Origin of the sequence: Arthrobacter sp. zg-Y1110, assembly GCF_025244865.1 — a bacterium.
Lineage (GTDB): Bacteria > Actinomycetota > Actinomycetes > Actinomycetales > Micrococcaceae > Arthrobacter_B.
In genome coordinates this window covers 2393865-2624550 of the sequence record NZ_CP104272.1, presented here as the reverse complement: position 1 = coordinate 2624550, position 230686 = coordinate 2393865, and the positions used below count along the sequence as shown (strand labels likewise).

Sequence of the window (230686 nt, the reverse complement as noted above, 5' to 3'; positions counted from 1 at the left end):
GTGGACGGGCTGGAACCGTCCGCCCAGGAAGCTTTCCTTGAGGGCTTCCTGCTCGGAGGCTACCGGCCGCCGCGTGCGGGTATCACCGAACCTCCGGCACCGATTGCGGCACACCTGGAACTGACCGGGCTCGATGCTGCGGCAGCCGAACGTGCCGCGGTCACCGCACGGGCAGTGTGGACGGCCCGCGACCTGACCAACACGCCTGCCGAGACGGCCACGCCGGACTGGATGGCGGCACAGGCACGGGTGATTGCCGGCCGCAGCGGGCTGTTGGTGCGGGTCCGCGACGAGAACGAGCTGCGCGCCGATGGATTCGGCGGGCTGCTGGCCGTGGGCGGCGGATCCGAGCATCCGCCGCGGCTGGTCGAGGCCAGTTACCAGCCCGACGGCGGGGACCTGCCTCACGTTGTCCTCGTGGGCAAGGGCATTACCTTCGATTCCGGCGGCATCTCGCTTAAGCCGCGGGATGCCATGATGACCATGAAGACGGACATGGCCGGTGCGGCGGCAGTCCTGGCCGTGGCCGAGGCTGCAGCCGCGTTGAAGCTTCCCGTAAAGGTCACCGCGGTGCTGGCTTTGGCCGAGAACGCCATCGGTGCAGCCTCCTACCGGCCGGCCGACGTCGTGACCACCTACAACGGGACCACCGTCGAAGTGGGCAACACCGATGCCGAGGGCCGGATGGTCCTGGCCGACGCGATGGCCTACGCCGCGGCCGAGCTGGCCCCGGACGTGCTGGTGGACGTCGCCACCCTCACCGGCGCGGCGGCCCTGGGGCTTGGCATGCACCACGCCGCGCTGTTCGGCAACGCACCGGGGCTGCTGGCCCGGCTGGAGGCGGCCGGGACGGCCTCCGGCGACGCCGTGTGGCAGCTGCCGCTGGTAGCGGAATACGGTTTTGTGCTGGACTCAGACATCGCCGACATTTCGCACATAGCGCCGGTGCAGGCGAAATTCGGTGCCGGGGCGATTGTTGCCGCCCTGTTCCTCGAGAAATTCACCGGCGGCGTCCCGTGGGCACATATCGATATCGCCGGACCGGCACGTGCCAATAAGGACAGCCGGGAACACACCAAGGGAGCGACAGGCTTCGGCGTGCGTCTGCTGCTGTCCTATCTTGCCGGCTTGGGCCGGACCGCCTGACAGGAGCGGTTTCGCCGCTGCTTCGGCAGTGCGCTACATCGGCAGTGCGCTACTTCGGCAGGGTGAGGATCTCGGCCCCGTCGCCGGTGATGGCGATCGTGTGCTCGCTGTGCGCCGTCCGGCAGCCTGTTGCACTGCGCAGGGTCCAGCCGTCGGCGTCGGTCACCAATTGCGCGGTGTCCGCCATGACCCACGGTTCCAGGGCCAGCAGCAGTCCGGGGCGCAGCTTGTAGCCTCGGCCCGGCCGCCCGGAGTTCGCGATGTGCGGGTCCTGGTGCATCGTGGAACCGACGCCGTGCCCGCCGAATTCGGTGTTGACCGGATATCCCGCATCAGTGAGGACCGTTCCAATGGCAAAGGAAATATCCCCGATACGGGCGCCGGGACGGGCCGCCGCTATTCCTGCGGCAAGTGCCCGTTCGGTCACGGCGATCATCGCGGCGCTCTCCGGGGAGGGGGCGTTGCCGATGATGAAACTGATGGCCGAGTCCGCAACGATTCCCCTGAGTGAGACCGCCAGGTCGAGTGTCAGCAGGTCGCCGTCGGCCAGGACGTAGTCGTGCGGAAGTCCGTGCAGCACGGCATCGTTGACGGACGTGCAGATGTAGTGGCCAAACGGCCCGCGTCCGAAGGACGGCGCGTAGTCGACGTAACAGGACTTGGCGCCGGCCTCGATGATCATGGTCCTGGCCCACCGGTCGATGTCCAACAGGTTGGTTCCCACCGTGCTGCGGGCCTTGATCGACTGCAGGATGTCTGCAACCAGGGCGCCCGTCTGCTTTGCCCGGGACAACTCATCAGGGTTAAGGATCTCGATCATGTGGCACCTTTCCTGGGAGCCCTGCGTGCGGGCCGCTTTGGTGAGGTTGGCTAAGCGGTTTTCACGGCCAGCAGGAGGCCGTCACCGGTGGGCAGCAGGGCGGAGGCGAGGTCTTCGTTCTCGCGGATGGCCTTGCCTACCTTGCGCATGGTGTTGGTGGTGGCTTCGCGGACAGCCGGATCCGCGACCTTGCCGTGGTCCAGTGCGTCATTGACCACCAGCAGGCCGCCGCGCTTGAGCAGCCGCACCGCCTGGTTCACGTAGAGCGGGAAGGAGGGCTTGTCTGCGTCGATGAACACCATGTCGTAGGCGGCGTCCGTGAGGCGGGGGAGCACCTCGGCGGCCCGGCCGGAGATGGTGCGGGTCCGGTTGCCCGGGATGCCGGCCTCCGCATAGGCCTCGCGGGCCGCACGGAGGTGGTCGACGTCGGAATCTATGGTGGTCAGCACCGCGTTGCGGCCCAGGCCACGCAGCAGGCAGACACCTGAAACGCCGGCTCCGGTGCCGACTTCCACTACCGTGGTGGCCTTGCTGGCAGCGGCAAGTACGGTCAACGCCGCACCCACGCCACTGGAAACGGCGCTCACGCCCAGCTCGTAGGACCGTTCGCGCGCACGGATCAGGACCTCATCCTCGGTAGGCAGGGCCTCCGTGTAGGACCAACTGGTCTGCTTGTCGGCGCGCATGGGTTTTTCACTTTCGGTCCGGAGGAATTCCTGCTCAGACAAGCTTAAGGCCAACGGAGGCAGAACCGGGTACGCACTGCCGCGCCCGCCTTGTCCCGGTACTAAAGGCGTGCTAACAGACAACTCCCAGATTGATGCGTAAACATTGTTAACCAGTGATAAACGGCCCTCCAGCCGACCCTGGGCCACCCGGATTCCTTGGACCCGACGGGAACTGCCCGGGCACGCCGGGACGGCACCCCTGGACTGAACTGGCGGCACGCAGGTTGGAAGGAAGGAGGAAGACTATGGCAACGACGCCGGACACAGCAGCCGCGGACATGGCTGCGGAGTGGGTACGTCCCACTTGGGAGGAAGTGGTCCAGGCGCACTCGGCGAAGGTATACCGGCTGGCCTATCGGCTGACCGGAAACAAGCATGATGCCGAGGACCTGACCCAGGAAGTCTTCGTCCGGGTTTTCCGCTCGCTGGCCAACTTCCAGCCCGGCACCCTCGATGGCTGGCTGCACCGCATTACCACCAACCTCTTCCTTGACCAGGCCCGGCGGCGCAGCCGGATCCGTTTTGACGGCATGACGGAGGAAACCTCCAGCAGGCTGCCCAGCAACGGCCCTGGCCCGGAGCGAAGCTTCGAATTCAATAACCTTGACGTGGACATTGCCCGCGCCCTGGAGGAGCTGCCGCCCGACTTCCGCGCCGCGGTTGTCCTGTGTGATCTGGAGGGGCTTTCCTACGACGAAGTTGCCCGCGTATTGGACGTCAAACTGGGCACCGTCCGGTCCCGGATCCACCGCGGCCGGGCGATGCTGAAGGAAAAGCTTGCACACCGGAACCCGCAGGTACCGCCGGTTACCCGGCCACTGCTCAACCTGCCCCGAGTCGCGGGAGCCAGCTGAATAGTGCGACACCCCAAACGGCATTTACGGAACTACATCGACGGCGAAACAACCCCGCAGCGCGAGCAGGCCATTGACGCACACCTGTCCCGCTGTGCCTCGTGCCGTGCCGCCGTCGCTGAGGAGCGCCGGCTGCGCAGCCGCCTGCGTTCGTTCCGGGTACCCGAGGCCGGTCCGGAACTTTCCGCCCGGATCGCAGGACGGGTGACGGCATTGCAGTCCGGCTGTCCGGAATCCGAAGCGGGTCAGTCCGGGGCGCCGGCCAAGGCGCTTGACCGGCGCAGCCACGCCGTGGCCGCAGCCGGGGCGGTAGCAGCTGCCGGGGCGGTGCTGCTTGGCGGCGCCTATTTTGCGGGCAGCATCCTCGAGGTTCCGGGGCAGACCGGTGCGCGGGCCGCCATGGCCGCCGGCTGGGAGGAAGCGGCCCAAAGCGGCAACCTCGAAGCCGAGCAGCTGCAGCTGCTCCGTGCACATGGCTGGACCTGCCCGGAACTGGCGGATCTGGGATTGAAACTCGAGTCCGCCCGCTCCCTCCGGGTCCAGGGGCGTCCCGCCGTTGAAATGACCTTCGCAGCTGACGGAGAGCAACTCAGGCTCGTGGAACAGCATCCGCTGCCGGGGGAGGATCGCCAACCCGTAATCAACGCCATGACCGGCCGAACCGTGTCCGAAGACGGGTTCTCGGTTGCGGGTTCGCAGACCGGCCCGGCAGTCTTCGGTTCGGCGGAGCATCCCGGCCAGAAGGTCGTGGCCGCCGGCAGCGTCACCTACACCTTCGAGTCCAGCCAGCCGGAGAAATCGCTGCCCCGGGCGGTGGAGGAGCTGTCCCTGCTCGAATCCGCCCGCCTCGCCCGCACCGGCGACGATTCCGAGCCGATGGAGCGCATTGTGCGGGGCCTTGCCATGTTCACGCGTACGGGCTGGAGCCTCTAGGGGAGCGGCGAGTAGCTCCCCGCTCCCGGGAAAAGGTAGTCTTCAAGAGTGGTAGGAATCAACGGTTACGAGTTCATCCTTCTGGCAATAATCGCCGTGGTGATACTGGGTCCTGAACGCCTGCCCGAATACGCCTCGCAGTTGGCCCGGCTGGTGCGGGAAGTGCGGCGGATGGCATCCGGTGCCCGTGAACAACTGCGCGAAGAAGTGGGTCCCGAGATTGACGAAGTGGACTGGCGGAAGCTGGATCCACGGCAGTACGACCCGCGGCGCATCATCAAGGAGGCGTTGCTGGATGATTTCGACGACGCCGCCAAAGCGGTGAGCGGACGGCCGTCCGCAGCGCCCGCCCCTCCGGTTTCCGCCGCCCAGCCTGCGGCCGCTTCCGCCTCAGCTTCCCCGGCAGCTGCTGCCGCGCCCGCAGCAGCGAGCCGGCCGCCTGCGGTGAAACCGCTGGAACGCCTTGCCGCGGACCAGCCCGCGCCGTTCGACATCGAAGCAACGTAAGCGCTGCCGCCGAACCGTTCCCCGCTGCCTAGACCGGGCTGACCCCGAGGCTGCGGCCGGCCAGACCGCGCGGCCGGTGTGCCAGCTCCCGGGCAATCCGCCGCAGTTCGGCCGCGGCCGTCTCTCCGCCCTCCAGGGGATTTCCCTCAGCGTCGACAGCGCCGTCAGCAGTTGCCGCACCTGTATCCGCCACCGTGGCGGCAGCGTCGGCCAGCACCACCGGCAGGCCGCCGTCGCCGCCCTCGCGGAGGGCAACGTCGAGCGGGATGCTGCCCAGCAGCGGAACCGGATAGCCCAGGGTGTCGCCCAGCCGCCCGGAAACCGCCGCACCTCCGCCGGAGCCGAAGACCTCCAGGCGTTCGCCGCCGGGCAGTGCAAGCCAGGACATATTCTCGATCACGCCGGTGACCTTCTGCCCGGTCTGCCGCGCAACGCTGCCGGCGCGTTCGGCGACGTCAGCCGCGGCGCTCTGCGGTGTGGTGACCAGCAGGATCTCCGACCCCGGCAGGAGCTGCCCCACGGAAATGGCGATGTCCCCGGTTCCGGGAGGCAGGTCCAGGAAGAGGACATCCAGGTCCCCGAAGTACACGTCGGTCAGGAACTGCTCCAGGGCACGGTGCAGCATGGGTCCGCGCCAGGCCACCGGCTGGTTGCCGTCCACGAACATGCCGATCGAGATGGTCTTGATGCCGTAGGCCACCGGGGGCAGGATCATCTCGTCCACCCGGGTGGGCGGCCGGGTGATTCCGAGGAGGCCGGGTACGGAGAACCCATGGACATCGGCGTCGACAATGCCTACCCGCAAGCCGAGCGAGGCCATGGCCGCCGCGAGGTTGACGGTGACGCTGGACTTGCCCACGCCGCCCTTGCCGCTGGCCACGGCATACACGCGGGTCAGTGAATCGGGGCGGTTGAAGGGGATGGTCCGCACCGGGTCGCCGCCGCGCAGCCGGTCCTTGAGTGCGTTGCGCTGCTCCGGAGTCATAACGTCCAGGAACACGTCCACACTGTTCACTCCGGGGACCGCGGCAAGCGCGCGTTCGACGTCGGCAGTGATGGTGTCCCGCAGCGGGCAGCCGGAAATCGTCAGCAGCACGTCGACTGCCACTGCGCCCTCGGCTCCGAGCCGCACGTCCTTGAGCATCCCGAGTTCAGTGATGGGCCGACGCAGTTCCGGGTCCTGGACGGTGTCCAGGGCGCGGAGTACCTGCGCTTCCAATGCGGAAGCTGGTTCGGATACTGGCACGGCCTTAGCGTTCCCTCCCGCCGGGATTCAATTTCGGCATGCTGTCGGTGCCGTCCGCACTGCGGCGGCGGCGCCGCGTCCCGCCGTCCTCACGGTCGTCGTTGGCCTCGAGGAGTTCCTCCAGCAGTCCGCGGATTTCGGAGCGGACATAGTCACGGGTGGCAACCTCACGCAGGGCAATCCGCAGTTCGGCGATTTCCCGGGTGAGGTATTCGGTATCCATCAGGTTGCGCTCGGCGCGTTCGCGGTCCTGGCGGACGGAGACGCGGTCCCGGTCATCCTGCCGGTTCTGTGCCAGCAGCAGCAGGGGAGCGGCGTAGGAGGCCTGCAGCGAGAGCATAAGCGTCAGGACGGTGAAGCCCAGGGCGGCACTGTCAAAGCGGGCCGATTCCGGTCCCCAGGTGTTCCAGGCCAGCCAGACGAGGCAAAAGACCGTCATATAGACCAGGAACTGCGGGGTGCCCATGAACCGGGCGAAATTCTCCGTGGCATGGCCGAAGGCGTCGGGGTTCGGGGAGAGCCGCGGCAGCCATCGGGTCCGTGCGGAGCGGGGAGTGTCGAGGCCGGTGGTTGTTGACTTGATCTTTTCAGCCATTTGTCCTTCCCTGCTGCGTTATGGGGCCGGTTTCGTCGGAGATGCGCCAGTCGTCCGGCAGCAGGTGGTCCAACACATCGTCCACCGTGACCGCACCCACCAGGCGTCCGGCGTCATTGATTACCGGCAGTGAGTTCAAGTTATAGGTGGCCAGCATCCGAGATACTTCGCTGATGGTGGCGTAGTCGCGGACCGGTTCCAGGTCCGTATCCAGGATGTTGCCCAGAGCCTCGGGCGGTGCCGAGCGCAGCAGCTGCTGGATGTGCACAACGCCGAGGTACTTCCCGGTGGGTGTTTCCAGCGGCGGCCGGCAGACGTAGATGGAAGAGGCAAGGGCGGGGGTGAGCTCTTCGCGGCGCACATGTGCCAGCGCCTCCGCCACGGTGGCCTCGGGCGGAAGGATGACCGGCACGGGAGTCATCAGCGACCCGGCGGTGTCTTCCTCGTAGTTCAGCAGGCGCCGGACATCGCGGGCGTCCTCGGGCTCCATCAGGGCGAGGAGTTCTTCTTTCTGCTCTTCGGGCAGTTCGTTAAGGAGGTCCGCGGCGTCGTCGGGGTCCATTTCCTCCAGCACGTCTGCGGCGCGCTCCACGTCCAGGGACTGCAGGATCTGGACCTGGTCGTCGTCGGGAAGTTCCTGCAGGACGTCTGCGAGCCGTTCGTCCTGCAGTTCGCTGGCCACTTCAATCCGGCGTTTGCCGCTCATCTCATGCAGGGCGTCGGCAAAGTCGGCTGCCTTGAGGTCGTCGTTCTGGGCGACGAAGGACGTGGCGGCCTGCGGGCCGGTGGCGTCCCAGTGGGCAATGTCCTTCCAGTCCAGGATTATCTGTTCTCCGCGCCGGCGCAGGGACCGCAGCCGGGAGGCCGAACCGCCGCGGCGGACGAAGAGGTTGGAGACGTACCAGTCGCCGGCGCGGTTCTGCTCAATGGCGATGTCTTCGATGGTGGCTTCGCCGCTGCCGTCGCGCATCTGTACCCGGCGGTCGAAGAGCTCGGCGACCACCAGCATCTCTGCTCCGCGCTGTTCGAAGCGGCGCAGGTTGACCAGGCCGGTGCAGATTATCTGCCCGGGGTCCATGGACGTGATGCGGGTGAGGGGGACGAACACCCGCTTCTTGCCGGGAACCTCCACCACGATGCCCACGGCCTGGGGCGGGAGGCCCGGCCCGCGGTCCAGCACGACCGCATCGCGCAGCCGGCCGAGACGGTCACCCAGCGGGTCGAAGACGTCAAGGCCGAGCAGGCGCGCAATAAAGACTCGGGTTGGATTTGTACTCACCTTATAAGGCTACTTTGTGCCCGCCGGTAACGCGGTATCACGGGGCACGAGGGAGGTGAGTCCGTTCACTGCGAGCGATACGTTCACCGTCCGGGGCAGGTATGCGCGAGAATGGAGCAATGTCGAACCTATTTGGTGCCACCCCTCCGCGTGATGCGGGCCGCAGCCTGCCCAAGGGTGAAACGGTAGGCCGGTACACGGCCTACCTCGACGCCCAGAAAGCCGTGGACTACCTTGCCGACAGCAAGTTCCCGGTCCAGCTGGTCTCGATTGTCGGCAACGAGCTCAAGTCCGTTGAACGCGTGACCGGACGCCTGACCTACCCGCGGGTGGCGCTCTCCAGTGCAGCCACCGGTGCCTGGTTCGGCCTCTTCGTCGGGCTTGCCCTGATGCTCTTCGGAGGCAGCGCAGCAGCCATTTCGCTGGTTCCGTCCATGGCCCTGGGCGCCGTCTTCTGGGTCCTCTTCGGGGTTCTCGCCTATGCACTGCAGCGCGGGCGCAGGGACTTCACCTCCACCAGCCAGGTGATTGCCACCAGCTACGACGTTATTGTTGCCCCCGAGGCGGCCAACGACGCCCGGCAATTGCTGCACCGGCTGCCGATGGTCGGCCAGGCAGGGCACCCGCAGGCACCCGCTGCCCAGCGCCATGAGCCGATGCGTCCGCCCGCAGGCGGACCGCAGGCACCGGAACGGCCTTCCGGCTGGGCCAACCCGTACGGCCAGCCCGCTCCGGACTCCGATCCCGCAGGGCAGGCCCCGGCCGATGCCGGCAGGCAGGCACCCGCAGGGGCAGACCCCGCCGCCAAACCCGCAACGCCGCGCGGCCAGTTCCCCGACCTTCCGGACGGCCGCCCGCAGTACGGTGTCCGGCGCCCGGCGCAGCCTGCCGTGGAACCTGCCGCACCGCAACAGGCCTCCCCGCAGCCGGCCGCACCCGCCGCACCGGAACAGGCCTCCCCGCAGCCGGCCGCACCGCAGCCCGCCGCACCCGAACAGGCCTCCCCGCAGCCGGCCGCACCCGCCGCACCGGAACAGGCCTCCCCGCAGCCCGCCGCACCCGAACAGGATCCGGGTTCTCGGCAGGGTTCAGACCAGCAGGAGCAGCCCCGCCAGTAGGTCTCCCGGCCCATCGCATGAGGCCCGCACCCCCAGGGGTGCGGGCCTTTTTCGTGCATTCGCTCCGGATTCGGTAGAGCCCCTCGGTTTGTCGGGTTCCCTGCGTTGCGCGGCGCAGGGATCCGGACAAACCGAAGGGATCTCCGGACAAACCGAAGGGAACCGGACAAACCGAAGCGATCCGGACAAACCGAAGCGGTCCGGTCCGGGGAAGCTGCCGGCCGCATTCCTCCCGGTACGCAACAAGGTCCGCATCCCTTTCGAGGATGCGGACCTTTTGACCTAAACCGGAAACCGGAGGTTACTCAGCAGCGTAGATACCGGCCATCCAGTCCTCGACGTCGTCCGGGTTACGCGGCAGGGCGTCGCTGAGGTTCACGGGTCCGTCGGCGGTGATGAGGACGTCGTCCTCAAGCCGTACGCCGATGCCGCGGTATTCCTCGGGCACCGAGAGGTCGGTGTCCTTGAAGTAGAGGCCCGGTTCGATGGTGAAGACCATGCCCTCGGTGATGGTGCCGTCCAGGTACAGCTCGGCGCGGGCCTGGGCGCAGTCGTGCACGTCCATTCCGAGGTGGTGGCTGACGCCGTGCGGCATCCACCGGCGGTGCTGCTGGCCCTCGGGGGACAGCGCTTCCTCGAGCGGCACGGGCAGCAGGCCCCAGCTGTCCAGGCGTTCGGCCAGGACCTTTACGGCCGCAGCATGGACGTCGCGGAACTTGGCGCCCGGCTTGGCAGCTTCGAAGCCGGCGTCGGCGGCGTCGAGTACTGCCTGGTACACCCGGCGCTGGACCTCGGTGTAGGTTCCGTTGACGGGCAGGGTGCGGGTGATGTCGGCGGTGTAAAGGCTTTCGGCCTCCACTCCGCCGTCCAGCAGCAGCAGATCGCCGGCGTGGACGGCGCCGTTGTTGCGGATCCAGTGCAGGACCGTGGCGTTGTTGCCGGACGCGGCAATGGTGTCGTAGCCAAGGTCATTGCCCTCTTCGCGTGCCCGGGCAAAGAAGGCGCCTTCGACGACGCGTTCGCCGCGGGGGTGGGAAATGGCGCGGGGGAGTTCCTTGACCACTTCGGTGAAGCCGTTGACCGTGGCGGCCACGGCGGCCTTCATCTGCTCGATCTCCCATTCGTCCTTGACCAGGCGGAGTTCGGACAGGGCTTCGGTCAGTTCGCCGTCGAGGGCGTCGAGTGCGCTGAGGTCGGCGTTTTCCGGGTCCAGGGCGGTGTTGTAGCGGACGGTATCCACCAGCGCATCAACCATTTCATCGACACTGCGCAGCAGCCGTACCGAGATGCCGCCGAACTGCGGGTCTCCGACGTTGTTGGTGATGGCAGTCTCTGCCTCGTTGAGGTGCCGGGTGGGCAGGCCGATCAGCGCGCTGATCTCCGCCAGGCCGAGCCGGTCGCCGATCCAGAAGGAGCCGTAGCGTGCGTTGGAGTAGAACTCGTCACTGTCCGTGCCCGCGAGCGGGCGGAAGTACAGTACGGCAGTGTGGTTGCCGCCGTCGTCACCCGCACCGGGTTCGGTGGGCTCCATCACCAGCACGGCATCCGGTTCGCGGTCCACGCCGAGGCCGGTCAGGTGCGCAAAGCCGGAGTGCGGACGGAAACGGTAATCCGTGTCGTTCGAGCGGACCTTCAGCGGGCCGGCGGGGATAACCAGCCGTTCCCCGGGGAATCGCTCGGAGAGGGCGCGGCGGCGGCGCGCGGCGAACGGTGCCACGGCGTCGGGTTCGGGAAGTTCGCCGGATTCCGCGGCCCAGCCGGAGGACATGAACTTCTTGAAGGCTTCCGAGGAGGGCCGCTGGGACCGGTTGTTGACCCGGTCTTCGAGCGGCTGGCCTTCGGAGGGCTCGGGCAGGGATGTCGTCGAATTCGCTTCAGTAGTCACCACTCCATCGTCTCACTGCGGCCGGGAGGGGCAAAACACCCAGGGCTACCCGACCTTTCCCCTGCGGACGGACCGGCAGGGAACCTGCCTCCGGAGGCGTAGATTGAAAGCGTGAGAATTGACCTGCACACCCATTCCTGCGTGTCCGACGGCACCGAGCAGCCGGCAGATGTTATCGCCTCCGCGGCGAAGGCCGGGCTGGACGCCATTGCACTGACCGATCACGATACGACGGCGGGCTGGGCCGAGGCCGCCGCTGCCGCGCAGGAGCGCGGCATCACCTTTGTGCCGGGGATGGAGGTGTCCTGCCGCAGCAGCGAGGGGATCAGCGTCCATGTGCTGTCCTATCTGCACGATCCGGCCAATCCGGGACTGCTTGAGGAGATCGCCCGGTCCCGTGCAGCCCGGGTTACCCGGGCAGAACTGATGGTGCAGCGGCTGGCGGAGGATTTCCCCATTGACTGGGAGTCGGTGCAGGAGCAGGTGTCCCCGGGAGCAACCATCGGACGGCCCCACATTGCCGATGCACTGGTAGCCGCGGGCGTGGTCCCGAACCGGTCGGCGGCCTTCAGCGGCATCCTGACCGCGCGGTCGCCGTACTTCGTGGCCCATTACGCGCCGGATCCGGCGCGGGCAGTGGAACTGGTCCGGCAGGCCGGCGGAGTCCCCGTCTTCGCGCACCCGGTGGCGTCCTCCCGCGGCCGGGTGGTGGGGGAGGAGACCTTCGCCGAAATGATCGACGCCGGGCTGCTGGGCGTGGAAGTCAACCACCGGGACAATCCCGAGCAGGGCAGGGAATGGCTGCGCAGGCTCGCGAAGGATAATGACCTGCTGGTCACCGGTTCCAGCGACTACCACGGCACCGGCAAACCGAATCTTCTAGGCGAGTTCACCACAGAGCCGGCAGTACTGGAACGGATAGCCGAGCTCGGAACCGGCGCCGCCGTGGTCGGCCCGTTGCCGCGGTAGTCAGCCGCAGGCGTCCCGCCGTGCCGGCAAAGCGGACGGCGGCGCGGCGCGGACCTTAGGCGCCGGCAGCGGGAAGTGGTGAACCCGTTTCGGCGGAGACCGCGGTGGCCGCCGAACCCAGCCGCCGGGCCATGACGTCGATCGCCTGCGGATTGGCGTCTACGCACACGAACTTCCGGCCCAGCTTGGCCGCAACGGCACCGAGCGTTCCGGACCCGGCGAAGAAGTCCAGGACCCAGTCGCCCTCCCGGCTGCTGGCCGCGACGGCACGCCGAAGCAGGCCCTCGGGTTTCTGGGTGGGATAGCCGGTCTTCTCGCGGCCGGTGGGGGAAACGATGGTGTGCCACCAGACGTCGGTGGGCAGCTTGCCCAGTGCCACCTTTTCGGGTGTCACCAGGCCAGGGGCCATGTACGGTTCCCGATCCACCTCGGCGTTGTCGAAGTGGTACGAATCCGGGTTCTTCACATAGACCAGGATGTTGTCATGCTTGGCCGGCCACCGGTTCTTTGCCCGGCCGCCGTAGTCGTAGGCCCAGATGATTTCGTTCAGGAAGCAGTCCCGGCCGAACAAGGCGTCCAGCATGACCTTCGCGTAGTGCACCTCGCGGTAATCGAGGTGCACGTACAGGGTGCCGTCGTCGGCCAGCAGGCGCCAGGCCTGCGCGAGCCGGGGTTCCAGGAACGCCCAGTAATCCTCGAAGGCGTCGTCGTAGCTGGAGAGCAGGCCCTTGACCGTGCTGTAGCTGCGGCCCTTGAAGCCGATCCGGTCGCCGCTGCCGTCGGCGCTGCGGACCATGGTGGTCTGCTGCCGGCGCTGGGACCGCCCGGTGTTGAAGGGCGGGTCCACGTAAATCATGGTGAAGGAGCCGTCCGGCAGGGTCGGGAGGAACTCCGCGTTATCCGCGTGTACCACCAGCGACCCGCCGTCGGGCGTCCACAAAGGGGTGCTCATGCAGGCCTACGTCGGCGCTATTCGGCGGCCGGGCTGGTCTTGGGAACAACCTCGCCGTTGCGGCGGCGGGTCCGGCTGCGGCGCGGGCGGGCTGCTCCGTCCGCTGCGGGTGCCGCGGTCCGGGCTTCAGCGGTCCGGGTTTCAGCCGGGCGGGATTCCGCGGTCCGTGCTTCGCCGGTCCGGGCCTCGCCGGAGCGGGCGCTGCTGCGCCGCGATCCGTCCCGTGCTCCGCCGCGGGAGTTGCCGCTGCGGGATCCGGCATCCCGGTCGGAACCGGAACGGCTGCCTTCGCGGCTCGAGGAGTTGCTGCGGCCGCCGGATTTGCCGGTCTCGCCGAGGTCCTCGATCTTTTCGGCATCGATGCCCGCATGGGTGCGCTTGTTACGCGGCAGGCGTCCCTTGGTGCCTTCGGGGATATCCAGATCGGTGTACAGGTGCGGGGAGGAGGAATAGGTTTCCACCGGCTCCGCCTGGTCCATGCCCAAGGCCTTGTTGATCAGGCCCCAGCGGGGGACATCGTCCCAGTCCACGAACGTCACCGCAGTGCCCTTGTTGCCGGCGCGGCCGGTACGGCCAACGCGGTGCAGGTAGGTCTTTTCGTCTTCGGGGCACTGGTAGTTGATCACGTGGGTGACGTCGTCGACGTCGATGCCGCGCGCGGCGACGTCGGTCGCTACCAGCACGTCCACCTTTTCATTGCGGAAAGCACGCATGGCCTGCTCGCGGGCGCCCTGGCCCAGGTCGCCGTGCATGGCGGCGACGGCGAAGCCGCGGTCCACGAGTTCTTCGGACAGCTTGGCGGCCGTGCGCTTGGTCTTGGTGAAGATGATGGTGCGGCCGCGCCCGCGTGCCTGCAGGATGCGGGAAACCACTTCGCTCTTATCGAGGTTGTGGGCCCGGTAGACCACCTGGCGGATGTCCTTCTTGGTCAGGCCTTCGTCGTCGGGATCCGCAGCCCGGATGTGGGTGGGCTTGGTCATGTAGCGGCGGGCCATGGACACGACGGCGCCGGGCATGGTGGCCGAGAACAGCAGGGTCTGGCGCACGGCGGGCGTGGCAGCCATCAGCGTTTCGACGTCGGGCAGGAAGCCGAGGTCCAGCATCTCGTCGGCTTCGTCAAGGACCACCAGCCGCACGTTCTTCAGCGAGAGGTGCTTCTTGTTGTAGAGGTCGATCAGGCGGCCCGGAGTGCCGACCACGATTTCGACGCCGGCGGCCAGGGCCTCCGTCTGCGGTTCGTAGGCACGGCCGCCGTAGATGGTGACGATGCGGGCACCGCGCCGGCGGGCGGCGGTGGTGAGGTCGCCCGCCACCTGGACGGCCAGTTCACGGGTGGGCACCACGATCAGGGCCTGCGGTGCGCCGGGGACGGCGAGTTCGGCGTAGCCCTTGTCTTCCGGGCCCACCACCCGCTGCAGTGCCGGGATGCCGAAGCCGAGCGTCTTGCCGGTGCCGGTCTTGGCCTGGCCGATGATGTCGTGGCCGCTGAGGGCAACGGGAAGGGTCATCGACTGGATGGGGAAGGGGTGTGTGATGCCGGCGTCGGCGAGGGACTCGACGATGTCCGACCGGACACCGAAATCGGCGAACGTCAGTTCGGGGATTTCCGCGGCCTCGGCCTTGACGGCCAGAGTATCCGCAACTGTCAGTTCTTCGGTGCTGTCATCGGCAGTGAGGTGACGATCGTCATCAACCTGGGAAAGTTCAGTGTTCAATTAAATACCGTTCAGTTTAGGCAGCGCGGGGGCGCCAGGCTCGACGAGTGGCTGTTACAGCCCATTACGGAGCGGATGGCACGCACGCGGTGCGTCCAGCGGAAGCCGATCGCGGGCTAACAACTGCGGGCCGCCTGTGCTCCATTGGCCACGGCGGCGGCCGAAAATTCAAGATCGCGTAGGGTTTGCGGGTCTGGTCAATACAGCAGCAAAATGACACTTCTCATGCCACTTCAGGTGACAATTCATACGACAGACGACCGGGCATCCAGTTTCTACGTTCCCAGTCTACCTGCCAGCCGCTGATCGCCGCGCATCCGGTGGCCCGGCGCGGTCCCGGCGCGGTCCCGGGCCGCGCCTGCAGGTACGCTGGCGGGTATGACTAACGGGCACCATTCGGATCATCCGGCCGCTCCCGGGGCGGCCCCGCAGCACATCGGCGAGACCTATCAGCGGTTCCTCACGGATCTTTTCGGGGCTATCGCCTACGGCGAGCTGTCGGCGTTTGAACGGATGTCTTCCGATGCCCGGTTTTCCCCCACCCTGCATGACCGTGCCACGCTCGGACGCCTGGCGGTGCATGAATACGCGCATTTCGAGTTGATCTGTGCCCGGCTCAGTGCCATGGGCGCGGACCCCGAAGAAGCCATGCGGCCCTTCCAGCCCTCCGTGGACGCGTTCCACGACCGCACCCGGCCGGCGGACTGGTACGAGTCGCTGATGAAGTTCTACGTCACGGACGCCATTTCCGACGACTTCTACTCCGCGGTGGCGTCCCGCCTGGACGCCGAAACGAACAGCCTGTTCCAGGGCCTCAAGGCCACGGAGCAGCCCGGGGAAATCCTGCTCGGCAGGTTGCGGGAGGCCCTCGCGGATGACCCGCGGCTGGCCTCGAGGCTGGCACTCTGGGGCCGGCGGCTGGTCGGCGAAGCCCTGACCCAGGCCCAGCGGGTCCTGATTGAACGGGCCTTCCTGGGCGGACTGTTCGACGACGGCGGCCAGGACGCCGTCGACGCCGAAATCAAGAAGCTCACGGCGCAGCTGACCCGAAACCACTCAAAACGCATGAGTCTCCTCGGCCTGACGGCTTAGCCGTACACCGGGGCTTTCTCCGGGCAGTGCGGGCAGAGAAAAGGGGCGGTGCCGAAGCACCGCCCCTTTTCCATGTCCAGCACCCGCTGCCGGGCGACGGTTTCCAACGGGACCTACAGGCGCAGGATGCGCTCCGTCTCCGCTGTGTCCGCCTTGGCGCGGCTGCGTCCGATCGGAACGGCCGCCACGAGCGGCGCCAGGATGGACACTGCCACCGGGATGGCCCAGCCGATCCAGTCCGCTTCGAAGGCAGTAACTCCGGCCGCGCGCAGCACCAGCCACGTGATGAGCGCAGCACTCACGGAGATGCCCGGGAGCAGCAGCGCGCCGTAGAGGGCACGGTGGCGGTCCGCAGCCCAGACTGCGAACCCCGCGGCAACTGCGGTCAGCGTGACCAGGATCAGGCTAAGCATGGAAGCGGCGGGTTAGAGGGCGCCGAAACCGACGCGGCGGACTTCCTCGGCACCGATCTCGACGTAGCCGATGGATGCACCGGGAACCACGATCAGGCGGCCCTTGATGTCCTTGAGCCGGAGCAGGGCGCCGTTGGCGAGGGACTGCTCCACTGCGTCGGCAACCTCATCAGCGCTCTGGCTGGATTCGAAGACAATTTCGCGGGCTACATTCTGAATGCCGATTTTTACTTCCACCGTGGTGCCTCCTGATTAACGATTTACGAACTGATCGAAATCTACTCTAGATCTCCTTGGGGAACCGGCTGATTCCGCGCCAAGCTAAACGGTAAACCAGCTCGCTTGCCGCATCGATGTCCAGGCCGCCGTCGGTTTCCAGCCAGTACCGGGCGCTGACCTGCGCCATTCCGGCCAGGGCGCGGCCGAGCAGGGTGGCCTCGAGGTGGGAAAGTTTGGTGTCTTCGGCAATAACGCCGGCAATGCTGTTGGCGAAGCGGGCATTGAATTCCTCAATGCGGGCGCTGACCTCGGCGTCATTGGTGAGGTCGGATTCGAAAACCATCCGGTGCCCCTGGCTGTCCTGCGCCACGAAGCGGAAATAGGCCCGCATGGTTTCCCGGACCCGAAGCTTATTGTCCGTGGTGGAGTTCAGGGCGCTGCGCAGGAACTCCGTCAGCGTATTCAGGTGGTTGTCCAGCAGGGCCATGTACAGCTCGCGCTTGCCGGGGAAGTGCTGGTAGAGCACGGGTTTGCTGACGTGCGCCGCTTCGGCGATCTCGTCCATGGCGGCACCGTGGAAGCCGTTACTGACAAACACTTCCTGCGCTGCGCTTAGCAGCTGCCGGCGGCGTTCCTCCCGGGGGAGTCGAACCGGTTTGCCGGCTGCCTGGTTACTCACTGGTGGACCTCTCAACAGTTCCGGAGCCCTTAGCTGCACGGACAATGACCCTTAGTTTACCCGCGGGTATTCGAAGCGACAGGTCCCACCGCCATACCTGTGGCTTAGATTGGACTTCATGACCTTAGCAAGTGCATCCGCCCCTGTCGGGGAACTACCTGCTTTGGTGGCCCCCGGCGAGGACCTCACCCGCGACGAAACCGAACGCTACTCCCGCCACCTCATCATCCCCGGATTCGGGTCCACGGCACAGCGCCGGCTGAAGAACGCGAGGGTGCTGGTGGTGGGGGCCGGCGGGCTGGGCTCTCCGGCGCTGCTCTATCTGGCTGCGGCGGGCGTGGGCATGCTCGGCATTGTCGACGACGACGTCGTGGATGTCTCCAACCTGCAGCGCCAGGTCATCCACGGCGTATCCGACGTCGGTACCCCCAAGGCGGAGTCCGCGGCCCGCTCCGTGGCGGAGCTGAATCCGCTGGTCGAGGTGGTCCTGCACCGGGAACGGCTAAACAACTCCAATGTCCTGGAAATCTTTTCCGGTTATGACCTGATTGTGGACGGCACGGATAATTTTGCCACCCGCTACCTGATCAACGACGCCGCGGAAATCCTGGGCAAGCCGTACGTCTGGGGGTCGATCCTCCGCTACGACGGGCAGGTCAGCGTGTTCTGGGGCAAACACGGTCCCACCTACCGCGACCTGTTCCCGCAGGCGCCGCCGGCCGGTTCCGTTCCTTCCTGCGCGGAAGGGGGTGTGCTCGGAGTGCTCTGTGCGCAGATCGGCTCGGTCATGGTCAATGAGGCCATCAAGTTGATCACCGGAACGGGCCGGACCCTGCTGGGCCGGGTCCTGGTCTTCAACGCCCTGGAGATGAGCTGGCGCGAGCTGAAGGTCCGGCGGGACCCGGAAGCCCTGCCCGTGACGGCGCTCAGTGATTACCAGGCGTTCTGCGGCATCGCGCCGGCGGAGCCTGCACCCGCCGGGGCGGAAGTGGACGTGGCCGTGCTGCGGGACCTGCTGGCCGAACGCTCGGCCGGGTTCGGGGACTTCGAACTGCTGGACGTCCGGGAGCCGGGCGAACATGACATTGTCCGCATCGACGGGGCCCGGCTGGCGCCGCGGGGTGCCGTGCTGGCGGGGGAGTTCCGGCCGGAGCCGGGACGGCCGGTATACGTGCACTGCAAATCCGGGGTGCGGTCCGCCGAGGTCGCGGCCTACCTGCGCCGCGTCGGCTATCCGGAGGTCTACAACGTCACCGGCGGGATCCTGGAATGGGTACGCCGGGTGGAACCGGAGAAGCCGGTCTACTGATGTTCCCTACGCGGACTTCGTCTCGGCGTCGTCGTCCGAACCGGCGGCGTCCGCAGGGGAACCGGCACCCTTGGCGGGCGCAGCGTCGTCGCTGCGCTCCACCGTGATCCCGTACAGGGCTTCAAGGCCCCGGATGTAGTCCTCCTGCTGGCCGCTTGCGGCCAGTTCCCGGGCGCGCACGGTGGGAACGTGGAGCAGCTGCTTGACCATGCGGCGCATGGCGAACTCCACTTCCTGCGCGGCGCCGGTGCACCCGTGCTGGGCGCGGACCTTCTCCAACTCCGATTCCAGCACGTCCAAGGTGTGCCGGCGCAGGGCGACGATGGCTGAGTCCATTTCGCGGCTGAGCTGCTGCTTGGAAAAGTTCTTCGCGGCATCGGCGACGATGGTGCTTGCCTGCTTCAGCGATTCGGCCTGCTCGGCCGGTGCGGCCAGCCGGACGGATTCCAGGGTGATCAGCTCGACGCCGTCGATCTCGCGGACGGCCGGATCGAAGTCGTGCGTCAGGGCAAGGTCAATGATGATCAGCGGCTTGCCGGCTGCTGCACGGACGCGGCGGACATCTTCGGCGCTGACCTGGCTGTCGCTGCCGCTGCAGCCGATGACGACGTCGGCCCGGGTCAGGGCCTCGGGCAGGGACGAACGGGTCAGGGGCTTCCCGCCGCGGGAGGCCGCGAAGGACTCGGCGCGGTTGGAGGAGGAATAGACACTGATGTCGGTGCAGCCCCGCTCCTTGAGCAGGGCCATGGTGGCGCCGGCGTAGGCACCGGTGCCGAACACGACCACCGACTTCCGGGACCAGTCGCGGTCCTCGGACAGGTCCGTGGCCAGGCCCAGGGCAACCGAAACAATGGAAAGCCCCCGTTTACCGAGGGCTGTAAGGGCGCCGACGTCCTTGGCGGTGCGGGAAGCGGTCTGGAATAAGCGGGTGAGGCCGCCGCTGGCGGTTCCGCTCTCCTGGGCTTCAATCAGCGCACGGCGCACCTGGCCGGCGATTTCGCGTTCGCCTACGACGGCGGAATCCAGCCCCGCGCCGACGGCGAACAGATGCTGGGGAACGGACTCGCCGGTGTTCGTGGCAAAGGAGCGGGATACAAGGTCTTCGCTCATGCCGGAGTGCCGGCTGATTTCTGCAACGACAGCGGAACGGGCGGCTTCAATATCCGCTTCCGAGCCGGTTTCGCAATACACCTCCAGCCGGTTGCAGGTAGCGAGGACAACGGAGCCGGAGACGGCGGTTCCGGAATCGACCAGCGAAGACGAGACCTCGGATGCGCCGGCGCTCAGCCGGGCGACAGTCTCCAGGTCTACGTCGGTGTGCGTAGCAATGAGGGAAAGTAGAACCACAGTAGGTCAATACTAGCCACGCCCGGGAGGATACCTTCAATCGGCCTGCCGGAATTGGCCCTTTAAGGGTGTGAGAAGCGCCACCGCGGCCGCCGGTGGGTGCCCGGTTATGGCTTGTCCCCGATTTTGGGGAGAATCAAGGTATGACTCTTAGCGCCACGCACCCGCTGCTGGACGGCCGCACGGCCGATTCCCCCCTGATCACCGCGTACCGCGGCGGAACCCCCGCCCGCCGCCCGGTGTGGTTTATGCGTCAGGCCGGCAGGTCCCTGCCCGAGTATCTGAAAGCCAGGCAGGGCATCGGGATGCTGGAATCCTGCCTCCGGCCCGAGCTGGCGGCGGAGATTACCCTGCAGCCGGTGCGCCGCCACGACGTGGATGCGGGCATCTTCTTTTCCGACATCGTTATTCCGCTGAAACTGGCCGGCGTGGACGTTGACATCGTTCCCGGCGTCGGACCCGTGCTGGGCAGTCCGGTGCGTACCGCCGCCGACGTCGCCGCCCTCCCGCGGCTGACCGAAGAGGCACTGGAGCCGATCCGGGAAGCCGTCCGGCTGACGGTTGCCGAGCTTGGTTCCAAGCCGTTGATCGGATTCGCCGGCGCGCCGTTCACCCTGGCCGCCTACATGGTCGAGGGCAAGCCGTCCCGCGACCACCTCGGCCCGCGCACCATGATGCACGCTGACCCCGACGCCTGGCAGGCGCTGACCGCCTGGGCCGCCGACGCGTCCGGAATGTTCCTGCGCGCGCAGCTGGAAGCGGGTGCCAGCGCCGGCCAGCTCTTCGACTCCTGGGCCGGTTCCCTTGGCCTGGCCGACTACGTCAAGCACGTAGCGCCTGCCTCCTCCCGTGCCTTGGACCATGTGCGCGGCCTCGGCGCCCCGCTGGTGCATTTCGGCACCGGCACGTCCGAGCTGCTGGTGGCCATGCGCGACGTCGGCGTGGACGTTGTCGGCGTGGATTACCGGCTGCCGCTGGACGAAGCCAACCGCCGCCTCGGCGGCACGACGCCGCTGCAGGGCAATATTGACCCTGCACTGCTGAGCGCACCGTGGGACGTCCTCGAGGCACACGTCCGCGAGGTCCTTGCTGCCGGCGCGGCCGCTCCGGGCCACGTGGTCAACCTGGGCCACGGCGTGCCGCCGGAAACCGACGCAGGCGTCCTGACGCGGGTGGTTGAACTGATCCATTCGGTGGAGCCGTAGGCATGCCCCACCGTTTCCTCACCAAGCCGGAGAAAGCCGCAAAAGCGGAAAGCGCGGCTTCTGACGCCGTCGGCCAGCCCCCGGGCGGTCCCGCCGCCGTCGTTATAGGCGGCGGAATGTCCGGCCTCATCGCGGCCCGGGACCTGCAGCGCGCAGGCGTCCAGGTGACCGTGGTGGAGGCCTCGGACCGGTTCGGCGGCTGCGTGGGCCGGCACGAGGTGGCCGGCGTGCAGCTGGACAGCGGCGCGGAGTCCTTCGCCACCAGGTCACCGGCCGTTCCGGACCTGGTTGAGGAGCTCGGACTGGCGGACGCGGTGGTCCTGCCCAACCCTGCCGGGTCATGGCTGCAGCTGGCGGCCCAGGACCTGCCGTCGGGAGCGCAGCAGATGCCGAGCAGCGGCCTGCTCGGCATTCCCGCAGACCCTCGCCACCCGGACATTGTCCGTGCCCTGGGCCGCGCGGGAGCAGCCCGGGCAGCCATGGACAAGGTCCTGCCGGTGGGTAACCTGAGCCGCCGCCCGTCCATGAGCCTGGGGGAAGTGGTGCGGGCCCGAATGGGCGAAGCAGTGCTTCGCCGGCTCGTCACTCCGGTGGTCGGCGGCGTCTATTCCTCCGACCCCGACGTGCTCGACGTCGACTCCGTGGCTCCGGGCCTGCGTTCCGCCATCTCCCGGCACGGTTCCCTGGGGGCGGCAGTCGGTGCGATGCGCTCGGCGGCGGCGCCTGCCGGTTCGGCCGTGGCCGGGCTCGACGGCGGAATGGGCCGGCTGACCGAGGCGCTGGTCGCCGATCTGGAAACCTCCGGTGCAAGCCTGCGCTCCGGCGTCCGTGCCGAATCCCTGGCAGGGGGTGCCGAAGGGTGGCGGATCCGCTGCAGCGGCGGGCAGGAACTGGCGGCCGACGCCGTGGTGGTGGCGGCCGAAGGTTCGTCAGCTGTGGACCTCCTTTCCACCGCACTGCCCGAGGTGGCGGCCTACCGGCCGCAGCCGGGGCCGGGGGTTGCCCTGGTAACCCTGGTGGTGGACCTGCCGGAGCTGGACGCCATGCCGCGCGGCACCGGCGTCCTGGTGTCCCGGGAAGTGGACGGCATCGATGCGAAGGCAATGACCCACGCCACCGCCAAATGGCAGTGGCTCGCCGATTCCACCGGGCCCGGAACGCATGTGCTGCGCCTTTCCTACGGGCGGGCACTCTCGCCCGAGGAATCCGCCGCGGAACCCCCGCACGTGGACCGCGCGGACGACGACCTCTTCCGGCAGGCCGTGGCCGACGCGTCCGGTCTGCTGCAGGTGGGAATCAAGGCCGACGACGTTGTGGGGTGGGACGTGGTCCGGTGGGTGGGCGCACTGCCCTCCGCCGCCGTAGGGCATAAGGACCGGGTGGACGCCGTCCGCGCAGCCGTGGCCGAATCGCCCCGACTGGAAGCGGTGGGGGCCTGGCTGGCCGGAACCGGACTGGCCGCGGTCACCGCCGACACCCGCACCCGAATGGCAGCGCTGGCCAACGCACTGCTGTGACCTTCCGCACTTTCTACACTTTGTAGAAGTGCGGTGTTTCGACTTACCTATACGCAAAGGGCAGACTGTTAAACATGAGTGAGACGATGGACCGCAGCGCCGCCGGAACGGCCGGCAACGACGAACAGTTCTTTACCCTCTGGACCGTTTTCAAACGGTCCTCCATGCCGAAAGCGCCTGTCTCGAACGGTGCAGTTGATGCGTTCGAGACCCTGACCAAGGACCTGGCAGCCAGCAACGTCACGCTCCGCGGCCTGTACGACGTCTCCGCCATGCGCGTGGATGCCGACGTTATGGTGTGGCTGCACGGCAGCGCGCCGGAAGCGCTGCAGGCGGCCCTGCGGCAGATCCGCCGGTCCGAGCTGTTTGCCGGCACCGAGATCGCCTGGTCCGCCATGGGCGTGCACCGCGACGCGGAGTTCTCCAAGAACCACTGGCCGTCCTTCGCCCGGGGCATCGACCCCGAGACCTGGATCTGCGTTTACCCGTTTGTCCGCTCCTACGAGTGGTACCAGCTGCCCGCCGAGGAACGCGGCAAGATGCTGCGCGACCACGGCATGCTCGGCCGCGAATTCCCCCAGGTCCTGGCCAACACCGTGGCCTCCTTCGCCCTGGGCGACTGGGAATGGATCCTGGGCCTTGAAGCTCCCAACCTGGTGGACCTCGTCGACATGATGCGCCACCTGCGCGCCACCGAGGCCCGCAACCACGTCCGTGAAGAAGTCCCGTTCTATACCGGCCGGCGTATCCCGGCCGCCGAAGTTGCCGAGGTACTCAAATGACATCCGCTGTTTCCAACGAGCCTGCCTTCGACCCCTTTGAGGGCGTCGACGAAAACGGCCGCATGGCCCCGAAGCATTACGACGCCATCCTGCTGGCCTCCTTCGGCGGCCCGGAAGGCCAGGAAGATGTCATTCCCTTCCTGCGCAACGTCACCGCCGGCCGCGGCATCCCTGACGAGCGGCTGGAGGAAGTGGCCACCCACTACCGCGCCAACGGCGGCATCAGCCCCATCAACGAGCAGAACCGTGCGCTGAAGGCTGCCCTGGAAGCAGAGCTGGCACGCCGCGGCGTCGAACTCCCTGTCCTCTGGGGCAACCGGAACTGGGCTCCCTACATCAAGGACGTCCTGCAGGAGGCCTACGACGCCGGCCACCGCCGCATCCTCATGGTCACCACCAGTGTCTACTCCTCGTACTCGAGCTGCCGCCAGTACCGCGAAGACCTGGGCATGAACCTGTTGAAGACCGGCCTGGACAAGAAGCTACACGTGGACAAGGTCCGCCAGTACTTTGACCACCCGGGCTTCGTGGAACCCTTCATCGAAGGCGTCCGCGGGTCCGTGGCGAAGGTCCGCGAGCAGCTGGCGGCCAAGGGCGTGGAAAACGAGAAGATCGAGATCCTCTTCTCCACCCACTCCATCCCCACCGCCGACGCCGAAGCCTCCGGCCCGCGCGACCGGGAGTTCGAAGAAGGCAGCGCCTATGTTGCCCAGCACCTGGCCAACGCCCGCGCCATCATGGACCGGATCCCCGAAGCCGCAGGCCTGGACTGGCAGCTGGTCTACCAGTCCCGCTCCGGCGCCCCGCACATCCCCTGGCTGGAACCGGACATCAACGACGCGATTGCCGAACTGCCCGCCAAGGGCGTCAACGGCGTGGTGATTGTTCCGCTGGGCTTCGTCAGCGACCACATGGAAGTCCTCTGGGACCTCGATACCGAGGCCATGGCTACCTGCCGGGAACTGGGCCTGGCGGCTGACCGCACTCCGACCCCGGGTATCCATGAGACCTTCGTGTCCGGCCTGGTGGACCTGCTGCAGGAACGCACCCTGGAAAACAACATTGCCATCCGCCCCGCCCTGACCGAACTCGGACCGTGGTACGACGTCTGCCGCCCCGGCTGCTGCGCGAACCTGCGCGGCGAAAAGCCGACCATTGCAGGCGCCGATTCCACTGTGGGCGTCCAGTAGTGGCGCACTCGCCCGTCCTGATCGGCACCCGCGGCAGCGCCCTGGCCGTCACCCAAACCACCACCGTGGCCGAGGCCCTGTCCGGGCTCGGCGGCTTCGACGTCGAGCTGGTCCGCGTGCGCACCGAGGGTGATATCAATCGTGCCGCCCTGTCGCAGATCGGCGGCACCGGCGTGTTCGTTGCCGCGCTGCGCGAGTCGCTGCTGCGCGGAGACTGCGATGTTGCCGTGCACTCGCTCAAGGACCTGCCCACCTCCCCGGCGGACGGCCTTGCCCTGGGCGCCATTCCGGAACGGGTGGATGTCCGCGACGTGCTGTGTGCCCGTGACGGACTGACCCTGGCACAGCTTCCCGCCGGTGCGAAGATCGGCACCGGTTCCCCGCGCCGGGCAGCCCAGCTGCGCGCCGCCCGCCCGGACATCGAGATCGTGGACATCCGCGGCAACGTGGATACCCGCCTCGGCCGGGTTGCCGGCCTGGTGGAAGGCGCCCCCGGTGACCTCGACGCCGTGGTGCTGGCTGCCGCCGGCCTGGCCCGGCTGGGCCGCCTGAACATGGTGACCGAGTTCATTGATCCCGCCGTGATGCTTCCCGCCCCCGGGCAGGGAGCGCTGGCAGTGGAATGCCGTGCGGCAGACGCCGTTGAAGGGCAGCTCGCGACGGCACTTGCCGCATATGACCACCGCGAAAGCCGCCTCACGGTGGCAGCGGAACGGGCCATGCTCGGCAGGCTTGAAGCAGGGTGCACGGCTCCGGTCGGTGCGCTGGCCCGGGTCGGAGCCGAAGGCATCACGCTCGAAGCCGTGGTCTGCAGCGACGACGGTACCCGGCTGATGCGCCGCACCGGCGTTGCCGGGCAACTCACCGAAGACGCCGCCCGCGCCTTGGGCGTGCAGGTTGCCGAGGAGCTGCTTGCGGCCGGCGCTGCGCAGCTCACGGACCTGCCTGCCAGCTGATGCCCCGCTTCCGGAGCTGCTGAGATGGCGGCCAGACACAACGGTCCGGACCTCGCCGGACTGAACGTTGTCCTACCACGCACCCCGGACCGGGCTTCGGCCATGGTCCGGGAACTGCAGGACTGCGGGGCGTCGGTGACGCTGATGCCCCTGATCGATTTCCAGTTCCCCGCGGACACCGCACTGCTGGACCGCGCACTGAATTCATTGAAGGCCGGACGGTTCGCCTGGGTGGTCTTCACCAGTGTCACCACCGTGCGGGCCGTGACCCGCCGGTGTGCAGCGCTGGGCATCTGCCCCGAGGCCCTGGTGCCCGCGGACACCCGGATCGCGGCAGTAGGTGCCGGAACGCGGCAGGCCCTGGAAGAAGTCGGCTTCGATATCGATTTCCTGCCGGACACCGACCAGTCGGCCCGCGGCCTGGCCGCATCCTGGCCGGATCCCTCCGGGTCGGATCCGGAGGGCGGCGACCTGCGGGTGCTGCTGCCGCAGGCCGATGTTGCCGACCCGTCCCTGCACGAGGCACTGACCGCCCTGGGCTGGGAGGTCCGCGCCGTGACCGCGTACTGCACGGTGGACTACCCGGCCACCGGCGTACGCTTCACCCCGGCGGTGACCGGGGGAGGACTGCTGGACCCCGAATCCTTCGCCGCGTGGGCACCGGCCGGACGCCGCGCCGTCGTCCTCACCTCCCCGAGCATCGCCCGACGGTTCGTCCGGCGCTGTGTGCCGGTACCGGCCGGAACGCTGCTGGTGGCCATCGGCGACAGCACGGCTGCGCGAATGCGTGAACTGGGTGCGGCGCCGGATGCCGTGGCGAAGCAGCCAACGCCGGCGGGAATAGCCCACGCACTCTCCGTTGCTATGTCTACGGGTCCTACTCCCTAGTTCCCCATCATTACCGGAAGGCAGAACCATCCCCATGAGCTTCCCCCAGCACCGTCCCCGCCGCCTCCGCACCACCCCCGCCATGCGGCGGCTGACCGCTGAATTTCGGCTGGACCCGGCCGAGCTGATCCTTCCGGTCTTCGTCCGGGAGGGCATCACCGAGCCGAACCCGCTCACCTCCATGCCCGGCGTCGTCCAGCACACCATGGACAGCCTGAAGAAGGCTGCTTCGGAAGCGGCAGGGCTGGGCATCGGCGGCATCATGCTGTTCGGCATCCCCGCCGAGCGTGACGCCGTCGGCAGCGCGGGCACCGATCCCAACGGCATCCTCAACCGCGGCATCGCCGCCGTCCGCGGGGAAGTCGACGACGACCTCGTCATCATGAGCGATGTCTGCCTGGACGAATTCACCGATCACGGACACTGCGGCGTGCTGGACGAAAACGGTGTGGTGGACAATGACGCCACCCTGGAAATCTACGGCCGGATGGCGGTGGAGCAGGCCCGCGCCGGCGCGCACGTGCTGGGCCCGTCGGGCATGATGGACGGACAGATCGCCGTCATCCGCCACGCCCTGGATACCGCCGGTTTCACCGACGTCTCCCTGTTCGCCTACGCCGCGAAGTACGCCTCCGCGTTCTACGGTCCCTTCCGCGAAGCCGTGGACTCCCAGCTGAAGGGTGACCGCCGGACCTACCAGATGGATGCCTCGAACCGCCGTGAGGCCCTCCTCGAAGTGGAGCTTGACCTCGAAGAAGGCGCCGACATGGTGATGGTCAAGCCGGCCATGAGCTACCTCGACGTGCTGGCCGACGTGGCCGCCATGTCCCCGGTACCGGTGGGCGCTTACCAGATCTCCGGCGAGTACGCGATGATTGAAGCTGCCGCCGCCAACGGCTGGATTGACCGCCGCCGGGCCATCGAAGAGTCCGTGCTGGGCATCAAGCGGGCCGGCGCCAACATGATTCTCACCTACTGGGCCACCGAGCTGGCGGCCTGGCTGAAGGAAAGCAAGTAATGTCCTCACCTGTCTCCTCGTCCGAAGAACTCTTTGACCGCGCCCGGGCCCTGATGCCCGGAGGCGTGAACTCCCCGGTCCGGGCCTTCGGCTCCGTGGGCGGCACACCGCGCTTCATGGTTTCCGCCAAGGGCCCGTACATCACCGACTCCGAGGGCCGCGAATACGTGGACCTGGTCTGCTCCTGGGGACCGGCGCTGGTGGGCCACTCCCACCCGGACGTCCTGGCCGCCGTCCACGCAGCCGTCGACAACGGACTGTCCTTCGGTGCGTCCACCCCGGCCGAAGCCGAGCTGGCGCAGCTGGTCATGGACCGCGTGCCGGGTGTGAAGCGCCTGCGCATGGTGTCCACCGGCACCGAAGCCACCATGACCGCCATCCGGCTGGCCCGCGGGTTCACCGGCCGGAACCTGGTCATCAAGTTCGCCGGCTGCTACCACGGCCACCTCGACGGGCTGCTCGCCTCCGCCGGCTCCGGCCTGGCCACCCTGGCATTGCCCGGATCGGCCGGCGTCACCGAAGCGACCGCCGCGGAAACCCTGGTGCTGCCGTACAACGACGTGGCCGCCGTCGAAAAGGCGTTCGCCGAGCACGGAGCCAACATTGCCGCAGTCATCACCGAAGCCGCCCCGGCGAACATGGGCGTGGTTACTCCGGACGAGGGCTTCAACGCCGCCCTCTCCCGGATCACCGCCGCGCACGGCGCGCTGCTGATCCTCGACGAGGTACTCACCGGGTTCCGCACCGGACCGGCCGGCTACTGGGGCCTGACCGGCGGCGCAGCCGACGCAACGGAACCGTGGACGCCGGACCTGTTCACCTTCGGCAAGGTGATCGGCGGCGGCATGCCCGTGGCAGCCCTGGGCGGCCGGGCCGACGTGATGGATTACCTCGCCCCGCTGGGCCCGGTCTACCAGGCCGGCACCCTGTCGGGTAACCCGATTGCGATGGCGGCCGGCGTCGCAACGCTGAAGGCCGCCACCGCCGAGGTCTACGCCAACGTCGACGCCCGTTCCGCGGAGCTCTCCGCCGCCGTGTCCGCCGAACTGGACAAGGCCGGCGTGGACCACAGCATCCAGCGCGCCGGCAGCCTCTTCAGCGTCGCCTTCGGCACGTCCGCCACCGGCGTGCACAACTACGAGCAGGCCCAGGCGCAGGAAGCCTTCCGGTATAAGCCGTTCTTCCACTCGATGCTCGACGCCGGCGTGTACCTGCCGCCGTCGGTGTTCGAGGCCTGGTTCCTGTCCGGCGCCCATGACGACGCCGCGATGAACCGGATCTACGCCGCGCTGCCGGCTGCCGCCCAAGCCGCTGCTGCGGCCCAGCCGTAAGGCCGGCCCGGCTGTAGCTGGCCTAGCCCAGGACAACGAAAAACCCCGCACCTCCCTTTGAAACGGGAAGTGCGGGGTTTTTGTCGTCCTGCCTTAGAAAGCGGCAGTCACATCGCCGTTCGGCCAGGTCTCTTCAATGAAGGCCTTGGTTTCGGGGGAGTGGAGCAGTTCCTCGAGCTTGTCGATCCGTGCGTCCTTGTTGCCGGTCTTCCAGACCAGGAAGTTGGCGTACGGGTTGTCCTCGGCGGATTCCACCAGCAGGGCGTCGTCGGTGTTCAGCCCGGCTTCGAGGATGTAGTTGCCGTTGATGATGGCGAGGTCCACGGTGGGATCCCCGAGGTCGTTGACCAGCAGCTCAGGATTGTTTTCCTGGAAGTCCAGGTTCTTGAAGTTCTGCTCCTCGGTGAGGGTCAGCACCGAGGAGTCGTCGGCGATGTCCTTCACGAGGTCGGCCTCCTCAAGCATCTTCAGGGCGCGGGCCTGGTTCGAGGGGTCATTGGTGACCATCACCCGGGCGCCGTCCTTGATGGAGGAGACGTCGTCGTGCTTATCGGAGAAAGCGGCGTACGGCTCCACGTGGATGCCTGCGCCGTGCTCGAAGTCGTAGCCCTGCTTTTCCATCTGGGATTCCAGGTAGGGCAGGTGCTGGTAGAAGTTGACGTCGCTGTCGCCGTCGTTCAGGGAGATGTTCGGCGTGACGTAGTCGTCAAACTCCTGGATCTCGATTTCCAGGCCGGTGTCCTCGGCGAGGTTGTCACGGACAAACTCGAGGATCCGGGCGTGCGGGGTGGGGCTGGCGCCCACGGTCAGGGTTACCGGGTTTGCGGGGTCAAGGCTCTCCACGGCGCTGGAGGCGGAATCGGATCCACCGCAAGCCGTCAGCGCCAGAGCCGTGGCCACTGAAGTGGCAACGAGGGTAAGTGCTTTACGCATCGAGTGCGTTCCTTTCACGTGACCCGGGAAGCGGAACTCCGCTGTCCGGGGAAGGTGCAGCTAGCGGCTACTGGCTGCAGATCCGGCAGGGCCGGGGCAGGGCCCCGGACTGCCGAAGACGGAGACTAGACAGAGGTCTTGTCGAATTCGCGGTCCGTGCCGGTGCGGGGATCGGCGGCGGCGTCGGTGACCGCAGTGGCCGGACGGCTGCGCCGGCCGGTGCCCGCGGCGGACCGGTGGTCCACCCGGCGGGAAACGAAATCGCCGGCAAGCTGGATGATCTGCACGAGGGCCACGATGATGATGATCGTGACCACCATGACCTGCGTGTCAAAGCGCTGGACGCCGTAGTTATAGGCCAGTCGGCCGAGACCGCCGCCGCCGACAATGCCGGCCATGGCGGAGTAACCCACGAGGGTTACCAGCGTGGTGGTCAGGGCAGCGACGAGGCCGGGCAGGGCCTCGCGCAGCAGCACCTTGGTGACCACCTGCATCTTCGTCGATCCCATCACCAGGGCTGCATCGATCTTGCCGCCGCTGACGTCGCGGAGCGCGTTTTCCACCAGCCGTGCAAAGAACGGGATGGTCGCGATGCTCAGCGAAACGGAGGCGGCCACGGGGCCGATCGAGGTCCCGGTGATGAGGCGTGCCAGCGGAATCAGGGTGACCATGAGGATGGCGAAGGGCACCGACCGGGTGATGTTGACGATGATGTCGCTGACAATCCGGTTGACGACCTTCATCGGGAGCAGGCCCCCGGGCGCACTGACGTGCAGGAACACGCCAAGCGGCAGGCCGATCAGCAGGGTGAAGAAGCCGGAGATGCCGACCATCTGGAGGGTTTCCAGCACGGCTTCGGGCAGTGCCTTGGTGATTCCGGGGTTGTCGAAGAGTCCGGTCAGGAAGTTCATGCTGCCACCTCCACGGTGACGCCCTGCAGGGCGAGGTATTCATGGACGGCGGCCATGTCGGTGTGCGTGTCCAACTGGATGCGCAGCCGTCCGAAGCGGGTGCCGGCCAGCAGCTCGACGCTGCCGGCAAGGACGTTTACATCGGTGTCGAACCGGCGGGTGAGCGCGGAAAGCACCGGGTCCGACGTGGTCTGGCCCGTGAAGAGCAGTTCCAGGACCGGGCCGCCGGGCGACGGCGGCGTTACGGGCAGCGGGATCAGCTGTTTGGCCAGCCGGCCGCGCAGGTCGGAGGCAACCTCGCGCAGCGGGCCGTGTTCCACCACCCGTCCTGCCTCGAGCAGGGATACCGAATCGCAGATCCGCTTCACCACGTTCATCTCGTGCGTGATGATCAGGACCGTCAGGTCCAGGCGGCGGGTGAGATCGGAAATCAGGTCCAGGATGTCGTCCGTGGTGCTGGGGTCCAGGGCCGAGGTCGGCTCATCGCAAAGGAGCACATCCGGATCGGAGGCCAGTGCCCGGGCGATGCCCACGCGCTGCTTCTGTCCGCCGGAAAGCTGGGCGGGGTATGCTCCGGCGCTGCCTTCGAGGCCAACGAGGGCCAGCAGTTCCTTTACCCGGGCGTCGATGACGCTCTTCTTCGTGCCCACCAGCTCCAGCGGGTGGGCGATGTTTGCGGCGGCGGTGCGGGAGTCCATGAGGTTCGCGTGCTGGAACACCATGCCGATCCGGCGGCGGGCCGCGCGGATCTCGGAGTCCTTCACAGCGGTCAGCTCACGGCCGTCGATGGTGACCGAGCCCGACGTCGGCCGGTCCAGCAGGGTCAGGCAGCGGACCAGAGTGGACTTTCCGGCACCGGAGTGGCCGATGATCCCGTGGATCGAACCCTTGGGCACGCTCAGGCTCACGCCGTCCAGTGCAGTGACCATGCGGTCGCCCTGCCGGTAGACCTTGCGAAGGTCGGTAACTGTGATCATTCGTCCTCGTCATATGCGTTCAATGGCCGGACCGGAGCATGGGGAAAGGGGCACGGTTCTGTGCCGTGCCCAAATGCCGGCTGTGCGGAGGGTGCCTGCCAATCTCGTGGCGCGAGACGGTACGCGCGCGTAAGAACGCGGGTACGCCTGGGGCGCCATCAGCGCCAAACACAGTTACCAGTATCGCATGTTGGCTGCCGCGCTCCGGCCAAAGTGACGGCCCGTGAAGGAGCCGGGACGGCAGCCGCGGAAGGGTCAGGCCGGGTCGAGGACGGACCCGGGCGCGTGGTCCGGCGCGGCACGGAACGGCCAGCTGCCGTCGATCACGGCTTCCGGTTCCCGGCGCCGGAGGTATTCCTGGAAGCTGGCAGCCTGGGCTGCGGCCCAGCCGACCTGGGACTCGTGGAGGGTGCGCGCATCGCACTGCAGTTCCGGATACTTCGCGGCCATGACTGCTGCCACGGAAAGGGTGGCCGCGACGTCGGCCGCTGAGGTATGCGCATTCTCGAACCCCACGCCGTAGTGCTCGGCCATGGCGGTGAGGGTGCGCTTGCCGCGGCGGAACCGGTCCACCTGCTTGTCCAGGATGTACGGGTCGATGACGGGAACCGGATGGGGAGCCGTGAGGCCGAAGCGTTCGCATTCGCGGGCCAGGACCGTGAAGTCATAGCAGGCGTTGAAAGCCAGGACGGGAATGCCTGCTGCGAACATGCCGGCCAGCACCTCGGCCACCTCGGCCGTGACGGCGGCAGGGTTCCCGCCCTCCGCCCGGGCGCGTTCATTGGTGATGCCGTGGATGGCTGCCGCCTCGGCGGGGATCGGGATCTCGGGGCAGGCCAGCCACTCGTGGTGCTGCAGGGTTTCGCCCCGGCCGTTGACCAGGATGATGGATGCGGTGACGATCCGCGCGGTCTGCGGGTCCCGGCCCGTGGTCTCCAGGTCGAAGGCCGCCCGGGGAAGTTCATGCCAGCTGTTCATGCCTCAAACCTATCGGGGAGCGGTGACATTCCCGGGATTGGCGGCGGCGCCGCCGGCGTCGGTACCCTACTGGATATGCGCAGGGACTACGCCGACGCGGTGCTGGCTGTGGCCGATCTCATACCGCCCGGACGGGTGCTCTCCTATGGGGACATTGCCGAACTGCTCGACGCCGGCGGCCCGCGGCAGGTGGGCGCAGTAATGTCCGCACGCGGCTCCGAGGTGTGCTGGTGGCGGGTCCTGCGGTCCTCGGGACAACCCCCGCGCTGCCATGAAGGGCGCGCCTGGGAACACTACCGGCTCGAGGGCACCCCGGTGCGCGGGACGGCGGACGACGACGGCGCGGGCTACCGGGTGCGGATCGAAGCCGCCCGCTGGCAGCCCGACGAGGCGGAATGGGACCGTTTGGACCGCCTGCGGACCGGTCTGCAGAACACCCTGCGGGTCGCCCCGGAGACGCCGGACTCCACCGGCCGGCAACCACCGGGGGCACCGATATCAGGAATGTCGGAGGGACATGATGAAGTGGAACCATGAGCGTTGAACTCCAACTCGTCGGTCCGGCTGCAAGCGCATTGTCAGCGCCCCGGCTCAGCGCAGACCAGCAGGCCGTGGTGGACCTGCCCACGGGCAGCGGCCCCGTGCTCGTCCTCGGAGCGCCGGGAACCGGCAAGTCCACCGTCCTGGTGGAAGCCGCCGTCGCACGGATTGAACGCGACGGGCTTGATCCTTCCCATCTGCTGATGCTCGCCCCGTCACGGCTTGCCGCTGCCGGCCTGCGGGATGCGCTCTCGGCACGGCTGCAGGGAACCCTGAGCACCGCGCCCGCCCGCACCTGGGCCTCCTACGCCTTCGACCTGATCCGGCGCGCCAAGACCGAAGGCCGCCTGCCCTACATCACGCGGGCTCCGAAGCTGCTCTCCGGCGCCGAACAGGACGTCATCATCAAGGAACTGCTGGCCGGGCACGGACAGCAGGGGGTGCCGGAACTGCCCTGGCCGGACAGCCTGGACCTTGCCCTGGGGACCCGCGGCTTCCGGCAGGAAATCCGCCAGCTCTTCGACCGCGTCATTGAGTACGGCATCTCCGCCGAGGAGCTGCGCGAGCTGGGACAGCGGCACGGCCGTCCGGACTGGGTGGCCGCCGCGGAACTCTACGCCGAGTACCGGGACGTCCTGGACCTGCGCATGCCGGAGTCCTTCGATCCGGCAGGCATTATCACTTCAGCCCTCAACATCCTGCACTCGGATCCGGAATTCCTGGCCGCCGAGCGGGAACGCCAGCAGCTGGTGCTGGTGGATGACCTGCAGGAAGCCAACCCGGCCATCCACAGCCTCTACGCGCTGCTCGCCGGCACTGGGGACTCCATCGCCGCCGCCTGCCCCGACACCGTGGTCCAGGGCTTCCGCGGCGCCCGCCCGGATCTGGTGGGCCAGCTGGGCAGGCATTTTAACGGCCGCCTCCAGACCAGCGTCCTGACCACCTCACACCGGCTGACCGGTTCGCTGGCGGGAGCCTGGACCCGGACGGCCTCACGGATTTCCGTGGTCGGCTCCCTGCCGTCCTACCGGACCGCCGTGGCCGATGCCCGGTTCATCGGGAAAGCGCCGGCGAATGTTCCAGGCGGCGGCGGAACCCCCGACGACGCACCGGGCCCCGACGCGCCGGAACCCGATGCCGCTCCGGCGGCGGGTACTGCCGAGGCCCATGTGGTGGACACCCCCATGCATGAGCAGCGTTACGTGGCGCAGCGGATCCTGGAAGCGCAGCTGCTGCAGGGCCGTTCGCTCGAGGACATCGCCGTCATTGTCCGGACCGGCGCCCAGCTGGCTGCCCTCCAGCGCTACCTCACCGGCCAGGGGATCGAAGTCAAGGTCCCCGTCGCCGAACGGGCGGTCCGCGATGAAGCCGCCGTCCGCCCGCTGCTGGACGCGTTCGCCGTCGTGCTGGATCCGGAGCTGCTGACTCCCGAGCTGGCAGTGTCCCTGCTGACTTCACGGATCGGCGGCGCCAGCACGCTGGAACTGCGCCGGCTGCGGCAGGCCCTGCGCCGGGAAGAGCGCGGCGCCGGCGGCGGACGGACCAGCGACGTACTGCTGGTGGAGTCGCTGCTGGACCCGGAATCGGAATCCGGCCGGGCCCTTGCGGGCCTGAGCTGGGATGCCCGCCCGGCCGCCCAGCGCATTTCCGCCATGCTGGCCGCTGGCCGGACAGCGGTCCAGGAGCCGGGAGCCACGGCGGAGACCGTCCTGTGGGCTTTGTGGTCCGTTTCCGGCTGGTCCAAGCGCTGGGCGGAAACGGCGCTGTCCGGAGGTCCGGGCGCCTCCCGCGCGGACCGGGACCTGGACGCGATCATGGCCTTGTTCCAGACCGCGGAACGCTATGTCGACCAGCTGCCCGGCTCCACCCCGGCCCAGTTCCTGGATTACCTCACCAGTTCCGAGCTGCCCATGGATACGTTGGCCGCCCGTGCCCAGCGCCGCGAGGCGGTGGAGCTGCTTACCCCGGCCAGTGCTGCCGGCCGGGAATGGCCGATGGTGATAGTCGCCGGCATCCAGCAGGATGTGTGGCCCAATCTGCGCCTGCGCGGTGAACTGCTGGGCAGCGGCGAGCTGGTGGCAGCCGTCGAGCACGGCGACAATTTCCGGGCACACCGCAGCCCGTTGACACTCATGCAGTCCATCCGCTTTGACGAACTGCGCAGCTTCTCCACCGCTATTTCGCGTGCCCGCGAAGTACTGATCTGCACGGCCGTCTCGTCCGAAGACGAGCAGCCCTCGTCCTTCCTGGACCTCGTGGCACCGCTGGAACCGGGGGCGGAAAAACGGCAGCGCACCGAAGTCCTGCGCCCGCACACCCTGCGCTCGCTGGTGGCGGAACTGCGCCGTTACGCCCAGCAGCCCGCGGAAGATCCGGAAGCAGCCGCCGAAGCCGTCCATCACCTGGGGACCATGCTGAACCATCCCGTTCCGGTCCCCGGAGCCCATCCGGAGCAATGGTGGGGCCTCGCGCCGCTGTCCAGCACCGCTCCGATCCTGCCCCCGGATGCGCGGATCCCGGTCTCGCCCTCCAAGGTCGACGCCGTGCTGAAGTCGCCCCTGAGCTGGTTCGTCTCCGCTGCGGGCGGCGAGCAGGCCACCGACTTCGCCCGTTCCCTGGGCACGCTGGTGCATTCCATTGCGCAGGACATGCCCGACGCCGCCGGCAGTGAGTACGTGCAGGAGCTGCAGAAACGCTGGCCGTCCCTGGGCATGAAGGACAACTGGGAGGGCCAGATGGACTACCAGCGGGCCGAAACCATGGTCCGCAAGCTCGCCGAATACGTCCTCACCATGCGCCGCAGCGGCCGATCCCTCGTCGCGGTCGAAAAAGACTTCGAGGTGGAACTGCCGGTGGAGATCGACGGCGCCGTCCGCACCGCCCTGCTGCGCGGGCAGATCGACCGGCTGGAAGCCGACGAGCACGGCCGGCTGTTCATCGTGGACCTGAAGACCGGCAAATCGGCCCCGAAAAAGGACGACCTGCAGGGCCACCCGCAGCTGGCCGCCTACCAGGAGGCGGTGCGGGAAGGTGCGCTGCCGGACGCCCCTGCGGTGCCCGGCGGAGCCGCCCTGGTGCAGCTGGGCACCACGAACAAGGGTGTTTCCGTCCAGGAACAGCCGCCGCTGGATCCCGATGACACCACAGCGCGCGATATGGTCCGCAGTGCGGCGGCCCTGATGTCCGCCGCGTTCTTCGAGACCGTTCACGACCCGGGCCGCAGCGGTTTTGGCGGGAACGGCTGCCGGCTGCCCGAAATTTGTCCCATCTGTGCTGAAGGAAAGCAGGTCACCGAGTGAGTGCGCCCGTAACGGTACCGGGGGAGCTGCCGGAAGCGGCGCCCGTTCCGAAGTACTCCGCCCGGGAGCTGGCGGAACTGCTGCACACCGATCCGAATTCGCCGGTGCAGTACCCCACTGAGGACCAGGCCGGAATCATCGAAGGTCCCCTCGAACCCCTGCTGGTCATTGCCGGTGCCGGGTCGGGCAAAACCAAGACCATGGCGGACCGGGTTGTCTGGCTCGTGGCCAACGAACTGGTCCGGCCCGAACAGATCCTCGGGGTCACCTTCACCCGCAAGGCGGCCGGCGAGCTGGCCACCCGCATCCGCGCGCGCCTGAACCTGCTCTACCACCAGCTCGACGCCGGACCCGGCGGAGCAGCGGACCCGGACACTGCCGGCGGCGGCGAGGAACGGATGGAACCAAGCGTTTCCACCTACCATTCCTACGCGAACGGCATCGTGAACGACTACGGCCTGCGGATCGGCGTCGAACGCGATTCCGTCATGCTCGGCGGCGCGCAGTCCTGGCAGCTGGCCAATGAAGTGGTGGAAGCCTATTCCGGGGAATACGAACACTTCACCGCAGCCAAGTCCACCCTGGTCGGCGCGGTGCTGCAGATGGCCGGCGAATGCTCCGAACACCTGCGCACCCCCGCCCAAGTACGCGCCGAGCTCGAAGCCCACGTGGCCGCGGTGACGGCCCTGCCGTATCAGTTCGGCAAGCCGAAGGAACCCACCCAGGCAGCCAGGAAGCTGATCAACCGCCTCCGCACGCGCATCTCCGTGACCGAACTGGTGGAAGCGTACCGGCAGGCCAAGGCGGAACGCCGGCAGCTCGACTTCGGCGACCTCGTGGAACTGGCCGCCCGGATTGCCGCCACCATCCCCGAAGCCGTGGAAATGGAGCGCGCCAAGTTCAAGGTGGTGCTGCTGGACGAGTTCCAAGACACCTCCCACGCGCAGATGGTGCTTTTCTCCAACCTGTTCGGCGACGGGCGTTCCGTCACCGCCGTGGGTGACCCGCATCAGTCCATTTACGGGTTCCGCGGGGCCTCGGCCGGCCAGCTCGGCACCTTCCGGGAGAAGTTCCCGCTGTTCACCGACACCGGCCGGGAACTGGCGCCGCTGGCGAACCTGTCCGTCGCCTGGCGGAACTCCACCTCCGTGCTGGCGGCAGCCAACACCGTCTCCACCCCGCTCAACGGGGTTGCCCCGTGGCTTAAGCACCAGCGCCTGCCGCACGTACCCGAGCTGCAGGCCAAGCCCAACGCCCCCGTGGGCGAGGTGTATCTGGGCCGCTACCTCTGTGATGTCTCGGTGGAGCCGGGCAAGGGCACGCCGGAACGGATCCTGGGGGAAGCCGAGGCCGTAGCTGAGCAGGTGGCGTTCCACCGCAGCCGCAAAGCGGAGCTCGGCGGGCACGATGACCGCGGGAAGGAACTGACGCCCACGGTGGCGGTGCTGTGCCGGGGGCGGAAGCAGTTCGAACCGATCCGCAAGGAACTTGAGCAGCGGGGGATTCCGGTGCAGATTGTCGGCCTGGGCGGACTGCTGTCCACCCCGGAAGTGGTTGACCTGCTCGCTGTCCTGCGGGTCCTGGGTGACCCGGGGCGTTCCGATTCGATGCTGCGGATCCTGGCCGGAGCCCGGTGGCGGATCGGGCCGGCGGACCTCATGGCACTGGCTGACTGGTCCCGGCACCTGGTCCGCGTCCGTGAACGGGCCGTGCGGGTTGCCGACGCTGCGGATATCCACGGCCCGGACGAAGGGCCGGACCTCGTAGTGGAGGCGGATTTGGTGGAGGCCGGCAGTCTAGTGGAAGCCGTGGACTCACTGCCGCGTCCCGGCTGGGTGTCCAACGCCGGAAGGTCCCTCTCCGAAGAGGGGCTGAAGCGCCTGACCCGGCTGCGGAACGAGCTCCGGGACCTGCGCGGTTTTGTCGGCGAGGACCTGACCACGCTGATCGGGGAAGTGGAACGCCGGATCCTGCTCGACATCGAGGTCGCCGCCAAGCCCGGGGTGAGCCTGCACGAGTCCCGGCGGAACCTCGACGCCTTCATCGACGCCGCAGCCACCTTCAGCTCGTCCGCCGAACGGGTGGATCTGGCCGCGTTCCTGGCGTGGCTGGAAGCGGCCAACTCCGAGGAAAACGGCCTGCCCGTGACGCCGCTTGAGCCGAGCCGGGAAGCGGTCCAGCTCCTCACGGTCCACGCATCCAAGGGCCTGGAATGGGACATCGTGGTGGTTCCGGGCCTGAACGAAGCCTCGTTCCCCAATGACAAGGATTCGCGCTGGAGCAGCGGTGACGCTGCCATCCCGTGGACCCTGCGCGGCGACAGCCTGGACCTGCCGCAGTGGGACTGGGAACAGGTAGACCAGAAGTCCTGGCTGGAAAGCGAAAAGCTCTTCAGCGAAGATGCCAAGGGCCATGCGGAACGTGAGGAACGCCGGCTGGCCTACGTGGCGTTCACCCGCGCCAAGTCCGTGCTGATCTGCACCTCCTCCGCCTGGGGCGGGGGACGGTCCAAACCACTGGCACCCTCGCGGTACCTGCAGGACCTCTACGACCTGGAGCAGTCCGGAGCATCGGGTTACCGGCTCCTGCACTGGGTCCTGCCCGAGGACGAAGGGACGGAAAACCCGGCCAACGCCGAGGCGGAACGGGCAGTCTGGCCGGTCGACCCGCTGGGACCGCGCCGGCAGGCAATGGAGGCCGCAGCGGAAGCCGTGCTGGAATCGGCCGGCAGCCGGGCGGCAAAGGCCCGGAACTTGGACGGGACCGTGGGAGAGGGGCCGGGCCAGGGAGAAGAACGCCTGCCCGGGCAGGATCCCGAGCCTGCTGATACCGCTGCTGCGTCCCTGATCGGGCGCTGGAGCCGCGAAACGGAACTGGTGCTGGCGAGGCACCGTCCGCCGAACGAGGTGGTGCAGGTGGAACTCCCCGCCCACATTTCGGCATCCATGCTGGTGGATCTGAAGGACAACCCGGCGGAGGTTACCCGGCAGCTCCGCCGCCCGGTTCCCCGGCAACCGGGCATGGCCGCCCGCAAGGGCACCGCCTTCCACGCCTGGGTCGAGGAGTTCTTCGGTGCCAGCGGCATGCTGGACATCGACGAATACCCCGGGGCCGCCGACGCCTATGTGGATGAGGCCTATCAGCTGGAAGACATGATTGCCACGTTCGAGGCCTCGGACTGGGCGCAGCGGACGCCGGCCTTCATCGAAGTGCCGGTGGAGACCAAGGTGGACACCGTCGTCGTCCGCGGCCGGATTGACGCCGTGTTCCAGGACGCGGACGGCACGTGGGACCTCATCGACTGGAAAACCGGCGCTCCGCCGTCGTCGCAGAAGCTCGATGTGCGGTCCGTGCAGCTCGCCGTGTACCGGCTGGCCTGGGCACGGCTCAAGGGGGTTCCGCTGGAGCAGGTACGGGCTGCCTTCTACTATGTGGCCGCCGACAAGCTGGTCCGGCCGTACAACCTGGCCGGCGAAGACGAACTCGAGGAGATCATCCGGGAGGCAGCAAAAACCCCGTCCGCCGGATACTGATTCGGCGGACGGGGTTCGGGGAGCTGGACCGGAAGGGCGGATCAGGGAACGGCACGCCGAAGCGTGGCATAGGACGTGAGGGCAAGCAGTGCACCGGCAGCCAGCAGCCAGCCGGCCAGCGACAGGGGCGTCAGCTGCACTATCCAGCCGCCGACCGAAGGCCAGGCCTCCCGCCAGGTGATCAGGGCGATAACTCCCAGCAGGACGGCGCCGGCACCCACCAGCGCTGCCGTGAGTCCAATCGTCCGCCACCGCTTGTAGATGGTCGAACTCCAGAAGCCCAGCAGGAACAGCAGGATGGCGACCGCGAAATAGAAGAGGATCTGGCTGTACCAGGTGCCCTCGGCAATCCACGGGATGGCGAAGATGGCGCCCCTCATGCCCCAGCCGTCGGTTGCCTGCTCCACCAGGCCCAGTACCCAATACAGGACCGCGAGAGCCAGGGCGACCAGGGAGAACAATCCGATGGTGCCGATGTAGAAGGCACGCCGGCTGACGCTGAGGGCCTGCGAGAAGGGGAAGAGCAGGGTCATGGCCTGGATGCCCAGGGCAAAAAAATACCACATCACGGCCTGCCCGGAGCCCGAAATGACGTTCGAGGCGTCGTCCGGGATCATCGCGAAGATGGCCAGCGAAATCAGTGTGGAGGCAGCCAGGATAATCAGCGGAATCCACAGGTAGATCCATTTATTGGTCAGCTGCATTCGCGCCACGGCTACTGCACGGTTCATTGGAACGCCTCCAGGCTGTCTGTTGCCGCAGTGCCGGACGGCTTCTCTACGCCATCGGCCTGCAGGGTCTTGCGGACAATGAGTTGCTGCAGGGATACCGGGGTCAGCTGCAACCCAAGCTCTGCGGCCTCCCGGCGCCCGGCGTCGTCCAGCCGGTGCTCTACGGTCACCGAGGCAAGGGACCCCAGGGATTCGCGGTGCAGCACCGGGTACCCGGTGATGAAGGACTCGACGACGTCCGCAGTTCCGGTGATGGTTACGGCGCTGCCCCTGATGTTCTCTGCATCGTCATCCAGGACAATCCTGCCGTTGTCGATCACGATCACGTGCTCCAGGAGAAGGGCCACTTCGTCGATCAGATGCGAGGAAAGCACGATGGTGCGGGGATGCTCTGCGAAGTCTTCAACCAGCCGGTCGTAGAAAATCTGCCGGGCCACGGCGTCGAGCCCCAGGTAGGGCTCGTCAAAGAAGGTGATTTCCGCCCGTGAGGCCAGTCCGAGAACCACTCCGACGGCGGAAAGCTGGCCGCGGGAAAGCTTCTTCAACCGGCGCTTGACCGGCAGGTGGAATTCTTCCGCGAGCGAGGCGGCGAACCCGGCATCCCAGTTGGGATAAAGAAGCGCGGCGGATGCAAAAGCGTTGGCCGCGGTGAAATCGTCCGGGTATTTCTGTGATTCGCGGACGAAGCACAGCCGTTGCAGCACCCGGTCATTTTCGAAGGGGTGTTCCCCGAAGACCCGTACCTCGCCGGAAGACTCAAAGCCCTGGGCCGTGAGGATGGACATCAGGGTGGTCTTGCCCGCTCCGTTGCGTCCGAGCAGCCCGTAAATGCGGCCGCCGGAGATATCCAGGTCAACGTTGTCGAGCGCTAGCTGGTCCCGGTAACGGCGCGTAAGGTTCCGGGTTTCTATCACGTTCGTGGTGCCGGCAGTCATGGCGCCATGCTCCCTTCGGTGTCGACGGCACTGCGCTGAATCAATCCGGCGAGCTGGGTGCCGTCAATACCCAGCTTCCGCGCTTCGATTGTCAGCGGACGGACGTACTGCTCGTAGAACTGTTCCCGCCGCTTTTTGAGGACGGCTTCCCTGGCTCCGGGCGCCACGAACATGCCGATGCCCCTGCGCTTATAGAGGATGCCCTCATCCACAAGGAGATTGATGCCCTTGGCCGCCGTCGCCGGGTTGATCCGGTAAAAGGCTGCGAACTCATTGGTGGAAGGCACCTGGCTTTCCTCCTTGAGGGTTTCGTCAAGGATGTCGCCTTCGACGCGTTCGGCGATCTGTTGGAAGATCGGCCTGCTGTCATCTATCAAAGCGGCTCCTGTGTTTTCGTGCCGGGGACCCAAGTCCCCGGTTCACTACTTGCTTAGTTCGTTACTGATGTAACTAACCTAGGGCAGGAGCCGGGACATTGCAACAGCTTCTAAAAGAAAAACGGTGCCCCGCCGAAAATCGGGCGGGGCACCGGAGTGCGGTCGTGCGGAGCTATTTGTCCGGAACCGGGGTCAGCGGGAGGGCCGTCGTTTCGGTGCCCGGCTGGCTCTTGTCGGACTGCCCGTCGCGGGAAGCGCTGTCACCGGAAGCGTTGTCCGCCGCGGCGTCGGTTTCCGGATTGTTCCCGGAGCCAGTGGCCACGCCGGAAGCTGCGGCTTCATCCGCTTCGGCTTCCCCGGGTGTTCCCTCGGCGGGGGACAGGGTTCCCCGCACGCTCTCATCAGGTTCGCGGCGGTCCGTGGCCGCTGCGGTTTCGGTGTCGTTTTCCGTGTCGAACCCTGTTTCGGTACCGACCACGCGGCTGACGCTGCCGGTGTCCGGGCCGGCGTCGTTAGCGCCTGACGCCGTGGGTGCCGCGTCCGGGGCAATGGGGACAACGGTAACCTTGGCGGCAGCCGGCCGGACTGCCGCCGCGGCCGCGGCTTCGGCTTCCGCGGCCCGGGCGTCCGCAGCGCGGGCCTGGCTGTCCCGCCGGTCAGACGCTTCCTGCGCCAGTACGTCTTCTTCGAGGGTGCCGAGCATCTCCACGGCTTCGTCGACCATGGTGGAGTTCTCTGCGGCGACGCCGCGCACCAGCCACTGCGCGAGGGCGAATTCCGCAGACAATGCTGCCCGGCGGATCAGGTGCGGATCCTCGGGATCGTTGCTGGCTTCCAAATAGGCCGCGTGCACGGTCTCCGTGAACCGGGGATCGTTGGCCGCGATCAACCAGGCGAAATCATCTGCCGGGTCGCCCACCCGGAGATCGGTCCAGCCGGTCACCGCGCTGACCCGTTCGCCGGTGAGCAGGATGTTGTCTTCATGCAGGTCGCCGTGGACCACGGTGGGCTTGAAACGCCACAGCGAGACGTCTTCCAGTGCGTGCTCCCAGCGCCGCAGCAGTACGGCGGGGATCTTGCCGGTGGTGGCCGCCTGGTCCAGCTCATTCAGGCGCCGCTGCCTGAACTCGTTCGCGCTGTAGCTCGGCAGGTCCGCGGAGGTAACCAGCTCCCGGGGAATGGCATGGATCGCGGCCATGGCCCGGCCGATCTCCGTGGCGACGGAACGCCCGGCCGTCACCAGGGCATCAATGCTCCGGAGGGCGCCCGGAAGGTGGGAATAGACAAAAGTGCAGAGCTCGCCCTGGCGGACGGTGCCGGCAACATAGGGCAGGGCAAACGGCAATTCGGCCCTCACCGCCGGGACAAACGTGCGCAGGACCAGCAGTTCGGTCTCCAGGCGCATACTGGCCTCGAGGTGTTTGGGGGACCGGACGCGCCACCGGCGCCCGGCGTCGTCAATCAGCAGCGCCGCGTCAAAATCGGCAGCGTCGTCCGGGGAACCGGCAACGCCGGTAGGGGTCAGCCCTGGGACGGCAGCGCTGGCCATTGCAGCCAATTCCATGGGGGTCCGTTTCACATCTTCAACCGTATGGGCAGATGTGGTCCGAATAACCATTGCCGGGCGGCGAGTCGTCCAAACCGTGAGGAAAACCTCAGACCGGGCACGGCGCCGGGGGCCAACTACAGTTTGGGGGGAGGGAGTCAGTACGGTAGGTGGTATGAGTATCCCGGCACCGGCAGCAGAAGCAACTCCATTGGGTTTATTACCGCTGGCGCGCACGGCCGTGGACCGGGGCTCCGAGCGCCGCGTGGCACCGGATCTCTTCGAAACCATCCGTGCCGACGTCGGAACCCGGGTCATGTACCTGGCTTCGGGCCGCACCCTCGTCCGCGACGGCGCCCTGGTGCTCTTTGAACCGCCTGCGGCGGGCTTTGGCGACGTTCCCGTCTATCTGGGCCGGACGCTTGAAGATGCGCAGGTGCCGCTGGGAACCGACGTCGTGCTGGTGACCCTGCCCGAACCTGATGAAGCGCTCGCCGTGGACGGCGCCGCCTGGGTGAGCCTGCGTGAAGCCGCAACCCATCTGGGTGCCTTGGACGCAGGGCTGTTCGTCGAGGCAGCTTCCATCGCCAACTGGCACTCCGTGCACACCCACTGCCCCCGCTGCGGTGCACGGACTGTTCCGGAGCAGGGCGGCTGGGTCCGCCGCTGTCCCGAGGACGGCAGCTCACACTTCCCGCGCACCGACCCCGCCATCATCGTTGCCGTTATTGACGAGCACGACCGTATCCTGCTTGGCTCGGCAGCTGCCTGGGCGGGGAACCGGTATTCCACCCTGGCCGGATTCGTTGAGCCCGGGGAATCGCTGGAGGCCGCCGTCATCCGCGAGGTGGCTGAAGAGTCCAACGTGGTTGTCCACAGCCCGCAGTACCTCGGTTCGCAGCCGTGGCCGTTCCCGTGTTCACTCATGCTGGGCTTCACCGCCCGCGCACAGAACGCGGATGCGAAGGCCGACGGCGTCGAAATGTCCGATGTCCGCTGGTTCAGCCGGACGGAACTCACCGATGCCGTGGCCAGCGGCGAAATCACCATTGCAGGCCCCATATCCATCGCCCGTAACCTGATCGAGCGCTGGTACGGCGGCACCATAACCGAACCGGAGGCCAACGCCCGCGCATGAGCAGTGAATCACCAGAAGCACGAATCCTTGCAGGGCTCGACGACGAGCAGCGGGCAGTAGCCACCACCCTCACCGGCCCCCTCTGCGTCCTGGCAGGTGCCGGTACCGGTAAGACCCGTGCCATCACGCACCGGATGGCCTACGGCGTGGCCACCGGCGTCTACAAGCCGCAGCAGGTGCTCGCGGTTACCTTCACGGCGCGGGCCGCAGCGGAAATGCGCACCAGGCTCCGGGACCTCGGGGCCGGCGGCGTCCAGGCACGGACCTTCCACGCTGCCGCGCTGAAGCAGCTGCAGTACTTCTGGCCGCATACCGTCGGCGGAGCGATGCCCGGCCTGCTGGACCACAAGGCCCAGATCATCGCGGAAGCTGCGCGGCGCCTGAGGCTGTCCACCGACCGGGCCGCCATCCGCGACGTTGCCGCGGAAATCGAATGGGCGAAGGTTTCCATGCTTACGCCGGACAGCTACGTGCGGGCCGCCGGTGACCGGGAACCCCCGGCAGGGTTTGACCTGACGGCCATTTCGCGGATCTTCCAGTCCTACGAGGACGTAAAAGTGGACCGCAACATCATCGACTTCGAAGACGTCCTGCTGATCATGGTGGGAATCCTCCAGGAAGACGAGCGGGTGGCAGCCATGGTGCGGGACCAGTACCGGCACTTCGTGGTGGACGAGTACCAGGACGTTTCACCGCTGCAGCAGCGGCTCTTGGACCTGTGGCTGGGCGCCCGCAACGAACTCTGCGTGGTGGGCGATTCCAGCCAGACCATCTACTCCTTCACCGGCGCCACCCCGCGGCACCTGCTGGACTTCACCAAGCGGTTCCCCGGCGCCGACGTCATCAAGCTGGTCCGCGATTACCGCTCCACGCCGCAGGTGGTCGGCCTGGCGAACCGGATCCTCGCAGCCCGCACGGCCGAGGGGGAGCGGAACCGGACGGCACCGGCCTGGCCCACGCCGCTGGAGCTGGTGGCGCAGCGGCCGGCCGGCCCGGAGCCGACCTTTACCGAATGCGCCGACGACGAAGCAGAAGCCGCGCACGTGGCCTCCTCCATCAAGGCACTGATCGAACAGGGGGTCCAGGCCAGCGAGATCGCCGTCCTCTTCCGTACCAACGGACAGTCGCAGGCCTATGAGCAGGCGCTGGCGTCAGCGGGTATCGGTTACCAGCTGCGCGGCGGCGAGCGGTTCTTCGCCCGCCGCGAGGTCCGCGACGCGGTGCTGCAGCTCCGTGCGGCGTCCCGGTCCGTGGGCAACGAGCCCGTGCCCCAGATGGTGCGGGACATCCTGGCTTCCCTGGGCTACACGTCCGAGGCGCCGACAGGGGGCGGCGCCACGCGGGAACGCTGGGAATCCCTGGCGGCGCTCGTGGCGCTCGCCGAAGAGCTGCAGGTCACCCGGACCCGTGACCCGGACAGCATCTTCACCATGCAGGACTTCGTGGCGGAACTGGAGGAACGTGCCGCGGCACAGCACGCACCCCGCGTCCAGGGGGTAACCCTGGCGTCCCTGCACTCGGCCAAGGGTCTGGAGTGGGATGCGGTGTTCCTGGTAGGACTGAGCGAAGGCCTGATGCCCATTTCCTTTGCCGACACCCCCGAAGCCGTCGACGAGGAACGTCGGCTGCTCTACGTGGGCATTACCCGTGCCCGGGAACACCTGGCGCTGTCCTGGTCCACGGCCCGGACACCGGGCGGGCGTGCCAACCGGAAACCGTCACGGTTCCTGGACGGACTGCGTCCCCGGACGGAGCGGGACGCCGGACGGACGGCCGGACCGGCCAAGCAGGCCCGGCGCAAGGTCACCGGGCCGGCGAAGTGCCGCAGCTGCGGTGCCCTGCTGAATACCGGCGCCGAACGCAAAGTCGGGCGCTGCGGGGACTGCCCGGTGACCTATGAGGAAGCGACCTTCGACGCGCTGCGGGAATGGCGCCGTGAAGCGGCCGCCGAAGCAGGTATTCCGGCGTTTGTGGTGTTCACGGATGCCACCCTGGTCGCCATCGCGGAAGACCGGCCGCCGTCACTGAACCGGCTGGCCACCCTGCCCGGCGTCGGGCCGTCGAAACTGGAACGCTACGGCGAGGCGGTACTGAAGGTGCTCGAGGAAAGCGCCGGAGCCTAGCCGCCTGGCCGGCCGCCGGCCGCCGGACGCCGGCCGCCGGACGCGGGCACTGGCGCCGGGCCCCGGCCGCTGGACCTTGGGCCGCCGGCTACGCCACCCGGTTGCTGCTGCGTTGCAGGCGGCAGCCGCAGGCGGGGTGGTAGTCCAGTTTCCGCAGCTGCGGGTAACCGTCGGAAGTCCGCAGCCGCAGGACTGCGGAGAACACCGCCGGTTGATTGATTCCATCCAGGAAGACCAGTGCCGCCATGGCCGCCGCTCCGGCGGCCAGGACCGACCCGGCAAGTTCCTCGCCCGAGGGACCCGACGAGTCCGGCGTGCCCGCATGCCCCTGCCCGGGGGCTTTATCCTCGTCCACCGTCAGGGCTTCCATTGCGGCGTACCACCCGGGATCGGTATCTGCCCGGTGCCGGTCCAGGCATTCCAGGCAGGGCGTGACGCCTGGAACCACCAACGGGCCGATATCCCATCCGCCTTCCTGGGCGGTCAGTACCAGTCGGGGAACACCCTCGTCACCGTCCGGCAGCTCCGACTGCCGTCCCGGCCGTCCGGGACCGGCCCCGACCGCGCGGACGGTCACCGCCAGATCCACTGCGGGCGGAACCTGGCGGCTTCCGCCCGGCGCCATGGTCAGCACCTGAAGGGTGGGGTCGATCCGGAACAGGTGCCGTTTGACGGCGGCTGCCCGGTTCATTCCGATATCGGTCATGGCATAGGCCGTGCCGACATCTGCCGGGCTCACCACCCCGGGGTCGGTGAGCAGCAGGGTGCCAATGCCTGCGGAGGCAAGGGTGCGTGCCACCAGGGCTCCTGCGCGGCCCAATCCATCCACTGAGACGGCCGCAGCGGCGCGCCGCCGGATCGATTCCTCACCGTTGACGCGATAGGCGGAGGAAAGGCGCTGTGCGTCCGGGAGGAGCCGTTCCGAGCGCAGGGAGGGAATGGGGTCCGCGGTTCCCTCCTGCGGTACAAGCAACGGGCCCAGGACCTGCAGGAGCGACGCTGCGCGGTCCGGCGGGAGGGACAGTCCTGCTGCTGTGGCCGCTTCGGCACCGTCCGGAACGCCTTGACGCAGCGCCGCCAGGAAAGCGAGGTCGGCGTCCTGGAGGTTGCGCAGCAGCAGGGATCCTGAGCCGATTCCCAGTTGCCGGGCTCCCGGTGAAACTTCCAGCACATGAATTCCAGGATTGATCCGCATGGCCTGCTCCCGTTGGTCTGGTTCTTCCTGCCCTGTTGCCCGCCCTTGTCCTCCGGGCTGTCGACACTGCCCGCTCGGCCGGGTTGCTGCCCATGCTGGCACGGTGTTCGCAGCCGTTCCGGGTTATCCACAGGCTGCAGGGCCGCCGGCGGCGGCGGCTAGGCTTGGAATATGCCTTCCCCGCACCGGACCGCCGACGTTTCCATCCCGGCCACCACCAGCACCGGAATACCGATCCAGGTCCGCCGGTCCGCCCGGCGGAAGCGGACGGTCAACGCCGTCTTCCGTGACGGGGTGGCGCTGATTTCGATCCCCGCGCATTTCTCCACTGCACAGGAGGCGGAATGGGTGCGCCGGATGGTCGCGCGGCTGGAAGAGCGCTCGGCCGGTGTGCCGGATCCGGAGACCAGCGAGAGCGAGCTGATGCTGCGTGCCGCGGAACTATCCCGGACCTACCTCTCCGGCCGTGCCCGCCCGCAGTCCGTCCGCTGGGTGAGCAACCAGAACTCGCGCTGGGGATCGGCCACGCCCGGCAGGGGAACCATCCGGCTTTCCGACAAGCTGCAGGGCATGCCCGAATGGGTTATCGACTACGTGCTGCTTCACGAACTCGCACACTTGCTGGTGCCCTCGCACGGACCGGCGTTCTGGCGCCTGCTGGAAAGCTATCCGCAGACGGAGACCGCCAAGGCCTTCCTCTCCGGAGCAGCGTTCGCCAGCGCCCGCGGCCTGAAGGGCGAGATGGGGGAGGACTGACCAGTCCTTAAACACAGCTGCTCCAGAGGCTGTTGCCCCTGGAGCAGCTGCGGGTGCTGCCGGTCAGCTAGCTGGCGCCGGGCTTCCCGTCGTCGCCGTCGGCCTTGTCCGAACCGCCGTCGGTCTTATCCGAGCCGCTGTCCGAGCCGCCGTCGGTGTTTCCGGCTGCCGGCGCATCCGTTGCAGTTTCCCCGGAACCCTCTTCTTCAGGGCCGGATTCGTCGGCAGGCGTGTCGAATCCGCCGTCGAGGAGGCGCTTCAGGGCGGCATCAACGTCGGAGTCGGCCGCCTCGAGAAGTTCACGCCGCCGGCTGAAGCCCTTGGGATCATCGAGGTCCTCGGAGGTCGGCAGGAGATCCGGGTGCTGCCAGATGGCATCGCGGCCCTCAATGCCGCGTTCCTCCGTGAGATGCGCCCAGAGTGCAGCGGCATCGCGCAGGCGCCGCGGCCGCAGCTCCAGGCCCACCAGGGAAGCGAATGTGTGCTCAGCGGGACCACCGCTGGCACGACGCCGGCGGATCATTTCCCGAAGGGCCCCCGCCGAGGGCAGGTTCGCGGTGGCAGCGGCCGTGACCTCGTCCACCCAGCCTTCCACCAGGGCCAGGGCGGTCTCCAGCCGTTCAAGGGCGGCATCCTGGGCCGGCGTGCGCTGGGGCTGGAAGACTCCGCCGGACAGGGCAGCCTGGATGGACTCGGGATTGGCCGGGTCGATCTCCCGGGCGGCTTCCTCGATCTTTGACATGTCGATGTGGATGCCGCGGGCATAGCTTTCGATGGTGCCGAAGAGGTGGGACGCCAACCACGGTGCCTGTGCGAAGAGGCGGGCATGCGCTGCTTCCCGGACGGCAAGGTACAGGCGGATTTCCGCTTCCGGGATATCCAGGCCTTCGCCGAAGGCTGCAACGTTGGCGGGCAGCAGTGCCATGGTTCCGGCCGCGAGGGGCAGGCCGACGTCGGTGGAGCTCACCACTTCCTTGGACAGCGCCCCTACGGCCTGGCCGAGCTGGATGCCGAACATTGCGCCGCCCATGTTGGCGAGCATGGAGGACGCCCCGCCCATCATGGACTTCATTTCTTCGGGCATCTGCGTGGTGATGGCATTGGACAGGGCTTCAGAAATGCTCACCGCCACCGGTTCGGTCAGGCGGCGCCAGGAATCCATCGTGGCTTCAACCCACTCCACCCGCGACCAGGCGCGGCCAAGGCTGGCGGTGGACGCGAAATCGGTGGCCGGGTCCAGCCAGAGTTCGGCCAGGTGCAGTGCCTCGTCAACCTCGCGGGCCGCCGTCGGGCCAGTGGAAGGGTCGCTGCCGGTTGCTGCCACCCGCCGGGCGTTGTCCTTGGCCAGCTGCCAGTTCACCGGACCGTCCGAAGAAGCGCTGAACATGGCCTGGACCTGCTGGAAAATCATGGCCATGGCGTTGGGGTCCGAGGGCAGCCCGGCCGCCTTTGCCAGCTCGGTGGGATCCATGCCGCCCGCCCCGCCGGCGCCGAACAGGCGCGCGAGCATTTCGGACAGCGGATCCTGCGGGTTGTCCCCGCGGTCGGATGGATTGGAACTCATGGGATACCACCGGTCCTGTGAAAGAAGATAAAGCGGAAAGATACTGCGGAAGATAATGTGTGCGATGCCCGGCACCTGCCGACCATATTCCCCTTACGCTACCCGCAGCGTCCAACCCCTGTCCTGCACAGGCCGTTTTCGTTCGCTGTAGGCAAAGCCTGCCCTGCACGCCACGGGCGGGGGCCGGGCGTAGGCTTGCAGGGTTGGCAGCCCGAGGGCGCCGGCTCTGTAAACGAGCACCATATAACGAGCACAACTAAACGAGCACAGCACACGAGCGCAGGAAAAGGTTGGTCAGTTGCGCCACTCTCATGACGACAGCAGGACCGCGGCGCAGGGCCGGCCGGGTAATCCCGTGCCCGGGGAGTCTCCCGTCCCGGCCCCGCAGCCGGACGGCAGCTACTCCGTTTATCCGTACCAGGGCCTGGGCGCGGGCCGCCCCGCACCGGCGAAACGCTCCGCCCGTTCCCGGGCGATGATTGCTTCCGGTGCGCTTGCCGCCATCCTCGGCGCCGCCGGCCTGCTGCTGCCCGCCCAGTACGTGGTGGAGTCTCCGGGACCTACGTTCAATACGCTGGGAAGCGCCGGCGATGCAGAAATCATCGAGATCGAGGGGCGCCCGAGCTATCCCACGGAGGGCGAGCTGGACCTGACCACGGTCTACGTTTCCGGCGGCCCGAGCACCAACATCAGCATCTTCCAGGCCGTGGGGGGCTGGGCGAACAATGACGACGTCGTCTATCCCACCGAATTCCTCTACGCGCCGGGAACCACCAGCGACGAGGTGGATGAGGAAAACGCCGCCGCCATGACGTCGTCCCAGGAATCCGCCGTCGCCGCAGCCCTGACCCAGCTGGATATCGGCTATACGCAGGAACTTACCGTGGCAGCCGTGGTTGAGGGGGCGCCGGCCGAAGGCGTGCTGGAGGCCGGAGACACCGTGGTTGCAGTGAATGACACCCGGATCGACGGCATCGAGAGCCTGCGCGCGGTCCTGAACGACGGCGGCGGCTCGCCTGCGGCAATCACGGTACGGCGGGACGGGGACGAAGTAACCGAATCCGTGACGCCGCGGGAATCCGATTCCGGTACCTATCAGCTCGGCATCGAACTGGCGACCTCCTTCGAGTTCCCTTTCGAGGTCAACATCGGTGCAGGAATGGAACGTGTAGGCGGTCCGTCCGCGGGGATGATGTTCGCCCTGGGGATCGTGGACCGGCTCACCCCGGAACCGTTGACCGGCGGCAGGCACTTCGCCGGAACCGGGACCATCGACGCGGCCGGGAATGTTGGCCCCATCGGCGGGATCCGGCAAAAACTGATCGGGGCGTCCGACGCCGGTGCCGAGTATTTCCTGGCCCCCGCCGACAACTGCGGCGAGGTCGTCGGCCATATTCCGGCAGGCCTGGACGTGGTGCGGGTTTCCACCCTGGACGAGGCCATCCAGGCGGTAGAAAAGCTCGCCGCCGGCGGGAGTGCGGCGGACCTGCCACAGTGCACCCCCTAGTAGTAGACGGCCCGGCCTAGTTACGATCGGGACAAGGTTGTTTGCGGCACCGGATCTAAGTGGCAGCCGCAGAGCAATCCAAGGCAGAATGATTTACGGACGGCTTCCGGGGTAACCGGTGGGGAAACAGGGCTGGAAACACGACCCGAAAGCATTCCCGCCGGCGCATCCCGGTCAGGCCGCGAGCCGACGCACCGAACGATGAGGTAACTGTGACTTCCGGACCAAACGGCCCATTTTCCCGACCCGGTACGGCCACGGCCGTCGGCAGGCGACGGCGGCGCAGCCCGCTGATCGCAACGCTGATCGTAGTTGCCGTCCTGGTCATTGGCTTTGTGTACTTTTCCCAGGTTTACGCGAACGTCCTGTGGTACAACCAGCTGGGGTATCTGGAAGTCTTCGTCAAGGAGAACCTGACCCGTATCTCCATGTTCCTTGCAGCCTTCCTCGTGATGGCAGCCGGAGTGTTCACCAGTATCCGGGTGGCCTACACGTCGCGGCCGATCTATGCGCCGGACAGTGCACTCCAGGACAACCTCAACCGGTACCAGGCCCAGCTTGAGCCCATCCGCAAGCTGCTGATGATCGGTATTCCGATCGTGGTCGGCGGCTTCGCCGGCACGGCCGCCATGTCCATGTGGCAGCAGGCCCTGCTCTTCTTCAACCGGCGCGATTTCGGACAGACAGATCCGCAGTTCAACATGGACTACAGCTTCTACCTGAACACGCTGCCCTTCATCGGGTTCCTGGTGGGCTTCCTGATCAGCGTCGTCGTCATTGCCGGTATTGCCGGCCTGATGACCCACTACCTTTACGGCGGCATCCGGCTGGAGGAGAAGGGCGTGTTCGTCAGCCGCCCGGCCCGCCTGCACCTGGCCATCATCGCCGCAGCGTTCCTCATCCTGCAGGGCATCAACTTCTGGCTCGACCGCTACGACACCCTGCTGAGCACCTCGGGAACCTGGACCGGCGCCCTCTACACCGACGTCGAGGCCGTCATCCCGACCAAGGCGATCCTGGCTGTTGCCTCGGTCATCGTTGCCGTCCTGTTTATCCTTTCCGCCGTCATCGGCCGCTGGCGCCTGCCGATTATCGGCACCGCAATGCTGATCATCACGGCCATCGTGGCCGGCGGCGTCTACCCCTGGATTGTCCAGCGCTACCAGGTGCAGCCTTCGGAACTGAGCCTCGAGCGCGAATACATCCAGCGCAACATCGACCTCACGCGGGAGGCCTACGGCCTGACCGACACCGAGGTCATCCCGTACGACGCCACGGTGAACGCCAACGCCGGAGCCCTTGAACAGGACGCCGGCACCACGGCCAACATCCGCCTCCTGGACCCGAATGTCGTCTCCGACGCGTTCGGCCAGCTGCAGCAGTTCCGCCAGTACTACCAGTTCCCGCAAACCCTGAACGTGGACCGCTACGAGATCGACGGCGAAGTCCAGGACACGGTCATCGCTGTCCGCGAGCTGAACGTCGGCGGCGTGCCCGCAGGCTGGGTCAACGAACACATCCTCTACACCCACGGCTACGGCGTGGTGGCGGCGCGCGGTTCAACGGTCGGGGCGGACGGCAAGCCCAGCTTCATGGAGTCCGGCATTCCCTCCACCGGTGTGCTCACCGACGGCGGCGAGTACGAGCCGCGGATCTACTTCGGCGAAAACTCTCCGCAGTACTCGGTGGTCGGCGCACCGGAGGGCACCCCGCCGGTGGAAATCGACCGCCCGCAGACGGGCAACTCGGAAGAGGAATCGCAGACCACCTTCAGCGGCGAGGGCGGCCCGAGCGTCGGGAACTTCTTCAACCAGCTGGTCTACGCGATCAAGTTCCAGTCCACCGAACTGCTGCTCGCGGACGCGATCAACGAGGAATCCCAGATCCTCTATGACCGCGACCCCCGCGAGCGGGTGGAAAAGGTTGCGCCGTACCTGACCGTGGATTCCAACGCGTACCCCGCTGTCATTGACGGCCGGGTGAAGTGGATCGTGGACGGCTACACCACGAGCAAGTACTTCCCCTACTCCACGCAGCAGGAGCTGCAGGATGCAACCACGGACTCGCTGACTCCGGGCGCTGCCGCGCTGCCGCAGGAACAGGTGAACTACATCCGCAACGCAGTGAAGGCCACGGTTGATGCCTACGACGGTTCCGTCGAGTTGTATGCCTGGGACGATGAGGATCCGCTGCTGAAGTCCTGGCAGAGCGTCTTCCCCTCCACCCTGAAAAAGTACAGCGACATGTCCGCTGACCTGATGGCGCACGTGCGTTACCCGGAAGACCAGTTCAAGGTCCAGCGTGAACTGCTCGGCAAGTACCACGTCACCGATCCGGATTCCTTCTACAAGAACGACGACGCCTGGAGCGTTCCGGCCGATCCCACGGGCGGCAACGGCAGCGTCAAGCAGCCTCCGTACTACCTGTCGCTGCAGATGCCGGGCCAGGATGAAGCGACCTTCTCGCTGACGACGCCGTTCATTCCGTTCGTGAGCGAAGGCGGCGACCCCCGCAACGTGCTCTACGGTTTCCTCTCCGCTGAGGCAGACGCCGGCACCGGGGAAGCGGGTGTCAGGAGCGAGGACTACGGCAAGCTTCGGCTGCTGGCCCTGCCCACGGATACGGCTGTTCCCGGGCCGGGCCAGGCGCAGAACACCTTCAACTCCGACCCCACCGTCTCGAACGCGTTGAACCTCCTGCGCCAGGGTGCTTCGGAAGTCATCAACGGCAACCTGCTGACCTTGCCGGTCGGTGACGGCATCCTGTACGTGCAGCCCGTGTACGTCCAGTCCTCGGGTGAGGCCTCATATCCGACGCTGCAGCGGGTGCTGGTGAACTTCGGCGAGAAGGTGGGCTTCGCACCCACCCTGGAAGAAGCCCTGGACCAGATCTTCGGCGGAGACTCCGGTGCGTCCACGGGAGATGCCGGCAACGTCGGGGCTACGCCTCCGACAGCGGAAGGCGGCGGCGACGTGACCGCCCAGTCCGAACTGGCTACGGCGCTTTCCGATGCGGGGCAGGCCATCCAGGACGGCCAGGCTGCCCTTGGCCGCGGTGACTTTGCCGCCTACGGCGAGTCCCAGGCCCGCCTCCAGGACGCCATTGCCCGGGCTACTGCAGCCCAGGAACGGATGGAAGGTGCTGCCGGCGGCGACGCCACCGAGGCGCCTGCCGACGGCGCCACTGCTCCGGCGGAAGACAGCGACGGCGGCAACTAGCGGACCGGCGGCGGCGCACCCAGGGTGCTCCGCCGCCGGCTTGCCGGCCGGGCCTCGGGTCCCGCAGCTTTGGACCGGAGGGTTCCGGTTTGCGCCGGGGTCCTGCGGCGGGTAGAGTTAGATATCACGCCGCGGGGTGGAGCAGTTCGGTAGCTCGCTGGGCTCATAACCCAGAGGTCGCAAGTTCAAATCTTGCCCCCGCAACAAAGGAAAGTCCCTCGAGGATCCGCAAGGAACCTCGGGGGACTTTTGTTTTGCCCGCCAATGGACCCACTACACTTCCCACATGGGCGATACTCCGGCGGAACGGGACCCGGACCGCGGTGAGACCCCGCTGCAGAAGCAGGACCGGAACTGGACGGACCTGCTGCAGGAGCTGCGGGTGCTCCAGACCGGCATCCAGATCCTGACCGGATTCCTGCTGACGCTGCCGTTCCAGCAGCGCTTCACCGAACTGAACCCGGTCCAGGTGGGCATCTACCTGTGCCTGGTGGTGCTTTCGGTGCTTGTCACCGCGCTGCTGCTGTCAACGGTGGTGATGCACCGCGCCTTCTTCCAGCGGCGGATCAAGGGGAACCTCGTGGACAGCGCGGACCTGCTGCTGCGCCTTACCTTGGTACTGGTGGGCCTGATCCTGGTCGGGACCATTGGCCTGGTGTTCGACCTCGTACTCTCCGGTGCAGCCGGCGCCATAGCCGCAGTATCGGTGGCGGTTGTCGTGGCCCTGCTGTGGCTGCTCCTGCCTCTTCTCCTGAGGCGGCAGGCCCTGCGCCGACGCACGGCCCGGCAGCGCCGGCCCCGGCGGGAACGCACCAGACGGACGAAGGGCGGGCGCCGGTAGCGGCACCCGCCCTTCGGCAGTACTGGAAGCAGCTGCGGCTAGTCCTCGATGGCGGACTGCGTTGTGCCGGAAGACTTCAGGGCCGCCAGACGGGCTTCGACCTCGGTCTGCTCGCCGAGATCCTCAAGTGACTCGAACTGCGAATCAAGGCTGGAGGAAGCCAGCTCGTTGGCGCCGCGGACGCGGGCTTCTTCGCGGCGGATCTTCTCCTCGAAACGGCCCACCTCAGAGGTCGAGTCCATGACGTCGATGCTCTTCATGGCCTCATGCATCTGCGTCTGCGCGGAGGCGTTGCGGGCGCGGGCAATCAGTTCGTCGCGCTTGCTGGTGAGCTGGTCCAGCTTGCCCTTCATCTGGTTCAGGCCGGTCTTGAGGCGTTCAACGATCTCTTCCTGGGAAGCAATGGTCGGCTGTGCGCCCTTGGCTTCGTTTTCAGAGGCGATCTGGCGCTGAAGGGCCACCTTGGCAAGGTTGTCGAACTTCTCGGCGTCGGCGGTGTTCCCGGCCGCGCGGAACTCATCGGCCTTGCGGGAAGCCGCCAGCGCCTTGTTGCCCCAGTTCTGGGCGTTCTGGATGTCCTCGTTGTAGTCGTCCTGGAGCATCCGAAGGTTCCCGATGGTCTGCGCGACGGCGCTCTCGGCCTCAGCGATGTTGTTGCTGTAATCCCGCACCATCTGGTCGAGCATCTTCTGCGGATCCTCGGCCTGGTCGAGGATGGCATTGATGTTGGCCTTGGCCAATTGAGTGATACGTCCGAAAATCGACTGCTTAACCACGGTGTCTGCCTTTCAATCTGCTGTGTTCGGAAAAAGCCCGCCTCCGCCATGGAGCGTTACGGGTACATCTTGGTGCACTTTTGCGTCTTTGGCCCGTGTTGGCTAGAAGTTTCCGCCGGATGAGCCGAACCCGCCGCCTCCGCCGAACCCGCCGCCTCCGCCGAACCCGCCGCCGCCTCCGCCGAAGCCGCCGAACCCGCCGCCGCCCCATCCGCCGCCGTGCGAGCCGCCGCGCAGGATGGAATCAATGAGGATACCTCCGAGGATGGCGCCGCCCAGGCCGTTGCCGCCGCCTCCGCCCATTCCGCCGCCGAAGCCGCCTCCGCCGAAACCTCCGCCGAAACCGTCGACGTCCTGCTGCGCCATTTCCGCTGCCTGGGCAGCCAGGGCATTGGCCTGCTGGGCGTAGGCGAGGGCGCTCACCGGATCTGAGGACTGCATTGCCACGGCCTGCTGCAGATTGCGCTCAGCCTCGGCCAGCCGGGTCCGGGCTTCGCTGCCGACGCCTCCGCGGCGTGCCCGGATGTAGTCCGAGGTGCCGGAAATCTGCGCCTGTGCGGCCATCATGGCGTGCTGCAGGGAATCCCGTGCCCGGCGTTCCTGCTCCTGGCGGTCCCGGATGCCTTCCAATGCGGCATCGAGTTGGCTGTTGGCCGTTTCCAGCCGGCGCAGCAGGTCCACCGGGTCAATGGGCCCGGCCTGCGTGGCCTGGTTCACGGCATCGAGGGCGGCACGGACCCCGGCTGCCGGACCGGCAAGACCGGGAGTGCTTCCGCCGGCGGCAATAGCGCCGGCCTGTGCCAGGTCCTGGTTGGCATCGGCCACCGCGCGCTGGAGCTCCTGGCGTGCGGCGTCGAGTTCCTGGCTCCGCTTGTCGATCGCATCCAGCAGGACGTCGGCCTGGTGGACGGACTCTTCGGCCGCCCGGACGGAAACCACTGCCGAAGAAGTATCCCCTTCGGCCAGCTTTTCATTCGCCGTCGCGGCGGCATTGGACACGAACGCCAGGCGTTCATGGGCCTGGTCGATGTTGTCGCTGATCTGGCTGACGGCGGATGCGGCGTAGCGGGACCGCAGCGAATCGAGTGTCGCCGCCGAGGTGCTCAGGCGCGAGGCGGCCTGGTCAGCGGCTGCCTGTGCCGCGGCCAGGGCGGCGGGGGCGTTCTTCTCCAGTTCCCGGAGGGAATCGAACTCTTCCTTGTGTGCCTGCAGCGACTCGTTCACTGCCTCGCACCGGCGGATGATTTCCTTCAGCCAGGTCCGTTGCTGCTGCTCGGTGTCGGGTATGTGGTCATCAAGCTGCTGCTGCAGCTTGAAGGACTCGCCCATGTGCGCGCGTGCTGCCGTCAGGTCCTCGGAGAAGGTTGTGACGGCATCCTCGCCGTAGGCGGCCATGGCAAATCCAAGTTCCTGCTCGCTGGACTTGATCGCGTCGTCGGCCGCCACGAGCAGGCTGCCGGCGCGCTTGCGCAGGTCCGGCACGCTCATGGTGTCCAGCGGATCCACCGGGGCGGCGGGGCCCTGCTGCTGTACGGGCGCAGCGGCGGCGGACTTGCGGCGGCGGCTGCGGATCAGCAGGGCGGTCCCCAGTCCACCGGCGACGACTACGCCGCCAACCAGCAGGGGAGCCACGTCGGCTCCGCCGGATTCCTCCGCGGCGGCAACCTCTCCGTCTCCGCCGCGGGCAATGTCTTCCAGGGACTCCGCAGCGTTCACTGCGCTGTTGGCCCACTGGGCGGAGGAAATGTCCTGCGAGCCCAGCAGGGGGTCGGTTGCAGCAGCGAGAATGGCGTTGCGCCGCTCCTGGTTCAGGACGCTCTGGTCCCCGGTGGAGACCTGTATCTTGCGGTCCTCGGTGGCGATGCTCAGGAGTGCTTCCTTAGCGCCCATGCCCTTGCCCTCCACCACCTGCTCCGACCAGGCGGCCGGGTCTGCGGGACTGGTGAAGGAATCCACGTAAACCACGTAGAGGGTGTACCCGCTGTTCCGCTGCACTTCCGAAATTGCTTCCTCCACCTCGGAAGCATCACTGCCCAGCACATTCGCGGGGTCCACGACGAATTCGCCCGGCGGTATCCGTACGGGGGATTCCGCCGGCACCTGGACCACCGAACCGGCGGCCGCCTGGACGGGATCCGCGGGCCCGGCAAAAGCAGCGGCGGGGACCAGGACCGTAACTGCGCTCAGGCCTAGTACGGCCGCCAACCTGTTCCGTGACCGCATACAACGTCCTTTGGTTTTAATCTCGCTCGGTTCCAGCTGCCGTAAGGGGCAGCTTATGCGGCCCCGGACCTTGGTACCGATTCTAGGGGCCGCCCTATGCCGCGTCCACCGCGACCGGAGCGGGAGAGTCGGCAGCGTGCCCGGGGAACGCCCGCCTGACCTGCACCTTTACCCTCTTTCTCGAGTAGCCTGCCAGTACGACGGCGTTCGGTTTGTTCACAGCGGATGTCCAGCAATCGTCCCCGTACATCCCAGCTAGCACTGCCATAGTGGATAAAAAGAACGATGTGGCTACACCATGGGTAAACGAACTTTGAAAGGACAACCCACATGACTGAGCAACACGGCGGTCCCGAGGGCCCCGAACGCCCGTTGCCGCCCCGGCCGCCGGCGCCGCCGTCGTATTCGGGGACCGCTGCGGGGGAATCTCACAGCGAAACACAGGGGGATACGCCGGGCAACCCGCAGACCGAACCCCTGGCGAATGCTGTCCCTGCGCAGGGACAGCCGGGCCACGGAAACGGCCCGGCCGCCTACGGGTCTTCCGCTTACGGGTCCACGGACTCGGGCAGCGCCTTCCACGCACCGGCGGGAACTACGCCGGCCCCTGAATCCCGGGCAAAGAAGTTCGGGACGGGAACACTGGTTGCGGGCATGCTGCTTGCAGGTCTGTTCGGCGGCGGCGTGGCCGTCGGGGCCAACACGCTCATGGATGACGGCAATACTGCCGGCCAGGCCAGCCAGCCGCAGACAGTCGTGGTGAATGACGAAGACAGCGTCAACTCGGTCACGGCGGCGGCAGTGAAGGCCTCACCGAGTGTGGTCACCATTGAAGTTGCCGCCTCCGGCAGCACGGGCACCGGTTCCGGGATCATCCTGGACGAGGACGGCCACATCCTGACCAACACCCACGTAGTCACCCTCGGAGGCACCGCCGCCGATCCCGTCGTCGAAGTCCAGACGGCGGACGGACGGGTCCTGACCGCGACCATCGTCGGGACGGACCCCCTGTCCGACCTCGCGGTCATCAAGGTGGACGCCCCGGACCTGACACCCGCTGCCCTGGGCGATTCCGGGAACCTGAATGTCGGGGACACCGTGATTGCCATCGGCGCCCCGCTCGGCCTGTCCGGGACAGTGACTGACGGCATCGTCTCCACCCTCAACCGCACCATCAGCGTCCAGTCCTCGGCCGCGCCGGAAGAGTCGGAAAGCTCAGACGAACCCGAAGACAACGGTTTCGGTTTCCGGTTCGCTCCGCCGGACGGATCCTCGCAGGACCAGAGCACCGCGGAGAGCTCGATCTTCCTCAACGTGGTGCAGACCGACGCCGCCATCAACCACGGCAACTCCGGCGGCGCGCTGGTCAACACCGACGGTGAAGTCATCGGCGTAAACGTCGCGATTGCCTCCGCCGCCTCCGGTGCCGCAGGCGAGGACAGCGGCAACATCGGTGTCGGGTTCGCCGTTCCCATCACCTACGCCGAGCGGGTAGCGGAAGAAATCATCGACAACGGGTCCGCGACCCACGGTTACCTTGGCGTCTCGGTGACGCCGGCAACCGCATCCGATTCGTCGTCGACGTTCACCGTGGGTGCCGAGGTCGCCGAAGTGGTATCCGGGTCGCCGGGCGAAAAAGCCGGCCTGCGCAAGGGCGATGTGGTCACGTCCGTCAACGGCATCCCGGTTACGGATGCCCAGTCGCTGACTGCAGCCATCCGGATGCAGCCCGCCGGCGGCAAGGCGACGATCGACTTCACCCGGGACGGTAAAACGGACAGCGTTGACGCCACCCTCGGGGATTCGGCAAAGCAGTAACACCGCCATAGCCGGACTCCATAGTTCGAGCAGGCAACGAAGGGCCGCGCCGGGAGTATCCGGGCGCGGCCCTTCCGTTTGCACCCGCCCTGCATTTGCGCGGACGCGAAAGCCCGGCCAGTGTGTGATTAGCTTTAAACGCGCCGCTCCTTGGCGGCGCGCGTCGGCGGGAGGATCTCCAGGCCGCCGGGAAACGATTTTCCTATCGGAAAGGCCGGAATGCAGGAGTCAGCCACCCATCCGCTGAACATTGTTGTCTTGGTAAAGCATGTCCCCGACGCGCAGTTTGACCGGCACCTCACCGGCCCCGGGCATACCTTGAACCGCGCCGAGAGCATCCTCTCCGAACTGGACGAGTACGCCCTTGAGGCGGCACTGCAGCTGGCCGAGGCCCGCGGCGGGGAGAGCGCCGGGAACCGGGTGACTGCCCTGGCCATGGGCCCGGCGGCAGCAGTGAACGCGGTGAAGAAGTCCCTGCAGATCGGCGCCTATGCAGGCGTGCACCTGGCCGACGACGCCCTGGCCGGTTCCGATGCAGCCGGCACCTCGCTGGCTCTTGCCGCTGCGGTACGCACCATCGCTGAATCCCAGGGGCCGGTGGACCTGGTCATCACGGGCATGGCCTCCACGGACGGTGAGACCTCGCTGGTTCCCGCGCAGCTCGCCGAAAGGCTGCAGCTGGCACAGGTGACCTTTGCTTCCGAACTCGACGTAGTGGACGTCGACGGCGCCCCGGTTGTGAAGGCGCGCCGCGACGGTGACTCCTTCACCGAAACCGTTGAGGCGCCGCTGCCGGCCCTGGTATCGGTGACGGACCAGGCCAACAGTCCCCGCTATCCGAACTTCAAGGGCATCATGGCAGCGAAGAAGAAACCCGTTACGGTGCTGACACTCGCCGAGATCGGAGTGGACCCGGCGCAGGTGGGGCACGACGGCGCCTGGACGGCAGTAGCCGCCTCCGCTCCGCGGCCGCCGCGCTCGCAGGGAACCATCATCACCGACGACGGCACCGCCGGCGTGCAGCTGGTGGACTACCTTGCCGCGCAGAAACTGATCTAAGACTTCTCCTGCTTGAACCGGCGCTTCGCAGGCGCCGCCGCCTACGTCCTAAGGAGCGCACCATGGCGTCCGTCCTGGTTTTTCTCGATGTCCCAGCCCTTCCCCTGCCGCGGGCTGCCCGCGAACTGCTGACCCTTGCCGCCACGGTGGGGGAACCCGCGGTGGCTGCCGCCCACCGCGTGGATCCGGCCATGCTCGAAGCACTTGCCTCCCACGGCGCCGTGAAGGTTTACGAGCCGGCCGGGGAACTGGACACCGTCCTGGTGGCCGCGAAGGCCGCCTTCCTGGCGGATGCCGCCAAGAGCGAGCAGCCCGCCGCGATCCTGCTGGGCAACTCCTTCGAGGACCGCGAGATTGCCGCCCGCGCCGGAATCAAGCTCGGCTCCGGCGTCATCACTGACGCCGTTGCGGTGGCGCCGGACCTTGCCGTCACCAAGTCGGTGCTGGCCGGGTCCTACACCTCGACCTGCCGGGTACGCACCGGCACACCCATCATCACCGTGAAAGCCAACAGTATCGAGCCCGCACCGGCCGATCCGTCAGCCGCGGCTCCGCAGCGGGTCGAGGTTCCGCTCTCGGAAACCGGTCCTGCCGCACGGGTCACCGGCCGCTCCGGCAAGCGCGTGAGCGGACGTCCCGAACTGGCCGAGGCGCGGGTGATCGTTGCGGGCGGACGCGGCATGGACGGGAACTTCGGTCCCGTGGAGGAACTCGCGGACCTCCTCGGCGGAGCGGTGGGCGCTTCCCGTGCGGCCACGGACGCGGGCTGGATTGAACATTCCGCCCAGGTGGGACAGACCGGCAAGACCGTCTCCCCGCAGTTGTACATTTCCGCCGGCATTTCCGGCGCCATCCAGCAGAAGGCCGGTATGCAGACCGCCAAGGTGATCGTCGCGGTCAACAAGGACGCCGATGCACCGGTGTTCGAGATCGCGGACTTCGGCATTGTCGGCGATGTGTTCTCCGTGCTGCCCCAGGCCGCCGAAGAGATCCGGAAGCGCAGGGCCTGACATGTTCCCGACGTCGGCCCCTGCCCGGGTCCTGGCCTTCGCAGCTCATCCGGACGACATCGATTTCGGTGCCGCCGGCACCCTGGCCCGCTGGGCACGCGAGGGCACGGAAATCACCTACTGCATCATGACCTCCGGTGATGCCGGGGGCTTCGATCCTACGGACCGCTCCGGCGTTACTGCCCTGCGGAGCGGGGAACAGCGGGAAGCCGCCCGGCAGGTGGGAGTGCAGGACATAGTGTTTCTGGGGGAGCGGGACGGCTACTTGGAAGCCAACCACTCGGTGATCGCCCGCGTGGTGGAGCAGATCCGGCGCGTGCGTCCCGACGTCGTGCTGTCCATGCACCCCGAGCGGAACTGGGACCGCCTCCAGGCGAGCCACCCCGACCATCTGGCCTGCGGCGAAATAGTGACTCGGGCCGTGTACCCGGCCGCTGAGAATCCCTTCGCCTATCCGGAGCTCGCGGAACAGGGGCTGGAAGCGTACAAGGTGCCGTGGCTGTGGTTTTACGGTGCGCCGCGGGAGCGGGAGAACACTGCCGTGGACGTCAGTTCCACGGTAGACGTCAAGCTTGCCGCCATCCGGGTCCATGCGAGCCAGCATCCGGACATCGAGGGCATGGACGCCTCGGTCCGGCGGTTCCTGCAGGACAACGCCCGCCGGCACGGCCTGGCTGAGGGAGTCAGCGCGGAAACATTCCATGCCGTAGGCGTGAACACCCCGGAGACCATCGCCGGATTCTAGCCGCCGCAGCTACTGCCGCTTGTCCCTGCCCTGCCCGCCGTCCCTCCAGTGGACGGCGGGCCTGCCGTTGCCTGGTTTACGGGCGGACGGCCGTGGCGATCAGGGTGTCGGTATTCAGTGCAAAGTCGTCGCCGAGTTCGGCCAGGAACGCGGTCCGGACCCGGTCCACGGCTGCCGGGTCTTCGGGCAGCAGCATCCGGTAGCCGCCGCCGAGCACCAGCGACCAGGCGAGGGACGGGCTGAGCTGGACCTGTCCGGGCGTGGGGACCACGGTGATTTCGGCCAGGCCGAGGGATTCGAGCCAAGAGGTGAGCTGCTCCGGCGTCTGAAGCCGCTGGGCGTTTTCGGCTCCCGACTGGGGGAGGGCCTCAAGGTCGGGCCGTTCCTGCAGGCAGGCTTTCCACAGCAGTTCCCTGAACGGCTCCCAGGATCCTTCGGCCCATGTGCTGAGGGCGAAGCGCCCGCCGCTGCGAAGCAGCGACACGAGGTGGGCGGCGCCGGCATCCATTTCCGGAAGGAAGAACAGGGAGTAGGCGCAGACCACCGCGTCATAGGGTGCCTCGGCCTGCCACGAGGTGAGGTCGGCCTGTGCAAGGTGGACATTGTTGAGCGAGAGGGTGTCTGCCTTGGCCTGGGTCAGGGCAAGCATCTCTGCGCTGAGGTCCACCCCGTCGACGACGCCGTCGGGACCGGCGAACTGCGCGGCCGGGATGGTGGTGGCACCGGTGCCGCAGCCTGCGTCCAGGACCCGGTCGCCGAGCGTGATGTCCGCCGCGGCCACGAGCGCATTTCCCATGGGATTCCAGAGCGACGGCGCGAGCCGCTCGAAGTCGGCGGCGCCGTCGTCGAACGCGTTGCCGATGTGGAGTTCAGGCATGGGAAGAATCCTTCGCTAGAGCTGGGCACCGGCGAAGCCGTGCTGGCGCCAGGCTTCGTAAACGGCTATGGAGGCTGAATTTGCAAGGTTCAGGGAGCGCAGGGTGGGCAGCATGGGCAGCCGTACCCGGGCGGTGACATGCGGGTCCTTCTTCACCTCGTCCGAAAGTCCGACCGACTCGCGGCCGAACATCAGGACGTCTCCGGCACGATACTCGATATCCGTGTAGGAAGTGTCACCGTCCGAGGTGAAGGCGTATACGCGTTCGGGTTTCAGGGCTTCCCAGGCGTCCTGCAGGCTTGCATGGACATGCAGGACGGCGAGGTCGTGGTAATCCAGGCCTGCGCGCCGAAGTTTGGAATCCTCCAGGCTGAAGCCGAGGGGCTCAACCAGGTGGAGCTCGGCCCCCGTGATGGCGGCAAGGCGAATGGCATTTCCGGTGTTGCCGGGGATTTCAGGGGAATGGAAGAGGATACGGAACACGAATACATCCTATGCCCGGCGCCGGGGCCCCAACGCATCGGTCAACGGGTGGACGCGTCGATCAACGGCGCCAGTACCGGCAGCTGGACGGTGTTAGGCGAGGGGCCTTCGGCAAAGAACCTACGCAGTTCCCGCAGCAGGCCGCCGGGGTTGGCGACATGCAGGGTCGCAGGTGCTGAGCGGCTCAGCCTCGGCGGGTAATCGACGATGGGCTCGAAAGGATTGCCGTTGGGGCTGTGGAGGACAAGCCAGCCCGTGGCATTGCACTCCGGAAAGCGGGACTGGAGGGTGCGCACCGCATCGGCCAGCCGCAGGGTGGACACCTCCCGGCCGCGGTGCAGCAGATGCTGTCCGTCCCACCGGTAGTTGCCGGGCGAGGCCATCAGCGAACCCAGGACTGCCATGCGGTAGCCGCCCAGCAGCACGTGGCTGACATCTAGGTTGCCGCCGCGCGGTCCTGTGTCCGGAATATGGAGGCCGTTGACCAGGCGCGCGGCCGGGTAGTCCTGGAGCAAATCGCGTTCCAGCAGGTGGATGGTCCGGTTTTCGGCGTCGAAGCGTCCCGCGGCGTTGGAGCCGATCCGCGCGAAGAAACCGGGACGGCGCGGCGCGCCGTGGACCTGCTGTCCGGCCAGGGCCAGGGGGATGAGGGGAGGATCCTTCGGGGAGAAATCCGGGACAAACACCGGTGGCCGGTCCAGGTCTGCCATGGTCCTTTCCGGCGCGGACCGGGTTCCCGCGGCCCGGCTGGCCGGGCTGCCGGAGCTGGTGCCGGCAGCGGCGCCGGTGCTGCCCGCGTCCGTGCCCTGGCCGAACCGGCGATCGTAAGCGGCCTTTAGCCGCGGATCGGAAAGCACCCGGTAAGCTTCCGTGACCCGATGGAAGCTCTCGCTCGTGCCGCCCTGGTCCGGATGGGCGTTCCGGGCTGCCTTCCGGTAGGCGGTCTTGATTTCGACCGCCGATGCCGCGCGGGTCAGGCCTAAGACCTCATAGAGGGTCGGGTCTGACGGGCTCAAAGCGGTTCCTCTCGGGCGGCTGGTCCGGCTGCGTCAGGCAAGTCTACCGGTCGTCCCTGCACCGCGGCTGGGAGGGGAAGGGCTATTCGGGCCGACGAATTTTCCGCGCCAACGAGTGTCCCGGATGGCCGTCCGTAAGGAGCTTTCCAAACGTGCGGTCACCCGCGCTTCCGGTAGCCGGCGTCGCTCCCGTTGATCACCCGCAGCGTGCCCGCCCGGCTGTTGTCCAGCACCAGGTCCGCCCGGGCAGCGGGGTCTTCCGCCGCGAAATAGAGCCGTTGCCCGCCGACATACCGCTCCTCGCCCGGATTCGCGGCGCCGGCCTGCCGGGCCCCCGCCCCGGTGCCGTCCCTGGCCGCCATGCGTGAAGCCGTCACTTCGAACGGCACAGCGAGGAACACGGAGAAGTCCCAAAAGTTCCTGAGCTCCTCCCGGTGCAGGAAAAGCCCATCGATAAGTACTACCGCGTCCTTTGCGGCCATAACCGGCTCAGGATCCAGCACCGCATCCGTTGCAAGGTCATGACCTTGGTTCCGAAACCAGGCGGCACCCGAAGCCAGGGGCTCCAGGGCGTACTCCGTGAACTGTTCCAGGTTGTAGGAATCCCGCCAAAAACCTTCCGGAGACCTGCGTCCGCGCCGGTACCGGACGCTGCGCACATTGTGGAAGGCGTCAATGGTGACCCGCAGGATCCGGCGTTGAGGGCCGTCGCCGGCGCCGCCGAGAACACCCGCAAGCTCGTCGGCGAACGTCGTCTTACCGGCGCCGTCAACGCCGTCGATCGCGACCAGGAGCCGCGAATCGGGTCGCAGTGGAAGCAAAACGGCGGCCAGTTCCGACAGAAAAGCGGCCCGCTCCATGGGCTCGCCCGGGCAAAAGCGGGGGGCGAAGGGTCGGGAATCCGTGTGCAGAGGCTCCATCGCGGCCATTCTGCCACGACGGACCGGCGCCGGTCAGGAAACTGTTGCGGAGTGAGGCCGGGCACGCCGCGGGAACGTCAGGAAAGTCCCAGCCGCCCGAATCGGCAGGAGCCGTCATGACCGCTAGAATTAGCTGGTGCCCGTGTATCTAGATCACGCGGCGACCACGCCGATTTCGGCTTCGGCCCTCGCCGCACTCACCTCAGAACTCAGCCGCAGCGGCAACCCTTCGTCCCTGCACGGTTCGGGCCGACGCGCCCGGATGGTTGTGGAGGACTCCAGGGAAGTCCTGGCCGCCGCCGCAGGCTGCCATCCCTCGGAGATCATTTTCACCTCCGGCGGTACCGAAGCGGACAACCTGGCCATCAAGGGTCTTTTCTGGGCCCGGCGCGATGCCGACCCGGCACGCAACCGCATCCTGGTCTCCGGCATTGAACACCATGCCGTGCTGGACGCCGTCGAATGGCTGGAGAAACATGAAGGCGCGGTGCCGGTGTGGATCCCGGTGGATCACGACGGCGTCATTTCCCTCGAAGCCATCCGCCGGGAACTCGTTGCCAACGCAGACAGCACGGCCCTGCTCACCGCCATGTGGGCCAACAACGAGGTCGGTACCGTCCAGGACATCCGGGCCATCGCCTCCCTGGCCCACGAATACGGTGTCCCTGTCCATTCGGACGCGGTCCAGGCTTTCGGCGCGCTGCCGATCGGCTTCCGATCCGCAGGTTTGGACACGATGGCGCTCAGCGCCCACAAGATCGGTGGCCCGGTGGGAGTGGGTGCACTGGTCGTGGGCCGCGCCGTCAAGCTCACGCCGGTCCAGCACGGCGGCGGACAGGAACGGGACATCCGCTCCGGCACCCTGGACACCGCGGGAATCGCAGCGTTCGCCGCGGCAGCGCAGGACGCAGCCGAGCACCTGACGGACGAGTCCGAACGCCTGCGCACGCTCCGGGACTACCTCATCACCGGCGTCGAACGGGCCATTCCCGAGGCAGTCCTGCGGGGAGCCCGGGACGACGACGGCGGCGCGCGCCGGCTGCCGGGCAACGCCCACTTCACGTTCCCCGGCTGCGAGGGCGATTCACTGCTTTTCCTGCTGGACCTGGCCGGAGTGGAGTCCTCAACGGGGTCTGCCTGCACAGCCGGCGTCCCGAGGCCCTCGCACGTCCTCCTGGCGATGGGACTCACCGAAACCGAGGCACGCGGCGCCCAACGGTTCAGCCTCGGGCATACAACCACCGCCGAAGACGTTGACACTTTGTTGCAGGCACTTCCCGAAGCGTATGAGCGGGCCAAGAAGGCCGGCATGGCCGGACACGTAAGCAGCATCCAAACAGCAGGAACAGGTTTTACTTCATGAAGGTTTTGGCAGCAATGAGTGGCGGAGTCGATTCCGCCGTGGCCGCGGCACGGGCAGTCGAGGCTGGACACGACGTCGTCGGCGTCCACCTTGCGCTGTCCCGGATGCCGGGCACCCTGCGCACCGGCAGCCGCGGCTGCTGCACCATCGAAGACTCCCGCGACGCCTGGCGCGCCTGCGACATCCTCGGTATTCCGTACTACGTCTGGGACTTCTCCGAGCGGTTCAAGGAAGACGTGGTGGACGACTTCGTGGCCGAATACGCCGCCGGCCGCACCCCCAATCCCTGCATGCGCTGCAACGAACGGATCAAGTTCGCCGCCCTGCTGGAAAAGGCGCTGGCGCTGGGCTTCGACGCCGTGTGCACCGGCCACTACGCCAAGGTGATCACGAACGCCGAGGGCAACCCGGAGCTGCACCGAGCCGCGGACTGGGCCAAGGACCAGTCCTACGTTCTGGGCGTGCTCACGGAGGAGCAGCTGCGCCACTGCATGTTCCCGCTGGCCGAAACCCCGTCCAAGGCCGAAGTGCGGGCCGAAGCCGAACGCCGCGGCCTTTCCGTGGCGAACAAGCCCGACAGCCACGACATCTGCTTCATTCCCGACGGTGATACCCGCGGCTGGCTCGAAGAGCGCATCGACATGACCGAGGGCGACATCGTGGATGAGACGGGGGAGAAGCTCGGGACCCACCCCGGCGCGAACGCGTTCACCGTGGGCCAGCGGCGCGGACTGAAGCTCGGCACGCCGGCCGCGGACGGCAAGCCCCGCTTCGTCCTGGAAATCCGGCCGAAGGAAAACAAGGTCGTGGTCGGACCCGAGCAGCTGCTGAACATCGACCAGATGCGCGGCATCAAGATTTCCTGGGCCGGACTGCCGATCCCCGAGATCGCCGCCCGGACCACCTTCGACTGCAAGGTCCAGGTCCGCGCCCACGGCGACCCCGTGGCAGCCACCGGCTGGATGGAAGACGTAGCCGACGAGGCCACCGGAGCAACACGTGAAGAGCTTGTGGTCCGGCTGGCCGAACCCATGCGCGGGGTTGCCCCCGGCCAGTCCATGGTGCTTTACCAGGGAACCCGCGTGCTGGGACAGGCCACCATCGACTCGGCACGTTCCCTTGAATGGGACCCCGCAGCGGTTTCGTAAAGCCCTGGTTTCACGACCGTTTCCCGGTACCGGCGCGGCGCCTCGGCGAAGCCGGGCGTAATCTGCTCCGGGCCGGGAGCCGCTCCACCTAAACTGGACCAATGAGCCAGACAGGACCAATGAGCGAATCACCGGACCATGAGTTCGATCCGCGGGCAAGTTCCCTCTCCGGGAAGGTTGCCGAGGACGTCATGGAAGAGCTGCTTGCCATGCGCAGCAGCATCGACAACATCGACGCCACTCTCGTGTACCTTCTTGCCGAACGCTTCAAAGCGACCCAGCGGGTGGGCCATCTGAAGGCGGAGCACCACTTGCCGCCGGCGGACCCGGGACGGGAAGTGGCGCAGATTGCACGCCTGCGCCGCCTGGCCGCGGACGCGCACCTGGACCCCGCCTTCGCGGAGAAATTCCTGAACTTCATCATCAGCGAAGTGATCCGCCACCATCAGGCGATCTCGCAGACCCGCAACGGCGGAACAGATGACCCGGAGGCCTGAGGACCGGCGCGGGGAAGCGGTTCCTCCGGAACAGCCCGCCCGACCCGAAGCACGAAACGGCATGGTCACGGCCACGGCGCTCGGCAGCTGGCCGGGGACTGATCCGGTCGAATCGAGCCGGGTAGTCCGAGGCGAGCTGGGGGACCCGCACCTGCCCTTCCTGGTCGAACTGCCGCAGCGCGGACCGGGGGCGGACGCGCTCGGACGGAGCGCTGCCCTGCTCGTGGACCTTTTCGTGGATGTCCAGCCGCACGGCTGGCGCCTGGTGGAGCGCCCGGGCAAGGACCACCGCCGCGCGGCGTCCCTCCTGACCCAGGACCTGAACGCACTTGCCGACGTCGTCGGAACCGAAGAACGCACGGGCGAAGCGTTGAAGATCTCCGTCCGCGGACCGCTCTCGCTCGCCGCGAACCTTTATCTGCACAACGGCGAACGGGCGTTGTCCGACGCCGGTGCCCGCCGGGACATTCTCCAGTCCTTCACCGCCGGCGTGGGCGACTATGTGGCGCGCGCGTCGTCGTCGGCACCGGGCGCACGGATCACTGTGCAGGTCGACGAGCCCGACGTCGCCGCCGTCCTGGCCGGCGGGATCCCCACCGCCAGCGGCTACCGCACACTGCGTTCCGTGCCGTCTTCGGAGGTATCCAGCGCCTGGCAGCAGGTCCGCGAGGCAATCGAAGCCGTCGGCGCGGACACTGTCTTCACCCTGCCCCGTGCGGAGGGATTCGGACCGCTGCGGACCGGCACGCAGTCACCGTTCGAGCTTGCCGTCGGTGCCGGAGCGCAGGGCGCGGCCCTCGCCGCCGACGGGCTGGACGCCCGTGACTGGGAAGGCATCGCCGAAGCCGTTGAAGGCGGACGCCGGATCTGGCTCGGCATCCTTCCGGTTCCCGCCGACGGAGCCGCACTGCCCCAGGTCACGGACCTCGTGGAACGGGTGCTGAGGCCCTGGCGGAAACTGGGGCTCTCGCAACAAGACCTGCCGGCGCTTCGCCTGACACCTGCCGCCGGACTGGCCGATATTTCACCGGCAGCGGCCCGGAAAGTCCTGGCCCGCCTCACACAGACGGCGTCTGCACTGGACCAGGTGGCAGCCGAGGGGTAAACCTGCCCGGGGCCTAAGTCCGCGCCGGCCTAGGTCCGGCGCTCCCAGTGTGCCGGTTCGACGTCGGCAGGCAGGCCGCCGTCGAAATCGCGGCAGGCGTAGCTGAACGCGCCGTCGTACTCGAAAACCGTGCCGACCTGCCGCTGGATGACCCGGGTGCGGATCCGGAACTGATCCTGCTGTGTATCCCACCACTGTTCCACCTGGGCGTCGGCACCGGCGAAGTCCGGCAGGGGCAGCCGCAGCGGACCGAGGAACAGCCGGCTTCCCGGGGAATTCATGTGCAGATGGCCGTCGTCCGAAACCCGCAGCAGCAGGTTCGTGGCCAGGTTGCGGCGTCGGCCCAGATAGTCCGTCAGGACTCCGGGCCCGGTCAGCACCGTGGTGTCCTCGAAGGTCCGCTGGCGGCCCGGGTAATCAAAGCGGCGGACCGCAGTCAGGGCCGGCCGGCCCCACGGGTCGAGGTGCGGATAGTTGCGGATGGAGAAGGGGACGGAGGTCCCGTACTCCGGGAAAAAGGCGTTGGACACCGGAACCAGCGGCAGCAGCGGACGCAGCCAGGGCCGCGGACAACCGGCACGGAGAAAAACGCCGGTTCCTTCACCGAACCGGCCGCTGCCCGGGCCAAGGCTGAAATACGCCTGCAGCTGGGGCTGCAGGCGGAGGAACCCTGCTCCGAGGACCTGCTGGTACACCGAGTCCACGGCTACAGCCTTCCGGCGGCCTTGAGGCGGAGATACATATCCGCAAGTTTCGGAGCCAGCTCGTGCGGCGGCTCATCCACAACTTCCGCTCCCATCGACCGCAGCTGCGCGCTGACCGCAGCCCGGTCCAGGAGGGCCCGCTCGGCTGCCGCGGCACGGAAGACTGCCGGCGTCGTACCTCCGCCGGAACGCAGCTCGTCCAGGCCGGGATCCCGCACGGAGGCAACCACGACCACGTGCTTTTCCAGCAGCCGGGGCAGGACCTGCACCAGCCCCTCCTCAACAGCTCCGGAATCCAGTGCGGTGATCAGGACGACCAGGGAGCGGCGTGCGGACACGGCGTGCACGGCCCCGGGAAGCAGGGTGAAGTCCGCTTCGATGAGTTCCGGTTCCAGCGGTGCCGCGGCAGTGACGAGCCGGCTCAGCAGGTTTTCCTTGCCGCCGGAGTCCACGCGCGCCCGGATCCGCCGGTCGAAGGCCAGGAAGTCCACCCGGTCGCCGCCGCTGCGGGCAAGCACGGCCAGGAGCAGGGTAGCTTCAATGCCGGTGTCCAGGCGGGGTTCGTCCTCGATCCGGGCGGCGGACGTCCGGGAGGTGTCCAGGGCAATGACCACCCGGCGGTCGCGTTCGGGCCGCCAGGTCCGCACCACGGTGTCCTGTCGCCGGGCGGTGGCCCGCCAGTCAATGGAGCGGACGTCGTCGCCCCGCACATATTCGCGCAGCGAGTCGAATTCGGTCCCGGCTCCGCGCAGCTGCACCGAGGCGTTCCCGTCCAGCTCCCTTAGCCTGCGCAGTTTCGAGGGCAGGTGCCGCTTGGCATGGAAGGGAGGAAGCACCCGGATTTCTCCGGGCACAGGCAGCGTCCGCTGGCGGGCCGCGAGCCCGAAAGGCCCGAAACTGCGGACCGCCACATGTCCGCTTTTCAGGATCCCGCGGCGGGCAGGTTCCAGCACCACGTCCATGGTCCGGGCTTCACCGGCCGGAACGGCCAGGCGCTGCTGCGGGTTGCGGGCACCGGCGGAAGGCTGCCATCCGTCCCGGACCACGGCCCGCAGCCGGGCTTTGGCGTCATTGCGGACCACCAGGGTTCCCGCCGTCGTTTCGCTCAGCCGCACGCTGTCCGGCAGGCGCCGCTCCACGCGGAGCCGCCGCACGGGGGCAGCCAGCAGCAGGTCCAGTCCGGCAGCGGCGGCCAGGAAGGCCAGCCAGAGCAGGATCGAGACGGCGCCGGGATAAAGCACCACGGCTACGGAGCCCAGGAGCGCCAGCAGGACAAAGCGGCCCGAAACAGCCATCGGCGTTACCGGGGAACCGGCACTGTGGCGAGGATGCTTCCCAGCACATCGTCCACGTTGACCCCGTCCATCTGGGCCTCGGGCCGAAGCGCCACGCGGTGCCGCAGGGCGGGAAGGGTGAGTGCCTTGACGTCGTCGGGAGTCACGAAGGCCCGCCCCGAGAGCCAGGCCCAGGCCCGCGCAGTATTCAGGAGGGCAGTGGCCCCGCGGGGGGACACCCCGAGCTGGAACGACGGCGCCGACCGCGTCGCCCGGACGAGGTCCACTATGTAGGCGAGGACCTCGGGCGCAACGGTTACCCTGGCCACTGCCTCGCGTGCCAGTTCCAGGTCCCGGGCCGACGCGACGGGTCGGACACCGGCGGCAGCGAGGTTCCGCGGATCGAAGCCGCCGCTGTGCCGGCGGATCACTTCGATCTCGTCCTCCCGGAGGGGCAGGTCAAGTGTCATCTTGAGCAGGAACCGGTCGAGCTGGGCTTCGGGGAGCGGGTACGTTCCCTCGTACTCCACCGGGTTCTGGGTTGCCGCAACAATGAACGGTTCGGGCAGGGGACGGGTGACGCCGTCCACGGTTACCTGGCGTTCTTCCATTGCTTCCAGCAGGGACGCCTGCGTCTTGGGCGGCGTGCGGTTGATTTCATCCGCGAGCAAGATGTTGGTGAACACCGGTCCCTCCCGGAAGGAGAACTCGGAGGAACGGTTGTCGTAGATCAGTGAGCCGGTGACGTCGCCGGGCATGAGGTCGGGGGTGAACTGGACGCGCTTCGTATCCAGGTCCAGTGCCGCGGAAAGGCTTCGCACCAGCAGCGTCTTGGCTACGCCGGGCACACCCTCCAGGAGCACATGCCCCTTGGCCAGCAGGGCAATGATCAAGCCCGTCACGGCCGCGTCCTGCCCCACCACCGCCTTGGCAACCTCACGCCGGACCTGCGCCAGGGCTTCCCGCACAGGGTCCGCTCCCGGGGACGGGGGAGGCGCCGGCGCGGTGCCGTTGGCGGCTCCGGAGGCTGCGGGTGCGTAGGGCTCGTACTGCTGGCTCATGATGAAGTGGCCTCTTCCTCTAGGTCTTTCAGGTCCTGGGCCCAGCGCACGAGTTCTGCGCCGGTTCCGGGCAGTCGCTGGTTGAGCAGGTGGTCAGTCTCGGTATAGCTGCGGCCGGATGCGTTCGCCGTCGCACGCGTGACCGCGTCAACGCCGGCTCCCGGGCCCACCCGCAGGTGTGCCGCCAGCCGGGTCAAGGCCGCCGCACGCAGGGTGGCGGCAGCATGGGCTACAGCCTGGCTGTCCTGGTACAGGCGGGCCCGGCCCTCAGCGGTCTCAGCCGCATGGACGATAACGGGCATGGGTTCCTCCATCAGGGGGCCGAGCCTGCGGCCCCGCCAGAAAGCAGCCGCCCCGGCGACCAGCAGGAGCCAGAACAGGAGCGGATTCACCCATGCGGGCAGTAAGGAGAAGGGATCGGCAGGCCCTTCCGAAGGGGGAACGTCGAAGGGGCCGGCCTGGTACCAGACCAGTGTTTCGTCCGAGCCGAGCGTTCGAAACGCCAGGGCGGCGTTGCCCTCGCGGGCAACGCTTTCGTTGGCGATCAGGTCCGCGCTGCCCAGCACCACGGCGGATCCGCCCGGGGTCGCCGCATAGGAACCTGCAGCGTCGCTGCCCTCGCTGCCCGGAGCCGGGAAACAGGTGACCGGCCCCCGGTAGGTTTTCCCGCCGGCTTCAATGGCACCGGCCGCCTCGGCATCCTCGTTGCTGCAGCCGGCGTCGAGCCGGTGACTGTCGGGCTCCTCGGGAAGGAGCCCGGCGGAACGGATCTGGGGGGCGAAATCCGCCAGCTGCTCAAAGGACGGTTCCACGAGCACTACCCGTCCGGCAGCGTCGGCGAGGTCCTGGCGTTGTTCACCGGTGAGGAAGCCTGCGGGATCAAGGAACAGCAAAGTCGCCCCGGGATTGTCCTCCAGGGCGGCCTGCGCTTCCGCCATCGTCTGGTGGTGCTGTACGTCCACTCCCTGGTCCGCCAGGATTTCGGCGGCGGCCATGGCTCCGTCCGGTGCAGGGTTGGCGGGGGAGAGCGCAGTGGTGTCGTGGTCAGCACGTCCCCAGACCGAAGCAATCGCAACTGCGCCGAGCAGCAGCAGAAGCAGAAGCGGGACCCGGTGCCGGCGCAGCCAGGCCGCGAAGCGGCTGCGGGCCCCGGGCGGCCCTGACTCCTCATTGCCGCTTCCCGAAGCATCGATGCTGCCGGCGGGCGCCGCTTCACTGGCAACCCGGCTCACTTCGGCACCGCCAGGGACGAAGGCTCCGCCGATGCCGGAGTTGCCGGTCGGGCTGCTTCCAAAGCCGTATCAAGGGCGGCTGCGCGTTCGTAATCCGGTTCCGCGGCAACCCCCTTACCGTAGAGCACCTCATCGAACCGCTGCTGGATCCACGTGATCTCCGGGCGGTGGTCCGGGAAGGCGGCGGCCAGCCGGGTGCCGGCTTCGGCTGCCGTTCGGGCCGGCCGGGCATCGAAGATGAACCGTTCCTCCGCCGAGCGGACCATCGCACGGAAAGACTCGGCAAGGGCGTCATTCCAGCGGTGCTCCGCGGCGGCCTGCTCTCCGCGGATACGGTGGTCGGTTGCCCGTTCCACGACGTCGTGGGCGAAGACCTCGGTCCGCTTCTTCACGGACGCATTCAACCGGGGGCGAATCACGAGAATTGCGACGGCCACCAGCACGACGGCGGCCAGGACCAGTATCAGGACTCCGGGACCCGCGCCGAGCCCATCCGCATCCTCGAACAACTCGTTCAGCCACTTGCCGACCCGAGCCCAGAACCGGTCTAGCAGGCCGGGTTGGGCATCCTCGTACACGCGCTTGGACAACTCGTCGCGCGCCCAGTCCCGTGCCTGGTCTGCATCGGGCTCGATCGGGGCTTCCCCGGCGGCGGCGGACCATGGGCGTGCTGTGGACGGCATGTCTACTTCATGCCCGCAGGGGGACCGAACGGCGTGTTCCGGGCCATGGGCACGGCATTCCGGCCGGGCAGGAAGTCGGAATCCTGTGCCTGCGGATTCTCCTGATCCTTCATCAAGGCAAGGTCGAAGCCTTCCCGGCGGATTCGGAGGTCGATATACAGCAGGGCCGTGACGGCACTTTGGAAGGCACAGGCCACCGCGGTCAGGAGCAGGGTGAAGGCGAAGATCAGGACAACGCTGACGCCGATGAGGACGGTGCTCTCCGTCAGGGTGAGCATGCTCGCGGCGAAGGAGAGCGGCACCGTAAGGACCTGGGACAGGATGTTGACGATCAGGCTCGTCAGGGCCATGATCCCGAAGGTGCGCCACCAGTTGCGCCCGGTCAGGCGCCAGGACCGCCGGATCGCAGGAAAGACACCGATACCTTCCGATACCAGTGCTGCCGGTGCGAGGGAGAGTTTAACCGAGACCCACACAGCCGCGGCAACCACCGCGAACAGGGCCGGGATCACCACGAGCAGCCCGGCTGGACCGAGAGTGTCGATGATCAGGTAAGCCAGCATGGCGAGGACCGTGACGCCCACGGCGGCACCGGCCAGCATCAGTAATCCGAGGCCGGCAAGCGGACCGAGGGTGCCGCGGGCCAGCCGCCAGACCTGGCCGAAGCCGGTCCGCAGGTTCAGGGTGGACCGCACCACCGGAAGGACCAGGAGGCCCTGGACAATCAGGACCCCGGCCAGTGACAGGCCGCCGAGGGTCGAAACCGCCCCCACAGCCGTCCCCAGGACCGGACCCGTGACTTCTCCGCCCGCCGATCCGCTCTGCAGCCACCCGTCTACGGAGACGAAGAAGCCCGCGCCCAATACGATAACCAGCACCGTTATGACGGCCTGGACCACAAACGCGTTGCCGAAGGCGGCCAACGCGTTGCGGCGGCACGCCTGGAACGCTCCGTCCAGGATTTCACCCAGTCCCAGGGGACGCAGGGGAATGATGCCCGGTTTCGGCGGCGGCGTGTAGCCGGGCGGGGGGAGGGGGCCTCCCCGGTAGGGATTGGGCTGGTCCCAGGCGGATGCCGGCGGCGCGTAGCCCGGTGCAGGGGGTTGCTGTGTCCACGGATTACCCTGCTGCTGCGCCCAGGGGTTCACCGGCGGCTGCGGTATTCCGGGCGGCGGCGGTGCCTGCTGCGCCCACGGATTTACCGGCGGTTGCGCTAATCCGGGCACAGGCCCCGGGGCGCCGTCGTTCAGGGCGCTGTTCTCCGGTCCGCTGTCCGGGCCACTGTTGTTCCGGTTGTTGTGTTCTTGCTCGCTCATCCTCAGCCGTTCCCCCGCAGGCACTAGCGTTTGTTTACCTCGACTATAGTGACGCTCCGCCCAAACAGCACCCGGCGAGCCGTGGCGGGATATGTGTCCCTTAGGATGATAGGGATTAACCTAGTCGGCTTTAACGCCGGGGGAGCGGCAGCCGATGCTGCTCCGGGCGCGCAGCGGCGCGGCAGTCAAGCAGCGGAAACAGGGAGTTATGAAGGCACGCATACTGGTCGTAGACGACGACGAAGCACTTGCCGAAATGATCGGTATCGTGCTGCGCAACGACGGGTTTGAACCGGTGTTCTGTGCCGACGGTTCCTCCGCACTTGAAGTGTTCCGCAACAGCAAGCCGGATCTGGTGCTGCTGGACCTGATGCTTCCCGGCATCGACGGCATCGAAGTGTGCCGGCAGATCCGCAGCGAGTCCGACACCCCCATCGTGATGCTCACCGCCAAGTCCGACACGTCCGACGTCGTGCGCGGCCTCGAATCCGGCGCCGACGATTATGTGCCCAAGCCCTTCAAGCCCGCAGAACTGGTGGCGCGGGTGCGTGCCCGGCTGCGCCCGGGCGACCAGAAATCGCCGGAGACCCTGCGGATCGGCGAAGTCTCCATTGATGTTGCGGGCCACTCCGTGACCCGCGGCAGCGACAGCGTTTCCCTCACGCCGCTGGAATTCGACCTGCTCGTGGCACTCGCACGCAAGCCCTGGCAGGTTTTCACCCGCGAGATGCTGCTCGAACAGGTCTGGGGATACCGCCACGCCGCCGACACGCGGCTGGTGAACGTGCATGTGCAGAGGCTCCGCTCAAAGATCGAACGCGACCCCGAAGCACCCGAGATTGTATTGACGGTGCGCGGTGTCGGATACAAAGCGGGTCAGAGCTAAGGTGCCGGGGTTCCTGGCCGGGATGGCCGGGAAATCCCCTAAATTGGACAGGGCCCTGCAGGGCCTGGCGCATCTGCGCGATTCCTTCCGGCGCGCCACTTTCCATCGGATCGCCCGCCAGTGGCGGAGGTCCCTTCAGTTCAAGACGGTCGTTTCCACGCTCCTCCTGGTGGCGCTCGCCGGCGCGGGGATCGGTGCTTTCCTCTCCCACCAGATTGCCGATTCCCTCTATGAAGAGCGGCTGACCCAGTTCCGGACCGAAGCGACGGGCGGTCTGTCCAAAGTGAAGGACAACTTCCGGGACACCGCCGCGAGCGATCGGGAGGGCACCGACCGGCTGGTCATGGACACCCTTCCGTTGCTGGAAGGCCAGGGTGCAGACGCTCAGCGGACCTATCTGCTCACCCCGTTGCCGACCTCCGACCCCCTGTATGTCACGTCCTCGGTGAACAGCGGAACCATCACCGCCAGCGGTATTCCGGTGGCCCTCAGCGACGCCGTTATTGCCAGCGATGCCACAGCGTCCGAGACGGATTACGTTTTCTGGTCTCCGCTTGAGCTCGCCAACGGAGAGCCAGGCATTGCGTTCGGCACCAAGGTCACACTGCCCCCGGACAGCTCCGAATATGCCCTCTACCTGATCTATGACCTGCATTCGATGCAGGAAACGCTCGACGACATCCACCGGATTCTCTGGATTGCCGGCTTCCTGCTGCTTGCCATCAGCGGCACGATCGCGTGGATCGTAGCCAAGGCCGGCCTGGGTGCGGTCAGCGATGCGGCAGCGGTGTCGGAGAAGCTGGCAGCAGGGGAGCTGCAGGAGCGCATGGAGGTCAAGGGCGAGGATGAAGTCGCACGCCTGGCGGCGTCGTTCAACCGCATGGCCGGCACGCTCCAGGACCAGATCACCCAGCTGGCTACACTTTCGCGTATGCAGCAGGTGTTCGTTTCCGACGTCTCACACGAGCTGCGGACTCCGCTCACCACTGTGCGCATGGCCGCGGAGGTGCTCTACGAAGCACGCGATAGCTTTGATCCGATGTACCGGCGCTCCACGGAACTGCTCTATCACCAAGTGGAACGGTTCCAGGCGCTGCTGGCGGACCTGCTGGAGATTTCCCGGTTCGACGCCGGGGCCGCCGCGCTCGATTTGGAACCCACCGATGTCTTCCATATTGTCCGTGACGTGATTGACGCCACCGAGCCGCTAGCGAACAACTGCGGCTCCGAGGTGGTTGTGGTCTCCAAGGAGGCGAGCTGCGTTGTGGATGCCGACCCGCGCCGGATCGAACGCATCCTGCGCAACCTGCTGGTCAACGCGTTGGAGCATGGTGAGGGGGAACCCATCGAAATTGCGATAGCAGCTTCCGAGGACGCCGTGGGCATAGCGGTCCGCGACCATGGCATCGGGATGACCGAAGAAGACGCCGAGCATGTCTTCGACCGCTTTTGGAGGGCGGATCCGGCACGTGCACGCACCACGGGCGGCAGCGGGCTGGGCTTGTCCATCGCCACCGAAGACACTCGGCTTCACAACGGCTGGCTCGAGGCCTGGGGCGAACCGGGAAACGGATCCTGCTTCCGCCTGACACTTCCCCGCCGTCACGGTGCGGGCTTTGAATCATCCCCGGTGCCGCTGTCTCCCCGCGAGGTCGTGGCCGAACCCCGGGCGCTCACTGCTGCGGCTCCGGCCCGGGAAGAGGATATTGATGCGTACTAAGCGGAAGGTGCCGCCCAAGGCACAGCGGGGACGGGCCGGAAGGATGCTTGTCCTGTGGATCAGTATCGTCCTTGTCCTGGTCGGCTGCTCCTCGATACCCACCGTTGGACCGGTAGGCACGGCGTCGGCGGAGAACAACGGGGAAACGGGCGAGGACGCGGTTTTCTCACCCGAAGGTCCGGCTGACGATGCCTCGCCGCAGGACATCGTCCGCGGCTTTATGGAGGCAGGCAGGGGCGCCGCAGACGATTACAGCGTGGCCCGGCAATTCCTGGCCCCGGAGCTGGCGACTACCTGGTCGCCCTCGGAACGGGTGACCATTTACCGGTCCTCACGCATCGTGGCCATGCCGGAACCGGACCTGTTCCAGATTCAGCTGGAAGTGCAGGGTCGCGTGGATGCCCGGGGCATCCGGACGGACGCCCCGGAGGGCAGCACCGAAGCATTCCCCGTCCAGCTCGAAAAGGTGAAGGGACAGTGGAGGCTCAGCGCCGTCCCCGACGGGATCATCGTGTCCCTGGCGAGTTTCCCTGCGATTTTCATCGCCCACAACCTCTACTTCTATTCGAGTGATTACCAGTACTGGGTCCCGGATACGCGGTGGTTCATTCAGCGTGCCGGCATTGCCGCCAACATTGTCAAGGAACTTCTCGTCGGGCCCGCTCCGTACCTCCAGGGTGCAGTCCTCAGCGCCTTCCCTGCCGGAACCGCCTTGGCACGCGATGCGGTCCCGGTGGCCTCGGGAAAGGCTGTCGTGGATTTCGCGGACGAATCGCTGCGGGACTCCAGCGACCGGAACCGCCAACAGATGGTGTTGCAGCTTGAGCAGAACCTGCGCAGCCTCAACAACGTCACCGCTGTGAGGATGACAGTGGACCAGCGGGACGTAGACCTCGGCAAGGGCAGCGGTGAGCTGCAGTCCGCCGTGGCCGATCCATCCGCCGGAGCCACCCAGATCGTGGTCTATCAGGACGAACTGGCCTACTACGCCGACGGCCCCGAGCCGATCGGGGATATTCCCTCAGTGGCGGAATACGGCCCTCGGCATCCGGCCATGTCGGTGGACGGATCGGTCATCGCCTTCCTGAACAGCCAGGAGAACGCGCTGCTGGTCACGGGAACCGGACAGGAAGTTGCAGTGGTGGCCGAGGCTGAAAGGTTTACGGCGCCCAGCGTGGATCCACGCCGGTGGGTCTGGACTTCCCAACCCACGGGCACCGGATCCCAGGTTCTTGCGGTACCGCCCGGGGGAGACCGGAGTTCCGCGGCCGTCCTTTCTGCGCCGTGGCTGGAGGGGCAAACCGTGACCGAGCTGCGGATTTCCCGCGACGGTACCCGGGCATTGGTGGCGGCGAACCGGGACGGTCGCAGTGAAGTCATGATTACCGGCGTCGTCCGGTCATCCGAAGGAGTCCCCGTCTCCCTCACGGTTCCGACGATCCTTCAGGTGCCTCCGGAAGCGGGGGCCGTGAACCGGGTCAAATGGGCCTCGGAGGACACGGTGGTTGCCGTGCAGTCCGGTGCGGAGGAAGCCGCGCCGGTAATCCTCAGCACCGCACGGGTTCCTGATCTGCTGTCCGCGAAGGAAGGAATTACGGGACTGAGCGCAGGAAACGGCGCTGAGGACATTTTCATCCAGACCTCCGAGGGCATCTTCAACAAGGTCGGCAGTAGCTGGACGCTCCGGACGGAAGGAATCCGGGACCCGGCTTTCCCGGGCTGATGCAGCGCTCTTTGTTTTCCTCCACAGCGGCCTGATGGCCTCATACGCCCGGGTGGATGTCCCCTGGCGGGCGGCTTTGCTGCTCACCGGTTCCGGCTGGTCCCATTGTGGACGGATGAAGATGCGGAACCGGCAGCTGGATCGTCTGCTTTACTCCCCGGCGGGACAGGGGATCGCCGCGGCGGTGTCCGGCTTGGCCGCCGGGCTGGCACCTGTGTCATGCGTGGCCTGCGGAACGCCGGATCATTCTTTGTGCATGGGCTGTGCGGTGAGCATCCGGCGGGGCACGCTGCATCCCTATTCCGCGCAGGAAGGTGCCGATGCGCTTCCGGCCGCAGAACCGGGAGCGCCGGTCGCTGGCATGGAACCGGTCGGTGACACGGAAGAGGCCGATGGCGCTGACCTGGCCGATGGCGCGGACCCGAACAGGCAGATTCCCGCCGGCGTCGGTCCTGGCCTCTTTGTCCCGCTGCCGGTCCTGGCAGCAGGAGTGTATTCGGGCGGGCTCGCGCGGACCCTCCTGGCTTTCAAGAACCGGGGGCACACCGACCTGGCCGGGTTCCTGGCCCCGGTCCTGGCGGGCGTCCTGCAGGCGGCGGTAACGGATGCACGCAGAAGGGCGGGGGATGTTCCACTGGTGCTGGTTCCGGTTCCCGGCACGGGCGGCTCGCTTCGCAGGCGCGGCTACTTTCCGCTGGCACTGCTGCTGGCGCGGCTCCGGCGCCGGCGGCTGTTGCCGGCCGGCTGTGCCGTGGCTTCCCTTGTGTCCATACCGGCCGGGTACGGCACTGCCGGCTGGCTGCGGAGCCACGGGGGAGGACCTGCCGGCGTGTCCGGCCCGCAAAAGGGGCTCGGCCGCAGCGCGCGGCGGCGCAACGTCCGGAACACCATGACCGCCGGTCCGCCCGGAGGACTGGCCGGAGTCAACTGCCTGGTGGTTGATGACGTGTTGACCACGGGAGCCACTATTGCGGAGACGGTGCGGGCGCTGCGCGGGGCGGGCGCCCGGGTAGTGGGTGCGGCGGTCCTGGCTGCCACACCGGCCCCGGCACGTAACACAACTCCCACAGACCCTGCTGTTCCGGGGGCACGTTCCATGGGCGCCGGAAACGGAAACGCGGGACGTGAATAAAGCTCGACGGTGATCTAACGTGTTGAGTATGGATAGCTTCAAGTAGCGGGGTTATCCTGCGGCAACGGTCGCGAAGGCAACTGACAGCGGCCGTTGTTGTGTCACCGAAATCTATTGGAGGGCACCATGGAATTCATGATCAGCGGACGTAACGTTGCAGTATCAGACCGGTTCCGCGAGTACGCCGAAGAGAAAATCGGCAAAGTGGAGGCGCTCGGCGACAAGGTCCAGCGGGTGGAGGCCAGGGTCACGAAGCAGGGCAACGTCCGGGACGCAGACAGCGCCCTCACCGTGGAAATCACGGTCACCGGCCGCGGCCCCGTTGTTCGGGCCGAGGCAACATCCGGGGACAAGTTCGCGGCGTTCGACCTCGCGTACGGAAAGCTGCTGGAACGGCTGCGTCGGGCAAGCGACAGGCGCAAGGTGCACCACGGGCGCCACGCACCGGTACCCGTCCGGGTTGCCACCGCTGATCTTGGCCCCGTGAGCACCTCGGAGCCGCTCTACGCGCAGGTCGCGGCCGCTGCAGAGGAACGGGCCAACGAAGAGAATGCCCAGAACGCGGCAGAGGAAGACGCCACCGGCGACTGCCCCGTATTGATCCGGCGCAAGGTTTTCCCGGGTGCCCCCATGAGCCTTGATGACGCCGTGGACAATATGGAGATGGTCGGCCACGACTTCTACCTGTTTGTGGATTCCGCAACCGGCGCTCCTTCCGTGGTGTACCGCCGCCGCGGCTGGACCTACGGGGTCATCACCCTGGACTCCAAGTGCGCGGAAGGCGCGGAAGAGCCACGGGAAGAGACCCGCGGCTACCGTGTAGCGGAAACTCCCGTGGACGACCGCGCCACTGCCTGACCGTCCACCGCCTGACCGTCCAGCCGGACGGCTCCCCTAGGATGAGGGGATGAAAACCCAGCTCTCGCTCCGACAGGCCCGCCGTACGGCGCTGGCGGCGCAGGGACTGGCTCGGGAACGGCCCGCCGGCCTTGTCACCGCAAGGCAGGTGGGCCGTACCTTTGAGCGGCTCGCCTTGCTGCAGATCGACTCGGTGAATGTGCTTGCCCGCAGCCATTACCTTCCGTTGTTTTCCAGGCTCGGCCCCTACGACCAGGCAATCCTGGACCGGCTGGGGACCCGGCGGCCGCGGCGCATGGTCGAATACTGGGCCCACGAGGCAAGCTTTGTCCGGCCCGGGCTTTTTGCTGATCTTCGCGCTGTCCAACGGCGAACCTGGATGACCGCCCATTCCCTGCCTTCCGCGGTCGCCGAGGATCTTCGTCAACGTATCCTCGGGCTTCTGCAGAACGCGGGCAGGCCTTTGACCTCCCGCCAGGTAATGGACCTCCTCGGCCACAGCGCCGTGCGGGATACCTCCGGCTGGGGATGGAACTGGAATGCCGCCAAGCGCGTGCTGGAGGATCTGTTCGCTTCCGGACAGATCGGATCCGCCGGGCGGACCCCGCAGTTCGAACGGTTGTATGCCCCGACTGCGCTGGTCCATCCCGCAGGCGCCGCGGCGCTGGAACAATCCGATCCAGAGCAGGCAGTGCTGCGCCTGACCGAGGTTGCAGCCCGGGCACACGGCGTCGCGACGGTTCGGGGGCTTGCCGATTATTTCCGTCTGCAGCAGCGTGAGACGGCCATCGCTGCGGAGGTCCTTGCAAGGAAGGGCATCCTCGAGCGGGTGGAGGTGGCGGGCTGGCAGCAGCCGGCCTACCTGCACGCTGAGGCGGTGGTTCCGAGGTCCGTATCCGGCCAGGCGCTGCTGAGTCCGTTCGATTCCCTCATCTTCGAGCGTCGTCGGCTCGAGGAACTGTTCGGCTTCCACTACCGGATCGAGATCTATACTCCGCCCCAGGCCCGCCGGTTCGGCTACTATGTGCTGCCGTTCCTGCTGGGAGAGGAGATGGTGGCCAGAGTGGACCTCAAAGCGGACCGTGCCGCGGGTATGCTGCTTGTTCAGGCAGCCTTTTCTGAACCGGGTGCACCGCCGCAGACGGCGCGTCAACTCGCTGCAGAGCTGCAGCTCATGGCACAGTGGCTGGGGCTCGGGCAGATAATGGTGAAACCCGTGGGAGACCTGGCTCCCGCCCTGAAGCTGGCAGTATGCAGGGAATAAAGGTCTTTAGGGAATCACGGACCTTCACGGTACGTCTCTCACGTAGACTGAGGACGCCAGATTTCGGCAACTAGATTGGGAGCAAATCAGTGGCATCACTACTCGAACGAGTTCTTCGTACCGGCGACAAGAAGACGCTGAAGACACTGCGTAACTACGCCGACGCGATCAACGTGCTCGAGGATGAGTTCAAGGGCATGACCGATGCCGAGCTCAGGGGTGAAACGGATCGCCTCAAGGAGCGCTACAACGGCGGTGAGTCCCTCGACGACCTCCTTCCCGAAGCGTTTGCCGCTGTCCGTGAGGCTGCCGGGCGTACGCTCGGCATGCGGCACTTCGACGTCCAGCTGATGGGCGGCGCCGCCCTGCACCTGGGCAACATTGCCGAAATGAAAACCGGTGAAGGCAAGACCCTGGTGGCAACGGCCCCGGCCTACCTGAATGCGCTGACCGGACGCGGCGTCCATATCGTCACGGTGAATGACTACCTGGCGGAGTACCAGTCGGACCTGATGGGGCGCGTTTTCCGTTTCCTCGGCATGACCAGCGGCTGCATCCTCTCCAATCAGGACCCCGCGACCCGGCGCGAACAGTACGCCGCCGACATCACGTACGGAACCAACAACGAGTTCGGGTTCGATTACCTGCGCGACAACATGGCCTGGAGCGCTGCCGAGCTGGTCCAGCGCGGCCACCACTATGCCATCGTCGACGAAGTCGACTCCATCCTGATTGACGAAGCCCGTACTCCGCTGATCATCTCCGGTGCGGCCAGCGGCGACGTGAACCGGTGGTACACCGAGTTCTCCAAGGTCGTCCAGAGGCTGAAGCAGGACACCGACTATGAAGTGGACGAGAAGAAGCGCACCGTCGGCATCCTCGAGCCGGGCATCGAGAAGGTCGAAGACTACCTCGGTATCTCCAACCTGTATGAAGCGGCCAACACGCCCCTGATCGGCTTCCTGAACAACGCCATCAAGGCCAAGGAACTCTTCAAGCGGGATAAGGACTACGTGGTCCTCAACGGTGAGGTCATGATCGTCGACGAGCACACCGGCCGCATCCTGGCCGGACGCCGGTACAACGAGGGCATGCACCAGGCAATCGAGGCGAAGGAAGGGGTGGTCATCAAGGCCGAGAACCAGACGCTCGCTACGGTCACCCTGCAGAACTACTTCCGCCTCTACGAAAAGCTCGCCGGCATGACCGGCACGGCCGAAACCGAAGCCGCCGAGTTCATGAGCACGTACAAGCTTGGCGTGGTGCCCATTCCCACCAACAAGCCCATGGCCCGCATTGACCAGGCGGACCTGATCTACAAGAACGAAGTGGCAAAATTCGACGCCGTCGTGAAGGACATTGCCGAGCGCCACGCCTCAGGCCAGCCCGTGCTGGTCGGCACCACCAGCGTGGAGAAGAGCGAGTACCTTTCCAAGCAGCTGGCCAAGGCAGGCATCCGGCACGAAGTGCTGAACGCTAAGAACCATGCACGTGAAGCCGCCATCGTCGCGCAGGCGGGCCGCAAGGGAGCGGTCACCGTAGCCACGAACATGGCCGGCCGCGGCACCGACATCATGCTGGGCGGCAACGCCGAGTTCAACGCGATTGCCGAACTGGAACGCCGCGGACTGGACCCGAACGACAGCCCCGAGGACTACGAGGCCGCCTGGCCGGATGCGCTGGAGAAGGCACGGACCGCCGTCGCCGCCGAGCAGCAGGAAGTAGTCGAACTCGGCGGGCTTTACGTCCTCGGCACCGAGCGCCACGAGTCCCGCCGTATCGATAACCAGCTCCGTGGACGGTCCGGGCGCCAGGGCGACCCGGGCGAATCCCGGTTCTACCTCTCGCTCACCGACGATTTGATGCGGCTGTTCAACTCCGGTGCTGCCGAACGGATCATGAACAGCTCGTCCATGCCCGACGATGTGGCGCTGGAGTCCAAGTTGGTCTCCAAGGCGATCCAGAACGCGCAGGGACAGGTTGAGGGCCGCAACGCCGAACAGCGCAAGAACGTCCTGAAGTACGACGACGTCCTGAACCGCCAGCGCGAGGCGATCTACGGTGACCGCCGTCGGATCCTTGAAGGTGACGACCTGCAGGAGAAGATCAGTTTCTTCCTGGAGGACGTAGTCACGGCGATGGTCAACGAGGCAACCGCGGAGGGCCACGGAGATGACTGGGACCTCGAGCAGCTGTGGACCAACCTCAAGACGCTTTACCCGATCAGCCTGACCATCGACGAAGTGGTTGAAGAAGCCGGCGGCCGGTCCCGGCTGTCCCGCGACTTCCTGCACAGCGAGATCCTCTCCGACGCGAAACTTGCCTACCAGGCACGCGAGGAAGCCCTGGGCTCGGCCACCATGCGCGAGCTGGAGCGCCGCGTGGTGCTCTCCGTCATCGGCCGTAAGTGGCAGGAGCACCTCTACGAGATGGACTACCTCAAGGAGGGCATCGGGCTGCGGGCCATGGCGCAGCGCGATCCGCTGGTGGAATACCAGCGTGAAGGGTTCGTTATGTTCCAGACCATGATGGAGGCCATCCGCGAGGAAAGCGTGGGCTACCTCTTCAACGCCGATGTGCAGGTCAGCGAACCTGCCGCCCCGGCAGCGAACGGGTTGCCGGGAGTCAAGGACGCCCGCGGCGTCGTCGGCACCCCGGTCATCAAGGCGGCGGGACTCGAAGCTCCGCAGCAGCCTGCCAGCCTGCAGTTCACCGCTCCGAACAGCCAGGGCGGGGTGGAGACCAGGGTGGAACGGACGTCCCGCGACAAGCAGGACACCAAGACCGCTCCGGCGGCCGGCAGCAAGTCCGCCGCGAAGAAGGCCAAACGCCGCAAGTAAACCCGCTTTACCGGGCCGGTTAGCCGATCTCCAAGGCAGTAACCTTCCAGAGCCCGCGCCGCAGCTGAACCCTCAGCGCGACGGCGCGGGCTCTTTCGTGTTCCAGTGCCACTACCGTGGCCTCGTAGATTCCTTCCGACACCGGGCAGAGGCGGCAGGATCGGATGCGTACGCTGCGGTGCAGCAGCTGCGGATCGGGCGCTGTCCTGGACCGTCCCTGGGGATTGTGCTGCAGCCCGCGGACGAGGTTGGCGCGCAGCTGCAGCCGTTCGTAGTTTTCGGGATCGAGCCAACGGGCCATCTGCTGCAGCGGGCGGGCACCGCCCAGGACCTCCAGCGCGGCGAGTGCCACGGATTGGCTGATGGCTTTCACCCGGGCATCGTCTGCGGGGTTCGATGCCCAGTTGGCGGCTCCGGCGGCAGGACGGTGCAGCGGATCCGCTTCGCCGGGGACAGCGTAACGTTCGCGCGGTCTTGCGGGGACGGGAGCTGGAAGCAGCTCCTGTGAAGGGGCCAGATAGACAGCGATGGGCCCCGCATCGCCTTCAGCACCCGGCTGGCCCGGTTGCGCCGGTCCGGCCGGGGCATCGGGAGCGGGAAGGAATATCACGCTGGTCATGGTGCGTCCTTTCCTTGCGCGGGAGCGGTGCGGTTGGTGGATTCCGGTTGGTGGATTCCGGTGGCGGGCCGGTGCGCTGGAGCACCGCCGGCCGGTGGACAGCGGGGGAGAGGTTCAAGGAGGCGGGACGGCCAGAACCTGGCCGGGACGGATCAGGCCGGGATCCGGACCAATGACCTCGCGGTTCAGTTCGTACCAGCGGGGCCAGAGGGCGGCTGTCTCCGCGTCCGTGGCCTGGGGCCCCAGTTGCGAAGCGGCCAGTGACCATAGGGTGTCTCCCGCCGCAACCACGACTTCGCGCTCGTCCGGCCGAGGAACACCCGTGAGCAGGCCGCCGGCCGCAGGCTGCGGGGGCGAAGGACGCCAAAGCGGAGAAATGGCTTCGGCAGGATCAGCGGATCCCGGCTCCGGAGGAGTGGCTTGCGCGGCATTCTGTCCAACCGGGATGCCCGTGCGGGCGAACGCCGGTGCCCCGGGCACCGCTGCCGCGGTTGCGCCTGCCCCCGGCACCGCGCCCAACGTGCCGCCGGCCGCCAACGAGATTCCCAGCGCAGCTGTTGCCAGCCGGCGCAGCGGCCCTGGGGCCAGGGAGAGGGTCCACGTGCCGGCTGTCCGGAACCCGAAGCGGTGCAGGAGGCACCCGGCCAGGGCGCAGGTAAATCCCAGCACCCACCAGAACGTGAGCAGCAGGCCTGCCGCGGCGGCGCAGAACCCGGCAAGCTGGGTCAGCGAGGCCCGGGAAAGCGGAGCTTCGGAGAGCGGACCGGGGGAGAACAAGACCGAACCTGCTACGGCAGCGTCCGGCAGCATTCGGGTTCCGCACCACAAGAGCAGCAGGCCAAGCGCTGCTGCGGCTGCGGTTGCAAGTGCGTCCGCAGCCAGCCCGGGGCGGGAGGTGGATCCGGTCATTGCATTCTCCGATCTGGAGAGGAGAGCCGAGGTACTCGGGGGATCGTTCTAGCCGTTTAGGCTTATTTGGTTCGTTTCGATTCGATTAGCTGACGTTTGATAGCTCTAGAGGTTTTTTGGTGCCGTCTGGCCTGTGTGATGCCCGTGTCTACACTTCGGTTCGACCGGTGTCCAGAGTGGTTGAACAGGCTTCGTGGACGCTAGCCTTGGGCGATGCGATGGGACGCCCTGTTCAGGGACATGGAGGCACAGCTTGCCGCAGCTGCCGGGCTGGCAGCCGAGAGCGAGATTTCAGACCGTGTGCGGATGGAACTGCGCGGAATCAGTTTGCAGGACAGGCTGCGCAGCCAAAGCGGGAAGCAACTGGTCTTCGATCTCGGAACAGCAGGGATGCTGCGCGGGATCCTGAGGCATGTTGGGGAAGGATGGGTGTCGCTTGAGCAGGAACGCGGTGCAGCGTTGGCGGTGTTGTCCCAGGTGGTTGCCGTCAGGGGCATGGACCGGTTCGCGAGTCCCACGGCGGGGAACGTGCGGCTAGGGGTGACCTCCGCACTGCGCAGCATCGCCCGGGACCGCAGCGCCGTCGTCGTCCGTTCCGCCGGGGCGCCGGCTGACCGTGCCCTGTACGGGACGATCGACAGGGTGGGCAGCGACTTCCTGGAACTGGCGGTTATGCCGTCTGACCAGCCTCGGCGCAGCGCAAACGTCACGGGTGTCTATGTCCTGCCGACTGCCACGGTGGCAGCGGTGCTGTCACAACAGCACAACGGATGGGAGTGACCGGGTCCCGGAGACGGCGACGCAGCCTGCTCCTGTTCAGCTCCCCGCGTTCTCCTCCACCTGGATACCCTGCCGGACTGCCGCAGCGGACTTCCGGTAGGCCCGGGAAATATAGTCTTCGAGCTGCTGCGACTCGACCCGCCACTGGCCCCTGCCGCCGATCTGAATGGCGGGAAGTTCTCCGCTGCGGACCAGGGCATACGTCTGCGAGGAGGATATGTTCAGCACCTCGGCGACATCTGCCAGCGTCAGGAATCTCTTATCGCCCACGGCACTCACCTTTCGCACCGCACCACTGCGGCTTGCACCCGTTGTATACCAGCAGCACCAGTGTGGCACCAGCAGGATGCTGCTGATGGGTTATCCACAGATTCGACTTTCCTGAAAACCACCGTTTCCTTCCCGCTGCGCTTCCTCCACAATGACCCGAATGAGGCCCCCGGCGCGGGGCAAGGGGGATTGCAGTGGAAACGGGGGAGCATGAGTCTGACTGACCACCGCACACCGGGGGCGGAGCCGGCGGCGGCACGGCTGCGCAAGCCGTCATGGCGGGACCCGCGGCTCCTGCTCGGGATCCTGTTGGTGCTCGGGTCCATCGCCGGCGTCGTGACGCTGGTGGACAGCGCCGACCGGACCACGGACGTCTATGCCGTGAAGCACGATATTCCTCCGGGGGCGCCTATCGGTGCCGAAGACCTGGTTGCGGTGCCGGTCCGGCTGGGTAACGCCGAAGAGCTTTACCTCCCCATTGCCGCGGGCCTGCCGGAGGACGCCGTAGCGGGTGCAGCGCTTCGGCAGGGGGAACTGGTGGCCCGGTCCGCACTGGTGGAACGGGACTCGCTGGACCGCAAGCCCGTCGGCCTGCGGGTCGAGGACCCGCTGCCTGCCAGCACCGAGGCAGGATCACGCGTGGACATCTGGGCGGCCATGCCCAATGCCCGCAACGGGTTCGACGAGCCGAAGCAGCTGATCGAAGCGGCCGAAATATCGGAGCTAACCGTCACGGAGTCCGCCCTGGGCGCCAATCGCAGTACGGAGCTCCTGGTCCTCGTTGACGATTCGGACCTCCCGCTGCTCCTGAGCGCGTTGTCCAACCAGGCCAAGATCACCGTGGTCCACAACCCCTCCTCAGGCTCGTGAATATCCCTGTCGCTACGGTGGGGGCCGCCACCGCCGGTGTCCTTGACGGGTTGGAACGCCTGCAGGGACCTGTCACGGTGGTCCGGCGGTGCACGGAACTGACGGAGCTCGTGGCTGTGTCGCAAAGCGGGATCGTGCGTGCCGCCGTCGTCGTCGACGAGGCCGGGGACCTTACCGCGGCACTGGCGGAACGGCTGGCCGCGGCCGGGGTGGCCCTCGTGGCGCTCACCGACGATCCGGTGCTTCGGCCCCGGCTGGACGCCCTGCGGATAGTCAATGCCCCCGGCGGAGTTGACCCGGGCGCGCTCGCCGAATTGATTGCCGCTGCCGTACGGGCGTTGGACCAGGATGTGGAAGGCAGGGCTGCGGCAGGCAGCAACGCGCTCGCCGACCCTGCCTCGGCATTTGGTGCCGGCAGCACGGGACCGGGACCGGCAGACGCCGCGGAACCGGACGGTGGCAGGGGCACCGTCACCGCTGTCTGGGGTCCGGCAGGGGCACCGGGCAGGACCACGCTGGCCGTCAATCTGGCGGCCGAAGCGGCTGCTGCCGGCGCGGAGGTGCTCCTTATTGACGCAGACACCTACGGCTCCAGCGTGGCGGTGAGCCTCGGCCTCCTAGACGAATCCGCCGGGGTGGCACAGGCCTGCCGCCTTGCCGACCAGGGGCTGCTCGACGACGCCGCGCTGCGCAGGATTTCGGCCAGTGTTTCCCTGCGGGGGCAGCGGCTGGCAGTGCTTACCGGTATCACCCGCTCTGACCGTTGGGTGGAACTGCGCCCCGCGGCGCTCGCGGGCGTCCTCGATGCGGCACGCCGGGTTGCCGACCTGACCATCGTGGACTGCGGATTCTCCCTGGAGACAGACGAGGAACTGAGCTTCGACACCATGGCCCCGCGCCGCAACGCCTCCACCCTGCTGCTACTCGACGCCGCGGACACCGTTTACGCGGTGGGTGCCGCCGACTCCGTGGGAGTTCCCCGCCTGGTCCGGGCCCTGTCGGATCTCACCGCGGCGGTTCCGACCGTGGAGCCGCGGGTCGTGTTGAACAAGGTCCGGGCCTCATCCGTTGGACGGCAGCCCGAAAGCCAGCTGCGCGGAGCGTGGGAAAGGTTTGGGCCGGGAGGGGAAATCGCCGCTTTCCTTCCGGCCGACTACGACGCCGCCGATGCTTCCCTGCTCTCCGGGACCGCGCTGCTGGAAACCGCGCCGGCGTCGGTCCTCCGGTTGGCCATAGCGGAGCTGGCAGGCGTGCAGGTTCCCCGACGCCGCCGCGGCGCACGCCGGACGGGGCAAAGTGACCTTTGGCGCATTCGAGGCTAGGCTCGATAAGAAGAGGCTGCAACGGGGCAGCCGGATGTAAGTACTATCGGAGGCGTATTACATGTCGTCAGGATCCCGCATCGCGGATCTTTTCAGTTCGGACACTTCCCTGGATGAATTCATCGGGAACTACTACGAGCATCTGGCGCGTGAAGATGCGCAGGCCTACGCGCCGTCGGTCCTAAGGGAGCGGGCGCAGAAGCACATGGAACTGGCGCTGACCCGCGCCGAAGGCACCGCCGCCGTCGACATGGTGGATCAAGGCGACACCAGCGTCATCCTTATTGTCACGGATGACATGCCCTTCCTTGTCGACTCCGTTACGGCAGAGGTGGTGCGCCGCAACGCCGCTATCCGGCTGGTAGTGCACCCCATTTTCCTGGCCACCCGGGATCCCCGGACCGGGGAGCTGCAGCAGGTGCAGCGGGTTCCCGCTGCAGCCGGCGTCTCCAGCGGCGACACCGCCGCCCTGCCGAACCTGGCCGACCTCTTGGGCGGCGACGGCGGCACCACCAAGGTGGAATCCTGGATAGCCATCGATGTTGCCCGCATTACCGACGAGGAGAAGCGCTCCGAACTCGTCGAAGGCCTGCAGAAGGTGCTGGGCGACGTGCGGATCGCGGTCTCGGACTGGCCGGCCATGCGCTCGAAGGTGCACGAGATTGCACGTTCCCTCGAAGCGGTGCCCGGGGCCCGGGACATCCCCGACCTGCAGCAGGCACGCGAACTGCTGACGTGGCTGGACAACGGTAACTTCACCTTCCTGGGCTACCGGGAATACGACCTCATCACCGAAGACGGCGAAGATGCCCTCCGTCCCACTGAAGGCAGCGGTCTGGGGCTGCTGCGCCTGCACTCCACCCGGCGGGTCCAGCGACTGACCGGTGCAGGCCGCGCAAAGGCACGTGAAAAGCGCGCCCTGGTGATTACGAAAGCCAACTCACGTTCCACCGTGCACCGGCCCGCCTACCTCGATTACCTCGGGGTCAAGCGATTCGACGAGCAGGGCAACGTCAACGGTGAACGCCGTTTTATCGGGCTCTTCGCCACCGGTGCCTATACCGGCTCCGTGCGCAGCATCCCGATCGTCCGGGACAAGGTCCGCGATGTGATGCGTACCTGCGGTTTCCCGGCCGATTCGCATTCGGGCAAGGACCTGCTCTCCATCCTGGAAACCTACCCGCGCGACGAACTCTTCCAGATCGACCCCTCGACGCTGCTGGATACGTCCCTGGCCATCCTTCGCCTTCAGGAGCGGCGGCGCACGCGGTTGTTCCTCCGGCCGGACATCTACGGCCGGTTCATGTCCGCCATCGTCTTCCTGCCCCGCGACCGCTACACCACGCCGGTCCGGCTGCGTATCCAGGATGAACTGCGCTCCACCTTCAACGCAGAGTCCATCGATTTCGAAGCACGGATGACGGAATCCGCCCTCGCCCGCCTCTTCTTCCGGATCCGGCTTCCCCGCGGCCAGGAAATCACCGACGTTGACGCCGCTGAACTTCAGGCACGGCTCGTGCAGGCGACACGGTCGTGGAGCGAGGGCATCGAAGAGGTAGTCCGCACCCAGTTCTCCCGCCAGGAGGCAGAAAAGCTCTCCGCTCTCTGGGCTGACGCCTTCCCGGCCGCCTACCGCGTGGCCTACGAAGTCGAAGACGCACTGGAGGACATTGCCCGCTTCGAAGCACGGCTCGCCCGCCCCGAAACCGCGCCGGAACTGTTCGTCTACATTCCGTCCGGCACCGACGACGCCGGCACCGAAGGTGAAGGCCCCGAGGACGCCCGGCTGAAGCTTTACCTGACCGAGCCGAAATCGCTGACCCAGATCCTGCCGTTCCTGCACAACCTCGGGTTGGAAGTGCTCGACGAACGGCCCTTCGAGATCCGGCGGGGCGACGGTACGACCTTCTACCTTTACGACCTGGGCCTCGTATACCCGGCCGGCATCGATCCGATGGAGACCGGTTCCCTGCTGGCCGAAGCCTTCCGTGCCGGTTTGTCCGGGACTGCCGAGTCCGACGCTTTTGACCGGTTGATCCTGCGGCAGGGACTGCGCTGGCGCCAGGTGGTCATCCTTCGGGCGTACGCAAAGTACATGCGCCAGGTCGGCACGGCGAACTCCTACGGTTTCGTGGCAGGCACACTGCTGGCGAACCCCGACGTCGCCCGTGCGCTGATCGCGCTCTTCGAAGGACGCTTTGATCCGGACCTGACGGAGGACGAGCGGCGGGCCGCCGTCGAGCAGGCCGGCGCCGCCCTGGAGGCTGGCCTCGAGCAGGTGCCGACGCTCGACGCCGACCGCGTGCTGCGTACCTTTGCCACCCTGATCAACGCCACGCTGCGCACCAATTTCTACCAGGACAAGGCGTACGTCAGTTTCAAGCTGAACACCGGAGCCATCGACGGCGCTCCGTTCCCCCGCCCGAAGTACGAAATCTGGGTCTACTCGCCACGGGTGGAAGGCGTGCACCTGCGCTTCGGCGAGGTAGCCCGCGGCGGGCTGCGCTGGTCCGACCGGCGCGAAGACTTCCGCACCGAAGTCCTGGGGCTGGTCAAGGCCCAGACGGTAAAGAACGCAGTGATCGTTCCGACCGGCGCCAAGGGCGGTTTTTACGCCAAGAAGCTTCCCGATCCCGCAGTGGACCGCGGTGCCTGGATGGAAGAGGGGAAGAACAGCTACCGCACCTTCATCCGGGGCATGCTGGACCTGACTGACAACCTCGTGGTCAAGGAGTCCGGCGAGGAAGTAGTGCCGCCGGAGCGCGTGGTCCGCCACGACGGTGACGACAGCTACCTGGTGGTGGCTGCGGACAAGGGCACGGCGTCGTTCTCCGACATTGCCAACTCCATCTCCGCCGACTACGGCTTCTGGCTTGGTGACGCCTTCGCCTCGGGCGGATCCGTGGGTTACGACCACAAGGCCATGGGCATCACCGCCCGCGGCGCGTGGGAGTCGGTCAAGCGGCACTTCAGCGAACTCGGTATCGACACCCAGAGCCAGGACTTCACCGTGGTGGGTGTCGGCGACATGAGCGGCGACGTGTTCGGCAACGGCATGCTTTTGTCCGAACACATCAAGCTGGTGGCCGCCTTCGACCACCGGCACATCTTCCTGGATCCGAACCCCGACGCCGCCCGGTCCCATGCCGAACGGCAGCGCCTCTTCGAGCTTCCCCGCTCGTCGTGGGCGGACTATGACGAGTCCTTGATCAGCGCCGGCGGCGGCATTTTCCCGCGCCAGTCCAAGAGCATTCCGCTGTCGTCGGAGGTTCGCAAGGTTCTGGGCCTGCCCGACACGGCAACCAAGATGAACCCGCCCGAGTTGTTGAAAGCCATCCTTACGGCACCGGTGGACCTGCTCTACAACGGCGGTATCGGCACCTACGTGAAGTCCTCGGCCGAGACCTCCGCCGATGTCGGAGACAAGGCAAATGACGCCATCCGCGTGGACGGCCGGGCCCTCCGGGTCAAGGTTGTCGGCGAAGGCGGAAACCTGGGAATGACGCAGCGCGGACGCATCGAGGCAGCCCGCGCCGGGGTCATCCTCAATACCGACGCGATCGACAACTCCGCAGGCGTGGACTGCTCGGACCACGAAGTGAACATCAAGATCTTCGTGGACCGGATGGTCGCGGCCGGCCGGTTGGATCCGCAGGAGCGTGCGGAGTTCCTTCACTCGATGACGGACGAAGTCGGGCAGCTCGTCCTGCAGGACAACATCGACCAGAACATGCTGCTGCTCAACGACCGGCAGCGGGTCGTGGAATCCAGCCCGAGTTTCGAGCGCCTGATGGACTGGCTCGAGGAACATGCGGACCTTGACCGCGAGCTGGAGGCGCTGCCCGGCAACCAGGAACTGCACGCACGCATTGCGGCGGGCGAGGGCGGCCTGACGTCGCCGGAACTGGCCGTGCTTGCGGCGTACGCAAAGATCGAGCTCACGAAGGCGCTGACACGCTCGAACCTGGCCGACGACCCCTACTTTGCCGGCACCCTGCGCCGGTATTTCCCGAAGCAGATTGTCGAGCGTTTCGGGGACCAGCTGGACACCCATCCGCTGCGCCGCGAAATCATCTCCACTGTGGTGGCCAACGACATGATCAACATCGGCGGCATCACTTTCGCCTTCCGGGTGATCGAGGAAACCTCAGCGACCGAAGCGGAGACGGCCCGCGCCTTCACCGCGCTGCGGGAGATCTACGGCATTGACAAGGTCCTGGCGGAACTAGGCGGCCTTCCCGCCGGCTTCCCGACGGAAACCTGGTCCATGGTGCATTTGGACCTGCGGCGCCTGCTGGACCGCGCGGTGCGCTGGTTCGTCAACCACGTTGGCCGGGGAACAACCATCGCCGAGGACATCGAGGCGTTCCGGCCCGTCGTCCAGCCGTTGATCTCGGACCTGACGCGTTTCCTGCGCGGCTCCGATGCCGAGCGGGTGGAAGGCATGCTGCAGAAGGCCCGCGAGCTGGACATCCCGAAGGACCTGGGGACGTACTGGGCTGAGCAGTTCGAGTCGTTCGGCCTGCTCGATGTTGCCCTGTCCAGCAAGGCAACCGGAGTTCCGGCTGACGAAGTCGCCGGCGTGTACTACGCCGTCTACGACCAGTACGGGATTGACGACCTGCTGAACCGGATCACGAAGCTGCCCCGGGAAGACAGGTGGCAGTCGCTGGCCCGCGCAGCCCTGCGTGATGACCTGTACTCGACGGTGGCCGATATGACGGTGGCTGTGCTGGAGGCTACCCCTGACCGGTCCGGCGCGGATCCGTCGGAGCGCCTGCAGGCATGGGAGCAGGAGAATGCCGACCACCTGCAGCGCGCCTCCAAGATGTTCAGCGAAGTAAACCGCCTGGAAGAGGACGACATGGCCTCGCTTTCAGTCGCGCTTCGCCTGCTTCGTTCCATCGTCCGCCGCTAGTCCGGGGTACCAGTGGCAATCTTTACCGATCCGATCAAGGACCATGCGGATTTCGGCCCCGGCGACGCCGAATGGCTGCACCTGCTGGTGGGGGACTGGCAGCTTGTTGCCGATCTCGCGTTCGCCGACCTGGCGTTGTGGTTCCCCGTGCCCGACGGCGGCTACGTGGCGCTGGCGCATGCCCGCCCGTCGACGTCGCACACGGTGTTCCACAGCGACTTTGTCGGCGAACGCATCCGCGCGGACCTGCACCCGCTGGTCGACGCTGCCTGGCGAAGCCAGCACATAGAGCGGTCCAGCGAAACCAGCTGGACCGCGGAAACAGCCATGCGGGTGGAAGCGATTCCGTTCGTCCGCAACGGCCGGACCCTGGCTGTGGTGACCTCACACATGGACCTGTCCAGCTCCCGGATGCCCTCGCGCCTGGAACTGACGTACCGGCAATGTGCCTACGACCTGCTGCGGATGGGAACGCTGGGCCTCTGGCCCGACTTCGCCACGCCTACCGGGTCGCGCCGGGGTGCTCCCCGCGTGGGAGACGGGCTGATCCGGCTTGATGCCGAAGGGATAGTGCAGTACGCCAGTCCTAACGGCGTCTCTGCTTTCCGCCGACTGGGCGACATGGAGACCCTCGAGGGGCGTTCCCTTGCGGAGATCACCACGGCGCTGCTCAAGGACCGCCGCATGGTTGATGAAACACTGCCGCTGGTGGTCACCGGGCGGATGCCGTGGCGGACGGAGATCGAGTCCCGCGGCGTAAGCCTCTCCCTGCGTGCCATCCCGCTGCGGGACGAAAAGGAACGTTTCGGTGCCCTGGTTCTGTGCCGCGATGTCTCCGAACTGCGCCGCCGCGAGATGGAACTGGTGTCAAAAGACGCCACCATCCGCGAAATCCACCACCGGGTGAAGAACAACCTCCAGACCGTTGCGGCGTTGCTGCGGATGCAGTCACGGCGGATGGAGAGCGATGAAGGCAAGCTGGGCCTTGCCCAGGCCATGCGCCGCGTGTCCACCATCGCGCTGGTGCACGAGACCCTGTCCCAGGGCCTGACGCAGAACGTGGACTTCGACGAGCTGATCGACCGCCAGTTCCGGCTGTCCGCCGAAGTTGCCTCGCCGACGCAGGAAGTCCGGACCCGCCGCGAAGGATCCTTCGGCGAACTTCCGAGCGACCTTGCCACTCCACTGGCCCTGGTCATCAACGAACTGGTGACCAACGCGGTTGAACACGGGCTGGCGGGCCGTCGCGGCACAGTCGGACTGGCTGCGCAGCGGCACGGCGAAGCCGGCCGTGAGGAACGGCTCACCGTGACGGTGAGCGACGACGGCGTGGGCCTGCCGCCCGGACCGCGGCGGGAGGGCCTGGGCCTGCAGATTGTCCGGACCCTGGTCCAGAGCGAACTGGACGGCACCATCGAGTGGTCCGCAGGCGAAAGCGGCGGTACGGAAGTCCGGATCGACATGGGCCTGGATACCGAATACCGGCGTACCTGATCTAAGCAGGGATGCACCCGGTACAACAAAGGGCCGCTGCCAATGGCAGCGGCCCTTTGTTGTACCGGCATCATTTCCGCCGGGGAAGTCCTGCTTACGAGGCGCGGCGGGCGCGCGCTGCGCGGCGCTTCAACGCGCGGCGTTCGTCTTCGCTCATGCCGCCCCATACGCCGGCGTCCTGGCCGGTTTCGATTGCCCACTGGAGGCAGGTGTCGATCACCGGGCAGCGGCGACAGACGCTCTTGGCTTCTTCGATCTGAAGAAGAGCCGGGCCGGTATTGCCCACGGGAAAGAAAAGCTCCGGATCTTTATCCAGGCAAGCTGCGCGGCTCCGCCAATCCATGTTGATCACTATCTCCTCTGAAAAGTTGACTCCTACGTGTTTGTGAAAACATTCACGAGCAACTACAAACTAAAGGGGCCGGTTTCGGCCCCTGTTTTCCCTTCTTCTAGCGTGGCACGTCCGGCCAAAGCAAACAAGGGGTAACAAGCGGAAAATATGGCCGCAGGGCTGAGGGATGCATCACATTACCTGTGTGCAGCGAACCGGGAATTGCTATTAGTTCCAGTTCCGGAAGTCACACAACCAGCCATTGTTGCGGCTTACCTCGGGTGTCGGTCGGGTGGTCAACGTGACGTAAGGACAGGGCCGAACCGGTCCCTTTGCCGGGGGCCGTGAAGAGTTGTCTGCTGGGCCGCCGAGCTCCTTCGGGGCTCCAAGGGGAACTATGTCCGGTATTCTGCCAGTGTGTCAACACCCCAGAAACCTCCCTCGGTGCAGCGTGCCCCCGCTGTGCTTGCCATCGCCGCCGTGCTCGTACTCGAAGCCCTTTGCCTGCTTGGTTTCGCGGCGTGGTACGGCTACCAACTGGCGACCTCCACGCCGCTGTCCATGGGCGGCGCCGTCTTCACGCTGGTCTTCGCCGTGGCCCTCGCAGTGTGGCTGCTGGCAGTGGGGCACTTCTTTTTCCGCGGTTACCGCTGGACCCGCTCCGCAGCCCTGGTCTGGCAGCTCTTCGTGGTGATCCTGGCGGTTCCGACCCTGCAGGCAGGCCTGGTCCTGGCCGGCCTCGGGTTGCTGCTGCCCGCTGCGGCGGTCCTGCTGCTCCTGTTCACAAAGCCTGTCCTGGCTCACACCAGCCGGCTCACGGACAGCAGCAAAACCTTCTAGCCGGCATCCCGGTCCCGCCGGTCCCCGGAAAACCAACCGTCCGGAGCACGCGTCGTTAGTCGGCAGGATCATAGGCTGCCTGCGCTTCGAGGACCTCGGTCCCGTCGACGAGGTAGCACCGGCCCGGCGGACGGCGGGCGGCCGGATCAACCCGCACGCCGAACACGTCCCCGTCCGCCTGCGTCACGGGCCGCAGCAGTGCCCCGTGCGGTGCCGATCGGATGTGCAAGGCCAGCGGGACGCGCGCAGTCAACTGGTGCCCGGACACTGCCGCGAGGACAATCCTGGCGCCTCGTGCCTGGACCCCGGCGAGTCTCTGATGGGACGGCGCCGGCAGGGAATCCGAGTCGTCCACCAGGATCAGGAAGCGGCGCAGATCCTCCTGCTGCCGTTCCATGGCGGAAAACACCGGTTCCAGTTCTTCCTGGGTCGACACCAGGCAACACTCCAGGGAGGAGTCGGCGGCGCGCTGCAGTTGACGCAGGAACGAAGTTCGGCCCGAAGCCCGCGGCCCGGCCACCAGGAAAACCGATCCGGGCGGCATCCGGACTGAAGCGGTGTCGAGTTCGTCTCCGTACACACCAACGGGCAGATGGTCCGTCGTCGGAGCCGGCCCCAGTGCTGAGGGCTGGACGGACACAGGCAGGTTTTCAATCCGGTGCGGCCGCCGGCGGCCCGGCGGCAGCGGCATCAGCTGCTCCGGATCTTCCCGTGGGTCGTGCGCGAGCAGCTGGGCAGACAGACCTTCTGCGGTTCCGCATCGTCCTTGAACCAAGGCGCGTCCCCTCACCCGGTCCATGGGCGGAAGCCGTGGCCAGATCAGCAGTGTTTCGGCGCTGGCATCCGCGGGGAAGAACATGCGGTTGGGGATGTGGGGAAAGAAGCGGGCATTGAGGACCTCCCGGTCCCCGGCCAGCACGACGCAGATACCGGCCCGTTCCCCGTCTCGGACAAGGTCCGCCAGATCCTCTTCCCCGGACAGCCCGCGGCCGGCCCGGAACGCCGTACACCAGCGGGCCCAGCCGGTAATGATTAGCGTGGTCCCTCCAGCGGCTCTGCCGTCGGCGGCCATGCCAATGCCGGAGTGCTGCGGGTCGACGCTTCCGGCCTGCCTGCGGCCGCCCGGTGCCCGGGACGTCGCAGGCGCCGGAGCCTGGAGGATCAGGGAACCCAGATAGGCCAGGACACGGGCGGCGCGGGCCGTGTCATCGGCGCCCACATAGGCGCCGGTCTGCTCTGCGGCCGCGAGCCAGGCAAGGCTGCCGTCCGAGTCCAGAATGTACAGATGCCGGCCGGGCAATTCGGCGAGGTGCATCCCGGCGATGAGCTCAAGGGCGTCCGGAGCCCCGGACCTCGGGGCACCCAGGAGCGCCAGATGCGAGTCTGCATCTGGATGCCAGCACAGTGTGCGCTGCCGTTGTTTTCCCGGTTCGTCCAGCAGGCCGAGCACTAGGCCACCCGGCAGCCGCTCCAGGATGTCGTCGGCGCAGCGGGTGAGCTGTTCCGCGGTCAAGGAAGAGGGGAGGGGCGGCCGTACTGGGCTGAACGGAACAGGAAATCCCCCGATGGCAGCTGCCGCCCGAACTGCGGAAACCACCCGGTTCAGCGCCTTCGGGTCTCCCACAGCGTCGGCACCCGGGGAACGGTAATGCTCCGCCAGTTCCTTGAGGGGGCTCTCGCCCGTCCCGCCGCGCAGGGACGTGGACAGGCTTTGAAACAGGTGCGGGGGCAGGCCTCCTTTGCTGACGTAGGCCCGTCCCGGAATGTCCGGAGGGATGGCGGCCGCCGTGTCCGTGTTGATGACGTCGCGGGACTCGACGCCGGACTGAACGCGCAGTGCGATGCTCGTGGCAATGTTCGCCCGGATGTCGGTGGTGATGGCTCCCTGGGGGCGCTGCGTTGCCAGCAGGAGATGCAGCCCGAGCGAACGTCCGATGGCGGCAATCCGCAGCAGTTCGGGAAGGGCAGCAGGCACCTCGTCCGCGAGCATCCGGAATTCGTCAACCACCACCAGCAACCGGGGGAGCCCCTCCGCCGGGCTGCGTCCCGCGTTGTAGGCGGAAAGGTTGTCCGCCCCCGCGCCGGCGAGAAGAACTTCCCGGCGGCGGACCTCGGCACGCAGCGAGACAAGCGCCCGCGCTACGGTCTCTGCGGAGAAATCGGTCAGGAGTCCCACGGAGTGCGGCAACGGGGCGAGGGGGCCAAGGCCGGACCCTCCCTTGAAATCGATCAGCAGGACGGTGAACAGCGTTGGGGGATGCGAAGCAGCCAGGGAACCCACGAAGGTGCGCAGGAACTCGGATTTTCCGGACCCGGTGGTTCCCGCCACCAGGAAATGCGGGCCGTCCTTATCCAGGTCCAGGGTTACCGGCCCGGATGGTGAGACACCGACGACGGCCGCGCCGCCGTCAACCCGGGCATTTGCCTGCCAACCGCCCAGGAGCTGATCCGGTGACAGCGGATGGAATTCGTCGAAAGCGGCTGAGGATGGGAGCCTGCCCGGTGCCTCGGCGGGCAGCGGGATCGGGAGCCGGCGGGCCGCCAGCCGCCGACTGAGCCGCTCGAAGGTGCCAGGCTGGATCAAGTCGGGAACAAAGTCGAAAGTGGATCCCCCCGACGCAAAGGTTCCACGGCCTCCCAGCAGCGTCACGGTCACCGGCGCGGGCGGCCCCCCGATCCTGATGATGCCCGCGTGTGCAAAGTGGGGTTCGGGCAGGGCCTGGAGCAGCTGCCCGGCGTGCTCCGCCCAGGAACGGTGGACGAACAGGACGAACGGGTCGTCTCCGGCGGGAACGGGGAGATCGCTTATAAGGGTGCGTAAGCGGGCGGAAGCGGAACCGACGGCCGCAGGCGAAGCCGCCGGCAGCGCCGCAAGGGCGACGCGGGGCAGGAACCTGGCGGATGTTTCCAGTTCTGCGGCGGTCCCGACACAGACAATGAGCGGGCCGGCCGCGGCGGACGCCTGCAGGAGCAGTGTTCTCCCCAGGGCAGCAGTATCACGCGCGGACCCCTGCAGGCAGATCTCCCGGTCCTTCCCCAGGAACAGGACCACCGGTACCTCAGTCAGCTGCGGCGGTGCGAAATGCGGCTGCGGCGGAACCGCCTCCAGGTTCGCCGGCTGCGTGCCCGCTCCGATCCGCACCGGACACACCGGGGTGCTGGGCACCCGGCCGTTCCGCTGCAGCACTGATTCCACGGCCAATGCGGTCGCTCCGGGATCCGGTGCAGCCAGTCTCCGCCGTGTACCGTCCTCTTCCGCAGCCCGGGCAATTTCAGCGGCCTGTTCGCGGCGCCGGCGGCGGGCACCAGCAGCGGTGATCAGGGCGGTGACTGCGGAGACGGCGCTGAAGGCGAGGAACATCCACATGCCGGTCGCCAATGCGAGCACGATGCCCAGGACCAACGGAAGCAGCGCCCCCACCAGGAGAAGCCCGGTTTTGGCTCCGTGCTCCGGAAACCGGACGGTCAGTGGCTGGAAGGGGTCTTCCGGAGGACCCGGCGCCTCCTGCCACGCGGAGGGAAGGAACAGCCGGCAACTGCTGTAGCCAAACCTCAGGGTAGAGCCGGTATCCACAGCGGCCCTGCGGACGCGGCGGCCGTCGACCCAGGTGCCGTTGGCGGAACCCAGATCCCTAAGCAGCACTGTTTCGGCTCCCACAACCAGCTCCGCGTGCTGCCGGGACAAGGCCGGGTCGGCAATGCCGATCTGCGGCGGGGCCCCGCCGTCCGCCGGTCCCGCCCTGCCGATGGTGTGGATACCCCGTTGCAGGGCAATGATGCTCCCGGCATCCGGTCCGGCGCAGACAGCCAGGCGCAGGGGAGGGGCGCCTGGGTGAGCCGCATCGGCGCCGGGGACGCCGTCGGGTGATCCCGTGGAATGGAGGATCACGGCTCCGGTGATGAACGGGGCTTCGCCTGGCGTCAGCTCCTCCAGCGCGGAACCGTGGATCGTATACCGTCCCTGGCCGTAGCGCTGCTCAAGGAGGGCCGCTACAGCGCTTCCGGAAAGTGCTGCAGTCATCTTGATCACCAACTCACGCCGGGTCATGCCCGCCGGCGGAACCGTGCCCGGCGCCGAGGCAATGGTCACATGAAGCAGCAAATTCCCTCCAAACCGTGCGGCGGTTTCGCCGAGCCTGCTGTTGAGGAAATTCAGCGTACGGGCCGCCCGACGGCATCAGTCGCCGCGGTCCGGACCTGGGGATAACGGCTCGGAGGGCACCGCCTGTGCAGGGAAGGTGAGGTGGCAGCAGTAAACTCCATGTGGGGGATTCTCACTTCAGAAAGGCCAGTGTGACCCGCCAGATTTCGTTTTTCCCGCAGTCAGCGGACCGGCTTTCGCCGACGGCAGCCAAACCCGGATACCGACCAGAGGTACAGGGCCTCCGGGCGCTGGCAGTCCTCATGGTGGCCAGCTACCACATCTGGTTCGGCCGGGTGTCCGGGGGTGTGGACGTCTTCCTCCTGGTCTCTGCTTTCCTGCTCTCGCTCTCCTTCATCCGGAAAGGCGAGACCGGCCAGGGACTGCACCTGCGGCAGTACTGGACGCGTGTTTTCAAACGCCTGCTGCCCGCCGCGGCGGTCGTGATCCTGGGTACGCTCGTCGCTACGGTGCTGTTCGTGCCCCGAAGCCGGTGGACGGAGATCTTCTCCCAGGCCTGGACGTCGCTGCTGTACGTACAGAACTGGGCCCTGGCCGCGAACTCCGTGGACTACTACGCGGCAGACCACAGCGTCGCGAGCCCGTTCCAGCATTTCTGGTCGCTGTCGGTACAGGGCCAGGTCTTCATCCTCTGGCCGTTGCTGTTTGCGCTCTGTGCCCTGATTGCCAGGGCATGGCGGAAGCGGTTCCGCAGTGTTGTCCTAGGGGTTTTCGGGGTGGTCTTTGCAGCGTCTCTGGCCTTCTCTGTCATTGAGACCTACACAAACCAGGCCCACGCCTACTTCGATACCCGTACGCGGTTGTGGGAATTTGCCTTCGGCACCTTGCTCGCCCTTGCCCTTCCCTACCTGCATCCGGGCAGGGGCCTGAGGGTAGCCGCCGGATGGATCGGCCTGGCCGCGATCCTTAGCGGCGGGTTCATCCTCGACGTGCAGGGGCAGTTCCCCGGGTTTGTGGCGCTTTGGCCCCTGGTGGCGGCGGCGCTGGTAATCCTGGCCGGACAGACCGGCAGCCGTTTCGGTGTGGACCGGTTCCTGTCCTGGGGCCCCCTGGTGCGGATGGGGGATATGTCCTATGCGCTTTATCTGTGGCACTGGCCCGTGCTGGTCATTTACCTTGCCTGGCGGGACCGGCAGGAAGTGGGGCTTGTCGGGGGTTCGTTCATCATTGCGCTTTCACTGGCACTGGCGTATCTGACAACCCGCTTTGTAGACAATCCCCTCCGTGCGGTGCAGGGACCGGCTGCCGGGAAGCGCGCCGTCACCGTGATAGTGGCATGCTTAGCCGTGGTGGCGGTGCCGTTGGCGGGCGTGCAATATGCGCTCAAGGTGCAGGATGACAAGCTGCAGGCGGAAGCCGAAATCAACTACCCCGGGGCGCGGGTCCTCCTTCCGGGATACGACGGCGCGCCGACGGGAGTGCCGGTCCGTCCGGCATCGGCCGCCGATCCGCAGAGCTGGGGAGACCTCCCGCTGAAATGCTCGCAGATCCCGGACGGCCCGTCGGACCCGATTCTCGAAGACGGCTGCTTCAGCACCTCGAACACCGGTTCGGCGGAGCGGACGATCCTTGTCATCGGCAGCTCGCATGCGCAGCAGTGGATCGAAGCGATCGAACCGATGGCCGAAACGCACAACTATCGGATCGTAGCTTTGCTGCGGGGCGGCTGTCCCTACGGTGACGTTTCGGATAATGATCCGCAGGGCTGCAGCCGGTTCAACGAGGCGGCAACTGAGTACGCCCTGGAGATGAAGCCCGATGCCGTGGTTACCGTTGCCACTGCGGCGAGGGCCGACCAAGGCGCCGACCCCATGATGGACGGTTTCCCGGATGCGGCCGAACAGCTCAGTGACGCTGGAATCGAAGTCGTCGGTATCCGCGACAATCCCCGCTTCGCCTTCGACATGCAGGTCTGTGCCGAGGTGAATGGTCCCGAAGCCTGCGCCGTTCCGCTCCAGCTGTCCCCGGTGTTTCCGCCCGCCGAATACGCCGGAGGCACTTCATTCATCGACTTCTCGGATCTGATCTGTCCCGGGGGGCTCTGCACGCCGGTGATCGGGAACACCTACGTCTACCTCGACGACAACCACCTGACCGCCGGCTTTACGGCGTCCATGGCCACGGAATTCGAGCAAAGATTCCACCAGGCGGTCAGCTGGTAGCGGCACCCTGCAAGTGGCCGCCAGGGCCGCCGACGCCGGTCCGCAGGGTGCGCTGAAAGTGCCTGCGCGGCAATAGTCGGATACCCTTGACCCGGGTATACGCCGGTTCGGCCATACCGTACCAAACAGGAGAAACAAGTGAACGTTGACCTCGTCGTCGTTGGGTCGGGCTTTTTCGGCCTGACCGTAGCCGAGCGTGCTGCAAAGGAACTGGGCCTGAAGGTCGCCGTCCTGGACCGCCGCCATCACATTGGCGGCAACGCCTATAGCGAGAACGAAGCCCAGACGGGAATCGAGGTGCACCGGTACGGTGCCCACCTGTTCCACACCTCCAACGAGCGCGTCTGGGAATACGTCAACCGGTTCACCGAATTCACCAACTACGTGCACAAGGTCTACACCAGCCACAAGGGCGAGGTGTACTCCATGCCCATCAACCTGGGCACGATCAACCAGTTCTTCCGCGCTTCCATGGGTCCGGCCGAGGCAAAGGCCCTGATCCTGGAACAGGCCGGAGAGCTCGCCGGCACCGACCCGGCAAACCTTAACGACAAGGGGATCCAGCTCATTGGACGCCCGCTGTACGAGGCTTTCATCAAGTACTACACGGGCAAGCAGTGGCAGACGGATCCCAAGGACCTGCCGGCTGAAATCATCAGCCGCCTTCCCGTCCGGTACAACTACGACAACCGGTACTTCAACGACAAGTATGAGGGCCTGCCTGTCGACGGTTACACGGCGTGGATCGAGCGGATGGCCGATCACCCGAACATCCAGGTGCACCTGAAGACCGACTTCTTCGATGAGGGCCACGAGTTCTCCCGCAACAGCACCCTGGGCCAGGTTCCGGTCATCTACACCGGCGCCGTGGACCGCTACTTCGACTACGCCGAAGGGGACCTGTCCTGGCGCACGATCGACCTCGAAGAAGAGGTGCTGCCGATGGAGGACTTCCAGGGCACGTCAGTCATGAACTACCCGGACGAGGATGTTCCCTACACCCGGATCCATGAGTTCCGGCACTTCCACCCCGAGCGTGAATACACCAAGGACGCAACCGTCATCATGCGTGAGTACTCACGCTTCGCGGAGAAGGGCGACGAGCCGTACTACCCCGTGAACACGGCCGAGGACCGGGCGAAGCTCCTGGCTTACCGCGACCTGGCCAAGGGGGAAAAGTCCGTTCTCTTCGGCGGACGCCTGGGTACCTACAAGTACCTGGACATGCACATGGCGATCGGCTCTGCCTTGTCGATGTATGACAATAAGATCAAGCCCCACTTCACCGGTGGCGCAAAGCTGGAAAGCGGAGGAGTGGACGCGTGAGCAGCGAGACAATAGACGAGACGGGCTACCTTCCCGGTATTACGACGGCGCGTCCCGGGCGTGACGACTCCGGGCTGCGGATCCTCCAGCGGGTCGTATTGCCCAATGACAAGGACCTCGACACCTTGCCGCTCTACATCGACAGCGACACGGGCAAGGGCGGCCTGGACGAAAACTCCACCCGGAAGCGCAGCGTAGTCGCTCCTTCCGGCCGTCAACTGCACCCCGAGGACATTCTCGGCCGTTCATCGGTCCGCGTCCGTCCCGGTGAGCGCCTTTCCTTCGGCTCCTACTTCAACGCGTTCCCGGCCAGCTACTGGCGCCGCTGGACGACCGTGGAAAGCGTCATCCTGCGCGTATCCACTGCCGGTGAAGGCACTGTAGTTGTCTACAAGTCCAACGCCCGCGGCGCGGCCCAGCGGGTGGAATCCCGCCAGGTAACCGGTTCCGGTACGTGCGATTTCGAGCTCACGCTTGCACCGTTCGGCGACGGCGGCTGGTACTGGTTCGACCTCATTGCCGATTCCGAGGGGATGGAGCTGGAGTCTGCGGACTGGAGCGCCGTTTCCGACAAGCCCGCCGGCAGCATCACCCTTGGTGTTACCACGTTCAACCGCCCGGACTACTGCCTGAACACCATCAAGGCGATCCAGGGCGACGACGGCGTCCTGGCGATCCTGGACGAACTGATCATTGTGGACCAGGGCAACCAGAAGGTTGCAGACGAGGCCGGGTTCAGCGACGTTGCGGCTGCGATGGGCAGTCAGCTGCGCATCATCAACCAGGGCAACCTGGGCGGGTCCGGCGGGTTCGCCCGGAACATGAGCGAGACCGTGAAAGCCGGGCGCTCCGACTATGTGATGCTGCTCGACGACGACATTGTCCTCGAGACCGAAGGCATCCTGCGGGCGGCCGCATTCGCGGACATGTGCCGGAAGCCCACCATCGTGGGCGGGCACATGTTCGACATGTACAACAAGTCGGTCCTCAACGCCTACGCCGAGGTCGTTAACCAGTACCGCTTCCGGTGGGGACCGGTGGACGGCCTGGCCAACCACGACTTCGCTCTCGAAGGCCTGCGGTCCTCCTCGATCCTGCACCGCCGCTGGGATGCCGACTACAACGGCTGGTGGATGTGCCTCATTCCGACCCAGATCATCAGGGAAATCGGGTTGTCCCTGCCGGTCTTCATCAAGTGGGACGACGCCGAGTACTCCCTGCGTGCACGGTCAATGGGCTACGCCACAGTTTCGCTTCCCGGTGCTGCGGTCTGGCACGTTTCCTGGGCCGACAAGGACGACTCCGTCGACTGGCAGGCGTATTTCCACGAGCGCAACCGACTGATTGCAACGCTGCTGCATTCTCCGTATGCCAAGGGCGGCCGGATCCTGCGCGAAAGCATGAACACCGACGTCAAGCACCTGTTCTCGATGCAGTACTACCCGCAGAAGGCCCGACTCATGGCCCTGCGGGACGTTCTCCAGGGGCCTGAAAAGCTGCACGAATCCCTGCCGGCCATGATGCCCCAGCTTCGTGCCATGCGGTCCGAGTACACGGACAGCGTTGTCAAGCAGGAGCCCTCGGCCTTCCCCGAGCCGCACATGCGCAAGCCGCCGAAGAAGCCCATCAGCACCAAGTCGCCTTCCCTTGCCGGCCTGATTCCGTGGGCTGCCAAAACGGTCCTGAAGCAGGCGGTCATTCCGCCCGCCGCCGAATCGCGGGAAAAGCCGCAGCTCGTCGTCGCCAATCAGGACAGCAAGTGGTGGGTTCTTTCCAAGCTGGACAGCGCGATCGTGTCCAATGCCGACGGTACGGGTGCCTCCTGGTACCAGCGTGACCCGAAGAAGGTCCGCAGCATGCTTTCCGAAGCGGCGATGCTGAAGGCGAAGCTCTTCGCCGACTGGGAAGAGCTCAGTGCACGGTACCGCGACGCCCTGCCGGACATTACGTCCATGGAAGCGTGGCAGAAGACCTTCGATGAGAACCCCGGTGACTAGTATCCGCGCCACGAAGTCAGGGGCAGCCCCTATGAATGACGAGCTCACGGTACCGGGGCGGAGCGGAAGCCTCGGGGATATCCTGAAGCACCGTTTCCTGCTTAAGCTCCTGGTATCCAAGGAACTCAAGGTCAGGTACCGGGGGTCGGTGCTGGGCCTTCTCTGGTCCTACGTCAAGCCGGGCGTCCAGTTCGTTGTCTTCTACATCGCCCTGGGTGTCTTCCTGAATTTGGAACAGAGCCCCGGTAACCCCCGCGGCCTGCCGAACTACGCCATCTACCTCTTCTCGGGCATCGTGCTGATCAACTTCTTCACCGAAGCCTTGGGGAACGCGTCGCGGTCCATTGTGGGGAACGGCGGATTGATCAAGAAGATCTATCTGCCGCGGCAGCTGTTCCCCGTGGCGTCGGTGTGGGTCTCGGGCGTCCACTTCGTGCCGCAGATCCTGATCCTCCTCGTTGCGTGCCTATTCAACGGCTGGAGGCCATCCCTGCTGCAGTTGGCGGCCGGCGCTGCCGGCTTCATCATCGTGGGAATGCTCGCCACCGGACTGGGGCTGCTCTTCGGAGCGGTGAACGTCTACTTCCGCGACGCGGAGAACCTGGTGGACATGCTGCTCATGATCGCAACCTGGGCATCTCCGGTGCTGTACTCCTGGAACATGGTCCAGACGAAGCTGGGGGATACGTTCTTCAACCTCTACCAGCTGAACCCGATCACCGTGGCCGTGGAAACCTTCCACTTCGCGTTCTGGCTTCCCACCACCGACGGTGCGGAGGCGATTCCGCCGAACCTGTTGTCCATGTGGATACCTATCGCACTGGTTGTATCGGCAGCTGTACTGCTGATCGGCCAGCTCGTCTTCCGTCGCCTTGAAGGCCGTTTCGCGCAGGAGCTGTGACCGTGGCAAACGCCATCGAAGTACATAACGTAAGCAAGCAGTTTGTTTTGCGGCACACCCGCTCCATGAAGGAAGCCTTCGTCTGGCTGGTCAAGGGCCGGAAGGGCGACCTATCCGAAAAGTTCCATGCGCTCAAGGGTGTATCCCTCGACATCGAGCAGGGTGAGACAGTGGCACTGCTGGGCCTGAACGGCTCCGGCAAATCCACCCTGCTGAAGCACATATCGGGCGTTATGCGCCCGGACACCGGAACCGTGGGAACCCGCGGCCGCGTGGCCGGCCTGATCGAGGTGGGTGCAGGTTTCCACCACGATCTGAGCGGCAGGGACAACGTCTACCTGAACGGCGCGATCCTCGGGATGACCGAGGACGAGATCAACGCGAAGTTCGATTCCATCGTGGAGTTCTCGGAGATCGGCCACTTCATAGATACCGAGGTGAAGTTCTATTCCTCGGGCATGTATCTCAGGCTCGCGTTTTCCGTCGCGGTCCATACGGATCCCGAGGTCTTCCTCGTGGACGAGATCCTCGCCGTGGGTGACGAGCCGTTCCAGCGGAAGTGCATCGACAAGATCAAGCAGCTGGCGGGGGAGGGCAAGACCCTCGTAGTGGTCAGCCATGACCTCGACCTGGTGTCACGGATCTGTGAGCGCGGCGTGCTGCTTGAACATGGCGAAGTGGTGATGGACGGGCCAGTGCGCGACGTCGTCGACCGCCTGCGCGGCAATAACGCCAACTGATTCCGTCGAATCCGCTGCGCCGCTCCCGGCCGGGTGCGGCCCATGTATTACGCTGATCGTATTCTTTTAGCAATCTGAGGTAGGTAAGAGTGTCCTGGTGGTCCGAAGTTCCATTGTTGCTTGCGACCACCGGAATCTTCCTGCTTCCAGGGCTGCTGGTTGCCCTGCTGGGCGGGGTTCGAGGCTATCCGCTGCTGGCATTGGCCCCGGCGCTGACCGTCTCCCTGGTGTCCGTGGGGTCGATCGTTGCGCCCATGGTCGGCCTGGGCTGGATCGCCGGCAGCGTGCTGGTAACCGTGCTGGCGTGTGCGGCAGCGTTCGCGGCGTCGTGGTGGACCCGGCGCAGCGTAACCCGGACGGACCAGCCGCGGGACTGGAAGTACACGGCGGCCCTCGCGGCTGCCGTCGCAGTAGCCGTGGTCCTTATCGGGCGACGGCTGCTTTGGGTGTTTGGTGAGCCGGATTCGTTCTCCCAGACCTTCGACAATGTCTTCCACCTCAACGCCATCCGGTACATCCTCGAGACCGGCGCAGCTTCTACGTTCGAGGTCGGCCGCATGGCCGGCAACGACTACTACCCTGCTGCGTGGCATGACATGGTGGCCCTCGTCGCCGAGCTGGGATCGGCAGGGATTCCGGTTGCCGTCAATGCCGTAAACCTGTTCGCGGGTGCCGTTATCTGGCCGCTCGGATGCATCTATCTCGTGCAGCAGCTCTTCGGCCGCAAGAGCGCACTCGTGCTGCTGGCCGGCGTCCTCTCGGCGGCCTTTGGTTCCTTCCCGCTGCTGATGCTGGACCACGGCGTCCTCAACCCGAATGTGCTGGCCATTGCGCTGCTCCCCGTCGCGCTGGGCGCCGCGGTGAATGCGCTGGGACTGGCCGCTGAACCGTCCTACCCGCCGCTGGTGCGCTGGCTGCTGCTCGTCGCCGTGATTCCGGGCATGACCCTGGCGCATCCCAGCACCACGATGGCCCTGCTGGCCGTGCTCATTCCTGCCGCCTTTGCGCTGGCCTTCAGGAAGTCGCTGAAACCCTCAGACGGCCGCAGCCCGGTGCACAAGGTCTGGCCGTGGCTGGGGGTCGCTGCCTATATCGGCGTCGTGGCCTACCTGTGGACCGTCGCCAGGCCTGTTGAAGCTGCGTCCACCTGGGTTCCCATCCAGTCCACCGGACAGGCCATCGGCGAAGCCGTCACCGGCACTGCCCTGGGGCGGCCGGTGACGTGGGCAGTGTTTATCCTGACTGCCTTCGGCTTGGCGTTCCTCCTGTCCCAGCGCGGGACACGATGGATCGCCTCCATGTATCTGGTCCTCACGGGCTTCTACGTTGTGGTCTCGTCCTTCCCGCAGGACGACCTCCGCATGTACCTGACCGGTGTCTGGTACAACGACTCGCCGCGCCTCGCCGCCCTCATTCCGGTAATGGCCGTCCCGGTTGCCGCGTACGGCGGATGGAAGCTGCTGGATTGGGCGTCCCGCCTCCCGGCTGTTGCCGCCGGTCTGGCACGGATCCGCAATAAAGCGGCAGGTCCGGCCTACGTAGCAGTCGTCCTTGTCGGGGCCGTGGCGCTTGTCGGGGTCTCCGCCTATCTGACGCAGAAGGCGAACATCCGGCAGGCGGCCGAGTCGGCCAAGCGAAGCTACGAGGTCACTCCCGACGCCAGCCTGATTTCCAACGATGAACTGGAACTCCTGGAGCGGCTGGACGATGAAGTGCCCGAGGACGCGCTGATCGCAGGGAACCCCTGGACCGGCAGCTCACTGGCTTACGCCCTTGCCGACCGCCAAACCCTCCAGCTGCACATCCTCGCCACCTACGGCGACGACGTCGATACGATCTACAACCGGCTGCGGGACGCTCCGGCGGACCCCGAGGTATGCCAGGCCGTGGAATCCACGGGCGTGGATTACGTGCTGGACTTCGGAACGAAGGAAGTCCACGGCATCGATCACGGATTCGTAGGACTCCGCGACCTGGAAGAGACCGGGGCGGGCCGCGTGGTGGACCAGGTGGGCGAAGCCAAACTCTACGAGATTACGGCGTGCAGGTAGGACCTGCTGCGTCAGTCCGTTCAGACATAACAGACAGAAGGAATACAGCATGAGTATCGTAATCACAGGCGGCAACGGCTTCCTGGGATGGCACACGCGGGTGCTTGCCCACAGCCTCGGCCGATCCTGCACGAGCCTCGGGGTGGGGGATCGGTTCAACCTGGACGAAGCAGCGGCCGCGCTGTCCGGAGCGGAAATCCTGGTCCATATTGCCGGCGTGAACCGCGGCAGCGACGAAGAGGTAGCCGAAGGGAACCGCCGCTTCGCGCGCCAGATGGAACAGGCGCTGGAAGCGGCTGATACCGCGAACCTCAAAACCGTCGTCTACGCCAACTCGGTCCAGCAGGACAACGACAGTGTCTACGGCCTGGCCAAGCGCGAAGCAGGTGCCGTCCTGGCCGAGGCCGCCGGCCGTGCCGGGGCAGAGTTCAAGGACGTAGTCCTTCCGAACCTCTTCGGCGAGCACGGTGTGCCCTTCTACAATTCTGTGGTGGCAACCTTCTGCCACCTTGTCGCTGCCGGTGAAACGCCGACCGTCCAGGATGACAAGGTCCTCACCCTGCTCCATGCGCAGGACGCGGCCGAGGTCCTGCTCGGTGTCCGCCGGCACGAAGAGCAGGAGCTCGTGGAGGTGCAGTGCTCCGTGAGCGGCCTGCTGGAGCGTATCCAGGCCATGGCTGCGGCTTACGCAACCGGGACCATCCCCCGGCTGGATTCCGATTTCGAGCGCAACCTCTTCAATACCTACCGTTCGTTCCTGACCGGCGACGGCCTGCCGCGCGTGCTGGAACTCAAGACGGACCCGCGCGGGTCCTTTGTCGAACTGATCCGCTCGGAAGGCGGCGAAGGACAGAGTTCCTTCTCCACCACCAAACCGGGGATTACCCGGGGGCAGCACTACCACCGGCACAAGATTGAGCGGTTTGTCGTCATGTCGGGCACCGGCGAGATCGCCATGCGCCGAATGTTCTCGGATGAGGTCGTTCGATATTCTGTAAACGGAGAACAGCCTGTTGCCATAGACATGCCGACAATGTGGTCGCACAACATTACGAACGTCGGACCCAACGAGCTCTACACAGCATTCTGGGTCAACGAAATCTTTGATCCCGCATCACCCGATACCTTCCCGGAGGAAGTATGAATACCCCGTCACGCAAGCTCAAGGTCCTCACCGTAGTTGGAACACGGCCTGAGATCATCCGTCTCGCCGCAACCATCCGGCGTCTTGACCGGTCTACGGAACACGTGCTTGTGCACACCGGGCAGAACTACGACTACGAACTCAACGAGGTCTTCTTCGAGGACCTGGGCCTTCGCCGCCCGGACCACTTCCTTGCTGCGGACACGAGTTCGCTCGGAGCGGTCCTCGGCAGCATCCTCGCCAAGCTCGAGACTGTGCTGCTGCAGGAAAAGCCGGACGCCATGGTGGTGCTGGGTGATACCAACAGCTGCATCTCGGCGCTCATCGCGCGCCGCCTGAAGGTTCCCGTGTACCACATGGAAGCAGGCAACCGCTGCTTCGATGAGAACGTCCCGGAGGAAGTCAACCGCCGGCTGGTGGACCACGTTGCGGACTACAACCTTGTCTACACCGAACATGCCCGCCGTAACCTGCTGGCCGAGGGTATCCACCCGTCCCGCATCCTGCTCACCGGTTCGCCGATGCGCGAGGTGCTGGAAGCCAACGCCAAGCAGATCGCCGAGAGCAATATCCTCGAAGACCAGGGGCTGACTGCCGGGGAGTACTTCCTGGTCAGCCTGCACCGCGAAGAAAACGTGGACAACCCCAAGCGCCTCAAGGAGGTGCTGGGTGCACTGCAGCATCTTGCGGAGCACTACGGTCTGCCGGTGCTGGTTTCCACCCACCCGCGCACCCGCAAGCGGCTTGAGGACCAGCCGGAGGAGCTGAAGCAGGGCCTGCGGTTCCACGCACCCTTCGGCTTTAACGACTACGTCCAGCTGCAGATGTCCGCAAAGCTGGTTCTCTCCGACAGCGGAACGATCAGCGAAGAGTCCTCCATCCTCGGCTTCCCGGCCGTGACCCTGCGTGACTGGATCGAGCGCCCCGAGTCGCTGGACTCCGGCGTCATCATCACCACGGGCGTCGAGACGGACTCGATCGTTGACGCGATCGAAATCGTTCTGGACCAGGCCGGTACCGACGGGCTGGCCGATGCACCTGCGGAGTACCAGATCGCGGATACCTCGCGCCGTACGGTCAACTTCATCCGGTCCACGGCGCACAGCCATCACCGCCGGGCCGGGCTGAACATGGACAAGGCCTAAGCTCCCAACTAAAAAGCTCCCCCCGCTGCCAGGCAGCGGGGGGAGCTTTTTTGCGTTGGACGCGGCGGGCCTAGTGACCGGGCGCTTGCTGCACCCCGGCCTGCGGGGAGGTATCGCTGCGCAGCAGCTGTCCGGCGTCGGAAGGGGTGCCTGAGGCCTTCTCCTCCAGGGCCAGGACCGAGGACCGCAGGATAGCGACTTCCTCCGCCAGAACCCGGATTTCCTCTTCGCTGACGGACTGTTCCCAGGACAGGTGCAGGCAGACGCCGATCAGGAGCAGGAAAGACATGCCGAACAGGAAGTTTGACCCCACCTGTACCCCGATTGCGGAACTGACGATGTTCAGCAGGTTGGGCCAGCCGGCCAGGACCAGCGACGCTATGCCGACCACCAGCCAGAGGGCAGCGTATTTCTCCTTGAAGTGCTTGCGCCGGACCAGCTCGAGCACGAGGGCGACGACAACGAATGCGAATATAAACGCGGCAATATTGATCATTTTGAGGCAACCTCCGCCTGGTGCGGCTTGCTCCCGCTGCGGCTCAACGCAAAGAGGAGGGCGAATACGGAACGCAGCAGGTAGATCGCTGCCTTGGCCGGGTTGTGGCTGGGCTGTCCGCCCTGCCGGGCACGCATGGCGACCGGGACCTGAGTCACCGTGCAGCCGGACTTGATAGCCACCACCAGGGAGTCGATGGTATCCCCGAGGTACTCGGCCGGATAATGCGCAATGTACTGGTTTATCGCCTTGACATTTCCCGCCCTGAAACCGGAAGTGACATCTGTCAGCTTGGTCTTGGCGAGGCGGGAAATAACGGCTGCAAGAAATACCATTGCCCATTTTCGGGGGCCGGAAACCGAATAGTTTCCCTTCTCCGCGAAACGTGCACCAATGGAAATATCCGCATGCTGCAGTCCGGCCAGGACGGTTTCAATTTCGGCGGGATCATGCTGCCCGTCGGCGTCGACCTGGATTACCGTTTCGTAGCCAAGGCGCTGGGCGTATTTGAAACCGGCGCGCATCGCGCCGCCGACGCCCATATTGAAGGGGAGTTTCAGGACGGTGGCCCCGGCGGCTTCGGCTACGACGCCGGTACCGTCGGTGGAACCGTCATCCACAACCAAGACGTCGTAGCCGCGGTCCGTGTCCTGGATCTCCTGAACGGTCCGGCCTACCGTTTCGGACTCATTCCAGGCAGGCATGATGACCAGCACACGAGGGGAAATTTCAGATGACATGCCTAGAGTTTACTCGGCGAATGCGGCCAGCCATTAATCGACGGGCGCCCGGCGGGGCATTCAAGTGATGTGGCGCGCGTCCCGTCAGGCAGATCCAAGGCATAACCGCTGATATCATCTAGGGGGTTCCGGGGTCCGGCATTGGATCAACCCGCGACATTTTCTATCCCTGAGGAGACCAGTTGTTCAGGAACAAGACTCTGCTAATCACCGGAGGTACCGGCTCGTTCGGCAATGCTGTGCTGAAGCACTTCCTCCACACAGATATCGCTGAAATCCGGATCTTCTCCCGTGATGAGAAGAAGCAGGACGACATGCGCCGGGAATTCAACAGCCCCAAGCTCAAGTTCTACATCGGGGACGTGCGGGACATCAACAGCGTGCGCGAAGCCGTACGCGGCGTGGACTACATCTTCCACGCAGCTGCACTGAAGCAGGTACCCTCGTGCGAGTTCTTCCCCATGGAAGCAGTGCGCACCAACGTCATCGGGACCGACAATGTCCTGACGGCAGCCATTGACGCCGGCGTGAAGAAGGTCGTCTGCCTGTCCACGGACAAGGCTGCCTACCCGATCAACGCCATGGGCACCTCCAAGGCGATGATGGAAAAGGTGGTCATCGCCAAGTCGCGGAACGTGGATCCCAAGGACACCCTGATTTCCTGCACCCGCTACGGAAACGTCATGGCTTCGCGCGGTTCGGTCATTCCGCTCTTTGTCGAGCAGATCAAGGCCGGCAAGGACCTGACGGTTACCGATCCGGATATGACCCGTTTCCTCATGAACCTCGACGAGGCAGTGGACCTGGTCCTCTTCGCTTTCGAACACGCGAACCAGGGCGACCTGTTCGTGCAGAAGGCTCCGGCGTCAACGGTGGGGGACCTCGCCGCAGCCATGAAGCAGATCATGCGCGCCGACGTCGAAATCCGCACCATCGGCACCCGGCACGGCGAGAAGGCGCACGAGACCCTGCTGACCCGCGAAGAGCGGGCCAAGTCGGAGGACCTCGGCGGTTACTTCCGCGTTCCGGCCGACACGCGTGACCTGAACTACGGAAAGTTCTTCGACGACGGCCAGGACATGGCACAGGTTCCCGAGGAATACACGTCGGAAAACACTGAGCGCCTCACGATTGACGAGGTCGTCACCAAGGTGATGACCACTCAGTACATGCGTGACCTGCTTGCCGAGGAACCTGCGGTCAGCTAAGTCCGGCTGCCCGCCGGCAGCGGAGTCCAGCAGTAAACATCAGGTGAGGAGCCTTGAACGTGCCCAACGAGAGAATCCTGGTTGTCTGCCAGCACTTTTGGCCTGAAGGATTCAGGCTCAACGATATTGCGGCGTATTTCGTGGAGAACGGCCTTGAGGTCGAGGTGCTGTGCGGGCTGCCCAACTACCCCAAGGGCGAACTGTTCCCGGGGTACACGTTCAAGGGTCCTTACCGGGAGAACCACAACGGGATCGATGTCCACCGGACGCTTGAGATTCCCCGGCGCGGCAACACCAGCGCCAGGATCTTCCTGAACTACGTTTCGTTCCCCTTCTTCAGCCTGTTCCACATCCCCAGGATGCTGTTCGGGAAGTATGACCGGATCTTCCTGTACCAGCTTTCCCCGGTCATGATGTCGCTGGCAGGCATCATCGTGGGCAAGATCCGCAGGATCGAAACCACGATGTACGTCCTGGACCTTTGGCCGGAAAACCTCTACTCGGTCATCAACGTGAAGAACAAATTCCTTCGCCGGATGCTCGAGAAGGTTTCCCACTGGCACTATCGCAACGTGGATAAAATCGTTGTTCTTTCGGACCTGATGAAGGAACGGCTGTCGGGAGTGTCCGGGCTTCCCGCCGAGAAGATCACTGTCATTCCGCAGGCCTGCGAGAAACTCTACGAAGAGCAGATTGTCGACGAGGATCTTGCCCGCCGGTTCGAGGACGGCTTCAAGGTGGTTTTCGCCGGCAACATCAGCCCTGCCCAGTCCTTCGACACCATGATCGAGGCTGCCCGCCTGATCCGCGACGAAGGCATCAACGACGTCCAGTGGGTGATTGTCGGTGACGGAATGAGCAGGGCCGAGGTGGAAGCCAAGGTGCAGGAGAAGGGCCTCTCCGACAGCTTCCACTTCGAAGGCCAGCGGCCGGTCGGGGACATTCCCCGCTACACGGGCATCGCTGACGCGCTGGTGGGATGCCTGGTGACCAGCGACCTTCTCGAAGCGACCATCCCCGCGAAGGTGCTTTCCTATATTGCCTCCGGCAAGCCGCTGGTCCTGGCGATGGACGGCGAGGTCCGCCGCCTCGTGATGGACGAAGCCGGCTGCGGTCTCGTGGGACCCACGGAAGACGCCCGTGCGCTGGCGGACAACGTGGTCAAGCTCTACCGGATGAGCGATGCTGAACGTGTTGCCCTGGGGGAGTCAGGCCGGGCCTACCACTTCGAGAACCTGGAACGGAACATCGTGCTGGGTAAGCTGAAGGACTTCATCCTCGAGGCCTAAAGCCGCCCCTTCACTGCCTGCTTTGGCGGCGCTGCCTATTGGGCGGCGCCGCCTTTTCGGTGTCGGCGCTGCCCGTTACGTGCGCTGCCGCTACTTTGCGGCGTTACTGCCGGAGGGCCGCCGGAGCAGGGCAATGACGTGGACGGCTATCCCGGCCAGCGGCCCGACCGTCAGGCTCAGGACACACCGCAGGTCCAGCGGGACCGGAAGCAGCAGCAGCAGGACGGACACGACGGTACCGAGAATCCAACCGATCGAGTAGACCCGGTGATGGCCCAGGGCGATGGCCGCCGTACCGGTCAGGGTGATCAGGGCGATCAGGCTCGCGGCGAACGTCAGCCCGGCCAGGACCCAGCCCGAAATACGGTAGTCAGGCCCGAAAATGCCCATCAGGGACGGTCCGACCAGGGCGGCCAGTCCGGCACCTACCAGTCCGACAAGCAGGATGGCCCCGACCGGCTTTACGAAGCCGGAGAGGCTCCCGCGTGCCTGCATGATCAGGTTCATCGCCACGCCCTGGAAGGCCTGCAGCGGAATCATGATCGGCGCGCGGGTCATGGAGACGGCAAGCAGCAGCGGCGCCGAAAGTGCGTACTCCTCCGGCGTTGCGGTTATCTTGACCAGAATGGGAAAACCAACCACCAGGGTGGCCGAGGACGCCGCTGACAGCAAGGCGTAACCGGTTTGGCGCAGCGTGCCGCCCAGGCCAACGTCCGAACGTGCCCCCGCCGCTGAACGCGCTGCGGGGGAGAAAATGATCAGCGAAAGCCATGCCGCCAGGGAAGCGATGCAGGCCAGCTCGACGCCGATCAGCGGAGCAGCCAGGAGTGCCGCCGCGGCGATGGCGGCAAACCGGATCAGCGATTCCAGGGTCACCAGGTTCGCGAAGGTTCCCCAGCGGTCGGTTCCCTGCAGGCTGCCGGCGAGGGCTGCGTGCCCGGAATACAGGACGGCGAAGACGGCAAGCGCCGTCATCACCAGTCCGGTGTTGCCGGGGAACAGATGCTGGCCGAGCGGCCAGAGGGCCAGTATCACGGCGGCCGCACCCACTCCGATGAGCGCCCCCGAAAGGATCGGACGGGAGAACCATCCGCCGTGCGCAGGAGCACCCAGAACCACCGCATGCGTGGACCGTGTGGACTCTGCCTGAATGCCGCCCAGCGTTCCCTGGACGAAAAACAGGGCCGCCCAGAACGCCAGGAAGTCTGCGTTCTCCTCAATGGAAAGCGTCCTGCTGGTCACGAGGAGGATGAGGACGCCGGCGAGGGCGGAGATGATGGACGAAATCCCTACCCTGGAGGCGCTTTTTCCGGTGAAGCCACCGCCGCCCGGTCCTGGGACTGCCGTGGTGGGGTTGGTTTCACGTCGCGTCAAAATCACTGCCTCTTGTCCTGTTGGTGCCCCGGCCAGTCTACTTTACCCGCGGTACCCTAGGCCCGGCGCGGGGTTACCCGGACACCGCCTGAAGAGGTCCACGTAACGGTTGTCCGCTCGAAGTTCTGGGTGCAGGAGGTGCTGCCGGAGCAGGTCTGGTTTCCTGTCGACATGCCCCAGGCGCCGTGGATTCCGCCGGAGGCGGTCCACGCGGTGCCGATCTGGCCGGGCAGGTAGATGCTGCTCACTCCGTTGGCCTGGGTCCAGTACGCGGTGGTCCGTTCAAAGTTCTGCGTGCAGTAGGTCGGGTAGCACACCTGGTTTTCCGTCGGCATGCCCCACGTTCCGTGGATCCTGCCCGACGCGGTCCAGGCCTTGCCGATGGGATCCGCAAGGACAACGGTCTTGACGCCCTTGGCCGCAGTCCAGTACGCGACGGTCCGTTCAAAGACCTGTGTGCAGTAGGTGGGCTCGCAGGTCTCAGGAGACTGGGGCAGGCCCCAGGAGGAGGAACCGAAGATGGTTCCCGAGGCCGTCCAGGCCTTGCCGATGGGGCCGGTGGTCTGGACCGTGGTTACGGCTCCGTTTTTCGGCCAGTAGGCCGTGTGGCGTTCGAATACCTGCGTGCAGTAGGTCGGGTAGCACGCCTGGTTGGTGAGCGGGATACCCCAGGACGCGGCGCCGCCGAGCCCGCCGGAGGCCTTCCAGGCCTTGCCGACACTCTCATTCAGTGCCACGGAGGTGACGCCGGTGGCCGGCATCGAATAGACGGAACGGCTCTCGAACTCCTGCGTGCAGTAGCTCGGGTAGCAGGCCTGGTTGCCGGTGGGCCTGCCCCAGCCGGAGGTTTTGCCTGCGCCGGTCCAGGCGCCGCCGATGAGGGAGGACGTCCTGACGGTGTGGACTCCCGAAGCCTGGGTCCAGAATGCGGTGTCCCGTTCGAAGGTCTGGGTGCAGACGCCGCCGGTGCAGGTTTCCCCGCTGGTGGGCATACCCCAGGAAGCAGCGCCGTAGATGGTCCCGGCAGCCTTCCAGGCGCTGCCGATGGCGCCGGGCAGATAAATGGTGCGTACGGCGCCGTCGTTGCCGCGGTAGGCGGCAGTACGTTCAAACGACTGCGTGCAGTAGGTGGGCTCGCACAGGTGGTTGCTGCTCGGGATGCCCCAGGACGCGGAACCGTAGATGGTGCCTGCTGCGGTCCATGCCCGGCCGATCTCCGTGTTGAGGAGGACCGTGCTGACCCCTGAGGACGGCCTGAAGTAGGCCACCGCCCGCTCGTAGCTCTGCGTGCAGTAGACGCTGCCGTAACAGACCTCGGCGCCGGTGGGCAGGCCCCAGGACGAGGCGCCGTAAATGGTTCCGGCGGCCTTCCAGGCATTGCCGATGGCTCCGGCGGTGTAAACGGTCCTGACTTCTCCTGTGGAGGTAAGCAAATAGGCCGTCGTCCGGTCGAACGTCTGAACGCAGTAGGTCGGATAGCAGCTTTCATTGGCGGTCGGCAGCCCCCAGGAGCCGTCAACGCGGCTGGCTGCCTGCCAGGCCGCACCGATCGGCCTGCGGGTATCCACGTTGTAGCTGTCGGCGCGGCGGCTGAATTCGTGGAGCTGGGTGGAGCTGCCGTTGAAGACGTTGGAGTCGCCGGCGAACGGTCCGCTGCTGCTGTACTGCCAGACGTTGTAGCTTGACCAGCCGGCGGGCAGGGTGCCTGCACCGACCTGGTTGTAGTTGGCGATGTGCAGCGGGTGGTCGGCAAACGCCGTGCTGCTGCCCGTGCACCGGTTCCACCAGTCCGTCGTGGAATAGATCATGGGCAGCCGGCCCGTCCGTGCCTTCACCGTATTGGAGAAGTCCCGGATCCAGGACACCATCTGCGCCGCGGACAGGTTGTAGCAGGTGTTGCCCAGCTCGGCGTAGGGGTTGTACTCGATGTCCAGCAGCGGGGGCAGGGTGCGGCCGTCGGCGGACCACCCGCCGCCGTTGTTGACGAAGTAGTTTGCCTGTTCGGCGCCCGAAGAGACACCGGGAATGGCAAAGTGGTAGGCCCCTCGGTACATGCCTACGTCCACCGAGCCGTTGTACTGCTGGTTGTAGTAAGGGTTTTTGTACGACGTCGCTTCGGTTGCCTTCACGTACGCGAACCGGGATCCCTGGTTCCAGGCATGGCGCCAGTCGACGTCAAGCTGGTGGCTGCTGACATCCATGCCCTGGATGCCCGGCGGCCGCCAGTCCGCTGCGAGCTGGATGTTGGCTGCCAGTGAAATGGAGGCTGCCGGGGCAGCCTGAGGGGTTTCCGTTGCCGCAGCGTCCGGCAGCACGCCGTCCTCTGCGAGCCGCTCGACTTTTGCTTCCAGCGCTGTTTCTTCAGCGGTGGGCACCTGGGCATTTCCCGTTTCTTCCAGCCGCTCCAGGCCCTGCCCCATTTTCGCTCCGAGCGGTCCGATGAGTTCGGCCAGCCAGTCTTCCTCGACGGCGCCGCTTTCGGGCTCCGCCGGCGGGGTCGTCTCGGGCACGCTCTCAGCGGGCGCGGACGGTGCGGCGGGTGCCGGAGCTTCCGTCGGCTGGGGTGCCGGCGCAGTGCTCTCGGCGGGGTCAGCGGTGGGTGCCGGGCTGGTTGCCGGTGTTTCGACTGGTGCCGGCTGCTGGACGGCATCAGGTTGTTCCGCGGCTACGGCGGGAAGTGTGCCGGAGGTCAAGGCAACGGCGAGGGCGACCCCGGAAAGCCATTTAAGGGAAAGGGTGCGTGTCATGGGAACTCCGGTGGGGCAAAAGTTAAAGAAGGGGCGGGTGAGAAGAGAATACCGGAAGAACCGGGACGTTTCGGGATATCGGCAATAAGCCGGAGAAGCGCCTGTCGAAGTACGAATTGTGCCCGTAACACTCGTTTTTAGTGGAGTGATCTTCTAGTGTCGGGCATCAGGTCATCACAGGAAGTAAGGACCAATACCCCGTGCGGCTCACCTCGATCCACCCCGAACAATGACCGGTTTTCCGGTAATCGCCGGTGCGGTCGTAGTGCTGGCGGCCATTACTGTCCTGCTTCGCCGGCGGAAGCTGCGGGAGAAATACACGTTTCTTTGGCTGATCGTCGGGACGGTGACCCTGGTACTCGCGCTGTTCCCCGGGATCCTGCGGTGGGCGAGTGAACTTCTGGGCGTTCAGGTGCCCTCCAATCTGCTTTTTGCCGTGGCAATTGTTTTTCTGGCCGGGGTGTGCCTCCACCTTTCACTCGAGGTGACAGCAGTGGAAGACGAAAGCCGCATATTGGCCGAGGAACTTTCGATTTTGCGCGCACAGTTCGAACAGGCACAGCAGCACGGCGAACCGGGCAGGGGACTGCCGGGCGACGGCGGGCAGGAATCCGGAGGCAGGGCCGGCGGGAACGGGGAAGATCCCCCGGGCTAGGTCAGTGCGTGGCGGCCCAGGACCTGGATACCGGCGGACGTGGGCCGCGGCAGGGAACGCACCAGCAGTGAGACGGCGTGCAGCCGGGACGTCCAGTGCAGCCGGGCGGCGCGGGCCGCCCGGTTCCAGCCGAGCCCGGCGAAGCGCAGCGCCTGGTCTTGGAAGAACCGGCGTTCCTCATCAAAGCGGCGGCCGTCCATCGCCCGGACCGAGGAGTCCGAGGCTTCATGGCGGCGGTAGTTGAAAACAACGTCGCCGGTGGACACCACAATGGAGCCGCCCGAAGCGGCAATGTCCATCAGCAGCGCAAGGTCCTGCACGACGTCGTACTCCGGCCGGAAGCCGAATCCCTGGATCACCTCCCGGCGCCAGGCCAGCGAGGGAAAGTAATGCCAGCCGGCGTGCAGGAGGCTGACTGCCATTTCTTCTCCCTCGAGGGAGACCGTTTCCCCGGAGCCCGGCGTCAGCACGGATTTGATCCGGTCCACCAGGGTCGAGACGGCCAGCCCGTCACCGTCGATGACGCTGACCCCCGGCTGTACGACGGCGGCTCCGGGGTGGGCGTCCAGCAATCCCAGGACGGCGCCCAGGTAGCCGGGGAGCATCACGTCGTCGGCGCCCATCATGACCACTACCGGAGCCTCGGCAAGGCCAAGTGCCTTCTGGAAATTCCGGTTGGCACCGAGGTTCTCTTCGTTGCGTTCGTAATGGATCCGCGGATCCTGCAGCGCGGTGAACCATCGGCGCGGATCAGCGCCGGGATACGCATCATCCAGCACCAGCAGCCGCCAGTCCGGACTTTCCTGGTCCTGGATGCTGCGGACGGATTGCCGCATCAAATCTTCGTCGCCGTAATAGGGGAGCAGAATGTCGACCGCAGCCATGGCGCCGCCCTTGAATCGCGCCTTTGGCGCCGGGAAAACAGAGAATCCCGGCTGCCTCGAATACGGCTAGTTTAGGATGCGGGTACCTAGCCAACAATAGAAAACTACCTAAGTGGTACCTGCTTTCGGTGATTCTGCTGCGTAGTTTTGCGGGCCGCATCCACCGGGGCGGATTTTATCCACAGCTGCCGGGCACTACCCTCGCCTTCGTCCAGCCCAGCCTTTACTGTGTGGCCCGTTGGCCGGAGCCGGCCAGCGCCAGTCTCGTGCCGGTGCCATCGGGCAGCGGCCATGCCGGGGGTAGCGATGGAAGCAGCGCGGATAGTCGAAGACGAGGTGCGCGAGCTCATCCGTGTGCGCGGGCTGGATCCGCAGGAACAGTCCGCTGAGGTTCGGCGGCTCGTGGATGCTGCCGTTTCCGATTACGACGAGCGCTCCCTGCTGGGGACCCTGCCGCCGCTGGGCCGGCCGGAATCCGTTCGCCGGCAGGTGTTCGACGCCGTGGCGGGCTTCGGTGCGCTCCAGCCGCTGCTGGATGATCCCACGGTCGAAGAAGTGTGGATCAATTCACCCTCCGAGGTTTATGTTGCACGGGACGGCCGGTCCGAGCTGACTTCCCTGACGCTGACGTCCGAGCAGGTCCGGCTGCTGGTGGAGCGGATGCTGAAGTCCTCCGGCCGGCGGCTTGATCTTTCCTCCCCGTTCGTAGACGCTGCGTTGCCGGACGGGTCCCGCCTGCACGTGGCCATTCCGGACGTAACCAGGCGGCACTGGGCGGTGAATATCCGCAAGTTCGTAGCCCGGGCCCGCCGCCTCGACCACCTGGTGGAACTGGGCACGCTGACCCCGGCGGCCGCGCGCTTTCTCGGAGCCGCAGTGGCTGCAGGCTTGAACATCCTCGTCTCCGGCGCCACACAGGCGGGGAAAACCACCATGCTCAACTGTCTCGCTGCCGCCATCGGACCGAGGGAACGAGTGGTTACGGTCGAGGAGATCTTTGAACTGCAGCTCCCGCTGCGGGACGTGGTGGGGCTGCAGTGCCGTCAGCCGAATCTGGAGGGACAGGGCGAGATCCCGCTTCGCCGGCTCGTGAAGGAAGCGTTGCGCATGCGCCCGGATCGGCTGATTGTGGGGGAGGTCCGCGAAGCCGAGAGCCTGGACATGCTGATCGCGCTGAACGCGGGCTTGCCCGGCATGTGCACCATCCACGCGAACAGCGCCCGGGACGCGGTAACCAAGCTGTGCACGCTGCCCCTGCTAGCGGGAAACAATATTACCAGTGCCTTCGTGGTTCCAACCGTCGCGTCGTGCATCGACCTGGTGGTCCACTGCTCCAGGACCGGCACAGGACGACGCGAGGTCACCGAAATCCTGGCCTTGTGACGGCGGGTGGAAGGCGGAATCATCGAGTCGTCCCCGGTATTCGGCCCGGTCGACGGCAAGCTGGCCGTAACGGCTTCCTCCATGCCGTCTGCTGACAAATTCGCCTCCGCCGGCGTGAACGTCGCCGCCCTGCTCGGGGCGGCAGCATGAGCGCCGCAGCGGGATTGACCCTGGGCATGGGATTGTTGCTGCTGTGGCAGTCCTGCTGGAGCCCGACAGCCCGCATACCATCCCGGCGGCGTCGAACCGGATACCTGGACGATCTGCTGCGGCAGGCAGGCATCGAACGGGTCAGGGCCGCCGGACTCCTCGCCGCATGCGCCGTCACGGGAGCTTTTGTCCTTCTCCTGTTCTTCGTCCTGACCCTGTCGTTACCCATCGCGGCCTGCTTCGCGCTTTTCGGGGCGGGACTGCCTTACGCGTTAGTGCGTATGCAGGCCCGCCGCAGGAGAGCCTCGTTGGCGGAACTGTGGCCCGACGTCGTCGACCACCTGCGCTCTGCGATCCGGGCAGGCCTGTCGCTGCCGGAGGCGCTCATCCAATTGGCCGGGAACGGGCCGGAGGAGCTGCGGGGATATTTCCGGGCATTTGCCGCCGACTACCGGTCCGGAGGCAACTTCGAGGATTCGCTGACCCGGCTTAAGGACAACCTGGCGGATCCGGTGGCGGACCGCATCATCGAAGCACTGCGGATAACCCGCCAGGTAGGCGGCACCGATCTGGGCCGGCTCCTCGGCACCTTGGCCGGTTTTCTCCGTGAAAATGCCCGGACCCGGAGCGAGCTGCTGGCCCGGCAGTCCTGGACCGTCAACGCGGCGAGGCTGGCCGTGGCGGCTCCCTGGGCGGTGTTGCTGCTGCTGGCGGCGCGCCCGGAAACAGCCGCAGCCTACAACTCCGCTGCCGGCGCGACGGTCCTGGTCGCCGGAATCGGCATCTCCGTTCTTTGCTACCGCCTGATGCTGCGGATAGGTGCCTTGCCCGAAGATGTGCGGGTGCTGCGATGACGCCCGGGGCGGCGGCAGCGGTACTGGCTGGAGCCCTGATGGGCACCGGACTGTTGCTGGTCCTGCACCGGCTGCCGCTGCTGCGGCAGAGGACATTCGCTGCCCGCGTGGAACCGCAGCTGCGTTCGGTTCGCCCCGCGTCGGGGCTCCTGTTATCCGCCCCGGACATCACGCCCTTCGGCCCGCTGGAGCGGATCCTGCGTCCGTTGCTCCACGATGCCGTACGCCGGCTGGCCCGGTGGTCTCCGGCCAACCGGACCCTCGGGCTGCGGCTGCAGCAGGCCGGCGGGAACAAGTCTGTTTCGGACTACCGTGCAGAGCAGGTCCTGTGTGCCGGTTCGGGGTTCCTGGCCGGGGGTGCCGCAGGCGCGCTTCTCGCCGGGAGCGGTCGGATGGGTCTTGTATCGGTGGCCTTCGGTACGTGTGCCTGCGCCGTTGCAGGGTTCCTGCTGCGGGACTACCTCCTGACCCGCCAGATCGAGCGGCGCAACAGCCGCATCCTGGCCGAATTCCCCAGCCTTGCCGAAATGATGGCGCTCGCCGTCAGCGCCGGGGAAAGCGCCGTCGGTGCACTGGAACGCGTTTCCGTCGCTGCGCAGGGTGAACTGGCGGACGAGTTCAACCGTGTCCTTGCCCAGACCCGCTCAGGACATCCGCTCACCACAGCCCTGCAGGATTTCTCCGACCGGATCCGCCTGGCACCGTTGACCCGTTTCGTGGACGGGGTCACCGTCGCCGTCGACCGCGGAACGCCATTGGCAGATGTTATGCGTGCACAGGCCCAGGACGTGAGGGACAGCGCCAAGCGTGAACTGATGGAGACCGCAGGCAAGAAGGAAATAGCCATGATGGTGCCCGTGGTTTTCGGAATCCTGCCGTTGACCGTGCTGTTTGCGGTATTCCCGGGACTGGCGCTGCTGAGGTTGGGGCTGTGAGGCGGCAGATGAAACGGCATCACCGCGGAAGAACACTGGGGAAGATCACCGCGCAAAAAACACTGCGCAAGAACAAGGCAAGGCAAAGCATGTCGAGGGATGGAGACAAGATGACCAGCAGTAATGCGGGCAGGCAACGGAACAGCGCACATGCGCCGGGTGAGGGATGGAAAAGGGCCGTCGCGCTGGCAGCGGGATGGTGGTACCTGCTGATGCGGCAGTGCCAGGCAGCGGTGCACCCGAAGGACCCGGAGCGCGGAGATGTACCCGGGTGGGTGATGATCACACTTATGTCCGCCATCCTCGTGGCTGGACTGCTGCTCCTGGTGCAGCCGGCCCTTGAGCGGCTGTTCGAATCCGCAATAGAACAGGTACAGCCATAAACCGCTGGCAGGGTCACCGGGGCGGCGGCCGGTCGCGCCGGTCCGATGCAACCGGCTGCGGTCCAGAGGGGGAACGGGGATCCGCCGTCGTCGACTTCGTTATGGTGGGCGCGCTGGTGAGCCTGGTGTTTATGGCTGTGGTGCAGTTGGCGCTGGTACTGCACGTTCGCAACACCCTGATTGACGCCGCAGCCACGGGCGCGCGCTACGGCACGCTCGCTGACCGCACCCCGGCGGACGGCGCAGCGCGTACGGCCGCCGTGATCGGCAGTTCACTCGGCGAGGAGTATGCCGGGGACGTCAGCTACTCAGAGCAGACCGTGGACGGCGCCCGCCTGCTGGAGATCACGGTGCGGGCACCGCTGCCGGTTATCGGTTTCATCGGTCCCGGTGACGGAATTGAGGTCAAGGGGCATGCGGCCCGGCGGTGAGGGAGAGGCGAGACAGGCACCGGACGAAGCCGGCAGCGCCGTCGTCGAGTTCATTTTCCTGGGCCTGCTCCTGCTGGTGCCCGTGGTGTATCTCGTGATCACCGTCGGCCGGATTCAGGCGGCGTCCTTCGCGGTGGTCGGTGCGGCCGACGCCGCGGCCAAGGTCTATGCTGCAGCACCCGACGCCGTGGTTGGCGAACAGCAGGCGGCAGATGCGGCCGAACTCGCGCTGAGCGACTTCGGGCTGCAAACGGACGGCATGCTGATGGATATCAGCTGCTCCGAAACCTGCCTTGCACCCGGCTCGACCGTCTCTGTCAGCATCCGGTTTGCCGTGCCGCTTCCCGGGCTTCCGTGGACCGACGGGTCCCCGGTAGTAGTGGACTCCGAGTCCACACAGGTTGTGGAGCGCAACGGATGAGCCGGGGGTTTCGAAAACGACCGCGGGCCGGGGAGGACGGGGAACGGGGGCAGGTAGGGGTGCTGATCATCGGGTACTCCGTGCTGGCACTGCTGACCGTCACAGTGGTGATGGCGGCGTCGTCCGTCTATCTCGGGCAGAAAAAGCTGCTCTCGGCTGCCGACGGTGCGGCCGTGGCTGCGGCGGACACGTTCTCGCTGGGGGAGGCCGCCGCAGGAACGGGGCCGGCGGCCGTGCTGGAGGCAGACGCCGTCCGCAGCGCCGCCCGCCGCTATCTTGCCGAAACGGGTGCGGAGGAACGGTTCACGGAGCTTGCGGTAACCGAAGAGACCGGCACGGCGGACGGCCGGACCGCGCGCGTGGTCCTGGCGGCGCGGGTCCATCCGCCCATCGTCAATTTCCTGGTGCCGGAGGGAATCTCCATCACCGCGGTCAGTGAGGCCCGGGCCCGGCTGCTGCAGTGAAAACCTATGAAGCCTTCCGCTGCTCCTGCGCCTCGCGCACCGGACCGTGGCCCCATCCGCCGTGGTCCACGTCCAGGATCCTGCCGTCCTCGCCGTAGCAAATGGTCACGGGCTCGCCGAACTGTTCGCAGTCGTCGTCAGGGCACTTGTCCTTCATATTGCCCACGTACTCGTTGGAAAAGTGCTGCTCCCACTCGTCCACTTTCCCCATGGCCCAGGGATCGCCCTGCTCGGCAAGGTCGTTGAGTTCGTCCAGGGTGTACATGCGTCCGCGCTCGGGATGGGTCAAGGGAGGCTCCTTCGAAAGGGCGTACATTCCATATCCGTCCCCATTAATCTAACGCCGCCCACGGACACTGCCGCGCGCATCGGCCCCGGCGCGTCCCGGAGCCGGCATCGCCCGCAACGACGACGGCGGGCAGCGGCGCAGGGACATGGCGTAGTCTGTAAGCACCATGGCAGAAATAGATTTTCCCGCAGAAATCCGCGCCCTCCGCTCCACTTTCGCCTCCATTGAAGAGGTCTCGGACGTGGCAAAGATCAAAGAGGACATCGAAGAGCTGAGCGAGATGGCCGGCGTCCCCGATCTTTGGGACGACCCCTCCGAGGCGCAGAAGATCACCTCCAAGCTCTCGCACCGCCAGTCGGAGCTGGAACGCCTGCAGACCATCGAATCCCGCATCGACGACCTTGAGGTCCTGGTGGAACTGGCCCAGGACGAGGCCGACGCGGATTCCAAGGCCGAGGCGGTGACGGAGCTGGAGTCCCTGCGCAGGTCCCTGTCCCAGCTGGAAGTCGTCACCCTGCTTTCCGGTGAATACGACGAACGCGAAGCCGTGGTGACCATCCGTTCCGGTGCCGGGGGAGTGGACGCCGCAGACTTCGCCGAGATGCTGCTGCGCATGTACCTGCGCTGGGCCGAACGGCACGGATACCCCACCACCGTCCTGGATACCTCCTACGCCGAAGAGGCCGGCCTGAAGTCCGCCACCTTCGAGGTCAAGGCTCCCTACGCCTACGGCACCCTGGTGGTGGAGGCCGGTACGCACCGCCTGGTCCGCATCAGCCCGTTCGACAACCAGGGCCGCCGGCAGACGTCCTTTGCCGCCGTCGAGGTCATTCCGCTGATCGCACCCACGGACCACATCGACATTCCGGACAACGAAATCCGCGTGGACGTCTTCCGCTCCTCCGGTCCAGGCGGCCAGTCCGTGAACACCACCGACTCCGCCGTCCGGCTCACCCACCTTCCCACCGGCACAGTGGTCTCCATGCAGAACGAAAAGTCGCAGCTGCAGAACCGTGCCGCTGCCATGCGCGTGCTGCAGTCCCGCCTGCTGCTGTTGAAGAAGGAGCAGGAGGACGCCGAGAAGAAGGCCTTTGCCGGCGACGTCAAGGCTTCCTGGGGCGACCAGATGCGTTCCTACGTGCTCAACCCGTACCAGATGGTCAAGGACCTCCGCACCGAACACGAGGTAGGCAACACCTCCGCAGTGTTCGACGGCGAGATTGACGACTTCATCGATGCCGGCATCCGCTGGCGTGCGCACGGCAGCGTTTCCGCCCGCAAATAGGCCGCTGGGCCTGCGGGCGGCGCCTGGACCCGGTCCGGGTGCAGGTTCCCGGCCCCCTGGCACCGGTGTGCAGTCCGACACGCGCTGCCGGGTTGTGGCTCACTGCGTCGGAAGCTGGCTATAGTCGAGAGGCCGGTGCCCATACCCCGAACCAAGGCCCGTGTCTCCGGCCGCTTCATGGGCACTAAGTAGTGATGATCACTTTCGACAATGTCACCAAGCTCTATGACCGGAACTCCCGGCCTGCGCTCAACTCGGTCAGCCTTGACGTGGACCGCGGCGAGTTCGTGTTTCTCGTGGGCGCTTCCGGCTCCGGTAAATCGACGTTTATCCGGTTGATTATGAAAGAGGAGCACGCCACCAAGGGCACCGTCTACGTAGCCGGCGCCAACGTGGCGAAGATTCCGAGCTGGCGGGTGCCGCGGCTGCGCCGGGGGATCGGCGTCGTATTCCAGGATTTCCGCCTGCTTCCCAACAAGACGGTTTTTGCGAACGTTGCCTTCGCCATGCAGGTGATCGGCCGCAGCCGTGCCGTTATCCGTGACTCGGTGCCCGAAGTCCTCAAGACGGTCGGGCTGGAGGGGAAGGGTAACCGCATGCCGCACGAACTTTCCGGCGGTGAGCAGCAGCGCGTGGCAATCGCGCGGGCGATTGTGAATAAGCCCGGCATCCTGCTCGCCGATGAGCCGACCGGAAACCTGGACCCCACCACGTCTTTGGGCATCATGAAGGTGCTGGACCGGGTGAACCAGAACGGCACCACTGTGGTGATGGCTACGCACGACGACGATATCGTCAACGCCATGCGTAAGCGCGTGGTGGAACTGCGCAACGGCAAGATCATCCGTGACGAGCATGAGGGCATCTATCTGGGCGAACCGGAGCCGGAACGGGAACCGCGGGACGGATCGGACGTGTCGGATGGATCCCGCCGCACGGAGAGCGGGGTAGCCGAATGAGGCTCGCATTCGTCCTGGGCGAGATCGGTTCAGGGCTCCGCCGGAACCTGTCCATGGTTGTCTCCGTAATCCTCGTGACCTTCGTATCGCTGACCTTTGTGGGGGCGGCAGGGCTGCTGCAGCTGCAGATCGGCCAGATGAAGGGCTATTGGTATGACCGCGTGCAGGTTGCGGTCTACCTGTGCACGGAGAACGACACCTCCGCGTCCTGCGCTTCCGGTGCCGTCACCGACGAGCAGCGCTCTGCCATCGAAGCGGACCTGCAGGCGGACCGTTACGTGGAAACCGTTGAGTATGAAGACCAGGAAACCGCGCTGACCCACTTCCGCGAGCAGTTCGCGAACTCCCCGATCGTGGACAGCATCACCGCCGACATGCTGCCGGAGTCCTTCCGGGTGTCCCTGGTGGACCCCGAAAAGTATGAGGTCATCAACGAGGCGTTCTCCTCCAAGCCTGGAGTCGAGTCCGTCAGTGACCAGCGTGAACTTTTCGAAAAGATGTTTACGTACCTGAACCTTGCCTCCGTTGCCGCGCTGTCCATCGCCGGCGTAATGCTGGTCTGTGCCATCCTGCTGATTGCCACCACCATCCGGCTTTCGGCGTTCAGCCGACGGCGGGAAACGGGCATCATGCGCCTGGTCGGCGCCTCCAAGGCCGTCATCCAGCTGCCGTTCGTGCTGGAAGGCGTGATCGCGGCCGTCATCGGTGCAGTGCTGGCCTCAGTGGCACTATGGAGCACCGCGCACTTCTTTATCGGAAACCTGGCCCGGCAATACCCCACCACGGCCTTTATCTCCTCGGAACAGGTCCTGTACCTGACACCCGTTCTACTTGTTCTCGGAGCGCTGTTGGCGGGAGTATCCTCGCTGTTGACACTCCGCCGGTACCTGAAGGTCTAGAGTCATGAGCACTGGGAATGGAATCTGCAAGATCATGGAGAGTCTCATCAATGGATAATGCTGTGCCTAAACGGATCGGACGTGCGCCGGCCTCCCGGGCCCTGGCGGCGGTTGTCGCCCTCCTGGCGCTGACGCTCTCCGTTGCGTTCAGCAGCACGGCAAGTGCTGATGACCTCGAGGACCGCAAGGCGGCCATCGAAGCCGAGAAGCAGAAGGTCCAGGAGGACTACGAGTACCTCGGAGAAGATATTGCCGAGACGGTAGCCAAGCTCAACATCTACAAGGGCCAGCTCCCGGCCGCGCAGCAGCAGCTCGCGGATGCCGAGGGACGTGTCGACAGTGCCGCCGGCAAGGTGGCCGCCCTGAACGAACGGGTTGCCCTCGCCCAGAACACCCACGAAACCATCACGGCGCAGATCGAGAAGGACCGTGAGAACATTGCGGCCACTGAAAAGGCGATCGGACAGATTGCGTCCCAGGCCTACAAAAACGGTGGTGTTCCCTCCACGCTCTCGCTGATGTTCGGCGCCAAGGGTGCGGACAGCCTCAGCGATTCGCTCGGCATGGCGGAACAAGCGCTAAAGGGCCAGAACGCCGCCGTCGAAAAGCTGTCCCAGCAGAACGCCAATAACGTGAACTCCGAGGCGCGGCTGTCAGCCGTGGCCGAAGAGATCAGCAAGCTCAAGGCCCAGGCGGAAGAAGCCCTCAAGGCCGAGCAGTCCGCGCGTGACGCGGCAGCCGCGGAGAAGCAGAAGGTGGACGACCTGGTTGCCCAGACCACGGCGATGAACCAGGAGCTTGAGGCACAGAAGCCGAAGCTCCAGTCCCAGATGGCCAGCCTGGAAAAGGAAAGCGCCCAGGTCACCGCGGACATCGCGGAGCGGCAGCGGGTCCTGCTCGAGGAACACCGCAAACGCGAACAGGCCCGGATCGACGAAATCAACCGTGCGGCAGCTGAAGAAGCGGCCCGGAACAACCGCCCCGCCCCGCCGGCCCAGAACATTCCGCAGCCGGGCAACCCGTCCTCCTTCGGGCTGCGCCCTCCGGTAGTCGGAGCTCCTATTTCCTCCGGCTTCGGCTGGCGTGCAACCCCGCCCGGATCCATCGACTTCTTCGGCAACGGCGGCTACCTGCACTCCGGCATCGACTATGCACCGACCTGCAACACACCGGTCTATGCGCCTGCCTCAGGCCACGTCTGGCGGGCCGACCAGGGCGGCGGGGAAATGATCGGAACCGGCAACCGGATTGTCCTCAACCACGGTGTGGTGCAGGGCAACGCCTTAGCCACCAACTACTACCACCTCAACGGCTTCGCGGTGTCAGTCAATCAGTGGGTGGAGCAGGGCCAGCTGATCGGATATGTGGGGAACACCGGAAACTCCACCGGTTGCCACCTGCATTTCGAGACGGTGCTCAATGGTGCCCTGGTGGACCCGAGGACGTTGCTCTAGGCCTACAATGGAGCTTTCGCTAGAACCTACTAAGGAGTTGCCCCGTGCCTAAGGAAAGTGGCCGTAAGGTAGTGGCCACCAATCGCAAGGCCCGGCACGACTACGAAATCCTCGATACCTACGAGGCCGGAATGGTTTTGATGGGGACCGAGGTGAAGTCGCTGCGAGAGGGCAGGGCCTCATTGGTGGACGGGTTTGCCACGTTCTATAACAACGAGCTCTGGCTCGAAGCCGCCTACATTCCCGAGTACCTCAACGGTAGCTGGACCAACCACTCCGCCCGCCGCCGCCGCAAGCTGCTGCTGCACCGCGAGCAGCTGGAAAAGATCATGCGCAAGACCAGCGAATCGGGTTTTACCATCGTGCCGCTGCAGCTGTATTTCCTGGACGGACGGGCCAAGGTGGAGATCGCCGTCGCCCGCGGTAAGCGGGAGTACGACAAGCGCCAAACCCTGCGGGAGAAGCAGGACAACCGCGAGGCACTTCGCGCGATGCGCGAGAAGAACCGCGGCGCATGAGTGGAACGTTCTGGGAGCCGCAGGTAGAAGCGGACGAGGAAGCCGCGGCCCGGAAGCCCGCCTGGACGTGGATCGTTACGGCCGTCGACCTCCTGATAGTCCTGGCGGTGCTGCCGGTGGTCATCCTTGTAGTGGTTCCGTTCTTTGCCGCGTACTACCTGTTCCTTGCACACGTGCTGGTATGGCTCGCGCCGGTGCTGGTCCTGGCGAACATCGCCTTGTTCGCCTGGGCCTTCCGCCGCAAGGCACCCGGCATGACCGCGCTGAGCATCCTCTCGGTCCTCTTCGTGCTCGTCTCCTGGATACTGCTGGTCGTTTGGGGTTCACCCGTAGTGGTCTTCGGCATCCGGCTCTGAACCGCCCCGTGAATTCTGCGGTACAATGAGTGTTCCGGCTTCGGTCGGATTGGTAACTCAATAAGGGGATGACCGGTTTCGACGATGTTTTGTTGAGACAGGGGAAGCGGGCCGAGGATACAGGGTTATCTCGTTAACGATCTCTGTAAACCAATAAGTGCCGAATCAAAGCGCACTGACTTCGCTCTTGCTGCCTAAGCAGTAAGGCATAGTCCGTCAGCCCGGGGATGCTCTCGCCCCGGTGCCTGGCGTCATTTAGAGGGCCACTGCTGAACACTTTCGCCGTTGGGGTGTTCGGGACTTTTAGACGGCTGGGTCCGGATCAGCCACTTGTCTGCGTGATGGCTGGGACCGAGAAAATCCGCAGCAGACTGCGCCCGGAGAAGCCCTGACAAAGCGACATCGGACGGGGGTTCGATTCCCCCCATCTCCACTGAGAAATCTCCAGCCAAAGCGGGGAGCGCCTTAGGGCGTTCGCCGCTTTGCTGGTTTAAGCCGGGTTGCACGGGAGAGTTGTTTCTCACACCCGTGCGGTTTACCCCGTTGCGGGGCCTCTTCCCGTCCGGCAGGGCAAGGTGCGTTGGTAAACTTTGTCGTAGGCAGTACCCGCGCCGGCAGGACCCGGAGCGGGCGATATAACCGGTCGGAAGACCTTGTAGGAGACGCACCACTTTATGCAAAGCCCGGCACTCGAATCCCAGCATGACGACCTTTGGAACCGACGCTATGAGCCCAATGTCGCTGAGGTGAACCAGCTTTGCGACTCCTTGGCTGAAATGAAGCCGGGCAGCCAGGTGCCCTACATCGATCCCATGCACGATATCGGGGAATGCCGGATCGTCAGCCTGTTCTCCAACATCGGCACCGCCCACGAGTCGGGGTTCATCACGGCCGGTGACAATGAGGCCGTGGCACGGCTGCTTGGCGTGCACTGGCAGGCCGGACTGCGGCCGGAGTTCGTTATGCCGTGGAACGCCTACCCCTGGCATGTGCCGGGCGAGCCCAACGGCAAGCTGAGCAAGGAACAGGTCCAGGAGGGGCTGCGGCCGCTGCTGCGCTTCCTTGCCCTGGTGCCCCGCGCTTCCGTCATCGTGGCCCACGGTACCGAGGCTCAGCGGCTCGCCGCGCTGTTCCTCAAGACCGAGAACCGGATGATCTACCGCCGCAGTATCAAGGTCTACAAGGCCCGCTCGCTTTCCGGGCGTTCCTTCGGCGCCACCGCGGAACGTCAGCAGGAGGCGCTGGACGATATGCGCGCTGCCTATACCGACGCCATGGCCCGCACCGGGCTGACGGCTGCACGCTAGAAACCTGACCGGCCGGCGCTTTCGCGCCGGCCCGCGCCGGCCCAAACAGACCCCGCCGGAACCGTCCGGCGGGGCAACGGCTCAGGCCTCGGCCGGCTCAGCCGGGGAGTCCACAACCCCGATGAAGCGGGAGCCCACTCCCGGATACTCTGTGCGGACGGCTCCGACGGCCAGCTCGGGAAGTTCCCGTACCCGGTGGTCTTCGCACGCTATGAACGTGAACTCCGGCCACCACTTCTTGGGCCGGGCAGCTTCCGTGTATCCGCAGACAGTGCAGGAAAGCTGCACCCAAACGGGGCGTTTTCCGGTGCGGTTGGCCCTGGACTGGACCAGCCACCCGGGCGGGTCGGCCTGCATCCGTGCCAGCTCCGCGTCATCCACGTGCGCGGGAATACCGTGGCGGATGGCCATTTCAAGCGGAATATCAAGGATCTGGGCTGCCTGGCGTCGAGTAGTCATCAGTTAAACGATACGCGTTGAAGCATCGCCGCACGCACCGCGGGGCGGCGGCCGCCCGGCCGCCGCCCCGCCGTCGTGCAGGGGAAATAACCGCCTTAGGCCGGCGTGGACTCGAAGAAGGCATCCCGCAGGTTGGCTTCCTCATCCTTCGAGAGGTTCGTGTAGATCAGCTTCACCCCCGAGAAGTCCTTGAAGGCTTCGGCTACCCGGTCCTCCACCGCATTGGAGGACAGGACGAACAACGCCGAGGTGCCGGGAGTGACCTCCTGGCGTACCCGCGAGATGAAATCGTCGTTGATCCCCACGTCCACCATGGAGCCCGACATCGCGCCGATGGCAGCGCCCACCGCTGCACCGATGAGCGGAACAAAGAAGATGAGCCCAAAAAGAAGTCCCCAGAAGCCGCCGCCCAAGGCGCCGGCCCCCACCATGTTGTGTTCCTGGATGGTCTTGGGCTTCTTGCGCCCTTCGGGCCAGGTCACGATGGCTTCGTCCTGGACAGTGATGAGGCCCTGGGACTGGAGGCTGGCGAGGGTCTGCGTGGCGCGTTCCGCAGCGTCCGCATCCGAGAATTTCCAAACGGTCAGTGTTGCCATGGCAGTTACTCCAAACGTTAGGGTTCTTCGACAGGTCCGCATACGGGACCCATCGGCAGCGCCAACGTTAGTGCCGTGTCCGGGCACGTACAAGGAAAACGGCCGTCCCGGGCAGAGCCTGCACTGTAACGCCCGGCAGCCCTGTGCGGGCTGACGGCTCGGACGTATTATGCACAGGACACGGTGAAAGGACGGCCGTCCATGCTGCCTCGCAACGATCCCGCCTGGTGGACGAGCGCCGTCGTTTACCAGATCTATCCCCGCAGCTTTGCCGACTCGACCGGTGACGGCATCGGTGACATCGGCGGCATCATCGAGCACCTGGACCATCTGGCCGAGCTGGGCGTGGACGTGGTGTGGTTGTCGCCGATCCAGCAGTCGCCGCAGTTCGATAACGGCTATGACATCAGTGATTACCGCCGGATCGATGAAATGTTCGGCACGGAGGAACAGTTTGACCTCCTGCTTCAGGGCCTGCATAAACGCGGCATCCGCCTGATCATGGACCTGGTGGTCAACCACACCTCCAGCGAATACCCGGGATTCCAGTCCTCCAAGTCCTCCAGGACGTCACCGGAGCGGGACGGCTATTGGTGGCGGGATGCCCGCCCCGGCTTCGAACCAGGGGAACCGGGGGCGGAGCCGAACAACTGGCGCTCCTTTTTCGGCGGCTCGGCATGGACCTTCGAACCGCGTACCAGCCAGTACTACCTGCACCTTTTCACCCCGCAGCAGCCGGACCTGAACTGGGAAAACCCGCGGGTCCGGGCCAAGGTGTACGCAATGATGAACTGGTGGCTGGACCGGGGCGTGGACGGTTTCCGGATGGACGTCATCAACTTCATTTCGAAGGATCCGGCATTGCCGGACGGAGTGGTGGACTCGTCAGGGATCTGGGGTGACGGATCGCCGTACTTCGTATCGGGGCCGCGTATCCATGAATTCCTGCAGGAAATGCACCGGGAGGTCTTCGGCGGTCGCAGCGGCCAGTACCTGACGGTGGGGGAGACACCCGGAGCCACGGTCGAACAGGCGCTGCTGTTCACCGATGCGCAGCGGCGGGAACTGGACATGGTGTTCCAGTTTGAACACGTCAGCCTCGACCAGGGCGCCGGCAAATTCGATCACCGGCCGCTGTCCCTGCCGGACCTGAAAACGAGCTGGAACCGCTGGCAGCGCGGACTCGCCGAAAAGGGCTGGAACAGCCTGTACCTGAACAACCATGACCAGCCGCGCGTCGTGTCCCGCTTCGGTGATGACCAGCAGTACCGGTACGAATCGGCCACGCTGTGGGCCACCCTGCTGCACCTGCAGCGGGGGACCCCCTACATCTACCAAGGCGAGGAGATCGGCATGACGAACGCCGGGTTCACCTCGATAGACCAATACCGGGACGTGGAATCACTGAACTACTATGCGGAGGCGCTCGAACAGGGGATGGACCGGGAACTGGTCCTGGAAGCGCTGCGCCGGATGAGCAGGGACAACGCACGCACGCCCATGCAGTGGACCGCGGGCGAGAATGCGGGTTTTTCCGAAGTGGAACCGTGGATTCCGGTGGCTGCGAACTACCCCGCCGTCAACGTGGAGACGGACCGGGCCGCCGAGCAGTCCGTCTTCGGCTACTACCGTGAGCTGGTTCGGCTCCGGCACGAATCGGACCTGGTGTCGCTCGGGGACTTCCACCTGCTGGACCCGGGGCATCCGACGCTGTTTGCCTATAAGCGCACCCGCGGGGACCGGGCGTTGCTGGTCCTGGGCAACGTGTCCGGCACAGAGCTGGGAGTGCCGTCCAACCTGGCGGCCGGAAGCCTCGTCCTGGGCAACTACCCCGACGCCGGCGACCGTCACCTGCTGCGCCCCTGGGAAGCCCGGATCCTGGATATCTCCACCTATGCGGGGGGCTAGGCCGGCTATTCGGCGCTGAGGCTGCGGGTGTACAGGTCCGCGAGCCCTGCGTAACCGCCGGACCGGAAGGCGGCGCGTTGCCGTTCCGCGCCGGTACCGCCGGCAAGGACCCGGGCGACGCCGGCAGCCGCGTATTCCCGGTCTCCGGCGTCCTCCAGCGCCGGGGCAACATAGTCCAGCAGCGCAGAGAGGTGATCGGCCGCGGGCACGCTGCCGCCGGGATGCGAAACCAGGTTCCCGCTCATACCGAAGCGGGCAGCCTGCCAGAGGCCGACGTCGAGCAGTTCCGGATCCGGGACGGCTGCCGGGACCGCGGGGCCGGCGGACGCCAGCGTGTCCACCAGCGCCCGCACCAGGGTTGCCAGCAGCAGGGAGTCCCGGGCCTGGAGCTGGGCATCCGCAATGCGGACCTCCACCGTGGGAAAGGTATCGGAGAGCCGTGCCGCCCAGCCCACGTGGCCGGCGTCGAGCACCACATCGGTGGCGAGCAGGCTTTCCAGCCGTCGGGCGTAGTCCTGCGCATCGGCGAAGAGCGGAGGGCAGCCCTGTACGGACCAGCGCCGGTAATGGACCATGCGCCAGCTGGCGAAGCTGCTGTCCTGACCCCGCCAATAGGGGGAATTCGCGGCAACGGCACCGAGCAGCGCGAGCCACGGGCGGATCCCGTTCAGCACGCGTACCCCTGTGTCGCGGGAGGGGATGCCGACGTGGATGTGGGTGCCGTTGACGTATTGTTCGTGCGCGACGGCTCCGGTCAGGATTCCCATCCGCTGGTACCGGTCGGAGGAATTGAGCACCGGCGGTCCCTCCGCGATCCGCGGCGCTGCTCCGGTGGCGGCAACCCGTACGCCCGCTGACGCTGCTGCTTCGGCCAACCGGGAGCGGAACCCCAACAGGGCATCCAGGGCCTCCTCCCGGGTGGTGCAGACCCGGGTGGAGCTCTCCACCTGTGCGTCCAATAGCTCGGCGGAACTGGTGAAGGCACCGTGCTCCGGGGAGATCAGGGCGCGTGTCACCTGGGCTCCGGTGGGGAACCCGGTCGAGGCATCCATGAGGAGGAACTCTTCTTCGATGCCGAAGGTGGAGACCATACGCATTTCTCCTAAGCACCAGCCATGCCGGACTTGGACAATTGTAGGTAGGCGGGGGAGCCGGCGCACCAGGGGTCAGACGGGCAGCCCCGTCCGTACTGCCCGCCACGTCAGCGTGAGGTAAGGCAGGTCCAGGACATCCCCCGGTGCGTGTCCGAGGTGTTCGTAGAGGTACCAGGACAGGTTCGAGTGCAGTTTCTCCCGCGCGGCGGCGCCGGCCGACAGATAGAACGCACGTGACCGGGCCAGCTCAAACAGGTCTTCCGGGGTCATCGGCTGCGTCCAGGCCACGGTGGAGGACTCTTCCAGCGTGAACTCCGGTCCCAGCTTAGGCCGGAAGCCCGGGCGCAGGACATCTCCGGCGTGGATGATGCGCGAATAGCGGTGGACCCACGGGATGCTTACATCGAGCTGGTTCCAGACCAGGCCGACGATCCCGTGCGGCCGCAGGATGCGGGCGAACTCCCGGCTCGCCGCGGCAGGATCGCACCAGTGCCAGGCCTGGGCCACGGTCACGGCGTCCAGCGAAGCGGCGGGCAGACCGGTCTCCTCCGCCGTGCCGACCCGCACCGGAACGTCGGGCAGCAGCCGGGAAAGCTGGTCGAGCATGTCGCGGGACGGGTCGACGGCGCAGACATCCAGTCCGGCGGCGTGCAGCTCCCGGGTGTACTTGCCGGTGCCGGCGCCGACGTCGGCCACGTCCCGGACCGCGGGGCCGTCAGGGACGCCGGGACGGGCGAACAACCAGTGCACGGCCTCGGCGGGATAGCCGGGGCGGATGCGGTCGTAGTGTTCCCCGCCCGCCTGGTAGCTGTCCGCCAGCTGCCGGCGGCGCAGTGCCTCGAGCCGTGGTCCGGAGGTGCCCACAGTTACAGGAGGTCGTCCAGGTCGGGATTCAGGCGCTGCAGCACTTCGCTGTGCAGCGTCCCGTTGGTCGCCAGCGCGTTTCCGCCGAAGGGGCCGTCCTCGCCGTCGAGTGAGGAAAAGCGGCCGCCGGCCTCGGTCACGATCGGAACGAGGGCCGCCATGTCATAAAGGTTCAGTTCAGGTTCGCAGGCAATGTCCACGGCACCCTCGGCCACCATGCAGTAGGACCAGAAATCGCCGTAGGCGCGGGTACGCCAAACGGACTCGGTCAGGTCCAGGAACTCCTCGAGGTTGCCCCGGTCCTTCCAGCCGCCGAGGCTGGAGTAGGACATCGAGGCATCGGACAGCCGGGAAACGTTGGAGACGTGCAGGCGGGTGGCCGCAGCCAGGGACCGGCCCATGTAGGCCCCCGTGCCGGTGGCTGCCCACCAGCGCTTGCCCAGCGCAGGTGCACTGACCAGGCCGACCACCGGGACGCCGTCGTCCACCAGTGCAATCAGGGTGGCCCACACGGGGACGCCGCGGATGAAGTTCTTGGTGCCGTCGATCGGATCGATGATCCAGCGCCGCGGGCCCGAGCCGCTGGACCCGAATTCCTCACCCAGTACGGCATCGCGGGGCCGGGCTCGGGAAAGCTGCCCGCGGATGGCGTCTTCGGCGGCCTTGTCGGCGTCGGTTACCGGTGTGAAGTCCGGCTTGGTCTCGATCTTCAAATCCAGGGCCCGGAAGCGCGACATGGTCTGGTCATCCACGGAATCAGCCATCACATGGGCCAAGCGCAGGTCATCGTTGTAGTTCTGAACGAAGGGCATACTCTTCAACTTATCCTTATTCGGCGGGCACAGCCCCGCATTAGGCCCGTTAGCGGGCGGTGTCCTCATGATTCCAAGGTGGATTCTTCGGCGGCGGGAACTCCGCCGTCCGGATGGGGCTATTGCTCGCCGAGCTCCTTCGCGGACGACTTGTTCTCCGTGCGGGTTCCGGTGCCCAGCAGCCGCCGCAGCGACGCGAGCCGCGCGGGGCCCGCCGGCCCGGCATGGCCGCCTTCCACCCACGGGTCCAGACCGCAGCCGACGGCGACGGAATCGTGCCGGCAGCCGCGCTCACAGTCGGCCGTTCCCGGCTCAAGGTCGGGGAAGGCCTGCAGGATCCGGTCCGGGTCCACATGGGCCAGGCCGAAGGAGCGGATGCCCGGGGTGTCGATGATCCAGCTGCCCGCGGGGGAATCGCTCAACCGCAGGGCCAGGGCCGAGGAGGACGTGTGCCTGCCGCGCCCGGTGACGGCGTTGACGCCGCCGGTGGCGCGGGCCGAGCCGGTCAGGGCATTGACCAGGGTGGATTTGCCTACGCCGGAGGGACCCACCAGGACGCTGACGTTGCCCTTCAGCACCTCGTGGAGGGCCTCGACGGCGGTTCCCTGAAGGCGTGCGGAAAGGCCGTCGTCGGAGCGGGCATCGATGCCCGAGGCGTCAGCTGCCGCGGTGCGGCTGATAATGACGTCCATGTCCAGGTGTTCGTAGTTGGCCAGCAGGTCGGCGGGGTCCTTGATGTCCGCCTTGGTGATGCAGAGGACGGGGGAGATCCCGGCGTCGTACGCAGCAACGAGGGCGCGGTCGATGAAGCCGGTGCGGGGTTCGGGGTTGGCGGCGGCCACCACGATCACCAGCTGGTCGGCGTTGGCCACCACCACGCGTTCCACGGGGTCTGTGTCGTCGGCGCTGCGCCGCAGCAGGGTTCGGCGTTCCTCGACCCGGACAAGCCGGGCGAGGGTGTCCGGAGCGCCGCTTACGTCACCGACCAGCGCCACCAGGTCTCCGGCCACTACCGGCGTGCGCCGCAGCTCCCTGGCACGGGCGGCAATGACGGTGCGCTCGTTGGCGGTGTCTTCATCAACCACGGCGGTGTACCGGCCGCGGTCCACGGTGATGATCCGCCCGATGACGGCGTCGTCGTGGGCGGGGCGGTCCTTGGTGCGGGGCCGGGAGCCTTTTTTGTTCGGGCGGACCCGGACATCGGACTCGTCCCAGCCGCTTGTACTGCGTGTCATGCTTCCGCCGATCGGGTCAGCTGCTGCCAGAGTTCGGGGAACTGCGGCAGGGTCTTGGCTGTTGTGGAGATATCGCGTACGACGACGCCGGGCACGGCCAGGCCGATCAGGGCGCCGGCGGTGGCCATCCGGTGGTCCGCGTAGGTTTCCCAGGTGCCTCCGTGCAGTGCCGACGGCCGGATGACCAGGCCGTCTGTTGTTTCTTCCGCATCGCCGCCGAGCCGGTTAATTTCCGTGACGAGTGCGGCCAGCCGGTCCGTCTCGTGGCCGCGGAGGTGGGCTATCCCGGTGAGGCGGGACGGCGTGCTTCCGAGGGCGCAGAGCGCGGCCACCGTGGGGGCCAGCTCGCTGGTGTCGGCCAGGTCGGCGCCGCGGATGCGGCCGGTGCCGGTGACGGTGAGGGTGCCGTCGGCCAGGTCCACGGACGCGCCCAGGGCCGGGAGGATACTCCGCCACTTATCGCCCACCTGCGTGGTTGAGGCGGGCCAGCCGGTCACGCGTACGGTTCCGCCGGCCACCAGCGCCGCGGCGAGGAAGGGCCCGGCATTGGACAGATCCGGTTCAATCACGGTGTCGAAGGCGGCAATGGGGCCGGGGGCCACCCGCCATTCGTGGGGAACGGAATCATCAACGTCCACGCCGACGCCGCGCAGGACGGAGACCGTCATGGCAATGTGGTCCGGGCTGGGCAGCGTGCTGCCGCGGTGGACCAGGTGCAGGCCGTTGTCGAAACGGGGCGCTGCCAGCAGCAGGGCCGAGACGAACTGGGAGGAGGCACCGGCATCTATTTCCAGGCGGCCGCCTGCAATGCGGCCGGAGCCGGTGACGGTGAAGGGCAGGGAACCGGCGCCGCCGTCGTCCACCTGCACCCCGAGCGAGCGCAGGGCGTCGATGATGGCGGACATGGGCCGGGTGCGGGCGTGCGGATCGCCGTCGAACCCGGTGGTTCCGGTGACGAGTCCTGCCAGGGGAGGGACGAAGCGCATGACCGTCCCGGCCAGGCCGCAGTCAATCTGCCGGGTGCCCGGGGCTGCTGCCGGGACCGGATCTATGAGCAGGTCAGGGCCGAAGCTGCCGTCGCCGGGAATTTCGGTAACTGTTGCTCCGAGGGAGCGCAGGGCGGAGACCATAAGCTCCGAGTCCCGCGAATGCAGGGGTGCCCGCAGCCGGGACCTGCCGTCTGCAAGGGCGGCGAGGACCAGATATCGGTTGGTCAGCGATTTCGAACCCGGCACCGCGATTGTTGCGTCCACGGGCGAGGTGACGAAGGGTGCCGGCCAGGTAGCCGGCACCCCGGCATTCGGAGCACTCATTGCTGCTAGGAACCGACGATGTCCGAAGCGGCGTTGGACACTGCCTTGAGCTGCTTGCGCGTGCTCTTCGAAACCGACTTGGAGACGGCGCGGGTCTTGCGGCTGGTGCCCGAGGCAAGGTGCCCGGCGCGCCAGGCAAGGCCCGGACGGCCGTTGGTGTCAACGGCAGCGAGCAGGACGCCGCCGATCAGGGAGAGGTTCTTGAGCAGCTGGTTGCGGCGTTCCTTGCGCGCGGCCGCGGTGGAAGCCTCGGCATTGCGGTATTCCACCACGGAGTTCAGTGCGGCGGTTCCGGCGAGCAGGAGGGACGCCAGGCGGGCGAACTTGCCCGTGCCGAGCATCGAGGCAGCGCCAACCTGCGTGAAGCCGACAACCTTGGCTACGAGTGCCGGATTGGACGTGAATGCTGCGGCGGCAGGAACCGTGCTGCCGATCTTCTTCAGCGTGGGGGCGAGCTGTTCGGCGGTCTGGTCAGCGTTGCGAAGGCGCTCCACGCCTACCGCCACGAAGCCGGTTGCGAGCAAAGGACGGGCGATCAAACGGACTATCGACATAGTGCCTCCTGGGAAATCCCTCAGTTACGCGAAAAAACAACATGTGGTGCTGCTTCCACCTTAGTCTGGCATTCTGCGGCCTGCGGCACACGTTTCGTCCCGCGGCCTCTCGGCTGGCCTTTCCCGCCGCCCGCCGGGGGGGAAGGGGGAGGGGAGTGCGGGAATAGCGGGCCCGGCGTCGTCGTTGGCACCAGTATCAGGATGTGCTTCGTCGACAGTCAGGAGAAAAGCATCGTGCCAGCCGCCACGCTGACCTCAGCGCCGACTGCCCGCGGGCCGAAGCTACACGTGCGGGTTCCCGCCCGCACCGTAGACTGGGAGGTGATGAGAACTGATGCGCCGGAAGGCAGCCCCCACGTGGAAAACTTCGAACTCGACGTTGCCACCGAATCGGATGAGGCACGCAAGCTTCGTTTTGAGCAGGACGCCATGCAGTATGTGGACCAGCTCTATTCAGCCGCCATGCGCATGGCTCGCAATCCCTCGGACGCGGAGGACCTCGTACAGGAGGCCTACACGAAGGCGTTCTCCGCTTTCCACCAGTACCGGCCGGGGACCAACCTCAAGGCCTGGCTGTACCGCATCCTGACCAACACGTACATCAACCTCTATCGGAAGCGGCAGCGGGAACCCCTGCAGGCCAACTCCGACGGCGTGGAGGACTGGCAGCTGGCCCGTGCGGCCGAGCACAGCTCAACCGGACTCCGGTCCGCTGAAGCAGTTGCTTTGGACCACCTGCCGGATTCCGATGTCAAGGATGCCCTGCAGTCCATTCCGGAGGAGTTCCGGCTTGCCGTGTATTTCTCCGATGTGGAGGGCTTCGCGTACAAGGAAATTTCAGAAATCATGAATACGCCGATCGGCACCGTGATGTCCCGGCTGCACCGTGGACGCAAGATGCTCCGCGAGCTCTTGGCGGAGTATGCACACGAGCGCGGTATCAAGGGCAAAGTGCCCGCAGCCGAAGCCGCCGGCGCATCAACCAAGAAACAGGGGAATGAGCTATGAGCGATTGCCAGAGCCTGGGCGATTGCGACGACGCCCGCATCGAACGGCTGTACGAGTACCTGGACGGCGCCCTGTCCCACGAGGACCTGGTGGAAATCAAGGAACACCTCGACGGATGTCCCGAATGCGCCCAGGAACATGACCTTGAGTGCGTCATCCGTTCGGTCGTGAAACGGTCCTGCACTGAGGCAGCTCCCGAGACGCTGAAGGCCAGCATCCTTACCCGCATCAGCCAGATCCAGACGGCGGACCACTAATTCCGCAGGTCACCATCGCAGACACAAAGAACCCCCGGTGCCAATTGGTTCCGGGGGTTCTTTTTGCCTGACCAGAATGGTCACGCGGCTACCTAAGCTCTGCTTAGGCGTTGGGACGCTTACCGTGGTTAGCGCCGCCGCGCTTACGGTCACGACGCTTGCGTGCACGCTTGCTCATAGCTGCCTCCTTTGATTCGTAAAGTTCTGCCCTCCAGTGTCCCACATGCCTCACGCGCACGCCTAACGCGGATCCGGCGGCCTAGACGAATGCCGATTTCCCGGTCACGGCCCGCGCCACGATCAGGGAATTGATCTCGTAGCTGCCCTCGTAGGTGTAGAGGATTTCGGCATCGCCGAAAAGCTTGCCCATCTCATAGTCCGTGCTGATCCCGTTGCCGCCCAGCAGGGACCGCCCCATGGCCACCGATGCCCGGGCCAGCCGGGTAGTGGTTGACTTGGCCATCGCCGCCTGCACCATTTCGAGCTTGCCGTCCTGCTGGATCCGGGCAAGCTGTGCCATCAGTGCGAGCGAGACGGAGGCGTTGCCCAGGATTTCGGCCAGCTGCTGCTGGATCAGCTGGAACCGGGCGAGCTCCTTGCCGAACTGCTTCCGGTTCAAGGCGTAGGAACGTGCGACGTCGAATGCGGCCAGCTGGATGCCGGCGGCCTGCCAGCCCACCCAGGCACGCGAATCGCGCAGCAGCTCATTGGCTTTGGAAAAGTCGGTGGCACCCGGCAGGAGGTTCGCCGCCGGGATGCGGACTTCGTCAAGGACGATGTCCGCGTTCTGCATGATGCGCAGGCCGATTTTGTTTGCGATCTTTGCGGCGGTGTAGCCGGGGCGGTCGGTTTCGACGAGGAAGCACTTTATCTGCTGGTCGGCGACGTCCCTCGCCCAGACCAGGGCGAAGTCGGCGATGGTACCGGCGCCGATCCACCGTTTGGCGCCGTTGATCACCCACTCGTCCCCCTCGAGGCGCGCCGTAGTGGCCAGTCCGCCGGCTATGTCCGAGCCGTGGTCCGGTTCGGTCAGTGCGAAGGCACCGATCTGCGTGAGGGCGGTGAGGCCCGGCAGCCAGCGTGCCTTCTGCTCCTCGGAGCCGAGCTGGTGAACCATGCCGACGATCAGCTCGTTGTGGATCCCCACCAGCGCGGAGAGGGACACATCGGCCCGCGCCACTTCCGCGTACATCAGTCCCTTGAACAGCTTTGAGGTTCCGTCTGTCTGCAGGCCGCCGAGGCCGTACTTGCCCAGCTCCGCGACCAGCTCGAAGGGGAATTCCTCCCTGTTCCAGTAGTCGATCGAAGCAGCCCGGATCCGGGACTGGAGGAAGCTGCGGACCTCCAGGTAACGGGACTGTTCCTCCGGCGAAAGCAGGTCAACGATGTACATCAGGTCAACGTCCGGGAAAGGCGGGACAAACGCGTCGTCCGCAACTGTGCGGTTCTGTCCGGTGGCACGTCTCTGTGGCTGCACGGGCGAGCATCCCTTCGTAGTGACCCGGCATAAAGGAACCGGATCCGCCTAACCCTTGGACGTCCTACTATATTGCAGGGTGACGCAGATCACCATCCCGTCGGAAGCCGGCCAGGGTCCGGAGCCCGGACCACGGCGGCAGGCCGCAAGCCGCCGAAGCCGACTTTCCGACGCTGAAAAGCTAGGCTGGGCCTATGAAATCCAGAACGGGAAACCGGGGGTGCCGTGGCAACGCCGCTGCCGCGTGATCCCATTGCGGATGCCAGGGGAAATTGGGAACGGCACGGTTGGTCCGACGTCGCCGCACCGATGGCTGCCATCACTGCCATCATGCGGACCCAGCAGATCCTGCTGGCCCGGATCGAGGGGGTCCTGAAGCCGTTCGGGCTGACGTTTGCCCGGTACGAACTCCTCGCCCTGCTCAGCTTTGCCCGCAGCGGCGCGCTGCCCATGAACAAGGCCAGCGCGCTTCTCCAGGTGCACCCCACTTCGGTGACGAACGCCGTCGACCGCCTGCAGGACGCGGAACTGGTGATCCGCTCGCCGCATCCCACGGACGGGCGTACCACCTTGATCGAGCTGACTCCGGCGGGCCGGACGCTGGCCAAGCAGGCAACCCTGGCCCTGAACTCGGCGGTGTTCGCACAATCCGGATTCGGAGAGCAGGATGTGGACCAGCTGATCCAGATCCTCGGCAGCTTCCGCAGGAACGCCGGCGACTTCAGCGACTGAACGGCACGGCCGGACGCGCCGCCTCAGCGGTGGGTGAAGTCGGGCTTGCGCTTCTCGACGAAAGCCGCCATCCCTTCCTTCTGGTCCTCGGTGGCAAACAGCGAGTGGAAGACGCGCCGTTCGAAGAGCACTCCCTGGGCGAGCCCTGTCTCGAACGCTGCGTTGACGGCTTCCTTGGCAACCATCGCCACCGGCTTGGATTTGGAGGCAATGACCGCGGCGGCCTCCATCGCTTCCTCGACCACGTCCGCGGCCGGAACCACCCGGGAAACGAGGCCGGCGCGTTCGGCTTCCTCGGCACCCATGAAGCGCCCGGTCAGGATCATGTCCATCGCCTTGGACTTGCCCACGGCGCGGGTGAGCCGCTGGGAGCCGCCCATGCCGGGGAGCACCCCGAGATTGATTTCCGGCTGGCCGAATTTGGCATTGTCACCGGCAATGATGAAATCGCACATCATCGCGAGTTCGCAGCCGCCGCCGAGGGCGAATCCGGACACCGCAGCTATCACCGGGATGCGCAGGCGGGTGAAGTCTTCCCAGCCGCGGAACCAGTCCGCGGCATACATGTCCATGTAGCCCTTGGACTGCATTTCCTTGATATCCGCCCCGGCGGCGAAGGCCTTGCCGGAGCCGGTCACCACGACCGCCCCGATGGCGGGGTCGGCATCCATGGTGGTCACGGCGCCCACGAGTTCGTCCATGGTTGCCTTGTTCAGCGCGTTCAGCGCCTCGGGCCGGTTGAGCGTTACGAGCCCCACCCGCCCGCGCTGCTCTACGAGAATACTGGTGTACTGCTCCGTCATTTCTGGCCCCTCAGCTGCTGTTTCAAATCGTGTTGTTCAGGTCTGTCCGGTGTGCAAAAACCTAGTGCGCGGACTTGTCCCGGATATCGGTGATGATGCCGGAGAAATCCCGGCCCGCGCCGCCTTCCGCAGCAAAGTCATCGTAAATTGCGGAAGCGAGCGGTCCTAACTGCGCGGCGACGCCTGTGCTTTCGAGTGCGTTGAGGGCGAGCTTCAGGTCCTTGGCCATCAGGGCTCCGGCGAAACCCGGCTGGTAGTCGCGGTTGGCGGGGCTGGCGGGCACCGGACCCGGCACGGGACAGTTGGTGGTCAGCGCCCAGCACTGGCCGGAGGCCGCGGAGGCAACGTCGAAGAGGGCCTGGTGCGTCAGGCCCAGCTTTTCGCCCAGCACGAAGGCTTCGCTGACGGCGATCATCGAGATTCCGAGGATCATGTTGTTGCAGATCTTGGCGGCCTGGCCTGCACCGTGATCTCCGCAGTGCACTACGCGCCGGCCCATCACTTCAAGCATCGGGCTGACTGCTTTGAAGTCCTCCGGCAGCGCGCCCACCATAAAGGTCAGAGTGCCTGCCTCGGCGCCCACGACGCCGCCGGAGACCGGCGCGTCTACGGCACGGTGGCCGGCAGCAACCGCGAGTTCTGCAGCTTCCCGGGCTTCCTCCACGTTGATGGTGGAGCAATCCAGGAAAAGGGTGTTGGGCGCGGCAGCGGCGAGCAGGCCAGGCTGGTCTGCGGTGCCCCGATACGCGTCCAGCAGATGTTTGCCGCTGGGCAGCATGGTGAGGACCACGCCGGCGCCGGCCACCGCGGCGGCGGCACTGCCGGCTGTGGCGATGCCGTTTGCCTTCGCCGTTTCGAGGGCGGCGGGCATTACGTCGAAGCCGGTCACGGAGTATCCGGCGTTTACGAGACGAACGGCCATCGGCCCGCCCATGTGGCCCAGCCCGAGGAAGGCGACCGGAGCGGTCTGCTCCGCAGCGCCCAGCGCCGAAGCGAATGGTTCAGACATGGTTGTGCTCCTTGGAAAGTATGAGTTCACGGTTCCCCAGCGGCGCGAAATAGGATTCGACGTCGTCGTCGCTGACCTCTGCCAGCGTGGCGGGCTGCCAGTGCGGGGAATAGTCCTTATCCACCACCTGGGCACGGATGCCCTCCCTGAAATCGGTTCCGGCGAGGAACCGCAGGCCCACCCGGTACTCCTGTTCCAGGGCTTCCTCCAGGCTTAGCCCCTTCACCCGGCGCAGCGATTCCAGCGCCACTTTCACCGCGGTCGGTGACTTGGCTGCCATTGCCTCGGCAGCCTTGGCTGCTTGTGCCTGCCCCTCGAAGGCCTGCAGCCGCCGCAGAATCTCCTCGGCATCGTTCCCCGCGTAACAGGCCTCTATCCATTCCTGCCCTGCGAGTCCGGACGGCGGGGCCTCCTCCGCGAAGCGTGCGACGGCGGAGTCCACGGGTTCGCTTTCAAGCGCCCTGGCCAGGTCCGCCAGCTTCGCCGACGGAACGTAGCGGTCCGCGAACCCCAGGAATACCGCATCGCCGGCGTTCAGATGGGCGCCGGTGAGTGCTGCATGGGTGCCGGCCTCCCCGGGCGCGCGGGAGAGCAGCAGGGTTCCGCCGACGTCGGGCACGAAGCCGATGGTGGTTTCCGGCATGCCCAGCCGGGTGCGCTCGGTGACGATCCGGACTGAGCCGTGGGCGGAGATCCCTACTCCGCCCCCGAGCACCAGTCCGTCCATAAAGGCCACGTAAGGCTTGGAGTAGTTCGAAATGAGCGAGTTGAGCGTGTATTCCTCCGCCCAGAACGCGGCCGTGGCGCTGCCGCCGTCGAGCATGTCGCGGTAGATGGCCACTATGTCGCCGCCCGCGCACAATCCCCGTTCGCCGGCGCCGCGTACCAGCACGGCTGCGACGGCGTCGTCGTGGGCCCAGAGCCGGAGCTGCTCCAGCATGGCCGATGCCATGCCGGCCGTAAGCGCATTGACGGCTCGTGGGCGGTTAAGCGTGATTACGCCCAGCCGGCCGCGGCATTCGAACAGCACCTCGTCCGTGACAGGCGTCCCGGGGCCCATGCCTGCCATCAGCTGCCTTCCGGCATCACGAAGCTGGCACCGGTGCGGATCCCCGACGGCCAGCGCGTGGTGACCGTTTTGGTCTTGGTATAGAAGCGGAAGGCATCCGCGCCGTGCTGGTTGAGGTCGCCGAATCCGGAAGCCTTCCAGCCGCCGAAGGTGTAGTAGGCGATAGGGACCGGGATGGGGACGTTGATGCCCACCATGCCGACCTGGACGCGGCTTGCGAAATCACGGGCGGCGTCACCGTCCCGGGTGAAGATGGCCACTCCGTTGCCAAACTCGTGCTCGCTGCACAGGCGCAGGGCTTCGTCGTAGTCCTCCGCGCGGAGCACGCTGAGCACGGGCCCGAAGATCTCTTCCTTGTAGATCGTCATGTCCTTGGTGACGTTGTCGAAGAGAGTGGGCCCCACCCAGAAGCCGCCCTCGTAGCCCTCTACCGCGAGGCCGCGCCCGTCGGCCAGGAGGGTGGCGCCCTCCTCCACGCCGGCCTGGATGTACCCCTCGATCCGTTCCTTCGCGGAAGCCGCGACCACCGGGCCGAAATCCGAATCAATTGCGAGGCTGTGGCCTACCTTCAGAGCCGCGATCCGTTCCTCAAGCTTCGCGACGAGCGCGTCGCCGGTGTCCTTGCCGACCGGCACGGCCACGGAGATGGCCATGCAGCGTTCACCGGCCGAGCCGAAGCCGGCACCGATCAGGGCATCTGCTGCCATGTCCAAGTCGGCATCCGGCATGATCACCATGTGGTTTTTTGCGCCGCCGAAGCACTGGGCGCGCTTTCCGTGGGCAGCGGCAGTGGCATAGATGTACTGCGCAATCGGGGTGGAGCCGACAAACCCGATGGCCGATACCCGCGGATCCTCCAGCAGTGCATCAACCGCTTCCTTGTCACCGTTGACCACATTGAAGACACCGGCCGGAAGGCCTGCCTCCGTAAAGAGCTCGGCGAGGCGCAGCGGCACGGAAGGGTCCCGCTCGGACGGCTTGAGGATGAAGGAATTGCCTGCAGCCAGTGCCGGACCGGATTTCCACAGCGGAATCATGGCCGGAAAGTTGAACGGCGTGATTCCGGCTACGACGCCGAGCGGCTGGCGCAGCGAGTGGACATCGATGCCGGCCCCCGCGTTGTCCGAGAACTCGCCCTTGAGCAGGTGCGGAGCGCCGGCAGCGAATTCCACCACCTCGATGCCCCGCTGGATGTCGCCCTTCGCGTCGAGGAGGGTCTTGCCGTGTTCCGAGGACAACAGGGTGGCCAGTTCATCCAGGTTCTGGTTCACCAGGTCAACGAACCGAAGCAGTATCCGTCCGCGCCGCTGCGGGTTCATGGCCGCCCATTCCAGCTGGCCCTTCTCCGCGTTGGAAACCACGTTGCGGACTTCCTCGGTGCTGGCCAGGGGCACCCTGGCGGAGATCTTGCCCGTGCAGGGATCGTAGACATCGCTGAAGCGCCCGGAGCCGCCTCCAACATGCTGTCCGTCAACGTAATGCGATAGCTCGCGAACCATCATGGAATGCTCCTTTGCACCGTGGAATTTCGAAGCTGCATCCCGGCCGGGTGTGAGCCGTGACACTATCTTCCCACCCCAACATAGTCGGACATCCAAGTAAATTCCATACTGCCCGTACTGCCGGGGCAACGACGACGGCGGCGCCGTGGGGAAGATGGTCTTCCGCCACTGACGCCGCCGCGGTTTCGTTCTGCTGTGTTTACCTGCTGGGCAACGTGCCCTATTCGGTGTTGCCGGCCGCGAGGAGCGCGTAGCGCTGCTCGCGGCGGTAGGCCTGCTCGGCCGGGTCCGGCACCGGTGCCGCGGCCAGCAGGCGGCGGGTGTAGGGATCCTGCGGGTACTTCAGGACCTGCTCGGTGGAACCCTGCTCCACCATCCTGCCCTTGTTCAGCACGGCGATATGGCTGGCCAGGATCTCGACCACCGCCAGGTCATGGCTGACGAACAGGCAAGCGAAGCCGTACTCCTTCTGCAGGTCCTGCAGCAGCGCCAGCACCCGTGCCTGCACTGATACGTCCAGCGCCGACGTCGGCTCATCCGCCACGAGCAGGGACGGCCGCAGCGAGAGCGCCCGGGCAATGCCCACGCGCTGGCGCTGGCCGCCCGAGAGTTCGTGCGGGTACCGGTTGCGGAAGCTCTTGGGCAGCTGGACGTCATCGAGCAGGTTCTCCACCCGCTTATCCAGCTCGGCCTTGGTCAGCTTCTCGTGCAGGAACAGCGGCTCGCCGATGCTCTCACCGATGGACATCCGCGGATTCAGGGACGCTGCCGGGTCCTGGAAGACGATGGCGAACTTCCGCCGCAGGGGCCGCATTTTTTTCGGTGACAGCCCTGCGATGTCTGTTCCGTTGATCCGGACGCTTCCCTCGGCCACCGGCAGCAGACCGGTCACAGCGCGTCCGATGGTGGACTTTCCCGACCCGGATTCGCCCACGAGGCCCATGACTTCGCCGGGCATGATCGTGAAGGAAACGTCGGAAACGGCGCGGAAGGCCGGGGTGCGGAACCGCCCGGGATACTCGATGGCCACATTCTCGAGCTGCAGGGCGGGCGTCTGCGACGACGTCGGTTCGGCCACTTCCTCGGAGGCCTTCATGACCGACAGGGGCGCGTCGGTGATCTGCAGGGATCCGTCATCCTCCACCTCGACGGCTGCCAGCACACCGCCCACCTTGGAACCGAGGTGCGGCACGGCGTCGAGCAGGGCTTTGGTGTAGTCCTGCTGCGGTGCAGCGAAGAGATCCACCACGGCGGAGGCTTCCACGATCCGCCCGTTTTGCATCACCACCACGTTGTCCGCAAGGTCGGCCACTACGCCCATGTCATGGGTGATGAGCAGGATGGCGCTGTTCAGGCGTTTGTTGAGCTTGCGCAGCAGTTCGAGTACTTCCGCCTGGACCGTTACGTCCAGGGCGGTCGTGGGTTCATCGGCGATCAGCAGGATCGGATCATTGGCAATGGCAATGGCAATCATGGCCCGCTGGCGCTGCCCGCCCGAAAACTGGTGCGGGTAGCTGTCGTAACGGGTTTCCGGATCCGGAATCTCCACCATGCGCAGCAGCTCAATGGCGCGTGCCTTGGCATCGGCGGGGGACGCATCGGTGTGCTGCTCGATGATCTCCTTCACCTGTTCACCCACCGTGAGGACCGGGTTCAGGGCCGTCATGGGTTCCTGGAAAATCATGGCAATGTCATTGCCGCGGATCTTCCGCAGCGCCGACTGCGGGGCGCCGATGAGTTCCTTGCCGTGCAGCTTCGCGCTGCCGGTGGACCGCCCGTTGCCGGGCAGCAGGCCGAGCAGTGCCATGGAGGACATGCTCTTTCCCGAGCCGGATTCGCCGACGATCGCCAGGATCTCCCCGGGATAAACCTTGTAGTTCACGTCTTCGGCGGCCATGACCCACTCGTTGTCAACGTTGAAATCGACGCCGAGTCCGGTGACCTCAAGGATGGGTGAACCGGTTCCCGTTGCCGGGGTGTCGCTGTATACCGGTGTGGAGGTCATTGCTTGTTCCTTGTCTGTCGGGGATCAAACGCATCCCGGAGCCCGTCGCCGATGAAGTTGACGGCGAGGGCAATGGCCACGATAAACACGCCGGGCCAGAGGAAGACCCAGGGGCGCACGGTCATGGCTGACCGGTTTTCATTGATCAGCTTGCCCAGCGAGGTGTCCGGCTCCTGCACGCCCAGGCCCAGGAAGCCGAGCGCGGTTTCCAGCAGGATGGCGCCGGAGATGGCGAGCGTGGCCGAGACGATGATGACGCCCACGGTGTTGGGCAGGATGTGCTTGAAGATGATCCGCGCCGAGCTGGCGCCCACGGACTTCGCCGCCTCCACGAACTCCTTTTCCCGGAGGGAAAGGAACTCGCCGCGGACAATCCGGGCGAGGTTGGTCCAGGTGAGCATGCCCAGGAAGACCGCGAAGACGACGATTCCGAAGTCGGCCACGATGGTGGCCAGCACTGCGGCGACCACCAGGAGCGGGATGGTGATGATGACGTCGGTGAAGCGCATCAGGACGGCTTCGACCCGGCCGCGGTAATAGCCGGCCAGGGCGCCGACGACGGTGCCGATGACGGTGCCGACAATGCCCACGATGAAGGCAATGATCAGGGAGATCTGCGCCCCGCGCATGGTCATCGCGAAGTAGTCCCGGCCCAGGGCGTCCTGGCCGAACGGATGGTCGCCCAGCCCGGTCCAGGACAGGGTTGGCTTCCCGCCGTCGGAGGTTTCCTGCACTTCGTAGAAGGTGTGCTGCCACCAGCCCGGAATATGCAGCGGCCCGACGTTGAAGCCGATTGAGGAGAATGCCAGCAGCACGATAAAGAGCAGGCCGATCATTCCGCCCATGGCGCCCTTATGCCGCAGGAAGCGTTCGCGGACCAGCTTGGACTGGCTTTTGGCCTCGGTGATTCTAGGTTCAGCTACGACGCCCCTGGTTGCGGGGGAGTCCGCCGTGACGGTCCGCTGGCTCTCCAGCGTCATGGCCGTCAGCTCCGGGCTGCTTTCCTTCGGCCCGTCCGCGGGAATCTTGTTATCAGTCATTGCTCTACCAATCAGTTCAGGCTGATGCGCGGATCGAGGAACGCGTACGCGATGTCAGCCAGCATGTTGAAGGTCACCGCGGCCACGCCCGTCACGAGGAAGAACGCCATGATGACATTGGGGTCCACGTTGGAGAGTCCGTCGGTGAACATCTTGCCCATGCCGTTCCAGCCGAACACGGATTCCGTGACCACGGCGCCGCCGAGCACTCCAGCGAAGTCGAAGGCCATCAGGGTGGTGATCGGGATCATCGCGTTGCGGAACGCGTGCTTGACCACGACGGTCCGCTCGCTGAGGCCCTTGGCCCGGGCGGTGCGGATGTAGTCCTGGGTCATGACGTCCAGCTGGCTGGCGCGGGTGTAACGGGTGTACATGGCAAACGAAATCAGCATGATCGCGATGGTCGGCAGAACCAGGTACAGCGCGTAATCGAGATTCACTTCCCAGAAGGTTCCCTCGAGGTTGGGTGTGGAGGAACCGGTAGTGGGAATGGGCCGGCCGCCGGTCTTGCGGGACAGCGTCGGGTAGGCGTGCAGGAGCGAATCCAGGAACACGATGAAACCGATCAGCAGGCCGACGACGGCGGTAATCTGCCGGGTCTGCTTGGCGTACGGTCCGCCCACGAAGTGCCCGATGGCGGCGGAAACGGCAACGGTCACCAGTGCCAGGCCGGCAATGGTCAGCCAGTCGGGGTCTTTCATGATGTTCCTCGTGACCAGATAGCCGACAAAACCGGCTGCGGCCGTAGCAAGGGCTGCGTAGACAATCCGGTGACGCCGGAACCCGGCGAACAATGCCGTGACTCCGAGGGCGATGGCGAAGGCGCTCACCAGGATGCCGACGGGACCGAAGCCGGGGGTCTTGAACCAACCGGACATCAGCAACAGGAGCATGGTCGCCCAAGTTGCCACGGCTGCCACCGCGAATACCTGGATCCGGCGTCGGCGGTCGCCGCCGACGACAACCATCCAGATCACCCCGGCCACCAACCCCAGCAGCACTATGCCCAGATAGGACATGGTTGGATTCTCCAGCCACGTGTTGAGACCGATCGCGAGGTACTGCTTGAGGAGTGTGGAAAGCCAGAAGAGCGGCATGGAGAACAGGAGGAAGGCAACGAACGTGATCGAGTAGTCGAACACGCTGTACTGCCGCAGGGCGGTCACAACACCGATGAGCACACCCAGGATGATCGCGAGCACCGTTGCTACGACCACCAGGCGGAAGGTTGAACCGGCGGCGGATTGCAGCTGCTCGATGACGGGGTTGCCCACGCGGTCCAGGCCCAGCGTGCACTGTGCGCCGCCGGGCATGATGCAGCGGCCGATTTCCTGCAGCCAGAGCAGATAGCGGATGTGGATCGGCTGATCCAGGTGCATGGCTTCCGTACGGGCTGCTATGCGGGATTCCCGGTCGTCGTTGCGCAGTTCGGCGAGGTCATGGAGGGGATCGCCGGAGTTGACGGCCAGGACAAACATCAGTGCCGTGGCGGCCAGGAGGATAAAGAACGAAGTGACCGCTCTTTTAAGAATGAAGTAGAACACCGTGGGGCTCCTTGGGGTGGGGCTAAAGAACGCCGCGGACATAAGCAGGGGGATGGGCAGACTTTGTGTCTGCCCATCCCCGCTTAGGCTGCGGCTAGCGTGGTGCTGCGGCTAGACCTGCTTTGTCCACTTGTAGGCGTTCCAGGTGATGCCGTTCTGGCTCGGGTTCAGTTCCACGTTCTCCAGCTTGGAGGAGTGTGCAACCACACCGGAGTTCGCGTACAGGACCACGTTGTAGACCTCGGCGGCGAGGATTTCCTCTGCCTTGGTCTTCAGTTCCTTGACCTCTTCTTCGTCAGTGGAGGTGGCAATCTGGTCCCAGAGCTTGTCGAGTTCAGCGTTGGCGAACTTGCCGTAGTTCTGCTCGCCGTCGGAGACGTAGATCGACTGTGCGCTGGCGGCCAGGCCGGAACCGGCCCAGGCGAACAGGATGGCGTCCCAGGCTCCGGGCTCAGCGAGCTTGGCGCTCCACTTGGGGTCCGGGGTGGGAACAATGTTGAAGCCGGCCTGGTCGCAGGAGGTCTTGATCAGGGTGACGATGTCAGCGCGCAGCTGGCTCGTGGAGGAGAACATCAGGCGGACCGATACGGGTTCGGTCTTGCCTGCATCGGCAAGCAGCTTCTTGGCGCCGTCGATGTCCACTTCGTCGTACTCGCTGGCGGACGGAGCACCTTCGAGGACTTCCTCGTACTCCTCCTGGCCCGGCTGGTATTCGCGCAGGTTGTCCACCGTGGCGTTTTCATCGATGGGCTTGGCGAACTTCTCGACGATGTCTTCGCGCGGTACGCACTTGGCGAAGGCCTGGCGTACGGCCAGGTCCTTGAAGACGCCGTTCTCGGACTGGTCCAGGTCGATGTGGCTGAAGGTCAGCTCGGGACCGGTGAGCATCTCGACGGTCTCGCCGATGTTCTGGATGGCGGTCTTGGTGTCAACCGTGGGGCCGGACGGCTCGATGATATCGACCTCGCCGTTCTCCAGGGCCTGGACTGCTTCGGTGTCTGCAATGGTCTTGAAGACGATGGTGTCCGTCTTGCCCTTGCGCTCTTCGCCCCAGTAGTTCTCGTTGCGCTTGAGGGTCAGGGTGCCGTCGGTGGCGTTGTCCAGCATGTAAGGGCCGGAGGACGGGATCATTTCGGCTTCCGGAAGCTTGGTGAGATCGGCTTCGTAGTTCCAGCCGGTGTTCCAGAATTCGGCCAGCGGGGTCAGCGCCGCGACGTCCTTGTCCTGGATGGCCTTGATCAGGGCTTCGCCGTCGTTATCGGTGGCGAGGCCGCCCTTCTCCGCTGCGACATGTGCGGGCATGATGGGGCCGATCATCAAAGCTTCCCAGTCCGCGTACGGGGTCTCGAAGACCATGTCGAACTCTTTGTCGCCGGCCTCGCCCTCAATCATCTTGGTCTGGGAGAAACCGTTGGTGGAGGACGGCTGGAAGATGTTTTCGCCTTCGGCGGGACCGACCTGCCCTGAGAAAGCGGCCCAGTTCAGCAGCACGTCATCGAAGTCGATGGGGGTGCCGTCGGACCACTTGGCGTCCTCGTTGATCTTGTAGTGCACCGTCAGCGGATCGTCGCTGGTCTTTTCGAAGGTGCCGAACTCTTCATCGTGGATGACGCCGTTAGGGCTGTACTCGACGAAGTTGCTGTGCACCAGGTTGTCGACGTAGCTGTTGTAAGTGCTGTTGGTGTTGGCGGTGCTCGAGTTGTAGGCATCGGGTGCCTGGCTGATGGCGATATTGATGGTGGAAGCGATGTTCTCGGTTGTTTCCTCCGAGCCGCCTTCACTTTCGGTTCCGCCCCCGGCGGAGCCGCAGGCGCCCAGGAACAGGGCCCCCACGGAGAGTGCGGCAAGAGCTGCCGTGCGCTTAGTACGCATAAGTAGTCCTAACTGGTGATGAGGAGTCAGGAACCACCAATGATGGCCCCCCAAAGCGGACGTGATGACCGCCGCATGTGGAGCAACACTAGCCACATATTGTTTCCACTGTGAGACAAGTTACACGTTGTTAACTGATCGTTATGACGGACACGGCATTTTTTCGACCAGAGACCGCCCCGGCATGCGCAAAAACCCTCCCGGCAATTGCCGGGAGGGTTTTTGGACGTCTGTTTATGACGGAGTTTTCAGTTCATGTCGGGCAGGTCGAGCCACTGGTACCAGCCTCGGTGAAGCACCAGCCACGCCATGAGGCCGTAGCCGGCCTGGCCCGGCGTTCCGCCGTTGGCGGCCAGGTCCGTACGCCACTGCTCATGGTTCAGCAGCGGGTTGAGGGTGTCCACGTACACGTGCTTCCGCCGCGTGGTCACGTCGCCGAACGCTGCGGAGAGATCCGCGAGCTTCCGGTTCCGTTCCGGATCCAGGCCCGGGGGAGGGCCTACCACGAAGACCTTGATGCTCATCTGTGCGGCGCCGTCGAGGATGTTCGCCAGGTTCAGGCGGCTTCGCGCCGTCGTCAGCTGAAGGTCCAGGTCCCGGTCCGACAGCCCGATCACGAGGCGGTTTTCGCACCCGTCCTCGAATCGTCTCCCGGCTTCGGCGAGCCATCTGTTGGCCAGCGCCTCGGTGCCCTCGTTGGGTGCAGCCAGGCTGTATGCCTGGAGGTTGACGTTCTCGGGCGATGTTCGTGCCAGGACACGTCCCAGCCAGCCGAGTGCGCGCGGATCCCCGTGTCCGGCCAGCAGCTCATCACCTACAGCAGCAAGCCGAATTCTGCGTTGTTCCACTAGTCACCTTCTCGAATCAAAAAAACAGGGTGGGACGCCGAAGCGCCCCACCCTAAATCTAGCCTACTGACGTTCGAAGGCCTTTTTCACAAGGATGTCCTGCTCCACTGCGTGGCGCTTGGCAGAGCCCGTAGCGGTGGAGGCCGACGCCGGGCGTGAAACCAGGCGCAGGCGGCTGTCCAGGTGCTGGGGCAGGTTGAGGCCGATGAAGGGCCACGGACCCTGGTTCGCCGGCTCGTCCTGCGCCCAGACGATGTCCGCGTTGGGGTACTTGCCCACAGCGGCCCGGATCTCATCGACGGGGAGCGGGTAGAGCTGCTCCACGCGGACGATCGCCGTCTTGTCGTCGCCGGTCTTCTGGCGGTTTGCCAGCAGATCGTAGTACAGGCGGCCGGACACCAGCAGCACGCGGTCGACGGCGTTGGCATCCAGTTCGGCATGCTCGGCGATGACCGGCTGGAACTCGCCGTGCGTGAACTCCTCCACCGACGTCGCGGCCGCCTTCAGGCGCAGCAGCTGCTTGGGAGTGAAGACCACCAGCGGCTTGCGCGGACGGCTGTACGCCTGGCGGCGCAGCAGGTGGAAGTGCGAGGCGCCCGTGGTCGGGTTGGCAACAATCATGTTGTCCTCGGCACACATCTGCAGGAAACGCTCGATACGTGCGGACGAGTGGTCCGGTCCCTGTCCCTCGTAGCCGTGCGGAAGCATCAGCACCAGCGAGGACCGCTGGCCCCACTTCTGCTCGGCCGACGAGATGAACTCGTCAATGATGGTCTGGGCGCCGTTGACGAAGTCGCCGAACTGGGCTTCCCAGAGCACGAGGGCGTCCGGACGCTCCACCGAGTAGCCGTATTCGAAGCCCATGGCGGCGAATTCGGAAAGCAGGGAGTCGTAGATCCACAGCTTGGCCTGGTTCGGGTCCAGCTCGGCAAGCGGCATCCACTCTGCGCCTGTGGCGCGGTCGTGGAAGACAGCGTGGCGCTGCGTGAAGGTTCCGCGGCGTGAATCCTGACCGGCGAGGCGTACAGGGACGCCTTCCATCAGCAGCGAACCGAAGGCGGCGATTTCGGCAAAGCCCCAGTCGATGTTGCCCTCACGGGACATCTGGTCCCGCTTTTCCAGCAGGGACTTCAGCTTCGGGTGGACCGTAAAGCCCTCGGGGACGGCCACGTGGGCCTTGCCGATGTGCGCCAGGACCTCGGCGGAGACCGCAGTGCTTGCCGGCTTGATGATCGTGGTGCCTTCCTGCTGGGCAGCAGGACGTTCCAGATCGGAAACCGCTTCGGAATCCTTGGTGATCACCGGGATGGGCGAGGTCTGGGCAGCATGCGTTTCCGCGAAGACGCGCTCGAGGCGGCCCTGGTAGTCGCGCAGCGCCTGCTCGGCCTCGTCCTGGCTGATGTCGCCTCGTCCGATCAGGGACTCGGTGTACAGCTTGCGCACGGAACGCTTGGCCTCGATCAGGCTGTACATCATCGGCTGGGTCATCGAAGGGTCATCGCCTTCGTTGTGGCCGCGGCGGCGGTAGCAGACCATGTCGATGACGACGTCCTTGTGGAAGCGCTGACGGTACTCGTAGGCCAGCTGGCCAACCCGTACGACTGCTTCGGGATCATCGCCGTTGACGTGGAAGATCGGTGCCTGGACCATCTTCGCGACGTCGGTGGAGTAGACCGACGAACGCGAGGACGTGGGCGACGTCGTGAAGCCCACCTGGTTGTTGACCACTATGTGGATGGTGCCGCCGGTGCGGTAGCCGCGCAGCTGGGAGAGGTTGAGCGTTTCCGCCACCACGCCCTGGCCCGCGAAGGCTGCATCGCCGTGCACGAGGATCGGCAACACGGGGAACTCGTCGCCCTTGTCCAGCCGGTCCTGCTTGGCGCGGACAATGCCCTCCAGCACGGAATCGCCGGCTTCGAGGTGGGACGGGTTGGCGGCCAGGTAGACCTTGGTCTGCTTCCCGTTGTCCGAAGTGAAGGTTCCCTCGGTGCCGAGGTGATACTTCACGTCGCCCGAACCCTGCACGCTGCGGGGGTCCTGGGTGCCTTCGAATTCGCGGAAGACCTGTGCGTAGGTCTTGCCTGCGATGTTTGTCAGGACGTTGAGGCGGCCGCGGTGGGCCATGCCGATGCCGACTTCCTCGAGGCCGTCGTCGGCGGCACCGGAAATCACGGCGTCCAGCAGCGGAATCAGGGATTCGCCGCCCTCAAGCGAGAAGCGCTTCTGTCCAACGAACTTCGTCTGGAGGAATGTCTCGAAGGCCTCGGCAGCGTTGAGCTTGCTGAGGATGCGCAGCTGCTCTTCGCGGGTCGGCTTCGTGTACTTGGTCTCCAGGCGGTCCTGGAACCAGAGGCGTTCCTCGGGATCCTGGATGTGCATGTATTCGATGCCGGCCGTGCGGCAGTACGCGTCCCGCAGCACTCCGAGGATCTTGCGGAGCTTGAGCATCGGCTTGCCGCCGAAGCCGCCCGTGGGCCACTCCCGGTCCAGGTCCCAGAGCGTCAGGCCGTGGTTCAGGATGTCCAGGTCGGCATGCCGGCGCTGGACGTATTCCAGCGGGTTCGTGTCCGCCATCAGATGGCCGCGGACCCGGTAGGCGTGAATCAGCTGCTGGATGCGTGCAACCTTGTTGATCTGCTCGTCCGGGTTGACCTGGATGTCCGGGCTCCAACGGACCGGCTCGTACGGGATCCGCAGGGACTCGAAGATCTCGTCGTAGAAGTTCTGCTCACCCAGCAGCAACTGGTGGATGATGCGCAGGAACTCGCCGCTGCCGGCACCCTGGATGACGCGGTGGTCATAGGTGGAGGTCAGGGTGATGATCTTGCTGATGGCGTTGCGGGCCAGGATCTTCTCGTTGGCACCCTGGAATTCAGCCGGGTACTCAAGGGCGCCGGCGCCGATGATGGCGGCCTGTCCCTTGGAGAGGCGGGGAACCGAGTGTACGGTGCCGATGCCGCCCGGGTTGGTCAGGGAGATGGTGGTGCCGCGGTAGTCGTCCGCGCCGAGCTTGCCGTTGCGGGCCCGCTTGACCAGCTCTTCATAGGCGTGCCAGAACTCCGAGAAGTTCAGGGTTTCGGCCTTCTTGATGTTCGGCACTACCAGCAGACGGGTTCCGTCCGGCTTGGGCATGTCGATAGCCAGGCCGAAGTTGACGTGTGCGGGCTGGACGGCAACGGGCTTGCCGTCCACTTCGTCGTAGTGCACGTTCATCGACGGGAACTGGGCAGCAGCGCGGATGATGGCGTAGCCCAGCAGGTGGGTGAAGGAGATCTTGCCGCCGCGGGCACGTTCCAGATGGCTGTTGATGACAATGCGGTTGTCAATCAGCAGCTTGGCCGGAATGGCACGCACGGTGGTTGCCGTGGGGACGCTGAGGCTGAGGTCCATGTTCGTGGCGATGGCCTTGGCCGGACCACGCAGCACGGTGACCTTGTCCTCTTCCGCAGCGGCGTCGCTGGGCTGGGTCTTGGGCAGCTGCGCGGGAATCGGCGCGGCCTTGGCCTCGGCCTTCGGCTCGCTCTTCGCAGCGGGCTCGGCCTTCGCCGGTTCCTTGGCTACCGGCGGCTTGCCCGACTGCTGCGTTGCAGCGGGCGATTCGCCTGATGCCTTCGGCGCGTTGGGTGCCGTGCTCTCGGCTTTCACTACCGGAAGTTGGCGGGTGGCGGGCCGGGAACCGTCCGGGGAGCCGGCGCCGTTTCCGTTGGAGCCGTTGCCGGACTGGGAGTCTTCAGCCTTGAAGGATTCGAAGATGCTCCACCACTTTTTGTCAACGGAGTCCTTGTTCGACAGATACTGCTCGTACAGTTCATCGACAAGCCACTCGTTGCCGCCGAATTCCTCCGGCAGGCGGTGGTTGGATTGGTCTGGCACTAGATATACGCCTCTTCCATGAGTTGCCGTTTGCCCTGATGGCACCATGTTCTGACGCTTCCGCCTCAAGTACTGGTGCGGCCCGGTGCGCAGTGACCGAGACTTCATGCCAGTCTAGTGACATAGTCGAACATGTGGCCAATCCCGCACCGCTTGATGAAGGCGGCGGTGGCTGCAGACCGGCGGGAACTGCCCAGGGAAGCCGCTGTGGCGGCCCCGGAGCAAACCTGTAAACTGGGCTTTCTATGGACAGTTTCTCTAGGCGCCGGCCTGCGTCACGGACTGCGGTTGCCGCAGTCGGTGCGCCACGAGCCGGCAACGCCCGCACACCCACGGCCCAGCATTCACCTGCCTCGTCATCGGAGCCTTCCAGTCCGGCCGCAGCCGACCACCCTCCGTCTGAACGTTTCCGTGCAGCGATTCATCCCTCTCTTTTAAGGCCGTCTGCCCCGACGGCAGGGGAGTGCTGACATGGAGTGGCTTTACCTTCTCTTTGGCCTCCTGCTTATTCTCGGCACCGGATTCTTCGTCGCCGTCGAATTTGCCCTCGTGGCGCTGGACCAGCCTGCCGTCCGCCGGGCAGTGGACGAGGGCGACAAAGCAGCTGAACCACTGCTGCGCTGCCTGACCACCCTCTCCACCCAGCTCTCCAGCTGCCAGCTGGGCATCACCATGACCACCCTGCTGACCGGGTTCGTTATGGAACCCTCCGTTGGGCGCCTGCTGGAGGGGCCCTTGGCCTCCCTTGGCCTGCCGCCCGTGGCCGTGGACTCGGTGTCCGTGACCGTTGCGATGATCCTGGCGACCTTCCTTTCGATGCTGCTGGGCGAACTGATCCCCAAGAACATGTCCATCGCCATGCCGTTCCGTGTCGGTAAGGCACTGGCACGGCCGCAGCTGGCTTTCACCGTGGTCTTCAAGCCCGCGGTGCTCCTGCTGAACGGTTTCGCGAACAAGATCCTCCACCTCTTCGGCCTTGAGGCCAAGGAAGAGGTCAGCGGAGCGCGCACGCCGGCCGAGCTGTCCTCCATGGCGCGGCGCTCCGCGGAGATGGGCACCCTGGACAAGGGCACTGCCGACTTCCTCTCCCGGACCTTCTCCTTCGCCGGACGAACCGCTGCCGATGTCATGACTCCGCGCATCCGGCTCGAAACGATCGACGCCGAGCAGCCCGTGGCTGATGTCATCGAGGCGGCGCGGCGCACCGGGTACTCCCGCTTCCCGGTCCTCGGGGATTCACCGGACGATATCCGCGGCGTTGTCCACGTCAAGAAGGCCGTGGCCGTGCCGCGCAGCCGGCGGGCCACCCTGCCTGCGGCCGCGATCATGAGCGAGATCCTCCGGGTGCCGGAAACGGTCCACCTGGACTCACTGCTTTCCGAACTCCGCAACGCCAACCTGCAGCTCGCCGTCGTCCTGGACGAATACGGCGGAACCGCCGGCGTCGCCACCCTGGAGGACCTGGTGGAAGAGATCGTCGGCGAAGTTTCCGACGAGCACGACAAAGCCAAGCCCGGCGTGCTGCAAAGCGCATCCGGCGCCTGGTACTTCCCGGGCATCATGCGTCCCGACGAAGTCACCGCCCTGGTTCCGCTGCTGCGGATGCCGGACGAAGCCGGATACGAAACCGTGGGCGGCTACATCATGGCCGAGCTCGGCCGCATCGCCGAGGCAGGGGACCGCGTAGAGGTGCCCGGCGGCGTGCTCGAGGTGGAACGGATGGACGGTCGGCGCATTGACCGCGTCAGCTTCATCCCCGCCGACGAGGGGGCCGGTTCCGGCCAGCCCAAACACATTGAAGACGAAGACGAAGACAAAGCCGGCCGAAGCACGGAGCGCCCGGCACGCAGGGAAGGCATCCGATGAGCGGCGACCTGGCGGGAATCTTCTGGCTGGTTGTCCTGCTCCTGGGCAACGCGTTCTTCGTCGGCAGCGAATTCGCGGTGATGTCCGCGCGGCGCAGCCAGATCGAGCCGCATGCCGAAGCCGGATCGAAGCGGGCCAAGACCACCCTGTGGGCCATGGAGCACGTGTCCCTGATGCTCGCGTGTGCGCAGCTGGGTATTACCGTCTGCTCCCTGCTTATCCTCTCGGTGGCCGAACCCGCTATCCACCACCTGCTTTCGGTGCCGCTGAAGGCCGTGGGCCTGCCGATCGAAATAGCCGACGGAGCCGGTTTCCTGGTGGCGCTGCTGCTCGTGACCTTCCTGCACGTCACCATCGGCGAGATGGTTCCGAAGAACATCTCGGTGTCCGTTGCGGACCGCGCAGTGCTGCTGCTCGCCCCGCCGCTGGTCTTCATTTCCCGCCTGGTACGCCCGATCATCGGCACGCTCAACTGGATGGCCAACCACGCGCTGCGCCTCATGGGGATCACCCCGAAGGACGAAGTCGCCTCGGCCTTCACGCTGGAGGAGATGCAGTCCATCGTGGAGGAATCCACGAAGCACGGGACCGTCGCCGACAATTCCGGCCTGATCTCGGGAGCACTTGAGTTCTCCGGACAGACCGCGGGGACGGTGATGGTGCCGTTGGATGAACTCGTGAGCCTGGGCACGGACTCCACTCCGGCGGAATTCGAGCGCGCGGTGGGCCGGACCGGCTTCTCCCGCTTCGTCCTCGTGGACGACGCCGGGAACCTCACCGGGTACATGCACCTGAAGGACGTTATGTCCATCCCGCTGGAGGCCTATGAACGGCCGATCACGGAGAACAAGGTCCGTACCCTTGCCAACCTCCGCCTGGACGACGAAATCGAGGACGCCCTGGCCGTGATGCAGCGGACCGGCTCCCATCTGGCCCGCGTGCTGGGCCCGGACGGAACCACCCGCGGCGTCCTGTTCCTGGAAGACATCATTGAACAGCTGGTCGGCGAGATCAGGGATGCCACCCAGGCACAGGGCATCCGCAGGACCGGCGAAAGCCTCTAACGCCTAGATGCGAATGATTCGCGTTTAGGTTATGCTGAAAAAGCTTCGGCGGTGCCGGGGCCCGTTTTCGCCGCCATGAACCGCCTACCCAGGGATACCAAACCTTATGCGCCGCTTTCCCGTCCGCCTGGCCGGAACCTTCCTTGCAGCAACCGCACTCGCCCTGACCGGCTGCAGCGGCGGCAATGGGGGCGACGGCGGTGAAGCCGAGGGCAGTGACGGAGTCATCAACGTGGTGGCGTCCACCGACGTCTACGGCAGCATCCTCACCGGGATCGGCGGGGACAACGTCGAAGTGACCGCCCTGATTGACCGGCCCAGCCAGGATCCGCACTCCTACGAGGCCTCGGCGCGGGACCGGCTCGCGGTATCCAAGGCGGACCTGGTGGTGCTCAACGGCGGCGGTTACGACACCTTCCTGGAGAAGCTCGCGGCGGACGAAGGCATCCCCGCCGAGAACATCCTCAATGCCGTGGAGATCTCCGGCCTCGAGGACTCCGACTCCGATTCAGCAGAAGAGGAAGAGAGCCACGACGAGGGCGAAGACCACCACGGCCATCACCACGGCTCCTTCAACGAACACGTCTGGTACAGCCCCGAGGCCATGGGGCGGCTTGCCGACGCCGCCGCCGAACGCCTCGGCGAACTGGACGCCGATGCCGCCGGCACGTTCCGCAGCAACGCCGCGGACTTCAATGCGGGCATTGCGGACATCGACGCTTCCCTTGCCGCGGTTCGGGAAACCGCCGGCGGACGCGACGTCGCCCTGACCGAACCGGTGCCGGACTACCTCGTGGAAGCGGCGGGGCTGCACAACGCCACCCCGGCGGACTTCACGGAGGCCGTCGAGGAAGGCTCGGATGTTCCGCCGCACGTACTGAAGGAAATGCAGGACCTGGTGACGGGCGGCTCCATTGCCTTCCTTGGCTACAACCAACAGACCTCTACCTCGCAGACGGAGGCGGTACGCCAGGCCGCGCTGGACGCTGGCGTTCCCGTGGTGGACTTCTCCGAAACCCTTCCCGAGGGCCAGGACTACCTGCAGTGGATGGCCGATAACACAGCCAACATGGAAAGCGTGCTGCAGTGAATGCTTCCGGGCAGCCCGCCCCGGTGGTGCGCCTGCGGGACGCAGGCCTGTCCTACGGGGACCGTACCCTGTGGAAGAACCTTGACCTGGACATCAATGCCGGTGAATTCCTCGCCGTCCTCGGCCCCAACGGATCAGGCAAAACGAGTTTCCTGAAGGTCCTGCTGGGCCTGCAGCCGCTCACCGGCGGCACCGTCACCGTCAACGGCCGCAACGTGCAGCGGGGCAGCAAGGACATCGGCTACATCCCGCAGCAGAAGTCCTTCAGTCCCGGCACCCCGCTGCGTGGACGGGACCTGGTGGGACTCGGCGTTGACGGCGACCGATGGGGCCTGCGGCTGCGCGGAAAGCCGGTGCGCCGCCGCGTGGACCGGCTGCTCGAGCAGGTGGGGGCCACGTCCTACGCGGATGAACCCGTGGGACGGCTCTCCGGCGGCGAGCTGCAGCGCCTGCGCGCGGCACAGGCACTGGCCACCAACCCGGATCTGCTGCTCTGCGACGAGCCGCTGCTCTCCCTGGACCTGCACCACCAGCAGGCCATCAGCTCCCTGATCGAACGGCGCTGCCATGACGACGGCGCCGCCGTCGTTTTCGTGACCCACGAAATCAATCCCGTCATCGAGTACGTGGACCGCGTGCTGTACCTGGCCGGCGGACAGTTCCGCACCGGCACTCCCGCCGAAGTCCTGCGCAGCGACGTGCTTTCGGAAATGTACGGCAGCCGCGTCGAAGTCCTGCGCAGCCACGGCAGGATTGTGGTCCTGGGCATCCCGGACGCCACCACCCACCACCACGGAGAAAGCGAGGGCGACCTTGGACCTGCGTAGTTTCTTCGATGCGGTTTTTGATTTCAGCGATTACGGCGAGCTGCTTCCGCTGGTGAGCAATTCCATCTGGGCCGCGGCGATCCTCGGCCTGGTCGGCGGGCTGATCGGCACCTTCGTCCTGATGCGTGACCTGGCCTTCGCCGTGCACGGCATTGCCGAGCTCTCTTTCGCCGGGGCGTCCTTTGCCCTGCTGATCGGAGTGAACGTGGTGGTCGGTTCGCTGGTCGGATCGGTGGCGGCAGCCGTCCTGCTGGCGGTCATGGGCCTGCGGGCCCGGGACCGGAACTCGATCATCGGCGTCATCATGCCCTTCGGGCTGGGCCTGGGCATCCTGTTCCTTGGCCTCTACGAGGGCCGCTCCGCCAACAAGTTCGGGCTGCTGACGGGCCAGATAGTCGCGGTGGATACCGTGCAGCTGAACCTGCTGGCAGGGGTTGCCGCCGTCGTGGTGGCTGCCCTGCTCTTCATCTGGCGCCCCCTGACCTTCGCCAGCGCGGACCCGGACCTCGCAGAGGCCCGCGGCGTGCCCGTGCGGATGCTGTCGATTGTCTTTATGTTCCTGTTAGGCCTGGCCGTGGCACTGTCCATCCAGGTGGTGGGGGCCCTGCTGGTGCTCTCCCTGCTGATTACTCCCGCGGCGGCAGCCCTGCTCGTGACGTCCTCGCCGCGCCTGGTGGTGTTCCTGAGCGTGCTCTTCGCGCTGGCCTCCTCGGTCGGCGGCATCCTGCTGGCGCTGGGCGGCCGGATTCCAATCAGCCCGTACGTCACCACGGTGTCCTTCGCGATCTACCTGGTCTGCCGGATCATCCGGCGCACGCGCGGCGGGCACCGGCGCCGGGAGCTCAGCGCAAACACGGCTACGGCCGCAGCCTAGCCCTTACGGGCGCTGCACTCCGGGCACAGGCCGAAGACCTCAACGGTGTGCGCCACTTCGGTGAAGCCGTACTTGGCGCCCAGGCCCGCGGCCCAGCTCTCCACCTCAGGTGCTTCCACCTCCACGGCCTTGCCGCAGTTCCGGCAGACCAGATGATGGTGGTGGTGCTCGACGGCGCACCGGCGGTACAGCGCCTCGCCGTCGCCGCCCCGCAGCACGTCCACGAGGTTTTCGTCCGCCATGGACTGCAGGACCCGGTAGGTAGTAGCCAGGGAAACCCGTTCGCCGCGCTCCTGCAACAGCCGGAAGAGTTCCTGGGTGCTGACAAAGTCGTCGAGTTCATCCAGGGTGCGGCCCACTGCCAGGCGCTGGCGGGTTACACGCTGCTCCGGTGCGCGCTTGGATGTCCGGGATGTCTCGGGTGACACGGAGGTTCCTCCAGCGGGTGGGACGGCAGGCGGGCGGCACCGTGGCCGCAGGGATGGATAGACCCCAAGATTATCAGCAGTACCGCAACGCCCGTCCTGCACGGCCGAACGCCTCCGGAGTAGGGTGGCGCTATGAAAATGACGAAGTTCACGCACTCCTGTGTCCGGTTCGAGCAGGGCGGGCACGTCCTGGTGCTGGATCCCGGCACTTTTTCCGAAGTTGAAACAGCGCTGCAGGATGCCGATGCCATCCTGGTGACCCACGAGCATGCGGACCATCTGGACCGCCCGCGGGTGCTTGCCGAGATGCAGGAACAGCCGTCGCTGGAGCTCCATGCCCCGGCGGGTCTCGCTGCACTCCTTCGCAGTGAAGCCCCGCAGGAGGTGGGCGGCCGCATCCACGATGTTGAACCCAACACCAGCTTCACCGTTGCCGGCTTCGGCATCCAGTCCTTCGGCGGCCAGCACGCCCTGATCCATCCGTTGATTCCCGTTGTGGCCAACATCGGCTACCTCGTGGAAGGCCGGGTCTACCACCCGGGGGATTCGTTCGTAGTCCCCAACGGGCTGCGGCCGCGGACCGTGCTGGTGCCGATGCACGCACCCTGGTCCAAGGCGGGGGAGGTCATCGACTTCGTCATCGCCACCGGTGCGGAGCGGGCCTATCCCATCCACGACGCGCTTTTGAATGAGCGGGGGCTGGGGATGGTCGAGGGCCATGTCACCCGGTTCGGCAAGGTTTACGGCACCGAGTTCCGGCATCTGGACGCCGGGGAAACCGTGGACCTGTAATGGATGTCCTGATCTCCCCGCAGCAGCTGCACGAACGCCTCGGCACGGCGCGTCCGCCCGTGCTGCTGGATGTGCGCTGGGTCCTGGGCGCTGCCGACGGCGAGGAAAAGTACCTGCACGAACATCTGCCCGGTGCGGTGTACGTGGATATGGACACCGAACTTTCGGCCCCCGCCGTTCCCGAGGAAGGGCGGCATCCCCTGCCGGATCCCGCTGCCTTCGCCGAGGCCGCCCGCAGCTGGGGCCTGAATGACGGGGACACAGTGGTGGTGTACGACGACGCCGGGGGCACGGCCGCCGCACGCGCCTGGTGGCTGCTGCGGCACGCCGGCTGTAAGGACGTGTTCCTGCTCGACGGCGGCCTCGCGGCCTGGCGCAGGTCAGGACTGCCGCTGGACAGCGGTCCGGTGCAGCCGAAGCCCGGGACGGCGCACCTGTCCTGGGGGCACATGCCGGTGGCTTCCCGCCGGGACGTCAGCCGGGTGGCCGCCGAGGGAGTACTCATCGACGCCCGGGCACCGGAACGTTACCGCGGAGAAACCGAACCGGTGGATCCCCGGGCCGGACATATTCCGGGAGCGGTCAACCGGCCCTCCACCGACAACCTCACTCCGGACGGCAGCTTCCGTGCACCTGGGGAACTGTCCCGCGCCTTCGAAGACCTCGGCGTGCGGCCGGACCGGCCCGTTGCGGCGTACTGCGGTTCGGGGATCTTCGCCTCCCACGAGGTTGCCGCACTGGCGCAGGCCGGCATCACGGCGGCGCTCTACCCGGGCTCCTGGTCACAGTGGTCCAACACCCCCGGCACCCCTGCGGCCGTCGGCGCGGATCCGGGCCGGCCCGAAAACCCGCCGGAAAAGGGGTAGCGTCGAATCATGTTTACCGGCCGACCCGTTCCTCCGCCGCTGCGGGCACCCCTGCCCGCTGCCGCCGCAAAGGGACAACCTGAAGGAGCACCCATGCCTACACTCTTTACCCGGATCATCAACGGCGAGATTCCCGGACATTTCGTCTGGAAGGACGACGACGTCGTCGCGTTCCTCAGCATCGGTCCGCTCAGCGACGGACACACCCTGGTAGTGCCGCGCGCGGAGATCAACAAGTGGACGGACGCACCGGCGGAGCTGATGCGCAAGCTCACCACGGTGGCGCAGGCCATCGGCCAGTCGCAGGTGGCCGTCTTCGGCTCGGAGCGGGCCGGGCTCAGCATTGCCGGCTTCGAGGTGGACCACCTGCACCTGCACGTCTGGCCGGCCAACTCGCTGCAGGACTTCGACTTCAGCCGGGCGGAATCCAACCCGGATCCCGAGCGGATGGCGGCCAACGCGGAAAAGCTGCGCCGGGGCCTGCGCGACGCCGGGCACGGGGAATTCGTTCCCGCAGCCTAGGCACCCGGGAAGGCCCCGGCCTAGGCCGGAGCCAGCGCTGAGTTCAGTGCGGTCCGGATCCGTTTCTCCGAAACGGTCCGGGCCGTTCCCAGTTCCTGTGCAAAGAAGCTGATCCGCAGCTCCTCGATCAACCAGCGGACCTCCGCGAGTTCCGGGGGAGTGCCGCGGCCGGGCGCAAGCGCCGCCACGGCGTCGTCGTACTCGTCCTCGAGGCGGTGGATCACGGCCATGGACAGGCCGTCCCGCTGTACGTTGCCCGGAAGCTTCTCCAGCCGCCGTTCAATACCGGCCAGGTACCGGGGCAGGTGCATCAGCTGCGCATAGCCGGTGCGGGCCACGAAACCGGGGTACACCAGGGCATCCACCTGCGCCCTGATGTCATTCAGGGCACTGATCAGCGCCAGCGAGGTGGTGCCCTTGAGCGCCTTGGTGATCCGCCGGGTGCTGGCCAGGATCTTCTCCACGATCGCCGTGACGGTGAAGACGGTGTCGATCAGTTCGGCCCGCACTGTTTCGTACAGGGCGTCGAACTCGGCCCGCGTCCACGGGAGTTTCTCCGGCGTGAGCTTGTCCACCGCGGCCAGCGTGCAGTCCTCGATGAGCGCAGCCACACTGCCGTGCGGGTTCTGGCTGAAGGTCAGCTTTTCGGTGTTGCTCAGGTGCTCCAGCACATACTTGGCCGGGCTGGGAACGCGCAGCACCAGCAGCCGGATGACGCCGGCACGCATAGCGGCCTGCTGCTCGCCGGCACTCTGGAAGATCCGCACCCCGGCGGTGCTGCCCTCGTCCACCAGCGCAGGGTAGCCGGTCACGGTGTGGCCGGCCACGAGCCGCTGGACCTGCTTCTCCAAGGTGCCGATGTTCCACTCGGTGAGGCCGGTCTGCTCCGCTACGGAGGAACCGGAACCAGCGCCGCCGGCGCCGATGGAACCGTTGCCGGTTGCGGCAGCTGAGGCCTTGCCCTTGGGCCCGCGCGGCTGCACGGTGGACGGGGTGGCGCCGAGGGATTCGGCAATGGCGCGGCGCGTGGCCGGGGCCAGGGACTCCTGCAGCGCCGCCAGGTCCTTGCCTTCGTCCAGCACCCGTCCGGCGGAATCCACCACGGTGAACGTCATCCGCAGGTGGTCCGGCACGGCATCCCAGTTCCAGGACCCCGGGGGAATGATGGAACCCTTCAACCGGCGCAGCACCAGCTCCAGGGACGGTTCCAGCTCGTCCGATGCCGGGTCGAAATCCGCAGCCAGCGCAGCAGCAGCCGAGCGGGCGACGTCGGGCGCCGGAACGAAGTTCTTCCGCACCGCCTTGGGCAGGGACTTGATCAGGGCCGTAATCAGCTCCGCGCGGAGGCCCGGGATCTGCCAGGCAAACGGCCCCGGGGTGAGCTGGTTCAGGAACAATACGGGCACCTCGACGGTCACGCCGTCGTTGGCCGAGGGGACGCCGGGGGTGAATTCGTAGGAGAGCGGGAGTTCGAAGGACCCGTAGAAGAAGGACTTCGGGAAGTCGTTCTCGTCGAGGCCCTCGGCATCGTCGGTCCGCAGCGCGTCCGGGTCGAAGTCCAGCAGGGACGGGTTTTCGTGCCGCGCGTGCTTCCACCACTTGTCGAAGTGCCGCTCGGAGACGACGTCGGCGCCCACCCGCTCGTCGTAGAACTCGAAGAGGGTTTCATCGTCCACGCGCAGCCCGCGGCGCCTGACCCGGTTCTCCAGCTCCTCCACCTCGGCCAGCAGCGCCTGGTTGCGGTGGAAGAACTTGTGGTGCGTGCGCCAGTCGCCCTCGACCAGGGCATGGCGGATGAACATTTCGCGGGAGAGCACCGGGTCGATGCGGCCGTAGTTGATGCTCCGCTGCGGAACCACCGGTACGCCGTAGAGGGTGACCTTCTCATAGGCCATCACGGCTCCGCGGCTCTTGGACCAGTGCGGTTCGCTGTAGCTGCGCTTGACCAGGTGCGGGGCCACTTCCTCGGCCCACAGCGGATCGAACTTCGCCGCCACCCGTGCCCACAGGCGCGAGGTTTCCACGAGTTCGGCGGCCATCACCCAGTCCGGGGACTTCTTGAACAACGCAGAGCCCGGGAAGACCGCGAACCGGGTACCGCGTGCACCGGCGTATTCGCGCTTGCGCTGGTCGTAGAGGCCGATGTGGCTGAGCAGGCCGGCCAGCAGGGACATGTGGATCTCCCGGTACTTGCCGACCGGGTCCACCGGCTCCGGGGTGAGCGTGATTCCCAGCGGCTTGGCCAGCTGCCGCAGCTGGGCAAAGAGGTCCTGCCATTCACGGATGCGCAGGAAGTTCAGGAACTCGTTTTTGCACAGGCGGCGGAAGGCCGAGGAGGAGAGCTCCTTCTGCTTTTCCTCCACATAGCGCCACAGGTTCAGGAAGCCGGTGAAGTCGGAGTTCTCGTCCACGAACCGCTTGTGCATTTCGGCGGCCTTCTGGGCCCGGGCGGGATCATCCTTGGAGGGGCGCTCGCGGGGATCCTGGATGGTCAGGGCGGCAGTGAGCACCATGACTTCCTTGGTGCAGCCGCGGTTGCCCGCTTCGACAATCATCCGGCCCAGGCGGGGGTCCACCGGAAGCTGGGAGAGCTTGCGGCCCACCTCGGTGATGCCGCCCTGGGGGTGCAGCGCCCCGAGTTCGCGCAGCAGCACGGCGCCGTCGTTGATTGCCTTGGAGTCCGGAGGCTGGACGAACGGGAAGTCGGCAACGTCCTTGGGTCCCTTGGCCACGCCCATGGCGGCCATCTGCAGGATCACGGCGGCGAGGTTGGTGCGCAGGATTTCGGGATCGGTGAATTCGGGCCGGGCCTCGAAGTCCTCCTGCGAATACAGCCGGATGGCGATGCCGTCGGAAACGCGGCCGCAGCGGCCTGACCGCTGGTTGGCGGAGGCCTGGGAAATCCGCTCGATCGGAAGCCGCTGGACCTTGGTGCGGTGGGAATAGCGCGAGATGCGCGCCGTGCCGGTGTCGATCACGTATTTGATGCCCGGGACCGTCAGGGAGGTCTCGGCAACGTTGGTGGCCAGGACAATCCGGCGGTTCCGGCCCGGGGAAAAGACCTTGTGCTGCTCGGCAAGGGAAAGCCGGGCGAAGAGCGGCAGGATTTCGGTGTTGGCCAGCCGGGGATTGCGGGAAACGGAGGAACGCAGGGCTTCTGCGGCATCACGGATTTCCCGCTCGCCCGAGAAGAACACCAGGACGTCGCCGGGTGCCTCGCGGGAAAGCTCGTCGACGGCGTCGCAGACGGCGTCCACCGGGTCCCGGTCCTCTTCCAGCTCGTCTTCGATGCCGTCTTCGTCGCTGCCCCCGTCCGCCGGCTGGTTCAGCGGGCGGTAGCGGATCTCCACGGGGAAGGTACGGCCGGACACCTCGATGATGGGTGCCGGGGTGCCGTTGAGGGCGAAGTGTTCGGCGAACCGCTGCGGATCGATGGTGGCCGAGGTGATGATGACCTTCAGGTCAGGGCGTGCCGGCAGCAGCCGGCGCAGGTACCCGAGAATGAAGTCGATGTTCAGGCTGCGCTCGTGGGCCTCATCGATGATGATGGTGCTGTACTTCTTCAGCTTCGGATCATGGCGGATCTCGGCCAGCAGGATGCCGTCGGTCATCAGCTTGACCTTGGTTTTCCGGCCGGTCTCACCGGTGAAGCGGACCTGGAAGCCCACTTCCTCGCCGAGCTCGACGTCGAGCTCGGAAGCGATCCGCTCCGCGACGGTGCGCGCGGCAAGGCGCCGGGGCTGGGTGTGCCCGATCAGGCCGTTCTCGGCCAGGCCCAGTTCCAGGCACATCTTCGGAATCTGCGTGGTTTTTCCGGACCCGGTTTCGCCCGCGATGACGGTGACCTGGTTGGCGGCAATCGCTGCCATGATGTCTTCGCGGCGCTCGGAAACGGGCAGCTGTTCGGGATAGGAAATTGTCAGTGCCATGATTGCCACCAGTCTAGTGGCTTGGCCGGACGGTCTTTCCGGATTCCGCCGTGGGCGGGATTTCGATGGCGCGCTGCAGCAGGGCGACTGCGCGGCGGGCCCGCTCGCGCATCTCCGGCGGGTCGAGGATTTCGAAGGGCACACCCCAGGCGGTCAGGTTGATCAGGGGCAGGTCCAGGGAATCCCAGCCGCCGCGCACGATGGTGTGCCCGGGGCCGTCCGCTTCGATGCTGGCCACATCCGGAGGCACCCGCTCGGCAACCGCCGCCAATGGTGCTGCCAGCCGCACTACCACGGTGTAGCGGTAGGGGTTGCGGGTAATCGATTCCTGGACGTACGCGGCGAGGTCCCGGGCCGGGAGGGGCCGGGGCGCGAACCGCTCGCGCGGGGCGGGCGTGCTGGTGCAGCGGTCCACCCGGAAGGTCCGCCAGTCGGAGCGGTCCAGGTCCCACGCGACGGCGTACCAGCGCCGGCCTGTGCCGACCAGCCGGTAGGGTTCCACGATCCGGCGTCCGGAGCCGCCGTCGGCCGCGGTGTAACGGAAGCTCAGGACCCGGTGCTCGGTGATGCCGGCGGAAAAGGCGGTGAGAATCACCGGGTCGACGCCGCCCGGCGGCCCGGCCAACGTGGAAACGGATTCGCGCAGGGCGGAGAACTTGGGACGGAGCCGCCCGGGCAGGACCTGTTCCAGCTTTGCCAGTGCCCGGACCGAGGCTTCCCCGATCCCGGTCACCGGCCCGGTTGCCACGGCGGCAAGCCCGAGTGCGACGGCGAGGGCCTCGTCGTCGTCGAGCAGCAGCGGCGGCAGCTGCGCGCCGGCCCCGAGCTGGTAACCGCCGGCAATGCCCGGGGATGCTGAGATGGGATACCCGAGGGTGCGCAGCTTGCCGATGTCCCGGCGTACCGTGCGTTCGGTAATGGACAACCGTTCCGCGAGCGCTGCCCCGGTCCACTCGCGCCGCAGCTGCAGCAGCGAAAGCAGCTGCAGGAGCCGAGCGGAAGTCTCCAACATGGAATCAAAACTACGCGCCAATGCGGTCGAAAGCTGACCTGTTCCGGAACTAATCCGGCCGGGTGGCTGCCTTTGTCGGCGGGGAGTCGGCGGGTCAGTAGGCGGGTCAGTAGACGGTCCCGTCCCACGAACGGTGGGACGGGACGTTGGGGAGCCGGCCGTGACCGTCACTGGACAACGCACGGACGGTCGCGCGGAGAACAAGTGCGAACGCAACAGCTGCGGCGAGGATCAAGAGCACGATAACCATGCCTCCATGCTGGCGCCGGATCCGCAGGAGAATAAGTGGCTGAAATGCCCATTACCGTAGAAATCCTGCCATCGGAGGAGCACACTGGCGGCATGCTCCAATCCGTAGCGGTCATAGTCCTGGACGGCGTGGCACCGTTCGAGTTCAGCGTGATGGCAGAGGTGTTCGGCATCGACCGATCCCGCCGCGGCGGGGGAGTGCCCGCCTTTGATTTCCGGCTCTGCACTCCGGACCCCGGCCTGGTGTCCACCAAGACCGGCTTCAGCATCACCGTAGACGCCGGGCTGGAGGCAGCGGCGGAGGCAGACCTCGTAGTGATGGCCCCCGGCGGGGACTACGACGCGATGGGAACGGATACACGGGTCCTGGATGTACTGCGCGACGCCCATCAGCGCGGTGCCTGGGTAATGAGTATCTGTACGGGCGCCTTCCGCCTCGCCGAGGCCGGGCTGCTGGACGGCCGGCGGGCCACCACGCACTGGATGTACTCGGCGGATCTGGCCGCCCGCTATCCGGCCGTCCACGTGGACGAGGATGTGCTGTACGTCCAGGACGGCACCGTCATCACCAGCGCCGGCACCGCGGCCGGGATTGACGCGGCGCTGCATCTGGTCCGCGTTGAATGCGGGGCAAAGACCGCTGCCGCCATTGCCCGCGACATGGTGGTGCCGCCCCATCGGGACGGGGGACAGGCACAGTACATTGACCGCGCCGTGCCGGGCGGTGTCGGCGACACCCTTGAGCCGGTACTGGAATGGATCGGTGAACATCTGGCGCAGGAACATTCCGTCAAGGCGCTGGCAGCACGGGCCGCCATGTCGCCGCGGACCTTCGCCCGCCGCTTCCGGGCCGAAACCGGGGCAACTCCGGCTGCCTGGATCAACGCGCAGCGGGTGCTTTACGCGCAGGAACTGCTGGAAGACACGGACCTCGGCATCGAGGAGGTGGCGCGGGCTGCAGGATTCGGCCAGCCCGAACTGCTGCGCCACCACTTCCACCGGGATGTCGGGGCCAGCCCTGCCGCCTACCGTCGGACCTTCCGGGGCGGAACCGTACGCCAGCCCCGCTGAGACCCGGCTTGCCGGCCTCCCGTTGCGCCCGTACCGTCCGGTCGGTACCCTCGGCAAAAGAGACGCAGCACACACTCCGTGGGCTGCCGCCACCGGCAGGAGAAACATGACAGAGGCACCAGCACAATTGGACCAGCGCACCGCCGTCGTCACCGGAGCAGGACGCGGGATCGGCGCAGCGGTTGCCATGCGGCTCGCAGCGGACGGACACCGCGTCGCCGTCCTTGACCTGCGGGAGGAGGACACGGCCGCCACCGTGGAGGCCATCAACAACTCCGGGGGCAAGGCCGTGGGCGTAGGCGCCGACGTCGCCGATGCCGCCGCCGTCGAGCAGGCAGTGGGCCGCATCGCCGAGGAACTGGGGGCGCCCACCATTCTGGTCAACAACGCCGGCATCCTCCGGGACAACCTGCTGTTCAAGATGACGGACACGGACTGGGATGCCGTGATGGGCGTGCACCTGCGCGGAGCGTTCCTCATGAGCCGGGCGGTGCAGGCGCACCAGGTGCAGCAGAAATGGGGGCGCATCATCAACCTCTCCAGCACTTCCGCCCTCGGCAACCGGGGCCAGGTGAACTACGCCGCCGCGAAGGCCGGCATCCAGGGCTTCACCAAGACGCTGGCCATCGAACTGGGCCGCTACAACGTCACGGTCAACGCGATTGCCCCCGGTTTCATCCAGACGGACATGACGCGGGCGACGGCGGAACGCGTGGGAGTGCCGTTCGAAGACTTCGTGGCGCATGCGGCGAAGGAGATCCCCGTGGGACGGGCCGGGAACCCGGCGGACATCGCTGCGGCGGCGTCCTTCTTTGCCCGAGAGGAGGCCTCGTTCGTTTCGGGACAGGTGCTCTACGTCGCCGGCGGACCGAAGGCCTAGCGGTGGCGCATTTCGGTTCCGTGCAGGAACTCGAGGAGGCAGTGGGGCACCAGGAGACCAGCGAGTGGGTCCTCATTGACCAGGAACGCGTCAACCTGTTCGCCGAGGCCACTGATGACCACCAGTGGATCCATGTGGATTCGGAACGGGCGGCCAAGGGTCCCTTCGGCGGCACCATTGCGCACGGCTATCTGAGCCTGGCCCTGCTGCCGGCGCTCGCCTCCGGCCGGTTCCGGGTGGACGGCATGGTGATGGGGGTGAACTACGGCCTGGACCGGGTGCGTTTCCCCCACCCGGTGCCGGTGGGCAGCCGGGTGCGTGCCCGGTCGGAGGTCATCTCGGTGGAGACCGTGGCGCAGGGCGTGCGGGTCAAACTCCTGGTCACCATCGAGATTGAGGGCGTGGACAAGCCTGCCTGCGTCGCGGAGTCGATTTCGCTTTACGTGCTGGGGTAGCTGACCCGGCACCGCTGCAACAGAAACGAGGGCCCGTCCGATTTGGACGGGCCCTCGTTTCTGTTGGGCTGCCTGCTTGCCGGTTGGGCTGCCTGCGTGCCGGTTGGCCGGCTTTGCTTGCCGGTTGGCCGGCGCCGCCCTACTCGGGCAGGCCGTCTGCCGGCATGGCAGGCCGTTCTTCGGTGTACTCCTCCACCTCGTCACCTGTTACGACGAACGGGGTGCCGAAGTAGGACTGCACACCGTTGTCCACCCGGGTCAGCATTGCGCCGGTGTATCCCTGGTGGCTGTCTTCGCCGAAGCCCAGCGGTGCGTGGCCGTTGCCGGTGACGTTGCCGGATTCGAGTGCTTCGAGCAGGGACTCCCGGGTCGGGTTCTCCCCGGCTTCCTTGAGTGCCTCAACGAAGAGGTAGCCGATGGACATTCCGAAAATGGTGTTGCCGTCAAACGGAGCCCCGGCGTTGTATTCCTCGTTGATCTCGGCGAATTTTGCCGTCCATTCGTCCTCGGAGTCCGAGTAGGCAGGGAGGTAGTTGGCGCTGACGAAGCCCTGGAGCAGCTTGTTCGTGTTCTCGCCCAGGTATCCGGACAGGGTGTTGTAGTCTCCGCCGGCCGAGGACGCCATCCACTGCGGGAAGTAGCCGAGCTTTGCGGCCGTCCCCACTGCCTGGGCGCTGAAGCCGTTGATGGTGGCCAGGAAGTTCACCTCGCAGCCGGCTTCCTTCATCGCACTGATCTGCGCCGCGATGTCGGTATTGGCCGTGGAATAGACCTGGGCGTCGGCCAGGCCGTCCTCTCCGAGCACCGCTTCAAGCCCCGCCTGGAATTCCTCGCCGAAGTCATCATCCTGGCCGAAGAAGCAGTAGGTCTTGTCCGGGAACTCTTCCTGCGCGTAAGTGGCCAGGATCCGGGACTCGGTGGGGTAATCCACCATGAAGCCGTAGGTGTACGGGTAGTCCTCGGGCTGGTTCCAGGTGGGACTGCCGGAAGCCACGAAGAGATCCGGCACCTCGTTGTCGTTCACGAAGTCCAGGACGGCGCTGTGCGGCGGCGTGCCGAGACCGCCCACCAGGGCGAAGACCTCGTCCTGGAGCACCATCTCGCGTACCGCTGTCTGGGTGTTGGCGGGGTTGTAGCCGTCATCCTTCACGATGTACTCAATGGTGCGGCCGTTGACTCCGCCGTTATCGTTCACGTAGTCGAAGTACGCCTTCGTGGCCGGTGAAATCGTGGAGTAGCCGGCCGCTGCCGGTCCGGTGAGCGGCTGGTGGGTGCCGACGGTGACGGTGGTGTCGGTGATTCCGGGAACGTCTTCGGCAGCTGGCTCGCCCCCTTCGTCCGGTGAAGCACATGAAGCCAGGCCGAGGGCAGCGGCTGCAAGGACGGCGGTACCCAGTCGGAGCTTGGAACGGATCATCATTGACCTTTCGGGGTTGCCGGTAGCTGCTCGGGCTCGTGCCGGGCGGATAACCGGGTTGGTGTACTGGATGCTGGTGATGGTGCGGTTTTGGGGGACTGCGGCGGAACGGAAACGGAACGGGACGGACCCAGCCGGCGGCCGGCCCGGACCAGCAGGCCCTGGATGCCCTGCGGGGCCAGCAGCACCACGAGGACCAGGACCAGTCCGAAGATGGCAACCGCAAGGTTGCCGTCCAGCCGCTGGGCCAGGTCCGTGGAGAGTTCGAGCCGGGAAGTGGCCGTGCTGATCAGATGCGGCAGGGCAACCAGGAGCACGGCGCCCCAGACTGCTCCGGTCAGGGAACCGATGCCGCCGACCACGGCGGCCATGAGCAGGAAGAGGGAGAACACCAGTGAATAGGCGCCTGGACTGGCACTCTGCGTGGTGTACGCCAGCAGGCCGCCGCCCATGCCGGCCGCGGCCGAGCTGAGGACGAAGGCGGTGACTTTGGTGCGGGCCGGGTTGATGCCGGCGAGTGCCGCCGCCACCGGGTTGTCCCGCACGGCCCTCAAGTGCCGGCCGAAGCGTCCGTGCAGCAGGTTCGCCAGCAGGGTCAGGACCAGGACGGAACAGACGACGGCGAGCCACGCCTGCCACGCTTCATTCGACACCATGCCGCGCAGCGAGGACGGGCGTTTTTCCACGGAGATCCACAAACCCTGGTCGCCGCCGAGCACTGAGGAAAAGGTGCTGGTGACCGCGGGAAGGGCCACCACCAGCGCCATGGTGAACCCGGCCAGATAGGGGCCGTGAAGCCGCCCGGCAGCGAGTCCGATCACCAGGCCGAGGACGGCTGCACCGATGACGGCTGCAACCAGCGGCACCAGGAGCAGCAGCGGGCCCTCCGTGCCGACGTCGGCCATCGTGTTGGCGGTCAACGCGTAGCTGTACGCTCCGGCGGCCATGAGGGCTGCCTGCCCAAGGGACAGCTGGCCGCCGGCGCCCGTCAGCAGGGTGAGTCCGGCGATGCCGCACAGATAGGCGCAGGCAATGGCGAGCTGATACGAGGAGAACGACGGGATGACGAACGTGAGGCCAATCAGCAGGACCATCGCTGCCCCGGCAAAGCCGTACCGCTTGGTGACGCTCATACCGTCCGCTCCTTGGTCATTGAGAAGATTCCGCCGGGGCGGACCAGCAGCACGGCCAGCAGCAGGACCAGGATGGCGATGGGAGCCAGCGTGGCGCCCCCGTAGCCGCTGACCCAGCTCAGCAGCACGCCCACCGCCAATCCGCCCAGGACGGCACCGGCAGGGGAGTCCAGTCCGCCGATGACGGCAACGGTGAACGCATAGACGAAGACCGTGTCCGCGGCATGCGGGTTGAGCCCCAGTTCGGTGGGGATGACCAGCAGGGCGGCGAGTGCGCCCAGGGCGGAGGACATGGCCCAGCCAAGGGTGAGCATCCGCGAGGTCCGCACGCCGAGGAGCCGGGCCAGATCGGGGGCGAAGGCGGAGGCCCGCAGCCGCAGTCCCAGCGGCGTCTTCGTGAACAGCAGGACCAGGCCGCCGACCAAAAGGGCTATGCAGGCAAACACGAAGAGGTCATAGGAGGAGAAGACGGTGATGCCGAAGATCTCCACCGGGTTTGAGCTGAACGGCGTCACCATGGTCCGGTAGCTGTTCCCGAACACCATGCCCAGGATGGCCTGGATCAGCATCAGCAGGCCGAGGCCGGCAATGACCGGATTCAAGGCGGAGCCGTTGCCCACAAAGCGCATAACGCCGCGTTCCACCAGGGCTCCGATCAGGAAACCCGCTAGGAGCGCTGCGGCAAGTCCCGCCCAGTAGCTCCCGGTGAGGGCGGTGACCGTGAAGGCGATGTAGGTTGCCGCCACCGCCATGGCGCCCTGCGCAAAGTTCACGATCCGGGCGGCACGCCAGATCAGCACCAGGGAGAGCGCGAAGGCAGCAAGTACTGCCCCGCGGGCGAGGCCGTCAAAGGTGAGGAAAAGAAATCTGTCCATTAGAACCCCAGGTAGGTGTGGCGGAGGTCGGTGTCTTCGGCCAGCTCGGCCGCCGGCCGTGAGGCGACAATCCGGCCCAGGTTGAGTACGACGCCGTGGTCCGCGACCGCGAGCGCGCTCCGGACGTTCTGCTCGATCAGCAGGACGGTCAGGCCGGTGTCGTCGCGGAGGCGGCGCAGCATGCCCAGGATCTGTGCGGTCACCTTGGGTGCCAGCCCCAGGGACGGCTCGTCCAGCAGGAGGAGCGACGGTGCGGCCATCAGGGCCCGCCCCAGCGCAAGCATCTGGCGCTCGCCGCCGGAGAGCTGGTGTCCGGCAGCCTTCCGGCGTCGTGCAAGCGGTTCGAAGAGTTCGTACATCCCGGTGAGCACCTCATCCGCTGCCTTACGGTCCTTCCGCCACAGTCCGCCCAGGCGCAGGTTTTCATCCACCGTCAGTTCGGTGATGACGCCGCGGCCTTCGGGAACCAGTGCGACGCCGTGGCGCACCATGTCCTCGACCGGCACCCGGGTCAGGTCCTTGCCGTCCTTGATGCGGATGCTGCCGGCCGAGGGCCGCAGCTGGCCGGTGATGGTCCGCAGGAGGGTGGTCTTTCCGGCGCCGTTGGCCCCCACAACAGTGGTGATGGAGCCTTCCGGAACGGACAGGTCGATCCCGTGCAGTACGCGGACGGCGCCGTAGCCTGCACTGACGCCTTCCAATACCAGTGCGCCGGTCATGCCACCTCAACTCCCAGATAGGCATCTGCGACGGCCGGATCGGCGCCGATTTCGGCTGGTGTGCCTTCGGCGATGAGGCGGCCGAAGTCCAGCACGGCGATGCGGTCGCAGACCTCCATGACCAGGTCCACGTGATGTTCCACGAGCACCACCGAACACCCGTCTCCGGGCACGGTGCGGATGATGGACGCCAGTTCCTCAATGTCGTCGTGGCTGAGTCCGCCGGCAGGTTCATCCAGCAGCAGCAGCCTCGGTTCGCTGACCAGTGCCCGGGCCAGGGCCACCTTCTTGCGGATTCCGTAGGGGAGGGTGTCGGGCAGGGAGGCAGCGTACCCGGCAATGCCGAGGGCCTCCAGTGCTTCCATCGACCGCTCCGCGAGCCGGGCTTCGCGTCGGACGGAGCCCGGCAGGGCCAGGAGATCGAGCCCTCCGCGTGAGCCGGCTGCCAAACCTGCCGTGACGTTCTGCAGCACGGTCAACCCGGGGAACAGGCCGAGCCCCTGCAGGGTGCGTGCTACTCCGAAGCGGGTCAGGCGGTGCGGACGAGGGGTAAATCCCTGTCCATCCAGTTCCAGGCTGCCTTCCGTGGGTGGGAACACCCCGCAGATCACGTTGAACAGGGTGGTCTTTCCTGCTCCGTTGGGACCCATGACCCCCACGATCCTGCCTGCGGGGATGTCCAGGGACACCGAGTCCAGCGCGGTGAGTCCGCCGAACCGAACGGTGATCCCGTCCAAGCGGAGACGCGGCGGTTCCGACCGGTCGGTATGTTGCTCCTGCATGAGTACTCCATCGTCTCTGCTCTAACCTTGCATGGTGCTGTCTTGAAGGTGGTGCGGGAGGTGCGGTGGTGCGGTATTGAGGAGGTGCTGTGGTGATCTGGTGCGGTAAATCGGTTACTTTGCCTGCAGTCCGGCCAGGTAAAGATCGGTCAGTTGCGCCGCTGCCTGTTCGCGGCTGATGGACCCGCCGGGGGAGTACCAGTACGAGAGATAGTGCGGGTCGGAGAAGAAGTTGGCCGCCAGCACAGGTATCGGAATATCGGTGCGGAAGACGCCGTCGGACTGGCCGCGGACCAGTAGGGCGGTGAACGCCTCGTTGTATTCGCGTCGCCTCCGCTTCACTTCCTCTTGACGGTCCTCGCTGAGCATGTGCTGGGAGCGGAAGAACACGGATCCTTCACGGATCCAGTCGATGGACGTCATGATCACGTCCTCGCAGACCAGGCGCATGGTTTCAACCGCAGGCAGCCCCCGCCCGATAATCTCGGTCAGGTGCTCGCGCTGGAGGGTCAGGATGCGGTCGTAGATGTCAAAGAGCAGGTCGTCCTTGGAATTGAAGTAGTGATAGAGAGCGCCTTTCGTCACCCCTGCCGCGTCAACGATCTGCTGCACGCTCGTTTTTGCGTAGCCGTGCCGCGCGAAAAGCTCCACGGAGGTCCGTGCGAGCTCTTCCTTGATGTTCAGGGTCTTCATGCGGGGTGGTGTCCGGGTTTCTCGTGATGCGGACCGGCGGTAGGAACCGACCGGTTGGTATGTGCGAACACCATAACCCCGAAGGGGGCAGGCTGCGCAAGGGTTTGGCCGAAAGAATTCCGGCGGGCGGTCCCGTCACACCTTCAGCCCGTGCGTGAAGCGTCCCATGCATCCCCGGTGGTTCCCCTAAAGTCGTGCGCATGACTCCTTCCGTGCACCCGCCCATTCCGTTCGAGCCTGCTGCCCGGGACTTCCCCGGCTGGACCATGCCGCCGTCCGTGCCGAAGGGCATGCGGATGGAATTGAGCAGGGCACGGCTGCTGGATTCCCGCGAGTCTTCGTTCGACGACTGGATGGCAATGCTCCACGAGCGCTACGACGAATGCCTGGCCACGCTGGGCAGGGAACTCATGGCGCTGGAAGCCACGTTCCTGAACCAGGAGGCGGACGGGTCCTGGTGGATGTACCACTTCCAGCTGATGGGAAATGCGAGCCCCGGGCTCGTACCCGACAACCCCTTGGACCAGGCACATCTGGAGTACGGGAAACTGACCTAGTATCCCGGGTGGGAGGAGCTTCAGCCGCGGTTCTTCCTTTGCCCGCCGGCAGTGCGTGCCGCCGTCGAGGATGCCGGGGCTGCCGGGGCCTCCGGGGCCTAGGGTGCTGCCGGGGGCTCCGGGGACTCCGGGGCCTAGGCGCAGGCGCAAAACAAGAAGAACCCCGCAGCCGGGGGCTGCGGGGTTCTTCTCTTATGTCTCAATGTGCCCTCGATAGGATTCGAACCTACGGCCTGTTGCTCCGGAGGCAACCGCTCTATCCCCTGAGCTACGAGGGCAAGGACTCCGGTAAACCGGCAGGTCCTGTGGGACTCAAGAAGCTTAGCAGGTTTCAGGCGGGCGGGGAAAACCTGCTCCTACCGCGGATGGGCCGGGCGCCGGACTCGTTTCCGGTGTTGTTCCCGAAGGCTTAATTTCGTCGTCTGAAAACCGGCCCCGTTGGTTCGTTTGTGCGGGTAGGTAGTGACCTTCGAAAGACAGGTATTTCCGGTTTCCGGAAGGGTCGTTTTTGAGACGTTTATAGGCCGGAAATGTCAGTGCCGGATGAAATCCTGAGGTATGGATCAGCTCGGGAATGCAGAACCGACAACTGAAGAGCAGAGCGGTCAGGGCCGGCAGCCGGAAGGGCAGGCCGGTGACTCGGAGGCGCCCTGCTCTCCCATCACTTTGGCGGTCTACTGGGCGGAACCTGCCGTCGAGCCTGCCGGCCCTGCCGGGGCCGCTGCCGCGGGTACCCCTGCTTCTGCTGCCACTCCCGAGAACGACGCCGAGTCCGGCACCGGGCCAGCCGGCAATCCTGTTCCTGATGCCGGGCCTGGCCTTCCCGATCCATCCGACGCCGAGCCATCTGATTCCGGAACTCCCGCCCCCGAATCAGAGGCTCCCGCCACCCCCGATTCCGGAGCTGATAGTTCTGCCTCCTACCCGGACGGGTTCACCGGGAGGTTGGCGCTGCAGAACATTGAAGCCTTCGACGAGCACACGGTCGGTGAAGCCCTGTCCCGGATGGCGCATTTGATGTCCTGGGTGCAGGCGCTGGAGGCACGTTTGATGGTCCGGATGCAGGAGATCTTCCGGGAGGACTTCCACGCCGCTTCGGGGCGGCTCGAACCCGGAATGGCGTTCAGCCTGGCAGCGTCAGAATGTGCAGCCATTTTGAACATTCCGCAGGTCACCGCCCAGCGGATGATGTTCGAAGCGGGCAAACTTTGCGGGACCCATACCGCCACCTTGGCCGGGCTGGAGGAAGGACGGCTGTCCTACCAGCACGCCCTGGTTGTGCTGGACCAATGCCAAGACGTGCCAGAGGCGAAACTGCCTGGGTTTGAAGCCGACCTACTGGCAGCTGCGGAGGGCCAGACCCGGGCACAGTTCTCCTGCAAAGCCCGCCGCCTGCGCGAAAGGAAGTTTCCGGACACCGTCAGCAAACGGCACCTGACCGCGTTCGAACAGCGGAAGGTCACCCTGGACCGGGAAGAGGACGGAATGTCCTGCCTCTCCGCCCACCTGCGAGCTGCGGAAGCGCAGCAGATCTACACGGCACTGAGCACTGCGGCCCATGGCGAACAGTCCGCCGGGGATTCCCGGACCACGGATCAGTTGCGTGCGGACATTCTGGCTCAGTTGCTGATGGGCGGCCTCGGCTCAACCCGTGTCACGGATACCGGCGGGGCCGGCAGTCGCGGTAGCGACGGGACAGGCCATACGGGTGACGGTGCAGGCTGGACCGGCCGGAGTGGCGGTGCTGCCAGTCGCGGCCCGGCTCGAGCTGGCGAGGCGGGAGAGGCAGCCGGTGAGAGTGGAACCGGTGGCGGAGCAGCAACAGGTGCGCACGGAACCGGGGGAGGCGACGCTGGACCAGACGAGGGGATCGTCCCTCGGGCGGAAATCATGGTCCTGATCAGCGCGGAAACCCTCTTTGGCGCCGATGACCAGCCCGCCGAGCTGCACGGTTACGGGCCCATCAGTGCCGAAGCGGCCCGCAGGCTGGCCCGCAACGCCGCCGGTTGGACCGGGCTGGCCCAGGATCCGCAGACCGGAGAAATCCTGGGCGTGGGACGGCGGCGAAAAGTCCCGGCCGGGCTCCGCCGATGGCTCCGGGCCCGGGACGGAACCTGCAGATTCCCCGGCTGCCGGGTCAGCACCGCGAACGCGGACATTGACCACACCATCGATTGGGCAAAAGGAGGTCCCACCGATCACGGAAACCTGGAACACCTGTGCCGGCGTCACCATCGGTTCAAGACCCTGGGTTTCTGGAAAGCGTGCCAGCCCGAACCCGGGGTGATCGAGTGGACTTCGCCTACCGGACGTGTCTATCGCACAGAACCGTTTTTGGAACTCGGCCCCCCGGACACGGCACCTGATCCGCGGCAGGACCCGCGACAGGAACATGGACAGGCAGATCACAGGCAGACGGAGCATATGCAGAAGGATCACGCGCGAACGAAGCCCGAGCAGAAGGAACCGGAACAGGTTCCTCCGTTCTGAGCGGCCGCTCAGGAGAATCGCGGAACCCCGGGCAGCAGGGGTGCAAGCCCGGACTCGTGTCTGGAGGAGCCTGCTTCCAGCGGGCCTGCCGTCTTCCCGCGTCCGCTTTAGGGAGTCCCAGATCTTTAGGGAGTCCCAAATCTTTAGGGAGTCCCAGAACTGGAACGACTTATCGCTCTGGGGGCTCTGCGGCCGGGTAACGCTTGTAGATCGTCAGACGTACAGGCCGTGGGGGGGGCGACATTTCCAGCCGCCGAGCGAAGCACCCGGCATCTAGGTGGATGGGCGACGGCCGAAGCCGGCATGCTGTGCGCCTGAGCAGCCCGGGAACGGGTCCTTCGTAGCCCCGGAACGGTTCCTTAGTACCCCAGGAACGGGTCGGTGCGGACCCGCCTGCCGCCGGCACTCCGAACGGCCTTGCGGGCAGCAGCCACCGCCCGGGGCGACCCCGAAACATAAGCTGTCCGAGCTGCCAGGTCAGGAACCTCCGCACGCAGGACCGCAGCATCGGGAAGCCCCGGACCCAACCAGGTCCAACCCGGGATCGCCGGATCCGACGGAGTGCAGACCAGAACCCGAACCCCCAGTTCCTGCAGCTCATCGGCATAGGCGAGTTCAGCCGCAGAGGATGCCGCGTAGACCAGCACAATGTCCCGGCCCTCCCCGCGGACCTGCCGCAGCTGGCTGATGAAAGGAGTGATGCCGATACCCGAAGCGATCATCAGCACCGGTGTCCGGGCGTCCCGCGGCAAGAGGAAGTCACCGGCAATGGTCGTGGCGGCTACCTCCGCTCCGGGGCGCATCTTCAACAGGGCAGTCTTGAAAGTGCTGCCCGGTTCGGCCACGCGAAGCCCCACCGCCACCGTACCGGGTTCCGACGGCGCGGTAGTGATGCTGAAAATGCGCCGCGACCCCCGCGAGTCCGGCTCAAAATGCGGCACGGCAAGTTCCATGTACTGGCCGGCATGGAAGCGGACAGGATGAGTCGGCTCGAACACCAGTTCACGGGCCGTAGGGGTCAGCTCCCGGGTTTCGCGCAGCCGCAGCCGGACAGCTCCGCGCTGGCCCACGACGAACGCGAGGACATTCCCGACCAGCAGCGCCAGCTCCGGGGACATCATCACCGGGCCAAGGGACAGCGGAACGGCGAAGAGAACACCAACGACGACGGCCTCCGCCAGGCGCTGGGAGCGCAACGGAGGCAGGGTAAGCGGTTCGGTAAGCATGAAGCCGGCCAGGAACACCAGGGGATAGCTTCCGACGATGGTGGCCAGGGCGTAGGAGACGGACTCACCGCCCGCGAGGAAGCGGGCCAGGACAATAACCCCGGCAGTAAGGGCGAAAACCCCGGCCATTGGCAGCAGGCGGTTCCGGTACAGGACCAGGATGGCGGCCGGAAGGACAGCGATCAGCATGCCCGGAGTCGCAACCCACCAGACGGCACCGCCCAGCCCGGTCACTGCGACCGCAAACGCACCCGCCGCAGCCGGGTTGAGGATGTGCCGCCGCCGGAACACCAGGAGATATTTGGAAGCCGTCGCCACTGCTCCGGCCAGGGCCACGCAACCCAGCTGTACACCGTCGGTGCTGGGCCAGAAGAGGAAAAACAGGAGCAGGCCGGTGATCAGTGAGGAGTCGGTCTGCGGACGGGTGCGAAGCAGCAGCCCGGCCACACGGCTGGTGACGAGGGTGGAGGCCACCGCCGTCACCGCCGTCGCTCCCAGCTCTGCCGGTGTGTAGAACAGGACGCCGGCAAAGGAGAGGACAAAGGACCAGGCAGCAATTGCCAGCAGCACCCAGACCGTGAACCGGTACATGGTCCAACGCCCCAGGAAGGTGTTCAGGGTGCGGGGAGCGGCGGGGGCGGAAATGCTCATGGGAATAGGACTCCAGCCATTGCAGGGGAATAGTCGGCCCGGCCGTCAGTGAACATCCGGACATAGTCAAAGGTGAACGTACCGGCCAGTTCCTGCGGATCGGCGAAGAACAGGGCAGTGGCCAGGCCGTCCGCCGTCATGGCGTCCGCCGCCAGCACCCACGTGGCCGCCACGGTATCCACAGGGGAACCGGTGCGGGCGTCGAGCACATGGTGCAGTCCGTCTCCCCACTGCCGGCGGTTGACGGCCGAGGCGCACAGTGCACGGTCCGAGAGGGTCAGCACCCCGAGGGCCCGCTTCGCGTCATACGGATGCTCCAACGCAATCCGCAGGGGAGCGGCGCCGGCATGGCGCAGGTCCGAACCGGCGTCCACCACATACTCCCGGTGACCTGCGGTTTCCAGGACCTCGCTGACCAGGTCCACCAGCTGGCCCTTTCCGGCGGCACCGATATCGAAGGTCACCGGCACGGCAGTGGTCAGCGTGGTTCCCCGGCCGTCGGCGGTCCAGGACACGGTATCCGTCCAAGCAGCTGCGGGAGCAGGCGGCCCGGAGGGCAGGAAGCTGTATCCGGCGTCGTACCCCAACACCTCCAGCGAGCGCCCCACCAGCGGGTTAACCGCGCCACGGGTGATCCGCTGCAGCGAATCGAAGAGCCGCAGCAGCGGCGCGGCCGAAGCGGGCAGGGCAAAGCTGCCCGCAGCCTCGGCCATCCGCGCAACCGTGGAATCGGAGCGGAAGCGCGAATAGGTGCGGTCATAACTGTCGACCACGTCCGCGACCGCAGCCCGGGTGGCGGAATCCAAAGGCGCGGCAGTGGAGAGGGACCACTGCGTGCCGATCGCCTCGAACCCCAGGGTGTGCACGGGTGCTGTCCTAGGAGGCAGCTTCGGACCGGATGGCGTCCAAGGCGCGGTTGAAGCCCTCGCTGGTCAGCGAGGATCCGGCCACCTTGTCCACGTCCAGCTCGTCGAGGTTCCTGCCGACCACCTGCTCCTTGACACCGGCGGTGAACTCACGCTGGTACTGCTTGGACGTCGGGTTCTTCTGCGAGGTCTCCACCTCCAGCTCCGTCACCACGCCGCCCTCGAGCCGCAGCGTTACGTCCACGTCTTCGGAAGTGCCCGACGGCGGGATGTAGCTTCCGGTGCCGGAGTACTCACCGTCGGCGTAGCTGCCGGAACCGGCTGCAGCGTCGGAGGATGCTGCGGGGGAGGAAGCTGCGGAAGACTCAGGGGAGGAAGCGGGGGACTTCGCCGGAGCTTCGCCGGCGTCGACGGTTTCCTCGCCCGCGGCACAGCCGGCGGCAGACAGCAGGGACAGGCCGGCGGCGGCACACAGCAGGGACTTGCTCGCTCGGTTCACGGTTCTCCTTGGAGTGGGGGCGCTTCGGTCACGGGCGGGCACACGATAGGCACACGCGTGGAAACCGGCCCGGGGTTCAACGGTTCCCTTTCATTACATCGCATCATTGGTGCCGGTGCTGGATCCGCACAGCGTAAGGCCTGTCATACAAAACAGGACCCGTGCTGCACCCGGCTATGCTTAACCGGTGACTCCTGAAGAACTTTCCTCCGCCGTAACTGCCTGCCTCCAAGACGCCATCGATGCCGGTGAGTTCAGCATCGAGCTGCCCGGTGAGGTGCGGGTCGAGCGCCCGAAGAACCGGGACCACGGTGACTGGGCCACCAACATCGCCCTGCAGCTGTCCAAGCAGGCCGGCATGAATCCCCGCCAGTTCGCCGAGATCCTCAAGGGCCGGCTGGAAAAGATCGCCGGAGTGGCCAAGGTCGACATTGCCGGCCCGGGCTTCCTGAACATCACCCTCGACGCCGGTGCAGCCGGTGAACTGGCCAAGGCCATCGTCGAGGCCGGACCCGCCTACGGCACCTCGGAAATCCTCAAGGGCACCCGGATCAACCTGGAGTTCGTCTCCGCCAACCCCACGGGACCCATCCACCTGGGCGGCACCCGCTGGGCCGCCGTCGGCGATGCCCTGGCCCGGGTCTTCCAGTCCCAGGGCGCGGAGGTCACCCGCGAGTACTACTTCAATGACCACGGCGCGCAGATTGACCGCTTCGCCCGCTCCCTGCTCGCCTCGGCCAAGGGCGAACCTGCGCCGGAAGACGGTTACGCCGGCGAGTACATCGTGGATATTGCCAACCGCGTGCTGGCCGCAGAGCCGAACATCACCGAGCTGCCCGACGCCGAGGCGCAGGAACGTTTCCGCGCCGTCGGTGTGGACTTCATGTTCGGTGACATCAAGGAATCCCTGCACAACTTCGGCGTGGACTTCGATGTGTTCTTCCACGAGGATTCGCTGCACGAAAACGGCCAGGTCGCCAAGCTGCTGGAGCAGCTCAAGGGCTCCGAGAACCTGTACGAGAAGGACGGCGCCTGGTGGCTGAACTCCACCGCGTTCGGCGACGACAAGGACCGCGTGGTTATCAAGTCGGACGGCAACGCCGCCTACATTGCCGGTGACATTGCCTACATCCACAACAAGCGCGAGCGCGGCTTCGACCTGAACGTCTACATGCTGGGTGCCGACCACCACGGCTACGTAGCGCGCCTGAAGGCCGCCGCCGCAGCCCTGGGCCACGACCCGGAGTGCGTCGAGGTACTCATCGGCCAGATGGTGAACCTGGTCAAGGACGGCAAGCCCGTGCGCATGTCCAAGCGCGCCGGCACCGTGGTCACCCTTGAGGACCTGGTCGACGCCGTGGGCGTGGACGCCGCCCGCTACACGCTGGCCCGCTTCTCCGCCGATTCCAACATCGACGTTGACCTGGACCTGCTGACCAAGCGCAGCAACGAGAACCCCGTGTTCTACGTCCAGTACGCCCACGCCCGCACCCACGCCCTGGCCCGCAACGCCGAGGCCGCCGGCGTCGAAGATTCCGCGTTTGATGCCTCGCTGCTGAGCCACCCCACCGAGAGCGCGCTGCTGGCCGCACTGGGGCAGTACCCCGGCGTCGTCGCGCAGGCCAGCGCCTTCCGCGAACCGCACCGCGTGGCCCGCCACCTCGAGGTCATCGCCGGCACCTACCACCGCTGGTACGACGCCTGCCGCATTGCACCCCAGGGCGACGAGGAAATCACCGACACCAACCGCACCCGCCTGTGGCTGAACCTTGCCGCACGCCAGGTCCTGGCCAACGGCCTGGGCCTCTTGGGAGTCTCCGCACCCGAACGGATGTAATTCATGACTGCTTCACCCCTGGCTCCCGCATGGCTGAGCCATCCGGAAGACACCAACGCCCTGCGCCCGCAGATGTGGGCGCAGGACGTCAGGCGCGGCGACGGCGGCGAGCTGGAGATCTCCGGCATCCCCGTCTCCCGGATCGCCGAGGAATTCGGCACCCCCGTGTTCGTGATGTCGGAAGCGGATTTCCGGGCCCGTGCCCGGGACTTCAAGGACTCCTTCGACGCTGCGTTCGCGGGGCTGTGCGGGGGAGTGGATGTCTACTACGCCGGCAAATCCTTCCTCTGCACCGAGGTGGCCCGCTGGGTCTCCTCCGAGGGGCTGCGCCTGGACACCTGCTCCGGCGGTGAGCTGGCAGTAGCCCGGCGTGCAGGGCTCCACGGCAGCCAGCTCGGACTGCACGGCAACAATAAGTCTCTGGCCGAGCTGGCCCGTGCCCTGGACATGGAGCTGGGCCGGATTGTGGTGGACAGCCTGGGCGAGCTGAAAATGCTGGGGGACCTGGCCGCCTCCCGCGGTGAACGCGCCAACGTCATGCTGCGGCTGACCCCGGGTGTACATGCCTCCACACACGAGTTCATTGCCACCGCCCATGAGGACCAGAAGTTCGGCCTGTCCATGGTGGCCGACCCGGAGCTGGACGGAATGTCCCCGGCCATGGCCGCCGTGGAAACCGCACTCAAGCACGACGGCGTGAACCTGGTGGGCGTGCACTGCCACATCGGATCGCAGATCTTCGAATCCGCCGGTTTCGAACTCGCCGCCCGCCGGCTGCTCGGTTTCCTGGCCGAGGTGAAGCAGGGCTACGGCGTTGAGCTGGCCGAACTGGACCTGGGCGGCGGCTACGGTATCGCCTACACGGAGGCAGACGCCCCGCGTCCGCCGGCCGAGATCGCCAACGCGATGGCCGCCGTCGTCGGCAGTACCTGCACCGAGCTGGGACTGGCGGTTCCGCGGATCTCCATTGAGCCCGGCCGTGCCATCGTAGGCCCGAGCACCTTCACGCTTTACCGGGCAGGCACCACCAAGACGGTCCGGGTGGACACGCCCGACGGCGGCACCTCGCCGCGGCGGTACGTTTCCGTGGACGGCGGGATGAGCGACAACGCCCGGCCCGTGCTCTACGGGGCGGACTACTCCGCCGTGCTGGCGTCGCGTACCTCCGAAGATGACGCGGTTATTTCGCGCGTAGTTGGCAAACACTGCGAAAGCGGCGACATAGTGGTGAGGGACGCCTACCTGCCCGCCGATGTCACGGCGTCGGATCTGCTGGCTGTTCCGGGTACCGGCGCCTACTGCTGGGTCCTGTCCAGCAATTACAACTATGTGGCCCGCCCGCCCGTTGTTGCGGTGCGGGACGGCGCTGCGCGGCTGATAGTCCGCGGCGAAACCGAAGACGACCTGCTGGCCCGGGACGTTTCCTAATTCTTAGAGGAGTTGGCACAACATATGAAGACCCTGAAAGTAGCCCTGCTGGGGTGCGGAAACGTGGGTTCGCAGGTTGCCCGGATCCTTATTGACGACGCCGCGGACCTCGCGTCACGCCTCGGCGCGCGGCTGGAGCTCTCCGGCATCGCGGTGCGCAATGTTGATGCTCCCCGCGACGTGGACCTGCCTACGGAACTGTTCACCACCGATGCCGAGACCCTGGTCCGCAACGCGGACATCGTGATTGAGCTGATGGGCGGCATCGAGCCGGCCCGCACCCTGATCCTGCACGCACTGGACTCCGGTGCCGCGGTCGTGACCGGCAACAAGGCCCTGCTCGCCGCAGACGGCGCCGCCCTCTACGAGAAGGCCGACGCCGCCGGTGTCCAGCTCTCCTATGAGGCCGCCGTAGCCGGGGCCATCCCGATCCTGCGCCCCATCCGGGACAGCCTCTCCGGGGACCGGATCACCAAGGTCATGGGCATCGTCAACGGCACCACCAACTACATCCTCGATGCCATGGATTCCACCGGAGCCCAGTTCGCAGATGCCCTGGGCGAGGCCCAGCGGCTTGGCTACGCCGAGGCGGATCCCACCGCGGATGTCGAGGGGCACGACGCCGCCGCGAAGGGTGCCATCCTCGCGTCCCTGGCGTTCCACACCGGGTTCGACCTCTCCGCCGTTTCCTGCGAGGGCATCAGCTCGGTTACTGCGGAGGACATCAGCGCCGCCAAGGAAGCCGGATTCGTCATCAAGCTGCTCGCCATCGCCGAGAAGTTTACGGACACGGACGGCACCGAAGGCGTCAGCGTACGCGTGCATCCCACCCTGCTGCCCCGCCTGCATCCGCTGGCCGCAGTGCACGGCGCGTTCAACGCCGTGTTCGTCGAAGCGGAAAACGCCGGTGAACTGATGTTCTACGGCCAGGGTGCCGGCGGTGCGCCCACCGCGTCCGCCGTCATGGGCGACGTCGTCACCGCCGCCCGCAGGCTCGTCCTGGGCGGTCCCGTTCCCGCCGGCCGTCCGAGCGGTTCGCTGCCGGCCCTGCCGCTGGAAAAGGTCACCACCAGCTACTCGATCGGCCTGGAAGTGGCCGATCAGCCCGGCGTCCTGGCCGCCGTCGCCCGGGTGTTCTCCGAGCACGGCGTCTCCATCGAAACCATGCGCCAGACCATCCACGGTGAAGGGGCCAGCGCTGAACTGCGTTTCGTCACGCACCGTGCTTCCGAGGCCGCCCTTGCGGCCACCGTCGAGGCCATCAAGGGCCTGGACGTCATCAAGAACGTCAAATCCGTCCTGCGGGTAGAAGGAGTCTGAGCCGTGGCTCACCAATGGCGCGGCGTTATCCGCGAATACGCCGACCGTCTTCCGGTCACCGAGAGCACCGAGGTCATTACCCTCGGTGAGGGCGGTACGCCGCTGGTCCGTGCGAAGGCGCTGTCCGCGCTGACCGGCTCGGAGGTGTACCTCAAGGTCGAAGGCATGAACCCGACCGGCTCCTTCAAGGACCGCGGAATGACCATGGCCATGACCGCTGCCGTGGAATCCGGTGCCAAGGCTGTGGTGTGCGCGTCCACCGGCAACACCAGCGCCTCGGCGGCTGCCTACGCCACGCAGGCGGGCATCACCTGCGCCGTGCTGGTGCCGGACGGCAAGATCTCCATGGGCAAGCTCAGCCAGGCCATTGCACACGGCGCCCAGCTGCTCCAGGTCCGCGGAAATTTCGACAACTGCCTGGAGGTGGCCCGCAAGCTTGCCGAGGCCTACCCGGTGTTCCTGGTGAACTCCGTGAATCCGGCACGCATCGAGGGCCAGAAGACGGCCTCCTTCGAAGTGGTGGACTACCTCGGAGATGCCCCCGACTACCACCTGCTGCCCGTCGGCAACGCCGGAAACATCACCGCCTACTGGAAGGGCTACTCCGAATACGCGAAGCCCTGGACCAACGTGGCCGGCGAGGAACTGGCTCCGGTGGCCACTAAGACCCCGCACATGTGGGGCTTCCAGGCCGAAGGCGCCTCGCCCCTGGTGAAGGGGCACCCGATCACCGATCCGGACACCATTGCCACCGCCATCCGGATCGGCAACCCGGCCTCCTGGGATCAGGCCATTGCCGCCCGCGACGAATCCGGCGGCCTGATCGAAGCCGTCACGGACACCGAAATCCTCGACGCGCACCGCTGGCTGTCCTCCCGCGAGGGCGTCTTCGTGGAACCGGCCTCCGCCGCCGGCGTGGCCGGGCTGCTCAAGAAGCACGCTGCCGGGGAAGTCCCGGCCGGCAAGACCATCGTCATTACGGTCACCGGCCACGGCTTGAAGGATCCGCAGTGGGCACTGCGCACCGCCGACGGTTCCGACGTCGAGCCCACCAAGGTGGACTTCGATGTTGTGAGCGTGGCGGCAGCGCTGGGTCTGGAAGCGGCGCAGCCCGCCGGATCCGGCAAGTAGGGCTGAAGCATGCAGGTGGATCTGCCCGGCGGGCAGCGCTCCGGTTCCCGCTCCGGTTCCCGCATCCTGGCGCCGGGGCAGGACGTGACCGTGTCCGTGCCCGCAACGAGCGCCAACCTCGGCCCGGGGTTCGACTCCCTTGGGCTGGCGCTCACGTTGTATGACACGGTCCGGGTGCGCACCTCCGAGGATGAAGGCATTTTCGTCGAGGTCGCGGGTGAAGGCGCCGGAAACGTTCCCTTGGATTCCTCCCACCTGGTGGTCCGCACCCTGCTGTCCACTCTGGCCGCCTCCGGGTACAGCGCCCAGGGCCTGCACCTGAGCGCAGAGAACGCTATTCCGCACGGCCGCGGTCTGGGCTCTTCGGCGTCGGCTATTGTGTCCGGCGTACTGGCTGCGAATTCCCTGCTGCCGGTCGAAGCCCGGCTCGATGCCGCAGGTGTGCTGCACAGTTGCTCGGCGCTGGAGGGCCACCCGGACAATGTGGCTCCCGCACTCGTCGGCGACCTCGCCATTTCCTGGGAGGACGACGGCGTCTTCCGCTCCGTGCGGGCCTCAGTCCATCCCGATGTGGTTCCCGTCGTCGCCATACCGGCCGTGGAACTTTCCACCGAGAGTGCCCGCGGCCTGCTGCCGGCCACCGTGGCCCACCGGACGGCAGCGGCCAATGCCGGCCGTGCGGCGCTGTTGATCCACGCCTTGACGGTGGATCCGTCGCTGCTGCTCGAGGGAACGCAGGACGCGCTTCACCAGGACTTCCGGGCACCTGCGATGCTCCCGAGTGCCCGGCTGCTGCAGTCACTGCGCTCTGCGGGATTCGCCGCCGTGATTTCCGGTGCCGGTCCCACGGTGATGTGCCTAGCCCACGGCGAGGAGGCCGCCCTGGAAGCGGAGCAGGCCATGACCAAACATTTGCAGGCAGCGGAATTCGGCGAAAATTGGCGTGTTCTGCGGCTTGGCGTCGAGCGAGATGGTGCTAGAGTGGAAGGGCACCAGCGGTAATTTTTCCGTCCTGTGCTCCCGCAGGTAGCCGTCCATTTCGGGCCGCCCCGGGCTTTAGTTGAAAACACTTTGCCGCCGTCAGGTGTGATTGCACTCGTCCCGCGGTGATTTCCGTTGATTCAAATGCCCACCCGCGGAGGCGCAGTCTACGGTGCAGCCTTCAAAGGAACCGCCAAGAAGCGGCGTGTCCCGCTTGAATGCCGCGTGTTCGGCAGCGAAGCTGACCAGACTCTGCGTGGATTCTTCTTTACATAAGGCACCCAGCAGATTCGCCTTTCTCCGGCCATCGGGCCGGTAGTCAAGCGAACCCTGACCCAATGTCTGATTTTGGGACCAGGGCCAATCACCGCGGCCGGCATTGCGCCGGACCGCCCGACGAGGGGGAAGGATCCTTCGTGACAGATACCACTAGCCTGACTGCAGGCGTGGATTCAGCATCCGCCGGTTCAACCGGCGAGAACGCATCAAAGAGCGCAGGCCTTGCAGGCCTTAAGCTCGCGCAGCTCCAGGCGCTTGCCGGCCAGCTCGGCATCACCGGGGGCTCCCGCATGCGTAAGGGAGATCTGGTTACGGCCATCTCCAACCACCAGCGCGGCGGCGCAGTAGCCGACCGACCGGTCCGCGGTTCCCGCGGCGAGGCCGGCGACGACGCAGCCAAGGGTGCTTCGGCGCCCGAGAAGGCGGCAGCAGCACCCGCGGAGCAGTCCGCAGAGGCCGAGACCACCCGCCCGACGCGTACCCGTAACCGCAACCGGCGTGCAGCCAGTGACGGCGTCGTCACTTCCGCCCCCGCGGAAACTGCGGCGGCCGAGGCACCGGCACCCGCCGCCTCGCCGGAAGCAGACGCGGCTCCGGCCCGGAACCGCGAGGCACGCGAAGACAACGGACGTGAAGAGGGCCAGCGCGAGCGCGGCAACCGCCGCAGCCGCAACCGCCGCAGCGACTCCAACGAGTCCAACGGCACGGTCAACAACGCTTCCGCCGAGGCGCCTGCAGAGGACGCCTCCAGCAACGGCGCTGCCAGCAACGGTGCTGCCTCCAACAACGGCGCTGCCAACGGTGCCGAGGCCCGGACCCAGGGCGACGACGAGCGCGGCGAACGCCGTGAACGCCGTGACCGCAACCGTTCGGACCGCGACAACGGCGGCAACCGCGACAACGGCGGCAACCGCGAGAACAACCGCGACCGCGACAACAACCGCGACAACGGCGGCAACCGCGAGAACAACCGGGACCGCGACAACAACCGCGACAACGGCGGCAACCGCGAGAACAACCGCGACCGCGACAACAACCGCGACGACAACGACGAGAACGGGCGCGGGCGTAACCGCCGCAACCGGAACCGCAACGAGCGCAATGACCGCAACGACCGCGGTGACCGGAACGATCGTTTCCGCGACCGCAACGAGCGCCGCCGCAACCGCAACCAGAACCCCGAGGTCGACGACGTCGAGGTCACTGAAGACGACGTCCTGCTGCCCGTGGCCGGCATCCTCGACGTCCTGGAGAACTACGCCTTCGTACGGACCTCCGGTTACCTGCCGGGCCCGAACGATGTCTACGTTTCCCTCGCCCAGGTGAAGAAGTACAACCTGCGCAAGGGCGACGCCGTCGTCGGCGCCATCCGCGCCCCGCGTGAAGGCGAAAACCAGGGCGGAAACCAGCGCCAGAAGTTCAACGCGCTGGTACGCCTCACCTCCGTCAACGGCAAGCCCGCCGAGGACAACAAGGACCGCGTGGAGTTCTCCAAGCTGGTTCCGCTGTACCCCTCCGAGCGCCTGCGCCTGGAGACGTCCGCCAAGGTGATCGGCCCGCGTGTCATTGACCTCGTGGCACCGATCGGCAAGGGCCAGCGCGGCCTCATCGTTTCCCCGCCGAAGGCCGGAAAGACGCTGATCCTGCAGGCAATTGCCAACGCGATCACGATCAACAACCCTGAGGTCCACCTCATGATGGTCCTCGTGGACGAGCGTCCCGAGGAAGTCACGGACATGCAGCGCACGGTCAAGGGCGAGGTCATTGCCTCCACCTTCGACCGCCCCGCCGATGACCACACCACTGTTGCCGAACTCGCCATCGAGCGCGCCAAGCGCCTGGTGGAAATGGGTAACGACGTCGTGGTGCTGCTTGACTCCATGACCCGCCTGGGACGCGCCTACAACCTGGCCGCTCCGGCGTCGGGCCGTATCCTCTCCGGCGGTGTGGATTCGTCCGCACTGTACCCGCCCAAGCGTTTCTTCGGTGCTGCCCGCAACATCGAAAACGGCGGCTCGCTGACCATCCTGGCTACGGCCCTGGTGGAGACCGGATCCAAGATGGACGAGGTCATCTTCGAGGAATTCAAGGGCACCGGCAACATGGAGCTGCGCCTGTCCCGCAACCTTGCGGACAAGCGCATCTTCCCGGCCGTGGATGTCAACGCGTCGGGTACCCGCCGCGAAGAGAACCTGCTCTCCCCGGATGAAGTCAAGATCATGTGGAAGCTGCGCCGGGTCCTGTCCGGACTGGACACCCAGCAGGCGCTGGAACTGCTCACCGGCAAGATCCGGGAGACGCAGTCCAACGTCGAGTTCCTGATGCAGGTCCAGCAGACCACCCTGGGCACCAAGGACAACTAGCTGCCTTACGAGCCGCTCATGCCCCCTCCCGCTAACGCGGGCAGGGGGCCTGGGCGGCTCGTTCGTTAACGCCCGGGGACCGACGGGCGCGCGAACCGATAAACTTCCATGTGGGAAACCCAGCTGAAAGAGGAATCTAGAACATGTTTGAGTCCATACAGGGCCTGTTGGATGAGCACGCTGAACTTCAGTTGCGCCTGTCCGACCCGGCAGTGCACGCGGACCAGGGCCTGGCCCGCCGGCTGGGACGGCGCTACGCCGAGCTCAGCCGGATTGTGGACGCCTACAACCGTTGGCACGGACTCGAGGATGACCTTGCCGCCGCCGTCGAAATGGCGGATGAGGACCCGGAATTCGCCGCCGAGGTACCCGTGCTCAAAGAGCAGCTCGCAGACGCGCAGGAGAAGCTGCGCCGCCTGCTGATTCCCCGCGACCCCAATGATGGCCGCGACGTCATCATCGAGGTCAAGGGCGGCGAAGGCGGCGACGAAGCTGCCCTGTTCGCCGGCGACCTGCTGCGCATGTACACCCGTTACGCAGAGCACCGCGGCTGGCGTACGGAAATCATCTCGGCCACCGAGTCGGACCTGGGCGGCTACAAGGACGTTTCCATGGCCATCAAGGGCAACTCCAACGATCCGGCCGAAGGCGTTTATGCACGCCTGAAGTATGAAGGCGGCGTGCACCGCGTGCAGCGCGTCCCCGTCACGGAGTCCCAGGGCCGGATCCACACTTCGGCTGCCGGCGTCCTGGTGCTGCCCGAAGTGGACGAGCCGGAAGAGGTCGCGATCAGCCAGAATGACCTGAAGATCGACGTCTACCGTTCCTCCGGTCCCGGCGGACAGTCGGTGAACACCACCGACTCGGCCGTGCGCATCACCCACCTGCCCACGGGCATTGTTGTGGCCATGCAGAACGAAAAGTCGCAGCTGCAGAACCGCGAAGCGGCCATGCGCGTGCTGCGCTCACGCATCCTCGCGCACGAGCAGGAGAAGATCGACGCCGCGAACTCGGACATCCGGAAGTCGCAGATCCGCACCATGGACCGTTCGGAGCGGATCCGGACCTACAACTACCCGGAAAACCGGATTGTGGACCACCGCACCGGCTACAAGGCCTACAACCTGGACACCGTACTGAACGGCGAGCTTGAAGCAGTGGTGCAGGCCGCCATTGAAATGGACGAGCAGGCACGGCTGGACGCCATCGGTGACGAAAGCTAATAGCCTTACCGATTCCGCGACCGGTGGCGGCGGCACCCTGGCCGAGGCGCTGCGCCGTGCGACGGCGGAACTCGCCGCGGCCGGGGTGCCGTCACCGCGGGTGGACGCCGAGCTGCTGGCGGCGCACCTGCTGGGAGAAAGCCCCGGCCGGATCCGGGCGCTGGCCTTCACCGATGTGCCGGCACCTCAGGGATACGCCGCACTGGTGTCCGAACGCGCCGCGCGGGTGCCGCTGCAGCACCTGACCGGAAAGGCCCATTTCCGGTACCTGGAACTGGCCGTCGGCCCCGGAGTATTTGTGCCTCGGCCGGAAACCGAAACGGTGGCGCAGCTGGCGATCGATGCTGCGCGGCGGGCCGGGTCGGCCAAGGTCGTGGACCTCGGCACCGGCTCCGGCGCCATTGCGGCTGCGGTGGCCTCGGAAGTTCCCGCAGCCGAGGTGCATGCCGTGGAACTGAGCCCCCTCGCCTTCGCGTGGGCGGAACGGAACCTGGCTCCGCTGGGCGTCCACCTGGTCCTGGAAGACCTCCGGACCGCCCTGCCCGGCCACGAATCCAGCTTCGACGTGGTGGTGTCCAACCCCCCGTACATCCCTGCCGAAGCAGTTCCGAACGAGCCGGAGGCCGCCGAGCATGATCCGGCCATGGCGTTGTACGGCGGGGGAGCGGACGGTCTGGAACTGCCGATGGCCGCGGCGCGGACCGCGGCACGGCTGCTTGCCGGAGGCGGCTACTTCGTGATGGAACATGCCGAGGTGCAGGCGCCGGCCATCGCCCGGCTGCTGGCCGACGATCCGGCCTGGACCGATGTCCAGTCCCACCGGGACCTCAATGACCGCCCGCGGGCGACGTCGGCTGTCCGGCGCTCCGTATCGATGGCATCCCCTAGTGAAAGAATGAAGACGTGAGCACCAGTTATGACTGCAGTAATCCCGATGAACTCAGTGAGGGGCTGGCGGCAGCCCAGCGCGCCATAGCCGCCAAGTCCTGCGTGGTGCTTCCCACCGACACCGTGTACGGAATCGGTGCCGACGCTTTCTCCCCGCAGGGAGTGGCTACGCTGCTGGCAGCCAAGGGACGCGGCCGGAGCATGCCCCCGCCCGTGCTGATCCCGCGCCTCCAGACCATGGACGGCCTGGCGATGGACATTTCCGACGACGCCCGCAGCCTGGCGCGTACGTTCTGGCCGGGCGGGTTGACACTGATCTTCCACGCCCAGCCGTCCCTGAGCTGGGACCTGGGCGACACCATGGGAACCGTCGCCCTGCGGATGCCCGACGACAGCGTTGCGCTGGACCTGCTGGCTGTGACCGGGCCGCTGGCCGTGTCCTCGGCCAACCGTACGGGATCACCGGCCGGACAGACCGCGGCGCAGGCCCGCGAACAGCTGGGCGAATCCGTGGAGGTCTATCTGGAGGCCGGACACCGTCCGGTGGCCGGCAGCGACGGAGTGCCGTCCACCATTGTGGACGCCACCAGCGAACCGATGCGGGTGGTGCGCAGCGGTGCGATCAGCATTGCCGCCCTGCGCGAAGTGGTTCCGGGGATCCTGGATCTGGGCGAAGAACCCGCAGCCGCCGGTACTGCGCCCTCCCTGGCCAAAGACCAGAAGCCGGTTTAGTTCCGGGAAGCTTCCAGGACCTCGCGGACGCGGGGTTCCGGGACGTTGCCCGTGGCCTCGGCCCAGCCGGGCTCCTGACGCTGCCCGAACCACATCATCTCCACGCGTCGCAGTGCTCCGTGCAGCCGCTCCCCGGCCAATGAGGAGAGCGCATAGCCGGACCGCAGTGCCATGCGGCAGAACCAGACCGGCAGATGTGCCGGACGCCGGCCGCCTGCGGCTTCAAGGACGGAGGACACCGACGCCTGTTCCCAGGGCTGCAGCACCACTGCAGGAACCGGGCCGATGTGGGTGCCTACCCGCAGGACGAAGTCGACCAGTGAATCTACTGAACTTACGGGGCTGGGTGCGGTTCCGCGACCGGCTACGGATGCCAGCGGCGAGGCCGCGAGCCGGCTTAGCTTAGCCGTCGTCGCCCGGCCCGGCCCCTGGACCGATGTGGCACGGACCGTGGCAACGCTGCAGGACCCGCCGTTCCGGGCGGAAAGGACCTGTTCGCCGAGCGCCTTGGAACGGGAGTAGGCCGAAAACGGCTCCACATGCGGGCTTTCGTCCAGGAACGGACGGTGCCCCTGCACGGCCGCGCTGCTTAGGTGGACGAACCGGCGGACACCGGCGGCATCCGCGGCATCGGCAACCAACGCAGGCAGCAGCGAGTTCGCACCCCGGAGTTCGGGGGAGTCCGTTGCTCCCGGCGTCGCCAGTCCAGCGGCATTCACTACGACGTCGGCACCCGCGAAGGCATCGGCCAGGCGGCTCCGCTCCGTGTCCAGTGCTGCGGCATCCGCAAGTAAACCGGCTACGTCCGCAGCGTCGGTACGCAGCCGGGGAGCGGAAACGGACCGGACCTCGACCCCGCGCGCAGCCAGGGCGGCGCGGACGGCTGAACCAATGAATCCGGTGCCGCCCAGGACCGTCCACACCGAGGGGGTGGCGGCGGAAGGGACGGGGCCTGGAGAAGGAGTGCTCAAACCTGCTGCTTTCGTGTCGATGGCTGCTCCGGCGCGGACAACGGGGGCATCGGGGACCAGGACCGGTCCCGGAGGATGCGCCGGGCACCGCGCCAGCCGGCCCAGAGGCGCCCGGCACCGCGCAGTGAATGCTCCACGGCAACCAGCCTGAGCAGTTCCTTGCCTGCGGTCAGGAAGGTCCCGAGTCCGAATCCGAACCGGTGATACCGGCCGTGGACCTGCAGGTACCGGGCTGTATGGCCGCGGTTGCGCATGGCAGTGAAGCGGCCGAGGTCGCTGGAATCGTTGAGGTGGCGGATGCCGAGGTCGATCTGTCTCTGCACCCGGACCTTGCGGATGACGAAATCGTTGACATAGGCCACCGGCCGGTCCAGGGAGGCGAGCCAGCCGTAAATTACATCGTCGCCGTTGATGAAGTAGCGGGCATCCGGGAGGCCTATCCGGCGCACCTGGCCGGCACTGATCAGCATTCCCTCAAAGCAGCCCACGTTGGTGTCGAAAACGGGGGAATCGCGGAAAACGTTGCCCGGCACCGGCAGGTGCACGCCCAGGAACGGGACGAAGCGGTGCTGCCAGAAGAACGGTTCCCCGCCGGCATCGAACCGCCGGCCGTGGATGCAGTCGTAACTGCCGGTCCACTTGCGCAGCGCAGCCACGGCATCCGGGAGGACCTCGACGTCGTCGTCCATCAGCCACAGCCACTGTGCGCCGGAGTCCAGGGCAGCCTCGACCCCGGCTGCGAACCCGCCGGCCCCGCCGGTGTTGGTCTCCAGCCGCAGGACGGACAGCGGGGCGGGGAAGCCGGCGCGCGCTGATTCCAGAACCTCGGGCGTGTCATCGGTGCTGGCATTGTCCACCACGACAACCGACGCAGGCGCGGGGTTGAGCCGCTTGACGCTCTCCAGCAGGCCGGCGAGGTAGCCGGAGCGGTTGAACGTCGTGATGACGATCGTCAGCGGGACCGGTTCCTGGACGACGTCCACGTTAGAACCCGAAGTCCGACGGCGGTCCGAAGCGGCGCCCGCCCATGCCTGCCGCGTAGGCGCGCAGCCAGTTGGCGAAGCCGCGGGGATCCCGGGTTCGAGCGAAGTGGATGGGGTATCCCACGGCGTCGGCCACGAAGGACTTCACCCTCGTGTAGCGCCGGGTGAGGTGGCCCCGGTTGCGGTAGAAGTAGAACTGCTTGAACGGCGTCTCGGGGACCAGGACATGCATCCGGTCGCCCAGGACGGGCTGCACTTCGGCCCAGGCTGCCGGATGCGTCAGGGCCACCGTGGTGACCGTGCCGAATTCGATGCCCGCCCGGCGCAGCCGGATCATGAAGTCCGTCTCGTCGCCGCGGATAAACAGGCGGAGGTCCGGCAGTCCCACCCGGTAGAAGACATCCGCGCGGATCAGGGCGCCGTTGAAGAAGTGCCCCACATTGGGCAGGAAGCCGCGGGCAGCTACTTCGGCCCGGTCATGGGTGAGCTTCCCGTCGAGGCGGAAGTGGAAGGACAGCGTGTCCGGCGCCCCCGGGGCAACCACGAGCGGCAGGACGACGTCGAGGCCGCGTTCCTTCGCTGCAGCCAACAGGGTGGCGACGCATTCGGGATCTTCGGGATGGGCGTCGTCGTCCATGATCCAGATCCACTCGGCGCCGGAGGCCATGGCCGAAAGGATGGCGAGCGAAAAACCGCCGGCTCCGCCCAGATTGGTGCTTGACCGGATGTAATTAACCGGTGCCGACGACGCTTCGGCGATCTCCGAAACCGGGCTCTTGCCGGAGTCCACGAGCGCCACGGACGTGATGTTGCCGCTCTGCGCGGCCAGTGCCTCCAGTAGGATCTTCACATCGTCCGGACGGTCGAAGGTCACTGCTGCTACGGCCACTGAGTCCGGCAAGATGGTCCTTTCAGGCAACCCGGGGGATCGGCCAAGACCGAAACCGGAGAGGGTGTGCAGTTAGTATGCTGAATAGATTCCAGTCTATTACACCGGATTCTTCCGCCAGCTCTTCGCATCACCGAGAAGAAAGCCGGGTACCTACCCGTTGAGGACCATGAGGCAAAAACCTACGGACAACAGTCACCTTCCCAGGGAGGAAAAGCCCGTCCTGTGGCTCTGGTCGCAGTACATGCTGGACTCCCTGGCCTGGATCGTGTCCATCGGCCTCGCGCTGGTGCTCCGCTATGAACTCACTGTCGAGCAGATCAACCCGGGCGGACTGGCCGTCTTCTGCGGCGTAGCCGTCCTGACCCAGCTGATAGTCGGCTATTCGTTTGCCCTCTACCGCGGCCGCTACAGCTTCGGCAGTTTCCATGAGATGCGCCTGCTGGCGGTGGTGACGCTCATTGTCTCCGCCATCCTGGTCCTCGCAAGCGCCTTGTTCGGACTCGTGATCGATATCCCGCGCAGCACCGGAATGATCGCCTTCCCCTTCGCCTGCCTGTTTATGGCGGCAATCAGGTACGTCAAGCGGATGTACGTGGAGAGCAAGGCACGGCCGGGGGAAGAGGCCCAGCGTGCCCTTGTGTACGGCGCGGGATTCCTTGGCGGTTCCCTGGTGTCACGGATGATGAAGGACCCGGAGTCGCCGTACTACCCGGTTGGCCTGGTCGACGACGACCCGTCCAAGAAGCACCTGAGGCTGGCCACTGTTCCGGTGCTCGGCAAACTCGTAGACCTTCCCGAACTGGTGCAGCGGACCCGTGCCACGGTGCTGGTGGTGGCCATTGCCGATGTGGAAGCGAAGCAGGTCCGTGAGATTTCCGATCTCGCCGAAGGCCTGGACCTGCGCGTCCTGGTGCTTCCGCCGCTCAAGGACATGCTCTCGAAGGGCGACGGCGCCGGACTGGGCGACTTCCGCGACGTGGCGGTCGAAGACCTCATCGGGCGCCGGCCGGTCGACATCCATGTGGACGAAGTTGCCGGCTACCTGTCCGGGAAGAAGGTCCTCGTCACGGGTGCCGGCGGTTCCATCGGCTCCGAACTCTGCCGCCAGATCACCGCCTTCAATCCCGGCGAACTGATCATGGTGGACCGGGACGAGACCGGCCTGCAGCTGACCCAGCTCTCCATCACCGGCCGCGGCCTGCTGGACGGCCCGGACACGGTCCTGGCGGACATCCGCGACCCCGAAGCACTGGACCGTATCTTCCGCGAACGCCGCCCCGACGTCGTTTTCCACGCCGCCGCCCTGAAGCATGTCTCCCTGCTGGAGCAGTACCCGCAGGAAGCCTGGAAGACCAATATCATCGGCACCGCGAACGTGCTGGCCGCGGCCCGCAAGGCCAACGTGCGCCACTTCGTGAATATCTCCACCGATAAGGCAGCGAACCCCACCACGGTCCTCGGCCATTCCAAGCGCGTAGCCGAAAAGCTCACGGCCTGGATGGCCCGCGCCACCGGCGAGCGGTACGTGTCCGTGCGGTTCGGCAATGTAATCGGCAGCCGGGGCTCCATGCTGCCGCTCTTCAGCGAACAGATCCGGCAGGGCGGACCGGTCACCGTGACCGACCCGGAGGTGACCCGGTTCTTCATGACGATCCCCGAGGCCTGCCAGCTGGTGATCCAGGCCGGCGCGATCGGCCGCGGGGGAGAGGTGATGATCCTGGACATGGGCGAGCCCGTGAAGATCCTCGACGTCGCCCGCCGCATGATCGCGATGTCCGGCAAGGACATCGAAATTGTCTTCACCGGACTGCGCCAGGGCGAAAAGCTGCACGAGATCCTCGTCGGCACCGGGGAAGAGGACTCCCGTCCCCTGCATCCGAAGATCTCCCACGCCGCGGTTGCCGTGCTGGATCCCGATGAGCTGGACCTGACCGACTGGCTGCGGCGCTGCGGGATAGAACCCGGCAGCGTGCCGACGGACGGCGCCGCAACCGATGCCGGCGAGATTGTGCGCATTCCGGGTGCCCGCCATCCCGGCGCCCCCGGTGACGCGGCAAATGAGCCCGGGGAACCCTACAGCGAACGGCGGACCGGCTAATGCTGCTGGTGCTGTGCGCCGCTGCTGCTTTTCTGGCGAGCCTGCTGCTGCCCTTCCTTTTTATCCCCCTGCTGCGCCGGCTGGGTGTCCTCGATGTCCCCAATGAGCGGTCCTCGCACACCAAGGCAGTCATCCGCGGGGTGGGTGCAACCACTGCCGCCGGTGTCCTGGCCGGCCTCATGCTGGCGCTGCTGACGGGGCTGGTGGCCGTTGACCGTTCGGTGCTCGCCATTCTGATTGCCGTGATCGGCGCGGCATCGCTGCTGGGCTGGATCGAGGACTGGCGCGGCGTCTCCGTCCGGACCCGGGCGGCTACCCAGCTCGCCATCGGCCTGCTTGGAACGGCCGGACTGGCCTGGACCATGGAGCAAAGCTGGTGGTGGGTTCCCGTGGGCGGCCTTGCAATAGCGGCCTACATCAACGTCGCCAACTTCATGGACGGCATCAACGGAATCTCCGGGCTGCATGGACTGGTGGTGGGTACCCTGTACTCCATCAGCGGCGTGCTGTCGGACCACGTCTGGCTGACCGTTACGGGAGCAGTGGTGGCCGCGGCTTTTGCCGCCTTCCTGCCCTGGAACCTCGGCAGGGGACAGGTTTTCCTGGGCGACGTCGGCAGCTACCTGCTGGGGTCATCCATCGCCGGTATTGCCGTCGCCGCGTTCCTGGCCGGTGTCTACGTGGAATACCTGCTGTTCCCGATCGTTATCTATCTGGCGGACACCTTCACCACGCTCCTGCGCCGCATGCGTCGCGGGGAGCGGTGGTACTCGGCGCACCGCCAGCACGTCTACCAGCGGCTGACCGATGCCGGGCTGAGCCACGTTCAGGTGTCCCTGGTTGTCACCGGCTGCACCGTGGCCGTCGGAGTTACCGGGCTGCTCACTGCCGGTGCCGGTGCAGGTGCGACGGTAGCCGGGGTCCTCTTCGCCGTCGCGGTGCTGGCCTTCTACCTCGCGTCGCCGCGCCTGTTCGCCCGGCGGACAGTGGCCTGACCAGAGGCAGCGCACGCCCTGCCGGGGGCATCTTCTATGTACTGTAGAATTCAAGGGTCGCGGTAGCCCGCCCCGTCACGAAGCCCTCCGGCTCCAGCAGAACCAGCAAGGAAGATTGCCTCCACCATGAGATCCGCAGACGGTACCCGCCCCGGCGGATACCTGACCCCCTCCGGGCCAACGAAGGCCCCCTGGTTGGGGATCCTCTGGAAGGCCCTTGCCGTGACCGGCTCCGCCGCCGTCCTGGCAGCAGCCGCGGCGGCTCTCACGGCGGATCTGTTTGCAGCGGCGAGCTCCCTTCTGGGCTGGTTCGTTATTGCCGCATTCTTCGGAATCAGCCTCCTGGTCGGCCACGTTGTCGGACGGCGCAATCCCTCCGGAGCCATTGGAATGTTCGCCGTTACCTATGCCATAAAGGTTGTGGGTTTTGCCGTTATTCTTTTCGGGCTCGGAACACCTGTTTGGCTGCACCGTGAATGGTTCGCCTTGACGGCCGTCGGTGCAGTGGTCCTTTGGCAGGCGGCGGAAATCCGCGCCTTTTCGACGACCCGCCACCTGATTTACAACGATGCTGACGATTCCAGTCCCCAAGGAGGCGCAAATGCCTAAGAATCGGCCTTCGTCCGGCCCTGCGGCCTTCCAGGCGCCGTCCTCCAGGCGGCGCGCACTGCTCCAGTATGTCCTGGCGGGAATCATCGCCTTGGGTTTGATAGGGTGGAGCCTGGATAGTCTCCTGGGAACTCGCTGGATTTTACCGGCCGGTATCGTTCTGGGCGCGGTCAGTGGCTACTATGTGGCCTCCGCACACAGGCGCACCTCGGGTGCGGACCGACCCGTCACGGGCGGAAAACAGCCGGATACGGATAAATCGAATTGATTTCACAAAACCGAACTAATGGGCGCACATCATGCGTGCCCACCAATGATATGCCCAACGATGGACACAGCAGAGAGGAAACGCGTTGATCGCGCTTGCGCTTCCCGCCTCCAATGACGAGGGATTCGTCGCACCTACCCTCGAAGACATGCACCTCCCTGAGATCCTTCCCTGGGGCGCCGAAAGCGGTGAAGGATTCGGAAAGCAGATGCTGCTTATCCTCCTTTCCGTCATCCTTATCGGGTGGTTCTTCATAGCCGCAGCCCGCAAGGGCCAGATGGTCCCGGGCCGGCTGCAGTTCCTGGGCGAATGGAGCTATAACTTCGTCCGCAACTCGATCGGCCGGGACATCATCGGTGAAAAGGACTTCCGGTCCTTCACTCCGCTGCTGTTCGCGCTGTTCTTCTTCATCCTGATCAACAACCTGTGGGGCACCATCCCGCTGGCCCAGCTGCCGACCACGTCGCACGTGGGTACGGCCTATGCACTGGCCGCGATTGTCTACTTCACCTGGATTATCGTCGGGATCCGGAAGCACGGTCTGGGTTACTTCAAGTTCGCCACCGTCCCGTCCGGCGTGCCGATGGCCATCCTGCCCCTCGTGGTGCTGATCGAAATCATCTCCACCTTCCTGGTCCGTCCGATCACGCACAGCCTGCGACTCTTCGCGACCATGCTGTCGGGCCACCTCATCATCATGCTTGCCGGCAGCGGAACCGCGTTCCTGCTGCTCGAGGCTGAAGGACTGTTGAAGCCGCTGGGTGCGCTCACCCTGGTAGGCGGCGTCGCCATGTTCCTGTTCGAAGTTTTGATCCAGGTCCTGCAGGCCTACGTCTTTACCCTGCTGACCGCGATCTACATCCAAGGCTCCCTGGCCGAGGAACACTAAACCTCCCCTCACCGGGGAACCCCCTGAACCATGCAACCTGCCCAACGGGCATCTTGAAAGGAACAAAACCAAATGACTGGTGTTTTGGATATCGAAGGCAACATCAACCTCGTCGGCTACGGCCTGTCCGCTATCGGCGGCGCCATCGGCGTGGGCCTGGTCTTCGCGGCCTACATCAACGGCGTTGCCCGCCAGCCGGAAGCCCAGCGCGTCCTGCAGCCCATCGCCTTCCTGGGCCTGGCTCTGACCGAAGCACTGGCTATCCTTGGTCTGGTTTTCGCGTTCGTTCTCTAACGTCAGCGCGTATTTTCCAACCAAGTAGATAGGACGGATTGAAATGAACGAGGCACTAATCCTCGCCGCCGAAGAAGGCGCGAATCCTCTGATCCCAAACATCTGGGAGATCCTCGTAACACTGCTTGGCTTCGCCGTGCTGATGTACATCGTCGTCAAGTTCGTCGTCCCGATGTTCGAGAAGACGTATGCAGAGCGTACCGAGGCCATCGAAGGCGGACTCAAGAAGGCCGAAGCCGCACAGGCTGAAGCCAGCGCGGCCCTGGATGAATACAAGCAGCAGCTCATCGACGCCCGTACCGAGGCCAACCGGATCCGCGAGGAAGCACGCGCCGAAGGCGCCCAGATCCTCGCTGACCTGAAGGCCAAGGCAGGCGCCGAATCCGCCCGCATCATGGAACAGTCCCACGTCGCCATCGAAGCGGAACGCCAGGCAGCTGTCGTTTCCCTCCGCAGCGAAGTGGGGACGCTCGCCACCGAGCTGGCCGGCAAGATCGTCGGCGAGTCCCTCGCAGACGATGCGCGTGCCGCCCGTGTGGTTGACCGCTTCCTTGACGACCTGGAATCCCAGAACGCAGGTGCGGTTAAGTAATGGCAGGTATATCGAGCGAGTCACTGGCCGCGGCGCAGGAGAAGCTGGAAGCAAAGCTTCCCGGTGCAACCCTGTCCCTGGCCGAGGAACTCTTTGGAATTCTGGGCCTGCTGGACAGCGACGCTGGACTCATGCGTGCCCTGACGGATCCGGCTCGTGAAGCCTCTGCCAAGGCAGCCTTGGTCTCCAAGCTGGTCGGCGGCAAGGTTTCGTCCGACGCCGAGCAGCTGGTTGCTTCTCTGGTGGAGTCCCGGTGGCGCACTTCGCGTGACCTGGGCGATGCCCTGGAAACCCTGGGTGCAACGGTTGTCTCCGCTGTAGCGGAGAACAAGGGTCCCGGCCTGTCCGGCCTTGAAGCACTGGAAAGCGATTTGTTCCGCTTCAACCAGGCCGTTGCAGCCAACCATGAGGTGCAGCGTGCGCTGCAGGAACCGCAGGCCTCCGCCTCGGCCAAGGCCACGCTGGCACAGAAGCTCGTGCCGGGCATGGGAGCCGAAGCCAAGGTGCTGGTCACGCAGGCAGTAACCGCCCCGCGCGGACTGCGTCCGGCAGCACTGGTAGCTCGCTTCGCGGAACTGGTAGCCGGCCGCCAGCAGCGGTGGATTGCAGAAGTGCAGTCCAGCCGTCCGCTGACGCAGGAACAGCAAAAGCGTCTGCAGTCCTCTCTCAACGGACTGTATGGCCGCGAGCTGAAGATCAACGTCAATGTGGACCCGGCGATTCTCGGCGGCATTCGTGTCACAGTGGGGGATGAAGTAGTTGATTCCACCGTTACGACGCGCCTGACTGAACTTCGCCGAAAGCTCGCTGTCTAGTCACCTTGACGGCCCTAAACGGCCTTCAGAATTTTTGAGAACCAATCACGGTCATCGGCACTTACGCGATGATCACAACATAGGAGAGCAGGGACTGCAGATGGCCGAATTGACCATCAACGCCGACGACGTCCGTAATGCGTTGAATGAATTCGCGGCGTCCTACGAACCCGGAAACGCAGAGCGCGTTGAAGTTGGCCGCGTAACAACCGCCAGCGACGGCATTGCCCGTGTGGAGGGCCTGCCCTCCGTTATGGCGAATGAGCTGCTTCGGTTTGAGGACGGCACGCTGGGCCTCGCCCAGAACCTTGACACCCGTGAAATCGGTGTCGTTGTACTTGGCGATTTCGCCGGTATCGAAGAAGGCCAGGAAGTTCACCGCACCGGTGAAGTCCTGTCCGTACCCGTAGGCGATGCCTTCCTGGGACGCGTTGTCGACCCGCTGGGCGAGCCGATGGATGACCTCGGCCCGATCACCGCTGAGGCACGCCGTGCACTGGAACTCCAGGCACCGGGCGTTACCCAGCGCAAGTCGGTCCACGAGCCGCTTCAGACCGGCCTCAAGGCAATCGACGCCATGATCCCGATCGGCCGCGGCCAGCGCCAGCTGATCATCGGTGACCGCAAGACGGGTAAGACCGCCATTGCCGTTGACACCATCCTGAACCAGAAGGCCAACTGGGATTCCGGCGACGTCCAGAAGCAGGTTCGCTGCATCTACGTAGCCATCGGCCAGAAGGCTTCCACGATCGCTGAAATCAAGCGGACGCTGGAAGACAAGGGCGCCATGGAGTACACCACGATCGTGGCCTCCCCGGCATCCGACCCCGCCGGCTTCAAGTACCTGGCACCGTACGCCGGCTCGGCCATCGGCCAGCACTGGATGTACGGCGGCAAGCACGTCCTGATCATCTTTGATGATCTGTCGAAGCAGGCTGAAGCCTACCGTGCCGTGTCGCTGCTGCTGCGCCGCCCGCCGGGACGCGAAGCCTACCCGGGCGACGTCTTCTACTTGCACTCCCGCCTGCTGGAGCGTTGCGCCAAGCTCTCCGACGAGCTCGGTGCCGGCTCGATGACCGGTCTGCCGATCATCGAAACCAAGGCAAATGACGTCTCGGCCTACATCCCGACCAACGTTATTTCCATCACCGACGGCCAGATCTTCCTCCAGTCGGACCTCTTCAACGCCAACCAGCGCCCCGCCGTCGACGTCGGTATCTCCGTCTCGCGCGTCGGTGGTGCTGCACAGCAGAAGGCCATGAAGAAGGTCTCCGGTACGTTGAAGCTGGAACTGGCCCAGTACCGCGACATGCAGGCGTTCGCCATGTTTGCCTCGGACCTGGATGCGGCTTCCCGCCAGCAGCTGACCCGCGGTGCACGCCTCATGGAACTGCTCAAGCAGGGCCAGTACGCCCCGTACCCGGTGGAAGACCAGGTTGTCTCCATCTGGATGGGCACCAACGGCTACCTGGATGATGTTCCCGTTGAGGACGTCCGCCGCTTCGAGTCCGAGTTCCTGGAACACGTACGCCACTCCTCGTCCGTCATGACCGTCCTGGCCGAGACGAACAAGCTCGAGGACTCCACGGTTGATGAGATGAAGAGCCTCATCACCAAGTTCAAGCAGGGTTTCTTCGGCGAAGGTGACGACCGCATGGTCGCCGCCGGCAACGAAGCTACCTCCGCCTTGGACGAGGACGCCGTAGACCAGGAAAAGATCGTCAAGCAGAAGCGCTAGCGGCTTTGAAGTTCCGCTGCCGGGCCGTGCGCCCGGCAGCGGAACCTTAGGCCATTGCCTTAGCCCCTAGCTTCAACGCTAGGAACTGAAAGGAAGAGTATGGGAGCCCAAATTCGGGTCTACCGCCAGAAGATCGCGTCGACCACGTCGATGCAGAAGATCTTCAAGGCGATGGAGCTGATTGCTGCCTCTCGCATTGGAAAGGCGCGCACCCGTGTGGCTGCGTCACTGCCTTACGCCAATGCGATCACCCGTGCCGTTTCTGCTGTGGCATCCCAGTCGGAGATCGATCATCCGCTGACCACCGAACCGGAGCAGATCCGGCGCGCAGCCGTGGTCATCATGACCTCCGACCGCGGTCTTGCCGGATCGTACTCCGCCGGTGTCCTCAAGCAGGGCGAAGCACTGAATGAATTGCTCCGTGACGAGGGCAAGGAAGTAAAGACCTACCTTGTTGGACGCAAGGCGCAGGCGTACTACGAATTCCGGAACCGTTCAGTGGAACGGGTCTGGACCGGCGGTACCGACGCACCCGAGTTCGAAACAGCCCGTGAAATCGGCAAGGCACTCCTCGATGACTTCAACACGGCCTACGAAGACGGCGGCGTGGACGAAATCCACATCGTCTACACGCGCTTCAAGTCCATGGTTATTCAGGAACCTGCGGTCATCCGACTGCTGCCGCTGGAGGTAGTGGAGGAAGAAGCCCAGTCAGACGCTGAGTTCCTGCCTCTCTACGAATACGAGCCCGAGCCGGAAAAGGTCCTGGACGCACTGCTGCCGCGCTACATCGAGTCGCGCATCTTTGCAGCCATGCTCCAGGCCGCCGCTTCCGAGCTTGCTGCCCGCCAGCGCGCCATGAAGTCCGCAGGGGACAACGCCACGGACCTGATCAAGAAGTACACGCGACTTCGCAACAACGCCCGTCAGGCCGAAATCACCCAGGAACTTTCCGAGATCGTAGCCGGTGCGGACGCGCTCAGCGCCTCCTAGCCTGCCCCGCTCGAAGATAAGTTCCAACGCATAAAAAACTTAGTCCACACGCCATCTAACTGAGTGAAGTGAGAGAGATGACTGCCCAAACTGTCGAGCACGGATCTGATTCCGTAGCCTCGGGTGCCACCGGCCGTATCGCCCGTGTCATCGGCCCGGTTGTCGACGTCGAATTCCCGGCTGACGCAATCCCCACCATCTACAACGCCCTGACCACCGAGCTGACGCTCGACGGCCAGACCCGCACCATCACGTTCGAGACCTCCCAGCACCTGGGTGACAACCTCGTTCGTGCCATCTCCCTGCAGGCCACCGACGGCCTGGTCCGCGGCGCTGCCGTGTACGACACGGGTGCTCCCATCTCCGTCCCCGTAGGCGACGGCGTCAAGGGGCACATCTTCAACGTCCTGGGCGAGCCCCTCGACGTTACCGAAGACCAGCTGGAGATCACCGAGCGCTGGCCGATCCACCGTTCGGCTCCGAACTTCGCGGACCTTGAAGGCTCCACCGAGATGCTGGAAACCGGCATCAAGGTGATTGACCTTCTCACCCCGTACATCAAGGGCGGCAAGATCGGCCTGTTCGGCGGTGCCGGTGTCGGCAAGACCGTGCTGATCCAGGAAATGATCACCCGTGTTGCCCGTAACTTCGGCGGTACCTCGGTATTCGCCGGTGTCGGCGAGCGTACCCGTGAAGGCAACGACCTCTGGGTTGAAATGGAAGAGGCGAACGTCCTGAAGGACACCGCCCTTGTATTCGGCCAGATGGATGAGCCGCCGGGAACGCGCCTCCGCGTGGCACTGTCGGCTCTGACCATGGCGGAATACTTCCGCGATGTGCAGAACCAGGACGTGCTTCTCTTCATCGACAACATCTTCCGCTTCACGCAGGCAGGCTCCGAGGTTTCCACCCTTCTCGGCCGCATGCCTTCCGCTGTGGGCTACCAGCCGAACCTGGCTGACGAGATGGGTCTGCTGCAGGAGCGCATCACGTCCACCAAGGGCCACTCGATCACGTCCATGCAGGCCATTTACGTGCCTGCAGATGACTACACCGACCCGGCCCCGGCCACCACGTTCGCCCACCTGGACGCGACCACGGAACTTTCCCGTGAAATCGCTTCCCGTGGCCTGTACCCGGCCGTGGATCCGCTGACCTCGACGTCGCGTATCCTCGACCCGCAGTACGTCGGCCAGGCGCACTACGACACGGCCATCCGCGTCAAGCAGATCCTCCAGAAGAACAAGGAACTGCAGGACATCATCGCCATCCTCGGCATCGACGAGCTCGGCGAAGAGGACAAGATCGTCGTGTCGCGTGCACGCCGCATCCAGCAGTTCCTCTCCCAGAACACCTACACCGCCAAGCAGTTCACCGGCGTTGAGGGTTCGACGGTTTCCATCAAGGACACCATCGAAGGCTTCCGGGCCATCTGCGACGGCGACGTTGACCACATTGCCGAGCAGGCGTTCTTCAACGTCGGGGGCATGGATGACGTTGAGCGTCAGTGGGCGAAGATCCAAGAGCAGACCGGGAAGTGAGCCCCATGGCGGACGCTGCTGAACTCGAAGTTGAGATTGTTGCTGCCGACCACTTCGTGTGGTCGGGAGCGGCAAAGATGGTCAAGGCCCGCACCAGCGACGGCGAGATCGGGATCCTTCCCGGGCACTCACCGGTGCTGGCCATCCTGGCAGAGGGCGGACTGGCCATCGAACCGGTGTCCGGTTCCCGCATTGAGGTAAGCGTTGACGGAGGATTCTTCTCCGTGGACAACAACCGGGTGGTCATCGTGGCCGACAATGCCAAGGTGACCAACGAAGCAACCGCCGGGACCCGCTGACTCCTTCCGATGGACAGCTCCTATGTGTTCATTGCGTTGGCCGCCCTCTTTGGGCTGCTTGTCCTTGCAGTAGTGCTCTTCGGGGTGCGCCGCAGCCAGCTGCGGCGCGCCCTGGGGACCTTCGATGCCTCCATCTGCCTCCCCCCTGCGGGGTGGCGGATGGGGGTTTGCCGTTATACGGACACCCATCTGGAATGGCTGCGCCTGGTCTCGCTGAGTCCGCGTCCGCCGTACCGTTTCCTGCGCAGTTCGCTGGAAATGGCCGGCTGGCGGGAGCCCACCGAGGCTGAGCGTGCCCGAATCCAGCCAGGAGCCGTCGTCGTCAGCTTGAACTACCAGGGCAGCATCATCCTGGTGGCCATGAAATACGAGGCCTACACCGGCCTGTCTTCATGGGTGGAAGCCGGCCCCGTGGTCGGCATCGGTACCTGGCGCTAGCGCCGGGCCGGGCAATAGAGTCTTGCTTAGAAGGCACAGGGAATTCTCCCTGTGCCTTTTTTGCTGCCCCTTTTTGCCGCCCCGCGGGTGCCTGCTCCGGCCCCCTACTATGGAGTAATGGAAGACGTCATTGTTGTTACCGGCCCGTCCACCCTTCGCGGAGCCGTCACTGTCCCGGGTGCCAAGAACAGCGTCCTGAAGCTGATGGCGGCGACGCTGCTTGCGCAGGGCCGGTCCGTCATCACGAATGTCCCCAACATCCAGGATGTCTGGATCATGGCGGAGCTGCTGCGCCGGCTGGGATGCTCGGTGGATTACGACGTCGACGCCGCCTCCGTTGCCGTGGACGTACCGCAGGAGCTGGGCCACCAGGCGGACTATGACCTCGTCCGGGCCATGCGGGCCTCCATCTCCGTGCTGGGCCCGCTGGTGGCCCGTTGCCGGCGGGCAGAGGTGGCGCTGCCGGGTGGAGACGCCATCGGTTCCCGTGGACTGGACATGCACCGCGCCGGACTGGAACTCATGGGTGCCGAGATCGGCATCGATCACGGCTACCTGGTGGCCTCGGTCCCGGAAGGCCTGCACGGAGCGGACCATATCCTGGACTTTCCGTCCGTCGGCGCCACCGAAAACCTCATGATGGCCGCCACTCTGGCCCGCGGACGCACGGTGATCGATAACGCTGCCCGGGAACCGGAAATCACTGACATTGCCCGCATGCTCAACAGCATGGGGGCCCGGATCAGCGGCGTGGGCACCAACACGCTCATCATCGACGGCGTCCAGGAGCTGCACCCCGTGGAACACCGCGTGGTGCCGGACCGGATTGTTGCCGGCACCTGGGCCTTCGCCGCAGCGATCACCGGCGGCGAGATCGAGGTGCGCTCCGCGGATGCCTCAGCTCTGGCAGTGGTTCTGGACAAGCTCACCCAGGCGGGGTGCGAAGTCAGCACGGGGGAGAACGGCTTCACGGTGAAGGGACCGGCCCGTCCCGAGCCCATCAACGTGTCCACACTGCCGTACCCCGGATTCCCGACCGATCTGCAGCCCTTCGTGGTGGCCCTCAACGCCGTCGCGAACGGTTCGGGCATGGTCACCGAGAATGTTTTCGAGGCCCGCTGGGGCTTCACCTCCGAACTGGCGCGGCTCGGAGCAGTGGTGCGGCTGGACGGGCACCACGCCCTGATCCAGGGTGTCGAGCTGCTTTCCGGTGCACCGGTGGTTGCCAACGACATCCGGGCCGGCGCGGCCCTTGTCATAGCAGGCCTGGCTGCTGACGGAACCACTGAAGTGCGGGGCGTGGACCATATTGACCGCGGATATGAAAGATTCATGGAGAATCTCCGGGGTCTCGGTGCGAACGTAGTCCGCCGCCGTGGGTAAGTAGGCGGCGGGTAAGTAGGCCGTGGGTATGTAAGCCGCGGGTAAGAAAGCGAATGGAAAACAAGGAAAGCCCCCGGCATTTGCCGGGGGCTTTCCTTGTTTTCCTTGCGGAAGAAAGAGCGGAACCTTTTTTGGGTTATACCCTAGAGGGCGGTAACGCCGGTGGCCTGGGGGCCCTTGGCGCCCTGGCCGATCTCGAAGGAAACGCGCTGGTTTTCGTCGAGGGTCTTGAATCCGTTGGTCTGGATTTCGGAGTAGTGAACGAAGACATCGCCGTCTGAGTCGTCCGGGGTGATGAAGCCGAAGCCCTTTTCGGCGTTAAACCATTTGACGGTACCCTGAGCCATTTGTTTCTCCTCATAATGTGGAACTTACCTGCACAGTCCGTGCCGGATATGTTACTGAAGCAAGAAAGCCCAAGTTCTTGCCGTTCAGCAGTTCCTTGAGGAGCTTCTCACTCGCAACGGTCTTGCGAGCATGAAAAAACACCTACACAAAGACTTGGTAACAGCGTTGCATAACCGAAATGCCTGGTCAATGCTCGAAACGAAATATTTGGAACTTTTTTTACCGTGTTTTTTCAGCGCGGCAGCCACGTTCCGCAGCGCAGGACTGCGTGCAGCTCCAGGTCCGGTGAGACCACCAGGGCATCGGCCCGCAGGCCGCGGCGCAGGGCACCTACTTCATCGGCGAGCCGAAGCACATCCGCGGGTACCGCAGTGGCTGCGCCCACTGCTTCCGCGAGCGGCACACCGGCAGCGACAGCCGTGCGTACGCACTGGAGCAGAGTGGCCGTGCCGCCGGCCAGCGTGCCGTCGGGCAGGCGGGCCGTCCCGTTCCCCACCACAACGCCGGCAGGCCCAAGCCGGTAGGTGCCGTCGCCAAGCCCGGTGGCCGCCATGGAGTCACTCACGAGGGCCACGTTGGCGCCTCCTGCGAGCTCGAAGACGGTGCGTACGAGTGCGGGGTCAAGGTGCGCACCGTCGGCGATCAGCTCCACTACGGCCGCTCCGCTCCGTGCGGCCCGCAGGCTCGCTGCGACGGCGCCGGGGGAGCGGTGGTGCAGCGGGTCCATGCCGTTGAACAGGTGTGTCACCGTGGGCCGGGGAGCGTAGCCTCCGAAACCGGCTTCTTCCATTTCGTCCCGGGCGGACTCCAGCGACTCGGCAGCAACGGGGTCCGCAGCGGCGGTATGCCCCAGCGAAGGCGTCACGCCGTGGAGGACCAGGCGGTCCACGAGGTCATCTGCTCCGGGCAGTTCAGGCGCATAGGTCATGGTGACCAGTTCGCTGTCCGCGGCCGCAAGCAGCTCATCCACGAAGCCGGGGTCCGGCGGGATCAGGAACTTCGGGTCCTGCGCACCGCAGCGCTCCGGGGACAGGAAGGGCCCTTCGGCATGGATTCCGGCAATGAGTCCTTCCCTCGCCAGGGCGCCGAGACGGGCGGCGGCAGCGAGCATGTCCTGACGGGACGCGGTTACCATGCTGGCGAGCAACGTGGTGGTTCCCGCCGAATGCAGGAAGGAAGCTGCCCGCCGGATTCCCGCTGCGTCGGAGGTGGTGAAATCGCTTCCCGCTGCGCCGTGGCAGTGCAGGTCAACGAGTCCGGGAAGGATGAGCGACCCGGCCGGCAGGTGCGCGGGCTCCGGCCAGCCGGCGCCGTCAAAACCGCTGGCCGGGCCGGCGTAGGTGATCCGGTCGCCGACAAACGCGAGTGCGCCGTCGGGAACCAGCTCGTCCGGGGTCAGCAGGCTGCCGCGGAGGTAGCCGCGGTCCCGGCTGCGCGCTGTGGGGTTCATGCACCGATTCTAGGCATGTTGCCCGGCGGCCGGGAGCGGGGCGGGGAGTCAGAAGAGGCGGGAATCCCGGTCATCCACGCCGCGCATCGCGTCGTAGTCGAGCGTCAGGCAGGTGATCCCGCGGTCCTCGGCCAGCACGCGGGCCTGCGGTTTGATCTGCTGGGCGGCGAAAATACCGCGGACCGGAGCCAGCAGCGGGTCCCGGTTGAGCAGTTCCAGGTAGCGGGTCAGCTGCTCCACGCCGTCGATGTCTCCGCGGCGCTTCAGCTCCACGGCCACGGTGGCGCCCGTGGCGTCGCGCGCCAGGATGTCCACGGGGCCGATGGCCGTCATGTATTCGCGGCGGATCAGCGTGTGGCCTTCGCCCAACCGGTTGATCTGTTCGGCCAGCAGTCGCTGCAGGTCCGCTTCCACGCCGTCCTTGATGAGGCCCGGGTCGGTTCCGAGGTCATGGGAGACATCGGAGAACCGCTCGTGGATGCTGATGATCAGGCGGTCGTCGGTCTTCGCGCTTTGGACATTCCAGACTTCGGTCACGCCGGCTTCGGCGTCCGTCTCGTCCGGTTCCACGCTGCGCATGGTGGCCGGCGGGCTCATCCAGTTCAGCGGTTTGTAGGATCCGCCGTCGGAATGGATCAGGACGGAACCGTCGGCCTTCACCATAAGCAGCCTTACGGCCAGGGGCAGATGGGCACGGAGGCGGCCGACGTAGTCAACGGAGCAGCGGGCTATTACTAAACGCACAGTTGCACTTTACCGGCTGAACTGCGGCAAAATGACTTCTATGCCCCGTTCGAACCATCCCCGCCGCACGCCTGCCGCCGGCAGCGCTGCCGGCCGGAACGCCCGCCGCAAGTGGGCGTCCGCCCCGCCGGAGGGGGATTTGGAACGTACGCGTGCCGGTATTCCGCGCCGTGAAAGCGGTCCCGACGGCGAATGGTCGGTGCGGCAGATCACGGCCGGCAACGCCGCAAAGGACTACCGGTGCCCCGGCTGCGGGCAGGTCATCCCGCCCGGAACCGCGCACCTGGTGGTGTGGCAGGAGGACTCGCTGCTGGGCCGCCAGACTGCCGTCGAGGGCCGGCGGCACTGGCACAACCACTGCTGGCGGATCCGCCGCAGGTACTGAGGGGCTACTGCCGGTCCTGCCGGGCGATGAAGACTTCCTTGAGCAGCAGCAGGGTGGCGGCCGCCGTCGGGATGGCTATCAGCGCCCCCAGTACGCCGAGCAGGCTGCCGCCGGCAATCACGGCGATGACGGCGACGGCGCCGGGCACCGCCACGGCCCGCTGCATCACGCGCGGGGAGACAAAATACGCCTCGAACTGCAGGTAGGCCATGTAGAGGATGGCGAAAACCACCGCCGTCTGCCAGCCCTCGGTCAGGGCCACCAGCGAGACCAGCACCAGCGCTATGGGCGGGCCCACCAGCGGGATGAAGGCCAGCAGTGCCACCAGGAAGGCCAGCAGTACCGAGAACGGCACGCCGGTGATGGTCATCACGATGAAGGCATAGGTGGCGTCCAGGATCGCGACCAGGCCCTGGCCGATCACGTAGTTGCCGACGCTGCCGGTGATTTCCTCTGAGAGTGCCTCCACCCGGCGGCGGCGGCTGCGCGGGGCGAGCCGGTAGGCCCACTTCTTCATCGACGGCAGCGAAGCCAGGAAGTAGAGGGTCAGGACGAGGATGATCAGTGCGCCGAACAAACCGTTGGCAATCACCGTGCCCACGCTGAGGACCCCGCCGAAAATGCCGCCCACGGCGGAGCTGTTGGAGAAGAAGCTGCCGACTTCCTGCTCGATGCGGTCACGGATCTGGAACTGCTTGTCGATGTTGACGAAGAAATCCGAGGCAAGGAAGTTGTTGATGTAGCCCGGAGCGTTGGCGATGATTTCGGTCGACTGGCTGACGATGGTGGGGATCAGTGTCGCAAAGAAGGCCGTGACGACGCCGGCGAGCACCAGTACGGTGATGGCGATGCCGGCGGGGCGGGGGATCCGCCGCGCGGCCAGCCAGCGGACCACCGGATCCAGCCCCAGGGCAATGAACAGGGCAGCGCCGATCCAGACCAGCAGCTCGCCGACATTGGTGATGACGAAGAACAGCAGCAGGGCCAGGCCAACGCCGACCGTGAGCATAAAACCGAAGTAGATGGGGTGGGCGCGCAGGCTCCCCCCTTCCGCGTCATGCCCCTGTCCGCCGCCGCTGATGCTGAGCCGTTCATCGGGAAGCCGCACGTCGTCGTCGACCGTAATCTCCGGTCCCGCGGCGTCCTCGGGCGGGAATTCGAAGCGCGGCCGCGGCCGGGCTCCGGGAACACCGTGGCGCAGGCTGTAGCGCACGCGGTCCGCAGCCGTGGAAAGGAATCCGGGCAGAGGGGTGCGGGGCGTATTTCCCCCGGCTGCATTCCCGCCCTCCGGTTTTTTGTCCGCAGGGCCGGGGAGCGGCGCGTGGACGGGCACGTCCTCGTTGTCGCTCATTTCGCGCGTTTCTCCTCTGCCTGATTGGGCTGCTGATACGAACCGAAACCTTACCAGCCGACGCGCCGCAGAAACCGCTTTCCCCTTAGGCACATGCGGCGGTTACCGCTCGGGGGCATCGCCCGAATGGGTGCTCTGATGGGATTTCGTTACCATTGGGTTATCAAGTGCCAGGACATCAATGACCAGCTGCGAATTAGCCGCCGCATTCCGGAGCCCGCGTTCGGGCCTGCCGGCCCGGAAAATCCGCCGCCCTGCCATGTCATTTGCCCAGACTGAAGATAGGTAAGTTGTGCGAAACAAATTTGCAGTTCCGCTGATCGTCCTTGGGGTGCTGCTGATGCTGATAGGCATTGGCCAGCGCACATTCTGGGCGCCCCCCGAGACCCAGTCGGTTTCCATGGAAGCCGAGGGCGCGGAGGACGCCGTGGTCACCGTACTGGAACCGGAACTGCTGGCCGAATACTCCGACGGCACGGAGATTACCGTCCGTTCGGATGCTCCCTTCACGCTGGCGGTCGGCCGGGCCAACGATGTCCAGGCCTGGGTGGCAGACGCCGCCGCCGCCCGGCTCACTCCGGGAGAGGACAGCTCGTCCCTGGCAGTCGGCACCGATAAGACCGGGAAGACCGCTCCGAATCCAGCCGGTTCCGATCTCTGGGTCGTTGAAGAGTCCGGTGAAGGCGAACTGTCCTACGACTGGAAAGCGCCGGGCGAAGGCGACTGGCGGATCCTGCTCGCCACGGACGGCACCGCTCCCGCACCCGCCGACGTGACCCTGACCTGGGAGAACGACGCCACCCGCCCGTTCGCCGTGCCGTTGATTGTCATCGGTGCCCTGCTGGCCGTCCTGGGCCTGGCCCTTGCCTTCCTGCGCAGCGGCTCCGACGGTCCGCGGCGCAGCAGCCGCCGCAGTGCCGGTCCGGATGCCGGAACGGCTGACAGGCAGCCCAGCGTCTCGGGAACGACGTCGGCCTTCACTGCCGCCGCTGTCTCCCGCCGCCGTCGTCCGGCCTTCCTGGCCGCTGCTGCCGCCGCCGTACTGGCAGCGGGCTCTGTCCCCGCAGCGGCCCTGGCCGACGAGTCCGCCGGAAGCCAGCCGGTCATCGTGGACTCCCAGCTGACCCGCATCCTGGATTCCGTGGCCGGCACGGTTGAGGCGGGCGACGCAGCCAAGGACGCATCGATGCTGACGCCGCGCGTCGGCGGGGCCGCCTACGCCATGCGTGCAGCGAACTACGCGGTGGCTGCGAAGTCCGCCGATCATGAAGCCCCGGTGCCGGTGGCTGCCGAAACGCTGCGGACCCAGTCGATCGGCACCGCTGCCGATTGGCCGCGCACCGTCGTCGCCGTGACCCAGGGCGAGGGGAACCCGGTGCCCCAGGCGCTGCTGCTGGTCCAGGAGTCGGCCAGGGACAATTACAAGCTCGTTTCCGCTGTCCAGATGCTGCCCGCGAGCACGTTCCCGCAGCCGCCCGCTGCCACCGACGGCTCGGCCCAGATTCCCGCAGACTCGGACAACGGGCTGGCCATGTCGCCGCAGGACGCCGTCGCTGCGCTGGCGGACTCCCTGACCAATCCGGAGGGTGAAATGAAGGACACCTTCGGCGCCAACCGGTTCAGCGAGGACGTGGTCAAGTTCCAGCAGCAGGTGCAGAGCGACCCGAAGAATGAGTTCGCCACCAACACGTTCCAGCACGCTGCGGATCCGAAGGAAACGTACGCACTGCGGACCGCCGACGGCGGGGCCATCGTGTTCGGCTACCTGTCCAACACGTTCTCCAGCACACCCAAGGAAGCCGGCGACTCGGTCAACCTTGAAGGTACCGTCTACCAGGCACTGACCGGCGAGACGAACACCGACAAGGGCATCGACGTCACCCACGGCGAAGCCGTAATGCTCTACGTTCCGGCTTCCGGCGGCACCGGCCAGGCCCTGGTAGTGGGTGCAGCGCAGGAACTGCTGTCCGCCAACCTCAAGTAGCGGAAAGCGTGAGGCTTGCCGGTGGACGGGCACGGCGTAATAAGGTGATGAAATGAGCACACCGAACCATCGCCCGTCACCGGCAGCCCCCTCCTCCATGAACCTGCGGGGTGCAGTTGACCTCTCCGCACTCAAGGCACGTTCCGCGGCCCCGGCAGCGCCCGCGGCCCCCACCGCCCCGGCGGCCCCGGGTGGAGCCGCTCCGGGTGGCGCTGCCCCCGGAACCGCTCCCGCGACGTCGCCGTTCGTGGTGCAGGTCTCGGAACAGACCTTCCCCCAGGTTGTCCAGCTTTCCGCTGAAGTTCCGGTGGTCATTGACCTGTATTCCGATGCCAGCCCCGACTCGCAGCAGGTGTCCGCAATCCTGGCGTCCATCGCCGTGGAACAGAACGGGCGGATGCTGCTGGCACGCGTGGACGCGCAAGCGTACCCGCAGATTGCACAGGCCTTCTCCGCCGTCGCCGTGCCCACCGTGGCAGCGGTGATCAAGGGCCAGCCGGTGCCGCTCCTGGACCGGCTGATGCCGGAGGAACAGATCCGCGCCCTGGTCGGCGAGCTGATGCAGGTAGCTGCCGCCAACGGCGTCAACGGCACCCTCGAAGGCGGCACTCCGGAAGAGGCGCCGGAAGCGCCGCTGTCTCCGCTCCACCAGGAGGCCTTTGACGCCATCAACGCCGAGGACTACGACGCCGCGGCTGCCGCCTACCGCCGTGCCCTTGCCGAGCAGCCGGCCGATGCGGAAGCGAAAGCCGGCCTTGCGCAGGTGGAACTCATGGCCCGGCTGCGTGATGCCGATGCGGAGGCCGTCCGCCGGGCAGGCGCGGAAGAGCCCGACAACGTGCAGGCGCAGCTGGCCGTCGCGGACCTGGACATTGCAGGCGGGCACGTCGAGGACGCCTTCCGCCGGATTACCGGCCTGATCGGCAGGGTGCACGGCGAAGACCGCGAAACCGCCCGGCTGCGGCTGCTGGACCTCTTCGAAGTGGTGGGCATCGCCGATCCCCGGGTCACCAAGGCCCGTTCCGCCCTCGCCCGGGCACTGTTCTAGGCGGCGCGGCTTTTTCCATGGAGACGGCATCGCTTTTTGACCCCATCACCCTGCGCGGAATGGAGCTGGCCCACCGCGGATGGGTAGCCGCCATGTGCCAGTATTCAGCGGACGCCGTAGATCCCTCGGACCCCGCCAATGCGCCCGGCGTACCCAATGACTGGCACCTGATGCATCTGGGCTCTTTCGCCGCCGGCGGGGCTGCCCTGATCATCACCGAGGCCGCAGCAGTTCAGCCGGAAGGACGGATCAGCCCGCAGGACGCCGGGATCTGGAACGAGGAGCAGGCCGCCGGCTGGCAGCGCATCACGGATTTTGTCCACCGGCACGGCGCCGTCCAGGCGCGTATCGGCATCCAGCTGGCCCATGCCGGACGCAAGGCCGCCACCTATGCTCCGTTCGCCCCCGGGACCGGCAGCGTTCCACTGTCCGACGGCGGCTGGCAGACCGTCGGCCCGACGGCGGACCCGTTCGGCAGCTACGCGGCTCCCGCCGCGCTCGATGAAGCGGGTATCCGACAGGTAATCCGCGACTTCGCCGACGCGGCTGTCCGCTCGGTTGACGCGGGCTTCGACACCATCGAAATCCACGGCGCGCACGGCTACCTGCTGCACCAGTTCCTCAGCCCGCTGGTCAATACCCGCACCGATGCGTGGGGCGGGGACGAGGCGGGGCGGAACCGGCTGACCCTCGAGGTCATCGATGCGGTACGTGCTGTCATCCCCGATTCCATGCCGCTCCTGCTGCGGATCTCCGCGACGGACTGGGTGCCCGGGGGAGTGGACGCCCAGTCCTCGGTGGTCCTGGCACGGGCCGCGCGGGAACGGGGAGTGGACCTGGTGGACGTTTCCACCGGCGGCGCCGTTCCCGGGGCCGTGATTCCCGTGGCACCGAATTACCAGGTGGAGTACGCCGAAGCGGTCCGGCACGGCGCAGGCGTGCCTACCGCCGCCGTCGGGCTCATCGATTCCGGCACGCAGGCGGAGGAGATCCTGCAGGCCGGCTCCGCGGACGCGGTCCTCATAGCCCGTGCCGCCCTGCGGGATCCGCACTGGTGGATGCGTGCAGCGGCCGAACTGGACGCCAAGCTGCCCTGGGTGCCGCAGTACGAGCGCGCCGCACGCCCCGGGACCTTCTAGCCGGACAGGCTAGTCCCCGCGACTGATGCCGCGGTCCGGAGGGGAGCTGAATTGGTCCTTTGGGCCGAGGACGTCCCGGCGCCGGGTGGATAGGCTGGGCCCATGACATCACTACCGGATTCCGTCCCGGCGCTGTCCGTGCGCGGCCTCGTCAAGCGCTTCGGTTCCAAGACGGCCGTCAACGGCATCACCTTGGACGTGCCGCAGGGCTCCTTCTACGGATTGGTGGGCCCCAACGGAGCCGGCAAGACGACGCTGCTCTCCCTGGCTACCGGGCTGCTGCGTCCGGACGCGGGCTCCGCATGGGTGCACGGCACAGATGTGTGGGCCCGCCCCCTTGAGGCCAAGCGGCTGATGGGGATCCTGCCGGACGGCGTCCGCCTTTTCGACCGGCTGACCGGTGAGCAGCTGGTGACGTACGCGGGACTGCTGCGCGGGATGGACCGGGAGACGGTCCGGACGCGCACCAAGGACCTGCTGGCCGCCATGGACCTCAGTGCTGACGCGGGCAAGCTCGTGGTGGATTACTCCGCGGGTATGACGAAGAAGGTAGCCCTGGCGTCCGCCTTGATCCATGCCCCGCGCCTGCTGGTCCTGGACGAACCGTTCGAGGCGGTGGACCCGGTCTCTGCGGCCAATATCCGCGACATTCTCTCCGGATACGTTTCCTCCGGAGGAACCGTGATTGTCTCCAGCCACGTGATGGACCTCGTCCAGCGGATGTGTGACCACGTCGCAGTGGTTGCCGGCGGTAACCTGCTGGCCGCAGGAACGGTGGACGAGGTCCGCGGTGACGCCAGCCTGGAGGACCGCTTTGTGTCGCTGGTCGGCGGCCGGACCCACTCGGAGGGGCTGGAATGGTTGCGCACCTCCTGAGGCTAAAGTTCCTGCTGCTGCGCAACTCATTGAAGCGCAGTCCCTGGCAGCTGGTCGGGATTGTCCTCGGTGCGCTCTATGCGCTGGGTATCCTGGCCGTGCTGATCGCGGCTCTGTTTATCGTGGGGGATGATCCGGCGGCGGCCCGAACAGCGGTCATCCTGGCCGGAGCCGCAGCGGTTGCGGGCTGGGCCCTGATCCCGGTGGTGTTTTCCGGCCTGGACCTGACCTTGGACCCGGCACGCTTCACCACCTATGCCGTTCCCACCCCGCAGCTGCTGACCGGCCTGGCCGCGGGCGGGCTGATCGGTATTCCCGGGGCCGCCATGCTGCTGGCCGTACTCGCGCAGGCGGCGAGCTGGTACCGCTTTCCGGGGGCGCTGGCCGCGGCACTGGTGCTTTCCGTGGTGGCGGTCTTCACCTGCCTGATCGCCGCGCGCGTTACCGTGGCCGCAGCCGTCTCCCTGACCGGCTCGCGCAGGTTCCGCGACTTTACCGGGCTGCTGCTGGTCATCCCGTTGGTGCTGCTGGGGCCCATCATTGCCGGTGTAGCCGACGGGATCCGGGCCGGCGCAGAGTTCCTTCCGGGCCTGGCCGACGTGCTCGCGTGGACGCCGTTGGGCGCCGTCTGGGCAGTACCCGGCGACATTGCACTCGGCCATTACGGCGCCGCCGGTGCCAAGG

General features: G+C 66.2%; 200 protein-coding genes, 2 tRNA genes, 1 other RNA gene and 1 pseudogene (2 of these 204 only partly in view). 118 read left to right on the top strand and 86 right to left on the bottom strand.

From position 1 onward, the window contains the following. Positions 1 to 1146, top strand: partial view of a M17 family metallopeptidase gene (locus tag N2K99_RS12185; protein ID WP_227933091.1) — the 3' portion only. 492 nt of this gene lie to the left of the window's left edge; 1146 of the gene's 1638 nt are visible here — the last part of the coding sequence; its start codon lies beyond the left edge, outside the window; it ends in the stop codon at positions 1144 to 1146. 49 nt (positions 1147 to 1195) lie between these two features. Here the strand turns inward: N2K99_RS12185 and map are convergent, their stop codons facing one another. Together map and N2K99_RS12175 are read right to left on the bottom strand one after the other, a co-directional pair. Then, on the bottom strand, positions 1196 to 1966 hold the full coding sequence (map, locus tag N2K99_RS12180) for a type I methionyl aminopeptidase (protein ID WP_227933092.1): 771 nt from the start codon (positions 1964 to 1966) through the stop codon (positions 1196 to 1198). Positions 1967 to 2016: 50 nt separating this feature from the next. Next, positions 2017 to 2652: an O-methyltransferase gene (locus N2K99_RS12175; protein ID WP_227918438.1), complete on the bottom strand. Its 636-nt coding sequence runs from the start codon at positions 2650 to 2652 to the stop codon at positions 2017 to 2019. A 287-nt stretch (positions 2653 to 2939) separates the two neighbouring features. Here N2K99_RS12175 and sigE point away from each other — a divergent pair, with 287 nt between their 5' ends. The 3 genes from sigE to N2K99_RS12160 are packed head-to-tail and all read left to right on the top strand — an operon-like array spanning position 2940 to position 4988. After that, entirely contained in the window at positions 2940 to 3548 is a 609-nt protein-coding gene (gene sigE / locus N2K99_RS12170) for an RNA polymerase sigma factor SigE (protein ID WP_227918437.1), read from the top strand. A 3-nt stretch (positions 3549 to 3551) separates the two neighbouring features. Then, positions 3552 to 4481 (top strand): anti-sigma factor, encoded by a 930-nt coding sequence (locus tag N2K99_RS12165; RefSeq protein WP_227933093.1) that lies wholly within the window; start codon positions 3552 to 3554, stop codon positions 4479 to 4481. Between the two features lie 48 nt (positions 4482 to 4529). Continuing rightward, positions 4530 to 4988 (top strand): Sec-independent protein translocase TatB, encoded by a 459-nt coding sequence (locus N2K99_RS12160; RefSeq protein ID WP_227918433.1) that lies wholly within the window; start codon positions 4530 to 4532, stop codon positions 4986 to 4988. 28 nt (positions 4989 to 5016) lie between these two features. On the opposite strand, the gene N2K99_RS12155 is transcribed toward N2K99_RS12160, so the two are convergent. From N2K99_RS12155 to N2K99_RS12145, 3 genes are read right to left on the bottom strand one after another with little or no spacing between them, the layout of a single operon-like run. After that, positions 5017 to 6234 carry an Mrp/NBP35 family ATP-binding protein gene (locus tag N2K99_RS12155; RefSeq protein ID WP_227933094.1) on the bottom strand — a complete coding sequence of 406 codons (1218 nt, stop codon included), beginning with the start codon at positions 6232 to 6234 and terminating at the stop codon, positions 5017 to 5019. Positions 6235 to 6238: 4 nt separating this feature from the next. Then, positions 6239 to 6829 (bottom strand): DUF1003 domain-containing protein, encoded by a 591-nt coding sequence (locus N2K99_RS12150; RefSeq protein WP_227918428.1) that lies wholly within the window; start codon positions 6827 to 6829, stop codon positions 6239 to 6241. Continuing rightward, on the bottom strand, positions 6822 to 8108 hold the full coding sequence (locus tag N2K99_RS12145) for a magnesium transporter (RefSeq protein WP_227918426.1): 1287 nt from the start codon (positions 8106 to 8108) through the stop codon (positions 6822 to 6824). The genes N2K99_RS12150 and N2K99_RS12145 overlap by 8 nt, the downstream gene beginning before the upstream one ends. Positions 8109 to 8227: 119 nt before the next feature. On the opposite strand from N2K99_RS12145, the gene N2K99_RS12140 reads away from it, so the two are divergent. Further along, positions 8228 to 9226 (top strand): general stress protein, encoded by a 999-nt coding sequence (locus tag N2K99_RS12140; protein WP_227933095.1) that lies wholly within the window; start codon positions 8228 to 8230, stop codon positions 9224 to 9226. 301 nt (positions 9227 to 9527) lie between these two features. Here the strand turns inward: N2K99_RS12140 and N2K99_RS12135 are convergent, their stop codons facing one another. Continuing rightward, positions 9528 to 11111: an aminopeptidase P family protein gene (locus tag N2K99_RS12135; protein ID WP_227933096.1), complete on the bottom strand. Its 1584-nt coding sequence runs from the start codon at positions 11109 to 11111 to the stop codon at positions 9528 to 9530. A 111-nt stretch (positions 11112 to 11222) separates the two neighbouring features. Between N2K99_RS12135 and N2K99_RS12130 the strand changes: the two genes are divergently transcribed. Next, complete coding sequence (locus tag N2K99_RS12130; RefSeq protein WP_227933097.1) at positions 11223 to 12080, top strand: PHP domain-containing protein; 858 nt, start codon at positions 11223 to 11225, stop codon at positions 12078 to 12080. 55 nt (positions 12081 to 12135) lie between these two features. Here the strand turns inward: N2K99_RS12130 and N2K99_RS12125 are convergent, their stop codons facing one another. Beyond that, the gene (locus tag N2K99_RS12125; RefSeq protein ID WP_227933098.1) at positions 12136 to 13032 is read right to left on the bottom strand and encodes a site-specific DNA-methyltransferase; all 897 of its coding nucleotides are present in this window, start codon (positions 13030 to 13032) and stop codon (positions 12136 to 12138) included. A gap of 17 nt (positions 13033 to 13049) precedes the next feature. Beyond that, a complete protein-coding gene (locus tag N2K99_RS12120) occupies positions 13050 to 14681 on the bottom strand; it encodes a DEAD/DEAH box helicase (RefSeq protein WP_227933223.1) in 1632 nt (543 codons plus the stop codon). Positions 14682 to 15125: 444 nt separating this feature from the next. Between N2K99_RS12120 and N2K99_RS12115 the strand changes: the two genes are divergently transcribed. Then, the gene (locus tag N2K99_RS12115; protein WP_227918421.1) at positions 15126 to 15839 is read left to right on the top strand and encodes a ferritin-like fold-containing protein; all 714 of its coding nucleotides are present in this window, start codon (positions 15126 to 15128) and stop codon (positions 15837 to 15839) included. A 113-nt stretch (positions 15840 to 15952) separates the two neighbouring features. Here the strand turns inward: N2K99_RS12115 and N2K99_RS12110 are convergent, their stop codons facing one another. Genes N2K99_RS12110 through N2K99_RS12100 form a run of 3 tightly spaced genes read right to left on the bottom strand, consistent with a single transcriptional unit; the run spans position 15953 to position 17150 of the window. Then, positions 15953 to 16252, bottom strand: coding sequence for a hypothetical protein (locus N2K99_RS12110; protein WP_227918420.1), 300 nt, complete (start codon positions 16250 to 16252; stop codon positions 15953 to 15955). A gap of 12 nt (positions 16253 to 16264) precedes the next feature. After that, the gene (locus tag N2K99_RS12105) at positions 16265 to 16489 is read right to left on the bottom strand and encodes a DUF3107 domain-containing protein (protein ID WP_227918419.1); all 225 of its coding nucleotides are present in this window, start codon (positions 16487 to 16489) and stop codon (positions 16265 to 16267) included. Positions 16490 to 16535: 46 nt separating this feature from the next. Beyond that, entirely contained in the window at positions 16536 to 17150 is a 615-nt protein-coding gene (locus N2K99_RS12100; RefSeq protein ID WP_227918418.1) for a TetR/AcrR family transcriptional regulator, read from the bottom strand. A gap of 118 nt (positions 17151 to 17268) precedes the next feature. On the opposite strand from N2K99_RS12100, the gene moeB reads away from it, so the two are divergent. Then, positions 17269 to 18459: a molybdopterin-synthase adenylyltransferase MoeB gene (moeB, locus tag N2K99_RS12095; protein ID WP_227918417.1), complete on the top strand. Its 1191-nt coding sequence runs from the start codon at positions 17269 to 17271 to the stop codon at positions 18457 to 18459. Positions 18460 to 18465: 6 nt separating this feature from the next. Here the strand turns inward: moeB and N2K99_RS12090 are convergent, their stop codons facing one another. Continuing rightward, entirely contained in the window at positions 18466 to 19806 is a 1341-nt protein-coding gene (locus tag N2K99_RS12090) for a glutamyl-tRNA reductase (RefSeq protein ID WP_227918416.1), read from the bottom strand. A 143-nt stretch (positions 19807 to 19949) separates the two neighbouring features. Here N2K99_RS12090 and hemE point away from each other — a divergent pair, with 143 nt between their 5' ends. From hemE to hemL, 8 genes are all read left to right on the top strand, one after another. Continuing rightward, entirely contained in the window at positions 19950 to 21011 is a 1062-nt protein-coding gene (hemE, locus tag N2K99_RS12085; RefSeq protein WP_227933099.1) for a uroporphyrinogen decarboxylase, read from the top strand. 2 nt (positions 21012 to 21013) lie between these two features. Beyond that, positions 21014 to 22528, top strand: a complete 1515-nt coding sequence (hemG, locus tag N2K99_RS12080; RefSeq protein ID WP_227933100.1) for a protoporphyrinogen oxidase — start codon at positions 21014 to 21016, stop codon at positions 22526 to 22528. 74 nt (positions 22529 to 22602) lie between these two features. Continuing rightward, positions 22603 to 23310: a hydrogen peroxide-dependent heme synthase gene (gene hemQ / locus N2K99_RS12075; protein WP_227918413.1), complete on the top strand. Its 708-nt coding sequence runs from the start codon at positions 22603 to 22605 to the stop codon at positions 23308 to 23310. Then, on the top strand, positions 23307 to 24500 hold the full coding sequence (locus tag N2K99_RS12070) for a ferrochelatase (RefSeq protein ID WP_227918412.1): 1194 nt from the start codon (positions 23307 to 23309) through the stop codon (positions 24498 to 24500). Before hemQ ends, N2K99_RS12070 begins: the two co-directional genes overlap by 4 nt. After that, positions 24500 to 25456 carry a hydroxymethylbilane synthase gene (hemC, locus tag N2K99_RS12065; RefSeq protein WP_227918411.1) on the top strand — a complete coding sequence of 319 codons (957 nt, stop codon included), beginning with the start codon at positions 24500 to 24502 and terminating at the stop codon, positions 25454 to 25456. The genes N2K99_RS12070 and hemC overlap by 1 nt, the downstream gene beginning before the upstream one ends. Positions 25457 to 25480: 24 nt before the next feature. Further along, positions 25481 to 26344, top strand: coding sequence for a uroporphyrinogen-III synthase (locus N2K99_RS12060; RefSeq protein ID WP_227918410.1), 864 nt, complete (start codon positions 25481 to 25483; stop codon positions 26342 to 26344). 34 nt (positions 26345 to 26378) lie between these two features. Further along, complete coding sequence (hemB, locus tag N2K99_RS12055) at positions 26379 to 27362, top strand: porphobilinogen synthase (protein WP_227918409.1); 984 nt, start codon at positions 26379 to 26381, stop codon at positions 27360 to 27362. Further along, the gene (gene hemL, locus N2K99_RS12050; protein WP_227918408.1) at positions 27362 to 28693 is read left to right on the top strand and encodes a glutamate-1-semialdehyde 2,1-aminomutase; all 1332 of its coding nucleotides are present in this window, start codon (positions 27362 to 27364) and stop codon (positions 28691 to 28693) included. Before hemB ends, hemL begins: the two co-directional genes overlap by 1 nt. A gap of 93 nt (positions 28694 to 28786) precedes the next feature. Here hemL and N2K99_RS12045 read toward each other — a convergent pair whose 3' ends face one another. The 4 genes from N2K99_RS12045 to N2K99_RS12030 form a co-directional block, all read right to left on the bottom strand. Then, positions 28787 to 29626 (bottom strand): MetQ/NlpA family ABC transporter substrate-binding protein, encoded by an 840-nt coding sequence (locus tag N2K99_RS12045; RefSeq protein ID WP_227933101.1) that lies wholly within the window; start codon positions 29624 to 29626, stop codon positions 28787 to 28789. Between the two features lie 125 nt (positions 29627 to 29751). Further along, a complete protein-coding gene (locus N2K99_RS12040) occupies positions 29752 to 30537 on the bottom strand; it encodes a methionine ABC transporter permease (RefSeq protein WP_227918406.1) in 786 nt (261 codons plus the stop codon). Continuing rightward, positions 30534 to 31514 (bottom strand): methionine ABC transporter ATP-binding protein, encoded by a 981-nt coding sequence (locus tag N2K99_RS12035; RefSeq protein WP_227918405.1) that lies wholly within the window; start codon positions 31512 to 31514, stop codon positions 30534 to 30536. The genes N2K99_RS12040 and N2K99_RS12035 overlap by 4 nt, the downstream gene beginning before the upstream one ends. A gap of 255 nt (positions 31515 to 31769) precedes the next feature. Further along, positions 31770 to 32492 (bottom strand): 3'-5' exonuclease, encoded by a 723-nt coding sequence (locus N2K99_RS12030; RefSeq protein ID WP_227918404.1) that lies wholly within the window; start codon positions 32490 to 32492, stop codon positions 31770 to 31772. 75 nt (positions 32493 to 32567) lie between these two features. Between N2K99_RS12030 and N2K99_RS12025 the strand changes: the two genes are divergently transcribed. From N2K99_RS12025 to N2K99_RS12015, 3 genes are read left to right on the top strand one after another with little or no spacing between them, the layout of a single operon-like run. After that, positions 32568 to 33029, top strand: coding sequence for an MGMT family protein (locus N2K99_RS12025; RefSeq protein WP_227933102.1), 462 nt, complete (start codon positions 32568 to 32570; stop codon positions 33027 to 33029). Then, a complete protein-coding gene (locus N2K99_RS12020) occupies positions 33026 to 36331 on the top strand; it encodes an ATP-dependent DNA helicase (protein WP_227933103.1) in 3306 nt (1101 codons plus the stop codon). The genes N2K99_RS12025 and N2K99_RS12020 overlap by 4 nt, the downstream gene beginning before the upstream one ends. After that, positions 36328 to 39864, top strand: a complete 3537-nt coding sequence (locus tag N2K99_RS12015; RefSeq protein ID WP_227933104.1) for an ATP-dependent DNA helicase — start codon at positions 36328 to 36330, stop codon at positions 39862 to 39864. Before N2K99_RS12020 ends, N2K99_RS12015 begins: the two co-directional genes overlap by 4 nt. 41 nt (positions 39865 to 39905) lie before the next feature. Here N2K99_RS12015 and N2K99_RS12010 read toward each other — a convergent pair whose 3' ends face one another. The 4 genes from N2K99_RS12010 to N2K99_RS11995 form a co-directional block, all read right to left on the bottom strand. Next, the gene (locus N2K99_RS12010; protein ID WP_227933105.1) at positions 39906 to 40595 is read right to left on the bottom strand and encodes a hypothetical protein; all 690 of its coding nucleotides are present in this window, start codon (positions 40593 to 40595) and stop codon (positions 39906 to 39908) included. After that, positions 40592 to 41530, bottom strand: coding sequence for an ABC transporter ATP-binding protein (locus tag N2K99_RS12005; RefSeq protein ID WP_227918399.1), 939 nt, complete (start codon positions 41528 to 41530; stop codon positions 40592 to 40594). Before N2K99_RS12005 ends, N2K99_RS12010 begins: the two co-directional genes overlap by 4 nt. Continuing rightward, entirely contained in the window at positions 41527 to 41907 is a 381-nt protein-coding gene (locus N2K99_RS12000; RefSeq protein WP_227918398.1) for a GntR family transcriptional regulator, read from the bottom strand. The genes N2K99_RS12005 and N2K99_RS12000 overlap by 4 nt, the downstream gene beginning before the upstream one ends. A gap of 172 nt (positions 41908 to 42079) precedes the next feature. Further along, the gene (locus N2K99_RS11995) at positions 42080 to 43486 is read right to left on the bottom strand and encodes a phosphotransferase (protein WP_227933106.1); all 1407 of its coding nucleotides are present in this window, start codon (positions 43484 to 43486) and stop codon (positions 42080 to 42082) included. Positions 43487 to 43628: 142 nt separating this feature from the next. On the opposite strand from N2K99_RS11995, the gene nudC reads away from it, so the two are divergent. Beyond that, entirely contained in the window at positions 43629 to 44591 is a 963-nt protein-coding gene (gene nudC, locus N2K99_RS11990; protein WP_227933107.1) for an NAD(+) diphosphatase, read from the top strand. Beyond that, positions 44588 to 46714: an ATP-dependent DNA helicase UvrD2 gene (locus N2K99_RS11985; protein ID WP_227918395.1), complete on the top strand. Its 2127-nt coding sequence runs from the start codon at positions 44588 to 44590 to the stop codon at positions 46712 to 46714. The genes nudC and N2K99_RS11985 overlap by 4 nt, the downstream gene beginning before the upstream one ends. An 88-nt stretch (positions 46715 to 46802) precedes the next feature. Here the strand turns inward: N2K99_RS11985 and N2K99_RS11980 are convergent, their stop codons facing one another. Further along, positions 46803 to 47909: a ThiF family adenylyltransferase gene (locus N2K99_RS11980; protein WP_227933108.1), complete on the bottom strand. Its 1107-nt coding sequence runs from the start codon at positions 47907 to 47909 to the stop codon at positions 46803 to 46805. Between the two features lie 171 nt (positions 47910 to 48080). On the opposite strand from N2K99_RS11980, the gene N2K99_RS11975 reads away from it, so the two are divergent. Further along, positions 48081 to 48665 (top strand): M48 family metallopeptidase, encoded by a 585-nt coding sequence (locus tag N2K99_RS11975; protein ID WP_227933109.1) that lies wholly within the window; start codon positions 48081 to 48083, stop codon positions 48663 to 48665. Between the two features lie 67 nt (positions 48666 to 48732). Here the strand turns inward: N2K99_RS11975 and N2K99_RS11970 are convergent, their stop codons facing one another. Next, positions 48733 to 50229: a zinc-dependent metalloprotease gene (locus N2K99_RS11970; protein WP_227933110.1), complete on the bottom strand. Its 1497-nt coding sequence runs from the start codon at positions 50227 to 50229 to the stop codon at positions 48733 to 48735. Positions 50230 to 50527: 298 nt separating this feature from the next. Between N2K99_RS11970 and N2K99_RS11965 the strand changes: the two genes are divergently transcribed. The 4 genes from N2K99_RS11965 (at position 50528) to N2K99_RS11950 (ending at position 55795) form a co-directional block, all read left to right on the top strand. Further along, positions 50528 to 51736, top strand: coding sequence for a PDZ domain-containing protein (locus N2K99_RS11965; RefSeq protein ID WP_227933111.1), 1209 nt, complete (start codon positions 50528 to 50530; stop codon positions 51734 to 51736). Positions 51737 to 51948: 212 nt separating this feature from the next. Then, positions 51949 to 54954, top strand: coding sequence for a UPF0182 family protein (locus N2K99_RS11960; protein WP_374200033.1), 3006 nt, complete (start codon positions 51949 to 51951; stop codon positions 54952 to 54954). Between the two features lie 130 nt (positions 54955 to 55084). Next, a tRNA-Met gene (locus N2K99_RS11955) sits at positions 55085 to 55158 on the top strand. Positions 55159 to 55240: 82 nt separating this feature from the next. After that, the gene (locus N2K99_RS11950) at positions 55241 to 55795 is read left to right on the top strand and encodes a DUF6328 family protein (RefSeq protein ID WP_227933112.1); all 555 of its coding nucleotides are present in this window, start codon (positions 55241 to 55243) and stop codon (positions 55793 to 55795) included. A gap of 38 nt (positions 55796 to 55833) precedes the next feature. On the opposite strand, the gene N2K99_RS11945 is transcribed toward N2K99_RS11950, so the two are convergent. Beyond that, positions 55834 to 56571 carry a PspA/IM30 family protein gene (locus N2K99_RS11945; protein WP_227918389.1) on the bottom strand — a complete coding sequence of 246 codons (738 nt, stop codon included), beginning with the start codon at positions 56569 to 56571 and terminating at the stop codon, positions 55834 to 55836. 102 nt (positions 56572 to 56673) lie between these two features. Continuing rightward, positions 56674 to 58776 (bottom strand): YgcG family protein, encoded by a 2103-nt coding sequence (locus N2K99_RS11940; RefSeq protein WP_260554640.1) that lies wholly within the window; start codon positions 58774 to 58776, stop codon positions 56674 to 56676. Between the two features lie 348 nt (positions 58777 to 59124). Between N2K99_RS11940 and N2K99_RS11935 the strand changes: the two genes are divergently transcribed. The 4 genes from N2K99_RS11935 (at position 59125) to N2K99_RS11920 (ending at position 63426) form a co-directional block, all read left to right on the top strand. Next, positions 59125 to 60612, top strand: a complete 1488-nt coding sequence (locus N2K99_RS11935; RefSeq protein WP_227933114.1) for a S1C family serine protease — start codon at positions 59125 to 59127, stop codon at positions 60610 to 60612. A gap of 219 nt (positions 60613 to 60831) precedes the next feature. Next, complete coding sequence (locus N2K99_RS11930) at positions 60832 to 61671, top strand: electron transfer flavoprotein subunit beta/FixA family protein (protein WP_227918386.1); 840 nt, start codon at positions 60832 to 60834, stop codon at positions 61669 to 61671. A gap of 62 nt (positions 61672 to 61733) precedes the next feature. After that, a complete protein-coding gene (locus tag N2K99_RS11925) occupies positions 61734 to 62681 on the top strand; it encodes an electron transfer flavoprotein subunit alpha/FixB family protein (protein ID WP_227918385.1) in 948 nt (315 codons plus the stop codon). A 1-nt stretch (position 62682) separates the two neighbouring features. Continuing rightward, entirely contained in the window at positions 62683 to 63426 is a 744-nt protein-coding gene (locus N2K99_RS11920) for a PIG-L deacetylase family protein (RefSeq protein ID WP_227918384.1), read from the top strand. 76 nt (positions 63427 to 63502) lie between these two features. Here the strand turns inward: N2K99_RS11920 and N2K99_RS11915 are convergent, their stop codons facing one another. The 4 genes from N2K99_RS11915 to N2K99_RS11900 form a co-directional block, all read right to left on the bottom strand. Then, a complete protein-coding gene (locus N2K99_RS11915; RefSeq protein ID WP_227918383.1) occupies positions 63503 to 64303 on the bottom strand; it encodes a class I SAM-dependent methyltransferase in 801 nt (266 codons plus the stop codon). 15 nt (positions 64304 to 64318) lie between these two features. Beyond that, positions 64319 to 64786, bottom strand: coding sequence for a tRNA (cytidine(34)-2'-O)-methyltransferase (locus N2K99_RS11910; protein WP_227918382.1), 468 nt, complete (start codon positions 64784 to 64786; stop codon positions 64319 to 64321). A gap of 41 nt (positions 64787 to 64827) precedes the next feature. After that, complete coding sequence (locus N2K99_RS11905) at positions 64828 to 65802, bottom strand: J domain-containing protein (RefSeq protein ID WP_227933115.1); 975 nt, start codon at positions 65800 to 65802, stop codon at positions 64828 to 64830. A 158-nt stretch (positions 65803 to 65960) separates the two neighbouring features. After that, positions 65961 to 66722, bottom strand: a complete 762-nt coding sequence (locus tag N2K99_RS11900; RefSeq protein ID WP_227933116.1) for a uridine kinase — start codon at positions 66720 to 66722, stop codon at positions 65961 to 65963. Between the two features lie 136 nt (positions 66723 to 66858). On the opposite strand from N2K99_RS11900, the gene N2K99_RS11895 reads away from it, so the two are divergent. The 4 genes from N2K99_RS11895 (at position 66859) to N2K99_RS11880 (ending at position 70835) form a co-directional block, all read left to right on the top strand. Next, positions 66859 to 68085 carry a cysteine desulfurase family protein gene (locus N2K99_RS11895; RefSeq protein ID WP_227918380.1) on the top strand — a complete coding sequence of 409 codons (1227 nt, stop codon included), beginning with the start codon at positions 66859 to 66861 and terminating at the stop codon, positions 68083 to 68085. Next, on the top strand, positions 68082 to 69233 hold the full coding sequence (mnmA, locus tag N2K99_RS11890; RefSeq protein ID WP_227933117.1) for a tRNA 2-thiouridine(34) synthase MnmA: 1152 nt from the start codon (positions 68082 to 68084) through the stop codon (positions 69231 to 69233). Before N2K99_RS11895 ends, mnmA begins: the two co-directional genes overlap by 4 nt. Before the next feature lie 119 nt (positions 69234 to 69352). Further along, positions 69353 to 69730, top strand: a complete 378-nt coding sequence (locus N2K99_RS11885) for a chorismate mutase (protein ID WP_227933118.1) — start codon at positions 69353 to 69355, stop codon at positions 69728 to 69730. Further along, positions 69714 to 70835, top strand: a complete 1122-nt coding sequence (locus N2K99_RS11880) for a hypothetical protein (RefSeq protein ID WP_308036347.1) — start codon at positions 69714 to 69716, stop codon at positions 70833 to 70835. Before N2K99_RS11885 ends, N2K99_RS11880 begins: the two co-directional genes overlap by 17 nt. Before the next feature lie 29 nt (positions 70836 to 70864). Here N2K99_RS11880 and N2K99_RS11875 read toward each other — a convergent pair whose 3' ends face one another. Genes N2K99_RS11875 through N2K99_RS11850 form a run of 6 tightly spaced genes read right to left on the bottom strand, consistent with a single transcriptional unit; the run spans position 70865 to position 77105 of the window. Further along, a complete protein-coding gene (locus N2K99_RS11875) occupies positions 70865 to 71539 on the bottom strand; it encodes a DUF4166 domain-containing protein (RefSeq protein WP_227933119.1) in 675 nt (224 codons plus the stop codon). Between the two features lie 2 nt (positions 71540 to 71541). Beyond that, on the bottom strand, positions 71542 to 72834 hold the full coding sequence (locus tag N2K99_RS11870) for a DUF58 domain-containing protein (protein ID WP_227933120.1): 1293 nt from the start codon (positions 72832 to 72834) through the stop codon (positions 71542 to 71544). A gap of 5 nt (positions 72835 to 72839) precedes the next feature. Next, positions 72840 to 73874: a MoxR family ATPase gene (locus N2K99_RS11865; protein ID WP_227933121.1), complete on the bottom strand. Its 1035-nt coding sequence runs from the start codon at positions 73872 to 73874 to the stop codon at positions 72840 to 72842. Further along, positions 73871 to 75106, bottom strand: coding sequence for a DUF4350 domain-containing protein (locus tag N2K99_RS11860; protein WP_227933122.1), 1236 nt, complete (start codon positions 75104 to 75106; stop codon positions 73871 to 73873). The genes N2K99_RS11865 and N2K99_RS11860 overlap by 4 nt, the downstream gene beginning before the upstream one ends. Next, positions 75103 to 75789, bottom strand: coding sequence for a DUF4129 domain-containing protein (locus N2K99_RS11855; RefSeq protein WP_227933123.1), 687 nt, complete (start codon positions 75787 to 75789; stop codon positions 75103 to 75105). The genes N2K99_RS11860 and N2K99_RS11855 overlap by 4 nt, the downstream gene beginning before the upstream one ends. 2 nt (positions 75790 to 75791) lie before the next feature. Continuing rightward, positions 75792 to 77105, bottom strand: a complete 1314-nt coding sequence (locus tag N2K99_RS11850) for a hypothetical protein (RefSeq protein ID WP_227933124.1) — start codon at positions 77103 to 77105, stop codon at positions 75792 to 75794. A 208-nt stretch (positions 77106 to 77313) separates the two neighbouring features. Here N2K99_RS11850 and mtrA point away from each other — a divergent pair, with 208 nt between their 5' ends. From mtrA to secA, 7 genes are all read left to right on the top strand, one after another. Then, positions 77314 to 77991 (top strand): MtrAB system response regulator MtrA, encoded by a 678-nt coding sequence (gene mtrA, locus N2K99_RS11845; RefSeq protein WP_227918371.1) that lies wholly within the window; start codon positions 77314 to 77316, stop codon positions 77989 to 77991. 43 nt (positions 77992 to 78034) lie between these two features. Beyond that, positions 78035 to 79711: an MtrAB system histidine kinase MtrB gene (gene mtrB / locus N2K99_RS11840; protein ID WP_227918370.1), complete on the top strand. Its 1677-nt coding sequence runs from the start codon at positions 78035 to 78037 to the stop codon at positions 79709 to 79711. Continuing rightward, positions 79701 to 81434 (top strand): LpqB family beta-propeller domain-containing protein, encoded by a 1734-nt coding sequence (locus N2K99_RS11835; protein ID WP_227918369.1) that lies wholly within the window; start codon positions 79701 to 79703, stop codon positions 81432 to 81434. The genes mtrB and N2K99_RS11835 overlap by 11 nt, the downstream gene beginning before the upstream one ends. A gap of 34 nt (positions 81435 to 81468) precedes the next feature. Continuing rightward, positions 81469 to 82566, top strand: a complete 1098-nt coding sequence (locus N2K99_RS11830; protein ID WP_227933125.1) for a ComF family protein — start codon at positions 81469 to 81471, stop codon at positions 82564 to 82566. A 126-nt stretch (positions 82567 to 82692) separates the two neighbouring features. Beyond that, the gene (gene hpf / locus N2K99_RS11825; protein ID WP_227918367.1) at positions 82693 to 83424 is read left to right on the top strand and encodes a ribosome hibernation-promoting factor, HPF/YfiA family; all 732 of its coding nucleotides are present in this window, start codon (positions 82693 to 82695) and stop codon (positions 83422 to 83424) included. A gap of 49 nt (positions 83425 to 83473) precedes the next feature. After that, the gene (locus N2K99_RS11820; RefSeq protein ID WP_227933126.1) at positions 83474 to 84688 is read left to right on the top strand and encodes a winged helix-turn-helix domain-containing protein; all 1215 of its coding nucleotides are present in this window, start codon (positions 83474 to 83476) and stop codon (positions 84686 to 84688) included. An 89-nt stretch (positions 84689 to 84777) separates the two neighbouring features. Further along, the gene (gene secA / locus N2K99_RS11815) at positions 84778 to 87528 is read left to right on the top strand and encodes a preprotein translocase subunit SecA (protein ID WP_227933127.1); all 2751 of its coding nucleotides are present in this window, start codon (positions 84778 to 84780) and stop codon (positions 87526 to 87528) included. A gap of 19 nt (positions 87529 to 87547) precedes the next feature. On the opposite strand, the gene N2K99_RS11810 is transcribed toward secA, so the two are convergent. Continuing rightward, positions 87548 to 88147: an Rv3235 family protein gene (locus tag N2K99_RS11810; protein ID WP_227918364.1), complete on the bottom strand. Its 600-nt coding sequence runs from the start codon at positions 88145 to 88147 to the stop codon at positions 87548 to 87550. Between the two features lie 114 nt (positions 88148 to 88261). Next, positions 88262 to 89056, bottom strand: coding sequence for a LysM peptidoglycan-binding domain-containing protein (locus N2K99_RS11805; protein WP_227933128.1), 795 nt, complete (start codon positions 89054 to 89056; stop codon positions 88262 to 88264). Between the two features lie 213 nt (positions 89057 to 89269). Between N2K99_RS11805 and N2K99_RS11800 the strand changes: the two genes are divergently transcribed. Continuing rightward, complete coding sequence (locus N2K99_RS11800; protein ID WP_227933129.1) at positions 89270 to 89836, top strand: hypothetical protein; 567 nt, start codon at positions 89270 to 89272, stop codon at positions 89834 to 89836. 36 nt (positions 89837 to 89872) lie between these two features. On the opposite strand, the gene N2K99_RS11795 is transcribed toward N2K99_RS11800, so the two are convergent. Beyond that, entirely contained in the window at positions 89873 to 90106 is a 234-nt protein-coding gene (locus N2K99_RS11795; RefSeq protein WP_227933130.1) for a helix-turn-helix domain-containing protein, read from the bottom strand. 210 nt (positions 90107 to 90316) lie between these two features. Here N2K99_RS11795 and N2K99_RS11790 point away from each other — a divergent pair, with 210 nt between their 5' ends. From N2K99_RS11790 to N2K99_RS11775, 4 genes are all read left to right on the top strand, one after another. Further along, positions 90317 to 90976, top strand: coding sequence for an SAF domain-containing protein (locus N2K99_RS11790; RefSeq protein ID WP_227933131.1), 660 nt, complete (start codon positions 90317 to 90319; stop codon positions 90974 to 90976). Then, entirely contained in the window at positions 90973 to 92298 is a 1326-nt protein-coding gene (locus N2K99_RS11785; protein WP_227933132.1) for a chromosome partitioning protein, read from the top strand. The genes N2K99_RS11790 and N2K99_RS11785 overlap by 4 nt, the downstream gene beginning before the upstream one ends. Positions 92299 to 92359: 61 nt before the next feature. Continuing rightward, positions 92360 to 97216, top strand: coding sequence for an NAD-glutamate dehydrogenase (locus tag N2K99_RS11780; protein ID WP_227933133.1), 4857 nt, complete (start codon positions 92360 to 92362; stop codon positions 97214 to 97216). 12 nt (positions 97217 to 97228) lie between these two features. After that, positions 97229 to 98710: a sensor histidine kinase gene (locus tag N2K99_RS11775; protein ID WP_227918357.1), complete on the top strand. Its 1482-nt coding sequence runs from the start codon at positions 97229 to 97231 to the stop codon at positions 98708 to 98710. A gap of 94 nt (positions 98711 to 98804) precedes the next feature. On the opposite strand, the gene N2K99_RS11770 is transcribed toward N2K99_RS11775, so the two are convergent. Further along, positions 98805 to 99053 carry a WhiB family transcriptional regulator gene (locus N2K99_RS11770; RefSeq protein ID WP_055239553.1) on the bottom strand — a complete coding sequence of 83 codons (249 nt, stop codon included), beginning with the start codon at positions 99051 to 99053 and terminating at the stop codon, positions 98805 to 98807. A 405-nt stretch (positions 99054 to 99458) separates the two neighbouring features. Between N2K99_RS11770 and N2K99_RS11765 the strand changes: the two genes are divergently transcribed. Continuing rightward, the gene (locus tag N2K99_RS11765; protein ID WP_227918356.1) at positions 99459 to 99881 is read left to right on the top strand and encodes a hypothetical protein; all 423 of its coding nucleotides are present in this window, start codon (positions 99459 to 99461) and stop codon (positions 99879 to 99881) included. A 55-nt stretch (positions 99882 to 99936) separates the two neighbouring features. On the opposite strand, the gene N2K99_RS11760 is transcribed toward N2K99_RS11765, so the two are convergent. Then, the gene (locus N2K99_RS11760; protein ID WP_227933134.1) at positions 99937 to 103983 is read right to left on the bottom strand and encodes an FtsK/SpoIIIE domain-containing protein; all 4047 of its coding nucleotides are present in this window, start codon (positions 103981 to 103983) and stop codon (positions 99937 to 99939) included. 191 nt (positions 103984 to 104174) lie between these two features. Here N2K99_RS11760 and N2K99_RS11755 point away from each other — a divergent pair, with 191 nt between their 5' ends. The 8 genes from N2K99_RS11755 to wecB all read left to right on the top strand — a co-directional run bounded on the left by N2K99_RS11755 (position 104175) and on the right by wecB (position 115509). After that, complete coding sequence (locus N2K99_RS11755; RefSeq protein ID WP_227933135.1) at positions 104175 to 106205, top strand: acyltransferase family protein; 2031 nt, start codon at positions 104175 to 104177, stop codon at positions 106203 to 106205. Positions 106206 to 106343: 138 nt separating this feature from the next. Beyond that, complete coding sequence (gene glf, locus N2K99_RS11750; RefSeq protein WP_227918353.1) at positions 106344 to 107531, top strand: UDP-galactopyranose mutase; 1188 nt, start codon at positions 106344 to 106346, stop codon at positions 107529 to 107531. Continuing rightward, positions 107528 to 109528 carry a glycosyltransferase gene (locus N2K99_RS11745; protein ID WP_374200034.1) on the top strand — a complete coding sequence of 667 codons (2001 nt, stop codon included), beginning with the start codon at positions 107528 to 107530 and terminating at the stop codon, positions 109526 to 109528. Before glf ends, N2K99_RS11745 begins: the two co-directional genes overlap by 4 nt. Before the next feature lie 31 nt (positions 109529 to 109559). Beyond that, positions 109560 to 110429, top strand: coding sequence for an ABC transporter permease (locus tag N2K99_RS11740; protein ID WP_227918352.1), 870 nt, complete (start codon positions 109560 to 109562; stop codon positions 110427 to 110429). A gap of 2 nt (positions 110430 to 110431) precedes the next feature. Beyond that, the gene (locus N2K99_RS11735; protein ID WP_227918544.1) at positions 110432 to 111169 is read left to right on the top strand and encodes an ABC transporter ATP-binding protein; all 738 of its coding nucleotides are present in this window, start codon (positions 110432 to 110434) and stop codon (positions 111167 to 111169) included. A 116-nt stretch (positions 111170 to 111285) separates the two neighbouring features. Then, positions 111286 to 113220 (top strand): DUF6541 family protein, encoded by a 1935-nt coding sequence (locus N2K99_RS11730; RefSeq protein WP_227933136.1) that lies wholly within the window; start codon positions 111286 to 111288, stop codon positions 113218 to 113220. Between the two features lie 49 nt (positions 113221 to 113269). Then, complete coding sequence (locus N2K99_RS11725) at positions 113270 to 114364, top strand: NAD-dependent epimerase/dehydratase family protein (protein WP_227933138.1); 1095 nt, start codon at positions 113270 to 113272, stop codon at positions 114362 to 114364. Continuing rightward, the gene (gene wecB / locus N2K99_RS11720; protein WP_227933139.1) at positions 114361 to 115509 is read left to right on the top strand and encodes a non-hydrolyzing UDP-N-acetylglucosamine 2-epimerase; all 1149 of its coding nucleotides are present in this window, start codon (positions 114361 to 114363) and stop codon (positions 115507 to 115509) included. Before N2K99_RS11725 ends, wecB begins: the two co-directional genes overlap by 4 nt. A gap of 70 nt (positions 115510 to 115579) precedes the next feature. Here the strand turns inward: wecB and N2K99_RS11715 are convergent, their stop codons facing one another. After that, entirely contained in the window at positions 115580 to 116005 is a 426-nt protein-coding gene (locus N2K99_RS11715; RefSeq protein ID WP_227918348.1) for a DUF2304 domain-containing protein, read from the bottom strand. Next, entirely contained in the window at positions 116002 to 116745 is a 744-nt protein-coding gene (locus tag N2K99_RS11710) for a glycosyltransferase family 2 protein (protein WP_227918347.1), read from the bottom strand. Before N2K99_RS11710 ends, N2K99_RS11715 begins: the two co-directional genes overlap by 4 nt. 182 nt (positions 116746 to 116927) lie before the next feature. Here N2K99_RS11710 and N2K99_RS11705 point away from each other — a divergent pair, with 182 nt between their 5' ends. Next, on the top strand, positions 116928 to 117953 hold the full coding sequence (locus N2K99_RS11705; RefSeq protein WP_227918346.1) for a polysaccharide biosynthesis protein: 1026 nt from the start codon (positions 116928 to 116930) through the stop codon (positions 117951 to 117953). A gap of 59 nt (positions 117954 to 118012) precedes the next feature. Beyond that, entirely contained in the window at positions 118013 to 119242 is a 1230-nt protein-coding gene (locus N2K99_RS11700) for a glycosyltransferase family 4 protein (RefSeq protein ID WP_227933141.1), read from the top strand. A gap of 90 nt (positions 119243 to 119332) precedes the next feature. Here N2K99_RS11700 and N2K99_RS11695 read toward each other — a convergent pair whose 3' ends face one another. Both N2K99_RS11695 and N2K99_RS11690 read right to left on the bottom strand, forming a co-directional pair. Beyond that, the gene (locus tag N2K99_RS11695) at positions 119333 to 120616 is read right to left on the bottom strand and encodes a hypothetical protein (RefSeq protein WP_227933142.1); all 1284 of its coding nucleotides are present in this window, start codon (positions 120614 to 120616) and stop codon (positions 119333 to 119335) included. A 56-nt stretch (positions 120617 to 120672) separates the two neighbouring features. After that, a complete protein-coding gene (locus N2K99_RS11690) occupies positions 120673 to 123363 on the bottom strand; it encodes a GH25 family lysozyme (RefSeq protein ID WP_227933143.1) in 2691 nt (896 codons plus the stop codon). 229 nt (positions 123364 to 123592) lie between these two features. Between N2K99_RS11690 and N2K99_RS11685 the strand changes: the two genes are divergently transcribed. Further along, positions 123593 to 124018 carry a DUF2304 domain-containing protein gene (locus N2K99_RS11685; RefSeq protein WP_227918342.1) on the top strand — a complete coding sequence of 142 codons (426 nt, stop codon included), beginning with the start codon at positions 123593 to 123595 and terminating at the stop codon, positions 124016 to 124018. Here the strand turns inward: N2K99_RS11685 and N2K99_RS11680 are convergent. Beyond that, complete coding sequence (locus tag N2K99_RS11680; RefSeq protein WP_227918341.1) at positions 124015 to 124902, bottom strand: glycosyltransferase family 2 protein; 888 nt, start codon at positions 124900 to 124902, stop codon at positions 124015 to 124017. The two genes, N2K99_RS11685 and N2K99_RS11680, sit on opposite strands and share 4 nt — an antisense overlap. 306 nt (positions 124903 to 125208) lie before the next feature. Between N2K99_RS11680 and N2K99_RS11675 the strand changes: the two are divergent. From N2K99_RS11675 to N2K99_RS11645, 7 genes and pseudogenes are all read left to right on the top strand, one after another. Further along, a pseudogene (locus N2K99_RS11675) lies at positions 125209 to 126435 on the top strand (CpaF family protein). Continuing rightward, the gene (locus N2K99_RS11670; RefSeq protein ID WP_227918340.1) at positions 126432 to 127289 is read left to right on the top strand and encodes a type II secretion system F family protein; all 858 of its coding nucleotides are present in this window, start codon (positions 126432 to 126434) and stop codon (positions 127287 to 127289) included. Before N2K99_RS11675 ends, N2K99_RS11670 begins: the two are co-directional and overlap by 4 nt. Continuing rightward, the gene (locus N2K99_RS11665) at positions 127286 to 128224 is read left to right on the top strand and encodes a type II secretion system F family protein (protein ID WP_227918339.1); all 939 of its coding nucleotides are present in this window, start codon (positions 127286 to 127288) and stop codon (positions 128222 to 128224) included. The genes N2K99_RS11670 and N2K99_RS11665 overlap by 4 nt, the downstream gene beginning before the upstream one ends. A gap of 110 nt (positions 128225 to 128334) precedes the next feature. After that, on the top strand, positions 128335 to 128607 hold the full coding sequence (locus tag N2K99_RS11660) for a hypothetical protein (RefSeq protein WP_227933229.1): 273 nt from the start codon (positions 128335 to 128337) through the stop codon (positions 128605 to 128607). A gap of 101 nt (positions 128608 to 128708) precedes the next feature. Next, positions 128709 to 129038, top strand: coding sequence for a TadE family protein (locus tag N2K99_RS11655; RefSeq protein ID WP_231711749.1), 330 nt, complete (start codon positions 128709 to 128711; stop codon positions 129036 to 129038). Further along, positions 129022 to 129459: a hypothetical protein gene (locus N2K99_RS11650; protein ID WP_227933144.1), complete on the top strand. Its 438-nt coding sequence runs from the start codon at positions 129022 to 129024 to the stop codon at positions 129457 to 129459. The genes N2K99_RS11655 and N2K99_RS11650 overlap by 17 nt, the downstream gene beginning before the upstream one ends. Continuing rightward, positions 129456 to 129923, top strand: coding sequence for a pilus assembly protein TadG-related protein (locus tag N2K99_RS11645; RefSeq protein WP_227933145.1), 468 nt, complete (start codon positions 129456 to 129458; stop codon positions 129921 to 129923). The genes N2K99_RS11650 and N2K99_RS11645 overlap by 4 nt, the downstream gene beginning before the upstream one ends. Before the next feature lie 4 nt (positions 129924 to 129927). On the opposite strand, the gene N2K99_RS11640 is transcribed toward N2K99_RS11645, so the two are convergent. Beyond that, positions 129928 to 130212: a hypothetical protein gene (locus N2K99_RS11640; protein WP_227933147.1), complete on the bottom strand. Its 285-nt coding sequence runs from the start codon at positions 130210 to 130212 to the stop codon at positions 129928 to 129930. A 166-nt stretch (positions 130213 to 130378) separates the two neighbouring features. Here N2K99_RS11640 and prfB point away from each other — a divergent pair, with 166 nt between their 5' ends. The 8 genes from prfB (at position 130379) to N2K99_RS11600 (ending at position 136990) form a co-directional block, all read left to right on the top strand. Then, positions 130379 to 131497 (top strand): peptide chain release factor 2, encoded by a 1119-nt coding sequence (prfB, locus tag N2K99_RS11635; RefSeq protein ID WP_227933148.1) that lies wholly within the window; start codon positions 130379 to 130381, stop codon positions 131495 to 131497. A 194-nt stretch (positions 131498 to 131691) separates the two neighbouring features. Then, positions 131692 to 132456 carry a cell division ATP-binding protein FtsE gene (gene ftsE, locus N2K99_RS11630; RefSeq protein ID WP_227918333.1) on the top strand — a complete coding sequence of 255 codons (765 nt, stop codon included), beginning with the start codon at positions 131692 to 131694 and terminating at the stop codon, positions 132454 to 132456. Continuing rightward, positions 132453 to 133355 carry a permease-like cell division protein FtsX gene (ftsX, locus tag N2K99_RS11625; protein WP_227918332.1) on the top strand — a complete coding sequence of 301 codons (903 nt, stop codon included), beginning with the start codon at positions 132453 to 132455 and terminating at the stop codon, positions 133353 to 133355. The genes ftsE and ftsX overlap by 4 nt, the downstream gene beginning before the upstream one ends. 50 nt (positions 133356 to 133405) lie before the next feature. Beyond that, positions 133406 to 134809 carry a M23 family metallopeptidase gene (locus tag N2K99_RS11620; protein ID WP_227933149.1) on the top strand — a complete coding sequence of 468 codons (1404 nt, stop codon included), beginning with the start codon at positions 133406 to 133408 and terminating at the stop codon, positions 134807 to 134809. Positions 134810 to 134853: 44 nt separating this feature from the next. Further along, entirely contained in the window at positions 134854 to 135327 is a 474-nt protein-coding gene (gene smpB, locus N2K99_RS11615; RefSeq protein WP_227918330.1) for an SsrA-binding protein SmpB, read from the top strand. Next, positions 135324 to 135683 carry a hypothetical protein gene (locus tag N2K99_RS11610; RefSeq protein ID WP_227933150.1) on the top strand — a complete coding sequence of 120 codons (360 nt, stop codon included), beginning with the start codon at positions 135324 to 135326 and terminating at the stop codon, positions 135681 to 135683. The genes smpB and N2K99_RS11610 overlap by 4 nt, the downstream gene beginning before the upstream one ends. Positions 135684 to 135747: 64 nt before the next feature. Continuing rightward, positions 135748 to 136119: a transfer-messenger RNA gene (ssrA, locus tag N2K99_RS11605) on the top strand. A gap of 238 nt (positions 136120 to 136357) precedes the next feature. Beyond that, on the top strand, positions 136358 to 136990 hold the full coding sequence (locus N2K99_RS11600; RefSeq protein ID WP_227918328.1) for a uracil-DNA glycosylase: 633 nt from the start codon (positions 136358 to 136360) through the stop codon (positions 136988 to 136990). An 81-nt stretch (positions 136991 to 137071) separates the two neighbouring features. On the opposite strand, the gene N2K99_RS11595 is transcribed toward N2K99_RS11600, so the two are convergent. Together N2K99_RS11595 and N2K99_RS11590 are read right to left on the bottom strand one after the other, a co-directional pair. Beyond that, positions 137072 to 137449, bottom strand: a complete 378-nt coding sequence (locus N2K99_RS11595) for a hypothetical protein (protein ID WP_227918327.1) — start codon at positions 137447 to 137449, stop codon at positions 137072 to 137074. A 95-nt stretch (positions 137450 to 137544) separates the two neighbouring features. Further along, entirely contained in the window at positions 137545 to 138045 is a 501-nt protein-coding gene (locus tag N2K99_RS11590; RefSeq protein WP_227918326.1) for a DUF1269 domain-containing protein, read from the bottom strand. Between the two features lie 201 nt (positions 138046 to 138246). Here N2K99_RS11590 and N2K99_RS11585 point away from each other — a divergent pair, with 201 nt between their 5' ends. After that, positions 138247 to 139953: an alpha-glucosidase gene (locus tag N2K99_RS11585; protein WP_227918325.1), complete on the top strand. Its 1707-nt coding sequence runs from the start codon at positions 138247 to 138249 to the stop codon at positions 139951 to 139953. 5 nt (positions 139954 to 139958) lie between these two features. Here N2K99_RS11585 and N2K99_RS11580 read toward each other — a convergent pair whose 3' ends face one another. The 6 genes from N2K99_RS11580 to N2K99_RS11555 all read right to left on the bottom strand — a co-directional run bounded on the left by N2K99_RS11580 (position 139959) and on the right by N2K99_RS11555 (position 145825). Then, complete coding sequence (locus tag N2K99_RS11580) at positions 139959 to 141050, bottom strand: glutamate--cysteine ligase (protein WP_227933151.1); 1092 nt, start codon at positions 141048 to 141050, stop codon at positions 139959 to 139961. A 69-nt stretch (positions 141051 to 141119) separates the two neighbouring features. Next, positions 141120 to 141911, bottom strand: a complete 792-nt coding sequence (locus N2K99_RS11575) for a class I SAM-dependent methyltransferase (protein WP_227933152.1) — start codon at positions 141909 to 141911, stop codon at positions 141120 to 141122. Positions 141912 to 141913: 2 nt separating this feature from the next. Next, positions 141914 to 142723: a histidinol-phosphatase gene (hisN, locus tag N2K99_RS11570; protein ID WP_227918322.1), complete on the bottom strand. Its 810-nt coding sequence runs from the start codon at positions 142721 to 142723 to the stop codon at positions 141914 to 141916. A 119-nt stretch (positions 142724 to 142842) separates the two neighbouring features. Then, positions 142843 to 143958 carry a ribosome small subunit-dependent GTPase A gene (locus N2K99_RS11565; RefSeq protein WP_227918321.1) on the bottom strand — a complete coding sequence of 372 codons (1116 nt, stop codon included), beginning with the start codon at positions 143956 to 143958 and terminating at the stop codon, positions 142843 to 142845. Further along, complete coding sequence (gene aroA / locus N2K99_RS11560; RefSeq protein WP_227918320.1) at positions 143955 to 145271, bottom strand: 3-phosphoshikimate 1-carboxyvinyltransferase; 1317 nt, start codon at positions 145269 to 145271, stop codon at positions 143955 to 143957. Before aroA ends, N2K99_RS11565 begins: the two co-directional genes overlap by 4 nt. Positions 145272 to 145276: 5 nt before the next feature. Beyond that, complete coding sequence (locus tag N2K99_RS11555) at positions 145277 to 145825, bottom strand: DoxX family protein (protein WP_227918319.1); 549 nt, start codon at positions 145823 to 145825, stop codon at positions 145277 to 145279. A gap of 324 nt (positions 145826 to 146149) precedes the next feature. On the opposite strand from N2K99_RS11555, the gene N2K99_RS11550 reads away from it, so the two are divergent. Both N2K99_RS11550 and rsrA read left to right on the top strand, forming a co-directional pair. Continuing rightward, entirely contained in the window at positions 146150 to 146833 is a 684-nt protein-coding gene (locus N2K99_RS11550) for a sigma-70 family RNA polymerase sigma factor (RefSeq protein WP_227918318.1), read from the top strand. Further along, complete coding sequence (rsrA, locus tag N2K99_RS11545; protein WP_227918317.1) at positions 146830 to 147090, top strand: mycothiol system anti-sigma-R factor; 261 nt, start codon at positions 146830 to 146832, stop codon at positions 147088 to 147090. Before N2K99_RS11550 ends, rsrA begins: the two co-directional genes overlap by 4 nt. A gap of 103 nt (positions 147091 to 147193) precedes the next feature. On the opposite strand, the gene N2K99_RS19130 is transcribed toward rsrA, so the two are convergent. Further along, entirely contained in the window at positions 147194 to 147268 is a 75-nt protein-coding gene (locus tag N2K99_RS19130; protein ID WP_104061284.1) for a 50S ribosomal protein bL37, read from the bottom strand. Between the two features lie 81 nt (positions 147269 to 147349). Next, positions 147350 to 148483: an acyl-CoA dehydrogenase family protein gene (locus N2K99_RS11540; RefSeq protein WP_227918539.1), complete on the bottom strand. Its 1134-nt coding sequence runs from the start codon at positions 148481 to 148483 to the stop codon at positions 147350 to 147352. A 309-nt stretch (positions 148484 to 148792) separates the two neighbouring features. Between N2K99_RS11540 and N2K99_RS11535 the strand changes: the two genes are divergently transcribed. After that, entirely contained in the window at positions 148793 to 149299 is a 507-nt protein-coding gene (locus tag N2K99_RS11535) for a MarR family winged helix-turn-helix transcriptional regulator (protein WP_227918316.1), read from the top strand. Positions 149300 to 149322: 23 nt separating this feature from the next. Here N2K99_RS11535 and N2K99_RS11530 read toward each other — a convergent pair whose 3' ends face one another. The 10 genes from N2K99_RS11530 to N2K99_RS11485 form a co-directional block, all read right to left on the bottom strand. Continuing rightward, positions 149323 to 150102, bottom strand: a complete 780-nt coding sequence (locus N2K99_RS11530; RefSeq protein WP_227933153.1) for an enoyl-CoA hydratase — start codon at positions 150100 to 150102, stop codon at positions 149323 to 149325. Positions 150103 to 150163: 61 nt separating this feature from the next. Then, positions 150164 to 151111 (bottom strand): 3-hydroxyisobutyrate dehydrogenase, encoded by a 948-nt coding sequence (gene mmsB / locus N2K99_RS11525; RefSeq protein WP_227933154.1) that lies wholly within the window; start codon positions 151109 to 151111, stop codon positions 150164 to 150166. Beyond that, on the bottom strand, positions 151104 to 152180 hold the full coding sequence (locus N2K99_RS11520) for an enoyl-CoA hydratase/isomerase family protein (protein WP_227933156.1): 1077 nt from the start codon (positions 152178 to 152180) through the stop codon (positions 151104 to 151106). Before N2K99_RS11520 ends, mmsB begins: the two co-directional genes overlap by 8 nt. Further along, positions 152180 to 153679 (bottom strand): CoA-acylating methylmalonate-semialdehyde dehydrogenase, encoded by a 1500-nt coding sequence (locus N2K99_RS11515; RefSeq protein ID WP_227933225.1) that lies wholly within the window; start codon positions 153677 to 153679, stop codon positions 152180 to 152182. The genes N2K99_RS11520 and N2K99_RS11515 overlap by 1 nt, the downstream gene beginning before the upstream one ends. A gap of 223 nt (positions 153680 to 153902) precedes the next feature. Further along, the gene (locus N2K99_RS11510; protein ID WP_227933157.1) at positions 153903 to 155687 is read right to left on the bottom strand and encodes an ABC transporter ATP-binding protein; all 1785 of its coding nucleotides are present in this window, start codon (positions 155685 to 155687) and stop codon (positions 153903 to 153905) included. Beyond that, complete coding sequence (locus tag N2K99_RS11505) at positions 155684 to 156727, bottom strand: ABC transporter permease (protein WP_227933158.1); 1044 nt, start codon at positions 156725 to 156727, stop codon at positions 155684 to 155686. The genes N2K99_RS11510 and N2K99_RS11505 overlap by 4 nt, the downstream gene beginning before the upstream one ends. Before the next feature lie 11 nt (positions 156728 to 156738). Further along, positions 156739 to 158271, bottom strand: coding sequence for an ABC transporter permease (locus tag N2K99_RS11500; protein WP_227933159.1), 1533 nt, complete (start codon positions 158269 to 158271; stop codon positions 156739 to 156741). 111 nt (positions 158272 to 158382) lie between these two features. Next, complete coding sequence (locus N2K99_RS11495) at positions 158383 to 160143, bottom strand: ABC transporter family substrate-binding protein (RefSeq protein ID WP_227933160.1); 1761 nt, start codon at positions 160141 to 160143, stop codon at positions 158383 to 158385. Between the two features lie 248 nt (positions 160144 to 160391). Further along, a complete protein-coding gene (locus tag N2K99_RS11490) occupies positions 160392 to 160991 on the bottom strand; it encodes a GDSL-type esterase/lipase family protein (protein ID WP_227918308.1) in 600 nt (199 codons plus the stop codon). Positions 160992 to 161054: 63 nt separating this feature from the next. Then, the gene (locus N2K99_RS11485; RefSeq protein ID WP_227918307.1) at positions 161055 to 164864 is read right to left on the bottom strand and encodes a multifunctional oxoglutarate decarboxylase/oxoglutarate dehydrogenase thiamine pyrophosphate-binding subunit/dihydrolipoyllysine-residue succinyltransferase subunit; all 3810 of its coding nucleotides are present in this window, start codon (positions 164862 to 164864) and stop codon (positions 161055 to 161057) included. Positions 164865 to 165335: 471 nt separating this feature from the next. Here N2K99_RS11485 and N2K99_RS11480 point away from each other — a divergent pair, with 471 nt between their 5' ends. The 5 genes from N2K99_RS11480 (at position 165336) to N2K99_RS11460 (ending at position 170585) form a co-directional block, all read left to right on the top strand. Beyond that, a complete protein-coding gene (locus N2K99_RS11480; RefSeq protein ID WP_227933162.1) occupies positions 165336 to 166730 on the top strand; it encodes a hemolysin family protein in 1395 nt (464 codons plus the stop codon). Beyond that, the gene (locus N2K99_RS11475) at positions 166727 to 167794 is read left to right on the top strand and encodes a hemolysin family protein (protein WP_227918305.1); all 1068 of its coding nucleotides are present in this window, start codon (positions 166727 to 166729) and stop codon (positions 167792 to 167794) included. The genes N2K99_RS11480 and N2K99_RS11475 overlap by 4 nt, the downstream gene beginning before the upstream one ends. Positions 167795 to 167900: 106 nt before the next feature. Next, a complete protein-coding gene (locus N2K99_RS11470) occupies positions 167901 to 168884 on the top strand; it encodes a metal ABC transporter solute-binding protein, Zn/Mn family (protein ID WP_227933163.1) in 984 nt (327 codons plus the stop codon). A gap of 26 nt (positions 168885 to 168910) precedes the next feature. After that, positions 168911 to 169711 carry a metal ABC transporter ATP-binding protein gene (locus N2K99_RS11465; RefSeq protein ID WP_227918534.1) on the top strand — a complete coding sequence of 267 codons (801 nt, stop codon included), beginning with the start codon at positions 168911 to 168913 and terminating at the stop codon, positions 169709 to 169711. Beyond that, complete coding sequence (locus tag N2K99_RS11460; protein WP_227918303.1) at positions 169698 to 170585, top strand: metal ABC transporter permease; 888 nt, start codon at positions 169698 to 169700, stop codon at positions 170583 to 170585. Before N2K99_RS11465 ends, N2K99_RS11460 begins: the two co-directional genes overlap by 14 nt. Here the strand turns inward: N2K99_RS11460 and N2K99_RS11455 are convergent. Then, the gene (locus N2K99_RS11455; RefSeq protein ID WP_227918302.1) at positions 170582 to 171013 is read right to left on the bottom strand and encodes a Fur family transcriptional regulator; all 432 of its coding nucleotides are present in this window, start codon (positions 171011 to 171013) and stop codon (positions 170582 to 170584) included. The genes N2K99_RS11460 and N2K99_RS11455 overlap by 4 nt on opposite strands. A gap of 132 nt (positions 171014 to 171145) precedes the next feature. Between N2K99_RS11455 and N2K99_RS11450 the strand changes: the two genes are divergently transcribed. The 3 genes from N2K99_RS11450 (at position 171146) to N2K99_RS11440 (ending at position 173193) form a co-directional block, all read left to right on the top strand. After that, positions 171146 to 171805 carry an MBL fold metallo-hydrolase gene (locus N2K99_RS11450; RefSeq protein WP_227933164.1) on the top strand — a complete coding sequence of 220 codons (660 nt, stop codon included), beginning with the start codon at positions 171146 to 171148 and terminating at the stop codon, positions 171803 to 171805. Next, positions 171805 to 172671, top strand: a complete 867-nt coding sequence (locus N2K99_RS11445) for a sulfurtransferase (protein WP_227933165.1) — start codon at positions 171805 to 171807, stop codon at positions 172669 to 172671. The genes N2K99_RS11450 and N2K99_RS11445 overlap by 1 nt, the downstream gene beginning before the upstream one ends. 93 nt (positions 172672 to 172764) lie before the next feature. After that, complete coding sequence (locus N2K99_RS11440; RefSeq protein WP_227918299.1) at positions 172765 to 173193, top strand: HIT family protein; 429 nt, start codon at positions 172765 to 172767, stop codon at positions 173191 to 173193. 20 nt (positions 173194 to 173213) lie between these two features. Here N2K99_RS11440 and hrpA read toward each other — a convergent pair whose 3' ends face one another. The 3 genes from hrpA to N2K99_RS11425 form a co-directional block, all read right to left on the bottom strand. After that, positions 173214 to 177122, bottom strand: a complete 3909-nt coding sequence (gene hrpA / locus N2K99_RS11435; RefSeq protein WP_227933166.1) for an ATP-dependent RNA helicase HrpA — start codon at positions 177120 to 177122, stop codon at positions 173214 to 173216. A 13-nt stretch (positions 177123 to 177135) separates the two neighbouring features. Continuing rightward, positions 177136 to 178134 (bottom strand): YafY family protein, encoded by a 999-nt coding sequence (locus tag N2K99_RS11430; RefSeq protein WP_227918297.1) that lies wholly within the window; start codon positions 178132 to 178134, stop codon positions 177136 to 177138. 106 nt (positions 178135 to 178240) lie between these two features. Continuing rightward, the gene (locus tag N2K99_RS11425) at positions 178241 to 178384 is read right to left on the bottom strand and encodes a hypothetical protein (RefSeq protein ID WP_227933167.1); all 144 of its coding nucleotides are present in this window, start codon (positions 178382 to 178384) and stop codon (positions 178241 to 178243) included. Positions 178385 to 178476: 92 nt separating this feature from the next. Between N2K99_RS11425 and N2K99_RS11420 the strand changes: the two genes are divergently transcribed. From N2K99_RS11420 to N2K99_RS11410, 3 genes are all read left to right on the top strand, one after another. After that, the gene (locus tag N2K99_RS11420; RefSeq protein WP_227933226.1) at positions 178477 to 179454 is read left to right on the top strand and encodes a GlxA family transcriptional regulator; all 978 of its coding nucleotides are present in this window, start codon (positions 178477 to 178479) and stop codon (positions 179452 to 179454) included. A 106-nt stretch (positions 179455 to 179560) separates the two neighbouring features. Further along, positions 179561 to 180334, top strand: coding sequence for a 3-oxoacyl-ACP reductase FabG (gene fabG, locus N2K99_RS11415; protein WP_227933168.1), 774 nt, complete (start codon positions 179561 to 179563; stop codon positions 180332 to 180334). A gap of 2 nt (positions 180335 to 180336) precedes the next feature. Continuing rightward, on the top strand, positions 180337 to 180789 hold the full coding sequence (locus N2K99_RS11410) for a MaoC family dehydratase (RefSeq protein WP_227918295.1): 453 nt from the start codon (positions 180337 to 180339) through the stop codon (positions 180787 to 180789). Positions 180790 to 180928: 139 nt separating this feature from the next. Here N2K99_RS11410 and N2K99_RS11405 read toward each other — a convergent pair whose 3' ends face one another. The 6 genes from N2K99_RS11405 to N2K99_RS11380 all read right to left on the bottom strand — a co-directional run bounded on the left by N2K99_RS11405 (position 180929) and on the right by N2K99_RS11380 (position 186408). Then, a complete protein-coding gene (locus N2K99_RS11405) occupies positions 180929 to 182206 on the bottom strand; it encodes an ABC transporter substrate-binding protein (protein WP_260554637.1) in 1278 nt (425 codons plus the stop codon). After that, positions 182206 to 183339 (bottom strand): branched-chain amino acid ABC transporter permease, encoded by a 1134-nt coding sequence (locus tag N2K99_RS11400; RefSeq protein ID WP_227933170.1) that lies wholly within the window; start codon positions 183337 to 183339, stop codon positions 182206 to 182208. The genes N2K99_RS11405 and N2K99_RS11400 overlap by 1 nt, the downstream gene beginning before the upstream one ends. Further along, on the bottom strand, positions 183336 to 184214 hold the full coding sequence (locus tag N2K99_RS11395) for a branched-chain amino acid ABC transporter permease (protein WP_227918292.1): 879 nt from the start codon (positions 184212 to 184214) through the stop codon (positions 183336 to 183338). Before N2K99_RS11395 ends, N2K99_RS11400 begins: the two co-directional genes overlap by 4 nt. Beyond that, positions 184214 to 184933, bottom strand: coding sequence for an ABC transporter ATP-binding protein (locus N2K99_RS11390; protein ID WP_227918291.1), 720 nt, complete (start codon positions 184931 to 184933; stop codon positions 184214 to 184216). The genes N2K99_RS11395 and N2K99_RS11390 overlap by 1 nt, the downstream gene beginning before the upstream one ends. After that, positions 184930 to 185715, bottom strand: coding sequence for an ABC transporter ATP-binding protein (locus tag N2K99_RS11385; RefSeq protein WP_227933171.1), 786 nt, complete (start codon positions 185713 to 185715; stop codon positions 184930 to 184932). The genes N2K99_RS11390 and N2K99_RS11385 overlap by 4 nt, the downstream gene beginning before the upstream one ends. 114 nt (positions 185716 to 185829) lie before the next feature. Then, positions 185830 to 186408, bottom strand: coding sequence for a TetR/AcrR family transcriptional regulator (locus N2K99_RS11380; RefSeq protein ID WP_227918289.1), 579 nt, complete (start codon positions 186406 to 186408; stop codon positions 185830 to 185832). A 200-nt stretch (positions 186409 to 186608) separates the two neighbouring features. Here N2K99_RS11380 and N2K99_RS11375 point away from each other — a divergent pair, with 200 nt between their 5' ends. Beyond that, positions 186609 to 186965, top strand: coding sequence for a DUF6176 family protein (locus tag N2K99_RS11375; protein ID WP_227933172.1), 357 nt, complete (start codon positions 186609 to 186611; stop codon positions 186963 to 186965). A 205-nt stretch (positions 186966 to 187170) separates the two neighbouring features. Here N2K99_RS11375 and N2K99_RS11370 read toward each other — a convergent pair. Then, positions 187171 to 187243 (bottom strand) — tRNA-Arg (locus N2K99_RS11370). Positions 187244 to 187523: 280 nt separating this feature from the next. On the opposite strand from N2K99_RS11370, the gene N2K99_RS11365 reads away from it, so the two are divergent. Then, positions 187524 to 189455: an HNH endonuclease signature motif containing protein gene (locus N2K99_RS11365; protein ID WP_227933173.1), complete on the top strand. Its 1932-nt coding sequence runs from the start codon at positions 187524 to 187526 to the stop codon at positions 189453 to 189455. Positions 189456 to 189814: 359 nt separating this feature from the next. On the opposite strand, the gene N2K99_RS11360 is transcribed toward N2K99_RS11365, so the two are convergent. Genes N2K99_RS11360 through N2K99_RS11350 form a run of 3 tightly spaced genes read right to left on the bottom strand, consistent with a single transcriptional unit; the run spans position 189815 to position 192697 of the window. Then, a complete protein-coding gene (locus tag N2K99_RS11360; RefSeq protein WP_227933174.1) occupies positions 189815 to 191332 on the bottom strand; it encodes an FAD-dependent oxidoreductase in 1518 nt (505 codons plus the stop codon). Beyond that, entirely contained in the window at positions 191329 to 192198 is an 870-nt protein-coding gene (locus N2K99_RS11355; protein WP_227918285.1) for an FAD:protein FMN transferase, read from the bottom strand. The genes N2K99_RS11360 and N2K99_RS11355 overlap by 4 nt, the downstream gene beginning before the upstream one ends. Positions 192199 to 192208: 10 nt before the next feature. Then, positions 192209 to 192697, bottom strand: coding sequence for a hypothetical protein (locus N2K99_RS11350; RefSeq protein WP_227933175.1), 489 nt, complete (start codon positions 192695 to 192697; stop codon positions 192209 to 192211). A 187-nt stretch (positions 192698 to 192884) separates the two neighbouring features. Here N2K99_RS11350 and argS point away from each other — a divergent pair, with 187 nt between their 5' ends. From argS to N2K99_RS11305, 9 genes are all read left to right on the top strand, one after another. After that, entirely contained in the window at positions 192885 to 194534 is a 1650-nt protein-coding gene (gene argS / locus N2K99_RS11345) for an arginine--tRNA ligase (RefSeq protein ID WP_227933176.1), read from the top strand. Positions 194535 to 194537: 3 nt separating this feature from the next. After that, positions 194538 to 195962 carry a diaminopimelate decarboxylase gene (gene lysA, locus N2K99_RS11340; RefSeq protein WP_227933177.1) on the top strand — a complete coding sequence of 475 codons (1425 nt, stop codon included), beginning with the start codon at positions 194538 to 194540 and terminating at the stop codon, positions 195960 to 195962. Between the two features lie 24 nt (positions 195963 to 195986). Beyond that, complete coding sequence (locus N2K99_RS11335; protein ID WP_227933178.1) at positions 195987 to 197282, top strand: homoserine dehydrogenase; 1296 nt, start codon at positions 195987 to 195989, stop codon at positions 197280 to 197282. 3 nt (positions 197283 to 197285) lie between these two features. Beyond that, entirely contained in the window at positions 197286 to 198413 is a 1128-nt protein-coding gene (gene thrC / locus N2K99_RS11330) for a threonine synthase (RefSeq protein WP_227918280.1), read from the top strand. A gap of 9 nt (positions 198414 to 198422) precedes the next feature. Further along, positions 198423 to 199415 carry a homoserine kinase gene (thrB, locus tag N2K99_RS11325; protein WP_227933179.1) on the top strand — a complete coding sequence of 331 codons (993 nt, stop codon included), beginning with the start codon at positions 198423 to 198425 and terminating at the stop codon, positions 199413 to 199415. A gap of 395 nt (positions 199416 to 199810) precedes the next feature. Further along, complete coding sequence (gene rho, locus N2K99_RS11320; protein ID WP_227918278.1) at positions 199811 to 202036, top strand: transcription termination factor Rho; 2226 nt, start codon at positions 199811 to 199813, stop codon at positions 202034 to 202036. A gap of 143 nt (positions 202037 to 202179) precedes the next feature. Beyond that, positions 202180 to 203259: a peptide chain release factor 1 gene (gene prfA, locus N2K99_RS11315; RefSeq protein ID WP_227918277.1), complete on the top strand. Its 1080-nt coding sequence runs from the start codon at positions 202180 to 202182 to the stop codon at positions 203257 to 203259. After that, positions 203246 to 204166, top strand: a complete 921-nt coding sequence (gene prmC / locus N2K99_RS11310) for a peptide chain release factor N(5)-glutamine methyltransferase (RefSeq protein WP_227933180.1) — start codon at positions 203246 to 203248, stop codon at positions 204164 to 204166. The genes prfA and prmC overlap by 14 nt, the downstream gene beginning before the upstream one ends. Then, positions 204163 to 204879 carry an L-threonylcarbamoyladenylate synthase gene (locus N2K99_RS11305; protein ID WP_227933181.1) on the top strand — a complete coding sequence of 239 codons (717 nt, stop codon included), beginning with the start codon at positions 204163 to 204165 and terminating at the stop codon, positions 204877 to 204879. Before prmC ends, N2K99_RS11305 begins: the two co-directional genes overlap by 4 nt. On the opposite strand, the gene N2K99_RS11300 is transcribed toward N2K99_RS11305, so the two are convergent. From N2K99_RS11300 to N2K99_RS11290, 3 genes are read right to left on the bottom strand one after another with little or no spacing between them, the layout of a single operon-like run. After that, positions 204876 to 205850 carry an NAD(P)-dependent oxidoreductase gene (locus tag N2K99_RS11300; protein WP_227933182.1) on the bottom strand — a complete coding sequence of 325 codons (975 nt, stop codon included), beginning with the start codon at positions 205848 to 205850 and terminating at the stop codon, positions 204876 to 204878. The two genes, N2K99_RS11305 and N2K99_RS11300, sit on opposite strands and share 4 nt — an antisense overlap. Beyond that, positions 205847 to 206833, bottom strand: coding sequence for a glycosyltransferase (locus N2K99_RS11295; RefSeq protein WP_227933183.1), 987 nt, complete (start codon positions 206831 to 206833; stop codon positions 205847 to 205849). The genes N2K99_RS11300 and N2K99_RS11295 overlap by 4 nt, the downstream gene beginning before the upstream one ends. A gap of 1 nt (position 206834) precedes the next feature. Beyond that, entirely contained in the window at positions 206835 to 207734 is a 900-nt protein-coding gene (locus N2K99_RS11290; RefSeq protein WP_227933184.1) for a glycosyltransferase, read from the bottom strand. A 157-nt stretch (positions 207735 to 207891) separates the two neighbouring features. Here N2K99_RS11290 and N2K99_RS11285 point away from each other — a divergent pair, with 157 nt between their 5' ends. From N2K99_RS11285 to murA, 13 genes are all read left to right on the top strand, one after another. Next, entirely contained in the window at positions 207892 to 209823 is a 1932-nt protein-coding gene (locus tag N2K99_RS11285; RefSeq protein ID WP_227918271.1) for a nucleoside-diphosphate sugar epimerase/dehydratase, read from the top strand. After that, positions 209823 to 210818 carry a glycosyltransferase family 4 protein gene (locus N2K99_RS11280; protein WP_227933185.1) on the top strand — a complete coding sequence of 332 codons (996 nt, stop codon included), beginning with the start codon at positions 209823 to 209825 and terminating at the stop codon, positions 210816 to 210818. Before N2K99_RS11285 ends, N2K99_RS11280 begins: the two co-directional genes overlap by 1 nt. Before the next feature lie 126 nt (positions 210819 to 210944). Further along, positions 210945 to 211427 carry a hypothetical protein gene (locus N2K99_RS11275; protein WP_227918269.1) on the top strand — a complete coding sequence of 161 codons (483 nt, stop codon included), beginning with the start codon at positions 210945 to 210947 and terminating at the stop codon, positions 211425 to 211427. Positions 211428 to 211780: 353 nt separating this feature from the next. After that, positions 211781 to 212584 (top strand): F0F1 ATP synthase subunit A, encoded by an 804-nt coding sequence (gene atpB, locus N2K99_RS11270; RefSeq protein WP_227918268.1) that lies wholly within the window; start codon positions 211781 to 211783, stop codon positions 212582 to 212584. Positions 212585 to 212656: 72 nt separating this feature from the next. Beyond that, positions 212657 to 212878: an ATP synthase F0 subunit C gene (atpE, locus tag N2K99_RS11265; RefSeq protein ID WP_227918267.1), complete on the top strand. Its 222-nt coding sequence runs from the start codon at positions 212657 to 212659 to the stop codon at positions 212876 to 212878. Between the two features lie 43 nt (positions 212879 to 212921). Beyond that, entirely contained in the window at positions 212922 to 213470 is a 549-nt protein-coding gene (locus N2K99_RS11260; protein WP_227918266.1) for a F0F1 ATP synthase subunit B, read from the top strand. After that, on the top strand, positions 213470 to 214285 hold the full coding sequence (locus tag N2K99_RS11255) for a F0F1 ATP synthase subunit delta (RefSeq protein WP_227918265.1): 816 nt from the start codon (positions 213470 to 213472) through the stop codon (positions 214283 to 214285). The genes N2K99_RS11260 and N2K99_RS11255 overlap by 1 nt, the downstream gene beginning before the upstream one ends. 100 nt (positions 214286 to 214385) lie before the next feature. Continuing rightward, positions 214386 to 216023 carry a F0F1 ATP synthase subunit alpha gene (atpA, locus tag N2K99_RS11250; RefSeq protein ID WP_227918264.1) on the top strand — a complete coding sequence of 546 codons (1638 nt, stop codon included), beginning with the start codon at positions 214386 to 214388 and terminating at the stop codon, positions 216021 to 216023. Positions 216024 to 216122: 99 nt separating this feature from the next. Beyond that, positions 216123 to 217016 carry a F0F1 ATP synthase subunit gamma gene (locus tag N2K99_RS11245; RefSeq protein WP_227918263.1) on the top strand — a complete coding sequence of 298 codons (894 nt, stop codon included), beginning with the start codon at positions 216123 to 216125 and terminating at the stop codon, positions 217014 to 217016. A gap of 77 nt (positions 217017 to 217093) precedes the next feature. Continuing rightward, positions 217094 to 218557 carry a F0F1 ATP synthase subunit beta gene (gene atpD, locus N2K99_RS11240; RefSeq protein WP_227918262.1) on the top strand — a complete coding sequence of 488 codons (1464 nt, stop codon included), beginning with the start codon at positions 217094 to 217096 and terminating at the stop codon, positions 218555 to 218557. Between the two features lie 5 nt (positions 218558 to 218562). Then, on the top strand, positions 218563 to 218856 hold the full coding sequence (locus N2K99_RS11235) for a F0F1 ATP synthase subunit epsilon (RefSeq protein ID WP_227918261.1): 294 nt from the start codon (positions 218563 to 218565) through the stop codon (positions 218854 to 218856). A 9-nt stretch (positions 218857 to 218865) separates the two neighbouring features. Beyond that, entirely contained in the window at positions 218866 to 219294 is a 429-nt protein-coding gene (locus N2K99_RS11230; RefSeq protein WP_227918260.1) for a DUF2550 domain-containing protein, read from the top strand. 117 nt (positions 219295 to 219411) lie between these two features. Continuing rightward, positions 219412 to 220677, top strand: a complete 1266-nt coding sequence (gene murA / locus N2K99_RS11225) for a UDP-N-acetylglucosamine 1-carboxyvinyltransferase (RefSeq protein ID WP_227918259.1) — start codon at positions 219412 to 219414, stop codon at positions 220675 to 220677. A gap of 143 nt (positions 220678 to 220820) precedes the next feature. Here murA and N2K99_RS11220 read toward each other — a convergent pair whose 3' ends face one another. The 3 genes from N2K99_RS11220 to nucS all read right to left on the bottom strand — a co-directional run bounded on the left by N2K99_RS11220 (position 220821) and on the right by nucS (position 223219). Further along, entirely contained in the window at positions 220821 to 221024 is a 204-nt protein-coding gene (locus tag N2K99_RS11220; RefSeq protein WP_146361532.1) for a cold-shock protein, read from the bottom strand. 233 nt (positions 221025 to 221257) lie between these two features. Beyond that, a complete protein-coding gene (locus N2K99_RS11215; RefSeq protein WP_227918258.1) occupies positions 221258 to 222475 on the bottom strand; it encodes an N-acetylglucosamine-6-phosphate deacetylase in 1218 nt (405 codons plus the stop codon). Positions 222476 to 222523: 48 nt separating this feature from the next. After that, the gene (gene nucS, locus N2K99_RS11210; protein WP_227918257.1) at positions 222524 to 223219 is read right to left on the bottom strand and encodes an endonuclease NucS; all 696 of its coding nucleotides are present in this window, start codon (positions 223217 to 223219) and stop codon (positions 222524 to 222526) included. A gap of 40 nt (positions 223220 to 223259) precedes the next feature. On the opposite strand from nucS, the gene N2K99_RS11205 reads away from it, so the two are divergent. Next, the gene (locus N2K99_RS11205) at positions 223260 to 223604 is read left to right on the top strand and encodes a hypothetical protein (protein ID WP_227918256.1); all 345 of its coding nucleotides are present in this window, start codon (positions 223260 to 223262) and stop codon (positions 223602 to 223604) included. Positions 223605 to 223608: 4 nt separating this feature from the next. Here N2K99_RS11205 and N2K99_RS11200 read toward each other — a convergent pair whose 3' ends face one another. Beyond that, a complete protein-coding gene (locus N2K99_RS11200) occupies positions 223609 to 224955 on the bottom strand; it encodes an AI-2E family transporter (protein ID WP_227918255.1) in 1347 nt (448 codons plus the stop codon). A 292-nt stretch (positions 224956 to 225247) separates the two neighbouring features. On the opposite strand from N2K99_RS11200, the gene N2K99_RS11195 reads away from it, so the two are divergent. From N2K99_RS11195 to N2K99_RS11175, 5 genes are all read left to right on the top strand, one after another. Further along, positions 225248 to 226939, top strand: coding sequence for a hypothetical protein (locus N2K99_RS11195; RefSeq protein WP_227933186.1), 1692 nt, complete (start codon positions 225248 to 225250; stop codon positions 226937 to 226939). A gap of 52 nt (positions 226940 to 226991) precedes the next feature. Then, positions 226992 to 227987 (top strand): co-chaperone YbbN, encoded by a 996-nt coding sequence (locus tag N2K99_RS11190; RefSeq protein WP_227933187.1) that lies wholly within the window; start codon positions 226992 to 226994, stop codon positions 227985 to 227987. Between the two features lie 17 nt (positions 227988 to 228004). Next, a complete protein-coding gene (locus N2K99_RS11185; protein WP_227933188.1) occupies positions 228005 to 229126 on the top strand; it encodes an NADH:flavin oxidoreductase/NADH oxidase in 1122 nt (373 codons plus the stop codon). Between the two features lie 102 nt (positions 229127 to 229228). After that, positions 229229 to 230002 (top strand): ABC transporter ATP-binding protein, encoded by a 774-nt coding sequence (locus tag N2K99_RS11180; protein WP_227933189.1) that lies wholly within the window; start codon positions 229229 to 229231, stop codon positions 230000 to 230002. Then, positions 229984 to 230686, top strand: the beginning of a protein-coding gene (locus tag N2K99_RS11175; protein WP_227933190.1) for a transporter. It continues 872 nt past the right edge of the window; only the first 703 of its 1575 coding nucleotides appear in the window; it begins with the start codon at positions 229984 to 229986; its stop codon lies off the right edge, out of view. The genes N2K99_RS11180 and N2K99_RS11175 overlap by 19 nt, the downstream gene beginning before the upstream one ends.

Excerpts from the sequence above, each read along its gene's own strand:
- N2K99_RS11550 (WP_227918318.1), top strand. The coding sequence starts at position 146,150 with ATGAGAACTGATGCGCCGGAAGGCAGCCCCCACGTGGAAAACTTCGAA.
- N2K99_RS11870 (WP_227933120.1), bottom strand. The coding sequence starts at position 72,834 with ATGGCTGTTTCGGGCCGCTTTGTCCTGCTGGCGCTCCTGGGCTCCGTA.
- N2K99_RS11530 (WP_227933153.1), bottom strand. The coding sequence starts at position 150,102 with ATGACGGAGCAGTACACCAGTATTCTCGTAGAGCAGCGCGGGCGGGTG.
- N2K99_RS11400 (WP_227933170.1), bottom strand. The coding sequence starts at position 183,339 with ATGAGCGTCACCAAGCGGTACGGCTTTGCCGGGGCAGCGATGGTCCTG.
- N2K99_RS11495 (WP_227933160.1), bottom strand. The coding sequence starts at position 160,143 with ATGCGTACTAAGCGCACGGCAGCTCTTGCCGCACTCTCCGTGGGGGCC.
- N2K99_RS12020 (WP_227933103.1), top strand. The coding sequence starts at position 33,026 with ATGAGCGTTGAACTCCAACTCGTCGGTCCGGCTGCAAGCGCATTGTCA.
- N2K99_RS11685 (WP_227918342.1), top strand. The coding sequence starts at position 123,593 with ATGACCGGTTTTCCGGTAATCGCCGGTGCGGTCGTAGTGCTGGCGGCC.
- N2K99_RS11255 (WP_227918265.1), top strand. The coding sequence starts at position 213,470 with ATGGCAGGTATATCGAGCGAGTCACTGGCCGCGGCGCAGGAGAAGCTG.
- N2K99_RS11970 (WP_227933110.1), bottom strand. The coding sequence starts at position 50,229 with ATGAGTTCCAATCCATCCGACCGCGGGGACAACCCGCAGGATCCGCTG.
- N2K99_RS11510 (WP_227933157.1), bottom strand. The coding sequence starts at position 155,687 with ATGACCTCCACACCGGTATACAGCGACACCCCGGCAACGGGAACCGGT.
- mmsB (WP_227933154.1), bottom strand. The coding sequence starts at position 151,111 with ATGTCTGAACCATTCGCTTCGGCGCTGGGCGCTGCGGAGCAGACCGCT.
- N2K99_RS11770 (WP_055239553.1), bottom strand. The coding sequence starts at position 99,053 with ATGGATTGGCGGAGCCGCGCAGCTTGCCTGGATAAAGATCCGGAGCTT.
- N2K99_RS12150 (WP_227918428.1), bottom strand. The coding sequence starts at position 6,829 with ATGGCTGAAAAGATCAAGTCAACAACCACCGGCCTCGACACTCCCCGC.
- N2K99_RS11865 (WP_227933121.1), bottom strand. The coding sequence starts at position 73,874 with ATGAGCCAGCAGTACGAGCCCTACGCACCCGCAGCCTCCGGAGCCGCC.
- N2K99_RS11515 (WP_227933225.1), bottom strand. The coding sequence starts at position 153,679 with ATGGTTCGCGAGCTATCGCATTACGTTGACGGACAGCATGTTGGAGGC.
- N2K99_RS11975 (WP_227933109.1), top strand. The coding sequence starts at position 48,081 with ATGCCTTCCCCGCACCGGACCGCCGACGTTTCCATCCCGGCCACCACC.
- N2K99_RS11665 (WP_227918339.1), top strand. The coding sequence starts at position 127,286 with ATGACGCCCGGGGCGGCGGCAGCGGTACTGGCTGGAGCCCTGATGGGC.
- moeB (WP_227918417.1), top strand. The coding sequence starts at position 17,269 with ATGACCTTAGCAAGTGCATCCGCCCCTGTCGGGGAACTACCTGCTTTG.
- hemE (WP_227933099.1), top strand. The coding sequence starts at position 19,950 with ATGACTCTTAGCGCCACGCACCCGCTGCTGGACGGCCGCACGGCCGAT.
- N2K99_RS11235 (WP_227918261.1), top strand. The coding sequence starts at position 218,563 with ATGGCGGACGCTGCTGAACTCGAAGTTGAGATTGTTGCTGCCGACCAC.
- N2K99_RS12005 (WP_227918399.1), bottom strand. The coding sequence starts at position 41,530 with ATGACTGCCGGCACCACGAACGTGATAGAAACCCGGAACCTTACGCGC.
- N2K99_RS11580 (WP_227933151.1), bottom strand. The coding sequence starts at position 141,050 with ATGCGTATGGTCTCCACCTTCGGCATCGAAGAAGAGTTCCTCCTCATG.
- N2K99_RS12025 (WP_227933102.1), top strand. The coding sequence starts at position 32,568 with ATGCGCAGGGACTACGCCGACGCGGTGCTGGCTGTGGCCGATCTCATA.
- N2K99_RS11430 (WP_227918297.1), bottom strand. The coding sequence starts at position 178,134 with ATGTTGGAGACTTCCGCTCGGCTCCTGCAGCTGCTTTCGCTGCTGCAG.
- N2K99_RS11710 (WP_227918347.1), bottom strand. The coding sequence starts at position 116,745 with ATGTCATCTGAAATTTCCCCTCGTGTGCTGGTCATCATGCCTGCCTGG.
- hemB (WP_227918409.1), top strand. The coding sequence starts at position 26,379 with ATGAGCTTCCCCCAGCACCGTCCCCGCCGCCTCCGCACCACCCCCGCC.
- wecB (WP_227933139.1), top strand. The coding sequence starts at position 114,361 with ATGAATACCCCGTCACGCAAGCTCAAGGTCCTCACCGTAGTTGGAACA.
- N2K99_RS11420 (WP_227933226.1), top strand. The coding sequence starts at position 178,477 with ATGCTCCAATCCGTAGCGGTCATAGTCCTGGACGGCGTGGCACCGTTC.
- N2K99_RS11920 (WP_227918384.1), top strand. The coding sequence starts at position 62,683 with ATGTTCCCGACGTCGGCCCCTGCCCGGGTCCTGGCCTTCGCAGCTCAT.
- N2K99_RS11740 (WP_227918352.1), top strand. The coding sequence starts at position 109,560 with ATGAATGACGAGCTCACGGTACCGGGGCGGAGCGGAAGCCTCGGGGAT.
- N2K99_RS11335 (WP_227933178.1), top strand. The coding sequence starts at position 195,987 with ATGAAGACCCTGAAAGTAGCCCTGCTGGGGTGCGGAAACGTGGGTTCG.
- N2K99_RS11385 (WP_227933171.1), bottom strand. The coding sequence starts at position 185,715 with ATGCAGGAGCAACATACCGACCGGTCGGAACCGCCGCGTCTCCGCTTG.
- N2K99_RS12125 (WP_227933098.1), bottom strand. The coding sequence starts at position 13,032 with ATGAGCACCCCTTTGTGGACGCCCGACGGCGGGTCGCTGGTGGTACAC.
- N2K99_RS11585 (WP_227918325.1), top strand. The coding sequence starts at position 138,247 with ATGCTGCCTCGCAACGATCCCGCCTGGTGGACGAGCGCCGTCGTTTAC.
- N2K99_RS11805 (WP_227933128.1), bottom strand. The coding sequence starts at position 89,056 with ATGACCGGATCCACCTCCCGCCCCGGGCTGGCTGCGGACGCACTTGCA.
- ftsE (WP_227918333.1), top strand. The coding sequence starts at position 131,692 with ATGATCACTTTCGACAATGTCACCAAGCTCTATGACCGGAACTCCCGG.
- N2K99_RS11180 (WP_227933189.1), top strand. The coding sequence starts at position 229,229 with ATGACATCACTACCGGATTCCGTCCCGGCGCTGTCCGTGCGCGGCCTC.
- N2K99_RS11475 (WP_227918305.1), top strand. The coding sequence starts at position 166,727 with ATGAGCGGCGACCTGGCGGGAATCTTCTGGCTGGTTGTCCTGCTCCTG.
- N2K99_RS11390 (WP_227918291.1), bottom strand. The coding sequence starts at position 184,933 with ATGACCGGCGCACTGGTATTGGAAGGCGTCAGTGCAGGCTACGGCGCC.
- N2K99_RS11980 (WP_227933108.1), bottom strand. The coding sequence starts at position 47,909 with ATGCGGATCAATCCTGGAATTCATGTGCTGGAAGTTTCACCGGGAGCC.
- hemQ (WP_227918413.1), top strand. The coding sequence starts at position 22,603 with ATGAGTGAGACGATGGACCGCAGCGCCGCCGGAACGGCCGGCAACGAC.
- aroA (WP_227918320.1), bottom strand. The coding sequence starts at position 145,271 with ATGAGTGCTCCGAATGCCGGGGTGCCGGCTACCTGGCCGGCACCCTTC.
- N2K99_RS11440 (WP_227918299.1), top strand. The coding sequence starts at position 172,765 with ATGCCTACACTCTTTACCCGGATCATCAACGGCGAGATTCCCGGACAT.
- N2K99_RS12175 (WP_227918438.1), bottom strand. The coding sequence starts at position 2,652 with ATGCGCGCCGACAAGCAGACCAGTTGGTCCTACACGGAGGCCCTGCCT.
- N2K99_RS11885 (WP_227933118.1), top strand. The coding sequence starts at position 69,353 with ATGAGCGAATCACCGGACCATGAGTTCGATCCGCGGGCAAGTTCCCTC.
- fabG (WP_227933168.1), top strand. The coding sequence starts at position 179,561 with ATGACAGAGGCACCAGCACAATTGGACCAGCGCACCGCCGTCGTCACC.
- N2K99_RS11450 (WP_227933164.1), top strand. The coding sequence starts at position 171,146 with ATGAAAATGACGAAGTTCACGCACTCCTGTGTCCGGTTCGAGCAGGGC.
- N2K99_RS11540 (WP_227918539.1), bottom strand. The coding sequence starts at position 148,483 with ATGTACATCGTTGACCTGCTTTCGCCGGAGGAACAGTCCCGTTACCTG.
- N2K99_RS12110 (WP_227918420.1), bottom strand. The coding sequence starts at position 16,252 with ATGCTTAGCCTGATCCTGGTCACGCTGACCGCAGTTGCCGCGGGGTTC.
- N2K99_RS11935 (WP_227933114.1), top strand. The coding sequence starts at position 59,125 with ATGACTGAGCAACACGGCGGTCCCGAGGGCCCCGAACGCCCGTTGCCG.
- N2K99_RS11850 (WP_227933124.1), bottom strand. The coding sequence starts at position 77,105 with ATGAGCGAGCAAGAACACAACAACCGGAACAACAGTGGCCCGGACAGC.
- N2K99_RS11620 (WP_227933149.1), top strand. The coding sequence starts at position 133,406 with ATGGATAATGCTGTGCCTAAACGGATCGGACGTGCGCCGGCCTCCCGG.
- N2K99_RS11185 (WP_227933188.1), top strand. The coding sequence starts at position 228,005 with ATGGAGACGGCATCGCTTTTTGACCCCATCACCCTGCGCGGAATGGAG.
- N2K99_RS12035 (WP_227918405.1), bottom strand. The coding sequence starts at position 31,514 with ATGATCACAGTTACCGACCTTCGCAAGGTCTACCGGCAGGGCGACCGC.
- N2K99_RS11205 (WP_227918256.1), top strand. The coding sequence starts at position 223,260 with ATGCCCCGTTCGAACCATCCCCGCCGCACGCCTGCCGCCGGCAGCGCT.
- N2K99_RS11260 (WP_227918266.1), top strand. The coding sequence starts at position 212,922 with ATGAACGAGGCACTAATCCTCGCCGCCGAAGAAGGCGCGAATCCTCTG.
- rsrA (WP_227918317.1), top strand. The coding sequence starts at position 146,830 with ATGAGCGATTGCCAGAGCCTGGGCGATTGCGACGACGCCCGCATCGAA.
- N2K99_RS11925 (WP_227918385.1), top strand. The coding sequence starts at position 61,734 with ATGGCGTCCGTCCTGGTTTTTCTCGATGTCCCAGCCCTTCCCCTGCCG.
- N2K99_RS11800 (WP_227933129.1), top strand. The coding sequence starts at position 89,270 with ATGCGATGGGACGCCCTGTTCAGGGACATGGAGGCACAGCTTGCCGCA.
- N2K99_RS11480 (WP_227933162.1), top strand. The coding sequence starts at position 165,336 with ATGGAGTGGCTTTACCTTCTCTTTGGCCTCCTGCTTATTCTCGGCACC.
- N2K99_RS11220 (WP_146361532.1), bottom strand. The coding sequence starts at position 221,024 with ATGGCTCAGGGTACCGTCAAATGGTTTAACGCCGAAAAGGGCTTCGGC.
- N2K99_RS12060 (WP_227918410.1), top strand. The coding sequence starts at position 25,481 with ATGGCGGCCAGACACAACGGTCCGGACCTCGCCGGACTGAACGTTGTC.
- N2K99_RS11365 (WP_227933173.1), top strand. The coding sequence starts at position 187,524 with ATGGATCAGCTCGGGAATGCAGAACCGACAACTGAAGAGCAGAGCGGT.
- N2K99_RS11985 (WP_227918395.1), top strand. The coding sequence starts at position 44,588 with ATGAGCAGTGAATCACCAGAAGCACGAATCCTTGCAGGGCTCGACGAC.
- N2K99_RS11610 (WP_227933150.1), top strand. The coding sequence starts at position 135,324 with ATGAGTGGAACGTTCTGGGAGCCGCAGGTAGAAGCGGACGAGGAAGCC.
- thrB (WP_227933179.1), top strand. The coding sequence starts at position 198,423 with ATGCAGGTGGATCTGCCCGGCGGGCAGCGCTCCGGTTCCCGCTCCGGT.
- prfB (WP_227933148.1), top strand. The coding sequence starts at position 130,379 with ATGGCAGAAATAGATTTTCCCGCAGAAATCCGCGCCCTCCGCTCCACT.
- N2K99_RS11200 (WP_227918255.1), bottom strand. The coding sequence starts at position 224,955 with ATGAGCGACAACGAGGACGTGCCCGTCCACGCGCCGCTCCCCGGCCCT.
- mnmA (WP_227933117.1), top strand. The coding sequence starts at position 68,082 with ATGAAGGTTTTGGCAGCAATGAGTGGCGGAGTCGATTCCGCCGTGGCC.
- mtrA (WP_227918371.1), top strand. The coding sequence starts at position 77,314 with ATGAAGGCACGCATACTGGTCGTAGACGACGACGAAGCACTTGCCGAA.
- N2K99_RS11830 (WP_227933125.1), top strand. The coding sequence starts at position 81,469 with ATGGCCTCATACGCCCGGGTGGATGTCCCCTGGCGGGCGGCTTTGCTG.
- N2K99_RS11650 (WP_227933144.1), top strand. The coding sequence starts at position 129,022 with ATGCGGCCCGGCGGTGAGGGAGAGGCGAGACAGGCACCGGACGAAGCC.
- sigE (WP_227918437.1), top strand. The coding sequence starts at position 2,940 with ATGGCAACGACGCCGGACACAGCAGCCGCGGACATGGCTGCGGAGTGG.
- N2K99_RS11445 (WP_227933165.1), top strand. The coding sequence starts at position 171,805 with ATGGATGTCCTGATCTCCCCGCAGCAGCTGCACGAACGCCTCGGCACG.
- lysA (WP_227933177.1), top strand. The coding sequence starts at position 194,538 with ATGACTGCTTCACCCCTGGCTCCCGCATGGCTGAGCCATCCGGAAGAC.
- N2K99_RS11645 (WP_227933145.1), top strand. The coding sequence starts at position 129,456 with ATGAGCCGGGGGTTTCGAAAACGACCGCGGGCCGGGGAGGACGGGGAA.
- N2K99_RS11380 (WP_227918289.1), bottom strand. The coding sequence starts at position 186,408 with ATGAAGACCCTGAACATCAAGGAAGAGCTCGCACGGACCTCCGTGGAG.
- N2K99_RS11555 (WP_227918319.1), bottom strand. The coding sequence starts at position 145,825 with ATGTCGATAGTCCGTTTGATCGCCCGTCCTTTGCTCGCAACCGGCTTC.
- N2K99_RS11425 (WP_227933167.1), bottom strand. The coding sequence starts at position 178,384 with ATGGTTATCGTGCTCTTGATCCTCGCCGCAGCTGTTGCGTTCGCACTT.
- N2K99_RS11360 (WP_227933174.1), bottom strand. The coding sequence starts at position 191,332 with ATGAGCATTTCCGCCCCCGCCGCTCCCCGCACCCTGAACACCTTCCTG.
- hpf (WP_227918367.1), top strand. The coding sequence starts at position 82,693 with ATGGAATTCATGATCAGCGGACGTAACGTTGCAGTATCAGACCGGTTC.
- N2K99_RS11595 (WP_227918327.1), bottom strand. The coding sequence starts at position 137,449 with ATGACTACTCGACGCCAGGCAGCCCAGATCCTTGATATTCCGCTTGAA.
- N2K99_RS11915 (WP_227918383.1), bottom strand. The coding sequence starts at position 64,303 with ATGCCTGAACTCCACATCGGCAACGCGTTCGACGACGGCGCCGCCGAC.
- N2K99_RS11505 (WP_227933158.1), bottom strand. The coding sequence starts at position 156,727 with ATGACTGATAACAAGATTCCCGCGGACGGGCCGAAGGAAAGCAGCCCG.
- N2K99_RS11655 (WP_231711749.1), top strand. The coding sequence starts at position 128,709 with ATGGTGGGCGCGCTGGTGAGCCTGGTGTTTATGGCTGTGGTGCAGTTG.
- N2K99_RS11375 (WP_227933172.1), top strand. The coding sequence starts at position 186,609 with ATGACTCCTTCCGTGCACCCGCCCATTCCGTTCGAGCCTGCTGCCCGG.
- N2K99_RS11780 (WP_227933133.1), top strand. The coding sequence starts at position 92,360 with ATGTCGTCAGGATCCCGCATCGCGGATCTTTTCAGTTCGGACACTTCC.
- nudC (WP_227933107.1), top strand. The coding sequence starts at position 43,629 with ATGAGTATCCCGGCACCGGCAGCAGAAGCAACTCCATTGGGTTTATTA.
- N2K99_RS11470 (WP_227933163.1), top strand. The coding sequence starts at position 167,901 with ATGCGCCGCTTTCCCGTCCGCCTGGCCGGAACCTTCCTTGCAGCAACC.
- N2K99_RS12030 (WP_227918404.1), bottom strand. The coding sequence starts at position 32,492 with ATGAACAGCTGGCATGAACTTCCCCGGGCGGCCTTCGACCTGGAGACC.
- N2K99_RS11790 (WP_227933131.1), top strand. The coding sequence starts at position 90,317 with ATGAGTCTGACTGACCACCGCACACCGGGGGCGGAGCCGGCGGCGGCA.
- hemG (WP_227933100.1), top strand. The coding sequence starts at position 21,014 with ATGCCCCACCGTTTCCTCACCAAGCCGGAGAAAGCCGCAAAAGCGGAA.
- atpE (WP_227918267.1), top strand. The coding sequence starts at position 212,657 with ATGACTGGTGTTTTGGATATCGAAGGCAACATCAACCTCGTCGGCTAC.
- N2K99_RS11565 (WP_227918321.1), bottom strand. The coding sequence starts at position 143,958 with ATGACACGCAGTACAAGCGGCTGGGACGAGTCCGATGTCCGGGTCCGC.
- murA (WP_227918259.1), top strand. The coding sequence starts at position 219,412 with ATGGAAGACGTCATTGTTGTTACCGGCCCGTCCACCCTTCGCGGAGCC.
- atpA (WP_227918264.1), top strand. The coding sequence starts at position 214,386 with ATGGCCGAATTGACCATCAACGCCGACGACGTCCGTAATGCGTTGAAT.
- N2K99_RS12115 (WP_227918421.1), top strand. The coding sequence starts at position 15,126 with ATGACTAACGGGCACCATTCGGATCATCCGGCCGCTCCCGGGGCGGCC.
- N2K99_RS11880 (WP_308036347.1), top strand. The coding sequence starts at position 69,714 with ATGACCCGGAGGCCTGAGGACCGGCGCGGGGAAGCGGTTCCTCCGGAA.
- N2K99_RS11680 (WP_227918341.1), bottom strand. The coding sequence starts at position 124,902 with ATGGCTGCGGTCGACATTCTGCTCCCCTATTACGGCGACGAAGATTTG.
- N2K99_RS11715 (WP_227918348.1), bottom strand. The coding sequence starts at position 116,005 with ATGATCAATATTGCCGCGTTTATATTCGCATTCGTTGTCGTCGCCCTC.
- N2K99_RS12010 (WP_227933105.1), bottom strand. The coding sequence starts at position 40,595 with ATGAACCGTGCAGTAGCCGTGGCGCGAATGCAGCTGACCAATAAATGG.
- ftsX (WP_227918332.1), top strand. The coding sequence starts at position 132,453 with ATGAGGCTCGCATTCGTCCTGGGCGAGATCGGTTCAGGGCTCCGCCGG.
- N2K99_RS11950 (WP_227933112.1), top strand. The coding sequence starts at position 55,241 with ATGGGCGATACTCCGGCGGAACGGGACCCGGACCGCGGTGAGACCCCG.
- N2K99_RS12070 (WP_227918412.1), top strand. The coding sequence starts at position 23,307 with ATGACATCCGCTGTTTCCAACGAGCCTGCCTTCGACCCCTTTGAGGGC.
- N2K99_RS11855 (WP_227933123.1), bottom strand. The coding sequence starts at position 75,789 with ATGCCGTCCACAGCACGCCCATGGTCCGCCGCCGCCGGGGAAGCCCCG.
- N2K99_RS12045 (WP_227933101.1), bottom strand. The coding sequence starts at position 29,626 with ATGCGTAAAGCACTTACCCTCGTTGCCACTTCAGTGGCCACGGCTCTG.
- N2K99_RS11520 (WP_227933156.1), bottom strand. The coding sequence starts at position 152,180 with ATGGCAGGCATGGGCCCCGGGACGCCTGTCACGGACGAGGTGCTGTTC.
- N2K99_RS11670 (WP_227918340.1), top strand. The coding sequence starts at position 126,432 with ATGAGCGCCGCAGCGGGATTGACCCTGGGCATGGGATTGTTGCTGCTG.
- map (WP_227933092.1), bottom strand. The coding sequence starts at position 1,966 with ATGATCGAGATCCTTAACCCTGATGAGTTGTCCCGGGCAAAGCAGACG.
- N2K99_RS12040 (WP_227918406.1), bottom strand. The coding sequence starts at position 30,537 with ATGAACTTCCTGACCGGACTCTTCGACAACCCCGGAATCACCAAGGCA.
- N2K99_RS11930 (WP_227918386.1), top strand. The coding sequence starts at position 60,832 with ATGCAGGAGTCAGCCACCCATCCGCTGAACATTGTTGTCTTGGTAAAG.
- N2K99_RS11275 (WP_227918269.1), top strand. The coding sequence starts at position 210,945 with ATGAGATCCGCAGACGGTACCCGCCCCGGCGGATACCTGACCCCCTCC.
- prfA (WP_227918277.1), top strand. The coding sequence starts at position 202,180 with ATGTTTGAGTCCATACAGGGCCTGTTGGATGAGCACGCTGAACTTCAG.
- N2K99_RS11660 (WP_227933229.1), top strand. The coding sequence starts at position 128,335 with ATGACCAGCAGTAATGCGGGCAGGCAACGGAACAGCGCACATGCGCCG.
- N2K99_RS11245 (WP_227918263.1), top strand. The coding sequence starts at position 216,123 with ATGGGAGCCCAAATTCGGGTCTACCGCCAGAAGATCGCGTCGACCACG.
- N2K99_RS11230 (WP_227918260.1), top strand. The coding sequence starts at position 218,866 with ATGGACAGCTCCTATGTGTTCATTGCGTTGGCCGCCCTCTTTGGGCTG.
- hisN (WP_227918322.1), bottom strand. The coding sequence starts at position 142,723 with ATGCCCTTCGTTCAGAACTACAACGATGACCTGCGCTTGGCCCATGTG.
- N2K99_RS12140 (WP_227933095.1), top strand. The coding sequence starts at position 8,228 with ATGTCGAACCTATTTGGTGCCACCCCTCCGCGTGATGCGGGCCGCAGC.
- N2K99_RS11405 (WP_260554637.1), bottom strand. The coding sequence starts at position 182,206 with ATGATCCGTTCCAAGCTCCGACTGGGTACCGCCGTCCTTGCAGCCGCT.
- hemL (WP_227918408.1), top strand. The coding sequence starts at position 27,362 with ATGTCCTCACCTGTCTCCTCGTCCGAAGAACTCTTTGACCGCGCCCGG.
- N2K99_RS11280 (WP_227933185.1), top strand. The coding sequence starts at position 209,823 with ATGCTGCTGGTGCTGTGCGCCGCTGCTGCTTTTCTGGCGAGCCTGCTG.
- N2K99_RS11820 (WP_227933126.1), top strand. The coding sequence starts at position 83,474 with ATGAAAACCCAGCTCTCGCTCCGACAGGCCCGCCGTACGGCGCTGGCG.
- N2K99_RS11395 (WP_227918292.1), bottom strand. The coding sequence starts at position 184,214 with ATGGACAGATTTCTTTTCCTCACCTTTGACGGCCTCGCCCGCGGGGCA.
- N2K99_RS11190 (WP_227933187.1), top strand. The coding sequence starts at position 226,992 with ATGAGCACACCGAACCATCGCCCGTCACCGGCAGCCCCCTCCTCCATG.
- hrpA (WP_227933166.1), bottom strand. The coding sequence starts at position 177,122 with ATGGCACTGACAATTTCCTATCCCGAACAGCTGCCCGTTTCCGAGCGC.
- N2K99_RS11690 (WP_227933143.1), bottom strand. The coding sequence starts at position 123,363 with ATGACACGCACCCTTTCCCTTAAATGGCTTTCCGGGGTCGCCCTCGCC.
- N2K99_RS11835 (WP_227918369.1), top strand. The coding sequence starts at position 79,701 with ATGCGTACTAAGCGGAAGGTGCCGCCCAAGGCACAGCGGGGACGGGCC.
- N2K99_RS11285 (WP_227918271.1), top strand. The coding sequence starts at position 207,892 with ATGAGGCAAAAACCTACGGACAACAGTCACCTTCCCAGGGAGGAAAAG.
- N2K99_RS11725 (WP_227933138.1), top strand. The coding sequence starts at position 113,270 with ATGAGTATCGTAATCACAGGCGGCAACGGCTTCCTGGGATGGCACACG.
- atpD (WP_227918262.1), top strand. The coding sequence starts at position 217,094 with ATGACTGCCCAAACTGTCGAGCACGGATCTGATTCCGTAGCCTCGGGT.
- N2K99_RS11900 (WP_227933116.1), bottom strand. The coding sequence starts at position 66,722 with ATGGAGCCTCTGCACACGGATTCCCGACCCTTCGCCCCCCGCTTTTGC.
- N2K99_RS11810 (WP_227918364.1), bottom strand. The coding sequence starts at position 88,147 with ATGACCAGCGTGATATTCCTTCCCGCTCCCGATGCCCCGGCCGGACCG.
- N2K99_RS11590 (WP_227918326.1), bottom strand. The coding sequence starts at position 138,045 with ATGGCAACACTGACCGTTTGGAAATTCTCGGATGCGGACGCTGCGGAA.
- N2K99_RS11600 (WP_227918328.1), top strand. The coding sequence starts at position 136,358 with ATGCAAAGCCCGGCACTCGAATCCCAGCATGACGACCTTTGGAACCGA.
- N2K99_RS11215 (WP_227918258.1), bottom strand. The coding sequence starts at position 222,475 with ATGAACCCCACAGCGCGCAGCCGGGACCGCGGCTACCTCCGCGGCAGC.